Source organism: Flavobacterium sp. LHD-85, assembly GCF_030929595.1.
Classification (GTDB): Bacteria; Bacteroidota; Bacteroidia; order Flavobacteriales; family Flavobacteriaceae; genus Flavobacterium.
Map to the genome: position 1 here is coordinate 1 of NZ_JAVFVR010000017.1, position 194,185 is coordinate 194,185.

Consider the following 194,185-nt stretch of genomic DNA (forward strand, 5'->3'; position numbering starts at 1 on the left):
AAAAGAAGAATTATTACAATATTTATATTACTATAATCATGAAAGACCCCATCAGGGAATTGATGGAAAAAAGCCAATCGAAATGATAAATCCGTTACCGAAATAAATGACTTTTACAGGAATGACAAAAATAGCGATTACTTTGCGTGGGCTTCGACTTCGCTCAGCCTGACAAGACGTTTGCAAAATAATCTAAAATCTAAACTCAAAAATCTGCAACAAAAAAATCCCGCCTCAATTAAGAAACGGGATTAAAATGATATTCTCTTTTTTTCTATTGTTAAACCGTAGCTGCAATTTCTTGTGGCAACGGAATTTGATTTTTAAGTAAATCTTCAAATGTTTCAGCTTGACGAATTAGGATTCCCTGACCGTTCATCCATAAAACTTCAGCTGGTTTGTATCTTGAATTGTAGTTAGAAGACATTGAGAAACAATATGCTCCAGCGTTTCTGAAAGATAAAATATCCCCTTCAGTAATTTCCTGAATTCTACGGTTGTTTGCAAAAGTATCGGTTTCGCAAATGTATCCTACAACAGAGTAAAAACGCTCTTTTCCTTTTGGATTCGAAATGTTTTCAATGTGGTGTGAAGATCCGTACAACATTGGACGAATTAAGTGATTGAAACCACTATCTACTCCAGCGAAAACTGTTGAGGTTGTTTGTTTTACTACGTTTACTTTTACTAAGAAATGACCTGCTTCGCTCACCAAGAATTTTCCTGGCTCAAAAATCAATGTTAAATCTCTGCCGTATTCTGTACAGAAAGCGTTGAATCTTTTTGATAATTTTTTACCTAATTCTTCGATGTCTGTTTCGATATCGTCTTTTTTGTAAGGAACTTTGAATCCGCTTCCGAAATCTAAGAATTGTAAATCTTTGAAATGTTTAGCAGTATCAAACAAGATTTCAGCAGCATACAAGAATACTTCGATATCTAAAATATCAGATCCTGTGTGCATGTGAATTCCAACAATGCTCATTTTTGTGTTTTCAACAATTCGCAAGATATGCGGAATCTGGTGAACAGAAATTCCGAATTTACTATCGATATGTCCAACAGAAATGTTAGCGTTTCCGCCCGCCATTACGTGTGGATTGATACGAATACATACCGGAATATTAGGATGTCTTGTTCCGAATTGCTCCAGAATAGATAAGTTGTCGATATTGATTTGTACACCCATTGCAGCAACTTCTTCGATTTCTTCTAGAGAAACGCCGTTTGGTGTAAAGAAAATTTTCTCAGGATCATAGCCAGCATGAAGTCCTAACTGAACTTCCTGAATTGATACAGTGTCTAAGCCAGACCCCATGTTCTTTAATAACTGAAGAATTGCAATGTTAGACAATGCCTTCATGGCATAATTAACTCTTAAGTTTTCTACCTTAGAGAAAGCTTTAGTTAATCTGTTGTACTGAGATTGGATTTTTTCAGCATCGTAAACATACAATGGACTTCCAAATTGGTCTGCTAACTGCAGTAAATCTTTTGCTTGCATTTTTCAAATTATTTTGAGCAAAGTTATTACACTTTTGATTACCAGCAAATAATTTGCAGAAAAATAACAAAATATAACAAATTGTTTTATTTCAAACAAAAAGTTGCTGTTTTTGAAATTTTATAACCTTTTTAAAGATGCTAAGGTTATGAGATGCTAAGATACTAAGTTTTTTTCGCTACGAATTCACGAATTTCTCTAATTCCTACGTGATGTTGAAATTATTTTTTGCCACAGATTTGCTTCGCCTGTTCGCTATCGCTCGAGTCACAGATTAAATGGATTTTTTTTACGAATTTTTAAAAGAAGCCAAATGTTTGAATTTAGCCCCGATTGAGGCGGTATCCTCGTAGTGGAACGGAGAGATATAGCCGAAAGCGGGAACTATGTTTACTAAAATGCCTATTGTGGTGCTTCAAAATGAGAAAATTTTTCACCACAAATTACACAAATTACACAAATTTTCACAAATTTTTAATTTAGATTTTTTTTCAAAATGTATAAAACATAGCCCGTGGTTTCAACCACGGGAAACGTTACGAATTGAGCATAATTATATATTGCGTCCTCGTGGTTGAAACCACGGGCTATATTTGAATATAAATCTGTCAAAATGGAAATTTGCGAAAATTTGTGTAATCTGTGGCTAAAAAAACAAAACCCCTGAATATGAATTCAAGGGTTTGTTAGTAGTTATGTTGTTTATAGGAATAAAGATTAAATAAAATGCAAGGAAAAAAACTTAGAACCTTAGCACCTTAGTATCTCAGAACCTTAAATTATAAGCTCGGTAAATCTCCTTTTCCTTTAGTAGGCAAGTTTGTAGATCCCATAAGGAATAAATCTACCTCTCTTGCTGCTTCGCGACCTTCTGAAATAGCCCACACGATTAATGATTGTCCTCTTCTCATATCACCCGCAGTGAAAATGTGAGGAACGTTTGTCTGATAGTTATGCGCTTTGTAGTTGCTTCTCATATCAGTTTCGATACCTAATTGCTCGCTTAATGTTTTCTCCGGACCTGTAAATCCTAGAGCCAATAAAGCTAAATCGCAAGGCCAGATTTTTTCAGAACCTTCTTTTTCGATTAATTCTGGACGCTGACCTGGAGTCATTTTCCATTGCACTTCAACTGTTTTTAATCCCGTTAATTCGCCTTTTTCGTTAGAAATGAATTCTTTAGTATTGATTAGCCAGTTTCTGTCACAACCTTCTTCGTGAGAAGAAGATGTTTTCAACTGTAACGGCCAGAAAGGCCAAGGAGTTGACTCGCTTCTTCCAACTGGAGGTTTTGGTAAAATCTCAAAGTTAGTTACTGATTTTGCTCCGTGTCTGTTAGAAGTTCCGATACAGTCAGAACCTGTATCTCCACCACCAATAACGATTACATCTTTACCAGTTGCTTTAACCTGATCTGGAATAGATTCTCCGTATAAAACTTTAGTTTGTTGTGTCAAGAAATCCATTGCCTGAACAACACCTTTGCTTTCGATTCCTTTAGTTGGCAAGCTTCTTCTTTCAGTTGCTCCTCCGCATAAAACGATAGAATCGAATGCGTTTAATTCTTCAACACTGAAGTTAACACCAACGTTTACATTAGTTTTGAAAGTGATTCCTTCTGCTTCTAGAATAGCTACACGACGATCGATAATTCCTTTTTCTAATTTAAAATTTGGAATTCCGTAACGTAATAAACCTCCAATTGCGTTGTCTCTTTCAAAAACAGTAACCGTGTGACCAGCTCTGTTTAATTGCTGAGCAGCTGCAAGACCTGCAGGTCCAGAACCAATAACAGCAACAGTTTTTCCAGTTCTTGTTTTTGGTGCTTGTGGTTTGATCCATCCTTCAGCGAAACCTCTTTCTACGATGCTTTTCTCAATGTTTTCGATAGAAACTGGATCTTTGATGATTCCTAATACACATGATTTCTCACATGGAGCAGGGCATAAGCGTCCTGTAAATTCTGGGAAGTTATTAGTAGATTGTAAAATCTCTAATGCACTTTGCCATTCTTCCTGATGCACCATGTCGTTGAAGTCAGGAATTAAATTTCCTAACGGACAACCACTGTGGCAAAAAGGAATTCCACAGTCCATACATCTTGATCCTTGTTCTTTTAATTTATCTTTTGGTACCGGAATAGTAAATTCGTTGTAGTTAGAAACACGTTCTGCTACTGCTAAATTACTTTCATCGGCTCTGTTATATTCTTTAAATCCGCCTATTTTACCCATGACTTTTTAAATTAAATTTCAATTTCTTTAAGTTCCAAATTCCAATTCTTCGACTTCGCTCAGGAAGACATTTTCATTGATATTGCCATTGGAATTTGGAATTTTATTTTTTGAAATTGATTTTTATCCCGCTATTAATTCTTCTATTTTTTTCTCTTCTGCAATTCTTTGTAATGCTTTTTTGTAATCAGTTGGCATTACTTTTACGAAGTGCTGTTGTTGGTTTTCCCAGTCTGCTAAAATTCTTTTTGCTAATGGACTGCTTGTGTACAATGAATGATTTTTGATCAGTTTTCTTAGTTTCGTAAGATCTTCTTCTTCCATTGGGTCGAATGCAACCATTTCCATGTTACAAACGGTAGAATCGAATTTCTTGTTCGGATCGTAAACATAAGCTACACCACCACTCATACCAGCTGCGAAGTTTCTTCCTGTTTTTCCTAAAACTACTACTGTACCACCGGTCATGTACTCGCATCCGTGATCTCCAATTCCTTCAACAACTGCTGTTGCTCCAGAATTTCTAACACAGAAACGCTCTCCGGCCATTCCATTAATATAAGCCTCTCCGGTAATAGCTCCGTAAAGGGCAACGTTCCCGATAATGATATTGTCTTCAGGTTTGAAAGTTGCAGTAGGAGGGACTTTTACAATTAATTTTCCTCCAGAAAGACCTTTTCCTAAATAATCATTACAGTTTCCGTGAATTTTAAATGACAATCCGTTTGTTGCGAATGCACCAAAACTTTGTCCAGCAGAACCTTCAAAATCAACTAAAATAGTGTCATCAGGTAATCCTTGTGCGCCGTAGATTTTTGAGATTTCGTTACTCAAAATCGCACCTACAGAACGGTCTGTATTTTTAATTTTAAAGGTTACTCTTGTTTTCTCTTTTCTATAAATAGACGGAATCGCTTCTTTGATGATGTCAAAATCCAATACGTTTTCAAGTTGGTGATCCTGAGTTGTTGTATTATGATTTGGCTCTGTTTTTGCTTTTTCCGGTTTGTATAGAATGGTTGACAAGTCTAAACCATTTGCTTTATAATGTTTGATGGCTTTGTTCACATTTAATTTTTGTGACTGACCTACCATTTCTTTTAAAGTTCTGAAACCTAACTGTGCCATGATTTCTCTTAACTCCTCAGCAATGAAATACATGAAGTTGATTACGTGCTCTGGAGTTCCTTTGAAATTTTTTCTCAATTCAGGATCCTGAGTTGCAATACCAACTGGGCAAGTATTTAAGTGACAAGCTCTCATCATGATACATCCAGAAGCAACAAGCGGTGCAGTTGCAAAACCGAATTCCTCTGCTCCTAATAAAGCTGCGATAGCCACGTCACGACCAGTTTTCAATTGTCCGTCACACTCTAAAACTACACGGCTTCTTAAGTCGTTTAAGATCAAAGTCTGTTGTGCTTCAGCTAAACCAAGTTCCCACGGAATACCTGTGTGCTGTAAAGATGTTAATGGTGCAGCTCCTGTTCCTCCGTCATAACCAGAAATCAAGATAACGTCAGCTTTTGCTTTGGCAACACCGGCAGCGATGGTTCCAACTCCAACTTCAGAAACTAATTTCACGTTGATACGAGCTTCACGGTTCGCGTTTTTCAAATCGTAAATTAACTGAGATAAATCCTCAATAGAGTAAATATCGTGGTGAGGAGGAGGTGAAATCAAACCTACATAAGGTGTAGAGTTTCTAGTTTCAGCAATCCAAGGCACCACTTTTTCTCCAGGTAACTGTCCGCCTTCACCAGGTTTCGCACCCTGAGCCATTTTAATCTGGATTTCTTTAGCGTTTGTCAAATAGTTGATCGAAACACCAAAACGTCCTGATGCAACTTGTTTGATAGCACTGTTTCTAGAATCTCCGTTAATTTCTTTCTGGAAACGTTTTGGATCTTCTCCGCCTTCTCCAGAGTTACTTTTTCCACCAATTCTGTTCATTGCAATCGCTAAATTCTCGTGTGCTTCTCTCGAAATAGATCCGTAAGACATTGCACCTGTTTTGAATTTCTTCACAATTTCTGTCCAAGGTTCTACTTCGTCAATAGAAATTGGATCTAAATTGTTGAATTCAAATAAACCTCTAATAGTCATTAAGTTTGAACTCTGCTCGTTAACAGCATTTGAGTATTCTTTATAACTTTCTGGGCTGTTTAAACGAACCGCTTGTTGTAATTTAGAAATCGTAGTTGGGTTAAACATGTGTTTTTCACCACCGCGTCTCCATCTGTAAATACCTCCAATTTCAAGAGAAAGCAAGTTTGCAATTTTTGAATTTGGGAAAGCTTTTTGGAAACGTTTTTTAACTTCTTTCTCCACTTCCATTAAACCAATTCCTTCAATTCTTGATGGAGTGTAAGGGAAGTATTTAGAGGTAAATGTTTTGTTTAATCCTAAAATCTCGAAAATTTGAGCAGCTCTGTACGAATGTAAAGTAGAGATACCAATTTTGTTCATGATTTTTACGATTCCTTTTGCAATCGCTTTGTTGTAATTTACAACTGCATAATCAGCTTTTACTTTTGTAATGAAACCTTTTTCAACTTGATCGTGAATGATTTCGTTTACCATGTAAGGATTGATTGCGCTTGCACCATATCCGAACAATAAAGCAAAATGATGAGGTTCTCTTGGTTCAGCAGATTCGATGATGATTCCGAATTTAGAACGAACTTGTAAAATGTTTAATGAGTGGTGAATGTAAGAACAAGCCAATAACATTGGAATTGGAGCTAATTCTTCGCTTACACCTCTATCAGATAAGATAATGATGTTGCATCCTTCTTCAACCGCTTTAAAAGTTGCCTGAACGCATTTTTCAAGCGCACGCTCTAAACCGTTTACTCCTTTTTCTATTTTATATAAAGTAGAAATAGTAGCCGATTTGAAATCTGCGTGATCGATATTTCTGATTTTATCCAAATCCTCATTAGAAATAACTGGATTTTGGATTTTTAACTTTTTACATTGTTTCGATTCAATTTCGAAAATATTGAAATCTCCACCAATTGCTAAACTGATGTCAGTAATGATTTCTTCACGAATACCATCCAACGGTGGGTTTGTAACCTGAGCAAATAATTGTTTGAAGTAATTGTACAACAACTGAGGCTGATCTGAAAGAACTGCCAAAGGAGTATCGTTACCCATAGAACTAATCGCTTCAGCTCCGTCGCTACCCATTGGGTTGATGATTGTTTTTAAATCTTCAATAGTATAACCAAACAAACGCTGTCTTGTTAAGAAATCTAATTTTTCAACAGGAGTAGGGTTGTTGGTGTATGGAACGCTAGCCAATGGCAATAAGTTTTCGTCAACCCATTGTTTGTATGGACGTTTTGTAACGATCGCTTTTTTAACTTCTTCGTCTTCGATGATACGGCCTTCATTCATATCAACCAAGAACATTTTTCCTGGCTCAAGACGACCGTGCTGAATTACATCTTCTGGATCGATGTCTAATACACCAATTTCAGATGACATAATTACGAATCCGCTTTTCGTTAATGTATAACGAGAAGGACGCAATCCGTTTCTGTCTAGTAAAGCACCAATTACGTTACCATCTGTAAACGGAATAGAAGCAGGACCATCCCAAGGCTCCATGATGCAAGCATTGTACTCATAGAAAGCTCTTTTTTCTGGAGACATTGTCTGGTGTTTTTCCCAAGCTTCAGGAACTACCATCATCATTGCTTCCGGAAGCGAACGGCCAGTCATTAATAAAAGTTCAATCACCATATCCATAGAAGCAGAATCTGATTTTCCTTCTAAGATAATTGGGAATAATTTTTTGATATCATCGCCAAAAACTTTGCTCTGCATAAGCTCTTCACGAGCACGCATACGGCTTACATTTCCACGAAGTGTATTGATCTCACCATTGTGACACATGTATCTAAACGGTTGAGCTAAGTCCCAAGATGGGAATGTATTTGTAGAGAAACGCTGGTGTACAAGTGCAAGACGAGTCACCAAGTCTGGATCTTTCAAATCTATATAATAACGGCTGATGTCTTCCGGCATCAATAGACCTTTATATATTATAGTAGTTGTCGATAGGCTAGTAAAATAAAACATGTGGCTTTCTGAGGTTTTAGATCCTCTTACGGCATGTTCAGCAATTTTTCTAGCTGCAAAAAGTTTTGCATTAAATTCTTGTTCAGTTAAATCCTGTCCGTTTTTAGAAACGAAAACTTGTTTAATTGTTGGTTCTTTTTCTGCGGCGATTTCACCTAGATTTTCAACTTCAACGGGTACATCTCTCCAACCTAAAACTTTTAAGTTTTGATCTTTGATAGTAGCTTCAAATGCATTAATACAAAAAGAAACCTGGTTTTTGCTTTTTGGTAAAAAAACCATTCCTACTGCATACTCACGCGCTTCTGGGATTTCAAAGTCACAAACTTTCTTAAAAAAATCATGAGGAATGTCGAATAAAATTCCGGCTCCGTCACCAGTTCTTCCATCAGAACTTACGGCACCACGATGTTCCAATTTAATTAAGATGTCTAATGCTTTGTGAATAATATCATTTGACTTAATACCATTCAAATTACAAATAAATCCTGCACCACAATTGTCGTGTTCAAATTCAGGCAGATAAAGCCCTTGTTCTTTAACTCTCATTCTTGATATTTTTTTTACAAAAATAAAGATTTCGTTAAACATAATGTATTGAAATAGTGCTTTTGCTTTCATTTTTGCTGTAATATTAGAAAAAGGGTTCTTAATTATTAATATTATTATAGAAGGCATCCCGAATTGCTAAAAATATAATTACTCTTAAAATATATTAGGAAAAATCGTCGGGAGGCCAATAAAACCAGTGAATTTTTTGTTAAATATCAAACGTTTTATGCGAATTGTGTTAACATTAACAAATTGTTCCGTTAACGATTTGTTTGCTTTCAAAAATTATCAACCCCTAATACCTATATATAACATTTATTTAATTGAAAAAGATTTTACTATTAAGTTGTATTTTGTTACTTTTGTCGCACTTTTATTCTGAAATAAATTCAGAACCAGACAAATTCTATATTATGAACATACACGAATATCAAGGAAAAGAAATTTTAGCGAGTTACGGAGTACGTGTGCAACGCGGAATCGTGGCTAATAATGCAGTTGAAGCTGTGGCTGCTGCAAAACAATTAACTGCCGAAACTGGAACAGGATGGCATGTAATTAAAGCACAAATTCACGCAGGTGGTCGTGGAAAAGGTGGTGGAGTTAAGCTGGCAAAAAACTTACAACAAGTTGAAGAGTTAGCAGAACAAATCATCGGAATGCAATTAATTACTCCTCAGACTCCGCCTGAAGGTAAAAAAGTTAACAAAGTATTAGTAGCTGAAGATGTTTACTATCCTGGAGAAAGCGAAACTTCTGAATTTTATGTTTCTGTTTTATTGAATAGAGGTACAGGACGCAACATGATCATGTATTCTACTGAAGGTGGAATGGATATCGAAGAAGTTGCTGAGCACACTCCACACTTAATCTTTACTGAAGAAATTGATCCTTCTGTAGGATTGCAAGGTTTCCAAGCGAGAAGAATTGCTTTCAATTTAGGTCTTTCTGGAAACGCTTTCAAAGAAATGGTTAAATTCATCGACGCACTTTACAATGCTTACATTGGTTCTGATGCTTCTATGTTTGAAATCAACCCAGTTCTTAAAACTTCAGACAACAAAATCTTAGCTGTTGACGCTAAAGTTAACATCGATGATAACGCTTTATACAGACAAGCTAAATATGCTGAAATGAGAGATATCCGTGAGGAGAATCCAATCGAAGTTGAAGCTAAAGAAGTTGGTCTTAACTATGTGGATCTTGACGGTACTGTAGGATGTATGGTAAACGGAGCTGGTCTTGCAATGGCAACTATGGATTTAATTAAATACGCTGGTTTTGAGCCTGCTAACTTCCTTGACGTAGGAGGAACTGCTGATGCAAAACGTGTTGAAACAGCTTTCAGAATTATCTTGAAAGATCCAAACGTAAAAGCTATTTTGATTAACATCTTCGGAGGAATCGTTCGTTGTGACCGTGTTGCTCAAGGTGTTGTTGACGCTTACAAAAACATGGGAGACGCTATCAATGTGCCAATTATCGTTCGTTTGCAAGGAACAAATGCTGAAATTGCAAAAGAATTAATTGACAACTCTGGTATGCCAATCTTATCTGCAGTTCAATTCCAAGAAGCTGCTGACCAAGTAAAAGCTGCTCTTTCTTAATTAAAATAAGAAATCAATTTATATAGAAAATCCCTCCAATTTTGGAGGGATTTTTTGGTTGTAATTATACCAAAAAATATTCTGGTTGAGGATGTTTTTAAGACAAAGTATATCGTAGAGACGCACTGCAGTGCGTCTACACAACGTATTTCTCATTATCGATTCACGAGACGTAGACGCACTGCAGTGCGTCTCTACAGTAAATTCTTCGTGTAAAAATCTAGCCACAGATTAAAAAGATTAGAATGATTTTAAAAATCTGTGCTAATCTTTTTAATCTGTGGCTAAAATATCTTTGCGGTTAAAAAATATTATTTCAAAACAGTCGCCAATTCTACAATTTCAAATTCTGGATCGTGTGCTAGAAATTCTCTTAGCATTGCAGCGTGTCCAGCTCCAAGTAAAACCATTATTTTTTTATCGGTGCTTTCGGTTAATTTTTGAACCAAAGAATACATGTACAAGTTTCTTTTATACCAATTTGAAACTAAAGAAGCTCCTGTAAAATCGTCTGGGTTTCCAGCTCGGTTTGCTACTTCTAAATACCATTGAATATTATCTTCATTAGCTGCTTTTTCATTATAATAAAGCATAAGATCGGTAAGAGAGCTTTTTGCCATTCTTTCATTGTTTTCTTTTTGAAACCTTTCTGTAGACTCAGTAGTTTTTTTCATTAAATCCTTCTGATTCGCTTTTTCCATTGACATCATTAAACTATCATAAGGAAAGCGCGTGCGATAGTCAATTCCATACATCTTTTTGTGATTCAGTTTTTTAGCAGTGCGTAATGCTAATTGAGCAATTTCATTTGAATCTTTATTGAGTATACTATCGGTGTTTTTGTTGTAATACTTATCTAATTCAGCTTGTTTGGCAAATTTCCATTCTACAAAAATTTTATCAGGACCAAATTTCTTGATTTTATCACTCATTATTTCGAGCTCTTTTTGGCTTTTCTCAGACATTACATTAAAAGTATTTATCTTGGCAATATCATGACCTGGGTTTGCATAATGAAAAGTTCCGATTAATAAAATTTGTTTTTTCTTAGGTTGCTGAGCAGAAGTGATGTTAACTGTAATAAGAGCTAGTAATAGAATAATTTTTTGCATGATGATTTTGTTTTTAAATTCATTGCAAATGTATAGACAGATTTAAAGCTTTATTTTCATTTTTGATGAATGCGGAATTTCAATTGACCAACTATCCAAATTTCGATTTCAAAATGTTCATATAAAGTTTTTGGCTGTTCATCATACAAAAAATGAGGTTTCATATAAAATACCGTTTTCGTTTAAAGTCATAATTGTATTTTTGATGTTATAACCAATTTCTATGAAGCTCAAAATTCCTTTTTACTACCATATTGTTCTTTTTCTCGGATTGTTTTTAACCTATTTTCTTTGGGATTACGGAATAAACAATAAAATAGCAATCGAGAAGCATACCAAACTTTATTTTTGGCTTACATCAACTTATATTCTTTCCGTCTTTATTGTTTACGTATTAAATTTCTATACTTTTTGTGATTGGTTTCTAAATAAAAAGAAAATACTTTTTTACTTTTTAAGCATGCCAATCTCCTTAGTGATTTTTGCAGGTGTTCGTTATGTAACTCAGGAAGTTATTGTTTTTCATATTACAGGAGTGCACAATTATGATGTTGGCGATTTAGAATGGGGATTTTACATTCTTGATAATTTATTTTTTGGGCTTCCGGCTGTTATTTTTAGTGCTTTAAGTTATTTGTTTTGGCAATTTCATACTACGCAACATCAAAATCAGGAGTTGCTTTTGGAGAATAAAAAAGCCGAATTTCAAATGCTGAAAGCGCAGGTAAGCCCGCACTTTTTGTTTAATACCTTGAATTCATTTTATAGTCAGTTAGTTTTGAAAGAAGACGAAATGGCTGATGATATTTTGGTGCTTTCAGATTTGCTTCGATATGTTATTGTAGAAACAGATAAAGATGAAGCCGTACTTTCAAAAGAAATTCAGTTTATTCAAAACTATATTCATTTACAGAAAAAACGTTTTGAAGATCAGCTGTTTTTAGATTTTTCTATTGAAGGAGAATATTCAAATGAAAAGATACTTTCTTCGGCTTTAATTCATTTTGTGGAGAATGTTTTTAAACATGGGAAACTGAATAATGAAAAAGAAAAAGCTTTTATTTTAATTAAAATAAAAGATGGGTTTCTGGAGATTTCAACTTTCAATTATAATGTGGACGGAGAGAATTATTCGTCAACCGGAATTGGTTATGAAAACCTGACGAAAAGACTCGAATACATGTATAAAGACCAATTTATTCTTGAAAAAACAGAAGAAAATAATACCTTTAAAACCTACTTGAAAATACCACTAAAAAACTAATTTATGGCTTTTAAATGCATTATTGTAGACGATGAACCGCCCGCAACACGAATACTTGAGAATTATATTGGAAAAGTAAATTTTCTTGAAAAAGCTGGAGTTTTTAATGATTCTCTAAAAGCGTTAGAATTTTTGAATACACAATCTGTTGATGTGATTTTTCTAGATATTCAAATGCCTCAATTGACAGGATTACAGCTTTCTAGAATCATTTCGAAAAATATAAAAGTCATTTTTACAACAGCATATCCTGATTTTGCTTTAGAAGGTTTTGAGTTGAATGCTGTAGACTATTTACTAAAACCGATTTCTCTTGAACGTTTCTATCAAGCGGTTTCAAAATTGAATTCAGAACCTAAAATAGAAATCTCAAATCAGAGTAATCTGCCAGATTTTCTTTTCGTTAAAACGGATGGGAAGAATAAATTTCAGAAAGTATTTTTGAAGGACATTTTATATATAGAAAGTCTTCAGAATTATGTTTGTATTCATACTTTAAAACAGCAGATTATCACACATTCATCTTTGAAAAATGTAATTGAATCTCTTCCAGAAAATGAGTTTATTCAGATTCATAAATCGTATGTCGTTTCTTTAAAACATATCGAATCAACAGATAATTTTTCGGTGTTTATAAATGAAAAAGAACTTCCGATTGGAGCAACGTTTAAAGATGCATTTTTTGATAAAATAGAAGAGAATAAGATATAGATTTTTAACCGCAAAGCACGCAAGGATTTTTAACTTAGGATTGAGAATACAAACGTAAAGTTCGCAAAGCTAAATCAACAGAATTCTACGGATTTTATTTCAATATAGCCTGCGGTTTCAACCGCGGGAACACAATATATGTCACACAATGAATCTCTGAAACATAGCCCGTGGTTTCAACCACGGGCTATGTTTCAGAGAAGAATTTGAAAATTACAATCTTTTTTTAAAAACAAAGTTCGCAAAGCTTCATGAATAAAACTTTGCGAACTTTGCGAAAATCTCTGTGTTCTTTGCGGTTAAATCCCTTCAATTACGATTTTTTCTTATTCCCGTTTTTGAAAACCACTTTTTCTACAACAACTGGTTTTCCATTTCCTTTTGGGAATGATTTCTTTTTAGGTTTTCCAGCTGATGATCCTGAGCTAGATGGTTTTTGATCACCTCTATACTTTTCTGAATCTTTTGGTGCAGCTTTAAATTCAGGTCTTTCTTTAGAAGTTTCTTTATTTGGAATTTCTGATTTATGTTTTGCTAAAACATCATTCGGATTTTTCGGATTTTCTTTAGTTCCTCTTAAATGAATTACTAATCCGTTTAAGAAATTACGTAAAACCTGATCGCCACATTCCATGTAATTTGGATGATCTTCTGCTCTAAAAAAAGCGCCCAATTCTGATTTTGAAATTCTAAAATCTACTAATTCTAAAATTTCAACTATTTGGTCATCACGGAGCATCAAAGCCACGCGAAGTTTTTTAAGTATATCGTTATTTGTCATAATTTTTGTTTCATGTTTAGAGTTTCAAGTTTTTGTAATTTTTACTTGAAATTAAAACTCATTATTTACCTTTTGCAAAGGTAGTTTTTTAAAATGATTAAAAACGAGAATTAAAATCATTTAAAACGTTTACAAGTTTATCTAAATCCTGTTTAAGATGATTTGCTGTAACTACAATTCGATTTAAAGGTTCTGCATCTTTTGTATATTTAAAACTAGCAATGATGATTTTTTCCTGTTTCAGTTTTTCTACTAATTCATTTGATAAAAGATAAATTAGAGGATAGTTTTTGTCAAATTTGACATAACCATTTTTAATTAAAATCGAATCAATATAATTTAGATTGTCTTTTAGTTTTTGATGCTGTATTTTATAAATTTCTTTGGCATCAGAAAGTGTCTGTACAAAAGCGGGATTCATTCCTGCCGCGCTGGTGAAAGTTTCCAATTCTTTGATTTGATTGATGAAATCAGAATCGGAAGCAATTACGCCACCAGTTAATCCAAAAGCTTTTCCTAAAGAAGAAACCATGATTTTTCTTTTCACCGGAAATTGAATTGAAGAATAAATTCCGCTGCCATTTTTGCCTGTAATTCCTAGCGAATGAGATTCATCAATTACTAAAGTAATTTCTTTGCTTTTTGAAATTTTCTCTAAAAATGATAAATCGGCAGGATTTGTTTCAAATGAAGGAACACCATCTGTAAGGATTGTTATTTTTTCAGATTTTGAATCTAACAAACGGTTATTTAAGTTTCCATCTAAGAATATTGGAAGGCTATTTTCGGTTTGGATAGCATTATGCGTATCATTCAAATGAAAAAAGCAATCGGTCTGCTTTTTCATTAAATCAATAATCAGTTTTCCGGCCAGCATTCCCGAAGAAACCGTAACAGCTTTTTCTGAGCCAATATGAGAAGCTAAAAAGCTTTCGCCTGCATCATAAGCCGATAATTGAATATTTGCCGTTCTCGAGCTTCCGTATGTAGTTCCCCAATTCAAAATATTTTGAACCACTAATTCCTGAAATGCTGCATTTGTGGGAAGTCCCAAATACGCAGTTCCACCAAAATACAAATACTGTTTTTGGTCAATTTCAATAACTCTATCTGGAAACTTTTCGACTTTCATTTTATAGCAATGTAACTCCGGTTCCGTCTAAATTAGAATAACTTATAACACCATCTTTTATAGTAACACCGGTTGCAATATCCTCTGCCAAAAGAAGCGCACCGTCCATATCTACATAATCCAATTGAGGAAGCAAATGTGCAATGGCAGAAATTCCAACAGTAGATTCGGTCATACAGCCCACCATTGTTCTTAAGCCGAGTTTTTTTGCTTCTTCGATCATTCGTTTTCCAGGAGTTAAACCGCCGCATTTTACCAATTTCACATTCACGCCATGAAAATGATTGTGGCATTTTGCTACATCTTCTTCAATAATACAGCTTTCGTCGGCAATTACAGGAAGAACAGAATGTTTAAAAACTTCTTTATGACCTTCCCAATTATCAGCTTTCATTGGCTGTTCTAAGAATTCTACACCTAGTTTTTTTAATTCAACAGCATTGTTGATAGTTTCTTCAACAGTCCATCCGCAGTTGGCATCAATTCTGAAAACAGCATTGGTGTGTTTACGAAGCTCTTTCACAATTTCGATATCTTCTTTGGTTCCTAGTTTAATTTTATAAATAGGCCATGGAAGTTCCTGCATTTTAGAAACCATTTTCTCTATAGAAGCAATTCCGATAGTGTAATCGGTCATTGGATTTCTTTCGGTGGTATAGTTCCATAATTCGTAAAGCTTTTTGCCTTTTTTACGAGCATACAAATCATTATAAGCTAGATCTAAGGCGCATAAAGCAAACATATCGTCTTTTAAGTGCGGATGAATTTTTGCCCAAAACACTTCTGGAGTTTCATTCTCAGTATCTTCGATAATACTCCTAATTTTTTTCAAATCCTGCATCATCATCGGAACTGTGATATTGTAATAAGGATTTGAAGTTGCTTCTCCAAAACCAGAAAAACCATCGCTTTGCAACTCGACAATTAACGAAGGCTGAAAATCAATAGACTCTCTCGAAATGGTAAAAGTGTGTTTTAGTTTGAGATTGTATTCTCTTAAGATAAGTTTCATGGTGTAATAAGCTTGTTTTTTGTTTTTTTAAATAGAATTCTAACTCTTTTTAATAGACATTTTTACTCCGATGCCTGTTTGTAAATCTGGTGCATTATCTAAATTTAAATCTTCTCGAAGATACACAAAATAAGAAAATCGCTTCGTAGAATAAGTACAAATTGCGCTCCATCCTTCTACATCTTCATATAAATGAGAAATTGTTTTCTGCCAATGCGTATTGATTCTTTGGCCGGTTAGGACAATATAATCCATGTCACTTTTCTTATTATATGAATTTTGAAAATTGTAATTGATGCCATAAGACATGTGATTGCTGTTTCTAAGTTTTACTTTGTAATTAATCAAACCTTCAAAACTGCATAAAAAATCCTGATTGCTGAGGTTTACGCCGTCTCCATATTCAAAAATATGCTGACGTAAAATTCCGGCGCTTAAACCAAAACTTAGAATGTTTTTATTTTTAATGATCATTTTTTTTAAGATAGAAGAAGAAATCCCAAAATCGGCAGCAGGATTATATTTTGAAGTGTTAATGCCTAATTGTGCTCCAAAATTTAGATAAATATGATGTTTTTCATTCATTTCTAATTTAGGATAAAAGGTGTAATTTATATCAACTCCAGGAATTGTAAAATTATTGTTATCCATTTTTAGAATTTTTCCATTTTCATCTTTGTATGATATTCCCGCTTTATTTATGCCATAATAATATCTTGAAAACGGGTCTTTTCCACCGGCAATATTGCGATGAAACCATTCAATCGATTCATCAGAAGTAAAAACGGAAAAAGGATATTTGCCTCGATCAAGCGAGTTGGCGCGGAGGCTGAAATTAAGTTCATGATTAACCGTTAGCGGTAATGTAAAATTAAATCGATAAGATCTAATAACACCATCGGCCTCAAATTCTTTGATTTTAGACGGCACTTTGCTTAAATCGAATGAATATTCGCGAGTATGCCACGGCTGATTTTTGGAATTTTCACGATCAACAGGATCTGTTAATTCATATGATTTTACATAAGGCAATACTACATTTCCGCTCGAAACTTCAAATGAAAACGAGTATTTTTCGGTATTTCGAACATTGAAATTATGATTTAATCTCGAAATGTAAATCCCAAAAGGATGTGTTGAAAGTGTATTAGGTTTTATAATATCAGATGAATTTTCTAATTCTTCATTCCAAAAATCATTTTTATTAGATTGTGCTGTTGAAAAGCAATTGACAAGTAAAAAGAGAAAAAAGAGTAAATGATATTTCATTTCAGATTTTAAAAATTTTGATAAATCTAATAAATTTTAAAACGATTAGATTGGTTAATTTTTAAAAAAATGAATAGTTTTTAACTTTTTTTAAATAAGCTTTTTAAGGTAATTGTTCCTGAAGTTTTTTAATTTCATCACGAAGTTTAGCGGCTTGCAAGAAATCCAATTCTTTAGCGGCTTTTTCCATCGTTTTACGTTTTTCACGAATCATTTTCTCTAATTCCGTTTTAGATAAATAAGCCGTTTCTGGTTCAGCAGCAACAGGAATAGGATGACCTAATTCGTATTCAACCAATGGATTTTTGGTGAATGCGCTTTCGATTTTTTTGTTTAATGCCTGAGGAGTTATATTGTTTTCTACGTTGAAATTAATCTGTTTGGTTCTTCTATAATTGGTTTCGTCAATTGTCCGCTGCATGCTTGCCGTAATTTTATCTGCATACATAATTGCTTTACCGTTTAAGTTTCTTGCAGCACGGCCAATAGTTTGTGTCAAAGATCTATGATTACGCAAGAAGCCTTCTTTGTCGGCATCTAAAATGGCAACAAGTGAAACCTCTGGCAAATCCAGACCTTCACGAAGCAAGTTTACTCCAATAAGAACATCAAAAATACCTTTTCGTAAATCCTGCATAATTTCGATACGCTCTAAAGTATCTACTTCAGAATGGATATAGCGGCATCGAATATTTACTTTGGTTAAATATTTTGCCAATTCTTCGGCCATTCTTTTGGTCAAAGTGGTTACCAAAACTCTTTCGTCCAATTCACATCGAACCTGAATTTCTTCAATCAAATCATCAATCTGATTTAAACTCGGACGAACTTCAATTTCTGGGTCTAATAATCCGGTTGGACGAATAATCTGCTCAACATAAATACCATCAGATTTTTGTAATTCGTAATCCGCAGGAGTTGCAGAAACGTAAATTACCTGATTTTGCAAAGCTTCAAATTCTTCAAATTTCAACGGACGGTTGTCCATTGCGGCAGGCAAACGGAAACCATATTCCACAAGGTTTTCTTTACGGCTTCGATCGCCTCCATACATGGCATGAACCTGCGAAACGGTTACGTGACTTTCGTCTACGACCATTAAATAATCGCTTGGAAAATAATCTAATAAGCAGAAAGGTCTGGTTCCTGCTTCACGTCCGTCAAGATATCTTGAGTAATTTTCAATTCCAGAACAATAGCCCAATTCGCGAATCATTTCTAAATCAAAATTGGTTCTTTCTTCCAAACGTTTGGCTTCCAGATGTTTTCCTATTTCTTTAAAATAATCAACCTGCTTCACCAAATCTTGTTGAATCTGCCAAATCGCGCCTTGTAAAACTTCTGGAGAAGTCACAAACATATTGGCAGGGTAAATCGTTAATCGCTGAAATTTCTCTATGACCTGAGAAGTTTTAGCATCAAATGATTCGATTTCTTCTATTTCATCTCCAAAAAAATGAATTCGATACGCATCATCGGCATAGCTTGGATAAACTTCAACTGTATCTCCTTTAATTCTAAAAGTTCCTGGGTTAAAATCTGCCTCAGTTCTGGCGTATAAACTTTGAACCAAACTGTGTAATAGTTTAGTTCTCGAAATGACCTGATCTCGTTTAATTTCAATTACGTTCTTCTGAAATTCGACAGGATTTCCGATACCATAAAGACAAGAAACCGAAGCTACAACCAAAACGTCTCGTCTTCCTGAAAGCAGGGAAGAAGTAGTGCTCAAACGCATTTTTTCTAATTCTTCATTGATAGATAAATCTTTCTCAATGAAAACTCCTGTTACAGGCATAAAAGCTTCTGGCTGGTAATAGTCGTAATAGGAAACGAAATATTCGACGGCATTATTTGGAAAAAATTGCTTGAACTCAGAGTACAATTGAGCGGCCAAAGTTTTATTGTGCGCCAGAACTAAAGTTGGTCTTTGCACTTCCTGAATTACATTGGCAACGGTAAATGTTTTTCCCGAGCCTGTAACTCCCAATAAAGTTTGATATTTATCTCCGTCGACTACACCTTGCGCTAATTTTTGTATGGCTTGCGGCTGATCTCCTTTTGGACTATATTCTGAGGAAACTTGAAATTTCATTTGCGTATACTGAAAATTTGGTTTTGTAAAGATACGAAGTTTGTATAAGTAAGTAGTTTAAAGTCTGTTCCGAATTGTACTAATTTGCATTAATTTTTTATTTCTGAACCAATGTAAATGCAAAGCACATTTGTAAAATGTTTGGCAAAAAAACTCTTAATCTAAAAAATTAATTACTGCATCATTTACAATCTTTGGCTGATCGATAGTTAGAAAATGACCTGCGTCTTTGATGATTTTTGTTTCGCTTTTTGATAAATGTTTCTGTGCTCGTTCTAAACTTTCTTCGGAATTAATAATGTCTTTATCGCCAATTAAAACTAAAACAGGATTTTGAATAGATTCTAATTCTTTATCTGAAAAAGGCATCATTTTTAACATGCTGGAATTGGATTTTGCATATTTATTGGCCAAATAGAATTGCCTTTTGTAAATACGGCTTATGTTTTCTGGATGAGTTGAAAAAGTATTTAATGTTTTACTGAATTTTTTTTCGCTTGGAAAAAGTTTCAGCATTAATGCCGAAGTCGTTTTTCTAGGTTTATCAAGAAATTTGAAAGTCTGTGCTGGGCTCAACAAAACAATTTTATCAATTGAATTTGGTTTTTGAATGGCTAATAATGTCGCAATCCATCCACCGCGTGAAGCCCCAATTATATCAAATTTTTTTAATTTATAGTAAGCAAAAACTTCATTGTAAAAAGCAACAATATCATCTGATGAAAGTGGTTTTGCGGTTAAGTTAGACTTGTTGGGTTCCATTATAAAATCGATAGCGTAAATGCGGTGATTTTTAGCGAAAGCTTGAATATTAGGGTACCACATGGTAGAGCTGGCGTCCATTCCGTGAAGTAAAACCAGATCTTTTCCGTTTTTTGGTCCAGCCATTACAACATGTGCGGTTCCAAAACTAGTTTTTACATCTTCTTCGGTATACGGAATGTTCCAAAGTTTCAGAGCTTTATCATAAGCAGTTTGATAATTTACTTCTTCACTTTTGGTTTTAAAAACGTAATCTTCAAATTTTGCTTTTTTTGAAGCGCAACTTATCACTAAAAAAAGTACAATAGCTAAGCGGGAATATATTTTTAACATCGTAATAAAATTCAATTTTCAGCTTAAAGTTACGGGTAGAGTGGGCGAAAAGTGTATCAGAATTTTATTTTAAAGTATCATAATTTTAAGATTTGTCGTTTTTGGAAGTCAGATAATAAATCTGAACAAATGCTAATATGGCATTCGGAATAATTACTGGCCAAAGCCATTGATTGAAATCGCTGTAATCGTTTAAGAAGATGCCATAAATTACAAAACAGATGCAGCCAAACATATTAATAAAACGGATTGCTCTGAGGTTTTTCAGCAAAAATCCTCCGACAATAAAAACAGATGCGAGATAACCAATGTATTCAGCCATGATCTTGATTTTAAATAATTTACAATAAATGTAGCAAAAGTAAACTGTAAAATCAAGATTTTGGTATTGGAAATCAGTAGAATATGTTTTTTAGAGGATGAATGAGACTAGAGATTTTAGCAATGTCTGCTAAATTATTTCTTCTTCAATTGTTCAATTTTATCTTTGATTTCAGAATGTGAATAAGACTTTCCTTCTTTTATATCTTTTTCGGCAGAATTTAAATCTTTATTATAATTATTTGAGTTTTTTAAAGTCCAAGATTTTTGTTCAGAACTATTAAAAAAACTCCAAGCCACAATTCTGCTGTTTTTTTGTCCTTGAGACATTTCGATTGTTTTAACCGAAAAGGCATTTACTTTTTTCAAAGTTTTATAAATCGATGGAAGATTTTCTTTTTTGGAAACCAAAGTTGTGAACCATAAAACCTGAGAAGGATATTTGGCACTTTCGTAAATCATTTGTGTGATGAATCCGATTTCGCCGCCGTTACACCATAATTCTGCATTTTGTCCGCCAAAGTTTAAAACTGGATTTGCATTTCTTTTTTCCTTCGGATTTAAATTCGAAACTTTTCTAGAAGTGCTTTTATTCGCTTCTTCGGCAGAGGCATGAAAGGGCGGATTACACATCGTGAATGCAAAACGATCTTCTGGCGTGATAATGTTTTTAAAGATAAATCGTGGTTCTGTTTGCTGTTGTAAACTAATTGAATCGATTAATTCTGGATTGGCTTCAATAATTTTAGCGCAATTTTCAATTGATTTTTTGTCAATATCTGTTCCTACGAAACTCCAATTGTATATTGAATTTCCTAATATCGGATAGATCAAATTTGAGCCTGTTCCGATATCTAATCCTAAAACATGCGAGGTTTCTGGAATTTGATTATTGTTGCTTTCGGCTAATAAATCGGCGATATAATGAATGTAATCTGCACGTCCAGGAATTGGCGGGCAAAGATAGTTTTTAGGAATATCCCAGTTTTGAATATTGTAATAGGTTTGTAATAAAGCTTTGTTTAAAGTTTTTACAGCAAGCGGATTACTAAAATCAATGGTTTCGATTCCGTGTTTATTGATGGAAACAAAAGCTTTTAATTCTGGACAATCTGATATCAGTTTTTCGAAATCATATCGGTCTCGATGAAGATTTCTTGGGTGTAAATTGCTTTTTTCGGAATTGTCGTTTGCTTTCATTTTCATTGATTTCAAGTGCAAAGATAGGTATTCCTTTTTTGAGGATAGGCTCCAGAGGAGCGTAATATTTATAGCTAGTTTAATTTATTATTAAGGTAAAAGCTCCAGCGGAGCGACATAAACACATGTCGCTCCGCTGGAGCTTTAATTAGATCAAAACATTTTAATCTATAAATATTTCGTCCCGCTGGGACTTTTTACTTTTTAATGCTTCTAATCAAAACATTCCATTAAAAGCAAATCGCCTTCACGATGTGTAATGGTTACGATTCCGTCTTTTTCGACAGAATTACTGCTTCCGGTTCTGTAGCCCATTGTGAGCGTATCGTTGTTTAATTCGTACTTTAAATTGACTGAAGAAATTCCGTTTACAACACCAATCGGAATTAACGAAATTGGTGTTTTTGCTGTATACCATTTTTCAAATTTTGTTGGCAGCAGGAATATTTTGGAATGGTCGTCGAGGATTACAATTTTAAGTAAATCTCTATAGCGAACAATTTGTGTAAGGTTTGTAATGGTATGATCGGCACGTTTTCCAGTTGCCCAAACGACATTTGCGGCAGGAATTTTTCTTTCGATAAGATAATCAAAAGCTTTTTCTAAATCGGTTTTGTCTTGATCTGGGGTATGAACGATTTCGATTGGAAATTGTGAAGTTTTATAGATTTCAGGATCAAATCCGCGGTCAAAATCACCCAATAAAACGTCGACTTTTATGCCTAATTCAATCACTCTTTCAATAGCCGAATCTAGAACGACAACTAACGGAGACCATTCTAGCAATTGCCCTAATAATTCAGGATCGCAGGCAGCGCCATTTGCAATGATTAAAGCAGGTTCCTGATCGTCTCGGACTATATGATGTGATGACATGTATGTTTTTTTGAATGTGTTGCAAAGGTAATGTTTACAATCTAGAATCAGAAATCTAGTAGTCTTCTGTGATAATTTATCTGTCCTAAATGATAAGCTAAATGAGTTGAAAGATGAATTAAGAAAAATCCGGTCGACATTTCTTTTTCGAAAACAATTTGTGGGTAAGTCGCTTCTAAATCGGCTTCTGTCAGATTATCGAGAGCGTTGTTTACAACTGAAATTGTGTCTTCAATTTTCTGAATTAATTCTGATTTTGGAATATCTTTTAAAGAAAACTCTAAAGGACGATTTCGCACATAGCCAGTTTTGCCTATTTCTGCACCAATATAAGTGTTTAGATTTCCAATTAAATGAAGACAAAGATTTCCTGCTGAATTGGAGATGTTTTTGTCAATTGCCCAAATTTGTTTTTCGAATTCGTACGATTCTATTTCAAATTTTAGCTTGTCTAAATCTCTATTGAAAAGTGTTTTTAAAGTTTGTATTGGCATTGTTTTATTTGAATTAACGGTAAATGAAGAAAAGGCAAATCAACGTTAGTATTGTTCCCGTAAGTGATGTTAGAAATACAAATGTATTATCTCTTGTTTGTTTAGTTATGATTTTAATAGTTCGATAACAAATGAAATATACAGCTATAATAGGATAATATATAAATTTTTCTAAAAGGTTAATAATCAAAATATAGAAAATTAAACTGACTATAATTCCTAAAGCCATTCCTGCTAAACTTCCGTAAATTGTTTTTTGATTAATTTCTCTATCTTTTAGAATTGCTTGATGTTCATTAAATTTAGAGATGACTAAATTATTTAACTCAATGGAATTTAGTACGTCTGATTTAATAAATTGTTTTATGAAGTTCAAATTAGAATAATCATTACTCAAATCATACACTTCCTTTGTTATTCTTTGTATTTCTTCTTTATTAATTTTATTGGATTCCAGAGTAGATAGAAACAGGTTAATACCTCCTCTGTTATTTATTTCCAAAAGTATTTCCTTGCTAGCTTTTCCTGAGTAATCAACCATAGTAATATAAGCTTCCTCAAGATCTTTGTCTGAGTAATTTTTATAATTCATATAAATAACAAATTTCACTCAATTAATTTCTGTTTGTTATCGGAATCCAGATTTCTTCTTCAGAAGTTGGATCATCTTTTTTATACCTTTCGTTCATTACTGCAAAATGAGGCCTGTCATCAACCGTGTAATCAGACTTGGGAAGCCATTCTGCAAAAATATGATGATAGGTTTTGTGGGCTTCTGTTGCTGGTCCTAAATGAAGAAAAACGGCATATAAACCAGTTGGAATAATTAGTGTTTCCATTCCTTCTGGGATAGTTGAATAATCTGAAACTTCTACTGCTGCCCATTTCTGAAAAATATCATTCGGATCAAAATTGTCAAAATGATCTTTTTCATATACTTCTAAAGAATATAAATTAGGACTTATTACATTTTGTATTTCTTTTCTATTTGGCATAAAACCACTCCATAATTGAAAAGTTTTATTTTCTATAAAAGACATTTCAATAAAATGTCCGACTAGTTTTTTTTCGGTTAAGGTTTTGATTAGCGGTCGCATAATTATTGAATTTTATATTTTTTTGTACTGGTTTCACTTAATGAGAAATAACCTAACGGGTAATTATCTTTATTGGTTACATTGACCATATTTCCTTTTACAGTGGCAGGAGGAGATTGAAACGGTCCGCCAAAATTGCTTCCAGCAATACTGACTAAAATGCTCATATAATTATAATATTGTTTTGAGATTCCGTAGTGCGTTATTTCGATTTCACTTCCAATTTGCAAATCTTCATCATCAGAAAGGCTGAAAAATTCATTTCCATTAAAAAATTTATCCTCATCTACATAATAGATTGACTTGACTTTATTAGGGTATAAATATTTGTAGAGATAAAAATTATCTGCATCGGCAGGATCGTTATAAAATGCTTTTATTTCGATATCTTGCCCTGTAAAACCACCTTCGTTATTTTGATCTATTCGGGTAATGGGCGCTATTGATTTTAAAATTTCCGTTCCGATGTATCTATTTCCTCTGCTAATTACGGTTAGTGTATATTGTTCGTCAATAGCGGGTGTAAAATTAGAGCATACGTATTGTCCTGTCTTTTTAATTTCGATAAAATTAAATCTTTCTTTCTTACTGTTTTCTATATAAACAATTGCATTAGAAACAGTTGGAATTACGTTTTCAAAATAACCAGCCGTTGTAGTTAGTCTTATTGTCTGTTCGTTTCCTGCTGTTCCCTTTTCCCAATTAATGGCAGCCTCAATTACTAATTTTGGAGCGGCTGTATCTAAATCGACATCAACAACCTCTTCGCAACTTGTGAAGAATGAAGATGTGAAAAGCACAATTAAAAAAACTAATTTTTTCATATTTATAATTTTAGTTTTTGTATTGATTTTTTAGAATTTGAAATTATAACTAACCGCTGGAACAATTCCAAAAATAGATGTTTTAATAGCTTCATTTACACCTGTATCAACATTTTGGCGAAAGTTAATCGAGGCGGCATTCATACGATTGTAAACGTTGTATATACTGAAAACCCATTCTCCCTTCCAATTTCTATCTTTATTTTTTGTTGGAGTCAAAGTTGCAGAAATATCCAAATGATGATAAGCAGGAAGTCTATTTTCATTTCGCAAACCGTAGCTTGGCACCGTAATTCCTAAATATTCGTATTGGCCATTCGGATAAGTAACTGGCTGTCCTGACTGCAAAGCAAAGTTAGCACCAAAAGACCATTTTTCGTTTAAGTTGTAAGCCGATGTAATAGCAAGATTATGCGTTTTGTCGTAAGCAGAAGCATACCATTGGCCATTATTAATTCCTGTTTCTTCGGGAGTTCTTCCAGGAGTCTGCTGTTCTGACTTGGAAATTGTGTACGAAATCCATCCGTTAAATTTCCCTTTGTTTTTCTTTATCATCAGTTCTAAACCATACGAGCGCATGTGACCGTTTAAAATGACTTGTTCAATGGCATTATTGGCTATTAGATCGGCTCCGTCTATATAATCTAACCTATTTTGTATTTTCTTGTAATAAGTTTCGACTTCTAGTGAATAAGCTCCGTTATAAATATTTCTAAAATATCCAATTGCTCCCTGATCTGCAAGTTGAGGTTTGATGTAATTATCACTCGGCATCCAGACATCTAGCGGGGTAGGAGACGAAGTATTGGAAATTAATTGAAGATACTGTGCCATTCTGTTATAGCTCGCTTTTATGGCTTGATCGTCATTTAATTGATAAGAAATCGAAAAACGCGGTTCGAGATTGCCATAACTCTGGATGACTTTGTTTTTGCCAAAATACTGCGTTGAAGTTGGTGTTCCTTTTTCGTAAATCTGCATATTGCTATTGAAGACAACTGCTTGATTATTATTGTAATAATTAATAGTGGAAGCGCCTAATCTATAAAATAAGCTATAACGTAAGCCGTATGCAACAGTAATTTTTTTAGAAAGCTGACTTTCTGCATCTATGTAAACAGAAGGTTCAAAAGCGTATTTTTTATCCAATTGATCCGGATTGATTCCAGAATCTTCGCCGCTTGGTTTAATTGTTCCTGGATTAAATTGATAATAGATTCCGTTTACGCCGTAATTCAGTTTTAGTTTATTTGAAAGATAATGTTTGAAATCGTATTTGATATTGTAGTTTTTAATGCCAGAATCCCAGTTGAATCCCACAAAATCAAGGTCTAAACCGTAATAATAATCGCTGTAAATTAAAGAAAGATTGGAGAATAATTTGTCGGAATACAAATGGTTCCATCTGAAATTTAAAGTAGAATTTCCGTAAGTATTAGTGAAGCTTTTATTTAATCTGAAAACATCGCGCCCAAAATAACCTGATAAGTAAAGGCTGTTATTGTCGTTAAGTTTATAGCTTAATTTGGTGTTTAAGTCGTAAAAATAGGCTGAATTATTTTTATTGTCTTCAGAGAGTTTTAAAAAAAGGTGCGCATAAGAAGCTCTTCCTCCAATTAAAAATGAACCTTTGTCTTTTGCAATCGGACCTTCAGCAAGAAGACGGCTCGATATTAAGCCAATTCCGCCATTCATATGGAAATCTTTGCTGCTTCCGTCTTTTTGATAGATTTCTAAAACCGAAGATGCTCTGCCGCCATAACGCGCAGGAATTCCTCCTTTGTACAATTTTAGATCTTTAATGGCGTCGGGATTAAATACGGAAAAGAATCCAAAAACGTGGGAAGAATTAAAAATCGTTGCTTCGTCCAAAAGGATCAAATTCTGATCGGCACCGCCTCCGCGAACGTTAAATCCAGAAGCGCCTTCGCCTGCATTGGTGACCCCTGGAAGCAGTAAAATCGATTTTATAACATCGACTTCTCCTAAAACCACGGGCATTTTTTTTATGGTTGAAATAGAGAGCTTGTTAACGCTCATTTCTGGCGATTTAATGTTTGTCTTGCCTTTATTTTCTGTAATAATGACTTCTTGAAGTTCTTCGCCACCTTCTTTGATTGCGAAGTTACTTTTTGTATTCTGATTTAAAATTATGGTTTTTTGAATGGCTTGATAACCAGTGTAACTGATTTCAATTTCGTATTTTCCTTTAGGGGCAGAAAGCGAGTAAAATCCGTATTCGTTTGTTGTAGTTCCAATTTTTAGCGAAGGAATATAGATGGAAACTCCAATTAGAGTTTCGTTATTTCGGCTGTCAGTAATAGTTCCGCTAAGAGTGAATTTTTCTTGCGCAAATGAGGTAAAAATCGTTAAAATAAAAAGAAAAAATGCGCAGGTATTTTTTGTAATCATTATATTGATTTTGATTTACATAGTTAACAAATTCTTACTACATATTCTTACGGAACTTTTGTTAAACATAAGTTAAGATAAAAAAAGGACAACCTTGTGAGTTGTCCTTTTTGTTTATTTAGAAATACAAAATTGTATTCTGAATTATTTGATTTTAGCAACAATAGCATTGAATGTTTCGCTTGGACGCATTGCTTTGCTTACTAATTCTGGTGTTGGCTGGTAGTAACCTCCAATGTTTTGAGCTTTACCTTGAGCACCGATTAATTCTGCATCGATTTTAGCTTCGTTAGCTTCAAATTCGGCAGCAATTGGAGTAAAGATAGCTTTTAATTCAGCATCTTTAGTTTGAGCAGCCAAAGCTTGAGCCCAGTAGAATGCTAAATAGAAGTGAGATCCGCGGTTATCAATCTGCCCTACTTTACGAGCAGGAGATTTATCGTTAGCTAAGAATTTATCGTTTGCTTGGTCTAATGTTTCAGATAAAACAATTGCTTTAGAGTTGTCTAAAGTTTGTCCTAAATGCTCTAATGAAGCACCAAGAGCTAAGAACTCTCCTAATGAATCCCAACGTAAATATCCTTCTTCTGTAAATTGCTCAACGTGTTTAGGAGCAGAACCTCCGGCACCAGTTTCGAACAATCCACCACCGTTCATTAAAGGAACGATAGAAAGCATTTTTGCAGAAGTTCCTAATTCTAAAATTGGGAATAAATCTGTTAAGTAGTCACGTAAAACGTTTCCAGTTACAGAAATAGTATCTAAACCTTTAATGATTCTGTCTAAAGTGAATTCTGTAGCAGCAACTGGGTTTAAAATACGGATATCTAAGTTTGTAGTATCGTAGTCTTTAAGGTATTTTTGAACTTTTACGATCAATTCTCTGTCGTGTGCTCTGTTTTCGTCTAACCAGAAAACAGCAGGAGTGCTAGATAAACGAGCTCTGTTTACAGCCAATTTAACCCAGTCCTGAATAGGAGCGTCTTTTGCCTGACACATTCTGAAAATATCATTAGCTTCAACGTTTTGCTCCATTAAAACATTTCCATTTGCATCAACCACACGTACAACACCGTCACCTTTAATTTGGAACGTTTTGTCGTGAGATCCGTATTCTTCCGCTTTTTGAGCCATTAATCCAACGTTAGGAACACTTCCCATTGTTTTCGGGTCAAAAGCACCGTGTTTTTTACAGAAATCGATTGTTGCAGTATAAACTCCAGCATAAGAACGGTCTGGAATAACAGCAAATGTATCTTGCGCTTTTCCTTCTTTGTTCCACATTTGTCCAGAAGTACGAATCATTGCTGGCATAGAAGCATCAACAATTACGTCAGATGGAACATGTAAGTTTGTAATTCCTTTATCAGAATTAACCATTGCTAGAGCTGGACCGTTTGCGATTGCTTGATCGATAGCAGCTTCAACTTCTGCTTGCTCAGGTCTTCCAGCGATTTTAGCGTAGATATCACCTAAACCGTTTCTTGTGTCAACGTTTAATTCAGCAAATAAAGAAGCGTATTTTTTGAAAACATCTGCAAAATATACTTCAACGATAGCGCCAAAGATAATTGGATCAGAAACTTTCATCATTGTAGCTTTTAAGTGTACAGAAAGTAAAACTCCTGCAGCTTTCGCCTCAGCGATAACATCAGCAGCAAAAGCTTTTAATTTGCTTACGCTTAAAACAGAACTGTCAATAATTTCTCCAGCTTTTAATGGAGTACTTGCTTTAAGAACAGTTGTAGTTCCGTCTTTAGCAACAAATTCGATTTTTACATCGTTTGCTTCATTTACAGTAACAGATTTTTCACTTCCGTAAAAATCACCGCCTGACATAGAAGCCACTTTAGTTTTTGAGTCAGCTGACCAAGCACCCATTGAGTGTGGATTTGCTTTAGCAAAGTTTTTAACTGCTCTTGGAGCTCTACGGTCAGAGTTTCCTTCACGTAAAACTGGGTTTACAGCAGAACCTAATACTTTTGCATATTTTGCTTTAATTTCCTTTTCAGCATCGTTTTGTGGATCTTCTGGGAAATTTGGTACGTTGTATCCGTGCGATTGTAATTCAGCAATAGCCGCTTTTAATTGTGGTACAGATGCTGAAATGTTTGGTAATTTGATAATGTTTGCTTCTGGCTGAGTTGCTAATTGGCCTAATTCTGCCAATGCATCTCCAGTTTTCTGAGCATCTGTCAAAGAATCTGGGAAGTTTGATAAAATTCTTCCTGCCAGCGAAATATCTCTGGTTTCGATTTCAATTCCAGCTGTTGCTGTAAAAGCTTGAACAATTGGTAACAAAGAGTACGTTGCCAATAGAGGCGCCTCATCAGTTAAGGTGTAAAAAATTTTTGATTTTGTCATTTTCTTTTTTTTTTATAATCGTATCGTCAGGAGTTAACGATGTAAAAGATATATTCGGCTCAAAATGAGCGGAGCAAATATAATAAAATCACAACGAAAACGGTTGAGTTTTGAAGAGAAAAGATGAAATTAACAGATTGTTATTTCGAGCTCGTTAAATTGCTAAATCGATGATTTTGGTATTAAAAAATTACAGTTTTGTTAGTGATGAAAATAGAACATAAAAAAAACTCGTTTCAAGCAGTATGAAACGAGTTTTTTATAACATTTTGATAAATGATTATCTTCTTTTATCTTTAATCTTAGCTTTTTTACCAGTAAGTTGTCTGAAGTAGAAAATTCTAGCTCTACGTACAGCACCTTTCTTGTTAACTTCGATTTTTTGTAAAGCTGGTAAGTTTACTGGGAAGATACGCTCAACACCAACAGATCCAGACATTTTACGGATAGTAAAAGTTTCTGTAACTCCAGAACCTCTTCTTTGAATCACAACTCCTTTAAAGAACTGAGTTCTTGTTTTTTCACCCTCTTTAATTTCGTAGAAAACAGTGATTGTGTCTCCAGCTCCGAAATCTGGGAAATCTTTTTTAGCAACGAATTCGTCTTGAACGAATTTTAATAAATCTGCCATGATAATTTAAATTATGGTTTTTATATTAGAGCAACATTCACGGATCTCGCCAGAGGTTGGTCAAATTCGGGTGCAAAGATAGTTTGAAAAAAATAAAATTCCAAGAAATAAAATTCCAAATTCTAATTTTTTAATTGATTGATTATTTGAGGTTTGGAATTTGGAATTTAGAATTTTTGAAATTTATTTTTTTACTTCGGCTGTTGCTGTGTAACACAATGAATCATTCCTCCGTTTGCATATAAATTTCGAACATCAATACCAATTACTTTTCGAGTAGGATACAAACTTTGAATTAGCTGATTGGCTACAATATCATTTGGATCATTATAATTTGGAACGAGAACAACTGTGTTTCCAATATAAAAGTTTACATAAGAACCTTTGTACCCTAAGTTTTTACCATAAGTTGTGACAACATTATTTTTAGACAATGGCAATTTTAAGAAAGTATAATTTTTACCGTTTTTGTCTTTTGAATGGTATAAGGTACTGATGTCATTTTGTGGAACTTCCCAGTATAATAAATCATTTTCATTCATGGTTACAATGGTGTTTTTATTGCCAAAACGAGCAAATCCATCAATATGCATATCGGTAATTTCCCTTCCTGCTTTGCCGTCTAGCCAAATAAAATGAGTTGTTCCAAGATATTTTTTAAAATTCGCTTCGGCTTGTTGCTGTGTCATTGAAGGATTTCGATTTGAATTTAGTATTGAACTTTTAGTTGCCATTAAAGTGCCATTTCCGTCTATTTCTACAGCTCCACCTTCATTAATCATTGTTTTGTTTAAATCTAAAACTGCGATTTTTTGATCTGTGGCAATTTGCGAAGGAATCATGTCGCAATTCTGGAAAGCTGCTTTTTTACCCCAGCCATTAAATCCCCAATCTTGAATTACTAACTGATTGTTTTTGTCTTTTACATAAATAGGTCCATTATCTCTTACCCAAACATCATCGGTTTTGTAAATTTTAAATTCGATAGAAGATAATGAAACTCCTGATTCTTGCAATAAAGCCTCAATTCGGTTTTTCTCAACAAGGTCGTAGGCGATAATAAAAACTTTTTCGCCTGTTATTAAAGATTTAGTCATGGCGATCCAAGTAGCATCTAAATCATTTCTATAATCAATTCCGTACTGATATTGATGTGGCCATTGCAACCAAGTTCCTTCATGTGGAGCCGATTCTTCTGGCATGGTGTACATAACTTCGGTGTCTTCTATTTTATCTGTAATTGTATCTATTTCATCTCCTTGACAAGAAGAAATTAAAGGAATTAAGAATAATGTTAAAAAAAGCTTTTCCATCTTAGTTGATTTAATTTTTAATGTTAGTGCCATTTTTATCGATAATTTGACAGGACAAAAGTATTTCTAAATAGTAATTACCCAGTTGTCCAAAATGGACAAATTAAGCAAGAGGAATATAAATAGCTGTAAGATAATCGGCTGGCGTTTTGCAATTTGAATCGTTTTTGATATACTGCTCAATAACTGGTAAATGAGATATTTCGATATTATTACTAAGAAACCATCCGCCAAAAATTTGCTGATAAGTGTTTTCCAAAGTTTCGTAAGATCCATGATGGAGAAAACGAGCATATCTGCCTCCAAAAAGTTTTTTTATTGGAAGATTTCTAATAATAGCTTCAGTAACGATACAGGCTTCATACGTGCATTTCGATTTTTCGGTAATTAGAATATCGTCTGTAATAATACCGAAGAAATCTGAAATGGGCTCTTTAATTTCATTTTCTAATAAAGTATCCCAAAGAGTTTCTATCTCAGGATTAATGTATGAAGTTTTGCAGCTAGAATAATAAGCTGTTATTTCTGGAATGAAAACAATTTCAGGATCTAAAATATTATAAACAGGTTCTTGCGGATGAAAATCATTTAACAGCAATTCTTTTTGATTTCGCGCTGCAGAAGGCGGACAATTAAAGTGTTTTTTGAAAGCTTTAGAAAAAGACTGTACATCTGCAAAGCCAATTTCAAGAGCAATATCTGAAATTTGTTTATTAGAATATAAAAGTTTTTTATATCCGTTTTCTATTTTCAGTCGGGTTTGATAAGCACCAATTGTTTCCTGAAATAAAGAATAAAAAACACGCTGTAAATTTCTATAAGAGTAACTGGAAATATCTTCAAGATCACTTATTGAGATAATTTGATTGTAATTTGTCTCAATATAGTTACGAGTATTATAGATCCGTTTTAGATTCATTTTTTCTCTAGTTTTCAGTTTCAGTTTTATCAGGCTGAATACTGCGACTGAAAACTGAGCACTTTTCTAATGGCCTTCCAACAAATCTGGACGCCTGTTTTTAGTATGTTCGTACGCTTTGTCTTCGCGCCATTTGTCAATTTTGGCCGCATGCCCGCTGGTTAAAACCTCTGGAACTTTCCATCCTTTATAATCTGCAGGTCTTGTATAAATTGGTCCTGACAACAAATTGTCCTGAAAACTATCAGTCAATGCTGAGGTTTCGTCACTTAACACTCCAGGAATTAGTCGGATTAAAGCGTCAGATAAAACTATGGCACCCAATTCTCCTCCAGATAGAACGTAATCTCCAATAGAAATTTCTTTTGTAATAAAATGATCTCTAACTCTTTGATCAACACCTTTATAATGTCCGCATAAAATGATAATGTTTTCATACATAGACATTTTATTGGCCATTTTCTGGTTTAAGGTTTCGCCGTCAGGAGACATATAAATTACTTCGTCGTATTCGCGCTGGCTTTTCAAATATGTGATGCAATCATCAATAGGCTGAATTGTCATTACCATTCCAGCACCTCCGCCAAAAGGATAATCATCTACACTTTTCTGTCTGTTTGTGCTATAATCACGAAGATTGTGAAAATGCACTTCGACTAAACCTTTATCAATGGCGCGTTTCATAATTGAAGCCTCAAACGGACTTCTTAATAATTCAGGTAAAAGAGTAATAATGTCAATTCGCATCTTTAATCGATAATTTCTTGCTGGCAAAGATACAAATATTGCATGGAGTCTTTTGGTAATAATTATATAACATACTTATTAAATTATGTAAAAGCTAATATTGTAACTTTATTTATCATTACAATCTTAATTATCAGTGGATAATAACCAAATCCAAACGTAAATTCAAACACTTATTATGAAAAAAACAATATTAATGTCCGCATTCCTTGCACTCTTTGTATTCTCCTGTGCAAGTACTAGCTCAGCTACGGTCGCTGTGGGAGAAGCCAAGTCGAAAGTGCTAAAAAACTTAGGAAATCCGGTAAGAATTTTAGACAATAATCAAAATGGAGAAATTCTTGTTTACGCAGATCAAGTCTTTACTGAAGAAGGAACGACGTCATTGGCCGGGTCAAATTACTGGCGCTACAATTATGTTTATATAAATAAAGAAGGTAAAGTCACATCAACACGACAAGAGAAACAGAATTATCCGCCACAAGCAATTGATTCTGCAAAAATGGAAGGATTAAATCTATTGACAGCTAAATAAATTTATCCGAAATATTTTTAAACAATTCGTATTTTTAGATTTATTTAGAAATACGAATTGTTTATTTAATGACTTCATCAAAAATAAAAATCCTTGCCATATCTGGAAGCACGAGAAATAATTCCAGCAACTTCAAAATTCTGAAATACATTTCAAATTGCTTAAAACCTCAATTTGAGTTTGAATTTTTTGAAGATTTAGAGCATCTTCCACATTTTAATCCAGATTTAGATACAGATAATCTTCCGCAAGAAATCACTACATTTAGAAATAAAATTATAAACGTTGATGGAGTTATCATTTGCACTCCCGAATACGTGTTCAGTCTTCCTGGAAGTTTAAAAAATGCCTTAGAATGGTGTGTTTCAACCACTATCTTTTCAAGTAAAAAAACAGGTCTGATTACAGCTTCAGCTTCTGGCGAATTGGGGCACGAGCAGCTTTTATTAGTAATGAAAACACTCGAAGCTAAGTTTGACGATGCAACACAGCTTCTGATTCAAGGCGTACGCGGAAAAGTTAATGCTGAAGGTGAAATTGTTTCAGAAGAAACTGCAAATGCACTTCAAAACTTTGCAGAAAACTTTAAGAATCAATTTTTATAATATATTTACTTTCTGAAATTTAAATCATTAAAATGATTAGCAGAAGAAATTTTATCGTAACCACAGGTCTTGCTGCAACTGCAGTTTTGGCTTCACCATCATTTGCACTTTCTATGAATAAAAAAGAAATAGGTTTACAGCTGTATACGCTTCGCGATGAACTTCCTAAGGATGTAAAAGGAACTTTAGAAAAAGTTGCAAAAGCAGGGTATACAACTGTTGAGACATATGGGTTTTCAGTCAAAGACCAGTTTTGGGGATTAACGCCTCACGAATTAAAAAAGATTTTAGATGATAATGGACTGAAAGCAGTTAGCGGGCATTACAATCTGGGAAGTTTTTTATATGACGGAAATACTACAGAGTTAGTCGCTTCTATTGAAGCTGCAAAGATTCTTAAAAGTGATTTTTTGACTGTTCCGTGGATCGATGAACCTTTTAGAAGAAGTATAGCAGATTATAAAAAGATTGCAGCTCGTGTAAATGAAGCTGCAAAAATGTGTAAAAAAGCAGGTTTAAAACTGGCTTATCATAATCATGATTTTGAGTTTCAAAAATATGATGGCGTTACAGGCTACGAAATTCTATTAAAGGAAACAGAAAAAGATCTGGTTTATTTTGAATTGGATTTATACTGGGTAATTCATTCTGGGAATAATCCTTTACAATTATTCAAAGAAAATCCAGGCCGTTTCAAAATGTGGCATGTAAAAGATAAAGACAAGAAAAATAATGATTTAAATACTGAAGTTGGTTCTGGAACAATCGATTTTAAACCTATTTTCAAAGAAGCACAGCAATCTGGAATGGTTCATTTTTTTGTAGAACAGGAAAATAATTTTGCTTTAAATTCTTTTGAATCTATCCAATCGAGCTGTGATTTTATTTCAAAGAATTTAATCTAATTCATATTTATGAAGAAACTTCTTTTGCTGGTATTTGCGATTCTTTTATCTTGTCAATCTGATAAAAAAGAAAAGACAAATTTAAAGACACAATCAGTTCCGGAGCAAATTTTGCCGCCTCAACCTTATTTTGTAGATATTAAAGTTAATGATGTTAAGCTTGGGAAACCTGTCTTCGGTGATTGGTTGTTTTCTCATAAAGAAAACGGACAAAGTTTCGAACAATTTATGAGAACTAAACATGTTGTTCCAACCAAAGAAGAAAACATTATTTATTTGCAGCCTATAGGAAAGTTCAATTCAATGCAAATAAAACAAATTGAATTAGTTCGTCAGTATCTGCAAATATTTTTTCAGTTGGAAACTAAGGTTTTAGAAAATGTTTCAAATGATATTATTCCGAATCATGCCAGGCGAATTGGAGATGTTGGACAAGAACAGTTTTTAGCAGGATATATTTTAACCGATGTTTTAAAAGAAGAAAATCCTAATAAAAGAATTGCTTTAATGGCAATAACTGAAAAAGATTTGTACCCAAAACCCGAATGGAATTATGTTTTTGGATTGGCATCTTATAGAGATAAAATCGCAGTAAGTTCTATGTATAGAATGCAAAAAGAAGCTGATTTTAATTTAGGATTAGAAAGATTGCTGAAAATTTGTTCCCATGAAATTGGACATATGTTTGGTTTGCATCATTGTATTGAAGCCAGTTGTGTTATGAATGGAACCAATAGTATGATAGAAACAGATTCGCATTCTATTAGATTGTGTTCGCTTTGCCAGAGAAAATTAAATTCGGGATTTAAATATGATAATTTAAAGAGGTTAAAAGAGCTTGAAGAATTCTTTCAAAAGAATAATCTAAATGAAGGAGTAGCGTTAATGAAAAAGGATTTTGAAAAAATTAAAAATAAATAGAAATGAGTACTAGCAAAGAATTTATAAAAGGAGATGAAATAGAGTGGGAAGTAGTCGGCGAAGGAATCAAGCGTAAGATTTTGGCTTTTGATGAAAGAGTAATGCTCGTAAACGTTCATTTTGAAAAAGGCGGAATCGGTACTTTGCACGATCATTATCATTCTCAAGTTACATACATTGCAAGCGGAAAGTTTGATGTCACAATCAGCGGTGTAACGCAAACTTTAAAGGAAGGAGATAGTTTTTATATTCCGCCTCACGCTGTTCATGGAGTTGTATGTTTGGAAACGGGTATGTTGACAGATGTTTTCAGTCCTGCAAGAGAAGATTTTTTACAATATTAAAAGCTTAATAAAAAACAACCATATAAGAGATTCAAGAAATTTAAGTTTGGCTATAAATTTCGCCAAGGTATTTTTAAATGAACTTATATCACTTATATGGTTTAAAAAAACTTAAAAATTATACTTTTTTTAAAGTTTTGCTAAAGATTAGAGTGGTATTTTTGCAGCATGAATTTATCTAAAACTAATGTACTGTTTATGGCAGTTTGCACTGGTCTTATAGTTGCAAATCTTTATTACTGCCAGCCCTTAATTGTTTTAATTGCCAACGAATTTAAAATTCCTGAAGCCAGCGCCGGAACTATAACGTATTTAACTCAGGCGGGTTATGCGATCGGGTTATTTTTTATGGTGCCGCTTGGCGATAAAATAGAACGAAAAAGGCAAATTTTAATGACCACATTTGCAACTGTAATTGCCTTGTTAATTGCAGCAACTGCAAAGAGTTTTCTTGTTTTACAAATTGCTTCCCTGCTTATCGGAATCACGTCGATTGTACCGCAACTTATATTGCCTTTGGCCGCTTCTTTGAGCGCGCCTGAGCAAAGAGGGAAAGTTGTTGGAACTATCATGAGCGGACTTTTAGTCGGAATTTTGCTTTCGCGAACTTTAAGCGGTTTTATCGGCCAAGTGTTAGGGTGGAGATCTATGTTTTATATCGCCGCTGGAATCTGTCTTTTGATCTTTTTTGTCATTCAAAGCAAATTTCCAGTTAATAAGCCTCAGTTTAAAGGAACTTACGGACAATTAATAAAATCTTTATTTACGCTTATAAAAACACAGCCCGTTTTGCGCGAAGCAACAGCAATCAATGTTTTCAGTTTTGCTCAATTTGGAGCATTTTGGACCACGATGGTGCTTTTACTTTCTGGAAAACCTTTTGATTTTAATAGTGCTACAATTGGTTTGTTCGGAATTGTTGGTGCATCTGGAGCTTTAGCAGCACCTCTTGTTGGAAAATTGGGAGATAAAGGAAATTCGAGAATTGCAGTTGGTTATGGCTGTCTATTGGTATTAATAAGCTTTATTGTCTTTTATTTTGCTATTGAAAGTGTAATCGGAATCGCAATCGGAATTGTATTTATCGATATCGGAATTCAAGGTGTTCATATCTCCAATCAAACAAGAGTTTATTCGTTATTGCCAGAAGCAAGAAACAGATTGAATACTGTATTTATGTCGCTGACATTTTTAGGAACAGCAGCGGGATCTGCATACGGTTTATTGTTATGGAAAATGGGCGGATGGCAGTACGTAACGATCGGCTGTATGGTCTTATCATTATTGTCATTAACAGTGTACGGATTCACATATAAATCAAAATCTAAAAAAGCAAAAGCGCAAATTGATTAAAAAATTAATTTGTAAATTTGCGTTCAAATTAAAAATAACAACATGGAAAACGGAATATACGCTAAATTCAATACTAGCAAAGGTTCAATTTTAGTAAAATTGACACATGATTTGACACCGGGAACTGTAGGTAACTTTGTTGCTCTTGCAGAAGGAAATATGGAAAATAAAGTAAAGCCTCAAGGACAAAAATTCTATGATGGATTAACTTTTCATAGAGTAATTGCAGATTTCATGATTCAGGGAGGTTGTCCAAAAGGAACTGGAACTGGAGATCCAGGTTACAAATTTGATGACGAATTTCACCCAAGCTTAAAACACGATCGTCCAGGAGTTTTATCTATGGCAAACTCAGGACCTGGAAGTAATGGTTCTCAATTCTTTATTACTCACGTTCCAACTCCTTGGTTAGATAACAAACACAGTGTTTTTGGACACGTTGTTGAAGGACAAGATATTGTTGATGCTGTTGCTCAAGGTGACAATTTAGAGTCTGTTGAGATTATCAGAGTTGGAGAAGAAGCTCAAAAATGGAATGCAATTGAAGCTTTCATTGGTTTAAAAGGTGCTCGTATGAAACGTGAAGCAGCTTTAAAAGCAGAGTCTGAAGCAAAAATGGAACAATTAGCTGCTGGTTTTGATAAAACAGAAAGCGGTTTACGTTATAAAATGATTCAAAAAGGAGAAGGTAAGAAAGCTGAAGCTGGAAAAACAGTTTCTGTTCACTACGAAGGTTCTTTAGATAACGGAAAAGTATTTGATTCTTCTTACCCACGCAAAAAACCAATCGAATTCAAATTAGGAATTGGACAAGTTATCGAAGGATGGGACGAAGGTATTGCTTTATTGCAAGTTGGAGACAAAGCTCGTTTTGTAATTCCATCTGATTTAGCTTACGGACCATCTGGCGCAGGAGGAGTTATTCCACCAAACGCTGTTTTGATTTTCGACGTTGAATTAATGGACGTAAAATAAGAGTTTACAAGCAATTTAGTATTGTTTTAAATAATAATCCCATATGCCACGGCGTATGGGATTTTTTTATATTTACTTGAATAAAAAAAAACACGAAACCAAGAAATGAAAAAAACGATTTTAAGTTTAATGACCGTAGCGTTGTTTGCAGCGGCATGTGGCGCTAAAAAAACGGCTGTTGCAGAAACTGCTCCTGTTGGAAAGGAAATTAAAGCAAAAGAATTAACGCCTGAATTGGCGGCAGGCAAAAGTCTCTATGAGAATAGCTGTGTTAGATGTCATAAGCTTTATGAGCCAAAAGAGTATTCAAAAACAGAATGGACACCGATTTTGGTAAAAATGGGCAAAAAAGCGAAATTAGATGAAACTCAAATGGCTTCAATTACAAATTATATTGATTCGCAATTGTAATTTAGATTTGAGTAATAAGTATAAAAAAACTGTTCGATTGAACAGTTTTTTTTATTTTCAAATAGATATAAAAAAAACACCGTCACAGAATGAGGTGTTTTGAAATTTAAGAATGATGTACAGCAGAATTATCTACAGCGATTACTTTTAAAGTTTTGATTCCAGCAGGCAATTCCCAATCTACCTCGTCATTTTCTTTAAAACCAATAATAGCAACACTTAAAGGTGCTAGAATCGATATTTTAGATTGTTTTACGTCTGCTGCAGAAGGTAAAACGATTTGAATTTTCATTTGTTTCTTGGCTTTTACATCTTCTATCGTTACAAATGAATTGATTCGTATTACCGAACTGTCCAATTCGCTTTCTTTGCTAATTACAGCGCGATCTAATTCTTGCGAAAGCTGATTGGCTTCTTTAGTATTTGTTGAGTTTTTACTTTTTAAAATCAATTCTCTTAAAAATTGATAATCTGATTTACAGAAAGTGGGTGTTGGTTTCATATCTATATTGAATTTATTGTTGTAAAATTTTGAATGATTTTTTCTCCTTAGAATAATTTACAAGTAAAACTTTCTCTGACTTCTAAAAGCCAGTATCGAAATGTTTAATCTGAAAAACAAAAAATATCTGATCAAAAATTGATTTTTGTCAAATAATAGAAATGTTTAAGCTGATGTAAATCCTCCGTCAAAAAGAAGAAAAGTGAAGTAGACGGAGGCCTAAAAAATAAAGGCCTTATTATGTGAAATAATTACAGCAGGTAGTGGTTTTGCTAGGCAAAACGACTTTATAGAAGCTGTAAATGGTGTTTTATTTCCCATAAGGAGGATTAAATTGATTTGCAAAGATACGTAATCTTTTTGAATTTAGTGAGGTTTTACTTCCATTTAATGCCGCAGCCCAAACTTGGCTTCTGTGGCTCCTTTAAACTTCTGTTGTAAATTAAGGCATCAATTGCGCCTCTAAGATCGCTTCCGCTAAGAGGAATTCCGTTGCCAGGACGAGAATCGTCTAGCTGACCACGATAGAATAATTTGTCTTGATTATCAAATAAATAAAAGTCTGGCGTGCAGGCAGCCTGATATGCTTTTGCTGTTTCTTGGCTTTCATCGTACAGATAAGGAAAATCAATTTTGTTTTCCATTGCAAAGTCAGTCATTAGTTCTGGGCTATCTTCAGGATATTTGACAACATCATTGCTAGAAATCGCAATTACTCCTAATCCCTGAACGCGATAATCATTGGCAATCATTACAATTTCGCTTAATACATGATGCACAAACGGACAATGGTTGCAAATGAACATAACCAAAGTGCCTTTTGAACCTTTTAAATCTTCAAAAGAAAAAGTATTGTTCGAGTTGGTGTCTTTTAAATAAAAATCAGGTGCAACTGTTCCTAGTGGAAGCATTGTTGATTCAGTTCGTGCCATTTTATCTGAAATTTGATTCTCAAAAATAGTTTTAAAAATCTGTAAATAAAAGAGCACAAGAATAAAAAATACCCAAAGAAAGCAGTTAGCTCAGTAAGCTTGCTTCTTTGGGTACTTTTTTAAATTTTTATGAATTCAAAAATTCTAGTAAATCTTCATTTAATTTATCTCTATCTGTATAAAAAAGGCCGTGAGGCGCTCCTTCATATTCGATATAAGTATTATTGGCAATTGATTTTGCCGCTTTTCTTGAAGTAAGATCAATCGGTACAATTTTGTCGTCGTCTCCGTGAATAATCAGGGTTGGAACTTTTATAAAATCCAATTCGTCTCTAAAATCGGTATAAGAAAAAGATTCGGCACATTTTAAAGTAGCTCTTGGAGAAGCTGCCGAACATAAAGTTCTATAATATTCTAATAAAGGCGTACTTAAAGGCTTGTTGATGATATTGATCCCGAAAAACGTCTTTCCGAAATTGTCAATAAATCCTATTCGGTCTTCTTTTATTGCTGCTGCAGTGTTTTCGCTTTTCTCTTTTGGATGCCCGTCTGGATTATCGTGAGTTTTTAGTAGAAAAGGAATAATCGATGAAATCAAAGCTGCTTTTGTAACGCCTTTTCCGCCATGACGGCTGAAATAACGAACTACTTCGCCACCGCCCATTGAAAAACCGACAAGAGTTACGTCTTCTAATTCCAGTTGCTCAATTATTTCCTTAAGATCATCAGTTAAAGTATCGTAATCGTAACCATCCCAAGGCTGAGAAGATTTTCCGAAGCCACGTCGGTCATAGGCGATTACGCGACAATTGTTTTGCACGAGATGATCAATCTGATATTCCCACATTTCGTTAGAAAGTGGCCAGCCATGAATCAGGATAACAGGTTTTCCCTGGCCATAATCCTTCACATAAAGTCTTACATTTTGAGCAGTTTCTATGTATTTATCAGTGTGAATCTGTTTTAAATTAGATTCAAAATCTTTAATTGACATGCATGCATTTGGTTCAGTATGTTCCATGTTATATCTTATTACGTGAGTATTATTCGTTTTCTTCTCGTAAAATTAGATTTAAAGAAAAAGAAATAGGTTATAGAATTAGGCGCATTAATTACAAAATTTATAGGTTTGTAAATAATACAATTTAAAAATGGATTTAACCTGGAACGAATTTGAGCGCACTGATATGCGCGTAGGAACTATTATAGAAGTAAATGATTTTCCTGAAGCAAGAAAACCAGCTTATCAACTAACAATTGATTTTGGTTTAGAAATCGGAATTAGAAAATCATCTGCACAAATTACTAAAAGATATCAGAAAGAAGATTTAGTTAATCGTCAGATTGTGGCAGTTGTAAATTTCCCAAGAAAACAAATCGGAAAATTTATGAGTGAATGCCTTGTTTTAGGAGCGGTAGGAGAAGAAGGAGATGTGATTTTATTGGCTCCTGATTTTAATATTCCTAATGGACTGAGGATTGGTTGAGTTTTAAATAAAAATGATATTCAAAATGATTAAAAATATATTCTTCCTTGTTTTTAGCTTTTGGCTGACTTTAAGTTTTTCGCAAAATGAGTATAAAAAAGGAAGCGATGAATTCATTATAGCGCAAATTGCTCTTAAAATTCCTGATGTAAAATCCTTGGTTGAGTCTAAGATTATGAATCCTTTTACTAAAGAATTGTATTCTAGGTTTGCAATTGATACTTTTAGAATCGCATATTATTTAGAGCAAAAAAGTTTGTACTCTCTTTTAAGTTATAAAGAGAGAATAGAGTTAGTTAAAGATGCGACAAAAGAGTATGAAAGTATAATGAATAAGTATTTTGAATTATCAAAGAAAGAGGCTACAGAAAATCAGAAAAAAGCTTTAATAATTTCTCAAGAAAATTGGGAAGTCTTTAGGCAAAAAGAATTTACGTGGCTCTCAACTCGCTTAAAAGAGGAAATTTTAGATGTTAATTATTACAGGCAGTATTGTAATATTGTAAAAGAAAGAATGTCAACTATGTTTTATTATTATACCGATTTTGTTGAAAATGGAAATTAATGAAAATAGCAATTCGAGTAAAAAACTGCCATAAGTTATAACAATGGATTTAAGCAATAAGATTTAGACTTAAATCCATTGAAGTGTTAGAATATGTTGCTTATATATTAATTTTTTTGATCAATTGCTGAAGTATTAATTGTCCTTCCTCCCAATATTTTAGATTAGAATCAGAGTTAATGTGGCCTTGTTGACCAATATTTACAAAATCGCTTCCCCATTTTTCGGCGAAGAGTTTTTTTCTTTCAAAAGAAGCATAAGGATCATTTTCGCTCGCTACTACTACCGAAGGAAAAGGTAATTTATAAAGCGGAATTGGAGAAAAATTTCTTATGCATTCAGGTGTATGCTGAGGTGAATCAACATCAGCAGGAGCGACTAAAAAAGCGCCGATAATATTGGAATTATTGTATTTTTCTGCCCAATGCAAAACTAATGAAACAGCCAAACTGTGTGCAACTAAAATAGTTGGTTTATCAAGTTTTAAGATATTCTCGTTTAATCGTTCAAGCCATTCTCCTAGAATTGGTTCATCCCAATTGTCTTGGACAACGCGAATTGAGTTTTGAAATTTTTGATGCCAAAAGGTTTGCCAGTGTTTCTCTCCAGAATCTCCAAGTCCTGGTATAATTAATAGTTGTGTCTCCATTGCCGTGGAATTTATATTTAGTGATTTATTTTATTTACTCAGCGCAATTAATTTTAACACATAGAAATATAGATTTTATAGGCTAAAAAAGGCGTTATGCTTTGTTTAGTAAACATTAGCTATGCGTGAGAAATGTGTTTCTCTATTTACTCTTTGCTTCTTTTTTTTAAAACTATCTTTCTATGTGTTTGATTTTTTAATTTATATTAAACTTATAGTTTTTTATTGCGTTCTTTTAAAATTCGGTTTACTTCATTAACTAAAAGCGGAAAACCAGGTTCTGTCATTCCGTGGCCATAACCGTCCAATTCATACAATTTAGTCTGTGTATGTCCAACCAGTTTCATCATTCTGGCCATGTACGCGTTTTCTTCATAGCGCCCAAGCATTTCTAGTTCACGATCTCCAGTAATTAATAACATTGGCGGAGCATCGGCACGAACGTGATATAGAGGCGCAAATTGGTCAATTGTAGGTTGTTTTTCAGGAATCCCGTTTTCTCTTCTAATTTCAAAATGCGTAATGCATTGTCCGCTAAACGGAATAAGCCCCGCAATTTGGTTGGAATCAATGTTTTCTTTTTGAAGATATTTTTTATCCAAACCAATCATCATTCCTAAATAACCTCCAGCAGAATGTCCAGAAACGAAGATCAAGGATTTATCGCCACCATAATTTGCAATGTTGTTGAAAGTCCATGCAACAGCTGCAGCTGCGTCTTCAATAGCTTTCTCAGCTTTTGCTTTTGGCGACAATCTGTAATTTACTCCAATAATGGCAAAACCTTTGTTTTTTAAAGCTTCTGGGATTTCTTTGTTTCCGCCAGTCAATCCGCCGCCGTGAAACCAAACGATTGTTGCGAATCCGGTTTTGTTTTTCGGATAGTAAATATCCAAGACACATCTTTCGTTGATATATTTATCAGATTTATTTACAGCTGTATTATAATATTGGATATTGTTTTTCGTTTCATACTCTATATTCTGTGCAGAAAGAGAAATTCCAAAGAAGAAGAAACTTAGAAGAATAATTAATTTTTTCATAAGAAGTAAAGTGTAATTTGTAAAATTATTAGAAGTAAAAAGTGCATGAATCGTACGTCTCACATTTTACAATTCACATCTCGAAACATAAATATATAAAAAAAGTCCAAAATGCATAACAAATTGGACTCCTACTTTATGTAGATGATTTTAGATTAAATATCGTCAAAATCAATATCTGTAAAACTAGATCTTTGGCTTTCAGTCTTTTCAGAGCTGTATTCTTTTTTAAAATCTTTTTGATGTCTTTCAGAAATTACTTCTTCACCTTTATGGTTTAAAACATAAGAAGTCATTTCTTCTAATATTTCGGAGAAAGCACTAAAATCTTCTTTGTATAAGTAGATTTTGTGTTTTTTGAAGTGAAAAGAACCATCTTCTTCAGTAAATTTTTTGCTTTCTGTAATCGTGATATAATAATCATCAGCTTTGGTAGCTCTCACATCAAAGAAATAAGTTCTTCTTCCTGCTCGTAATACTTTAGAAAAAATCTCTTCTTTTTCTAACATGTCATTTTCTCTCATAATACGTTCTATCATTTTTGGAATTAATAGTACTCAAAAATCATAAAAAATTATCTATTACGCAACAATTAAAGTAATTCTTTTTCCGAAAGTTGTTTTAAATATAACGATGCATAATAACCTTCTTGATTTATCAATTGATTATGAGAACCTTGTTGAATTATCTTACCATCTTCGAGTATAATAATTTTATCTGCATTCTTGGCAGATGATACTCGATGGCTCACAATTATGGTTGTTTTGTCTTTAGAAATTTCGAACAAATTATTCAAAATCATTTCTTCAGTTTCAGTATCAACGGCAGATAAACAATCGTCAAAAAGTAAAATTGCTGGGTTTTTAATAATCGCTCTCGCAATAGAAACACGCTGTTTCTGTCCGCCCGAAAGTGTAATTCCTCTTTCTCCTAAAACGGTGTCATACTGTTTGTTAAAGGCAGTAATGTTGTCGTGAACCACGGCGTTTTTAGCTGCTTCGATCACTTCCTCATCAGTTGCATTTTGATTTCCGAATTTGATATTGTTTTTAATCGTGTCAGAAAACAAGAAAGCATCCTGAGGCACAATTCCGATATTATTACGAAGATCATTTAAGTTTAAAGTACTGATTTCATGCTGATCAATTTTAACTTCTCCTTCGGTTACATCATACAGTCTCGAAATCAATGAAAGAATAGTCGATTTCCCTGAGCCAGTTTTTCCAAGAATTGCCAATGTTTCTCCTTTTTTTACTGTGAAAGAAACATTTTTTAACGCTTCTATATTAGTGTCATCATAAGTAAAAGAAACATTTTCGAAAGAAATATTTCCTTGAATTTCTGAAGTGTTTTCGTTGTTGTTTTTAATTTCTGGTTCGATTTTCAAGAATTCATTTAGACGTTTTTGAGAAGCTTCCGCCTCTTGAACCATAGAAGAAACCCATCCTAAAGAAGCAACCGGCCACGTCAGCATGTTTACATATAATATAAACTCAGCAATAGTTCCGATATTTGGAATACTTCCGTTAATGTACATTACACCTCCAAAATATATTACAACCAAGTTACTGATTCCAATAAGTGCAATCATTAATGGTCCAAATAAAGATTGCACTCTTGCCAGACTTAAGCTTTTACGTTTGCTTTCTTCGGCCAAATCAACCATATTATTTTGATGCTGATTTTCTAGAGAATACGCTTTTATAACTCGAATTCCTGAAAAAATTTCTTGAGTAAAACTCGAAACCTTAGAAAGATATTGCTGGAACGTCGTGCTTCGTTTGTTGATTTCTGAACTTAATTTAAAAATGCAGTAAGAAAGAATTGGCAACGGTAATATAGTATATAAGGTAAGCAGTGGCGATACATTATACATATATAATATAACGATGGCAAAACGAATAGCTGTATTTATAGTATACATTACAGCTGGCCCGACATACATTCGGACTTTTGAAACGTCTTCACTAATACGGTTCATTAAGTCTCCTGTTCGGTTTTGCTTGTAGAAATTTTGAGAAAGATTCTCGTATTGTCTGAAAACTTCATTTTTTAAATCAAACTCAATATGACGCGACATTACGATTAAAGTCTGGCGCATTAAAAAGGTTAAGAAGCCGGCAACTATAGTTGTTCCAATGATAAGTAGCACATTATGAATAAGATCCTGACGAAAAGCTGCAATTACTATTTCCGATTTTTGTTCTGCAGCAGATAATTTATCAAAGTTTTCAATAGCATTTAAAGACTTGCTAATGAGTTTTGGAGTAAATAGAGAAAATATTTGTGCGATTATGGTGATTAAAATACCGAGTGAAAAACTGTATTTATATTTAATGAAATATTTGTTTAAATAGCTTAATTCTTTCATTTTTTTAAGAAATATGATATTGAATTGTTTTGGATTTAAGAATTATTGTTAAATAAAATTATAATAATTTGCGATTTAATCAAAACAATTATATTGTAATATTGTTATTTTAAGGATAAAAAATTAGCACATGTGTATTTTTTAATTATGTTTGAGATGTCTTTTTGACAAATTCATAATTTTAACCTAATTAATACTAGCGCTATGGATGCAACTTTCGCAACTGGAAAGGAACTTCAAAAAATGGATCCTGTTTTTGGTCAATTATCTTTTGACGATCACGAACAAATTGTATTTTGCAATGACAAAGATACAGGTTTAAAAGCAATTATTGGTATTCATAATTCGGTTATGGGGCCAGCTTTGGGAGGAACCAGAATGTGGAATTATAACACAGAATGGGAAGCTTTAAACGATGTTTTACGCCTTTCGAGAGGTATGACGTTTAAATCTGCCATTACTGGACTTAATATTGGTGGAGGTAAAGCTGTAATTATCGGCGATGCTAAAACTCAAAAAACTCCTGAATTAATGCGTAAGTTTGGTGAATTCGTTCACTCACTTAGCGGAAGATATATTACTGCAGAAGATGTCGGAATGGAAACTAAAGACATGGATACGGTAAGAGACGTAACACCTTATGTTACGGGTATTTCTGAAGAAAGAGGTGGTTCTGGAAATCCTTCTCCAATTACTGCTTACGGAGTTTATTTAGGTATGAAAGCGGCAGCTAAAAGTCAGTTTGGTACTGATGTTTTAGACGGTAAAAAAGTTTTAGTGCAGGGAATTGGACACGTAGGTGAAACTTTGGTTGAATATTTAACTAAAGAAGGAGCGCAGGTAACTATTTCTGATATCAACGAAGAAAAATTATTCCAAGTTGCTTCAAAATACAATGCAACAATTTATACTGGTGAAGATTTATATACTGCAGATGTTGATATCTATGCACCGTGTGCTATGGGAGCAACAATCAACGATAATACAGTAGATAAAATTAAAGCTAAAGTTATTGCTGGTGCAGCAAACAATCAATTGGCTGATGAGAATGTTCACGGAGCAAGATTGCAAGAAAGAGGTATTTTATACGCTCCAGATTTCTTGATCAACGCTGGTGGAATTATCAATGTTTATGCTGAGTTAGCAAACTACGGTAAAGCTGAAATCATGAGTAAAACAGAAAATATCTATAACACAACTTTAGAAATTATAGATTTCGCTGCTAAAAATAATATTACAACTCATAAAGCGGCGCTTACAATTGCTCAAAACCGTATCGATCAAAGAAGAATCGAGAACGCTAAGAAGTAATTTTTTGAGTTTACAGTCTCAGTCTCAGTTTTCAGATCTACTGGAAACTGAGATTTTTTGTTTTCGCTTAATACTGAAAACTGTGACTGCGACTGAAAACTAAATAAAAATGATGCCTAAAACTGCGACTTTTTTACGATTTAATTTTAAAATACGCCTATAAAGTTATACTTTTGCAGACTAATTTTTAAATGTTCTTACAAGGTGGTAAATAGAAGACACATACGCGTTAAAGTAATGCAATCCATTTATGCAATGCACCAAAGCGGTTCTGATAACATGGAAAAAGAAGAGAAATTTCTTTTCTACAGCATTGATAATATTCAGGACTTATATCTTATAATGCTTTCTTCATTGATAGAAATTTGCAAAAAAGAAGCTGTCTATTTGCATCTATCAAGTAAAAAACACCTTGCTACTGCAGCAGAACGTAATCCGAACGAAAAGTTCATCAAAAACAAAATCTTCCAGCTTTTAGCAGAAAGTAATTCTCTTAGCATCGCTTTAGAAAATCGTAAGATCAATAACTGGTCTTTAAACGACGATTATATTATTTTGCTTTTAAATGATGTTAAAGCAAGCGATATCTACAAAAAATACATGAGCAATAACGTCAATACGTTTGAAGAAGACAGACAATTTATTATTGATTTGTTTGAAAATGTTATTGTTCCAAACGAAAAATTATATGAGTATTTAGAGGATGATAAATTAACTTGGGTTGATGATATTCCGGTTGTAAATACACATATCGTTAAACAATTGAAAGCAATCAAAACAGAAGATCCAGACGATTTTAGAGTGCCAAAATTGTATAAAGATGTTGAAGATAAAGATTTTGCTAAAGATTTGTTTAGAAGAACAGTTTTAAATGAAACTGCTTTTGCAAAAGAATACGAAGACAAAACTCCAAATTGGGACAGTGATCGTATTGCCGAAATTGATACGATTATCTTAAAGATGGCTATTTGCGAGTTTATTAAATTCCCTTCAATTCCTGTAAAAGTAACTCTTAATGAATATTTAGAAATTGCAAAAGAGTATTCTACACCAAAAAGTAGTATTTTTATCAACGGAATTTTAGATAATTTGGTTAAGGAGCTGACTGCCAATAAAAAGATGGTAAAAGTAGGAAGAGGGTTAATGTAAAATTTTGAAATAATCAATTTTAAAATTCCAACTGCTTTGTCTCTCTGAGCAAAGTCGAAGAATTAAAAAAGTATATTAAATATAAATCAAAAACTAAATTTAAATTATGGGACAATTAACTCAATTTGCGCCATTTCTTTTAATGTTCGTGGTAATCTATTTCTTCATGATCAGACCACAGCAAAAAAGAGCTAAAAACGAAAAAGAATTTGAAAGCAACCTGAAAGTAGGTGATAAAATAGTTACAAAAAGTGGTTTCCACGGTAAAATCGCTGAATTAGCAGAAACTACTGTTGTAATCGAAACGATGTCTGGAAAATTAAAATTAGAGCGTTCTGCGATCTCTTTAGAATTGAGCGCTGCTTTGAATAAGAAAGCTTAATTTTTATTCTAAAAATAAATTTCAAAATGTAAAATCCCAAATTCCAAAAGGAGTTTGGGATTTTTTTTTGTTTTTAACTGAATACAGCAGTCTTGTCATTTCGAACGAAGAGAGAAATCTTCGCAAGTAGCTCCGCAAAGACTTTAATTCATTGTATGAAAATATAGGCCGTGGTTTCAACCACGGGAATACGGATTGTGATTGTGATAATGATTGTGCCCCGTGGTTGAAACCACGGGCTATGTTTGCCAGATGATATTTTTCTATTATAAAAAAAAAACCTTTGTCAAAGTTTTAAACTTTGACAAAGGTTCTCGTATAGCTTTGGAATTTGGATTTTAAATATTGGAATTTAAACTATCTGTATTTGTCATTCAATCCAACATTTGTCAAAATCATTGGAATCACTTTTTCGATTCTCGAAAGTTTGGTTTTTTCCTGTTTTGCTGTTTCAATATATTCTAAAAACTCATATTGTTTGTAAGGAGCAAATTTTTCAAAAGCTTCTTTTAAAGCTGGATTTTTCGCCATTTCTTCATTTAAAAGTTCAGAAATAATTGCTTCTTTTTTTGCAGGTTTTATGACTTTTCCTTGTTTTTCGTTTTCAATGGCTTCGTGAATATATTCTAAAATATCCTTCTCGTTTATTTCTTCTTTTGATTTAAAGCGCCATTGACGTAACGACTTTGTTACTTCTTCCTGAGCGTTTATAAGTTTCTTCTTTTCATCTTTCAGAAAAACGCCATTATAAAACCAAATGGTGAAATAATCTTTAAAACCGCCTAGGCCAACAATGTTTTTTTTATTGAAAACATAAACAGGTGCTCCCCATTTTACAGTTTCAATTAGTTCAGTTTTATCAATAATTGATTTGAGGATAAGAATTTCTTCTTCCCACTGATTCATTTTGTCCCAAACGTTTTTTTTCTCAGACATTCCTTTGATTATTTTCTTTTCTTAGATTTTTCTGGTGCGTCAAAAATTCCTGGAATTGCAGTTAATTCAGCAATTTTTACAATAACATCGGTTGCTTTCTGAATGCTTTCTGCAGGAACATATTCGTATTTTCCGTGGAAATTATGTCCGCCCGCAAAAATGTTCGGACAAGGCAATCCCATAAACGATAATTGAGAACCGTCAGTTCCGCCGCGAATTGGTTTTATGATCGGTTTGATGTTTAATTCTCTCATTGCTTTTTCGGCAATATCTACAATATATTTTACTGGAAGAACTTTCTCTTTCATATTATAGTACTGATCTTTAACTTGAGCAACGACAATATCTTCGCCAAATTTCTTCGCAAATTTCTTGTTGAATTGTTTTGCCAGTTTATGGATCAATTCTTTTCTTTTTTCGAATTTCTTTCTGTTGTGATCACGAATAATCAGTTCTAAAACTGTTTCTTCGATATTTCCTTTGATGTGGTGTACATGAAAGAAACCTTCGTAACCTCTAGTTTCTTGTGGCGTTTCGCCTTTTGGAAGTTCATTGATAAAATCATTTGCCAAAAGCATAGAATTGATCATTTTTCCTTTAGCATAACCAGGGTGAACACTTTTTCCTCTGAAAGTGATTTTAGCTCCAGCTGCGTTGAAATTTTCGTATTCTAATTCGCCAATCTGACTTCCATCCATGGTATAAGCCCACTGCGCTCCGAATTTTTCTACATCAAAATGATGCGCACCGCGACCAATTTCTTCATCAGGAGTAAATCCGATTCTGATTTTTCCGTGTTTAATTTCTGGATGTTGGATTAGGTATTCCATTGCTGAAACAATTTCTGTAATTCCAGCTTTATCATCAGCACCTAGCAGTGTTGTTCCGTCAGTTGTAATGATGGTTTGGCCTTTGTATTGTAATAAATCTTTGAAGTAATCAGGAGATAAGACAATGTTTTTTTCAGCGTTTAGAACGATATCTTTTCCGTCGTAATTTTCAACGATTTGAGGTTTTACATTTGCTCCGCTAAAGTCTGGTGAAGTATCAAAGTGAGAAACAAAACCAATTGTTGGCACTTCATGGTCAACATTGCTCGGAAGCGTTGCCATGATATAGGCTTTGTCGTCTATAGTTACGTCTTCAAGACCAATCGCTTTTAGTTCGTCAACTAATTTATTGGCAAGATTCCATTGTTTTTGTGTGCTCGGGGTTGTTTGTGAATTTGGATCCGATTCCGTATCAATCGTTACATAACTGATAAAGCGATCTATGATATGTTGCATTTTTTTGAATTTTTAGCAAATATAGAAAATTTTTTCTGCTAGGAAATTTAGCTTTCAATATCTGAATTAATAAAAAAGGGATTCAATTTTGAATCCCTTTTTGGTATTTTGAGTTTGTTATTTACTTTTTACGCATCTAAAACCAACGTGGTTTGCGGCAGATCTGATTTCGCCTTTTCCTCTTGTTCCAACCATATAGCGAGTGCAGTATTGATCGGTGCATAAAAACGAACCTCCACGGTGTACGCGTTTTATTTCGGTTGGGTCATTCGGATCGTAATAAGCACTTGGCCCTTGCGGATTTTTTGTCACTTTACCGCTTTCTGCTAATGATTTGTAGTAATCTACGCTGTACCAGTCGTTTACCCATTCCCATACATTTCCAGCGATATCATATAATCCGTATGCATTTGGAGCGTATTGTTTGGTTGGGGCAATTCCTTTAAATCCGTCTTCTCCAGTATCACCGTCTTTAATTGGAAAATGGCCTTGGTAGATGTTAGCCTGAAATTTTCCTTTTGGTTTTAAATCATTTCCCCAAGCGTATAAATTTCCAGTTTTTCCACCTCTTGCAGCAAATTCCCATTCAGCTTCAGTTGGAAGTCTTTTTCCAGCCCATTTTGCATAAGCTGCAGCATCTTCGTAAACAACATGTACAACAGGATATTTTTCTTTTCCTATAATGGTACTTTGGGGGCCTTCTGGATGTCTCCAATCGGCACCTGGTTCGTAACGCCACCATTGCAAGAAATTGTTCAAATTAACTGCTGATGGTGTAGGAGTGAAGACTACAGAACCTGTTACTAAATCTTCCTCGTTTGCTGTTGGAAACTCTTCCTTAGTTGGTTTTTGTTCAGCAACAGTGACATAACCAGTAGCTTTTACAAATTTTTCAAATTCTTCATTAGTTACTTCAGTTTCATCCATATAATAGCCATCTACATAAACTCTGTGAATTGGAGCTGCATCTTTTGTCACGCCTTTAATACTGCATAGACTTTCATCTTCAACATTAGTTCCCATAGAAAATTCGCCACCAGGAATCCAAACCATGCCTTTCGGGGTTTTTTCTGTTGGTTTAAATTTATTTTCAACGGTTGGCTTGAATTCAGATTCTGCATTGCTTGGAATTTCGTGACATTCGGCAATTGTTTTTTCTGCTTTTTCTTCCTTATTTGTAAATCTAGTATAGCTGTAAGCGATTGAAATAATGGATAATGTGAGTAACGCAAAAATCCAAAAGGTTTTGTTTTTCATGGTTTATTTATTTGAGCTTATAATGGTTATCAATAGCGGGCATAAAATTAGCAAAATTACTTTTATAACTATAGTAATTTTATAGAATTAATAAGATTAACTTTCTTTCTCAACTGAAACTACTTCGTATTTATTTTTCCCATCAATTTGTACAGGTTGATAATAGGTTTCACCAAATTTTACATATTTAGCATCGCCAATGGTCACTTCTTCTCCGCCTTCAGGCAAATTATCTACAATTGTTCCTGCTGTAGGAGCAACTACAGTATATTTCCCGCCATCTTTTTCATAATAGGTTCCTCCATAATAGTAATTGTTTACCGTACCGGTATTTACTGTTTCTGCTCCGCTTGGAATATTGTTTACTGTACCTCCAACTGGTGCAGGAACTGCTGTATAACCGCCATTGGTCGAGGTGTACCAAACTCCTTGATCGTAGTGATACTTTTCGTTTTGCACGCTTACAATAATTGCCGTAGTTGCTAGAGTTGCTACGAAAAATCCCCAAGGATGCCAAACTGGTCCCCAGTAAAATGGTACATAAGGACGCGGATAATAAGGATGATAGCAATTGTATCTGTAACCGCCATACACATAAGGTGGGCGTGTATATGGTCTGTATCCGGGACGAACTACTGTATTTCGATTATTGCGAACATGAACACTATTGTTAACATTAATATTGACATTATTTCTGTTTCTGTTAACGGTATTGCCGCTTATGTTGGTGTTTCTATTGCCTACATTGTTTCGATTGACAGTATTATTTCGATTGACAGTATTATTTCGATTTACTGTATTGTTTCTATTTACAGCGTTGTTTCTGTTAGAATTGTTTGCAGGTCTAGTTATTTGAGTGCCAGAATTATTGGCTCCCGGTCTAGTCGTTGCAGCAGGTCTAGTTGTACTTGGCCTTGACACATTTGGTCTGGACTGTGTAGCTGGTCTGGCTGGACGGGAATGTGTAGCTGCTCCGCCACCTCTGTTAAATCCGCCACCACCACCGCCACCACGATGACGCTGCGCTAAGCTGTCAACAGAAATAAACAAAAAAGCTCCGGTTAAACACATTAGAAGTGCCAGTTTTTTTACTGTTTTCGATATACTTTTCATATTCAGTAATTTATGTGATTTAAAGTTATGAAAAAAAATGTTCGTTTTGAATTAATGAATTAAAAGTTTGAATTATAATGAAATATCCCATTGTATTCTAAATCGCCACCCTTGTTCTAATGGAAGCGTTTTGTCTTGAAAACTAAAGTAACTTACCTCTGAAGTCAGTTTGTTTTTATGACCTTTAAAAAACCAGTTAAAAGCCAATGTAGATTCTTCTTGTCTGTTTTCTCTTATAGAATTATCAGGTCTGTAGCCCGCATGACGTCCCGCCATTTCTAATTGTTTAGGCCACCAATTAAAAACATTATGGAAGAAATATCCGGCTTGAACATAATAGCCTTTCATTACCGTCATATCGTTATTGTTGTATTTGTCAATGATTTCTTTAGTATGCCATTCGCTTTGCCAAGAAAATCCGCGATACATAAAAGCGCTCTCCAAATTCCATTGATTGACTCTATATTGACCTGGTAATCCATCTTCAAATCCATCTAAAGAACCTCCTCCAGCTTGAGAAAATCGCGTATAAGGGCTTCGATTGGTTACAGCTGAGAAAGCAATAATTGGAGTTGGTTTTTCGTGAAATTCTAAATCGCAGCCTTCAAATTCAAGGGATCTGCCTAGGAAATTCCATTGTGCTCTTCCAAAATACATTAAGTGATTATCATCGTTAGAAGTACTTCCTCTTCCGGTTCCGGTAAGAGCTGCAAACCAATAATTGAAATCGGCAATACCAGCTCCTTTTAAATGGCCATAAACTTCTGCTCCTAATTGTCGGTCTACAGTAAAAGGACGGTTAATTAAGGATCGATCTACCATTTGCTGTTCACCGCTGCTGATAAAGCGTTCTCGTGTAAATTCGGTTTTCCATTGCCCAACTTTAAAACTCAGGAAGTCCCATTTTTCGATCATTAATCTAAAATCAAGTAAATTGGATTGGCTTAATTCATACTCCCAATAATATTTGAGCCAAGGTTCAAAAGCATGACCGCCAATTTTTAATCTGGCACGGTTTATTTTGAAAGTCGTTTTAGCATCTTGGCTATAATCATCGTAAGTCAATGGATCTGTATCATTTGGTGTTGAAAAACGAAACTGAAGTCGGCTATGTAATTGAAACAGGAATTTGTTGTCTTTTGTACGCAACTCAAGCCCCTTATCTCCATATCGAACAGTCATTATTTTTGTGGTGTCCTTTTCTTTTTCAAGCTGGGCCATTCCATTAAAACCAATTAAAAGCATCAAGAATGTCAAAATAATCTTTGAAATCGAAACAGTTTTATTTGTTTTGTATAGGTACATAATTGGTTTTTAAAATGTTTATTTTCCTCCAAAGTTCTTCGCAATTCCTAAACCTAGTCCCCAGCTGTCATAGGCATTCCATTTAAAATCGTAGCTAACGGTTCCGAAAATTTCCCAGCCTTTTGGCAATTCGTAGCCGTATTCAACTCCGGCTCTGGTTAGGAAAAAATCCTCTTCTTTAGCAAATTCGCCTCCAAAGCCTAGAAGAAAACTCCAATTTTCGTTTGGTTTGTAAATTCCCATTAAGGCAGGAGCAATAGGATAACTTCTTTCTACGGTTTCTTTGTCTTCTTCGCTAGCGTATACTTTTTCGACTTTATATTTTTCCATAACAAAATCAGTATGAAGACCAATTGCCCATTTTTCATGAAACTGAAATGTATAATCTATCCCCCAAGCAGGAAGGGTTAAAGTTTCCCGATTTCCTTCGTCATCACGGCCTTCAAAAACATGAACATGATTAATCGATATTCCGATTTGATGATGCGTTTTGAATTTTTTTTCTTCGTTTTCCTGAGCTGAAATTTTGTTTTGAATGATTAAGTACAAAAGAGCTGTTAGAAAAAGTGTTTTTTTAAGATGGCTTGTACTAGTCATTGTGATTTAGTTTTTAATCTTTAATCTTTAATAAAAAAGAGGTATTTTATTTACTTTTTTCAGTATATAAATACCTCTTTAATTTTATTTTTCTATAAGACTACTCGCTTTTCATAATTCTTAAAGCTTCTTTATTAAGATCTTCATAGCTTTGTTCGCTAATATCAACACCAACACCTAAGATTTCTCCACCTTTAAAAGTACCTGGTGATTTATATTGATGACTTACAGCGTCGCCACTATCGAATCCTACGCAAAGACCATCACCAGAAAGTGTGAATTTACCTGGTTGTGTTTTCATAGGACCTTTGGCTACTTCTTTGCCGTCAATGTATAAATGACCTGTACCAATTTGTTCTCCGTTTTTACCGGTACTTTCTCTTACAAACTCAAATCCCAAGGCATGTTTACCAGGAGTTAAGGTAGCCGATGAAACAAAAGATTGTTCTGGCTGAATTCCTAAGAAATTATAAACATAGTGTAATTTATTGTCTTTGATGAATAAAGAGTGTCCTCCAAAGCGAGATCCGTGAGCAAAAACTACTCCTGAAGCTCCCGATTTAATATCTACATCACCGACAATTTTGTATGAGCGACCGCGTACGTTTACTGCTACACCTTCTGGTACAGCAGCAGTTCCAGGATAGTAAATGTAACGAGTTTTTGGTTTTTCTTGAGAAGGACGTTCCGTGCTTAATAATTCCATAGGAGAACGGTCGTCTAGAGGTAAAACTAAATTTTTAGCAGCTTCGTCAAACCAAGCATCTTTAAGTTCTTTTAATTTTTCAGGGTACTTTTTAGCCAAATTGTTTGACTCAGCTCTGTCCACATCTACATTGTATAATTCCCATTCGTCTTTGTCAAAGTTGCTTTTACCGGTAAGCGGTACATGTACAGCAACTGCTTTCCAACCGTCTTTCCAAATGGCACGAGTCCCTAACATTGTATAGTACTGTATGTGTTTTTGAGTAGGAGCATCTGGTTTAGCATCAAACGAGTATTTCATTGAAACTCCAGATAATGGATATTGATCTACGCCATTATATTTAGTAGGCATTTTTAGACCACAGATGTCTAAAATTGTAGGTACAATGTCAGTAGAATGGTGGTATTGATTACGGATTTCACCTCTGGCTTTAATTCCTTTTGGCCATGAAATTACTAATGCATCACAAGTTCCTCCTGCATAATTACTGTAGCGTTTAAACATTTTGTAGGGAGCAGAGAAAGCCGCCGCCCAACCAGTAGGATAATGCTCGTAAGTATCTGGGCCTCCTAGTTTATCCAAATATTTTAAATTTTCAGATAATTCATCAGGATAACCATTAAAGAATTTGTTTTCGTTTACAGATCCAGATGGAGAACCTTCACCCGAAGCACCATTATCGGCAGCATAAAGAACAACAGTATTTTCTAACTGACCTGTTTTTTCTAAATACTCAATAACACGTCCTACTTGAGCATCAGTGTATTCGGAGAAACCGGCATATACTTCGGCTAGTTTTGAGAATAATTTTTTCTCATCAGCACTTAGTTTATTCCAAGGTTTTACATAATCACCAGGATTAGCAATATTAGGAGGTAAGAAATTGAAATCGGTGTTTTTAGTTCCTTTAGGTAGAATTCCTTTAGCAATCATACGAGGTAATACCCATTCGCGATAAGCATCGTAACCAGTATCAAATTTTCCTTTGTATTTAGCAATGTACTCTTCTGGTGCATGGTGTGGTGCATGGTTTGCTCCAGGGCAGTACCACATATACCATGGTTTAGAGGGGTTGGTGGCTTTTTGGTCTTTGATGTATTCAATGGCTTTATCGGCTAAATCTTTAGATAAGTGATAGCCCTCTTCAGGAGTATAAGGTGCCTCAATAAAGTGGTTGTCTTCTATTAAATCAGGATACCATTGGTTGGTTTCACCTCCTATGAATCCGTAATAGCGGTCAAAGCCCATTTGGGTTGGCCATTGTGCTTTGGAGCCTCCAGAAGAAACGTCTTGTTCTGGTACGTTGTGGTTTTTTCCAATCCAGAAAGTACTCCATCCTGCTTGTTGTAGTACTTGACCAATTGTAGCACACTGAGCTGGGATTTGTCCGTTTGCTCCAGGATAACCATCTGTAGTTTCGGTGATGGATGCCATACCGTTTAAGTGGTGGTTACGACCAGTTAATAAAGTAGAACGAGTTGGCGAACATAATGCTGTAGTATGCCATTGGGTGTAGGTAATACCATTGTCCGCTAATTTTTGCAGTGTTGGCATGTTTATGGCTCCTCCATAAGGTGACCAAGCAGCCTGTCCTGTGTCATCGTATAAGATAAACAATACGTTTGGCGCACCTTCTGGAGCTGATTTTTTAGTGTAGGGTTTCCAGTCTGGTTTTGAATTTCTAATATCAAGTTCGATGACACCATGGAAATTTTCTTTAGTTACTTTCTGAGGATCTGCCTGAGCGGCTAATTTCGAGGTTAAGCCTAATGAAAGGCAAAATAGTAGTGTGAAAATACTTTTCAGAATGAATTGTTTACTGACTTTCATGATTTAAGTTATTAATTATTATTGATCTTGTGCGGGGCACTTTGTTGAACTTTTGGGTATAAAAAATAATCTGAAAAAAATGGAATTTTTAGTCTTTTCTAAATCGAAATATTTTTATAGGCTTATAGTTTTTAAAATTTTGAAATGTAATCTCTCAAATTTAAATATTATAAGCTTGGAAGGATATTTTCAACAGATTTAAGTGGTTTCATTTTATAATTTGCAACATAAAAAGCAAGTTTTAGAACAATGGACGGTCTATGTTTTAAGAATAGTTTTATTTATGAGCGGAAAAATCAAACAAAAAGAAAATGATTTGTTTTCGCAAAAAGACACCTTTTTAAACTATAATATTTAAATTTGCAGCCAAAATAACAACAACACAACTCTTATGTATAAATTGATAATTCGTCCGATACTTTTTTGTTTTGATCCTGAAAAAGTGCATTATTTTACTTTTTCTTTTGTAAAATTCATCTCAAAAATCCCTGGAGTTTCGGCGATTATAAGATCAATTTATGAGGTAAAAGATACTCGACTAGAAAGAGAAGTTTTTGGAGTTAAATTTAAAAACCCTGTAGGACTTGCGGCTGGTTTTGATAAAGATGCTAAGCTGTATAAAGAACTAGGTGATTTTGGTTTTGGTTTTATCGAAATTGGAACTGTAACGCCAGTTGGACAAGAAGGAAATCCGAAAAAACGTTTATTCCGTTTAAAAGAAGATCAAGCAATTATTAACCGAATGGGATTTAATAATGGCGGAGTTCTAGAAGCGGTAGAGCGTTTGAAAAAGAACTCAGGTGTTTTAATTGGGGGAAATATCGGAAAAAATAAAGTAACCGATAATGAAGATGCCGTAAAAGATTACATCATTTGTTTTGATGCGCTTTTCAATCATGTAGATTATTTTGTAGTGAATGTGAGTTCGCCAAATACACCAAATTTAAGAGCTTTACAAGATAAAGAGCCTTTAACAGCTTTGTTGCAGACACTTCAAAATAGAAATGTCGAAAAGCAAAAAACAAGCACCCAGAAAGTAAAACCAATTCTTTTAAAAATTGCTCCAGACCTTACTGATGAGCAATTGTTGGATATTATTGATATTGTAAAAACAACTCAAATTGCTGGTGTAATTGCAACAAATACCACTATTTCTAGAGAAGGTTTGCAATCTGCTAATCAAACTGAAACTGGAGGTTTGTCTGGAAAACCATTGACGAAACGTTCTACAGAAGTAATTCGTTTTCTATCTGAAAAAAGCAACAAAGCATTTCCAATTATTGGAGTAGGAGGAATTCATTCTGCAGATGATGCAATCGAAAAACTAAATGCAGGTGCGAGTTTGGTGCAATTGTACACTGGATTTATTTATGAAGGTCCAGCGTTAATCAAAGCAATTAACAAAAAAGTTTTAGAACAATTATAAAAGCAGCGCTTGAACAGTTAATCCGATAAGTATTGCAATTCCAAAACTGATTAAGGTCCCAATCATTACATATTCGGTCAATTTTCTGTCTTTGGCTTCTTTTAAATCTCCGAATCTAAAAATAGATTTAGCGGCAAGAAGAAAACCAATAGCTTCAAAATGTCCGGTTAGAATAAATCCGAAAACAAATAAGCGTTCTAAAATACCAATATAATTTCCAGCAGCTATTAGAGAATTATCCTGATGGCTGTTTTGGCTTTCAGGAGCCCATATTGAGATTATGGTTTTTATAAAAATAGAGGTTGGTTTTGTGAGCAATAAAAATCCTGTAAGCAGAATCCAGAACTCATTATCTTTCCAAAAATAAGGAATAGGCTTATTTTCATATAATAATGCTATTCCAATTAAAATTAAAATGTGCGCAATTTGATCAACTACAAACCAAGTGCGTTTGGTTTTATTTTTCTGAAAATTTAATTTGATTAAATCTACAATTCCGTGCGTAACGGCTATTATTACAGCATAAGGTATAAAACTGATTTCGCCCACTAAAACCGCTGCTAAAACTCCGTGCAGTAAAATATGAATATACAAATAAACACTTTTGTGTTTTTTGCTTTCTTTATTAGCGACCCAAGAATTGGGTTGCCAGATAAAATCACCTAACAAATGTGCGAGAAGTAGTTTTATAAATAAAATCATGGGGCTGTAAGTTGTTTTATTTGTTTTCTAAAGTATCGATCTAAATTCATTACCAAATCAAACTGAGCGCGTTTTTGTCTTCGGCTGACAGCAGCTTGATTAATGCCTAGTTTTTGTCCTAATTCTTCCTGTGACAAGGTTGGGTTTTCAATTGCAACAGCAACAAATTCTGCCGATTGCACCAGCCAGCTGTCCATAAAAGTCAATGCTAATTGGAGCATTAGATTCAGTTTTTCATCTAAATCAGTATCTCCTGTTCGCAAAGCGAGAGTAACTTTTTGTTTTTTTAAAGTTTCAAAAAGTTCTCCAGAATTAATAAAGGCAGAACCATTGCTTTCAGAAATTCGTGCAGCATTATGCGTCTTATCTCCAAAACCAATGCTCATCCGAGCATCAGATTTTATGGTTCTTAAATGTGCTTTTACCAAAATAGCAGCTAACAGCGCATCTTCGGGATTACTAATTTCAATTTGAAATTCATCTCCACGGTATACTTCCCACTGACTTGGCGTTTTGCCAAATGGAGCTAAGATTTTCTTTAAATCTTCGACCCAATGCTCAGATTGCTGTCTCGAACCAATTATGTCACCTGTAATTACACTAGTCATAACTCAAATATAATTAAAAAAATTATAAATTTTATATTACAAATATAAGGAATAAAAATAATTATTACGTTTTTTGGTAATATTTTAAGTTATTACGTTTTTTGGTAATAAAATTGATTATTGTAATATTCATTAATAAATTTGTTTGCGCTAAAATTATCTTTTATTTCATTAAAAAAGGAACTAACTTAGCCTTAACAAAAGAATAAGCTTTGAGTAAAGAAATCAAAATCATCGAATGTCCTCGAGATGCCATGCAAGGCATTAAGGATTTTATTCCAACCAAAAATAAAGTTACCTACATACAAGCTTTGCTGCGAGTTGGCTTTGATACAATCGATTTTGGAAGTTTTGTTTCTCCAAAAGCTATTCCGCAAATGCAGGACACTGCTGCTGTTTTAGAACAACTTGATTTGTCTCAAACAACAAGCAAATTGCTTTCTATTATTGCCAACACACAAGGTGCAATAACAGCTGCAAGTTATGAGCAGATTCAATATTTAGGTTTTCCATTTTCTATTTCTGAGAACTTTCAGATGCGTAATACACACAAAACTATTGCAGAATCTTTGGTTACGCTAGAAGAAATTCTTGAGGTAGCTGATAAGAAAAATAAAGAAGTGGTTACGTATCTTTCTATGGGTTTCGGAAATCCGTATGGAGATCCGTGGAATGTTGAAATTGTAGGGGAGTGGACAGAAAAACTGGCTGGAATGGGCGTGAAAATTCTATCGCTTTCTGATACTGTCGGAACTTCTACACCAGAAGTGATTACTTATTTGTTTTCAGATTTAATCCCGAAATATCCTGGAATTGAGTTTGGTGCTCATTTGCATACAACTCCAGAAAGCTGGTTCGAGAAAATCGATGCAGCAGCAAAAGCAGGCTGTACCCGTTTTGACGGAGCTATTCAAGGTTTTGGAGGTTGTCCGATGGCAACCGATAAACTTACAGGAAATATGCCTACAGAAAAACTGGTTTCTTATTTTACTGCCAATAAAAGAATAACAGGACTTAATTCTCTTAGTTTTGAAAGTGCTTATAATGAAGCTTCTAAATTGTTTGGAAAGTTTCATTAAAAAAAGGTTATTTTTCTTACCTTAGATAATGAATGTAAAACAAATGCGTTACATTTAATATTGATACAACAGTTCTCATGGGATTAAGTTTTTTAAATAAAATTTCAAGTATATTATTTTCAGTCTTTTTATTATTTTCCTGTTCAAGCGATTTAAATTTTGATCAGGTAAACGATTTTAAGTTAGAGCCTGTATTTGTAGCAAACCTTGCTTATTTTGATATTCCTGCTAATCGGCTTGTAGATGATGGAGGTACTAATATTGGGTACGATTCTAGAGATTTTGATGTTTTTAAGAATAAGTTTTTTACTGAACGACTTAATAAAGCTGAGCTTGATTTTGAAGTTGAAAATAATATTGATCGCGCTTTTGTCTTAAATATGCTTTTGCTTAATGATCAGGATCAAGTCTTGCAAACTTTATCTTTTACGGTTCCGTCTTATAAAGGAACTCCAAACGTTATAAAATATCCAACAGAAGTTTTTGAAAACGCTCGTTTAGATCTTTTAAAACAAACTCAAAAAATAGGTTTTGTGGTAATAATTGCTGCAGGATCTCCATTAAATAGTGAAAGTCTTGGAAATTTAAAATTAAGATCAAGTGCAACAGCTTATTTAGTAATCGAATGAGAAAAGTACTGATTCTTTGCTTATTTTTCCATATTTCTTGTTTTGCCCAAAACAGAGAGCTTTTGTATAATTTCACTTCAATTCCGCAGTCTTCTCTTGTAAACCCAGGAGCTGATGTTTCGTATAAATATTATTTCGGATTTCCAGTTTTATCTGGAATTTCAGCAAATGTAGGTTCCAGCAGTTTTTCTGCTTATGATTTATTTTCAAATGATGGAGTCGATTTTAATCAAAAAGTGAGAGATGTTGTCAATAAATCTTCCAGCAATGATAAAGTAGTGACCAACCAGCAATTGGAAATATTTTCTGGCGGATTCAGGATTGGAGGAAGAGAAAGCCGTTCGTATGTTTCTTTCGGCTTATATCAGGAATTTGATTTCTTTATGTTTGTTCCAAAAGATTTAGCTTTATTGGCCTTAAACGGAAATCGAGATTATATCGGAAAATCGTTTAATCTTGGCGATTTAAGCATGAAAGCCGAAGTGCTTTCTGTTTTTCATGTTGGTTTTCATAAAAAAGTAAATGATAAATTTGTTTACGGAGGACATGCCAAAATTTATTCAAGTGGTGCAAATGCTACTTCGACAAAAAATTCAGGCTACATTTATACAGGTCAAGAATCTGGAACTCCAAACCTTTACAATCAGGTTATTTCTTCTAATTTAGAATTAAAAACTTCTGGACTTGCAAGTTTTACTAAAGACGAATACGAAGGAAATGTCGCACGTGATATTGCCAATAATACTTTTTTTAATGGAAGTCTAGGTTTGGGCATCGATGCCGGAATCACCTATTACATAAAAGACAATTTACAGTTAACGGCGAGTATTATAGATTTAGGTTTTATAAGACAAACCAAAGATATAGAAACTCTTACCTACAAAGGAACTTATCAATACAATGGTGCCAATCCTGATTTTTCAGGTTCAGATGATCCCGAAAATGTCTTCGATGAGTTTGATAAAGCAATTCCAAGAGATACCCTTTATAACAAGTATACAACATGGCGTCCGACAAAATTGTATTCTTCTATCGAATATTCATTTGGAGAAGCGCGTCCTGATGACGAATGTAATTGTCATGGAAAAGTCAATACCTATTATAAAAATGCAGTAGGAGTACAGCTTTTTGCAATGTCTGCACCTCGAACACCTTTATTTGCTTTAACGGCCTTTTACAGAAGAAATATTTTTAAGAAATTAGATTTGAAAGCCACTTATACTCTAGATACTTTTTCAAATACAAATATTGGTTTAGGGCTAGCAGGGACACTTGGTCCAGTAAATATTTATGCTTTGGTCAATAATGTTTTAGAATATAAAGATATCTCCAAAGCCAGCAGTGCGGCCTTTCAGCTCGGAATCAATTTTGTTTTTCAAGATAAAGAATAGAAATATTCAATTTTTCAAATTACTTCGTCTGTTCGCTATCGCTCGAGTCCAAATTCCAAACTCCCAAAAAAAAGCGAAGCTTTTTTTCGATCTAACTTGGAATTTGGAATTAAAAAAAATGGAATTTAATTTGAAAGACTTTTCTTGTAAAGTTAAATTTATGAATAAGTTAGTATTCAAGTTAGCAATTTATTCACTATATTTGCACGCAATTCAACTAGAAATTGCAACATGATAGCACACAACTCCAAGATTATCGGCGAAGGTTTAACTTACGACGATGTATTATTAGTACCTAACTACTCGAATGTGCTTCCTCGCGAAGTGAGCATTAAATCAAGATTCTCAAGAAACATTACATTAAACGTTCCGATTGTATCTGCTGCTATGGATACAGTTACAGAAAGTGCAATGGCAATTGCTATGGCGCAAGAAGGCGGAATTGGTGTTTTACATAAAAATATGACTATCGAACAGCAAGCAGGAAAAGTTCGAAAAGTAAAACGTGCAGAAGCAGGTATGATTATCGATCCGGTAACTTTACCAATGAACTCTACAATTGCTGACGCTAAAAACGCTATGAAAGAATTCGGAATCGGTGGTATTCCAATCGTTGACGAAAATAGAATTCTTAAAGGAATTGTTACCAATCGTGACTTGCGCTTTGAGAAAAACGGTGCAAGACCTATCGCTGAGGTTATGACAAGCCAAAACTTAGTAACTGTTGCTGAAGGAACTTCTTTAGAACAAGCAGAAGTAGTTTTACAAGGTCATAAAATCGAAAAATTACCAGTTGTAAATGCTCAAAATGAATTAGTTGGTTTAATTACATTTAGAGATATTACAAAACTAACTCAAAAGCCAATCGCTAATAAAGATTCTTTTGGTCGTTTAAGAGTTGCTGCTGCAATTGGAGTTACTGGAGACGCAGTTCAAAGAGCTGAAGCTTTGGTTGCTGCTGGTGTAGATGCAATTATTATCGATACAGCTCACGGACACACAGAAGGTGTGGTGAATGTATTGAAAGAAGTAAAATCAAAGTTCCCTCAAATAGACGTTGTGGTTGGAAACATCGCTACTCCAGAAGCTGCTAAATATTTAGTAGAAAATGGTGCTGACGGAGTAAAAGTTGGAATCGGACCTGGTTCTATCTGTACCACACGTATCGTTGCAGGTGTTGGTTTTCCTCAATTCTCGGCAGTTTTAGAAGTTGCCGCTGCAATTAAAGGAACTGGAGTTCCAGTTATTGCTGACGGTGGAATTCGTTACACAGGAGATATTCCTAAAGCTATCGCTGCAGGTGCTGACTGTGTAATGTTAGGTTCATTATTGGCAGGAACAAAAGAATCTCCAGGAGAAACTATCATTTTTGAAGGAAGAAAATTCAAATCTTACCGCGGAATGGGATCAGTTGAAGCAATGCAAACAGGATCTAAAGACCGTTATTTCCAAGATGTTGAAGATGACGTTAAGAAATTAGTTCCAGAAGGAATCGTTGGACGTGTTCCTTACAAAGGTGAATTAAACGAAAGTATGCTTCAGTTTATTGGAGGACTTCGTGCAGGTATGGGATACTGTGGTTCAAAAGATATTCCTACTTTACAGGAAACAGGGCGTTTCGTTAGAATCACGTCAAGCGGAATCACAGAAAGTCACCCGCATAACGTAACAATTACAAAAGAAGCTCCAAATTATTCTAGATAATTTTTAGTTTTTATATAAAACAAAAGGCGTAAGATTTAAATCTTACGCCTTTTTTTATTTGATTTTACTAATTCTGGCAGTTTGCTTTATGCTTGTGGCAGAGTTTAATTTAATGCCAAATTCATCTTGTTTCAAGTCAAACATAAGCTTCATATCTATGGCGCTTTCGCTCGCAAAATAATTAGGAATGTCGTATGTCATTTTTCCGGTTCCGGTTCCTGAGACAATAATGTTGTTTAAGTTTTCTGATGAAACATTTGCCGTATAAACCTGATTGATGTCAAAATAAGCATTTTTGTCAACGATATTTGTTAGTTTGTAAATAGTTGTGATTGACATATCAATGTTAAGTGCTCCAATTGGAATTGTAAGAGGACTTTCCTGAGAAAATGCTTCGCCAACTTTTAATTTTTTTTCCGGTAATGCAAGTTGGGAAAAAGAGCTTTTTACGATTTCAAAAATAGTGTTTTTAGATGCTTCATCAAGATCTTTTGCAACAATAGAATCTAATTTTGGCAATGCAGAAATTGATCCTTTCCCGTAGATTAAAGTGCCATTCGGGATTATAGTATTTCCTTTGTTGTCTAAAGATTTTATATATTCAATTACAACAGGAAAATTTCCTTCTGCATTTGTTTTGCCAGTTTTAAAAACTGACTCCATGTCGATAGTAGAATTAGTTATTGTCGGGTTTTTTACGCCAGTAGATTTTAATGTATTGAGAAAATCTTCAGATCCTTCATAAGTAAGTTCGTATGAAGCTGAATTTGTCATTGTTTGATTGTAAACAGTTTGAGGTGAGAACCGTATTTTAAAATCTAAAGTTTGATTGGACTGGCCGTAATTTAAAAATGTAACGGAAGTAAAAAGAAATAAATATAGTTTTTTCATAGGTAATTCAAAGCGCTTTTTTCGCTTAGAGAACGAAAGTAAGAAATAAAAACTACTTTATTCAGTTAGAATGGTTTTCTTTAAAAGTAAGGCTATTCTTTCTTAATTCTTCCAAGAGTTTTGGCAGACTGCTTTGACCAATTCCATGCAAAGACATAATCTCTTCTAGTGTATATTTTGATAAATCTTCTGCGGTTATAATGTTTTTGCTTTCTAAAGCTCGTCTAGCAGGGGCAGATAAAATAGATAAAAGTCCAGTTTTTGGCTTTTTTTCAGCTTCGCAAATGGGACAAGTAGGACAGTCGCTAGTTTTAATATAGCGATGCCCTTTTATGCAAGTTCTATTACTTTTTGAAGAATCGGTCATAGCTGTACTAAGCTATGAAATTTATTTTTTATTCGTAGCGACTATTCAAAATATCTTCGGCAACAATATCGGAATGCAGTAAATCTTCCATTTTCTTTGTCATACGTTGCGCTTCTAAAGCATAGCCAAACATTTTCTTTTCATAATCGGCAATTGCTTCATCAATGGTTTCAAATTTTCCGTTAGTCAAATTTTGTGTTAGATGAAATGCATCAAATAATCCCATATTTACGCCTTCACCAGCAAATGGAGGCATTAAGTGAGCGGCGTCGCCAGCAAGTGTAATGTTTGAATGTTCTTTCCAAGGTTCTTCTAAAGAAAATAAACGCAATGGCAAACCAGAAAATTCAGTTGATGCAGCAAAGAATTTTTTGTAATCATCTCCCCAGTTCTCGAAAGTTTCGTTTAAAAAAGAAATTACCGCTTTGTCATCTTCAAAATTGATTCCATGATTTGCAATCCAGTCTTCATCTGCTTTAAAAGAAACTCCAAAATGAACTGAACCGTCGCGCATAGTGTGTGTGTAAAACATTTTGTGTTCACCCATTGCCATAACATTTCCGTTTCCGTATTTAGGCTTAAACTCTGGATAATCTTGATCTGGGTTTGCAATTTCCCCTTGAATAATATACGTTCCAGAAAGCTGAGGTTCTCGATCGCTTACAAATTTTCTAGCGTTTGATCTTCCTCCATTTGCTACAATAACAAAATCTGCCGTTGTTTTTGTACCGTTTTTAAATTCTAAAATATATTGGTTTTGGGATTTTTCGAGGTTAATTAGTTGGCTGTCCCAAACAACAGTATCCTCTTTAAGATTATCCAGCATAATTTTTCTAAGATCGTTTCTGTCGATTTCTGGACGGGAGAAAGCATTGGTTTCATCTGGCATTTCATCAGAAGTAATATTTCCGTCCATATCAGCCATTTTCTCACCAGTAGGTCTAGCATATTTGTAGAATTCATCCATTAAATCTGCTTTCTGAATCGCATACTGACCAGAATCTGAATGGATATCAAGAGTTCCGCCAGAAGTTCTGGCTTGAGCGTCAATGTCTCTTTCGTAAACTGTAACATCAGCACCGTTTATTTGTAGAATTCTTGCAGTTGTTAGTCCAACGGGGCCTCCACCAATAATGGCTATTTTTTTATTTTTTATAATTGAAGTTTTCATTGTGTTTTGATATTATATCTAAAATTGATTTTTGCAATTGTTATTGTAATTGAAAAATTATGGAGTAAGCGCCTTTAAAACAAGATTAAAAGCTTCATTTTTAATGTTGTCATTAAGAATAAAAGATTTTCCAGACATTGATTTTCCGTCTCTATGAAATTCTAAAAGAGAATAAAGCGAACCATAAGCAATACTCCAAAAAACTTCATAAGGAACAGAAATGAGTTCTTTTCTCTCAATTGCCAAATGCATAAATTCGGTCATCATTTGCTTGTATTCCCCTGTTACCTCTTGTATGATTGCATCACCATGAGTAGAATGTCTTAAAAGTTCAAAACAGGTAGCTTGTAGCGCAAAATTTTGATTGAAATAAATACGGTTTTCCCATTGATTTCGTAATCCGTCTCTAAAAGACATATCGGTAGAGAAACCATCAAACATCTTTTCAAAGAAGTTCTGGCCAATTTCTATTCCGATTTTACGAATCAGGTCTTCCTTATCTGAATAATAGATATAAAGTGTAGCAACAGAAATGCCGCATTCTTTAGCCAAACGATTCATTCCAAAACCTTCCATGCCTTGGTTTACAATCATTTCTATCGCTTTTTGCTTTACAATTTCTTCTTTATTGATATCTCTTGTTCTCATAATTCTAATTGATTACGGTACAAAGATATTAATAATAAATGAACGATCGCTTATTTATTGTTTTTTTGAGATTCTAAGATGCTGAGGTTCTGAGATGCTGAGTCTTTTAGTGGGAAAGGCTTAAAGTTGCAAAGGTTTAAAAGTTTGAATGCTAATATGAATTGCCTCCAGCTTTAGCTGGAGGTTCATAATAGTTAAGTGGAGGGCTTAGCCAAATATTTGCATTATGAAACTAATAAGCATAAAAAAATCAGTTGAAATAAAGTATATCATTTCAGCTGATTCTGTATTTAGAGTATATTTTATAAAGTTTTTGTTGGCTCGGCTTCTCTTAGGTTTTGATTCTCTAAGATTTCCTTTAAATAAGGATTTATGATGTTTTCAATATCGCTTTCAGAGATGTTTAAAGCTTCAGGATCTGATGCCAATTGTAGCCAAGGTTTTGGTCCGTCAAAATCATAACTTCCAAAAACTACAACGGGGGTTCCTTTTACTTTTACATTTTCCCTGTCTTTCAAAATCCATTCGTCGGCAAATTTATAAAGATATTTAGCGTCTTTTTCTAATAGGCGTAAGCAAGAATGTGATGCTGGATATCCTGGCAAGTCATATTGATGAAAACCAACTCCAAGTTTATTTTCAATATTAAAATTCCATTTCAAATCCCATTCGTCGTTAAAGGTGCTGGTTGTCTGTTCTGCTTTCCAATTGGTGAAAAACAATCCGGTAGGAGTAGGATCTTTTTTTCTTCCCATATTGGTTGGACCTGTACGAACCAATTCGCCGTTTTCGTAAGCAGCAAAAGTTTGGGTTGGATATGAAAAGAGAACAATTTTTGAAACCTCCTCTAAAGCTGAAACATGTAATGGAAACGGGAGGTAATAAACTAAATCTCCGCTAAAATCTGCTGGAATAACAACAGAATCTAGTTTCTTAAAATTAGCTTTGTCTGTTCGGTTAAGGGCGTAAACAATATCCATTTTAGAACTGTCAGCTTCATTTAGTTTTAGCCATTCTTTCGCATTCGTTATTTGATAAGCAATCGTTTCTGGCTTTTTATATTCAATTACTTTCTTTTTATCTTTTTTATTTTCGGTCAATGTAATAGTATCGGTTTTTTTGCAAGAACCTAATAAAACCAACATCAAGATTAGTAGTACGTTTGCTGTGTAATATAACTTTTTCATAGATTGAATTTTTATGAATATAAAGTTATAAATCTGATAGCTGAAAAGGGTTACATAATTTTTTGAATTGGTTTCGGGATTTACATTTTACCAAGCTAAAATGTTTATATCAGGTTTTTAATTTTAGCATGCTGCAGCAGCATAATAGTTTTTGCATCAGTAATTTCTCCAGATTCAATCATGGCGTAAGCTTCATCAAAAGTAAATTCTAAAACCTCAATATTTTCTTGTTCAGCATCTAGTCCACCACCTTCGCTTACTGTCATGCTTTCGTCATATTCTCCAATAAAAAGATATAAAATTTCCGTTACTGCGCCTGGAGACATATAGGTTTCAAAAACTTTCTGAACTTTAGAAATGCGATAACCAGTTTCTTCTTCAGTTTCGCGAATAATTGCCGTTTCGGGATTGTCTTTGTCCAAAAGTCCAGCGCAAACTTCAATCATCATTCCGTCCTTATTTCCATTAAGGAAAGTAGGCAGACGAAATTGGCGTGTTAGAATAATTGTCTTTTTAGTTGAATTGTATAATAAAATTCCAGCACCATTACCGCGATCGTAAACTTCACGGGTGTGAATTTCAGATGCACCATTTTCTTTTTGGTAATCGAAAGTAACACGGTTTAAGATATACCAATTGTCTGATAATAATTTAGTTTCTTTAATTTCAACTTTCGGATTTTTCATAAATGAAATAATTTGTATAAAAAAAACGCTCTGATTATCAGAGCGTTTAAAATGTATTATTTTGTTATTGTTTGTTTTCTATCTGGTCCAACCGATACAATTTTGATTGGCACTTCGATTTCTTTTTCAATAAACTCAATATATTCTTTTAGCTCAATTGGCAATTGATCGTAAGTTGTCATTCCAGTTAAATCTTGTTTCCATCCTTTAAACTCTTTATAAACCGGAGTAACATTTTCTGGTTCAATGTTGTAAGGGAAGTGAGAAATGTTTTGTCCTTTGTAGTTGTATTCAGTACAAACTTTTAAAGTTTCGAAACCAGAAAGAACGTCACCTTTCATCATCATTAACTGAGTAACTCCGTTAACTTGAACCGCATATTTTAAAGCAACAAGGTCTAACCATCCGCAACGTCTTTGTCTTCCTGTTACAGAACCAAATTCGTTACCCACTTTTGCCATTGTAGCACCAACTTCGTCAAAAAGTTCAGTTGGGAAAGGTCCGCTACCTACACGTGTAACGTAAGCTTTGAAAATTCCATAAACCTCTTTGATTTTGTTAGGAGCAATTCCTAAACCTGTACAAGCTCCAGCAGCAGTAGTATTTGATGAAGTTACGAAAGGATAAGTTCCGAAATCAACATCTAATAAAGATCCTTGAGCACCTTCGCAAAGAATAGATTTTCCAGCTTTTTGTGCTTGGTGCATGTATTCTTCACTGTCAATGAAATCTAATTTCTTTAATTCTTCAATAGCTTCAAAGAATTCTTTTTCTAATTCTGCTAAGTTGTATTGAATGTTAACATCATAGAAAGCAATCATTGCCTCGTGTTTGTCAGCCAAAGCTCTGTAGCGATCTTTAAAATCTTCTAATTCGATATCTCCAACACGTAAACCGTTTCTACCTGTTTTGTCCATGTAAGTTGGTCCAATTCCTTTAAGAGTAGAACCAATTTTTGCTTTTCCTTTTGAAGCTTCAGAAGCTGCGTCAAGCAAACGGTGAGTAGGTAAAATTAAGTGCGCTTTTCTAGAAATGATCAATTTGCTTTTGATGTCAAGGTTGAATTTTTCTAAACCTTCAATTTCTTTTTGAAAAACTACAGGATCAATTACAACTCCATTTCCGATGATATTTACTGAATTTTTGTGAAAAATTCCAGAAGGAATCGTTCTAAGTACGTGTTTAATTCCGTCAAATTCTAGCGTATGTCCTGCATTTGGTCCTCCTTGAAAACGTGCAATAATATCGTAATTTGAGGTAAGTACGTCTACAATTTTTCCTTTACCTTCATCTCCCCATTGTAATCCTAGTAATAAATCTACGGTCATTCTGTTTTAATTTGCGTTGGGACAATCTAAGTCGTCCTACTGATTATGTAGTTAATTTTCTTTTTTTATTTTTTTGAAAAAGTCTAACGGAATAGACTATGAATTTGAATTTTGCTTTTTGTTTCCGTAGAAATAAAGCGAATGATTAGTGATTTCAATATCAAAAATTTCTTCGATAGTTTTTTTGATGGTTTGAATTCTTGGATCACAAAATTCGATTACCTCACCAGAATCTGTCATAATGATATGGTCATGCTGTTTATCAAAATATGATTTTTCGTAGTAAGCCTGATTTTGTCCAAATTGATGTTTTCTAACCAAAGCGCAGTCTAACAATAACTCGATCGTGTTGTATAAAGTAGCTCTACTCACACGATAGTTCTTGTTTTTCATCTTGATATAAAGGTTTTCTATATCAAAATGCTCCTCGCTATCGTAAATTTCCTGAAGTATAGCATAACGCTCAGGAGTTTTGCGATGCCCTTTTTGTTCAAGATATAGTGTAAAAACATTTTTTACAATTTCTTGATTCTTAGTGTTGTCAGTTGAAATAAGTGTCATATCCGGCAAAGATAATTTTTTATTTTTAATGAATAAAAGTTTCGGGTTTAAAGTTTCGTTACAAAATTCTTATAGTTTCCCTAAAAAGTTAGGTTCTGTACTCTCTAGTAACCTTATCGACCCCATCAATTTTCTTAATGGCGCTAATCATTTTTTTCAAAATCGTATTGTTTTTCACAATTACAGCAACTTGTCCGTGGAAAATTCCAGCATCGGTACTTAGCGAAATACTTTGAATATTTACGCTCATATTGTTTGAAATTACCTTTGTCAATTGGTTGGTAAGTCCTAAAACGTCCATTCCTGTAATATTGATAATGGCTTTGAATTCTTCTTGAGAAGAGTCAATCCATTTGGCACTCATGATTCTGTAAGCATAATTAGACTGCATTCCAATAGCGTTTGGACAATCTTTTTTATGCACTTTTATTCCTTCATTTATCGTAACAAAACCAAAAACGTCATCACCAGGAATTGGATTGCAGCATTGCGATAATTTATAATCCAGTTTGTCATGTTCTGTTCCAAAAACCAACATGTCATAATTGCTGCTGATGACTGGTTTGTGAATATCCTCGTCTGCGGTATCTTTGGTTCGTTTAATTTTATTTTTGAAGAAATTGATAAACGAATTGCTTTTCTGTGCCGCATAATCTTTTAACTGCTGATTTTCAATCGCGCCAATTCCAACTCGGTAAAATAAATCTAAACTCGTTTTAAGTTTGAAAAAGTTTACAAGTTCATTGGTTACTTGCTCATTAAACGTAACTTTTAAGTGTTTTAATTTTCTAACAAGTAATTCTTTTCCTTCTTCTGCAATTTTTTTAGTGTTCTCGTTAAGAACGTTTTTAATTTTATTTTTAGCTCTCGAAGTTGTTACATATTCTAACCAGTTTACAGTTGGTTTCTGATTTGGAGAAGTAATCACTTCGACCTGATCACCACTTTTTAATTCGTAGTTTAGAGGGACTAAACGTCCGTTTACACGAGTTCCGCGGGTTTTAATTCCAATTTCAGAGTGAATGCTAAATGCAAAATCGAGGGAAGTAGCGCCTTTTGGCAACGATTTGATTTCTCCTTTTGGCGTAAAGACGAAGATTTCTTTAGAATACAGATTCATTTTAAAATCTTCTACAAAATCAACGGCATTGGTTTCTGGATTCTCCAAAGCTTCGCGAAGAAGATTTAGCCAAGTATCCAGACCGCTTTCTTCTGTCGCACCGTTTTTATATTTGTAGTGCGCTGCGTAACCTTTTTCGGCGATTTCGTCCATACGTTCGCTTCGCACCTGAACTTCGACCCAGCGTCCTTTTGGACCCATTACAGTAATGTGAAGTGCTTCATAACCAGTTGATTTTGGCGATGAAATCCAGTCACGCAAACGGCTAGGGCTAGGACGATAATGATCGGTTACGATAGAATATATTTTCCAAGCGATGAATTTTTCTTCATGCGGATCGGCTTTGTAAACAATTCGAAGTGCAAACTTGTCATAAACTTCATCGAAAGTTACGTTTTGCGCACGCATTTTTCGGCGAATAGAGTAAATCGATTTTGGTCGACCTTTGATGATATAATCAATGTCTTCATTGTCTAAAGATTTCTTCAAAACCTCCGAAATATCTTTGATATAGGCATCCTGTTGTTCTTTGGTCTCACGAATTTTACTTACAATGTCTTCATAGACTGCTGGTTCGGTATATTTTAATCCTAAATCTTCAAGTTTGGTTTTAATGTTGTAAAGTCCCAAACGGTGGGCTAGAGGAGCATAAATGTATAAAGTTTCAGATGCGATTTTGGTCTGTTTATATTCCGCCATCGAATCCATGGTTTGCATGTTATGAAGACGATCAGCTAGTTTAATTAAAATTACACGTACATCATCATTCAGTGTCAGAATCATTTTTCTGAAATTCTCCGCCTGCATTGAAGCATTTAGGTCTTTTTGAACTAACGAAATTTTCGTAAGTCCTTCAACCAGCTGAGCCACTTTCGGGTTGAATAAACGTTCAATGTCTTCGACTGTCATTGGTGTATCTTCGACAACATCGTGAAGTAAGGCCGCGGCGATAGAGGTCGCACCCAGACCAATTTCTGAGGCAACAATTTTTGCAACTGCAATAGGATGAAAGATATAGGCTTCGCCCGATTTACGTCTCTGTTCTTTGTGAGCATCAACGGCAACATCAAAAGCTTTTCTAATTAATTTCTTGTCAGTAGGGCTTAAAGTTTGGTAACTTATTCGAAGTAATTCCTTGTATTCCTGCGCAATAGCTTTGTTTTCTTTTTCTATATCTATTTCTGTCATAACGGCATAGTTCAAGTACTAAAAATAAGAATTAGTTTGAACATACGCAAGGCTTTGCTATTGTAGATTTTAGAGTGCAGATTTTGGATTTTTGCAGGAATAAATTCCAATTTTTTTAAATTCCAAATTCCAAAATCTAAAGGAGCAAATCAACTTTAGAAAATCTAAAATCTAAAATCAGAACCCTCTTTGTCTTTTCGCTTCAAAAATTAGAATTGCAGCAGCAACAGAAACGTTCATGCTGTCGATTTCGCCCTGCATTGGGATAATGATATTTTGAGTTGCCTCATCACGCCATTGCTGGGTTAAGCCCGTTGCTTCTGTGCCGACAACAAGAGCGGTTGGAGTAGTAAAGTTTTGTGTATGATATGAAGTCGAATTTTGTAAAGTGGCACTGTAGAAATTGATTTTTTTTTCTTTTAAAAAAGCAATAATTTCTTCGGATGTTCCAGTTGCGATTTGGTTGGTAAAAAGACATCCAACGCTAGATCGCACAATATTCGGATTATATAAATCGCTTTTTGGATTGGCGATCAAAACTGCGTCTAAATTGGCAGCATCCGCAGTACGTAAAACAGCACCAATATTTCCTGGTTTTTCTAAAGATTCGACCACTAAAATCAACGGATTATCGGATAATTTTAAATCAGATAATTTTAATGATTTGGTTTTAGCAACAGCAAGAATTCCTTCTGTTGTATCGCGATACGCTAGTTTTTGGTAAACTTCTTTATTGATTTCGATAATCTGAAACGGATTCTGAATCAGTTTATTGATTTCTGATTCTGAAACTAATTCTGGTAAGAATAAAACCGTTTCGATTTCGTAACCGCCTTTTATGGCTAATGAAATTTCGCGTTGTCCTTCAATCAAAAACGTTCCGGTTTGTTTTCTGGCTTTGGCTTTTTCTTGAAGTAAAACCAAAGATTTGATAAACGGATTTTGAACTGAAGTAATTTGTTTCATTTTTTTAAGGCTCAAAGTTGCAGAGGGGCAAAGGTACAGAGTTTTTTTCTTCCTGCAAGGTTTTTAAATCCTTGTAGGTTTGAAACGATATTTCTTTCGCCACGAATTCCACGAATTTTCACGAATTATAATTTAGTCAAAAGAAATTAGTGAAAATTCGTGGAATTCGTGGCGAAAAAAAACTATTTCTCAAAAACTTCTTTAATCTCAGTTTCAACAGGATGATCGGTTTTGAAATCATATCCCATTAATTTTGCTAAAGTTTGAGCAAATTGTTTTTGATAAAATTGAGAATTTGTTTTGATTTCGCCTTTTGGAGTAATTTCTGGACCCATTGCAGCAAACCAAATTTCTGAAGCACCCGGAACATCAGAGCCGTGATCTGTCCATTGTGCTTTTACTTTGTCTCCACGTCCGTGATCGACAGTTATGAAAAGAGTTGTTTTGTTTTTGTATTGCGGATCGTTTTGAACAAAATTCCAAATTTCCTGAATCCATTTGTCAACTTGATTGGCAGCGTCCAAATACGAACGATATTGTGCATGATGTGCCCATTCGTCAGTTTCACCATAAGCGATATAAAGTACTTTTGGTTTTTTATTTTTTAGCTCGTCTAAAGTTTGATAATGCGTAAAAACATCTAAACATTCATCCATGTGAAATGGTTTATATGAGTTATCGCGCATCTCATTTAATAAGTGCTGAGCTGCTGTTGGTTTATTTCCACCCACTTTATCAAAGGCAGAAATTACAGGAAACCCGCTTCTTTCTTCATTTAAAATTCTGTCGAAAGCATCCCATGCGCCAAAAGCGGCAACTTTTCCTTTCAGTTTAGACTGTTTATTTAAAAATTCTAAAACATTTACATTTGGATTGGCTTTGTAACCGTTTGAGTTGACTTTTACATCTACATTTCCAGTCATGATTTCACTATAGCCAGGATAACTAAACCAATACGGATTAGCAACATCAACTTTGTTTCCTAAGTCTCTATTGCCATAAATTTGACCTTTAGTAGCAATTTCAGACCAGAAAAAAGGCATTAATTTTTTGCGTGCTTCTTTTATATCAGCGTCAGCATATTTTTTATAAATGTAAGCGCTGTCTCCTTGATTGAATTTTTTATCATTGGCAATTGCAGGATCAATTCCTTTAAAAACTTCCTGCCATCTAAAGCCATCAGTAGTAATGATAATGATGTTTTCTGTTTTTTGCGCTTGAGATTGAATGCCTAATAAAACGAATAGAATTAGAATTGTTTTTTTCATTGCAGATAAATTTGAAATACGATTCAAAACTAAGTAATTTAATAAAACGATTTTTACTCGATGACAGAATGTAACTATAAATTAATAGATAGATAAAAAAGCTTGTAAAAGATTTATTTCGTTGGCTTAGCCCAAAATAAATTCGGATTATTTGTCTTGTAGCTTATAGTTTTTACATTTGTTTTAGTATTCGTGGACTCTGTTTTTTGTGGAGTTTGTTCAATTCCGTCTAATGGCAAAAGTTCAACATATGCGATTTCTTTTCCATCTTTCACGGTTTCAGTGTCATATTCACTGTAAACAGGAGTTTTTAGTCGGTATAAATTTTTAGCCATATAAGTTTCCAGATAGTATTCTTTAGTCTGCGTGGCTTTGTTATTCCAATTTGCTTCGGGATTTAAAATTAATGTTTTTCCGTTAATCAATCTTTCTCTTACTTCTTGAATTCCAAGTAATTCTCCTTTCTCATTCATAACATAAGCATCGAAAGTAGGATCAATCCAGATCCATTTTTTAAATTCGTTGCTGTAAACCATGTTAATTACGTGACAATCATCAAAATCAGTTTCTTTTGGCATACAAGTAATATATCTAGATTTTATCCCCATAGCTAAATAGCATTCATTAAGAATTGTTGCCATCATTCTACAATTAAGACCGCGATTTTCGGTTTTGCATATTTTTATTAAATCGATTGCATTTCTTAGCGTTGGATTATAACTGCTTCCATCATGTCTAATTATTTTATGCACCCAATGAAGTAAATTAAGAATTTGAGAAGTTTCGCTTCCAGTTCCAGCAATTGAATCCAATTTTAAATCTTTTCTGATTTTCATTAGATTTGGATTCTCCATTGATTGATAAGTAAATTCAGGAATAAATCTATTGTCTAAATAATTATATTTAGCTGCTTTTTTTAGTATTTCTAAGCGAGATGTAGCGGCTTTATACTTGATTTGTGTATAGGCTTTTACAGAATCATTAAGTAAAATCACAAAATCAAATTGTGTATTTTTTTTAATTTTTACTGAGATAGAATCTTTATCAGTAATAAAAGTGACTTTTTTTCCTAATGATGATGTTTCGTATACATCTGGATTTAGTTGAGGAGAAATATTCCAAGATTGTTTTTTGTATGTTTTACCATCTCTAATATCAAGTTTTTTTGATATTGCTTTTATGGTTGGAATATTTTGTTGGCCAATAACTAACTGTGCAAAAAAGATAAAAAATAGGAGAAGAGTGATTTTTGATTTCATTATTTTGATTTTTGATTGAGAATAGTATTTTGATCGAAATGCAACAAACTTGAAAATAAATAAGCTATAAAATCCCTCTCGACTTAATCTCCAAATATTTATTAATGGCGTCAAGCGTAAGATTTTCTGGTTGTGTTAAGACAGAATGGATTCCGTATTTCTTCAATTCGTTTACAATTAATCGTTTCTCGAACATGAATTTTTCGGCAATTACTTTGTCATAAACTTCCTGAATTGTAGTTGTTTTTTTATTGATAATACCGTTTAGTTCTGTATTGCTAAAGAAAACCACAACCAATAAATGGCTTTTGGCAATTCCTTTTAAATAAGGCAATTGTCGATTTAGACCGTCCATTGTTTCAAAATTGGTATACAGAATAATTAAACTTCTCTGATTGATATTTTTCTTAATATCAACATACAATCTACTGTAATCACTTTCGAAGAAATCGGTTTTTATATTGTACAAAGTTTCGAGAATCTTTTGCATCTGTGAACCTCTTCTTTCGGCAAAAACTCTGTTTTCTACTTTTTTAGAAAAAGAAAAAAGTCCAGCTTTATCTTGTTTTTTCAGAATCACATTAGACAAAACCAAAGAAGAGTTAATAGCATAATCCAATAAACTTAATCCGTCAAAAGGCATTTGCATCACACGTCCTTTATCGATTGCCATATAAACCGATTGCGATTTTTCGTCCTGAAACTGATTCACCATCAACGAATTTCTTTTTGCTGTAGCTTTCCAGTTTAAAGTTCGTAAATCATCGCCTTGAACATATTCTTTAATCTGCTCAAATTCCATTGTGTGGCCAATTCGGCGTATTTTTTTAATTCCGTATTGAAATAAATTATTCGAAAAAGCAATCAAATCGTATTTTCTTAACTGAATATAAGATGGATAGGTTGGAACCATTTGACCATTATCGAAAAGAAATCTTCTCGAAATCAATTTTAATGGCGAAGAAACATAGATGTTTAAAGAGCCGAAATGATATTCTCCACGTTCTGTTGGACGAAGATCATAACCAATTTCTTTTTGCGTTGCCGCTTTTATTGTTTTTACGATTTTGAAATCGCGAACTTGAAATTGAAACGGAATCTCATCAATAATTTTAACCGAAATGGGAAAAGTGTAATGGTTTTTTAAATTAATCTTTATCGGATTTAAATCTCCGTTTGATAATTTTTCGGGTGTAATTCTTTCAGCTTCAAGTCCAGTTCTTGCTAAATACAAAAGCAATACATCAAGGCCTAAAAAAGTAATTAAACCTAAGACTAGCAGCCAAACTGCGTGGTACATATTCGGAAAAATAAAAGCACAGATAAACAATCCTATAATGCTAATGAGCACATAGAAAAAGAAATTGTTCAGATATAGACTTTTTATGAATTTCAAGTTTTCTCGGTTTTATGTTTTTCTAATAAATTTTGGTGAACTCATTAAAATCAAAGCCTTCTAAAGAAGCTATTTTCCAGACTCCGTTTTCTTTAATGGTTTTCACTTTATATTTAAAATCACCTTCCCAAGACCAAGTCCAATCAAAAGAAGCTTTATCGTTTTCAATCTTCAGATGATTAATCGTCATTGTTTTCCAAAAATTTTCTGGATTATCTTGGCAATTGCACCACGGATTAGAATCGCTTCCAAAAGGAGGTAATTCTCCTTCAAACCATTCAATCTTTTTTGTTTTAAGATTAGAATCTATTCGTAAAGCAATTTTATTGTAATTGTCTAAAAACTGCTGCGAAAAGAAATTGGTTCTCTTTAGTTCTTCCAGTCTTTTTTTATGCGAGTTTAAATCTAAGCCAATGTATTTGTCTCCTTTTTTATTCGAAAGAGGGTTGAAGTCATTGTTGCTGTTTTTCGTTTCTACCCATTCGTATAGTTTTTTTACTAAAGATTCAATTTCCTGTTTGTCATTTTTGAAATAAAAAGAATCTTTCTTGTCTTTTAAAAAAGCAGCATTTGATGGCTGAAAAGCAATCAACAATAGTAGGGAGAACGATATAAGAAGTTTAGACGGTTTCAAATTTTTTTTAGTTTTTATTGTTTCAAGTTTCAGGTTTCAAGTTTGCTCTTCTTTGTCAGGCTGAGCGGAGTCGAAGCCCGTTGTGCCCTTCGACTTCGCTCAGGGTGACAATTGAGATGTACAAAGTTTTTACTTTCAAGTTTGTCCACCATTCACCATTCATAATTTATAATTATCTCGGAATTTCTACCGTTTCAATAATCTGTTTAATAATTTCTGAGCTTGTAAGTCCTTCCATTTCACGTTCTGGCGCTACGATGACGCGGTGCTGTAACACTGGAATTGCAGCTTCTTTAATGTCTTCTGGCGTTACGAAATCGCGTCCGCGGATTGCAGCAAAACCTTTTGAAGCATTCAAAATAGCGATCGAAGCACGAGGCGAAGCTCCTAGATATAAAAAGGCATTTTCGCGTGTGTTTACCACAATTCTAGCAATATATTCTAATAAGTTTTGTTCAACCCTAATTTGTTTTACCAAACCTTGATATTCTTTGATTTCCTCAGCAGAAAGAATGGTTTTAATGGCATCTAGTTTTCCATGATCTTGCAATGAATGTTCTCTCTGAATAATTAGAATCTCTTCATTAAGTTTTGGATAATCAATTGTGATTTTAAAAAGAAAACGATCTAATTGCGCTTCAGGCAAGCGATAAGTTCCTTCTTGCTCTATAGGATTCTGAGTTGCAATTACCAAAAACGGAGCTTCCAATTGATAAGCTGAACCGTCAATTGTAATTTGGCGTTCTTCCATTACTTCAAAAAGTGCGGCTTGTGTTTTTGCAGGAGCACGGTTAATCTCATCAATTAAAATCAGATTAGAAAAAATTGGGCCTTTTTTGAATTCAAATTCTGAATTTTTTAGATTAAAAATAGATGTTCCCAAAATATCTGAAGGCATTAAGTCTGGCGTAAACTGGATTCTGCTGAAACCAATATTTAAGGTTTTAGCCAATAATTTAGCTGTAATTGTTTTGGCAACTCCAGGAACACCTTCTAAAAGTACGTGACCGTTTGACAAAATAGCAACCAAAAGCTGATCTACCATTTTGTGCTGTCCTACGATTACGGTTTCGATTTCTTTTTTGATCGTGTTTACGTGATCCAAAAGCGGTCCTAAATTGATTCTCGTTTCAAAATTCACATTTTCATTTGTGATTTCGCTTGATGTTGTATTGATGTCGTCCATAATTGGTATGTTTTTTTATTTTTTTGCCACTCCCGATAGCTAGAGGGAATAGCTAAATAAATTAATGTAAAATCTTTTCTATTGCTGCGTTTATTTTAATCAAATCTTCTTCAAGACTTCCGTGATAACTATTTCGGTGGTCATTAATTAACTGAACCACATCGCGAATATCTTTTTCATCTTTTCCGGTTTTGTAATGCAATTTCATTATAAAATCATCGTCTAGTTTGCTGGTGTCAAGCAAATAATCAGTTCTGATTTTTTCTAAAAAGTAAATAATCTTTTTATCAATAATATTGGTATGATCGCCCTCCTGATAATATAAATTTCCAATTGTTTTGGTAAAATCAACGGTGAGATTTTCCAACGGTTTTATGATCGGAACAACTCGCTGTTTGCGTTTTGCATTAAAAATCATAAAAATAAGAATTCCAAGTAAGCCTAAATACCAAGCCGATTTTAAAGCGGGCTGACTCCAGATATAACGCATTGGAGAGCTTGAAATTCGTTTATCGTTAAAAGTTTTATTGTACCAGAAAATATTTCCTTTCGGGATATAAGAAAGAACATTTTCGGCATACTGATAATAATTTTTTTTGAGCAGATTATAATTGGTAAAAGCCACTGGCTGCGTATGCAGATAGAGATAGCCATTTTTATAAGGAACTTCAATAAAATTGACTTGTCTTTTGTTTTTACTGCTGATTTGATATCCTAGAACTTTTGTGTTTAAAGTGTCTATTTTAGAAAAATAATCGTTTAAACCAGTATTAAAAGTATATTTTTTTGCGCTTGTTTTTTTGTTTGCCATCCAAACCGAAATGCTGTCATTGGGCATGAAATCGGTTTTTAGTTCTATTTTTAAAGAATCTAGCAGCACTTTCGGGAATACTTTCATACTTAGGAAAGCATTGTTTCCGTGAGAAACAAAATATAGAATTTCTTTCATAGATTGATCATCAATATTGTCAGCTTCAGAAATATTAATGAAAGTTCCTTTGATTTTATAGGTTTCTACATTTTCTCTTGCATCATATTGAGAATCCAAATATTCGTAAGGAGTTTGAGTAGAAATTCTTTCTATTTTCTGTTTAAAAAGCCCATCGGCTTCCTGATCAAAAACATATAATCCGAAAGGGATTTTATCTTCAACAGAATACGTTGGAGTCCAATCAATAGGTTTTGGCTGTCCTTTGTCTACGAGTAATGTTATTCCGAAAATTAAAACCAGAATAGCAATGTATATTTTAACTTTATTATCCATTGCCAAAGGTTTTTAATGCTTTTTTAAATCGGTTTTCTGTTTTTCTGAATGTTGTATCGTCAATTTCAAATTCACCATACCAAATATAATTGTACAGATAAGAAAGATAAGTAAACTCTTCTTTGTGAGCAGGATTATGCAGTTCGTACAAATAATCGGAATTGGTTTTTTCAATATCCCATTCAATATAATGATGCTGCGCCATTACTTTCAAAAGCCATAAATAATAATATCGCACGGCAATTCTTTTTTCGCCAGCTTCGATGCTTTCTTTAATAAGTTTTTCAAAATCTAAAAGATGGATATTTTTCTCGGCATCAGAATAAAACAAAGCTCTTTTGTCGGCATTCTTTCCGAAAATCCATCTTCCTTCTCGTTTAATTAATGCCTTGACTATAAAATAAATCAAGGTAATAACCACTACAATGGCAATTATTCTAAATAAAATAGAAATTAAATCGAGAGACGTTTTTACGCTGCTAAAATTAAATAAGTTGGCAATTTGTCTAGCGAGCCAATGCTTAAAGTGATCCCACCAGTTTTTTTCGGGTTCTTTGTATTTGTAGACAAAATCTTTATCGGTATATTTTTTCTTGAAGTTCTTTTCAAAATGTCTGGCTTCTACAGCTCCAGAATCTACTTTGATATCTTTTTCGGTATACTTAATTCCAACAATTTTTGGAGGATCTTCTTTAACCACCAGAGTATCTTGAGCACACAATGGGTTCAAGCAGAAAAGAAAATATAAAATGATAACAAACCTATTCATTTGTAGTATCTCCGATTAAATCAATTGATTTAGATTCTTGTTTGTCTCCTGAATCAAGACTATAGTAAATCATTCCTTGATTAACTATAATGATGTTGTTAAAAATGTTGCCAAGAATAATTAGCACAATTACAACAATCGTTATAAAGCCTATCAACAAAGGTGAAGGTTCTATAGAGTTTGTATGGTCTGAAGCAGAATTTCCAATTAAATAGGCTAAAGCGATAAACATACCCACAAAGTATAAACACATTGTTATGGCAAACTGAACAAACTGCATTATCATCATAATAATAAAGGTTGTTCCAATTGTGTTCCAAAAATCTAGTTTTATTAAATAGTAGGAGTGTTTCAGAGATTCAAAAAAACGCTTTTCTTCTGTCAGATAACTGTAAAAATGCAGGTTTAAAAAGGTAAATAATGCAGGTAGCGCAATCATAAGCAATGGAATCCCGATAATAATGAAGCACAGAAAAAACAAGATGATCAGTGCAATTATTAAAACCGGAAAAACTAAAAATAAATATCCTATGCTGAATTTTATTAATTTAAAAAGAACTTTAAAAAAACTTGCCGAGACATCATTCAATTCAAAATCTTCTTTGCCAGCTCCGATCATTTTTAAATATAAAACCGGATAAGCATAATTAAACAATGATATAATAAAGAATAAAAGAATGCAGATAAACATCAGTGCCACTACTAATCCTTCATTATGATTGAAATATTCAAGAAGATCATTTTTTAATTGATTGTTTTCAAGACCAGAGTTTTGGATATGTTCAAAATTAACTTTAAGGAGCGTATAAATTACTATTGCAAAAAGAAGTAAAAATGCTCCATTTGCAATAAAAAAAATCTTGAAAAAGTTCTTTCCGTAATTTTTGAAAAAAGTAAAAGTGTCGCCTAGATTATCGCCTAATTGTCTTTTTCTGTAAAGCTCGAACATTATAAATGAATTGGTTTTGAAGTTATTTTTTTGTGTACTATAAAAGGATATATTAAGTAATAAAACGAAATTATTGCCAATGTCAATAAAATAATAAAACTACTTAGCCAATTGGGCATATCGATAGAATATCGTGTAATAAAACCTTCTAAAAATCCTGCGCTTATGGTAAACGGAAAAGTGCTTAAGAATATTTTAAAGCTGTTTTTGAAACCGATTTTAAATGAATTTAACCTAGAAAAAGTTTTAGGAAATAGGATAGAAGCTCCTAAAATAAAACCCGCTGTAGTTTCAATAACAATGGCAAAAATCTCCATAGAACCGTGAATCCAGATGCCTCGAACACTTTTCCAGAAAACGCCTTGTTCGTAGAAAAAATATTGAAAAGAACCCAGCATAATACAGTTTTGAAGAAAAACATTAAAAGTTCCGATTCCTGCAAAGATTCCGTAGAAATAACATCTGGCGCCAACAAAAAGATTATTGACCGTAATGCCAATAAAGCTTCCCCAATTGCTGCCCGAACCATACACGGCCATCGGATTGCCTTTTTTGATGTTTTGTAAAGTCATATTTACATAGTCATCGCCTAAAATCAGACGTACAAAATCGCGATCGTAACGAGCAGAAAGAACTCCGATAGAAACGGTCACAAAAAATAAGGCAAACGCATAAACCAAATACCTTCTGTATTCGTAAACCAATAAAGGGACTTCGATTTTAAAGAAATCTACTAGGCGATTCTGATCGGTTCGTTTGGTTTTGTAAATTTTTTGATAAATCTGAGAGGCAAGATGATTGAGATACACAACCGTTTTACTTTTAGGATAATACGTTTGAGCATACGACAAATCATTCATCATTTGAATGTACAAATTAGCTAATTCATCAGGATTTTTTTTAGCTTTACCAAAAATTGCCAGCTCAAACTCGAGCCATTTTTCTCTGTTTTGTTTTATAAAGGCGATTTCTCTCATTGTAGGCTAAAATATGAAATATGTCAGAATTATCTATTAATACGACACAAAATGTCAAAATAAATTTTATCGCTGCTTCTGTAGGTGAAAGGCTAGGTGCTTTTTTTATAGATTTGTTTGTTATAATCTGCTATATAACAGCGCTTTCAATAATACTTTTTGACTGGCTGCAGCTCGATAGATTGATGGTTAATTTGGATGGCTGGTCACGTGGCGCGATTTTCTTATTATTGTATTCTCCAGTTATAGTTTACTCGCTGGTTTTAGAAAGTGTTTTTGAAGGTCAGTCTCTTGGCAAAAAAATATTGAAAATAAAAGTGGTAAAAATTGATGGTTATCAAGCAGGTTTTGGAGACTATTTAATTCGCTGGTTTTTTAGGGTAATTGACTTTTTTACGTTCTTCGGACTTCCGGGACTTATTGCTGTTATTACAAGCCAGAAATCACAGCGATTGGGAGATATGGCAGCAGGAACAGCGGTTATTACATTGAAGAATAAAATTAATATCAGCCATACTATTCTGGAAGAAATAGGTGAATCTTATGTGCCAACGTATCCTTTGGTAATCAAGCTTTCAGACAATGATATGCGTATTATTAAGGAAACCTATCAAAAAGCAGCAGCTAAAAATGATCATGAAGTTATTTACAAACTGGTTGCTAAAATTGAAAGTGTAACTGGTATTAAAAATCAATCGGGAAACAATAGCGATTTTATCCGTGTAATTTTAAAAGATTATAATTTTTACACACAAAACATGTGATTTTTTTTCTTTGAACAATTGTTGAGTTTTTCTGGTTTTTGCTGATAATTTTTTAGAATTTCTTCGTAAATTTATATATAGATAATTAATTCATAAATTTCCAAACAAATGAAAATTACAAAGCCTTTTCTCGTATTATTAGTACTATTATCTGCTTGCGTTAGTTTTGCTCAAAGCGGAAAAAAATTAGATAAAATTATAAAAAGAGATTATCAGATTATTGAATGTACGGTTCTAAAAATGTCTGATAAAACAGTAGAATATTCACTTCCTGGTGAAACGGTTCAAATTTCGCTAGACGTTTCGCAGATTGCCAGAATTGATTTTGCTAGCGGAAGATCTCAAACCTTTGATGTCTCTGCAAATGCAAGCATTGCCCCTCAAAGCAGTTCTCAAAATGTAGCAAGTGCAGATATGAAACACAATACAATCGCAGTATTGCCAGTTCCTTATGTAAATGCAGATAATCAGCAAGGCTCTGAGGATATGGCAAAATTTGCTCAAAACGATTTGTACAATAAATTGTTAGATAAATCATCTAATATTTTTCCGCTGACAGTTCAGGATTTAAGAACTACAAACAGTTTGTTGCATAAAGCAGGAATTGACCACAATAATATTGACGAAACGCCAATAGAAGATCTTGAAAAAATATTAGGAGTTGATAATATTGTGGCCGCAAAAGTTTCATACACAATTGGAACCGGTACTACGGCTACCACATATAACAGTGGAAACGCGAAAGTGAGCAATAATGATAAAAAAGTAACAACAAGCGATATTTCTACAACAACAGCAAACAATCAGACGTATTATTACTATACGGTTTATTTTGATATGTATAGAAATGCCGATAAAATCTACTCGCAAACCCGTAAACCTTTGTTGGCAGTAAAAGATGGCTGGATGGACTCTATTTCCTATTTGTTAAAAAGAAGTCCGATTTACGTGAAAAAATAAGGAATGTTTTATGAGTGCGAGTTGTTAAGATTATTCGTCACAACTTTGTAACTTTGACCCTTTGCATCTTTGTAACTCAAAAAAAATGTTTCACTTACTTGATATTATTGGGACAATGGCGTTTGCAATGTCAGGCGCCTTGACCGCAATGCACAAAAAATTAGATCCGTTTGGGGTTTTTATCATTGCATTTGTTACTGCCGTTGGAGGCGGAACACTTCGTGATGTCTTAATCGGAAGAACTCCTGTGGGCTGGATGCGCGACATGCAATACGTGTATGTGATCATTTTAGGATTTTTTCTAGCGATTCTTTTCAGAAAAAGCTTCGATAAACTTCGAACTTCATTGTTTCTATTTGATACAATTGGGCTTGGAGTTTTTACTTTAATAGGTCTTGAAAGAGGACTTATAACAGGTCTTCATCCTGCAATTTGTATTGCATTAGGAACAATGACGGCCTGTTTTGGCGGTGTAATTCGAGATATTTTATGCAACGAAATTCCAAACGTTTTTAGAGAAGAGATTTACGCAACCATCTGTATTTTTGGTGGGATCGTTTTTTTTGGATTGCGAAAACTCAATTTAAACGACGACATTTTATATTTAGTTACCTCACTTGTTATTATTGTAATTCGATTAATGGCAGTGAAGTATAAATGGCATTTAAAGGCATTTGATCATAAATAGACATGAAATACACCATAAAAAAGTATTCTCAAGAGGATTATTCAATTTGGAACGATTTTGTCGCTCAGGCTAAGAATGCTACTTTTTTGTTTCATCGCGATTTTATCGAATATCATAAAGATCGTTTTGAAGACTTTTCGCTTTTAGTTTTCGAAGATGAAAAATTGCGAGCTGTTCTTCCCGCCAATAAAAAAGGAAATTCACTCTATTCTCATCAAGGTTTAACTTACGGCGGATTAGTGTTTTTGTCCAAATTGAAAGCAGAAAAAGCAGAATCGATTTTAGATCAAATTTTATTTTTTTTGAAAGAAAATAAACTCGAAACTTTTTATTATAAACCAATTCCAGATTTTTATTTTTCGGAAGGAAATGCTGCACTCGATTTTTTTTTAATGAAAAGAGGGGCAGTTTTAGAACGTAAAGAAATGAATTTGGCGGTTAATTTGATGACTCCTTTGAAGATTTCGAAAAGTAAAATGAAACACTTCAGACGAATCGAAAATCTTGATTTAGATATTTTTGAAGAAGAAAATTTCGATCCGTTTTGGGAGAAAATTTTAGAGCCAAGATTATTAGAAAAATTTGATGTAAAACCTGTTCATTCCAAAGAAGAAATGGCACTTTTGAAATCTAAATTCCCGAAAAACATAAGACAATATTCTGCTTACAGAAATGATGAAATTATAGCGGGAATAACGATTTTTGAAACCAAAAATGTCATAAAATCGCAATATGGCGCTACTTCAAAAATAGGAGAAGAATGTAGGGCGCTAGATTTTTTATTCATCAATCTGATTCATAAATACAAAAGAAAAGGGAAGCATTTTTTTGATATGGGAATTGTGGATGATGAAAATGAACCAGGTTATAATTTGGGGCTTTTGAATCAAAAAGAAGAATTAGGCTGTTCTGTTTACAATCAGGATTTTTATAAAATAGAAATAAAGTGATACCATTTTTAGACCTAAAAAAAATAAACGAGCCTTATGAAGCTGCTTTTCAGGAAAAACTGAAATCGGTTTTAGAAAACGGCTGGTATATTTTGGGAAAAGAAGTGGAAACATTTGAAAAATCCTTTGCGGAATATTGCCAATCAAAATATTGCATTGGAGTAGGAAATGGTTTTGATGCTTTGGTTCTCATTTTTAAAGGTTACATTGCACTTGGAAAACTAAAGAAAGGAGATGAGGTTATTGTTCCAGCTAATACTTATATTGCAAGTATCCTGGCCATTTTAGAAGCCGATTTAGTTCCTGTTTTGATCGAGCCAAGATTAGAAACCTACAATATAAATCCAGAATTAATTCCCGAGAAAATCACTTCAAAAACAAAAGCTATTTTAGCAGTTCACTTATACGGACAATTAGCTGAAATGCAAAAAATAAATGAGATTGCAGAAAAACATGATTTGATTGTCGTAGAAGATGCAGCACAATCTCACGGAGTAAAAATAAATAAATCCCAAAATAAAAATTCCAAATTCCAGAATTACGATGTCACTCTGAGCGGAGTCGAAGAGTCGCAAAGTGCTTCCGCATTTAGTTTTTACCCAGGAAAAAATCTGGGTTGTTTAGGCGACGGCGGAGCCATTACCACAAACGATGAAAAATTAGCAAAAGTTCTTTTTTCGCTCCGAAATTATGGTTCAGAAAAAAAATATCATAACGAATATGTCGGCATAAATTCCAGATTAGACGAACTTCAGGCTGGGTTTTTAAATTTAAAATTACCAAATTTAGATTCAGATAACGAGAAAAGAAGAGCTATTGCAAAACGATATTTATCAGAAATTGAAAATGATAAAATAGTGCTTCCATTTTGGGATCTTTCTCGGAATCATGTTTTCCATTTGTTTGTTATTCGAACAGAAAACAGGGCACATTTACAAGAATGTTTAGCTCAGAACAATATTCAAACCATAATTCATTATCCAATTCCGCCACATCAGCAAAAGGCTTTTTCGCAATGGAATAATTTGTCGTTTCCGATAACTGAAAAGATTCATAGAGAAGTTTTGAGCTTGCCGATAAGTCCCATTATGACAGAATCTGATGTGAATTTTGTGATCAAAACTTTAAACCAATACTAATTGAATTTTTATAGAAAAATAGTTCAAACAAATTTGTTTAAGATTGCTTCTTTAAACAGTTTTAGTGTTGCTTTAAAAATCGGAATCGGTTTAATTACATCCAAAATTCTGGCAATTTTTGTTGGCCCAAGCGGAATGGCTCTGGTTGGAAATCTTCGTAACTTTTTAACTTCATTAGAAAATATTTCCACTTTGGGGTTTCAAAATGGAATCGTAAAATATACCGCTGAAAATGAAAAAAATAAAACCGAACTTGAAAAAATAGTTTCTACGGTTTTTATATGTCTAGTTTTCTTAGCGTTTCTATTAAGTGGCATTTTATTTTTTACAGCTTCTTATTGGAACCAAGAAATTTTTGGAAATAAGACTGAATATTTGATTGTTTTTAAAGTTTTAGCTTTGGTTTTGCCAACTTACGGACTTTCAATTTTTCTAATTGCGGTAATTAATGGTTTGGGCAGATTTAGAAAAGTAATTTGGATTAATATCATTGGGAACATTATTGGTTTATTGACTTCCATTTTTCTGATTTTGCAGTTCAAAACTACCGGAGCTTTGTTGGCAATTGTTATCGCGCCAGCTTTACTGTTTTTTATTACTTTTTATTTGGTTCAAAAAGAGATTCAATTTCTTCAATTCATAAAATTAAAAGCATTCAATTTTAATGTATTGAAAAATCTTTCTTCTTATTCTTTGATGGTGTTGGTTTCGTCTGTTTTAGGACCTTTTGTTTTTCTTGCAATTCGAAATCATATTATTCAGAATTTAGGAATCGAACAAGCAGGATATTGGGAAACTATGACTAGAATTTCGACTTATTATTTAATGTTTGTCAGTACGATTTTGAGTGTTTATTTTCTTCCAAAATTATCTAAAGCTCAAAATGATTCAGAAACCAAAAATGCCTTTTTACAGTATTATAAATTTATACTTCCAATTTTTGTTTTGGGTTTAACGTTGCTATATTTTACTAGATTTTTTATAGTTCAATTGCTTTTTACTAAAGAATTTTTACCTGTAGCCAATTTGTTTTTTTGGCAGCTTTTAGGCGATGTTTTCAAAGTTTGCGCCCTGATTTTGGGTTTTCAGTTTTTTGCTAAAAAAATGACTTCAGCCTTTATCATTGCCGAATTATTTTCGTTTTCGGTCTTATATTTTGCCTGTTTGTATTTTATCAAAATCTTTCAAATCGAAGGCGTTGTAATCGCTTATGCTTTCGATAATTTGGTTTATCTACTGGTTTTGGCGTTTTATTTTAGAAAAATTCTATTCTAATTTTCATTCCACTTCAAAATATACTTTTCTGCAATTTTCTTATAGTGATGATGCTCTTCTATAAAAGCTCTCGCACGTTTTCCAATCGCCATAATTTCATCTGGATTTTCAATTAAAAAAGACAATTCATTTACCAAATACTCAAGGTCTGGAATAGCATTTATACAGACTTTTTTTGAAAGATTGTAATGCGAAATAAATTCGGTTTCTGCGCCTGTAAAAACAACTTTTCCTTTTGCCATAGCTTCCAATGCATTATAACCCTGATCGTAAGCGTAAATTTGGTCCAATAAAATATGGGAACGATTATAAAGATTTATGTATTCGGAATAAGGAACGCTTCTAACGGTGATTATTTCTACTTTTTCAGCATATTTTTCTTGAATAATTTCTAGAGCTTTTTCAAAATAATCATTTCCTTTTTTTATGTAATTATCATTATTAATTCCATGAAAAATAATGATTTTGTCATCAATATTCAGCGATTCAAATAGTAATTTATCAATGTTTATTGGGTTTGGAATTAATCCTAAATATTTACTATTTCCTTGTAGCGGAAGATGATAATCAAAATCGGAAGCAATTATTCCGTGACAGTTTTTGTAAATAAACTGATGCAGTTTGAAGAATGCTTTTTCACGAAATTTCAGAACGTTTCCAAAAGACTTTTTATCGATTTTATGATTAAGATATAACGGAATTACAGATTTAAAATCGGGATTTTCGAAGCAATATTTCACATTCAAATAATCGTAGCCACAGCTCAATAAATAAAGCTTTTGATTGTTTTTTGAAAGATGTGAAATAATTTTTTTTTCAAAGTAAGGCTGGCATTCAAAACTGTTTTCGTTGATTAACTGCACAACATCAAAACCAGAACATTGCTTTTTGAATTTTAAAAATTGGCAATATGTAAAAAATGAACTTATATCAAAGCCAAACAATTTATAAAGGGCAACTTTTGCTTTTTTCAACAATCCCGAGTCCCATTTTTTTTGGATAGGAAAATCGACAGGAAAGTTTTTAAAGCCATCTTTTCGACCGACAATAAAAACTTCATGTCCTAAAGCCTGTAAACCATCTTTTAGAGAATTGTGCAAATGGCTGTATTCGCCTACCAATAATACTTTCATTAATGTGTATATTTGACAAATATATTTACTTTTTTGGTTAAAACATGAGTAAAAAGAAAGTTGCTATTGTTTCGCATTCATTAGGAGAAGGAGGGGCAGAACGTTTTGCGGGTTTACTGACTTTTATGTTAGAAGATTCTGGTTTTGAGGTTCATTCTATTATTGTTAATGATTGTGTAGATTATTCGTATACAGGAACTTTATTCAATTTAGAAAGAGAAAATTTGGGTTCGTTTTCTTTTTTTAAAAAACTAAAAAAAGGAAAGCTATTGCGAAATTATCTGATTCAGAATAATATTGAAATTGTTATAGACGGGCGGTCACGAAATGTTTTATTGCGGGAGTTAATCACGAGATTTATTTATCGAAATTTAAAAATCTTTTATATCGTTCACAGCTATAATTTTCAGATTTATTTTCCTTCCTCAAAGTTTTGGTCGAGAATACTTTATAAGAATGTAGAAGCCTTAGTTTGTGTTTCAAAAGCGATTGAAGAAAAAGTTAATCGTCTATTTCAATTAAAGAATACAACAACAATTTACAATCCTTTTTTTATTGCGGAAGAAGAACTAAGAAAAGAAATTTTGGAGCCCAAAAAAGTGATTTTATTTTTTGGAAGATTTGAAGAAAAAGTGAAAAATTTCACACTGATGCTAGAAGCTTTTTCTCAATCAAAAATATATGAAAAAGGATATCATTTGCATGTAATGGGATCTGGGAAAGATTTGGATTTTATTCAGCAGAAAATTGAAGAATTGAATTTGAACAATTATGTTAAGATTCTTCCTTTCAGAGAAAATCCTTTTGATGAGGTTCGAGAAGCTAAATTTACCGTTTTGACCAGTAATTTTGAAGGTTTTCCGTTATCTATTGTAGAATCATTGGCTTTGGGAACGCCTGTAATTGCTGTTGATTGCAATTCTGGACCTAGAGAAATTATTCAAAATGGATTTAATGGATTATTAGTTGAAAATCATAATCCGAAAGCTTTTGCAGAAGCGATGAATAAATTTGCAGATGATAGCAAATTATATAATTTTTGTAAAAAGAATGCTGCTGAAAGTGTAAAACATTTGTCTTTAAAAAATATTGCAGAACAATGGAAGAATCTTCTAAATCATCAATAATAACGAATATTTCAGATATTCAACTCATTGAAATTCCTAAAATTCAGGATCGTAGAGGAAATCTTTCTGTTGTAGAAGGAGATACAATTCCGTTTGTTTCCAAAAGAGTATACTATCTGTACGATGTGCCAAGCGGAAGCAAAAGAGGAGGGCATGCACATATTGAACAGCAAGAGTTTTTAATTGCTTTAAGCGGTAGTTTTGATGTGGTTTTGAAAGACGGAAAAAACATTAAAACAATTACGCTAAATAAACCAAATGTTGGCTTGCTTATTGTTTCTGGGATTTGGCGTGAACTTAAAAATTTCTCTTCAGGAAGTGTTTGTCTGGTTTTGTCTTCTGGCGAGTTTAGTGAAGGAGACTATATTCGAGAATACAAAAAATTCCGACTATTTAAAGACAGATGAACCAAATCCTAAATTGGCTAAAAAGGTTTTAAAGAAAATTAGAATGCGTAAAATAAATGCAGGAAGACGCAGTAAAACTTTTTTCTTCCAACTTAAATTTTCTAAATCTATTGCGTTGTAATAGTTATAGAAAAGCGTTTTTTCTCCAGCTAATTTGCTTTTTATCGCAAGCGAAAAACGATTTAAATCTAAAAACCTTTTTAAATTTGAGTTTGTTTGTTCTGCTATTTCAAACTTTGAAAAATCCATTTTTTCTTTAATCAAACGTTTGTCTTTCGAAAGACTTTTTGGATCGTAAATATAACGCGCCAATACTTTCCAAGAAAACACAACAGGGTAAACAAGCCCAATTCTGATCCACAAATCGGTGTCTTCTCCGCTTTTAATTTTGGTGTCAAAATGTCCAATTTCTTCGAAAATGGATTTATGAAAAACGGAGCAGGAAGTACACAAAACGGTTTCTTTTAAACTGGCTTTAAAATAATTTACAATTTCAAAATCATCATTTGTTTTGGAAATTGAATATTGTGCCGAAATTACTTTTTTTGAAGTTTCAAATTCTATCGCAGCAGAAAACACTTTTTGATTTGGAAGCTTTGAAATGTTAGTATACATACTTTCCAAAAATGTTGGATGCCAGAAGTCATCTGCATCAAGAAAAGCAATAAAATCGGCATTTGCTTTTTCGATTCCGTAATTTCTAGTTGCCGAAACACCTTCATTTTTTTTAATGAAATACTGTATTCTAGAATCTTTAAATTGAAGTAATTTCTCTTCGCTTTTATCTTTCGATCCATCATTTACGACAATAATTTCAAAATCCTGAAAAGTTTGATTCAAAACACTTTGAATCGTATTTTCAATGAAGTTCTCTTTATTGTAAAGAGGAATTATGATGGAAAAAAAAGCCATTTATTTTGTTTTAAGAAAACAGTAATAACCTAATTTATAAATGTCAAACAGAAAAAGTGACGGTTTGTCTGAAAGCAAATTTCGCTCAATTTTTTGTTCCGATTTTTTAAAAACAAAATTAAAAATAGAAATCAGTTTCATTTTTTTTAAGAAGTCAAAAGAACCGATGATTTTACTTTCGTTTTTAGATATTTTATTCAAATTATCTAAAAAAACTAGATTTTCTAATGCAGTTTTTATTTTGCTTAGAAATAAAGAGGAAGATTCTAAATTTAAGTGAAAAACGGGATTTTCAATATGCTTAATCTCAATTTCATTAGATTTTAAAACGGCAAAAAAAAGCAAATCTTCATAGCCATATTTTGTTAGATTTTCATCGAAAGGAAAGAGATCTAGAATTTCTTTCTTTATCAATAAATTAGAAACCAACGCGGTATTTGATGGGTTTTTATTTCTTTCGGATAAACTTAAGGCTTCTCTTTTTTTGCCATAAATCCAGCGTAAAACTTGTTCTTGTCGAGGCTTTTTATTTTTGTACAAAAGTCCGCCGAAAACCGTTTTGTTTTCTATTTCTGAAATATAATTAGAAATAAAAGTATTGTGAACCGGCATTGTATCGGCATCCAAAAAAAGTAAATTTTCGTAAACCGCTTTTTTTGCCAGTAAATTTCTAATGGCACTTCGTCCTATATTTTTTTCTAAAATAGAATAAGAAGCATTTTCGAATAGATTAATTCTTTCATTTTCAATTGTAAACTCTTGAGAAGCATCGTCTAAAAAAAGAATTTCAAAAGTAATTCCGCAAGAATTGCATTGCTTTACGAGTTCGCTTGCAAGCGGTAAAACATTGTAATTATAAACCGGAATTAAAATGGAAAGCATTACACGCTTCTTTGCACCACTTCGAAGATTCTTTCATCTTCGCATTTTAAGGTTTTAGAAGGGAATTTCATCAATAAAGCATAATCGTGTGTTGCCATAATGATCGTTTTACCTGCAGCATTAATTGCTTTTAAAACCTCTAAAACTTCAGAACTAGTTTGTGGATCAAGGTTTCCTGTTGGTTCGTCGGCTAAAATAAATTCTGGATCGTTAAGCAATGCTCTTGCAATCGCAACACGCTGCTGTTCTCCTCCAGAAAGCTGATGAGGCATTTTGTTCATAAAATCTTTCATGCCTACTTTATCCAAAACTTCATCAATTTTGTGTTGCATGGCTTCTTTTTCTACCCATCCTGTAGCTCTTAAAACAAAAAGCATGTTGTCTTTGATTGAACGGTCTGGAAGTAATTTAAAGTCTTGAAATACAATTCCGATTTTACGTCTTAAATACGGAATGTCGTTTTCTTTTAAAGTAGCCAAATCAAATTCAACAATATGTCCTTCACCTTCAATTAATGGTAAATCAGCATATAAAGTTTTTAGGAAACTACTTTTTCCAGAACCAGTTTTTCCGATAATGTAGATAAACTCACCATGGTTAACATCCAAATTAATGTGAGATATAATTTTTCTTCCTTCTTGATATATAGTGACTTCTTTAAGAGACAGTACGGTTTGTGACATAATAAAATTGGTTTGAATGGTAAAAGTAATAAGATAACGCTTGTATTCAAAATAAATTTCAATCATTTCTTAAGAAAAATTCTAGAAAAACGAATGAAAATTTAAACCCTATAAGCAATCTAAGTTCATTTTGGTTAATCTGTCAAAAGTTCCTAACTTATAATAACTTATCGTTCTTACAATGGCTCAGATTCAATTTTTATAGCGAGCTAAAATGTTTATTGTGGAATATTTGTTCATAATAAAACCTCAAAACGTTTCGTTATAACCCTTATAAAATGATACATTTGAATACTAAATATTATTAAAATGCGTAAACTTTCCAGGTTCTTTATATACCAAATTATCCTTGCTTCGACTATAGCTACGGCACAAAAATCGGCTATTTATACTTACGAATTAAAGGATTTTGACAAAGCACTGGCTTTATATAATGATAAACAATATGCTTCGGCTCAATTGATTTTTGAAAAAGTAAAATACAATGCAGGAAACGAAGAGGTTCAATCTGATTGTGCTTTTTACATTGCCAATTGCGCTATAAGAACCAACAAAGCAAATGCAGATGCTTTGGTAGAGCAATTCGTTAATGATTATCCAACGAGCACCAAGCAGAACCAAGCTTATATTGAAGCTGCTCAATTTTTCTTCGAGCAGGGAAATTATCCAAAAGCATTACAATGGTTTGATAAAGTGGACGAAAGCTACATGAGCAAAACAGAATCGGACAAGTTTAACTTCATGAAAGGCTACAGCTATTTTAATGCTAAAAAGAAAAAAGAAGCTACCAATTATTTTAATAAAGTTGTCAATTCTAAAGAATATGGTTCTCAAGCCAAATATTACTTAGGTTTTATGGCGTATGAAGGTGACGATTATAAAGAGGCGACAAAGTATTTTGATGAAGTTTCGGGCGAAGAAAAATACAAAGAAAAGCTTTCGTATTATCAGGCCGACATGAATTTCAAATTAGGAAATTTCCAAAAAGCGATTGATTTAGGATTGGTAGCCATGAATAAATCAAACGATATTGAAAAATCGGAACTGAATAAAATTATTGGAGAAAGTTATTTCAATTTGAAGCAATATGGAAAAGCAATTCCGTATTTAGAGCAATATGCTGGAAAAAAAGGGAAGTGGAACAATACCGATTTTTATCAGTTAGGTTACGCTTATTATGAGCAGAAAGAGTATGAGAAAGCAATTTCTCAATTCAACAAAATTATCGAAGGAAAAGATTTTGTTGCCCAAAACGCTTATTACCATTTGGGTTTAAGTTATTTAAATACAGGAAAAAAGCAGGAAGCTTTAAATGCTTTCAAGAATGCTTCTGAAATGGATTTTAATGCACAGATTCAAGAAGATGCCGCTTTAAATTACGCTAAATTAAGTTATGATATTGGAAACGCGTATCAAGCTGTTCCAGGTATTTTATTAGATTTCCTTAAAAAATATCCAAACAATTCAAGCCGTGCAGAAGTAGAGAAATTATTGGTCGATTCTTACATTTCTTCTAAAAACTACAAAGAGGCTTTAGTTTTATTAGAAAAAAACAGAACTGCTGAAAATAAAGCAGCGTACCAAAAAGTGCTTTTTTACCGCGGATTGGAATTATATAACGAAAATAATTACCAAGAAGCGGGTAAAATGTTCAAAAATACTATTAGCGAACAAAAAACGCCTGAGTTTACGGCACGTGCTACTTTCTGGAAAGCAGAAACTGAATATCTGAATGATGACATGCAAAATGCCCTGCTGACTTACAAACAGTTCGCTGGAATGGCAGCTGCAAAGTCTACAGACGAATATAAAAACATCAATTATAATATTGGTTACACGTATTTTAAACTGAAAGAATACGATCAGGCAGCAAATTCTTTTCAAGCTCAGATCGATAATTCGCCTTCAGATAAAGTTCGTTTAAACGATTCTTATTTGCGTTTGGGAGACTGTCGTTTTGTGACTTCAAAATATAGTGCGGCAAATGAGGCTTATGCAAAAGCAATCGCAGCAAAAGGTGTAGATGCCGATTATGCACAATTTCAAAAAGCACTTTCTTACGGATTTATGTCAAATAATTCGAAGAAAGTGGATGAATTAAATAATTTCCTTCAGATGTACAAAAAATCATCTTACAGAGATGATGCTTTGTTCGAATTAGGAAATACTTACGTTGCAGAAAAGAAAAACGATCAGGCTTTGAAAACATATGATCAATTGATTTCAGAATTCCAAAACGGGTCTTTTACTTCAAAAGCAATCTTAAAACAAGGTTTGATTTATTACAATTCAGATCGCGATCAGCAGGCTTTAACGAAATTCAAGAAAGTTGCGGCAGAATTCCCAAAAACGCCAGAGGCTTTAGAAGCAGTTGCCACAGCAAGATTAATCTATGTTGATTCTGGAAAAGTAGACGAATATGCAACTTGGGTTCGTACTTTAGATTTTGTTGAAGTTTCGGATGCTGAATTAGATAACGATACTTATGATGCTGCTTTCAAACAATATAGCCAAAACAATAGCAAAGCTGCGATTACGGGCTTTGGTGGTTATGTGAACAAATTCCCAGCAGGACTACACGCTTTAGAAGCTAATTTCTATCTGGCGCAGCTTTACTATGCTGAAGGTTCTGAAACAAAATCGACATCAAATTATCAATATGTAATCGATCAGCCTAGAAATGAATTTACAGAACAGGCTTTAAACAGATTGGCTCAGATTTACTTAAAAGCAAAAGATTGTGATAAAGCAATTCCGGTTTTAAAACGTTTAGAAACAGAAGCAGATTATCCGCAGAACAAAACTTTCGCACAGGCAAACTTGATGAAATGTTATTATGACAAAAAAGACTATGACAATTCGGTTACTGCTGCTGAAAAAGTTTTAGAAAATGCAAAATCTGATGCTGGAGTAAAAGCCGATGCTCAAATCATTGTAGCAAGAGCGGCGATTCAAACAGGAAATGAAGATAAAGCGAAAACAGCTTACGCTAAATTAATGACAAGTTCAAAAGGAGAATTGGCAGCAGAAGCTTTGTATTATGATGCGTATTTTAAAACAAAAGAAGGGAAATATGATGCTTCGAATACTGCTGTTCAAAAACTGGCAAAAAGCTATTCTGCTTACAAATATTACGGAGCAAAAGGTTTAGTGTTGATGGCGAAAAACTTCTACGGATTAAAAGATAGTTACCAAGCGACGTATATTTTGGACAACGTAATCAACAATTTTACAGATTATCCAGATGTGGTTGAAGAAGCGAAAAAAGAATTAGGAGCTATTAAAGCAGAAGAGTCTAAAACAAATTCGTCGATTAATAGATAGAGAGAAAAATAGAAGAAAGAGACAAGAAGCAAGAATTTCTAGAAGAAAGAAACAAGAAGCAAGATTGAAAAGTCTTTTATCTTTCATCTTGGTTCTTTTCTCTAAAAAAAAGAAAGAAATGAATTTACCTTTTTACATAGTTGATGTTTTTGCTGATAAAAAATACGCTGGAAATCAGCTGGCGGTTTTTATGGATGCAGAAAATTTAAGTACAGCACAAATGCAGCAGATGGCGCGCGAGATTAATTTTGCGGAAAGCACATTTGTAACCAAACTGGATAAAGCCAATAATAAAGCAGAAATTAGAATTTTTACCCCGGCTCACGAAATGCAATTTGCGGGACATCCAATAATTGGAACTTCTTGGGTTTTAATGAATAAGATTTTTGATAATTCACCTAACGAAATAAAATTAGAAGTGCCGATTGGACCAATCGCAATCAATAAATCAGATGATTTGATTTGGTTGAAAGCAGCGCAGCCAAAGTTTTGGGATACTTTTTCTAAAATAGATTTTACTTTTTTCAGTAATCTCCAAGTAAGTGATTTCGAGAATCAGTTTCCAATTCAGGAAGTAACAACAGGAAGCGCTTTTGTAATGGTTGGTTTAAGCAGTAAAAAAGCTCTTGAAAATTTGGTTTTAGATAAAGATAAAGCTGATGAATGGATGAAACAGCACTGCAAAACAGATCATAGGGGGTTATACTTTTATTATTTAGAAGGAGAAAAACTGTTTAGCAGAATGTTGTGTATCGAGCATAATCAGTTGGTAGAAGATGCTGCAACAGGAAGTGCCAGTACATGTTTACAGGCTTTTTTATTAAAATATCATAAGCCTGAATTTAAATTGACAAACCATCAAGGAGATTACATCGGACGTCCATCTGAGATTTATTTTAATGGAAAACTAAGCGGAGATCTGTTTGATATTAGAATAGGAGGAAAAGCTCAGTTTGTGGCTAAAGGTGAGTGGGAAGCTTAGGAATTAGAAAAATAGAAGCCAGAACAAAGAGACAAGATATTAGAAATAGAATAAAAAATATAGAGAAAAATTAAAGATAAAAGAGAAGTCTTTCTTCTTGAATCTTTTTTCTATTCTCTTAAAATAAAGAAATATGAAATTAAACTGCCGACATAAAATAATCATTTTGTTAGTGTTATTTACTGCTCAGTTTTCGATTGCACAGAAGAAAAATGAAAGTATTGGAACCGAAACTGTAAACGTAGTAAAACCTTATTCGCCTACTATTTCAGATGCTTTTAAAGTAAAAGAAACGCCTTCGCTTGACGATAGCGGTAATCAGCCAAAGGAAGTTATTAAATACAGTATTTTGTCTGTTCCTGTGGCTTCGACTTTTACGCCTTCAAAAGGAAAAGCAGAAGGCGTTGAGAAAGCTAAAAGAGAAAAATTGTTTAATAATTACGCCACTTTAGGGCTTGGAAACTACAGCACTTTAAATGGTGAATTATTCGTAAACCAAGATTTAGGCAATAATGATTATGTGGCAGGAATGTTTCGTCACCACTCTTCTCAAGGCGGAATTAAAGATGTAGAATTGAACGATGAATTTTATGATACATCAATTAATGTTGGTTATGGTCAAAACAATAGAGATAATACTTGGGGAGTAGATTTAGGATATCAAAATCAGATTTATAACTGGTACGGACTTCCATCAGATTTTGGCTCTACAATTCCAGATCAGCGTTATGATTTGGTAAACAGCATTAATCCAGATCATTCTTATAATACAATTTGGGTTGGCGGAAATGCAGAATTTAACGAAAGCATTTTCAGTAAACTTTCGGCAAAATTCACGCATTTTTCAGACAGTTATTCTTCGTCAGAAAACAGATTTTATGTAAAGCCAACTTTTACTGTTGATGTAATGGATCAGGCAATTAAAACAAATCTTATTGTAGATCATGTTAGCGGTTCATTCAAAAACAATTATTTACAGGATAATACAGAAGCTTTAAAATATAGTTTTACAAATGTTGGAATCGAACCAAGTTTTGTAATCAATGAAAACGAATGGACATTAGAATTAGGGGCTGGAATTTATTACAGTGCAGATTCTGAAAATAGCGGCAATAAATTTTATTTCTATCCAAAAGTAAATGCTTCGTATAAATTGGTTGGGGATTTAATGATTTTCTATACTGGAGTAAATGGAGGTTTAAACCAAAATTCTTATGCTGATTTTGTAAGCGAAAATCCGTTTTTGTCTCCAACATTAAACATGCGTCCATCAAGTACGCAATACAATATTTTTGCTGGATTAAAAGGAAAATTGGCGAACAATGTAAATTATAACGTGACTGCTTCTTACTTGAATGAAAAAGACAAAGCGCTGTTTAAAGCAAATGACTATACAGAAGTAATTACAAATGAAGATTACGCTTTCGGGAACTCGTTTGGAGTAGTTTATGAAGATATTAGAACGTTCCGTTTCTACGGAGAATTAAAAGCCGATTTCTCTCAAAATGTAACTTTTGGAATCAACGGAACTTTTAATAGTTACAATACTGACAACGTAGTTGAAGCATGGAATTTGCCAACAATGAAATTAAGTTCGACTTTAGACGTTAATATTACAAAGCAGTGGTATGCAGGATTGAATGTGTTTTATGTAGGAGAAAGAAAAGATATGCAGACCAATACTTCTTTAGGAGTCGATGCTACGCCAATAACTCTAAAAAGCTATTTTGATGCGAATGCGCATGTTGGGTACAAATTCAACGAAAGATTAACGTTTTTCTTGAAATTGAACAATATTGGAAATCAAGCCTACGAAAAATGGTTGAATTATCCTGTACAAGGATTCCAAGTTTTAGGAGGCGCAAATTATAAATTTGATTTTTAAGAGATCTTTGCCATAAAGATACTTAGGCACAAAAACATTTAAAATGAATGTGCCTTTTTTTTTTCAGCCATGAGCTCATGAATTTTTTGGAGTAGATTCGTGAATTCGTGGCTGTTTTTTTTAATTTTATAAAATGGAAATTATATTACGTCAAGAAAATAAAAATGATTTTGAAAGTGTTTTTCATTTGATAGAAAAAGCTTTCGAAAAGGAAGAATACAGCGACCATAAAGAACAGTTTTTGGTAGAGAGATTAAGAAAATCGGATGCTTTTATTCCAGAACTGTCTATTGTTGCCGAAATTGATAATAGAATTGTCGGCCATATTTTATTTACTAAACTTGAAATAAAAAGTGAATCTCAAATCTTTCAGTCACTAGCACTTGCTCCAGTTTCGGTTTTACCAGAATTTCAAGGAAAAGGAATTGGATCAAAGTTGATTTTACATGGACATGAAATTGCAAAAAGTTTAGGATTTAAATCGGTTATTTTATTAGGCCATCAAGATTATTATCCAAGATTCGGATATGAACTTTGCGAAAAATACAATATCAAAATGCCGTTTGATGTTCCAGCTGAAAACTGTATGGTAATTGCATTAGCAGAAGATGGTTTAAAAGATGTAAATGGAGAAGTGGTGTATCCAAAAACTTTTTTCGAATAAAAATTTAGACAAAGAAAAAAACCTTTGCACCTTTGCATCTCAGAACCTCAGTACCTTTAAAAAAAAATGACTTTCAAAGAAAAAATATATTCTCACTACACTCAAATGGTTCAAGACCGAATTGATGTTTTTAAAGACATGATTTCGGGTTTGACCGAAGATTCAAAAAATGATGCAAAAGGTTCAGCTGGTGACAAACACGAAACGGCTTTGTCTATGATGCATATCGAACAGGAAAAACTCACCAATAAATTAAAAGAAGCACTAGAGCAAAAAGCAATTTTAGACAAGATAGATCCGCTAAAAACGACAGAAAACATTGTTCTAGGAAGTCTGGTAAAAGCAAACGGAATTTATTTATATGTGAGTGTTGCACTTCCAAAAATAGCAATTGACGGAATTAATGTTATTGCACTTTCTCCGCAATCTCCGTTAGGAAATCATTTAATGGGAAATAAGGATGGGTTTCAATTTGAGATTAACAAGACGCATTATACTATTGAAGAAATTAGCTAGTATATGAATTTTATGCACTTAATATGTAGTTTTTCATTCTTTGGTGCTTCTTATGCCTTTTATAAGATTCATAAATTATGGAAAAGAGATGTTACAGAAAATGATAAACTTTATAAGTTTCAAATAAAAGCCACAAGTTTTAAGCATTGGCTATTACTAGGAATGTTCGTGATTATGGGAATCGTTTATTTTTTTAAAGCACTGCCTTAATTACAAAGAATGTCATTCCGATGAGTGAGACCCGAGCGATAGCGAATAGGCGAAGCAAATCTTCGTACGCAATTCCATAACACATATCATTTATATTTATCTTTTATTAAACATAGCTTGTGGTTTTAACCACGGGAAACGTATTGTATATATTGCGTCCCGCGATTAAAACCGCGGGCTATGTTTTGAAATTAGTTAATGAAAAAACTTTGTCGAACTACCTTTAAGGGTTTTCTTTGTTGAAATTGATAAACGATTGTATAAATAATAATTCCAGAACAGTTTCTTATCTCTTCTTTACGAATCTTCCATTTATAATAGAAATGTCTTGTAAATTAATTTTAAAAACCGCTTTAAACTTTAAATTTGAAAGCAGTTTTGTGCTTAAAATTAAGGATTTAAAGTTTAGGTCTTTTTTTAATGCTAAAATTTTACATTTTATATGTAAAAATAAAAATTTGGTTTTAAATTGTAATTGAAATCAATGTTTGTGTTTTCCAATTGTAACTAATACTTCATCTTTGCCCTATCAAAATAAAATTTAAAGAATTAAAATATAAAATTATGTGTGGAATTGTATGTGCCTTTGATCTTAAACAAAAAGCCGAAGCGTTAAGACCTCAAGTATTAGAAATGTCAAAAATCATCCGTCACCGTGGACCAGACTGGAGCGGAATTTTCAGCAATGATAAAGCGATTCTTTCTCATGAGCGTTTGGCAATTGTAGATCCAGCGTCAGGAAAGCAACCTTTATTTACTGAAGACAAAAAATTAGTTTTGGCTGCGAATGGGGAAATTTACAACCACAGAGATCTTCGTAAACAATTTGCTGGTAAATATAACTTTCAAACTGAAAGCGACTGCGAGGTTATTCTAGCATTATATAAAGAAAAAGGAGTAAGCTTTGTTGATGAATTAAACGGAATCTTCGGATTTGCAATTTATGACGTTGATAAAGATGAGTATTTCGTAGCTCGTGACCACATGGGAATTATTCCATTATATATTGGATGGGATCAGCACGGAACTTTCTACGTAGCTTCTGAGTTAAAAGCTTTGGAAGGATATTGCACAAAAATCGAATTATTCCCTCCTGGACATTATTTATCAAGTAAAGACGGAGAATTTGTACAATGGTACAAAAGAGACTGGACAGAATATGATGCAGTAAAAGACAATGAAACTAGTATTCCAGAAATCAGAAAAGCATTGGAAGCTGCGGTTCACAGACAATTAATGAGTGACGTTCCTTACGGAGTTTTACTTTCTGGAGGTTTAGATTCTTCTATTACTTCGGCTGTAGCTAAGAAATTTGCTCAAAAAAGAATTGAGTCAGATGATACTACAGATGCTTGGTATCCGCAATTGCACTCTTTCTCAGTTGGATTGGAAGGTTCTCCAGATTTAGCTGCAGCAAGAAAAGTGGCAGATCATATTGGAACTATTCACCACGAAATCAAATTTACTATCCAAGAAGGATTAGATGCAGTTCGTGATGTAATTTACAACCTTGAAACGTATGATGTAACTACAGTGAGAGCTTCGACTCCAATGTGGTTAATGGCGAGAGTGATCAAATCTATGGGAATCAAAATGGTTCTTTCTGGAGAAGGAGCAGATGAGTTATTTGGAGGATATTTATATTTCCACAAAGCACCAAACGCTAGAGAATTCCACGAAGAAAACGTTCGTAAATTAGGAAAACTTCACATGTACGATTGTTTACGTGCAAACAAAAGTTTGGCTGCTTGGGGAATCGAAGGGCGTGTGCCATTCTTAGATAAAGAATTTATGGATGTTGCAATGCGCATCAACCCACAAGATAAAATGATCAACAAAGAGCATCCGATGGAAAAATGGGTTGTTCGTAAAGCTTTTGAAGATATGCTTCCAGAAAGTGTTGCTTGGAGACAAAAAGAGCAGTTTTCTGATGGAGTAGGATACAGCTGGATTGATACTTTGAAAGAAGTGGTAGCTAGAGAAGTTTCAGATGAGCAATTGGCAAACGCAAGATTCAAATTCCCATTGCAAACTCCAACTTCTAAAGAAGAGTATTACTATCGTTCAATTTTCACAGAACATTTCCCAAGCGATGCTGCAGCATTATGCGTGCCTCAGGAAGCAAGTGTGGCTTGTAGTACAAAAATCGCTTTGGAGTGGGATGAGGCTTTCAAAAACATGAATGATCCGTCAGGAAGAGCAGTAGCTAATGTTCACGATGATGCTTACGTTAAATAATTAAGAGTTTAATTTTTAGAATTAGTATATATATTGCCGAAAGACGTTCTTTTATGAGAGCGTCTTTCTTGTCTAAAAAAGTTTCTGTTTTTCAATATGTTAAAATAAAAAGTTTTGGTAATCGATTAAAATTTATTTCATGTATGACTTTCGTCGAAATAAAAGTTAAACCCTGAAATTTTAGGATGCAAAATGTAGGAAAGCAGAAAATAATATTTAGTTTTGCTTTTAAGCAGAAATTTTAATGATTTTTTAATGTACAGCTTGTTTGAGCTTGGTACATCAGAATAAAAATAAAAAATAGAATAGTATGTCTGGATTGTTAGCCGTTATTGGCAAAGGAAAAGACCCCAAGCTTGTAAAAGAACTTTCTGAGAGAATGTCGCATCGCGGACCTGATGAAAGCGATATTCATATTATGGAAAATGGCAGTATACTTTGTCATGAAAGCCTATCGATTATTGATCTTAACTCGGGGAAACAGCCAATTCAAGGAACTAGTAAAGCTTGGATGGTGCACGATGGAGAAATTTATAATTATCAGGAACTTAAAAATACAGTTTTAAAGGAGCATACTTTCAGAACCGAATCAGATTCAGAGGTAATTGTGCATCTGTATGAAGAATTTGGATATGATTTCTGCAACAAATTAGATGGGGATTTTGCTTTTGTGGTTATTGACGGCGATAAATATATTGCTGGCCGTGATCCAATTGGAATAAAACCTTTGTATTATGGTTTGGATGAAAGAGGAAGAATTTATTTTTCGTCAGAAATGAAATCTATTGCAGACCAGTGCAAATCGTTTTCTACTTTTCCTCCAGGACATTATTATACCGCAAAAACAGGTTTTGTAAAATATTATCGCCCAGAATACGAAGATCATAAAAATGCAACTCAGCCATTAGATCTAGATTTAATTCGCGAAAGCTTAATTCAGGCAACACGCAAACGTCTATTGGCAGAAGTGCCTCTAGGAGTTGTGTTATCGGGAGGTTTGGACACTTCATTGATTTCGGCTATCACCTCAAGGTTGTTAAAAGAAAAAGGAGAGAAATTGCATTCATTTTCTATCGGATTAGATGCGGATGCTCCAGATAATACTGCAGCAAGAAAAGCAGCTGAATTTTTAGGAACTGAACATCACGAAATTCATTTTTCTGTAGAAGAAGGAGTGGAGGCCTTAGAAAAAGTAATTTGTCATATTGAAACCTATGATATTATTTCGGTTAGATCTGGTGTTCCAATGTATTTGCTTTCAAAAGCTATTGCTGATCAAGGTATAAAAGTGATCTTGTCTGGCGAAGGTGCAGATGAGGTTTTTGGAGGGCATTTGTATTTTAGAAATGCGCCTTCAGAAGAAGAATTTCAGGATGAAACTATAGAACGAGTTCAGAAGCTATTTACAGCCGATTTGTTGCGTGCAGATAAAACAACAATGGCAAATGGTCTAGAAGTGCGAATTCCGTTTCTGGATACAGAATTTTTGGATGTTGCAATTAGAATTAAAACAGAAGAGAAACAGCCAAAAACGTATGATGGCGTTGAAAAATACATTTTAAGAAAAGCTTTTGATACTGAAGATGCTTATTTGCCTTCAGAAGTTTTATGGCGTCAGAAAGAGCAATTCTCTGATGGAGTGGGGTATAATTGGGTTGATGAATTAATTGAATATTGCGCTACGCAAGTTTCAGATGAGCAATTGGCTGGAGCAAGCGCAGAATTTCCATACAACTCGCCAACGACTAAAGAAGCGTACTTGTATAGATCGATTTTTCATAAATTCTATCCACAGGTTAGCGCGGCACAAACTGTTCGTAAATGGATTCCAAAATGGCAAGAAAACCTCGATCCAAGCGGAAGAGCAAATGCTGCCCACTTAAATGGTAATTTTGAGCCAGTGAAAACTAGTGTTATTGCTTAGAAAAGAGGAATTCCAATTTTTTTAAATTCCAAATTCCAAGAAAAAGGAAAAACTTTAAAAAATAAAACTCCAAATTCCAAGTTGGAGCTGATATAGAAAAACCGAAATGCATTTTAATGTGATTTCGGTTTTTTAATTTTAATGTATTAGGCAGAATTTAGAATTTAGATTTTAGATTTTAGAATTTAGATTTTAGAATTTAGATTTTAGAATTTAGATTTTGGAATTTAGAATTTAGAATTTAGAATTTAGAATTTGGAATTTGGAATTTGGAATTTGGGATTTGAGATTTGGAATTTGGGATTTGAGATTTGGGATTTGAGATTTGGGATTTGAGATTTGGGATTTGGGATTTTCAAAACTGGAATTTGGTATTTAAAATTTTGGGATTTTCAGAAAAATAGAATTTAAATTCATTTTTATCGTTATTTTTTGGTTTTTCAGACAATTGTGTTGATAACTTAAGTGCTTTAAGTCGTATTTTACTGGGTATATAGCTCGCGTTTTTATATATTTGCGTGTTAGACAGTAAATACATTTTTAGAATAAATTATATGAGCGAAGAAATCAAGAAGAACAATTATTCAGCAGATAGTATTCAGGCATTAGAAGGAATGGAGCACGTAAGAATGCGTCCATCAATGTATATTGGAGATGTAGGGGTTCGAGGACTGCATCATTTAGTTTACGAGGTTGTTGATAACTCTATTGATGAGGCCATGGGAGGGCATTGCGACACAATTGGTGTCTCGATAAACGAAGATGGTTCTGTTACAGTTGAAGATAACGGACGTGGTATTCCTGTTGATTTGCATAAAAAAGAAGGAGTTTCTGCACTTGAGGTTGTAATGACAAAAATTGGTGCCGGAGGTAAATTCGACAAAGATTCATATAAAGTTTCAGGAGGTTTGCACGGGGTTGGGGTTTCTGTAGTAAATGCCCTTTCTGTTCATATGAAATCTACTGTATTTAGAGAAGGTAAAATTTATGAGCAGGAATACGAAAGAGGAAAATCTTTATATCCGGTAAAACAAATTGGAGAAACGGATAAAAGAGGTACGCGCCAGACTTTTTATCCAGATGATACGATCTTTACTCAAACTACTGAGTTTTCATACGATACACTTTCAGCACGTATGCGTGAGCTTTCTTTCTTGAATAAAGGAATCACAATTACGTTTACCGATAAGAGAGAAGTTGATGAAAAAGGCGAATTCAGAAGCGAAGTTTTCCATTCTGATGAAGGTCTTAAAGAATACATCCGTTATTTAGATGGTAATCGTGAGCCAATTGTTTCTCATGTTATCAGTATGGATAATGATAAAGGCGAAATTCCAGTTGAGGTTGCCTTGATTTACAATACAAGTTATACAGAGAATATTTTTTCTTATGTAAATAATATCAATACTCACGAAGGAGGAACGCACTTGCAAGGTTTTAGAAGTGGTTTGACAAGAACACTTAAAAAATATGCTGATGCTTCTGGGTTATTAGATAAATTAAAATTCGAAATTGCTGGAGATGACTTCCGTGAGGGATTAACAGCAATTATTTCGGTAAAAGTATCTGAACCTCAATTCGAAGGTCAGACAAAAACTAAACTTGGAAATAGAGAGGTTGTTTCTCCAGTTTCTCAAGCGGTTGGAGAAATGCTAGAGAATTATTTGGAAGAAAATCCAAATGATGCGAAATTAATTATCCAAAAAGTAATCTTAGCAGCTCAAGCACGTCACGCGGCGAAAAAAGCGCGTGAAATGGTGCAGCGTAAAACCGTTATGGGTGGCGGCGGATTACCAGGGAAATTATCAGACTGTTCTGAGCAAGATCCAGCAAGATGTGAGGTTTACCTTGTCGAGGGAGATTCGGCTGGTGGAACAGCAAAACAAGGACGCGATCGTAACTTTCAAGCAATTCTTCCGCTACGTGGTAAGATCTTGAACGTTGAAAAAGCGATGCATCATAAAGTATTCGAAAACGAAGAGATTAGAAATATCTTTACAGCTTTGGGAGTAACAGTAGGAACTGCAGAAGATAGTAAAGCGCTTAACTTAGAAAAATTAAGATATCATAAGGTAATCATCATGTGTGATGCCGATGTCGATGGTAGTCACATTTCTACCTTAATATTAACGTTCTTCTTCCGTTTTATGAAAGAACTTATTGAAGAAGGTCACGTTTACATCGCAGCGCCACCTTTATACTTAGTTAAGAAAGGAAATAAAAAAGAATATGCTTGGAATGATGTTCAGCGTGATCAAGCTAACGAAAGAATGGGAGGAAGTGCTAACATTCAACGTTATAAAGGTCTTGGAGAGATGAACGCGGAGCAATTATGGGAAACTACAATGGATCCGAATTTCAGAACTTTGCGCCAAGTAAATATTGATAGTCTTGCAGAAGCTGATCAAGTTTTCTCTATGTTAATGGGGGATGAAGTACCGCCTCGTAGAGAGTTTATCGAGAAAAATGCAGTTTATGCAAATATTGACGCATAAAATAAAAAATTAATAATTTCAATTCGTTTAATTGTTTAAATTTACTAGACAATTAAACGAATTGTCTTTTTAAGGAATAGACAAATAAATTAATAACCGATAAAGTAAAAAATATGAAAGTTACCATTGTAGGAGCAGGAAATGTTGGAGCTACATGTGCAGATGTTATTTCTTATAGAGGAATTGCAAGCGAAGTAGTATTGTTGGATATTAAAGAAGGTTTTGCCGAAGGTAAAGCATTGGATATTATGCAGTGTGCTACAAACACAGGGTTTAATACCAAAGTTTCTGGAGTTACCAATGATTATTCTAAAACTGCTGGAAGTGATGTAGTTGTAATTACATCAGGAATTCCGAGAAAGCCAGGAATGACAAGAGAAGAATTAATCGGCATCAATGCAGGAATTGTGAAAACAGTTGCCGAGAACGTATTGAAGTATTCTCCAAATACAATTATTGTTGTAGTTTCTAATCCGATGGATACTATGACGTATTTAGCTTTAAAAGCTACAGGTCTTCCAAAAAATAGAATTATAGGAATGGGTGGAGCTTTAGATAGTTCTCGTTTTAGAACATATCTTTCATTGGCTTTAGATAAACCGGCAAATGATATTTCGGCAATGGTAATTGGAGGTCATGGAGATACAACTATGATTCCGTTAACGCGTTTAGCATCTTACAATGGAATTCCGGTAACGCAATTCCTTTCAGAAGAAGTATTGCAAAAAGTTGCGGCAGATACTATGGTAGGAGGAGCGACCCTTACAGGGCTTCTAGGGACTTCTGCTTGGTATGCGCCAGGAGCTTCTGTGGCATATTTAGTAGATAGTATTTTGAATGATCAAAAGAAAATGATTGCATGTTCTGTTTTTGTAGAAGGAGAATATGGGCAAAATGATATCTGTATAGGTGTACCATGTATAATTGGTAAAAACGGTGTGGAAGAAATTGTAGATATAAAATTAAACGATCAGGAGAAAGCATTATTTGCCAAAAGTGCAGATGCAGTTCGAAGCATGAATGATGCCCTAAAAGCGATTTTAGTATAATAAAAACGGCAAAAAAGAAAAGAAGCTGCACTTTTGCAGCTTTTTTTTTGAGATTAATTAATAAATAAATTGGTTAATATTTTCGTTAATTATATATTTGCTCGGTTTAAAAAAAAATTGGTAATTCGTGATCTCGTTTTTTTGTTTTAAAAAATCATGTCAGGGCTTATTTTATGGGACTTTAAAACAAAATCAAAAATAAAACATAATTAATTTTTAGTAATAATGCAGAATAAAGGACTTATTAAATTTTTCGCAATTCTATTTGCATTGGTAAGTATTTACCAACTATCATTCACTTTTGTGGCAAATGGTGTCAAAAGTGAAGCTAAAGCTTTTGCAGGAGATAATCCTGATAAAGAGCTGAAATATTTAGATTCTATTGGTAAAGAAAAAGTATTAAACCTTGGTTTTACTGATTTCACTTATAACGAAGTGAAAAACAAACAACTTAATAAAGGTCTTGACTTAGAAGGGGGAATCAACGTGATTCTTCAGATTTCTATTAAAGATGTATTAAAAGGTTTGGCTAATAATTCTAAAAATCCAGTTTTTAATAAATCATTAGCTGATGCATCTGCAAATGTAGAAGGAAACAAAACATATTTAAATAAGTTTTTTGAAGCTTTTGAAGCGAATTCAAAAGGAACTGTAAAATTAGCATCTCCAGATATTTTTGCTAACAGAAGTCTTCAAGGAGAAGGTGGAGTAGACTTTCAAATGTCTGACGCGCAAGTTCAAAAAGTTATCAAAAGAAAAGTTGATGAGTCTGTAGAAAGTGCTTTTAAAGTATTAAGAGAGCGTATCGATAAATTTGGTGTTACACAGCCAAACATCCAAAAATTAGGAGAAACAGGAAGAATCTTAGTAGAGCTTCCAGGTGCTAAGGATGTAGATAGAATTAAAAAATTATTAGGTGGAAAAGCTCAATTAGAGTTTTGGGAAACTTTCAAAATTGAAGAAATTGGAAATTTCTTAGTTTCAGCAAACGAAGCTTTAAAGAAAACTGAAGTTAAAAAGACAGAAACTAAAACAGTTGCTAAAGATTCATTAAATGCATTATTAACAGATGCTAAAGATTCTTCTGATGTTAAAAAAGGAAATAATCCTTTATTTGATAAAATGATCGTTCAAGGTGGTGGACCAGTTTTAGGTTATTTTGCTCCTAAAGATACTGCTGCTATCAATGATTATTTCAAAAGACCAGAAATTAGAGTATTATTGGCTGCTGACCAACACTATGCAAAATTTGTATGGAGTAAGCCAACAACTATAAAAGATCCTAAAGCAAAAGACATTAAAAGCGCTGCAGATATTGAAGCAGTTGAATTATACGCTTTAAAAGGAAACAGAGACAATAACCCAGCAATGAGCGGTGGTGTTGTAACTGATGCAAAAGATACTTTTGACCAAATGGGTAAACCAGCTGTTTCTATGCAAATGAACAGTCAAGGTGCTAAAGTTTGGGAAGAATTAACAGGAAGAGCATTTGCTCAAAAAAGCTACATTGCTATTGTATTAGATGATATCGTATATTCTGCTCCAGGTGTAACAAGCGGTCCTATTGCTGGAGGAAGATCTGAGATTACAGGTTCATTTGATGTAGCTGAAACTAAAGATTTAGCTAACGTATTAAATGCAGGTAAATTACCAGCTTCTGCAGATATTATCCAATCAACTGTTGTTGGTCCATCTTTAGGGCAAGCAGCTATTGATGCAGGTACAATTTCTTCTGTATTAGGTTTCTTATTAGTTTGTGTTTGGATGGTATTCTATTACGGTAAAGCTGGTTGGTATGCAAACCTTGCTTTATTGTTAAACTTACTATTCTTGTTTGGAATTATGGCAAGTTTTGGTTTTGTACTTACATTGCCAGGTATTGCAGGTATTGTACTTACATTGGGTACAGCGGTAGATGCGAACATTATTATCTATGAAAGAGCAAAAGAGGAATTGCGTGAAGGTAAATCACTTTCTGAAGCAGTTCAAGCTTCTTACGGATGGCATGGTGCAATGCGTTCTATTATTGATGCTAACGTTACTCACGTTTTAACTGGAGCTATCTTATTTATTTTCGGAACAGGTCCTATTAAAGGTTTCGCATTAACATTATTAATTGGTATCGTAACTTCATTGTTTACTTCTATCTTTATTGCTAGAATTTTCATTGACAGAAATATTGCAGGAAAAGCAGATTTAACTTTCTCTACAAATATTACTAAAAACTGGTTTACAAACTTCCACTTTGATTTCATCAAAATCAAAAAATTCACTTATATCTTCTCTTCTATTGTAACAGTAGTAAGTTTAGTGTCTATCTTCTTCGTTAACGGATTAGATGAAGGTGTTGATTTTGTTGGAGGACGAACTTTCCAAGTTAAATTCGAAAAACCAGTTGATGCAACTGCGGTTTCAGATGAATTGTCTGCTGCTTTCGGTACTCCGGTTGAAGCTAAAATTTTAGGAGATGATGATCAATTGAAAATCACAACTAAATATAAAATTAAAGAAGATGGTGTTGCTATCGATGAGGAAGTAAACCAAAAATTATATGCTGCTTTACAGAAATATTTCCCAAATACAACTTACGATAAATTCATCAACTCATTTGATGGTAAAAAAGTAGGTGTGTTGCAAGCTTCTAAAGTTGGAGCTTCTATTTCTGAGGATATCAAAACTAACTCTTATTGGGCAGTTCTTGGTGCAATGGCAGTTATTTTCTTATACTTAATGGTATCTTTCCGTAAATGGCAATATTCATTAGGTGCGATTGCAGCTGTTGCGCACGACGTAATCTTCGTATTAGGAGTTTACTCATTATGCTACAAATTCATGCCATTCCACATGGAAATGGATCAGCACTTTATCGCTGCGATCCTAACTGTAATTGGTTACTCTATGAACGATACGGTAATTGTATTTGACAGGGTGAGAGAGTTTATCATCGGAAACCGTAAAGGAAGTTTCGAAGATATCGTAAACGCTTCTATTAATACTACATTATCTAGAACATTGAATACTTCATTAATGATGATCATTGTATTATTAACGATGTTTATCTTCGGTGGAGAATCTATCAGAGGATTTATCTTCGCAATGTTAATTGGTATTATCGTTGGTACTTACTCTTCATTATTTATCGCAACACCTGTATTGGTTGATACGATTTCTAGTGATGAGAAACACACAATCGAAGACAAACATAATAAAGCATAATTACTGTTTTAATTATATAAAAAAGATCCAGCGAAAGCTGGATCTTTTTTTTGTGCTATATTTAAATAGAATTTTAAAATGATTTATGACAAGAAAATTACTTTTAGGTTTATTGTTTCTTATGACTGTAAAAATGACTGCACAGAAAGACGATTCAAATTTTTCTTTAGGTTTTAATTATGGTTTTGGAAGTGAATTTAGTAATAGAAACTATACGTTTACAAACCACTTTTATAAAGTTCAGCTGTATTACAAAATAAAGGAAACAAAGCATTTTCAATATCAGATTTTAGTTCAGCCGGAGATTAATTTTGCTGAACATCAATTATTAAATTTCTATTTTGTAAAGCCTGAAACACCAAACTATCAGCAAAAAAGAGATGAATATACGCATTTAAAAGATGTTCGAGAATATGTGCTTAATTGTGGTTTTTTAATTCGGAAACCTATAGGTGACGTTTGTTCTTTTTATATTTTGGGCAGTATTGGTCCTATGATTACAGATACAGAAACAGAGCGAATTTCTGAAGGTTTTGCTTTTGCCGATGTTTTAGCACTTGGTTTTACAGTTGGTTGCAATAAACTACAGTTTGATTTACGTCCGAGCTTACGGCACGTTTCTAATGCTGGTTTAGGAAGCAGTAATGCAGGGTATAATACAAAGAATATCGAATTTGGTATATCGTATCAATTATAAAAAGAAAATGCCCAATACGCTAGATATTGGGCATTTTTTATTTTGATTAAATATAGCTTTAAGATTCCGCTAAAGGATTTCTTTGTGCTCTTATGATAAAGAAAAGTCCAATGAGAATAAATGGTATGCTTAGCCATTGTCCAGTTGAAAATAAGCCTAACTCACTTTCGAGGCCTCCCTGACTTTCTTTTACAAACTCTACAACAAAACGAACAACGAATAATAACACTAAAAATAATCCGAATAAAAGACCAGATTTAAGTCTTGCATTTGTTTTCCAGTATAAAAAGAATAAAATCGCGAAAACAAATACGTAACAGAATGCTTCATACAATTGCGTAGGATGTCTAGAAGGAACTTCTGCTAATAGTGTTGCAAATTTTGGATCTGTTGCTATTGCATTATAAGCTTCTTTTGGATCTGCAATACCTGTTTTTTGTACTGCTTCGGCTTTACTGAATGTGTCGTGAAGAAAACGAATTCCGAAAGCTGAAGAAGTTTCGTGGCCAATGATTTCAGAATTGAAGAAATTTCCAAGACGAACAAAAATAGCGCCGCTTGCAACAGGAATTACAACACGGTCTAAAATCCATAACAAGGAACGTTTTAGTATTTTTTTGCTGTAGTAGTACATGGCAACAATAATTGAGATCGCTGCTCCGTGACTTGCTAATCCTTGGAAACCTGTAAACTGAAATTCAGGTTCAAATTTAAATGGAAGGAAAATTTCAAGCAAGTGATTTCTGAAATATTCCCAATCGTAAAAGAAAACATGACCTAAACGAGCTCCTATTAAAGTTGCAAGAACTGTCCAAACAAATAAAGAATCTAATTTTTCAATTGACTCGTTTTCTCTTTCGAAAATCTTTTTCATTAGGAACCATCCTAAACCAAAAGCAATTACAAACATTAAGCTGTAATAGCGAATCATAAAAAATCCTAAGTTGATTCCTTCAGAAGGATTCCAAACTAAATTTAAGGCGTGTGTCATGTATAAATGTTTTTATATAGCTGTAAAAATAAATATTTAATGTAAAGTACCGCTTTCTAAAAAGTTAATGTTTGTGGTTGCATTTCTTTTCTGGTACAGGATCGTAACCGCTTCTTCCCCACGGATGGCAACTTAAAATGCGTTTGATACCTAAAAATCCGCCATAAAATAATCCATGAATTTGTAATGCCTGAATCATATACGTTGAACAAGTTGGTTCAAATCTGCAGGCAGCCGGTGTAAAGGGTGAAATGGCAGTCTGATAAAAACGGACTAACAATACAAATGGATATATTAGAATTTTTGAAAACATATTTTTTTTGTATCAGTTAGTTAAGTATTAGTTTTTTTTAGTGTTCAGTTTATTCTGAACACTAAAAAACTAATTACTTTTATTGAATGCTAAACGTCGTTCCTTCTTTTCCGTCTTTAAGCTGAATTCCTAAAGCGATTAACTGATCGCGAATTTGGTCAGAAAGCGCGAAGTTTTTATCTGATCTGGCTTGATTTCTCATTCCGATAAGCATGTTTACCACACCTTCCAATTTGTCACTATCAGCATCAGCCGCTTTATCGTCGTTAAGGCCTAAAACGTCATAAACGAAAGCGTTTACCGCTGCTTTGAAATCAGCTAAATCATCAGCAGAAATAGTTTCTTTGCCATCTTTTAATAAGTTGATGTAACGAACGGCTTCAAATAATTGCGCAATTAGAATTGGCGTGTTGAAATCGTCATTCATAGCATCGTAGCAAAGCTGTTTCCAAGCTGCAAAATCTATAGAGCTAGAAGTTCCTGCATTAATATTTGGTAAAGCATCTAGTGCTTCCATTAATCTTTTATATCCTTTCTCGGCAGCAACAATGGCATCATCAGAAAAATCTAAGATACTTCTGTAATGTGCTTGAAGCATGAAAAAACGAGTTACAGAAGCTGAAAATGGTTTGCTTAATATGTTGTTGTCTCCGCTAAGAATTTCGCCTGGAAGAATATTGTTTCCAGTCGATTTTGCCATTTTCTTTCCGTTCAAGGTAAGCATGTTGGCGTGCATCCAGTAATTTACTGGAGCTTGACCCGTGCAAGCTTCGTTTTGAGCAATTTCACATTCGTGGTGAGGGAATTTTAAGTCCATTCCACCTCCGTGAATGTCAAAATGATTGCCAAGATATTTGGTGCTCATTGCAGTACACTCTAAGTGCCATCCTGGGAAACCATCGCTCCAAGGTGAAGGCCATCTCATGATATGTTCTGGCTCTGCTTTTTTCCAAAGCGCAAAATCTTGTGGATTTCTCTTGTCAGATTGCCCGTCAAGATCACGCGTGTTTGCTAACATATCATCGATATTTCTACCGCTTAAGATACCGTAATTATTAGTCTCGTTATATTTTACAACATCAAAATATACCGATCCATTAGCTACATAAGCGATGCCTTTATCGATAATTTTTTTAATGATTTCAATTTGCTCAATAATATGTCCTGTCGCTGTAGGCTCGATGCTTGGAGGCAAAAAGTTGAATGCCTTTAGAATGTTATGAAAATCAACAGTATAACGCTGTACTACTTCCATTGGTTCCAATTGCTCCAAACGTGCTTTTTTAGCAATTTTATCTTCACCTTCATCCACATCATCTACAATATGTCCAACATCAGTAATATTTCGAACATAACGAACTTTATAATCTAAATGCAGAAAATATCTGAAGATCACGTCAAAAGACATAAAAGTTCTCACGTTTCCTAAGTGAACATTGCTATATACCGTAGGTCCACAAACATACATTCCAACGTTTCCTTCATGGATTGGTTTGAAATCTTCTTTTTCACCCGAAAGTGAATTGTATATTTTTAGAGGTTGACTGCTATATAGTGGCATAGTATTTTTGTTTAATCGTTTAATCGTTTAATCGTTTAACTGTTAATTTTGTTTAATTCGGATTATCGGATTTATAGTTGTGAAAGGTAATATTTTTTTAGATTATTTATTTGATTACAAATTTTTTCAAGTTTTTCTCTTGAGGCAATATATTCTACTTCTGAAACATAATTTAAATCTTTAGAAATAATTAAATGATTTAATGTTTCCATTGCAGATGAATAAGAAATTATTAAAAAATGTGCTTTGTCTTTATTTGTATTTCTTGAAGTTCCCTCTGCAATATTTGTTGCAATTGAGGATGCACTTCTTTTTATTTGAGATGTTATCCCGAACAATTCATTTGATGGAAATTTACTAGTCAATTTATAAATATCCAAAATGAACATTCTTGCATTCTGCCACACTTCAAGCTTCTCAAAGGAAAAAACGTACATGCTTTCTGTTTAATAGTTTAACCGTTTATTTGTTTAACTGTTTTTCGATTAAACAAATAAACGATTAACCCAAATATTTAGAATTGAGTATCTAGCTTAATGTAATCAAGGAATTCTCTTTTCGTTTGAGCGTCTTTGAATTTTCCGCCGAACTCAGAAGTTACCGTGCTGCTTTCGATATCTTTAATTCCGCGAGAGTTTACGCAAAGGTGTTTTGCATCAATCACGCAGGCAACATCTTCTGTTCCTAAAGCTTTTTGAAGTTCTTGAACAATCTGCATAGTTAGACGCTCTTGCACTTGAGGTCTTTTTGCATAATACTCAACGATACGGTTCATTTTAGATAAACCGATAACGCGTCCGCTAGAGATATAAGCAACGTGAGCACGCCCGATAATTGGCAGTAAATGGTGTTCGCAAGTAGAATAAACCGTGATGTTCTTTTCTACAAGCATTTCGCCATATTTATAATTATTGTCAAAAGTTGAAGCTTTTGGCTGTTTTGCAGGGTTAAGGCCTCCAAAAATTTCTTTTACAAACATTTTTGCAACTCGGTTTGGAGTTCCTTTAATGCTGTCATCTGTCAAATCCATTCCAAGAGTCTGTAGAATGTTTTCAACATCTTTTTTAATTTTTTCTATTTTTTCTTCATCAGTGATGTCAAAAGCATCCGCTCTTAGAGGGTTTTTTGCATTACTGCTGAAATGACTGTCACCAATTTCGTCTAAAAAATCTTCGTTATTTATCATTAAGAACTACTATTATAATGTGGTATATCTTTTTAAGGCGGTAAAGATAATTAATAAATAGGAAACCTTTTCTATGGTTTTTAGGATTTAATTACTCCTTTTTGGATATAATTTAAAATTTGAAGAGAAATACTATTATTAAAAACAAAAAAGACAACAACGAAAAATGTTATTGTCTTTTTAAAACGATTATAATGAATTTATTATCTGTTGTTGTAAACCAATAAAGCTTCCTTTAAGATATTTACAGCTGTAATCAAATCTTTTTTGTTTAAAACATAGGCAATACGAACCTGATTTAGTCCCATTCCAGGTGTCGAATAGAAACCTTTTGCTGGAGCAATCATTACGGTTTCGCCATTTAAATCATAACTTTCAAGAAGCCATTGTGCAAAATCATCCGAATCTTCTATCGGAAGTTCGGCAATGCAATAAAAAGCGCCTTTTGGCTTTGTAACCACAACGCCATCAATCTTGTTTAATTCGGCAATTAAAGTATCGCGGCGTTCTTTGTATTCTCCAATTACTTCGTCAAAATAACTTTGAGGTGTATCTATTGCGGCTTCGCAAGCAATCTGTTCAATAGTTGGCGGACTCAAACGTGCTTGAGCAAACTTCATTACAGTTGCTAAAACATCTTTATTTTTAGTAACCAAACAGCCAATTCTTGCTCCGCACATGCTGTAGCGTTTAGAAACAGAATCAACCATGATTACATTTTGCTGTACATCTTCAAGATTCATTACAGAAAAGTGCACATCGTCACCATCGTACAAAAATTCACGATACACTTCATCGGCGATTAAGTATAAATCGTGTTTTTTAATCAAATGAGCCAGCTGTTTAATTTCGGCTTCAGAATATAAGTATCCAGTCGGATTTCCAGGGTTGCAAATCAGAATGGCTTTTGTTTTTTGTGTAATTAGTTTTTCAACTTCTTCAATGCTTGGTAATGCAAAAGCAGTCTCGATAGTAGAAACTAATGGAACTACAGTTGCACTTGTTGAAGAAGCAAACGCATGATAATTAGCATAAAAAGGTTCCGGGATAATGATTTCATCTCCTGGATCTGTAATTGTGGCCAGCGCAAAAAGTAAGGCTTCAGAACCACCAGTTGTAACAATGATGTCTTCTGTGTTAACGTTTACATTTTGGCGCTGGTAAAAATGAGCTAATTTTTTTCTATAGCTTTCATATCCGGCAGACGGACTGTATTCTATAATACTCAAATCAATATTTTTTACCGCCTCGATGGCCACTTCCGGTGTCTTGATATCCGGTTGACCAATGTTTAAGTGATACACCTTGTGTCCTTTTTTCTTTGCTAAATCAGCAAAAGGAGCCAGCTTGCGTATCGGAGATTCGGGCATGTTTTTTCCCTTGAGTGAAATTGTCGGCATGAGTATAAATTATTGAAGTGCAAATTTGCATATTTTTTTCGTATTTAACGTAAATAATAAGGGTACTTCTAAAAATGTAACAATAATAAATATATTTACTAATTTTATAATAAAATATTGTCAATGAAAAAATATATAGTATTGTTTTTTGGGTTATTCTTACCTTTTTGGCTTTTTGGACAAGGCGATTTTTTATTGGAAAACAATGCAACAAAGGCAACAATTCCTTTCAAACTGATTAATAACCTTATTTTTATTCCTATAAAAGTAAATGGAGTGGAGCTAAATTTTCTGCTGGATTCTGGTGTCGAAGAAACCATTCTGTTTAGTATGGACGAAAAGCAGGAAGTTAGTTTTAACAATGTGGTGAAAATCAAACTTCGTGGTTTAGGCAGCGAGGAAGAAATAGAGGGATTGAAGTCGACAAAAAATATTCTAGAAACGCATGGTCTTAAATCAGACGACCATACGGTTTTTATTATCTTAGACCAAAGTTTTAATTTGTCTTCTCATATAGGGATTCCAGTCAATGGTATTATCGGTTACAAATTCTTTCGAAACAATCTTGTTGAAGTAAATTATCAGAAGAAGAGAATAATGGTTCATTCTAAAAGTGCTAAGTATCAGGCAAAATTAGATAAACAATTTAAGGTAGTTCCGATAACTATAGAAAGAGCAAAACCTTATATAATGACAAAAGCGACAGTTAATGATGAAGAAATCCCTGCAAAGCTTTTAATAGATATTGGTAATAGCGATGCTTTCTGGGTTTTTGACAATGATAAAATAAAACTCCCAAATAAAAATTTTCCTGATTTTTTAGGCAAAGGATTTAGTGGTGACATTGAAGGACATCGCGCTAAAATAGATAAATTTTCTATTGATGAATTTGATTTTAGAAAGCCAATAGTCTCTTTTCCCGATTCTATTTCGATTCGTAACGTTAAGATGGTTCCAGGTCGCATTGGATCTGTTGGAGGCGAAGTTTTGAAACGATTTACCCTCGTTTTAGATTATGGAGAAAAAAAACTGTACTTAAAGAAGAACAGTAAATTTGGTGAGCCGTTTACTTATAATAAGAGCGGAATTACGGTTCAGCACAACGGACTTCAGTGGGTGCAGGAAACGGTGCATTTAGAAACGGTACGAGTTGCTTCTTCAATGGATGAGTTGCAGGAAAAGGATAAAAATGACAATAATTTTAGATATAAATTTGCTCTTAAACCTGTTTACGAAATAGTGAATGTGCGTAAAAATTCTGCAGCTGAAAAATGCGGATTGCATAAAGGAGATATTATTGTTAGTATTAATAGAACTCAACCTTATAAATATAGTCTGCAGCAGATAAATAATCTTTTAAAATCAGAAGATGATGTATGGGTCGATCTAGAAGTCGAACGAAATAGTCTGGTGCTTAAGTTTAGATTTAAGTTAGAAGATGAATTATAAAAAAATGAAATGTAGTTTACTGTAAAACCTTATTTTATAGTGTTGTATTGCACGAATGTCTTTTTTTTGTGAAAATAAGTTTACTAAAAATTAGTTTTTTTGTTAAATATTTTCTTATGTTTAGCAAAAATTTAATCTATGACAAAAAACTACATTAGCTACCACCATTTTGTACTTTTTTTTATTTTTTTTACCCTCATTTCTTCAAAACTAACGGCACAATGTGCAGGTGATGATAATACAAATGAATTAATTTGTGACGTTTCTAATCCAATTTATCAATCTGTAAATTTATTTTCTTTGTTGGGTGGTTCCCCAGTTCCTGGCGGGACATGGACAAGTGCTAACAATGATGGTTTAGATGCTTCTAATGGTATTTTGAACGCCCAGCTTATACGTGGCGGTGGAACTTATCGTTATACTTATACAGCTCCAGCAACTTCGGGCTGTACAGATAACAAGGCTGTAGTCACGATTACGATAGGTGCATATGTTGGAGTTGGATCGGAAGCAACAGTTTGTAATAAAGACAGGACTTTTAATCTTTTTACAGCTTTTGACAGTAAAGTAATGGGACCACATGTAAACGGGAGATTTACCACCGATAAAGGAGCACCTGTAGATCCTGTAATAACGATTGACCAATATACAGTTAAAACTACGCTTCACTTTATTTATACTGTGCCAGCAGTGCTTGCATGTTCTCCTGACGAAAAGTCGACTAATGTACAAGTTACGATTTTAATAGCCCCAGAAGCCGGAGACCCAACAAATTTAGAATTATGCGGTACAACTGATTTGGCAGGCTATACCAATTTGGATTTAAATGATCAGCTTGAAGATGTGGATCCCGATGGTACTTGGACAGGTATTGGGATAGCTTCTGCAACAGATCACCATATTAATCTTCAAGAATTGTTCGATGCCAATGGACCGGGAGCATACACTTATACGTATACCGTTTTAGCAGTTCCTAATAATTATATATGTGAAGATGATGAAGCTACTGTGACAATAACTCTTGAAAAAAGAATTGATTTTACAGGATCAAAAATAATAGTTAATAAGGATATCTGCGAGTCGGAAATTGCGACAGCAACATATTCGGGGAAAATTATACAAGGGCCAGATGGTATCCCAAATGGAGAATATGACGTTACTTTTACCGTTGTCGGACCTGGGATATCTGGTTTTGAAAATGTCAGGGCAAATTTTGTGAATGGAGAATTTAACTTTCCAATTCAATCGTCTTATTTTAAGCAAGTCGGTAAATATACCATAACGATTACACGTATAGTATCAACATCCAGCTTAGGAAAGTGCGTAAATATCTTTAGTCCGTTTTCAACTGTTTTAACGATTTATCCTTTACCGAGATTGACTAATGCTTCATTAACAGCGATACCGGTTTGTCAAAATGATGATGCAATTATTCAAGTTACGGCACCTAATTTGCTCGATGGTACTTATCGTATTTCTTATAACGTAAATGGAGAAAATTTGGCTCTAGGCGAAACAGCAGAAATGATTGCTGTTGGTGGAAAAGCCTCTTTTATAGTTCCAGGAAACCTGATTACAAGAAGCGGATTATCTGTAATTACCATTTATAGTATAACTGATATTACAAACCCTTCGCCTCAATGCACTAATATGGCAAATGTTGCAGGCAATTTAAATATAAATCCGCTTCCGAATGCAGTAACGGTGGTTGCAAAAGTTAATGACTATTGTTTGAATGCTCCCGTTACCGTAGCCGTTTCTGGTTTAGGAAATTTAACCAATGCCAGCATTTCTTATTCACTGTCTGAAAGCAATTCTTCAACCGTGCAAACCATTACAAAGGCAGTAGCAAATGGCAAATTAGATTTTATTATTCCTGCAGAACTGCTTTTAAATACAGGCACCACAAAAATCACATTACTGAATTTAACCAATACAGTGACAAATTGTGATGTAGATTTAATCAACGTTACAGATGATTTTGTAATAAATCCGATTCCTCTAGCGCCAATGGTTTCAGATCAGCAGTTTTGTAAAGTAGATGAAGCGGTAGTAGCCAATTTAGAACCAAAAGGATCGCAATATAAATGGTATAATTCGGCAACAGCCACAACACCGCTTGCCGTTGATTATGTTTTAAAAACAGAAGATTATTATGTTCGAGAAACTTCGGCGGCGGGCTGTACTTCAGAACCAGCAAAAGTTTCAGTAGTTATTAATGATACGCCTGCACCAGAAATGATCGAAGCAGCAGATTTTTGTGGATTGGCAAATCCGAAAATAAGCGACCTTTCTAATAAAACCAATGTCTCTTCAACCGTTTCTTGGTACGATGCGGTAGACGGAAATTTACTGCCTTCAACGACATTGTTAGTTCATAATACAACTTATTATGGATATGATTTAAATGAAACAACAGGATGTCTATCTGATAATTATAAAGAAGTAAAAGTATCCTTGCAAGACTGTGAAGAGGCGCAGTACGATTTCTTTATTCCAGACGGATTTTCACCAAACGGAGATGGGGTAAATGATTCGTTTGTGATAAAAGATATTGAATTTTTATATCCAAATTATACACTTGAAATTTATAATAGATACGGAAACGGAATGTATAAAGGAGATAATAGTAAACCAGCTTGGGATGGTAAAAATTATGAAAAAAGCGGTATCGCAGGAGGCATCGCACCCAACGGAGTTTATTTTTATGTACTGCATTTTAATAAAGATAATAAACCGCCAAAACAAGGCCGTCTTTATTTAAATCGCTAAATCTCTTTTTTATATTTTTAATATAATTTTCAAATGAAAAAAATAATACTCCTTATAAATTTCCTTTTCTGTTTATCCATTTCTGCCCAGCAAGATCCGGAATACACGCATTATATGTACAATATGAGTGTGGTCAACCCTGCTTATGCAACAGGCGTTCCTGCCATGATGAATTTTGGAGGACTATACAGAACACAGTGGGTAGGAGCAGTTGGAGCTCCAAAGACCTTTACTTTTTTTGGTCACACTGCCATTTCAGACAAAATAGAAGCTGGAATCTCTTTTATTTCAGATGATATCGGTGATGGTGCCAAAAAAGAAAATAACGTTTACGCTGATTTTGCCTATGTTTTAAAATTGGGCGGGCAAAATAAATTATCGCTGGGTTTAAAAGCGGGATTTTCATCAATGCAAACCAATTTTAATGGTTTTCAATTTACAGATCCCCAGACAGATTTAGCTTTTTCAGAAAATATAAATGCAACAAAACCAAATATTGGAGTAGGAGCCTACTATTTTAGAGACAATCTCTACGTTGGATTATCTGTTCCAAATTTGCTGAAATCAAAATACATTGAAGAAAAATCTGGAATGAATGCTTTTGGTTCTGAAGAAATACACACTTTTTTAACGGCTGGTTATGTTTTTCAGGTTAGCGATAAGGTGAAATTGAAACCTGCATTTATGTCAAAATTTGTAAAAGGCGCGCCAATAACTTTAGACGTCACTGCGAATGTTTTGTATGATGAAAAGTTTGAATTTGGTGTTGCCTACAGAATTGATGATTCGGTAAGTGCGCTGTTCAATATTAATGTAACGCCGACTTTGAGAGTGGGTTACGCCTATGATTATACGCTCACAAATTTCGGTCAGTTTAATTCAGGAACGCATGAAATTATGCTGTTATTTGATTTAGATCTATTAGGAAAAGGATTCGATAAATCACCAAGATTCTTTTAAGATGAAAAATATGAAAAAATTACTCGTTATTATATTCGTATTTTCAATACAGTTTGTAAATGCACAGGATCAGGAATTGATTAGAGCAAAGCGTTTTTTTGATAAAACGTATTACAGCGAAGCCATTATTTTATATCAAAAATTAGCAGATGAAAAACCTTCGCAAGAAGTCATTAAAAATCTAGCCGATTCTTATTTCTATACCAATGATTTGGTCAAAGCACAACGTTATTATCGTCTGTTGGTATCAAATTACAGCAATAATTTAGACCGAGAGTATTATTTTAGATATGCCCAGACTTTAAAAGCAACTAATAGTACTGATGATGCAAATGCCAATCTAAAAGAATATTATGCTAAATCTTCTAATCCAGAAGATATTGCCAATTTTGAAAAAGAACTCAAAACCTTAGAAAATGTTACCGCAATAGGTAAACGTTTTGAAATTAAAAACCTTGCTGTAAATACGCCAAATTCTGAATTTGGAGCAGTTAAATACAAAGAGGATCTAGTTTTTGCAGGAGTTAAATTGAAGCCTGGTTTATTTGATAAAAAGTTTAAATGGGATAACGAAACCTATTTGAATTTGGTTTCAATCCCTTTAAAAAACATCAATTCGGCAGATTCTATTGTCCATTATTTTGCAAAAGAATTGAAAACCGGAATGCACGAATCGAATGCAGTTTTTACAAAAGACGGCAAAACGATGTATTTTACGAGAAATAATTCTAAAAACGGCAAGAAGAGAAAAGACGAAAAGAAAATCTCCAATCTTCAGATTTTTAAAGCAGAGTTGGTAGAAGGAAAATGGGCTAATATAACAGCGCTTCCATTCAACAGTCCGAATTATTCTGTTGAGCATCCTGCTTTGAGTGCAGATGAAAAAGTCCTGTATTTTGCTTCAGATATGCCTGGTTCTTTGGGGTCATTTGATATTTATTCGGTTAATATAAATAAAGGAGCGTATGATACGCCGAAGAATTTAGGGGCGCAAATTAATACAGATAAGAGAGAACAGTTTCCTTTTGCTTCGGCAGACAATAAATTATATTTTTCATCAGATGGACACTTAGGTTATGGATCTTTAGATGTTTTTGTTTCTGAAATAAATGGAAATGACTATTCAAAGCCTATAAACGTTGGGCTTCCATTAAATTCTAATTTAGATGATTTTGCGTTTAATATTGATTCAAATACCAAAGAAGGATTTTTTGCTTCAAATAGAGAAGGAGGAAAAGGAAGTGATGATATCTATCAATTCAAAGAAATAAAAGATTTGATTGTTGAAGATTGCAAACAGTTTATCGCTGGAACAATTACAGATGTAGATACGCAATTGGTTCTAGAAAACGCAACGGTATTATTACAAGATTCAGAAAATAAAACGTTAAATACCATTACAACTTCGACCGATGGAAAATTCAGTTTTACAGTTGCTTGTGAGACTTCGTATAAAATTAGCGCTTTCAAGGAAAACTATACCAACGCTTCTAAAATATTGACCTTAGACAAAACAAGAGATAAAGTAAATGATGGTTCTTTGGCTTTGAAATCTTTAGAAGTAATTAAACAAGAAGAAAAGCAAATTGCTGAAAACAAGAGAAAGCAGGAAATTATTATTGAAGAAGAAAACAAGAAAAAAGAAGCTTTGGCAGCAGTTGAATTAAAAGAAAAAGAGAAAAAAGCCAAAGAAGCGGCTATCGTTGCAGCTGAAATTAAAAAGCAGGAAAAAGTAAAAGAGATTTTAGCAAAAGAAAAAGATGTCGTAAAAGACAAAGATCGTTTGATCATTAAAACCGACCCGATTTACTTTGATTATGATTTGTGGTATATTCGTAAAGAATCCAAAGTCATTTTAGGAAGAGTGGTCGAATTAATGAAAAAATATCCTGAAATGGTAATTGAAATTGGATCGCATACGGATTCAAGAGGAAATGAAAAATACAATGCCGATTTATCTCAGAAAAGAGCCAATTCAACTAGAGAGTTTATTATTCAATCAGGAATTGAAGCCAAAAGAGTTTTTGCAAAAGGTTATGGAGAATCGGTTCCAATTATAAAATGTAAAACTGATGAATCATGTTCTGAAGAAGAACATGAATTGAACAGAAGATCTGAATTTGTAATTAAAAATTTGTAATTTTTTTGAAACATACTAAACCCGACAGGTTTTTAAAACCTGTCGGGTTTCATTTTTACAGAAAAACTTTGCCAAAACTTTTTTACTGAAATCTTTTTCTTTAATTTTATAGTTATATCAACAAAATGAAAAATAGTATGAGAAATCTAACCTTATCTTGTTTGCTTTTATCCTTTATCGGATTGCAAAGCTGTAAAAATGAAGAAAAACAAAAAGCAGTTGAAGCTGCAAAAGCAGAAGGAGAAACAGTAGTAAGCACAGCTTGCTACAAAGCAATTTATGAAAAGGATACGATAGATTTAAAATTAAATACTTTAAAAAACGGAAAATTAAGTGGAGATATGATTATGAGAGTTGCACCTTCAACTGTTAGAACGGGAGAAGTTGCTGGTGAATTTCATGGTGATACTTTATTTGTAGATTATACTTTTAAAGACAATGTAAACGGAGAGAAAACATTCAAGAATCCGATGGCGCTTTTAAAACGCAATAATCAGCTTATTTTAGGAAACGGAACCATGCAGACTACAATGGGAGTAACCTATTTAGTAAAAGACAAACCAATTGATTTTGAAAGCGTAAAGTACAAATTTGATACTGCTGAATGCGCTGAGAAGAAATAAAAGAAGAAAGATTGGAGAAGCAAGATGTTTCTCTACAAAAATAAAACGAAGCTGTCTCAAAAGGACAATTTTTTTATTGGACAGAAATATTTATGACATTTTTTTTGATCTGTAAAAACCCCAGTGGCAGGAAATATTTATAGAATTGGTAATATCAAAAATGGATAAAGCTCCAGAGGAGCGACATATTTTTTCTGTAGACTTAATATATGACGCTCCTCTGGAGCTTTATGTTGTAAATATTTATTCTTTTGCTATAAATATTTCGCTTCTCTGAAGCTTTAAAAAAAAAATAGCCGTCCATTTGAGACAGCTATTTTTGTTATTTTAAGATTTTAAATTCTTATTGAACTTCCCCCTTAATTTTAAGGGCTACTCTTCCGTCAGGATAGTTTACTGCGTTTGTTTCAACAGTAATTGTTTTACGAATAGGTCCTGCGACCATATTATATTTTACATCGATTTTTCCTTTTTTGCCTGGCTGAATTGCTGCCGAAGGTTTTGTTACAATAATCGAACTTACTGTAGATTCTGCACCTGTAATTAATAGAGGAGCATCTCCTGTGTTGGTAAATTCAAACGAACGAAGCCCATTGTCACTTTTAGAAATTTTTCCATAATCAATTGTATTATCAGGGGCTGCAAATTCAATTTTTGGGCCATTTTGCGCATAACTTACTGCACTAAACAATAAGACTGCAATAAAAGAGGCTGCATTTTTCATATGAAATCTTTTTTTAATTGTAAGTAAATATACATTCTTTTAATTAACACACAAATTATTATTTCTCTTTTTATAGTCTACTTAATTATTTACTTTTGCTGTCAGTTATAAATACAAAAATTGAACCATTTTTTTGTTTAACTGTTTAATCGTTTATTTGTTTAATCGTTGAGATTGAATTGTAAATGATCTTTTTGAAAACAGAAAACAAGAAAATGAATTAATTGAAGTCCAATGATCAAAACCGATTAAACGGTTAAACAAATAAACGATTAAACATATATAAATGACAATTCCAGCACAATTTGACGCTAAGACGATTGAGAGTAAATGGTATGATTACTGGATGAAAAACAATTATTTTCATTCAGAACCAGATCATAGAACACCGTACACCATTGTAATCCCGCCGCCAAACGTCACTGGAGTCCTTCACATGGGACATATGTTGAATAATACGATTCAAGATGTTTTAATTCGTCGTGCACGTCTTAAAGGATTCAATGCTTGTTGGGTTCCGGGAACAGATCACGCTTCTATTGCTACAGAAGCAAAAGTGGTAGCAAAATTGAAAGCAGAAGGAATCAATAAAAACGATTTGACCCGCGAAGAATTCCTAAAACATGCTTGGGAATGGACAGATAAATATGGTGGAACAATCTTAGAACAACTTAAGAAATTAGGTGCTTCTTGCGATTGGGAGCGTACCAAATTTACAATGGATCCAGATATGTCTGCATCTGTAATTAAATCGTTTGTAGATTTATACAACAAAGGATTAATCTACAGAGGATACCGTATGGTAAACTGGGATCCAGAAGCAAAAACTACTCTTTCTGATGAAGAAGTAATTTACGAAGAACAGCAAGGAAAATTATTTTTCTTAAAATATAAAATCGAAGGTTCAGAAGATTTCTTGACGATTGCTACAACACGTCCGGAAACTATTTTTGGAGACACTGCAATCTGTATCAATCCGAACGATGAGCGTTTTACACATTTAAAAGGTAAAAAAGCTATTGTTCCAATCTGCGGAAGAGTAATTCCAATTATTGAAGACGAATATGTAGACGTTGAATTCGGAACAGGATGTTTGAAAGTAACGCCTGCGCACGATATGAACGATAAAACATTAGGTGAAAAACACAATCTTGAAATCGTTGATATTTTTAATGAAGATGCGACTTTAAACAGCTTCGGATTACATTATCAAGGAAAAGACCGTTTTGTGGTTCGTAAGGAAATTGAAAAAGAACTTCAAGAAATTGGAGCTTTAGCAAAAACAGAAATTCACTTAAACAAAGTAGGAACTTCTGAAAGAACAAAAGCGGTAATCGAGCCAAGATTATCAGACCAATGGTTCTTGAAAATGGAAGAATTGGTAAAACCAGCAATTAAGTCAGTTTTAGAAACAGGAGATATTAAATTACATCCAAAACGTTTCGAAAACACTTACGCGCACTGGTTAAACAATATTCGCGATTGGAATATTTCTCGTCAATTATGGTGGGGACAGCAAATTCCAGCGTACTATTATGGTGACGGAAAAGAAGATTTCGTAGTTGCTGAAAACATTGAAGACGCTTTAGCTTTAGCAAAAGAAAAAACCAACAACCAACAACTAACAACCGACAACTTAAAACAAGATGTTGATGCATTAGATACTTGGTTCTCTTCTTGGTTATGGCCAATGTCTGTTTTTGGTGGAATTATGGATCCAGAAAGTCCAGATTTTAAATACTACTATCCAACAAATGACTTGGTTACAGGTCCGGATATCTTATTTTTCTGGGTTGCGAGAATGATTATTGCTGGTTACGAATATGCAGGAGAAAAACCATTTACAAATGTATATTTGACTGGTTTAGTTCGTGATAAACAACGTCGTAAAATGTCTAAATCATTAGGAAACTCTCCTGATCCTTTAGATTTGATCGATAAATTTAGTGCCGATGGAGTTCGTGTAGGATTGCTTTTAAGTGCTTCTGCAGGAAACGACATTATGTTTGATGAGGAATTATGCAGTCAAGGAAAAGCGTTTTCAAACAAGATTTGGAATGCTTTCAAATTGATTAAAGGATGGGAAGTTTCTGAAACTATCGCACAGCCAGAATCATCAAAAGTGGCAATCGAATGGTACGAAGCGAAATTGCAGCAGACTTTGGTTGATATTGAAGATAATTTTGAGAAATACAGAATTTCAGATTCATTAATGGCAATCTATAAATTGGTTTGGGATGACTTCTGTTCTTGGTTCTTAGAAATGATTAAACCTGCATACCAACAGCCAATTGACAGCGTAACTTTCGCGAAAGCGATCGAAATGTTAGAAAACAACTTGAAGTTATTGCATCCGTTTATGCCTTTCTTAACAGAGGAAATCTGGCAGTTAATTGCTGAAAGATCTCCAGAAGAAGCTTTAATTGTTTCAACTTGGCCAGAAGTAAAACCGTTTGATGCTAAATTGATTGCTGATTTCGAAAATTCTATTGAAGTGATTTCTGGAATTAGAACGATCAGAAAAGATAAAAATATTCCGTTTAAAGATGCAATCGAATTAAAAGGAATCAACAGCGAAAATGTTTCTACTTATTTTGATTCAATCATAACGAAATTAGGAAACGTTTCTGCTTTCGAATATGTTTCAGAAAAAGTGGACGGCGCATTGTCTTTCCGTGTAAAATCAAATGAATATTTCATTCCGATTACAGGAAACATCGATGTTGAAGCTGAAATTGCAAAACTGACAGAAGAATTAAATTATACAAAAGGATTCTTGAAATCTGTTGAAGCAAAACTTTCTAACGAGAAATTCGTAAACGGAGCTCCGGAGAAAGTGCTTAATTTAGAAAAACAAAAACAAGCCGATGCTTTGGCAAAAATTGCTACAATCGAGCAGAGTTTGGCTGGTTTGAAGTAAGAAATCAGATTAGAGATTATAAAACAAAACCCGACAGATTTTCTAAATCTGTCGGGTTCTTTTATTTTACAGGTTCTCTAAGTATTGTTTTTAATTTCTCGGGAGCCGTTTTGCGGAAATCTGAGAGATAAATTTCATGATGCAATCCATTTTGAAGTAGATTGTTTTGGGTACTAAATTCTTGAATTTTTTTCAGTGTTTGAGGTTCAGTTTCAAAAGGGCCAATATGAAGAACCTGAATAACTTTGCCTTCTTCCATTTTAAAGAATTCAATTGTTTTGGCTAATGCATTTTGTTTTTTGTTGACTGCAATGGCAATAGCTTCTTCGGTTTGTTCTTTCGTTACAAAATCGGGCATTCTAATCATGATTCTGTAATTCCATTCGGAGCGGGGTATTTTCAGCGGAGCTTCATCCATTGAGATGGATGCGTATTTTTCATTATCAAAACTCCATAATGCTTCTAGTTTTGGAACAACAAAATCATTGTTCATGGCTTTATGCATAAATTTAATGGCATAAGCGGTGGTATATAACGCTTGAATTTTTTCTGAAAAATCTTTTCCAGAAGGATCACCTTGACCTGTAAGCGATATATAATTTGCTTTTTCTATATAAACAATTTCAGGAGTAGTTTTGGCATTATAATACGTTTTGTCCGTTTTGGTTAAATCTAATTTGCTCATCTTTTTAGTGTTTTATAATGCAAATTAAAAGATATAAAGTGACAAGGGTATGTCAGCAGAAATTGTGTTTTTTTACGAAATTAGTTTTTTAATTTTCGTAGAAATTATCTTTAATATAGAAAACGGTGTCTATAAATTGAAGTATACCATTTTCTGTTAATACATTTTCATCATGAAGATCTTCAAGAATAATTCCTAAATCAGGATTATAATAATCGTTGTTTTTGGTATTTAGAAAGCCGTTTCAAGCATAAACTTCTTTACAAGCTCTAAGTCTGTTGGTTCAGTTGCTTTTACGAAAGGCTGTTCCACAACTGCATATAAGATATCTGCATTTTTGAAAAAGCCTAGTAAATTGTATGCTGTGTCTGGAAAAAAGAAGTTGTTTAATAATAGATTGTTGAAATAATCTACCCAAGAGTTGTAATAAATAGAATCATTAAGTTTGATAACATGCTTTCCGTCTTTTAAATAGACCTTTTGTTCGGCTCCCTCAGAAACATAATTATCAAGATTGATATCTAAAATCCAAAGACTATTTAAGGCAATAAATCTTTCTAAAGTCTCTTTTTCTTGTTTTTTGAAATGCTTGAATTCTTTAGCCACTGTACTTGAGCTTTGGCTTCTTCTAAGGTAACTGGCTGCTGCTTGGATAATTGTTCCATGCTTAACTTCGCTCTTTCCTGAAATGATAAGTTGTAATTCATATTTCATAGTGTTAAATACAAAAATAGTGTATTTTTTCAAAAACCAAAACAAAAGTAAGTTTAATATTACTTTATTGAATTCTTTAAAATAAAAATCCCAAGATTTTCAGTTTAATTTGAAAATCTTGGGATAAAATTAAAACTCTAATTCAATATTTTAGAACTTGTATCTCAAACTTGTCATAACCTGACGAGGAGCGATTGGGTTTACACTATAGTTCTCATGAACTGTATAGTTTAATGTATTTGTAATGTTTGATAATTTGCAAAGAATAGAGAATTTTCTCCAAGTATATCCAACAGATGCATCAACTGTAACATAGCCTTCTAACGGAATATCACGATCTCTTATGGTTACCGTGTACGTTTTTGGATTAGTTGAAGGTTTGTTTTCTGTCCAAACATAATCATCATTCCATCCTCCTAAACGGTCTCCAACGTAATTTCCGATTGCTCCAAAAGAAACATTTTTAAAGAATCCAGATTGTAAAGTATAAAAGAAACTTAAGTTTGCTGTATTTAATGGTGTTCTTGCTACACGATCTCCTTCAACAAAACTTCCGTTTAAACCTGAAGTTTTAGTATAACGCATGTCGTTATAGCTGTATCCAGCAATAATGTTTAAACCATCTACTGGTCTTGCTGTAACATCAACTTCAACACCTTTACTTTTAGTTTCACCGCTTAACATCTTAATGCTTGCATCAAAATTGTCGCTTCCATCAGCTTTTGTTGGTGCCATCTGTGCTAAATTGCTGTTTGTAATTTGATAAACAGTAATATTTGTGCTTAATAAACCTTTAAAGAAATCTGTCTTTACACCAACTTCATATTGATCAATGATAGAAGCTTCGATAGGTTGCAAATCTACAGTTGTTCCGGTATTTGGCGTGAAAGAAGTAGAGTAGCTTCCGAATATCGAAACGTCTTTTGTTGGCTGATACACTAATCCAGCTTTAGGAGAAAATGCATTATCTAAACGTTTCGGAGTAATTGTTGGAACTGCATCTTGAGGATTTCCAGCGCCAGTTTTAGTTTCTTTGTATGTGCTAACTTCAGCCTCTTGCCAAGACCATCTTATACCTGCTAAGACTTTAAATTTATCTGTAATCGAAATAAAATCCTGGAAATAAACTCCAAAACGATTTGTATCTGTTTTTGTGATTTGAGTTGCTCTATCAGTTGTTGGAATATCCATTCTTTGATCTGCAGGATCAAACGTAAATAAGTTTATAGTATCGTAAAGAGTTGGGCCATATACAGGTTTGCCATCTTTTGTTCCAATAATTACATATTTTTCGTCAAATGTAAAAGTGTAAGCTGTTGCAAATGAATTTTCCCAATCAACACCTGTATAAATTTGGTGTTTTACAGATCCAGTACTAAAGTTTCCTTGTAAACTTAATTGGTCACCAAAGATTTGCTCTAAGTTTTTATTTTTTGTTAAGCCTCTATTCCAATCTCCAGGATTCGGGTAAGTATCTAAACCTGATAATTGGGCAGTAGAGTAGCTTCCTCTATCGTAATTTTGGAAAGAAGAATTAAAGTTTAATTTCCAGTTTTTATTAAAATCGTGGTTTAATAATACGGATGCGCTTGAAGATTTAGTTGTTCCATTTGACCAAAGTGACCCGTAGAAAGCATTACGTGGTAAATCTAAAATTTCTTTTCCGATAATTCCAGTTCCAAAATCTGGTGTCCAATCTGCACTTAAATAATCTCCTTGAACTGTAATTTGAGTTTTTGGATTAACAATGAAAAGTAAAGACGGATTAATGTATAAACGTTCGTTTTTTACAACATCTCTAAAGCTTTCAGAGTTTTCGTAAGAACCATTAATTCTAAAGGCGATTGATTTATTAAGACCACCATAGAAATCAAATGCTGGTTTGTAGTAAGCATAGCTTCCCATTTGCATTGAGATTTCTCCTCCGCTTTTAAATTGAGGCGTTTTGGTTACTAAGTTTAAAATTCCCCCTGGCGCTACATTTCCAAATAATAAAGCCGCGCTACCTTTTAAAAATTCTACTTTATCTAGGCCAGAAACATCAGGAATTGATCCTGAATTGTAGCGGAATCCGTTTTTAAACATGTTATTAGCAGACATGTCATAACCTCTTGAAAAGAAAGATTCCTGAGCGCCACCACGAGCAGAACTAACGTAAACACCATTGGCATTTTTAAGTACTTCACTTAATCTGATTGCTTGCTGCTGTTCGATAATTTCAGATCCGATAACTTGTATCGATTGAGGGTTATCCATTGGTTTTAATCCGGAACGAACTGCTGTTACGGGCTTTGGTTCTTTGGTTTTAGTAACAACTACTTCATTTAAAATTTCCCCTTTTTTATTCTTAACTGTATCGTTTACTGAAGAAGTAGATTCGTTGCTTGAGTAATCTTGCGCATAAGAGGCAAAACTCAATAATCCTAATACAAATAGTAAATTATATTTCATGGTATTTATTTAGATTCAATAAAAATTATCGAGTGCAAATATAAATATACAGACTCTTTAACAAGAAATTATGAAGTGATTTTCTTTATTAAATCTTACTTATTGTTTTCTTAATATTTGCTTAAGAATTTTCTAATGTTATTTTAATTTGGTATAAATAACAACAAAAAAACCTTGCCATTGAGCAAGGTTTTTTAAATTGAAATTAATCTCTAAGAATGAAATATTCGGATATTATTTTACTGCAATTTGGTAGGTAGCCATTTTCCAGATTTCGTCGTATTTTTTGCCGTTATGTTCACCAGATGATTTATCTGTATGAGCATATTCTACCATATAATTTCCAGACCAGATTGGAGTAAAAGAGAATTCTCCTTTATCGTTTGTCCACAATTCTTTTTCCCATCCGTTTGGTGCAATTACTTTAATTTTAGTTTCTTTTGCGATAGCTCCGTCGTAAGAAGCAACACCGGTAATTTTAGAGTCTTTTTTAGCTACATCTGCGTTTTCTGAGAAAACAGCGATTTTATTAGTATTAGAAGCAATATTGTTTCCCGCAGCTTTATTTCCAACGACAACATTTGCACTAGAGTTATAATCTAGTTTCATAGTCCCATAAACATCTTTTACTGTATGGTGCATTACAATCGTATAAACTCCATCTTCATCTGGCGTAAAGAAAGCTTGGTATTTATTGTCTAAAGCTTTAGAAGTCAATTTAATTTCTTTTTTTGAAGGAGAAATTATAACTAGAGAGAAATCCTTTAAATCAGAAAACCATTTATCGGCTTTTGTAATATCGTTATCAGAGAACTCTCCAAAATAAACAGAAATTTCCTGAGCTTTTCCTTTTGTTCCTGTTGCTTTAGTTTCGATCCAAAGAGCATGAGCAAAAAGTTGAGGTGCAGCAAAAAGCATTAAAAATAAAAAGCTTAGTGTTTTTAAAGTATTTGATTTCATAAGATCAAGTTTAAATTATTAGAATGATATTTTCTACAAACATAAGCTTTATTTAGAATAATTAAAAATAAAAAAAACTAAGAATGCTTTTTTATTATTTTGACTAATAAAATAAGAAACAGGTTATAAGGAGTACTTTTATTCTTTATCATTTATTGTTGAAATTGTTAAATGTTGATTTTAGAGCATTTAATCGAAATTCTTGTTAGAAGTTGTAGTGAGATAAACTTTAAAAAGGCTTAATTTTGCAGTCTGAAAATTGACTTCATGATTTTACCATTCTTTAAAAAGATTCAAAATACGCCTCGAGGATATCGCATTGCCAATACTGTTTTTTTCTTCCTTTCTGGTTTTGGTTATTCTTCGTGGGTTTCGAGAATTCCACATATACAAGCCCAATTAAAACTTTCTGAAGCCGAATTCGGAGCCGTTTTATTCGCTTTTCCAATAGGTTTAATGCTGACGATGCCTTTTACAGGAAAACTGTTAAACAAATACAGCAGCCGTTACATCATGCTGCTTGGAGCGGTTATGTTTAATGTTGCACTTTCTTTGCCAGGTTTGGCAGCATTTGTCTGGCAGTTGGTTATTATACTTTTATTCTTCGGAGCTTCTCGTAATATTTTCAATTTATCTATAAATGCACAATCTCTTGAAGTGCAGAAATTATATCCGAAGTCGATTATTACGCGTTTTCATGCGGTTTGGAGTATCGCTGTGTTTTCAGGAGCGGGATTAGGGTATGTAATGGTAACACAGAAGATTGCGCCATCACATCACTTATTGGGAGTGAGCATTTTTATGCTGGCCTTAACGGCTTGTTTTTACCCGATGAGTATTCACAATGAACCTGTTCCAGTTAAAAAGAAGTTTTTCTCAATGCCAGAAAAAAATCTGGTAAAATTTGCCATGATCTGTTTCGTGTCAATGGCTTGCGAAAATACAATGTACGACTGGAGCGGAATTTACTTCGAAAATATATTGAAAGCTTCTCCAAAACTAACCAGTGCCGCGTTTGTATTTTTTGCTTCGGCAGTAACGCTAGGACGTATTTTTGGCGATTATGGGGTAATGAAATTTGGAACTAAAAAAATCCTGCTTTATAGCGGGATATTAATAACGGTTGGCTTTGGTATTTGTTTTATACTGCCGTACGCATATCCAACAATTTTTGGTTACGTTTTAATCGGATTTGGGGTTTCTTGCGTGGTTCCATTGGTGTTTAGTATTGCCGGAAGATCTTCAAAATTAAGCAGTGGTTCTGCTTTAACTTCAATATCTACAATTGGTTACTTAGGATTTTTATTAGTTCCACCAATGGTTGGTTTTATTTCCGAATATCTAAGTATGAAATGGGCGTTTCTTATTATGGCGCTTTTAGGAATTCTGATGATTTTTATGGTGAATAAGATCGGGGAGAATGAGTAGTCTTTTTTAAGATGTTAAGGTTCTGAGATGCTGAGGTTCTAAGGTTTTTTTAATTGGGTTTTTCCGGAAACTATTATGTTTTTGAAAGGGATTATTTATAGAAATTATTCCGTTAGGAATATCTGGTTGGTAAAAAAAGGTTAAGTGTTTGCATAGTGTCCTGTAGGGACACCTGTATTGCGGAATGAATGTTGTGAACATAATCAAACGTTTCTAAGGAACATATTCCTGTGTATTCAATTAAAAAAATCTGTTGAAAATTATGGATATATAAGTCGGACTATTTCTTGCTTCTCACTTTCATAAAAATAACCATCATTAGCGAATTCATTCACTAAGTCAATTTTATAGTTTTCATTAATATGATTAAGGATTTCTAAGAAAGAAAGCAATGTTTTTCTGGTAGAGCTGCAATTAACGTAGAATAGTTCTTTTTCAACCTGATTTTCTATGCAATAAAACCTAAAATCGAAAGTTGTGTTTATTGATTCTTCTATTCGATTATATCTAAAAATAAAAGAAGTGATTCCGTTTTGAATTAAATCGATTAAAAAAGCTCGAGTTTCATTGTGCTTGCTATAGCCATTCCATAATTCACTCCCAATGGTATTTAATTTTATGTCTGACATCAGATGGTTTTTTAGGATTCACGTATATTACTATTTTGCGATTGAAATTATAAGTTGCAAACGTTATCGGAAGCTTACCCTCATAAATATATTTTTTATCATTAAAAGTATATTCTATAATTGGCACATAGTAAGTTGGCGATACTTCTGGATTGCTTGGACTTCCTGTAGCGTCACGCCATTTTATCCTTTCTTCAAAGCGAATTATTTTGCTTTCAAGCGGTATAAATGATTTTGGAATAATTGAATACTTTATATATAAAATGATATTCAATACGATAATAATAGCGAAAAAAGAAAGGACAAATGTAAACATTCAAAAAGAATTATTTTTTGGTCATCACAAACTTCTCAGAACTCGGTTTTCCGTTGAGATTTCCAGAAATTTCTGCAGTCAAAGTATTATTGGCACCTTTTGTATAAGTGATTTTTTGAGGATAATCGTGTTTTGGATTCTCGAAAATCAATTGTTTATCTGTTTCTGAAGTAGAAGGGAAGAAGACCGGTTTGTCATCGTTTTGACCTTTTACAGTTGCTTTGTAAGTAAGCGTTTCTCCTAGTTGAGCCAGAATAATAGTCTCAAAATGCAAAGTGTCTTTTCCTTTAATAAAATAAGAAGAAGCACTGAAAGTACTATCGTTTAGCTTTTGCCAGTTTTCAGATAAAACGCCTTCAGGAGATTTATTTTCCCAATTCCCTATTAACCAGTCGGCTTTTTTGATTTTGTCTTTTTCAACCGTTTCTTTTTTCTGGCAGGAAACTGCGGCTAATATAAGAGCTAAAAGAGTAATTTTCTGAAACATATTTATTAGATTTTTGATAGCACTAATGTATGAAAAAAATGTTTGCCACTAATTGCACAAATTTCCACGAATTTCTTTTTTATATCTATCACAGATTAAAAGGACTAAAATGATTTTTTTTACTGTGTGTTTTTGCACAAGTTCTCTTGTTTTTTATTTCACGCAGATTTAAAAAGATTTAAGCTGATCCACACAGATTTAGATCAATAAAAATCTAATCAATCTGCACAAATCTGCAAAATCTGCGTGAAATAAATTAGTGTAAATTTGCGTAATTACTACGTCTGTCCCTTCGGTCGAGTCGTGGCAAAAAAAATAAATCTGCGCTAATCATTTTAATCTGTGGCAAATAATATAGACACAGTAATTTTCAAAAAATAATTCGTGGAAATTTGTGAAATTGGTGGCGAAGAAAAAATTAAACGCTCGCACTTAAAATAGAATAAACCAATTCCTTAGTAGGTTTTTGGTCTTTTAATTTTGCTCGAACTTCATCAAAAGTAACTTTAAAGTCACAACCTGATTTGTATTCGGCACAGCCATAAGCGGTTTTACCTTTTAGAATTGTTCCCTTTTTACATTTCGGACAAGTCAAAGCATCTGAACTTTCTTTTAGCTCGGCTTTTTTATCTGTTTTCTTTGGCTCTAATTTCAGTTTGTAATTTTCCTCAAAACGAATTAAACCTTCAACAGTTCCAGAATCGGTTTTAAAGCCTTTTATATTTACTGTAGAACCTTTCTGAACCAATCGTAAATATTGGCTTTCTGTAATTTTTTTATCATGAAAAACAAAAGGCAATACAAAATCGCAACCCGATTTATATTCGCTGCATCCAAAAGCCGATTTTCCTTTCAGTATATTTCCTTTTTGACATTTCGGACAAGTTTCTGCCGAAATTCCAGAGGCTTTCTTTTTCTCTTTTTCTGCTTTTACAACTGGTTTTTGAATCGTTGCAGCATGCGAAATATTGGCATGTTTGGTTTCGCTTCGAACTTCATAAACCAAAGCTTCCACCATACGTTTCATGTTTCTAATGAATGCTGCGGCGGTGAAAGTTCCTTTCTCAATATCTTTCAATTGCTTTTCCCAAGTTCCTGTAAGTTCGGCAGATTTCACCAATTCATTTTGAATCGTATCAATCAATTGAATTCCCGTTAAAGTGGGTAAAACCTGTTTTTTATTACGAACAATATACTGACGTTTAAAAAGCGTTTCAATAATATTCGCACGTGTTGACGGACGCCCGATTCCGTTTTCTTTCATCAATTCGCGTAAATCTTCGTCGTCAACCTGTTTTCCTGCTGTTTCCATCGCACGCAATAAAGTAGCTTCGGTAAACTGATTAGGCGGTTTAGTTTCTTTCTGAAGAAAAGAAGGCTCGTGCGGGCCTTTTTCGCCCACAGTAAAACTCGGCAATAAATCGGGTTCTTTTTCTTTCGCATTCGGATCTTCAAAAACAACACGAAAACCTTTTTTCAAGATTTCTTTTCCCGTTGCTTTAAAAGTCACATCGGCAGCTTTTCCGATTACAGTCGTGTTGGCAACGAGGCAATCATCGTAAAAAACGGCAATAAAACGTCTTGTAATAATATCGTAAACCTGCTGTTGATTATGAGGCAGATTGTTCTGAACTCCCGTTGGAATAATCGCATGGTGATCGGTTACTTTTTTATCATTGAAAACCTTTGGCGATTTCTTGATTTTTTTCTCCAAAACTGGCTGAGTCAATTCGGCATAATTGGTCAATTTTTGCAGAATTCCAGGCACTTTCGGATAGATATCTCCAGGTAAAAAAGTCGTATCTACTCTGGGATAAGTAATAACTTTCTGCTCGTACAAAGTTTGTGCAATTTTCAGCGTTTCTTCTGCTGAAAACCCAAATTTCTGGTTGCAATATACCTGTAAACCTGTTAAATCAAAAAGCTTTGGAGCATATTCGTTTCCGTTCTTTTTGTCAACAGAAACAATTTCGAAATCACTTTCTTTAACTTTTGCGGCTATAATTTCTCCGTCTTCTTTTTTTAGAAAACGGCCTTCTTCATAACTAAAAAGCGTTTCTCTGTACAAAGTCTGCAATTCCCAATAGGGCTGAGGTTTAAAGTTCTCAATTTCTCTAAAACGATCTACAACCATTGCCAGTGTTGGCGTCTGCACGCGCCCGATAGACAAAACCTGCTTGTAACCGCCATGTTTTACGGTGTACAAACGCGTTGCATTCATTCCTAAAAGCCAATCTCCAATGGCTCTCGAAAATCCGGCGTAGAATAAATTATCATAATTAGAAGAGGGTTTAAGGTTTTCAAAACCTTCTTTAATAGCTTCTGTAGTCAGCGATGAAATCCACAAACGCTGAATTTCGCCTTTATAATGCGCTTCGTTCATCACCCAGCGTTGAATGAGTTCTCCTTCTTGTCCAGCATCCCCGCAGTTGATAACCACATCGGCTTTTTCAAAAAGGCTTTTTATGATTTTAAACTGTTTTTGAATTCCCGAATTCTGAACTACTTTGGTTTCAAACTTTTCAGGAAGCATGGGCAGATTGTTCAAATCCCAGCTTTTCCAATGCGGTTTATAATCGTTAGGTTCTTTTAAGGTGCATAAATGCCCGAAAGTGTAGGTCACAGCATAGCCGTTGCCTTCATAATAGCCATCGTGCTTGGTATTGGCACCCAAAACAGATGCGATTTCACGTGCTACACTTGGTTTCTCAGCAATACAGACCTTCATTTTTTCCTTTTCTTATTTGTAGCGAAATTAAGGAATTTTAAAGAAAGGGGCAAAGGCTCTAAGATTCTAAGTTGTTCTTGCAAATTCGAAAAATAATTTTAGAAGATAAAATCATATCCTAAAAGTTTTGCAATGGAACAAATTATAAGTCCCAAACCAACAATAGCCATGAGATTCAGAAAAAAGGTGTAAGTTTTTCCTTTTATAATAAAATTTTCAGGACAATCTGCACTGTAAAGTATTTTAATTTTTTTATTTATATTTTCCTGATACGAACGAAATTTATCTATGTCTGATGAGGAATGAATAAGAGGAGTGCCTTTAAAAAGCTTTCCGTCAGAAGTTTGAAACTCAATTATAGGGGTTTTATGACCATCTTCATCTGAGTCGTAAGCAACGATTTTTCCAAAAATTTCGATTCCTGTTTTATCAATGTCACTTAAGAAAGTATGAGCTAAGATTGATACTGATAAGAGCAAAATACCTAATAGTAATAAAAAGTAGAATATTTCATAAAACGTCAGAACTATACTCACAAAAAAGAAGACGATAGAAAAAATAGGCGTATATTTTTTTAAAACAATTATAAGAGAATGATTCATTTCTAAGTATTTAATATTCTAACATTTTGTAATATTCCTCCAATTCGACTGCTCTTGCTTTTACCATTTCTTTCTTTTTGTTTTCGGCAGCAGGATACCACATAGTTCCTTGCTTTACTTCGTAAAAGTATTTTGAAACAAAGCTATATTCTTTATCTCGATAAACAAGCCATTGTTTTTGAGATTCCTTCAAAGTTTCAAAAGCTTCTTTTGGGAGTTTCGTTTTCAATAAATTGTAATATTTGTTCAATTCTTTGTCCCAAGATTCACGGGCCTGTATGGTGCAATTGCACATGTCTGCATTAGAAATATTGCCTTTATTAAGACATTTTGACTCTAACGCATCTATTGGACTCTCTTTTTTGTTTTGTGAAAACGTTGCAATTGATAAAAGAAGAAAAACCAAAACAAGTATTTTTTCATTTCATTTATACTTTAAAAATATCAATTCTTCTCATCCAAAAGATTTCCGATTCTAAAAATTGAAGTTTTGTCTTCACTATTTTATCGCTTTTGTCTCTCGGATTTTTAGTAACAAATCTTGCTGTAGAATGGCTAAAATCTAAAGTATATTTTTGGTCTAAATCTGTTTTTTTATCAGAAGAAAAAGTGATCAGATTGTCTTTTGCGCTCCATTTTCCTTTTCCGTACTTATTGACTTCTTGTGGAGTTCCGCCTTGTATGTTGGAATAGGAATGAAATTCAAATGTTCCGTCTGGATTTAAAGTCAGTTTATATTCAAGTTTATGAATTTCGTCAGAAAGAGAGCGGGTATAATCGCCTGCAAACTGATTGGATTGTGCAAATAAATTTAATTTTAAAATTAAAAGTAACGCAGCTAGTATTAGTTTCATAGGTTTTGTTTTTCGGATAGTTTAAGATTTTTTCCAAAAGTAAATGGTTTAAAATCAAAATCCTTACGTAAAACCATATTGGCAATTTATAATTTTTTTATTGTCAGAAATAAGCTTATCTTGCTAAAAATATTACAATTAATACCATAATGGTCACTGCAAATTTTTATTTAGTAAATAGCTGTCTAATGTGCTTAATGTGCACATTGCTGTATTTGCATGACGATACTTTCTTGAAAAGCTCAAAAGAGTTTATTTCTTTCGCCCTGTCACAACTCTAGGCAGGGGATATTTTACCATTTAATTTTTATTATTTAATCTCATTTATTCAGGATATGATATCGTTGAATATGCCGTTTTGCGTGCTGTTCACTGTAGAGTTGTGTCATATCTTAGAAATAATGAAGCAAACAAGAAAGTCATGTCACAACATATAATTTTAACTACAGGAACCTACGATTTAATTAAAGATCACGTAAGAAGAAAAAAAGTAACCGCTCAAGAAGAAGAACTTTTATTAGGGCAGCTAAAACATGCCACGCAGGTATTGCGAAAAAATCTGCCTGAAGATGTAGTTTCTATAGATCGAAAAGTTACTTATAAAGATCACATCAATAACGAAGAAAAAACAATTCTTCTTGTTGGTCCGGAAAAAGCAAAAGTCAGTAAAAACAAAATTTCGGTTCTTTCAGATGAAGGAATTGCAATGGTGGGCTATAAAGAAGGCGATATTATTGAATGGCCTGCTAAAAAAGGAAATCTTAAATTAGAGATTTTAAAAGTAGAAGAATAGTAAACATCGTTTCGTTTTCGTTTTAAGTTTAGTAAAATCCCAAAAGATATTTCTTTTGGGATTTTTTTTGAAATACTAGAAAGCGAAATAATAAGAGAATTGCTTCAAAAATCGTTCAATGGAAGCTTAAAATAATTAAATTCGTTCTTCTCAATTTAATCATAACCAATTATAAATGAGTATGAAACAAGCTGAAACTATAGACGAAGTCATTCTGTTTTTGGATCAGATAATAGAAAAATCAAAAATAGACCAGAGCAATTTGGGTTTATTTGCTATTCTATATCGCGAAGTGACTGTAAGAGTAAAAGAAGGTATTTTGGCAGGTTCGTTTCAAAATGGTGAGCGAATGGAAAAGTTGGATGTTATTTTTGCCAATAGATATCTGAAAGCGTATTATCAATATCAAGCAAAAGAAAAACCGTCTGAATGCTGGGCATTTGCTTTTGAACAAGCCGAAAAGTTCTGGCCAATAGTATTGCAGCATTTACTTCTCGGAATCAATGCGCATATTAACCTCGATTTAGGAATTGCCTCGGCAGAAGTCAGCACAGTTGAAGATATCGAAGATTTAAAAGCCGATTTTGATAAGATAAACTCTATTCTTAGCAATTTGGTTGGCGGTGTCGAAAAATGCTTAATCAAAATTTGGCCAACACTTACATGGATATTAAAATTTACGGGTAAAGTAGATAATTTCTTTATTGATTTCAGCATGGAAACCGCAAGAAATGGCGCATGGAAATTTGCGAACGAATTTGTAGCTGTTCCAGAAAACGAAAGAGAAGCTTGTACACAATTACGAGATCAGAGAATAACAGAAATCGCTCGATTGGTTTCGAACCCGGGGTATTTTGTAAGCGCCGTTTTCAAATTCATTCGTTTATTTGAAAGAGGAACTGTTGCTCAAAAAATAATCGATATGCAGATTATGGAAGAAAAAAATATGGAATGCGTTGTGGCGTGATTTGCAATCGTAAAAATTGGTTTTTCTACTTCTAAAATATAAAAAGCTGCGTGATTTTGCAGCTTTTATTTTTTATCGCAAACACATTCAAATACCTTAAATGTTAAAGTAATTTTGTAATTATATTTTTATATTTTTGACTGCATAACCACCCAATCACCAATTAACAAACTAATCATTCTATGAATAACATTACCTCAAAAGCAAGATTGCCTAAAATTTATAATACTGCTGCAATAGTAGCATTTGTATATGCTGGATTAATGCTAATTTTTTCAGTTTACAAAGATTTTATTTATGTCGACCAAACTTGGCTTCACGGTTTAACAGTCAATGGTTTTTCTGTTTTCAGCAATCTAATCTGGATCGGACTCCTTATTGTACTTAAAGTTCTTTTGAATAAAACACTCCAATACAATAAAGCGAATTCTTTAATAAATGCTTCTTTCATTTTTTTAGCAATAGGCGTTTATTCTGTTGGCGTAATTTTTTTTAAGGCGCTAAAAGTCTATTTTTCTTCCGACGATGCAAATGCATTGCTCTCTTTTGGCGCAAGTTCTATTTCGAGTGCCATTTTTTTGCTTTTATCTAGTGTAGTGTTAATCGTGATTGATATTATTTTAGGAAACCGTCTTAGACAAATTGATGTTGTTTTAAAAGATTACTTTAAAATATTAGGTTTTGCGTTTATGATTTATGGTATAATTTCGGCGCTTCAAATGGTAAAAGTAATTAACAGTGATATCATTGTGTTTTTGCCAAAAATAGTTTTGGCTGCGGTTTTAGGAAATATTTTTAAAGTAGTTTCTAAAATGAATCCAGCAGATTTACCTTCTGAACCAGAACCTAAAGTTGCGGTTAATTATACGCCAGCTAAAACTTTTTCTGAAAACAAAACTGAAAAAGTAGAGAAAATAAACGTTTCAAACAGAAAGAAAGAAATTGAAGAGCAGGAAATAATTCCAGTTTTTGATATTAACGAATTGGAAAACAAAGAAACTATACTTTCTTATTTTGAAAACCTGTCAAACGATGAAAAAAATAGATTGGGAGTTGTAGTGGCAAAAAAATACAATCAGGATTTGACGGCAGAACAGACAAAGAATCTTATTTTACATTATATCACAGAGAAAAAACTATACGATCATAATCGATTTGCGCCACATTAAAAGGTGGTTTTTCTTGTGTTTTCATTTATAAAAAACATCCCAAAAAGACTTTCTTTTTGGGATATTTTTTTTGCAGATACTATTTAAGAAAAACTATTTTATTCCAATTTCGAGATAATCTTCAAAACCGCCGTTGTATATTTTTTCGACCCATTTTTTAAAATCTGTTGTGTTCTCGATGATATACGTTTTAGCATATTCTTTATCAATATTTTCAATGATTTTGATCGTTTCTCCGTTTTTAATTCTTTCGTTTATTCTATGAAGATCATTTGCGCAGAATTTAAAAACCGACAAAGTATCGTATTCGCTAGAATTATTGAGATATAAAATCTCTTCTTCTGTATTGTAAAAATTATATCCCATTTTAAATGAATGGTTTTTGAATTAGGTATTAAAGATAATTAGCAGCATTACGAAACCTCCTAAGCAAAGAACTCCAATCATATGATTTCGATTACTATTATCATCTTTTTTTGGTTACTTCCACTTGGTGACCAGAAACTCGAAAATGTTCTGAAATCATTGTCGTTGGAAAGAGTCCATAAATTGTAACCGAGAAATCTTGCTAAAGCTCCTAAAAACTCCAGAATAATTCGGCCTGCTATTATTTGTTCAAAATCCACTTGAAATAGTTTTTCTTTTAATTATTAATCATAGGATTCAAATTTTCATCTTTATTACGCAAATCCAAACCGCCCTCGTAAACCGATTTCAGATTGGTCAAATAAAAATGCCAGCCGTTGGAACAGCCCAGTCTGATGAATTTTTTCGAATTATCATCTGTTGGAATGTTGTGGTGACGAAGTTCTACAATTGTGTAACCGTTTTCTTCGCTCAATTTAATATCAACCAAACACGAACCTTCAAACGTAAACTGCAATTGGTCTTTTCCGTTGGCAGAAGTGATTTTTCCTTTCATGGCATCATCATACAAATACCAAAGCCATTCATAAGTATTTCCTCCCGAAACATTTTGGTCTTTGCCGATTGGTTCTAGATTCGTATCAAAAAAAGATACTTTTTCTAGAAACCATTTTTCGAGTTCGTTCGCAATGGTCCAAGCATTGTAAATGTCGCTGAGCGGAGCTTTAACAGCTATTTTTTTGGTGAAAGAAGTCCAATCGAAGTTTTCCATGGTTTGAGTTTTTTAATGATTAACGAATTTGCTTATTCAATTTCTATGTACTCCGATTTTCCTTTTTCGTTTCCATTATTGAGCCATTGCCAATCTAGAGCTAGTTTTATTTTTCCGTTTTCGGTTAGCGAAATTTGTGCCAATGCTTTTCCTGCTTTCAATTCGTTATCAACTGTTATGCATTGATACAGCATGTTTAATTTATCATCGGCTAGTTCGGCAATGATTTTACCATATTTTATGCTTCCGCCAAAATAATCGGCAGTAACAAGATTGTCGTCTTGTTTGTAGTTGAAAACAGTTTCTGTATTTACTTGTCCGTTTTCCGAATTCTGAATAAGCGCAAATCTTTTGTTATTGAAATTGAATTTGGTCATTGTCTTTTTTGATTAGATAGATTTATTTGGGGATGAACTCAGTTTGCTAAAACCTGTTTTTTAGAATCGTTTGTTAGTGCAATTACCAATGCAATTCCGCAGAAAAGTAAAGCAATAATGGCACGTACAATTTCATTTCCGCCACCTACAGTTGGGTTTGCAACAGCATCTTGAATATGGAAGAAAAGTACAAAAAGTAAAAGCATTAAAGCCAAAAGAAGCGAAATAGGTTTAATCCAAAGTTTAAAAATAATCGAAATGCCCGAACAAATAAGCGCAACGCCTACAAAATAAGTCCAAAACATAGTTCCAGGCAACCATTTAGGAACCATCGTAGACACAAACTCAGCAAAAAGAAAATGGCTTAAACCAAACAAAAGCATTAAAAGCGAATAGAAAATTCGCCCAACAGGAATAAGTTTTTCTAGAAATTTGTCGAATTTGCTTTCGCTTTTGTTCGCACTATAGGAACCAGCCAATACAAACGCTCCGCCGCTATAAGTGAGTTCTTCGATAGCATTGATCCAGATTTGTGTAGCGTTGGTTTTATCGGTATTAAAAATGAAAATAAACGGAAGATGAGAAACCATAAAAGCGGCAAGAAAAGCAAAACCTAAATAAAGACATACTTTTCGGGTATCAATAAATTTAATGGTAACAATTCCCGAAATAATAATTCCTGCTAATATTAAAACAATTCCGGTAAGTATATCAAAACCAGGATATTGATGCGCCCAAGCAGGAAAAGGAGATAAAATTTCGGATCGAAAATCTTTAATAATAAGCTGATGTACTCCCAAAGCAATTATGCCAATACCGTAAAATAAACGGCCGAGTTTAATAAGTCCTTTCATTAATAGTGGTTTTTAGATAGTAAATTTGTTTTTGGTGGTTGACCAAATATATAAAATTCTTACTAAAATACTGATTTAATGAGGGTTGGTTTTTGTCTATTCGGACAGTTTTGTCATTTCGACGCAAGGAGAAATCTCCGCAAGTAGCTCCGCAAATATTACAAGATTGTATTGTTAAATTTTAAACTCGACTAGGACTATAAACACTTTGATAAATTCCATTTTCTAAAGGATGATCTTTTTCTTTTCTTTCAATTCCAGTTTGATATAGATCTTCATCAAAACAGCTAATTATGGCGTTTAAAAATGCTCGGCCTGCCGCACCTCGTCCCCACGTGTCTGTCGGGGCGTATCCTGCAAAATTAATTTCATATACTAAATATATTGTTTCTCCTTTTATTGTAGAAAACCAATCTGTGATAAACTCAGAATATCTTATAAGCTCTTTTTCCGCATATTCATAATTTTCTATTGGAAATAAGTCTTTATCTACATTCCAATTTAAATGAGATTTATATTGTCCTAATTTATCTTTTTCGGGATAATTGTTAAGATTATAAACTTTTAATTCAATAGCAGAATATCTATCATGCATCCTGCAAAAGCCAATCCCATCTAATGTTTCGAAGTTCCAATCTCTTAGTTTATCGATAATTTTGGATAAAGACTCTTTACCATGAACTAAATTATATAGTTGTACCATTTTTAATGTTTTAAATATCGAGATTTAGCTTACTTTTTATGTCTTTTTACAATACAATTTTTCGCCACAATTTAATTGATACAGTAAACAATAAGCCCAGAATAAAAAATAATAAAAAGAAAATAAGAAAGAAATCCCATTCTGTTTTTCTTTGAAATAAATTTATTAGGATTAAAATTCCAATATAAAATAGGGCATAAGTAAGACTGTTTAACAAACCTAGAATGAAACTATTTTTATCTTGCTTAAGAATAAAATTGCCAATAGCAATTTGGTAAAAACTAGTAAAAGCGATTATTATTAAGGCATATGTTAAGTAAGTTGTATTACTCAGCTGATAAGTTTCGCAAGCTATATTTGGTTCAGTAAAGAAGATTTGATTAATGAAAAGACATCCAATAACAATTAGCGTCGTAATTGCTATGGGAATAATAGTTCCTAATATAATTTTAGAGATTTTCATTAACTTCTTTTTTGTGATTTACTTCTTGTTTGTATCTGTTATTTAGATTTTTGTCAAATTTCCCGATCCATAACCACAACGAGCACAATATATTGCTCGTGATGTTCTAAAAGGTTTTTTACAATTTGGACAATCTTTTCCAAATTGACTACTTTGGTGATGTAAAATAGCTAATGGATTTGATTCATATTCTCCAGTTAACATACGGTACATTTCAAGTAAATAGCGATATTTCTCAAAAGTTTCAATTTTGTCCAACCAAACAAAATCTTTAATATTTCTTTTTTCCAGTTCTTTTTCAACGATTTTTTTTCCATGAATAAATGCTTCTTGACATAATGCAAACTCCTCGTCATTTAGCATTACAACATTTACATTACAGCGCCAACAAAATCTCTCTTCCATATTATTAATTCAAAAATTTACTCACACAACAAAGTATCAAAATCAACATGAAGTTGACTTGTATCTTGGTCAATATTAACCCAATTAAAATTTCTTAAAACGTAGGCATTTCCTCCATCAATTTTAACCCATTCATCTATTCCTTTGGCAGCATTTGTCAAATCGTTTTTTGGTGTCATTCCAATAGGAGCGACGTAACTTCTATTTTTTGTTAAAGCTTTACAATTACTTGTTTCTATTTCCGATTGTGTAATATATTTTGATTTTGTTAAAGTAGGTAGTGTATTATGTACTTGAAGTGGAGACATTGAAGTACAAGAAGTAAGAAATAAAATCACTCCAACAAGATTTAGTTTGATCAGCTTATTCATTTTGGATAGGTTTAGTTTTTATCAAATATAAAATATTTCATGCATTTTTTGATTTTAAAAATCGGTTGTATACACTCGATTGTTTACAATCACTTAAAAATAATCTGGTATTTCTAATTTCGTTTTGAAATAAAAAACAGAAAAACATGGAAATACAAAATAAAGAAAGAGCCGAAGAATTATGAACTGCACCCAAAAGTTTGGAAGTATTTGAGAAAGATTAAGATTCATCTACAATCCATGATGGATATTCATCTACATAGACCCATTTGTTATTTTCTTTTTTGATGAAAATAAAACTTCTGCAAATCTTATTTTGATTGCAGTAGAAAGAAAATAAAAAGCACCCCTTTGTATTATTTTTATTTAAAACCAATCGATATATTTTCGAACCTCGAATACTGAATTCATCTTTAGAAGTGAGATCTTCTTTTTCATATTTATAATAAGAATGGTCTAACTCACCTCTTGCAAATGTTTTGTTTTCACCTTTATAATGCACTTGCCTTTTAATTAAATCGATATATTCTTCACCAATGATCGTATCCATTCGCGCCAATTCATTGTATTTAAAATCAGAAAGTAAATATTGGTAGTTTTGTTTCCAATCATTTTCGTTCTTCAGGTTGTTAGTGGCGGGAATGTATTTATAAGCAAATAAAGTATCACTAATAAACACATTAATTTTTTTTGTTTTTAAAACATCTGAGATAGAATCAGAGTAGTAATTCAAATGATTTAAATCTTTTTTGAGATCTTCTCTTTTTAGAGAATCTTCCTCCATTGCAATTCCCGTTTCGAGCCCAAAAGAGGCAAATTTGTAGCCTTTTCCCCCTTTAAAAAAACTAGCAATTGAATTTGGATTAGTGTCTAAATATTGACTAAGCGTTTGTTTGATAATTTCTTTTTCAGTTTTAAAGTCAATGTTTTGAGAATACGAAAAGTTGAAAAGAAGAATAAAAAACAAAATAGAAAGTAGTTTCATTTAATTTTATTGAGTTACGGATAATTAGTTTAGAAACTGTAGCTGTAAAGATTGGCTTATTTTTCTGTAAATATAAAAAAAAAGCTACATGATTTGTTGCAGCTTTTGTATTTGATAATTTGTATTATACTTGATTATTTCGGACCAAAACTAGTGCGAGCGTCTCGCTCGCGAACGCAACGTTGAAACAAGCGAGACACTCGCGCTAGCAACGGGAGCCGTAGCACGGTTAGGCAAGATAATCTTGTTTATTCAGTTTTTAGTTTGTTGATTCTTTTTCTGAATAATAAAAACTCTATTGTCGTAAGAAGTAGATAAATTATTGAAAAAATGGCAAGCTTTGTCAAAATAGTTAAATTGTGTAAGTGTATGTCGATCAATAGTTTAATAACGATAAAAAGGACACAAAATAAAGGTATTCCTAAAAATGCTAAAAGTGACCAATAGAAATTATTCCTAATTTTTGCTATCAGATTTAGAAAAATTGCAAAAGAAGAGATAATCATAGCAATAAAATATATAGTAGAAAAACCTATATTTAATATGAGTTCTAAAATCTGTATAAATTTTTCAAAGAAATTTCCATCAATCATCTTTGTTTCTGAAATCACAATTCTATAAATAAAAAACAATGAAATGCTTATTAGAAAATTAATTACCCAAAATCTAAATACAATTTTATTCATTTTTTTTGTAGCTGGTTTTTTATTGTCTGTCGTGTAATCCGTGCTGCGCAATCCCGAAAGCTTTCGGGACTGACTTTGCGCCATTTTCGCTATCGTTAATTTGAAAACAGAAACGTATCAAAGTCTCTGACTTTATATCATTCGTGCTTATAAAAATAATGATTTTAGAGCGATTAGTAAAAAGGCGGGAGACTTTTGATTGGTTTTTGGATTTATAAGAAGCAAAACAAAAAAAACGCAAAGTCAGAGACATTTGCGTAGCGTTTCAGTTGAAGACTTCGTGGAGCGGGGAGAAATCTTCGTAAGTAGCTCCGCAAAGAGTTTCCATATTGTAAGCACAAAGCGTTGTAATCACGATTTTGATAAACGTATCTTTTCTTTCATAATTTCATTAATTTTTTCAAGGATATTATTTGCATTTTCAAAAGTTAACCAATCTATAATTCTTTTTGTCTTAGAACTTTTTTGAATAACGATCGAATAATGTGATTTTGAAAATAAACAGTTTAAGCGCATATTATATTTAGTTCTTTCAATTGCCAGATCTAAAATACTGATTTTTTCAATTTCAAAAACTTGATATTCTTTGGACTTATTAAAAAGACGATTTTTATTGATGACTTTTATTTTTTCTGATGAGATTTCTAAAATGACTTTTCCAAAAGTATTCCACAGCCAAATATTAAGGAATAAAATAAAGAACCCTAAAAAAGGAATTAATAATATAATGTAATGTAAAATTGAAAGGAGATAAGTGTTTTCAGCTGACACAATAGGAAGAATAACAAACATTATAAGAATCAAAATTAAAAGACCAAAAGGAAGAAAGATTGCAATGAACCAGTTTGGTTTATTTTTAATTGTTATTGTTTCTGCCATTTAATTTTATGAGTTTTGATTGTTTTGTTTGTGTTCACAAATCGGTTGTATACACTCGATTGTTTACGATCACGTAAAAATAATCTATTCTTTCTAATTTCGTTTCAAAGAAAAACAACTAAAAATCATGGAAACCGTGCTGCGCAAATGTCTCTGACTTTGCGCCTTTTTTGCTATCGTTAATTTGAAAACCGAAAGGTCTCAAAGTCTCAGACTTTACATCATTCGTACTTATAAAAATAATCATTTTAGAACGATTCGTAAAAAATCGGGAGACTTTTGAGTGGCTTTATAGTTTATAAGAAACAAAAAAAAACGCAAAGTCAGAGACATTTGCGTAGCGTTTCAGTTGAAGACTTCGTTGAGCAGGGGCATTTGCGTAGCACTTATTAATAACACTTAGAAGAGCGGGGGGGCTATCGGTCTTTCGTTATTTAATATTTTTGTTTCGATATTGTTCCGGTTTCACCAATCTTACCGCTCTAAGCAATGCGACATATTGATCTTCCATCATTTGGTTGCTTATCGAAGCAGATTTGATTCCGTTAAAACCAATCACTTTATAAGTGTCTCCAATTTTCTTAAGAAGTACTGAGGAACTTTCCTGATAAAACATATAATAAGCCAAATCTCCTTTAAAAGAAATAGCTCCACTCGCCGCATACGGATTGTTGATTTCTTCATTAATTACATTGGTGCCAGATCTTTTTTTTGCATACTCATAAAGACGTTTCACAAAATTTGCTGTAGCATCGTCACAATTGTTTTTTAATGCATTTAAATCGTTGTTTTTACAATAGTTATTCACATCATTAAAGAAAAGATTGGTGATTTGAAAAACAGGATCACGAGCAGGTTTTCCTTTTAAATACACTTTGTAATCACTTATTTTTTTCTCTAGTGCAGGAATGGTATAAGCATTTGGAAATATATTATTTTCTCCCACAATTTTCCATTGGTCATTACTTCTCAGTAAGTTTAGTTGGAAAGGTATCGGACTGTTCATAATACAAGTTGCCTTATTTCCTTTAATTTCAACAGTTTTTGGCGTTATAGTTATTAACTCTGGACCTATTGCAAGATCAGATTCAAGAAGTCTTGAATATTGACGGTTTAGAAGCATTTGTCTGTAAAGAGTATCTCCGAGAACCGGTTTTATCTTTAAAGTGTCGCCATTTTCAAAAGCTATTCTGCCCTCTATATAAGTTGTGCAGGTTTCTTTTATTTTGCTTTCTTCGCTCTGTTTACAGCTTACAAAAAAAATAAATAGTAGAAAAAGTAACGAGTAGATTTTATTCATAAATAGTGTTTTATTAATATCTCGGACTATGGTTTAATAAGGCTTAAAAATAATTAAAAAACTACATGATTTTTGTAAAATAAAATTATTCTCTAAAACAATCAAGGTTTCTTCTAGCTAGAGCGAGCATCCCGCTCGTGAACGTAGTAATAGGCACGAGCGGGACGCTCGCGCCAGCAAGTGGCTTTCGGATTTATAAGAAACAAAAAAACGCAAAGTCAGAGACATTTGCGTAGCACTTATAATACCACTTAGAAGAGCGGGGGGAGCTGATATTATGACTGCAATAATTTTGATTTTTGTTGTTCAAACTCCTCTTGAGATAAGACACCAGAGTCTAATAAAGCTTTTAGTTTTTGTAAACTATTTAATTTTTCATCAAAATCATTCTTTTGTTGTGTAGATGGGTTTTCTTCTTTAGGAAAGGGAGTATTGTTTACGACAATTGTTTGAGTTTCACGATCCGTTGTGCAAGCCCAAACTAATGAAGCGATCCAACCAATGAATGTCCATCCTAAAAAGAAATTTAGCATTATTATTGCAGCACCATTATTTTTTTTACGACTTAATGCAATAATTGATGGTAAAAAATAAATTACTATAAATGGAATTCCAACTACAAGAAATTCTGTTACTCCAATTCTTCCCATAATATTTGATTAATTAGTTATTAATTTTCAATTTCGAGATGTTAATTTTTATTTAATACATTATACTAACACAATGTTTGAGCAAGTTAGCTAATACTTCTTTATGTAATAAATTTACGAAGATTGACTGTTAATGATAATTAGGGCGATTTTTTTTCACAATGTCATTTTCATATTCAACTAGGGGAAAATAATCTTTAAAACTTAAACCATATAAAAATTCACCAGATATATTTTTTATTAAATTGTATTTTGTTATCAATTCAAAGTCATAAGATGTAAATTTTGATACTGAATCAATTTCAGGATCAATTTCCCAAGCACGTCCTAATGAAGACAAACTATTAAAAAACAATATCGCTTGCTCATAAGTAGACAATTGAGCCCGAAGTGTTTTAATGTAGTCATATTTGATTTTGTAAGAGATATTTTTTTGATTATTAATAAATTTAACTGTTTGAAATAAATGTCTAAAATAATGTCCAAAACGAAACTGATGTCCTCCATAATATTTTATAAATTTATTATGATAATTTTCTGCAATTTCAGAAAAATTACCATCTAAAATTCTCTTTTCTCTCCAATTGTAAATCTCTTGTACAGCTTGTCTTCTTCTAGCTTTTGTACTATTGTGAGGAATCATTGACCACTTTTTAAAAATATCTTCATCATATGCGGGTTTTAGTCTAAGATATTGTATTGCAAAATCTATAATAGCGTCTCGATATTTACCTTTAAACATATGCTTTAAAATTAATACACCTTCTGCACTCAAGCCGTAAAAAACAATATTATAACATATATCAATCTTTGCAAGTTGGTAAATATCTATATTGTTTTTCTTAACATAAGGATGTGCCAACATTTTTTGCTCATACTCGCGTTCATATATTTGGGGACTTCTAAATATATGTTTTAATTCTGTTTTACATATAATCAGTTGATTGAAAAAAACTTTAAAAACAGATTTTCCAGTAAATTTTGAACTCCCAATATGCAATGAATCGTCATTTTCAACTAATTTTTTCCCATCAAATTCTAATTCTGAAACGTTTTCCCGATGTAGTTTAATAAGGTCAAAAAAATTACTTTCTAACCTTTCTCTCTCAAATGCAGATTTTTGTTCTGTAAATGTTAAATATAAATAATAAAAACCTACTGCAGAAATTAAAGTGCCAATAACACCGCCAATAAAATCTCCAATTTGACCTGTAATGTCATATTGAATTGGCATTGGACTCCAAAAAGTATAGTCATCACAAAATGTTCGTCCAAATAATATAAGTATTATAATTGTTGATAATGAAAAGGATACCCATGCAATAATTTTATGATTCATTAGTGTCTTTAGTATTTGTTATAATATAAGAAACAAACATCGCATTTAATTTAAGTTTTTCTGTAAGTGAAAACACCTAATTTTTTATGATAACGAACAAGATCCATTTTTTAGTTATTTAAAAACTCATTTAATCTCCTTCAACATCGTAAGCAACTCAGGAATTTTCCCTACTTGTGTTTCTGTCCAGAAATAATGCTCATTATCTGTAATACCATTGTCTTTAAGATAAATTGAGACTCTTCTAGAAGTTTTTTCGATATTAAAACTAAACGTTATTTCTCTTGAATTGAAAATATATGTAGTAGATTGTTTTTTTTCTGTTTTGTCTTTAAGATTAGGAATAACATATTGTTCTATAAATAATACAAATTCATCAATTTCATCTAAGTCAATCCATGAAGATTTGAAATAGTTAAAATTTCTCCCTGCAATTTGGTATATAACCGTCATATCCATTTGCAATGCTTTTATTTTATTGTTTGATTTCAAATCAATTGCTTCAACAGGAAAGAAAGACAATACTTCTCCAAGTCCAGATCTAAATTCAGCTTTTACGTTCCAATCTTTATTTATTTGAGTGATTTCTGCATTATCAATAAATTGGCGGGTTTCAGAATTTTTTTTTTGAGAATAAATTTGTGTTACTGCAAGGAGCAGCAGGAACATAGTAAACAGTTTTTTCATTGTAGAGTTTATGATTATTAGTTAGTTTGGTTTTCAAAACTAAGAACATAAAATCTAAATGCATTACGGAAAACCGTAAACATAATTATGAAAACCAAAGCCCTAGCCCTGATAGAAGCGGCATCCTTTTTAGGCAAACGAAAAAGAGCTTATTAAACCGCAAATATTCTGCCTAAAAAGATATAGCGGATAGCAGGAAATAGCTCCTAAAAACAATCGTAATTCCACTAAATATTCAACTTAAATTCCGCAAAAAATGAACACTAGAATTTTCGATAAAAATTTTGTAATTTTGCCGTCCAATAAAAGGAATTAGAAAATGTTAGATAGACTTCAATATGTAAAGCAGCGTTTCGATGAGATTTCGGATTTGATTATTCAGCCGGATGTTATTTCTGATCAAAAACGTTATAAGCAGCTTAACCAAGAATATAAAGGGATAAAAGCGCTTGTTGAAAAGAGAGAAGAGTACATCATAATTTTGGCAAATATCGACGAAGCAAACGAAATTATTGCTGACGGAAGTGATGCTGAAATGGTGGAAATGGCCAAAATGCAATTGGATGAAGCAAAAGAACGTCTGCCAGAATTGGAGGAGGAAATCAAATTTATGCTTATTCCTAAAGATCCTGAAGATGCGAAAAACGTTATGGTGGAGATCCGCGCCGGAACGGGTGGGGACGAAGCGAGTATTTTTGCAGGTGACTTGTTTAGAATGTACACGAAATATTGCGAATCTATGGGATGGAGATCATCTGTTGTAGATATGAACGAGGGTACTTCAGGAGGTTTCAAAGAGGTTATTTTTGAGGTTACTGGAGAAGATGTATACGGAACTCTGAAGTTTGAAGCGGGTGTTCACCGTGTACAGCGTGTTCCGCAGACAGAAACTCAAGGGCGTGTGCATACATCGGCTGCAACGGTTATGGTTTTGCCAGAAGCAGAGGAGTTTGATGTTCAGGTAGATATGAACGATGTTCGTGTAGATTTCTTCTGTTCGTCTGGACCTGGAGGACAATCGGTAAATACTACGAAATCGGCTGTACGTTTAACGCACATTCCAACAGGTTTGGTGGCGCAATGTCAGGATGAGAAATCGCAGCACAAAAATAAAGATAAAGCTTTGATGGTATTACGTTCTCGTTTGTACGAAATGGAATTGGCCAAAAAGCAGGAGGAAGATGCTAAAAAACGTAGTTCTCAGGTAAGTTCTGGAGACCGTTCGGCTAAAATCCGTACGTACAACTACGCACAAGGTCGTGTAACCGATCACCGTATTGGTTTAACGCTTTACGATTTAGGAAACATCATGAATGGTGATATTCAGAAAATCGTTTCTGAGCTTCAGTTGGTTAATAATATGGAGAAATTGAAGGAAGCTTCTGAGGTGTACTAATCGTACACAGGTTCAAAGTGACAGAGATGCAAAGGTTCAGAGGTTTTTTCTCTTTGAACTCAATATATTTAAGCCGAACATTTGTTCGGCTTTTTTTGTGCCAAAAAACATAGACAGTAGTTTCAACCGCTGGAACGCAAAGTATTGGGATAAAAGAGACAAAGGCTAAAAAAAAGGTTCAGAGACACGAAGTTTTTAAACTTTGCACCTCTGAACCTTTGTAACTTTGTACCTTAAAAAAAGGTTATATCCCTAAAAATACTCTCGTATATTCAAAACATTTATATAGATTCGAGTAAACGTATACACCATTTTTTATTACTATTTCGCTAAGCTTTTCCATAATAATTAAATTAAGTTAGACAAATTACTCTCTAGACGGTTCGTATTGTGATGATTCTTCTTCAGAAGATTCATGATGAGGTTTCGAAACCAGATTGGTTACAATAAGCTGAACAAGAGAACCAAGAACCCCTTTGAACATCGAATCGCCTTTTCCGACAATAAATCTTTTGGCCAAATAGCCAATTCCGATACTGATTGCCGATTGAGCGATATGGCTTTTAAAGCCAACAGTTTCGTTGATTTCTTCAACCGTGTTTCGAATAAGGTTAATGGGTTTTAAATTGTTCTTAATCTCTTCGATTTCATCTTTTATATCGCACCATTCTTTATCTTGGCGAATTTCTAATTCCTCAATTTTTTGATTTAACTGATCAATATTGTAAATGGCTTCCATAGTCTTTTAGTTTTATTAATAAATTAAATCAGTTTTTTGTTTCTTTTAGAATACTGGAGATGATGGTGTTTCCAATTGGTGTTTTTATCAATTTATGATGTGATTTTACCACAACTATCACTAGAATAAGATAGAATAGTGCCATGATAAAAAAGCCGTAGTAATACTCTCCAAGTTCTTTACCAATCCATAAACTTATCCCGATATTCAGAAACAAAGTAAAAAATGCAACAACAATACCAATCGCTATCTTTGAAGCTAATGATGAAGCACCATCGGCAACAGAACATACTGTTTTTAGTTTAAGTAATTCTAAACTTGTTTTAGCATAGTTTTCTGCTTTCTCATAAAGATTTAAATTCTCGTTTGTTGTTGCATTTGGTTCCATGATATAAGGTTTTATGGTTTGAAAATTTCACTAATTAATGTTTGCTATTAATAGTTTGATTTTACTGTTTTAACATCGTCTTTTAGCGTGTTGTAATCTTCTTTAACTTGGTTAAGTTTAGATTTTCCTTCTTCGATAATTTCTTTACCGTTTGAAGTAATCGTGTTTACAATGCCATCAAATTTTGTTTTTAGATTATCACCATAATCTCTTGATTTATCTTTGATTTTTTTTCTTGTGTTTGATCCTTTGTCTGGTGCAAATAAAACACCTATGAATGCTCCCGCCGCTGCGGCTCCTAAAATTCCTAAAATTGTGCTACTAGTTTTCATAATAAATAATTTTAATGGATTAATATTTAATAATTTGTTGATTTAATAAATTGTGATTTTTAAACTTCGCGACCTTTAATAAGGCGAAGCAGTACGGCAATAATGGCAATTACCAACAGAATATGGATAATGCTTCCGAAACTGTAAACAAAGAACCCTAAAGCCCAAAGTATTACCAGAATCACTGCGATGGTATATAATAAATTTGACATGGTTTTTATTTTAGTAGTTAATAATCAATTTCTCGTTTAGTTTAACTTATAAGAAAGATATAATGTCAGGTTGCTGTTTTTGGCATCTGGAAACGTGTAGGTAGTTCCTGCAACGGTTCTTTCTTTTCCCACAGTTGTTAAACCATAATTGTAACGTAATCCTACGCTGATTGGGTTAAAATCGACTCCAACACCAGCAGAAAGTCCTGCGTCAAATTTGTTTAGATCGTCTGTGTCAATATCTTGGTCAAAATCAAAACTACCGTTTCCGCTTATTTTAGAGCTTACTAGATAAGAAGCGTAACCACCAGCGTGGATGTTAAAGTTTTTTGTAACATTAACTCGCACTAAAAGTGGAAGTTCAATATAATTAAGTCTAAATTTTGCATCCCCACTTGCAAAAGCGTTGTTGTATTCTAATTCTGAACCTTTTGTGGTAAACAAAAGCTCTGGCTGGATGGCAATGAAGTCTGAAACAGGAAGTGTGGCATAAACCCCAGCATTAAATCCGTATAAAACATTTTCATCGTCAGCTTCACTTTGATATAAATTTGACATGTTGAATCCTCCTTTTACACCGAATTCGGTATTTACATTATTGTCCTGAGCGTGCAGCATTCCGAATGATGCTGTTAAAAAAAGTGTTAAGGCGCATAAAAATTTGGCGTGTAATTTCATAGTAAAAAAATTAGTTAATAGATAGATAATAGGCGTTTATTTATTTTGTTTTTTTATTCGTTCAGTCTCTCGTAAGAGTCTGTATTGTTGTGGCAAAAAGCGAAGAACTAGTTCGAGAATTTCTTTGTCGTTTGTTTCTCTAGAGATGGTCTCGAGCAACTCAATCTGGTCACAAATCGCTTCTGTCATGGCGTCTAGATAGATATTGTTAAAATCATTATTGCTTGCATCAATGAGGTTGTACAGGTCTCTTTTGTGCGTGGCATTTATTTCAGTAATGACAATGAGCTTTGATGTGGCCATTTTGGTTATTGCTTCCAGTAATTGGCTCTCTTGAACTTCTATTCTTTTGCTTAATTCCTGAACAATAACATCTGAACTTTTTTGTTGTGCAATCTGACTTTTAGAAATAATAGACTTACTTACATTCGCCGTAGATATAAAAAAGAAAACCTCTGTTTCTTCTCGGTCATTTTTTGCAAAAGCTTGATTCTTTAAAGTATTTTCAATCGGATTAATTTTTCTGCAAGAAGTGATGCATAGAATTAAAAGGATTGAAAAAAGAACTTTAAAAATTGAAGCTTTTAAGGGGGGAATTGCTTTCATTATTACTTCCTAAAGTATTACATTACAAAGATGGCAACGAATGAAAGATTTTGCTTTACAGCATAAAAAAGAAACGTTATATAATTCCCATAATGGATTTATATAACGCTTTTTATGTGATTTTATAATGAAGTTTAATCGGGAAGAAACACCGTAAATACTGAGCCTTTGCCTAAAGTGCTGTCGGCAATAATATGGCCTTTATGGTTCTCTACAATCTTCTTGCAGATTGCCAATCCGATTCCAGTTCCTGGATAATCTGTTTTGGAATGTAGACGCTGAAAAAGAATAAAAATGGTTTCTTTGAACTGAGGATCAAAACCCATTCCGTTATCTGTAAAAGTGATTTTATGAAACTTTTTTATAGACTGTTCCAATATTTCTGGATAATCGGCAGAACTTACTTTTTCGCTCGAAATAGAAATTTGTGGTTCAATATTAGGTTCACTGTATTTTAATGAATTTCCAATTAAATTGATAAACAGCTGTTCGATCTGATACGGAATAACAGAAAGCTTCGGAAGTTTTCCAATGCGCTGAATTACGGCTTTCTTTTCTTCTATAATTTCAGCCAATTCAGATTCTGTATTGTCTAGAAGTTCGTTAAGATTCGTTTTAATGAATTCCTTTTTGGTTGTATTGGTTCTTGAAAATAAAAGAAGATCGTCTATTAAAACACGCATTCTTTTTGCGGAACTTTCTATTTTGGTGATGTAATTTTTTCCGCTTTCAGACATAACTTCTTTATCGGCGGTGGAAACTCTCGAAATAAAAGTCTGTATTTTTCTAAGCGGTTCTTGCAAATCGTGACTGGCCACATGGTTAAAGGAGGCCAGTTCTTTGTTGCTTTTTTCTAGCTCTTTATTTCGTTCCTGAAGCTCAATATTCAAAAGATGTTCGTCTGTAATGTCAAAATTAATTCCAAGTAAAATTTTACTGCCTTGCTGATCCGTCACCAATTTACCTGTTGTCTTAAAATAACGTACTTCAAAATCTGGGCGTACAATTTTATAGTATACAAACGGAAGATGTTTCTTTTCTAGGATTCCATCTATTGCTTTAGCAACAGATTCTTTGTCTTCTGGATGGACATATTTTATAAGGGTAGCTTTATTTGGTGCAAACGATCTTGGTTCTAGACCTAATAAACGAAACTGGTTGTCTGAAAAATCAATTTTATCAGAATCCAGATCCCACTGCCAAGTGCTGAATTTTCCAATGTTTTCAGACTCAGAAATTAAACCGCTAGAAATAAGAAGTTTTTTATTGAATATTTTCAAACGCTCAAAATCACGGCTAATTTGGCGATAGCCCAATAAAATAAAACTCAATGCCACTAGAAATAAAGAAATAGAAAATAGCGGACTTAAAGAGATTTCCGAATCGTAAATTTTAAGCCTTTTCTTTAGGAAATCTTTTTCGATGTCGTTCATTTCGTCCACTTTAAAGCGGATATTTTCCATTAAAATTCGGCCGCCAAACATATGATTGTCCAGTTTTCTTTTGTCGTATGTTTTTGGATCGCTGTATTTTAGACAATTTTCAAAAGAAACAAAACGCTGGGTAATGAGTTTGAAAAGTTTTTGGAGATTATCCTGCTGTCTCGGATTATCGGCAGTCAATTTTTTTAAGGTAATAAATGAAGTATTTACCTTGTCTCGAGAATATATGTACGGAGTCAAAAAACGGGCGTTGCGAGTGATAATATACCCTCTCTGGCCCGTTTCTGCATCTTTAATAGCCGACATTAATCGTTCGAGCTGAATGTTTATTTCGTAAGTATGCATAACCAGTTTGCTCGATTCATTCAAGTCCTGGTTATGTTTGTAAGCAATTGAAGAAAGGAATAACAGAATGAAAACTGCGATTACAAAAATAACTCTCAAAGAGTTTGAAGAATTAAAATTTGGTATCCACTTCATTATTGGAATGCTTTTATTTTAGTCGCAGCAAGAAATTATCACGGTTTAAACCAGAAGTATGATAATGCCAATTTACAGTCACGACTTCATTAATTATTTTTTTTAATGTATTGAAATCGCTTGGTTTTTTGATGTAAATATTGGCGCCTTGAATAAAGGTATCTTCGATATCCTCTTCCGAAGAAGAAGTAGAGTAGATGGCAATAATTATATCTTTTAGATGATCCGTTTTTTTGATTTCAATCAAACATTCTTTACCTGTTTTCTTAGGCATGTTTAAATCTAGAAACAAAATATCTGGAAGTTTATTGTCTGTGTTCATTAAATGATCCATAAGCTGCATACCGTCATGAACAAAACTTACATTTGTTTGTATCTTTATTTCTTCAAAAGCATCTTTAAAGAAAAGGCGGTCATCTTCATCATCATCGGCCAATAAAATGTGTAATGCGTTTTTCTGCATTTTAATGTGGTATTTGGGTTTTTATTTTAAATTTTCTCTTCGTTTCTTAATAATTCTCTGAAAAGCAGATGGAGTAATTCCAGTTGTGTTTTTAAACTGCGTACTCAAATGCGCAACACTCGAATAATTAAGTAAAAAAGCAATTTCAGTAAGACTCATTTCGTTGATGATAATCAGCTGTTTTGCTCTTTCAATTTTCTGTAAAATAATAAAATTTTCTATAGAAGAATAGGTTACTTCTGAGAAAACATTAGATAAATATCCGTAACTGTGATTTAGCTTTTCAGCCAAAAACACAGAACTTTTGTAATTATTGTTATCGTCCATAAATACAAGCTCGATAATCGCATCTTTTATTTTTTGGACCAATACACTTTTTTGATTTTCAACTACTTCAAAACCGCATGGAGCCAATTTGCTTTTTAAATTCTCCAGAGCTTCGGCATCAAGATTGTCTTCAATCTCAATTTCGCCAAATCCTAGAGTTGTAAAATTTACATTGTTTTGTTCCAGATTTTGTTTTAAATAAAGAGAGCAAATAGTATTAATGTCGAACTTTATAAATAGTTTCATTTTATAGAATTTGGTTAAAGATACTTAATTTATTTGGTGTTTTTGCTTTTAAATGGCACAGAATTACGTCAAAATACGATTTTAAAATAAAATTTTCAAAAAAATACCGCCTAATATTTTTTACTAGACGGTATTTCCCTGATTGAGTTGCAAGGATTTACAAATCTGACAGAATTTGATGAAATTCCTCTTTTGTTTTTCCCAGTTTCTGCTGAAGCTTTCCGTACATTTCGTCTTCTTTTCCTTCAGCAAACATCAAATCGTCATCTGTTAACTCAGCATATTTTTGCTTTAGTTTTCCTTTCAGCTCGTTCCAGTTTCCTTTTATCTCGGTGGTATTCATGATATCTCTTTTAAGTTTTTTATTGTATTGTAAAATTGCAAATTATAAATCGGCTCCGTGTTACATTTATCTTTTCTACTGTTGTATAATTTTCATCCCAATTAGCATTTTCAATTCGCAATTAAACCTGATATCTCCTCAGAATCCAAGCCATTTTTTCGTATTCTTGCAGTAATCCTGTTACAAAATCGGCAGAACCAGCATCGTTGGTTTCATTTTCAAAAATCGGAATGTAATTTCTGAATTCTGTTACCAGCTGTTCGTGATTTTCTAAAAGTTCAGATAACATGTCTTTTTGGGAAGCATATTCTTTTGGAGATTCTTTTAAGGTTGAGTTGTCAATAAACTCTTTCATTGTTCCAATTGTTTTTTCTCCCAATTGATTAATGCGTTCAGCTACTTCATCAATTTGGGCTTCAAGAACGCGGTATTGTTCTTCAAACAATTTGTGCAATTCCATAAAACTGTTTCCAGAAATATTCCAGTGAAATTTTCTTGTTTTTACATACAAAGTCATTTCGTTTGATAAAATCGTAGCCAGTATAGCAGCGCTCTTTTTTAAGTTCTTTGGTGTAATTCCGATATTTGGGCTCATAATTGTCTTTTTAATGGTTTATTTCAAAGTTACTTTTGATTCCGATTTTCCTATTACACAATTTTTGATAGATGTTATAGGAATTCAATGTTACTTAAATAATTAAAAATGAAATATGATTAATGTCAGGCTGAGCAGAGTTGAAGGGATTCGACTCCGCTCAGCCTGACAGCAGCAACATTCAACAGTATCTGTCAACCATCAATAATTAACCATCAACCAATAACTTATAAACCATTATAATTTGTAATTTTGCCGCACAAGTAAAAAAGAATATGACAACACAACAACTACACGAACAAATTCTTCAAAAAAAATCATTTTTATGCGTTGGTTTAGATCCAGATCTGACGAAGATTCCGCAGCATTTATTAGAAACTGAAGATCCTATTTTCGAATTTAATAAAGCGATTATCGATGCCACACACGATCTAACTGTTGGTTACAAGCCAAACACAGCTTTTTTTGAAGCATACGGAATAAAAGGATGGATGTCTTTGCAAAAAACGATTAATTACATCAACGAAAATTTTCCTGAGATTTTTACAATTGCAGATGCAAAACGTGGTGATATTGGGAATACTTCTAGCATGTATGCTAAAGCTTTTTTTGAAGACTTGAATTTTGATAGTGTAACCGTTGCTCCTTATATGGGAAAAGATTCTGTTGAGCCTTTTCTAGCTTTCGAAAACAAGCATACGATTATGTTGGCTTTAACTTCAAATGAAGGAGCTTTCGATTTTCAGACTTTAAATACAAACGGAAAAGAATTGTATAAACAAGTGTTAGAAACTTCTAAAACTTGGAAAAACAGCGAAAACTTAATGTACGTTGTTGGTGCAACAAAAGCAGAATATTTTACAGAAATCAGAAAAATTGTTCCAGACAGTTTCTTGTTAGTTCCAGGAATTGGAGCTCAAGGTGGAAGCTTATCTGAAGTTTGCAAATACGGAATGAATGATAAAGTTGGTCTTTTGGTAAATTCGGCAAGAGCGATTATTTACGCTTCAAAAGGAACTGATTTTGCTGAAAAGGCTAGAGAAGAGGCATTAAAAGTGCAGCAGGAAATGGCTGAGATTATTGATTCTAAGTTTTAGGTTTAAAGTTAGCTTTGAACATAGTTTTAACGCAAAGTTCGCTAAGTTTTTTCGCAAAGTTCGCAGAGTTTTATCTTTTTGAATTAAAGTTTTTTTAAGTTCTCAAAGCTTAGTAAAGCAATATTTAAACTCTTCTTTGAGAACTTAAAAGACTTTTTACAAGATCACAGATAATTTCTTTGCGAACTTTGCGAAAAAACTTTGTGCACTTTGCGTTAAAAAATACACACTCCAACAAATATGAAGCAAATAAAAGATCAGCTTGGCACTGTTCACTCTTTTGAAACAGCTCCAAAACGTATTATTTCGCTAGTTCCTTCACAAACTGAATTATTATATGATTTAGGTTTAGAAGAAAAAATTATCGGAATAACGAAGTTCTGCGTGCATCCGTTTCATTTTAAATCTACCAAGAAGATTGTTGGCGGAACAAAGAAAATTCACTTCGAAAAAATAAAGCTTTTAGAGCCGGATATTATTATCTGCAACAAAGAAGAAAACACGCTGGAGATTGTAGAACAATTAAGTTCAATTTGTCCTGTTTGGGTTACGAATATTATTTCTATTGAAGATAATTTTCAGATGATTTCAGATTTCGGACAGTTGTTTAATTGCAGAACCGAGTCTCAAAAATGGAACAATAAATTAGCTTTTGCTTTAAGCGATTTTAAAAATTATATAAAAGATATAAAGGAAAAAAAAGCAGCTTACTTTATTTGGAAAAACCCATATATGGTGGCTGGAAAAGATACTTATATAAACGAATTGCTAAAACTGAATCATTTTAAAAATATCTACGAAGATAAAGGGCGTTATCCTGAAATCGAATTAAAGAAAATGCGTTTAGAAGGCGACCCAGATATTGTTTTCCTTTCATCAGAACCTTACCCTTTTAAAGAAGAAGATGCTTTTGAAATCGGAAGGTTTACACATCATGCAAAAACTATTTTTGTAGACGGCGAGATGTTCTCTTGGCACGGAAGCAGGTTATTAAAGGCTTTCTCTTATTTTAAATTACTCCATGAAAGACTTAAAAACTAAAATTCCAATATTTTTAAATTCCAATAAAAAAATTCCAAATTCCCAGTTTCGTAAAATTGGAATTTGGAATTTTTTTATTGGAATTTAATGCAAAAAAGAATGCCGACATCTCGAAGACGCCGGCATTATTTAACTAACCAAAACCAAAATAATAAATAACCAGTTTATTACAGTACAAATGTCCGACATATATCAAACTTATGCTGTTAAGATCTTGTTATTACTTTGTTGGATATAAGTTAATGTTCAAAACTTGCAGTTAAAACATTTGTTTTAAGTTTCAGGTTTCAAGTTGTTGGAGCGTGTGGTTGAACAGAAAGAATGCAAAAGTTTAGGCAATTCAGATAGTCATAGGGACAAAGTTTTTTACAAAGTTTTGCGAACTTTAAAACTTTTTTTAATTAAAAAATCCTTGCGCTCTTTGCGTTAAAACTAAGCGCATGCATTATAACTTGAAACAAAAAAAACTTGAAACCTGAAACAAAAGACCATAAAAAAAGAATGCCGGCATCTCGAAGAAGCCGGCATCATTTAACTAACCAAAACCAAAATAATAAATAACCAGTTTATTACATTACAAATGTCCGACATATATCAATTTTATGCTGTTAAGGTTTTGTTATTACTTTGTTGGTCATAAGTTAAGATTTGAAAAATGGCTGTTTTGAGCTTTCTGCAACGTAAAATAATTTTTTATTATTAAAATATAATAACAATCAATTTTACTTATGAATATACTAAGGATAAGTTTGTATATTTGATAAAATGTTAAAAATCAGCAATATGGAATCAAACAAAAAATTAACAACTGCAACTGGAACTCCCGTTCCAGACAATCAAAACATTCAAACAGCTGGCCCTCGCGGACCTGTTTTATTACAAGATTTTTGGTTTTTAGAAAAGATGGCACATTTTGACCGAGAAGTAATTCCGGAAAGAAGAATGCATGCCAAAGGTTCTGGAGCCTACGGAACTTTTACTGTTACACACGACATTACCAAATATTCTAAAGCAGACTTGTTTTCTGAAATTGGTAAAAAGACAGAAATGTTTGTTCGTTTTTCGACTGTTGCAGGAGAAAGAGGCGCTGCTGACGCCGAAAGAGACATTCGTGGTTTTGCCATGAAATTTTATACAAATGAAGGAAATTGGGACTTGGTAGGAAACAATACGCCAGTTTTCTTTTTCCGTGATCCAATGAAATTTCCCGATTTGAATCATGCTGTAAAACGCGATCCAAAAACCAATTTAAGAAGTGCTGATAATAATTGGGATTTTTGGACTTTATTGCCAGAAGCTCTTCATCAAGTTACAATTGTAATGAGTGACCGCGGAATTCCGAGATCATATAGAGAAATGCACGGTTTCGGAAGCCACACTTTTAGCTTCATCAATGCGCAAAACGAAAGACATTGGGTAAAATTCCATTTGGTTTCACAACAAGGAATCGAAAATTTATCTGATGAAGAAGCCGCTAAATTGGTGGGCGGAGATAGAGAAAGCCATCAAAGGGATTTATTTAATGCCATTGAAGAAGGAAACTTCCCGAAATGGAAAATGTTTGTTCAGATTATGTCAGAAGAGCAGGCAAGAAACTATCGTTTTCACCCATTCGACTTAACGAAAGTTTGGTTGAAGGGAGATTTTCCGCTAATTCCAGTTGGAGAATTTGAATTGAATAAAAATCCAGAAAATTATTTTGCCGAAGTAGAACAAGCAGCTTTTAATCCAGCTCACGTAGTTCCTGGAATTGGTTTTTCTCCAGATAAAATGCTTCAAGGACGTTTGTTTTCTTACGGAGATGCTCATCGTTACCGTTTAGGAGTAAACAATTACCAGATTCCAGTAAATGCTTCTAGATGTCCGTATAACAGTTTCCACAGAGACGGAGCAATGCGTGTAGACGGAAATTATGGAGGAAGAAAACATTACGAACCAAACAGTTTTGGGGAATGGCAGGAACAGCCAGAAGTAAAAGAACCACCATTGGCAATTTACGGCGATGCTTATGCTCATAATTTTAGAGAAGACGATAATGATTATTTCACTCAGCCAGGACTTTTGTTCAACTTGCTGACTGAGGAAAAAAAACAGCTTTTGTTTAAAAACACAGCTGCACAAGTAGGAGGAGCGCAGAAATTTATTCAAGTCCGTCACATCAGAAACTGCTATCAAGCCGATCCAGCGTATGGTGCCGGCGTAGCAAATGCGTTAGGAATGACAATGGATGAGGTGAATGCCTTTGATGACCCGAGATTGGCGATTAAAGCGAGATAAGTTTTTTTAGGTTCAGAGGAGCAAAGGTTCAAAGAGACAAAGGTTTTCTGAACTAGATTTATAAAATTAAACCCGACAGGTTTTTAAAACTTGTCGGGTTTGTTATTTTGAGATGATTATTGTTAGACTGGGCGAAGTCGAAGTTTTTTAGGTAAAGAAAAGCCTCTGTACCTTTGAACCTCTGCCTCTTTGAGCCTAAGAAAATACCACCGTCTTATTACTATAAACCATTGTTTTTCTTTCGGCGTGCAGTTTGATTGCTCTTGCCAAAACAATACGCTCCAAGTCACGGCCTTTCATGATAAAATCTTCTACAGAGTGAATATGAGAAACTCTTGCAATATCTTGTTCGATAATTGGACCTTCGTCTAATTCTTCTGTAACGTAATGGCTTGTAGCTCCAATGATTTTTACACCGCGTTTAAAAGCCGAATGATACGGTTTTGCACCCGGGAAAGCAGGTAAAAACGAATGGTGGATATTAATGATTTTGTTTTCGTAAAGCGAAATCACTTTTGGAGTCACAATCTGCATGTAGCGCGCCAAAACAATAAAATTGATCTGATACCTTTTCAAAAGTTCAATTTGTCTTGCTTCGCCTTCTTCTTTGTTGTCTTTTGTAAAAGGAACATAGTGAAATGGAATATCAAAACGCTCAGCAATTGATCGCAAATCGTTATGATTGCTTATAATCATCGGAATCTCCACACCCAATTCATCGGCACTATAACGTCCTAAAATGTCAAATAAACAGTGATCATATTTAGAAACAAACAAAGCCATTTTGGGCTTTTGCTCTTGATTGTACAAATCCCAAGACATATCAAAGTCTGCAGCGATAGTCTTGCTGAACTCTTCTTTTATATTTTCAATATTATTGCCTTGATTGGTAAATTCGCATTCTAAACGCATAAAAAATACATTCTGCTCTACATCAACATGCTGATCGATGTAGGTAATGTTTCCTTCTACCTTAGCAATAAAAGTAGTCACTGCTGCTATAATTCCTTTCTGGTCTTTACAATGAATGAGTATGGTAATTTTTTGCATTTCGGTCTTTTGTTTTTGGTTAGTTGCAAAGTTACAAAGGTTCAAAGTTGCAAAGGAAGCTTTGTCCCTTTATAACTCTGTCCCTTTGCACCTTACAAGAAAAAACTATTTTCCATCCTGCATTGCAAAAACCTTTTGTAATAAAGGTGTTGTTCTTGCAGAGATGTTGTTTCTGATATCTTTTTCTTCAACAGCAATCATTTTAAAAACACCAGACAAAGCTTGATTGGTTGTATAATCAGTCAAATCTGGGTTTACTTTTTTTACTAATGGAATAGTGTTGTATTTTGTTATAATTTTTGTCCAAACAGCATCGGCGCCTACTTTTTCAAAAGAACTTTTGATTACTGGGTTAAATTTGGCATATAATGCTGTTGTTGTACTGCCTTGTAAATAACTTGTAGCAGCGTTGTCACTTCCCAAAAGAATGTTTTTGGCATCTGTAAAAGTCATATTTTTTACTGCTGTAACAAAAATTGGAGTTGCTTCTTTTACAGCATCTTCTGCAGCGCGGTTCAGCATTTTGATTCCTTCATCTGCAAGAGAACTTAAACCTACTTTACGTAGAGTTGCATCTACTTTTTGTAATTCTTCGGGCATTAAAATTTTTACAGCTTCGTTTTTATAAAAACCATCTACAGCGGTTAATTTACTCACTTGTTGTGTAATACCTTTATTTAAAGCTTCTTTTAATCCAGAAGCAATGTCTACAGTTCCTGTAGTCGGAATCTGCGATGCGATTTGAGGCAATTGATTTAAAGTCTGTTGTACCTGTGCGCAAGAAGTAAGCGAAAATGTAACGGCTAATAGTAAAATCTTTTTCATTATGGGGTTTTATTTAAGTTTCAAAAATACTACTTATTCAAAAACAACGCCACAATTTTATTTTAAGCAAACTAACATTTTGTTGTAAACTTAACATAAGAGAACTTAGCAACTTAGAGCCTCAATTTTTTTAGCACCCCAATTTATGGCCAAGCCATTCGAATATTATCCTGCCAATAGGTTTTACTCGAAATGTAAACAGGCTTTGGCAGCATTATAGGTTTATTACTAGCATCAAAATATTGAACGCGAATGATTTTTTCTTCAGAATCATCTTTCATATCAATATTTCCTTCGGCACCATCAATCAGTTTCTTTTTTTGGAGATACAAAGAAGGTTTTTCAACAATATATTCTGTAACAGCTTCTCCGTTTAGTTTTAAGTTGCATCCTATTAAATTTCCGCTGCTGTCAAGCGATTCAATTCTTCTCAAATAATTATTTTCATAATAATATATTTCAAAAGCGATACGGCAAGATCCCAGTTGGAGTTTATTCTGCTGCACTCGAAAACGCAATATTTGATTTTTAGGATTTGTAAATTCGATAAAGCCATTTCTCTCCGCATTAATTTCATTACGTAATACTCTTGTCGGTTTTGAGAATTGTTTAATTTGATTGGCGTAAACTTTGTAATTTTCGGCAGATTGTGCAAAAGAAGAGACATACAGAAAAAGTCCAAAGAATAGACTGATAAAAGATTTCATTTTATAATTTTTGTTTGGGACGATAGATTTTTATTTCTGCAATAAATCTATTTTTTCATTTGTACTTTCAATATAAACAGACATTTCGCGATATTTCCATTTTCCTCTTTTTTCGCCAACAACAAATAAAGTTGCTTTGCCTTTTGGACCTTTTAGCGGAACCTGTACATCGCAAGTGCGCACATCATTGGTTGAAGTGACATTTCCAGAAACCATGCCGTCTGTTTCTATGGGAGATCCAAGTTTTTCAACTACGAGTTTATTATTCTGTACAGCTGTCATTGATTCTTTATAAGCCTCAGAATCTTTTATTATGGAAGTAACTTCATAAAAAATCCCTCCAATAAATAAGCCAAATAATATTAAAAGAGTTAAGCATCCGCTGGGAATAAGCCATTTCCAGTTTCGGTTTAGCCAGCTTTTTCTTTGTATTAACTCGTTTGAATCTTCCATAGATTGTTTTTTTAGGTTAAAAAAGATAAAGCTAAAATAAGAATAAATCTTGTTGATTTTTAGTGTTTTATATTAAATAAAAAATCACCTTATAAAACTATAAGGTGATTCTAAAGGGAAAGTTTTTGAAACTTATATCAATATGATACTTTTAATTGTGGCGTATAAACAGGTCTATTGGTGTCTAAATCTTTTAATATAGTTTCAGTATAATCTTTCCCGCCTTTCATTAAATAAAATAATGATATAGCGATATAAATTGGGGCAAAAGGGAAAAAACGCAAGCTTAGCGATAAATTCAAAAGAAAATGTTTTAAGGCATATTTAAATGTGCCTTCATTTGGGCGTATAAAATAAATATTAGATTTCTTAATCTTTTTTACCATTTTAGAAATAATGAAAGGAAACATTATAAACTTTCCTCCCTGTTGAATTAAAACGTTTATTTCAAACATTGAAAGACCTTCTGTATTATTTGTTTTCATAATAGTTTAGTTTTAAACATTTACAAAAATGGGACTTGAATTGTACTGCAAAATAAAGGAGAATTTAAAGCCGTTATTACCCTCAAAAGATTTAATAATAATACTTTAGGATTTTTTTGTTCATTAATATAAAAGAGGATCTATCAAAACAAATTTGATAAATCCTCTCTTAAAATTATTGGCGTAAATTATTAATTTACAATTACAGTGTCGGGAATCGTTTCACCGTTTGGATTGGCATCTTTTTCGTAAACATCTTGAAAGAAACCAACTTCTCCTTTTTCATTTACCAATGAAGTAAAATAAGTAATGTAAATTGGTACTTTTTTTGTCAGTTTAAAACTGTTTTCTACTTTACCAGCCATAGCTTTATCTATTTTTGCCTGAGTCCATTCTGGATAATCTTTCAGCATGGCAACTGCTAGTTCTTTAGCCATTTTTACATTAATACATCCGTGGCTGAAAGTTCTTTTTTCAAAATCGAATAAAGTTTTAGATGGCGTATCGTGCATATAAATATCATCAGGATTTGGAAACATAAATTTTACTAATCCTAAAGAGTTGTCGGGCCCTGGTTTTTGTCTTACTTGACCGTTAACCATCTCCATATTTTTTTCTGCAAGATAATTTGGATCTGCAGCAATTTTAGATCTTAATTCATTTTGTACAATACTTTGAGGGACTGTCCAATATGGACTAAAAACGATTCGGTCAATTTCGCCATTAAAAATGGTTGTTTTAGTTAAAGGCGCGCCGACAAATACGGGCGAAGTCAATTGAACTTTTCCGTTTTTTACATAAATCAATTCATAAGAAGGAACATTTACTAATACATACTCATCGCTAGCGGCAATTAAAGCCGAAATCTCACGGCATCTCTCCATATTAATTTTTAAAGTTGCAACTTTATCTTCTAGCGGAATATTCATTTCGTTAATGTGTTCCTCTGCCAAAATGTAATTAGGTTTAAATCCGTTTCGGACTTTGTATTTCATTACAGCATCCATCAATTCACGATCATAAACATTGCTTTTAGAATCGGTTTTTAAATCTCCCAATAAATACAAACGAGTTCTAACTTGCGCAATAGTGCTTGAAACCGCATCTGGACGCAATTCTTTGTATGGAGATTCTTCCGGAACAATAGGTTTATACTTGCTGGATTTTTCTAATCTTTTGTATTTTTTGAGAGCGTCTTGCAATTTGTAATACTGGTCAAATTCTACTTTTTCATTTGTTGCAGCTGTGGCTGTTTCTTGCTCTTCTAATGTGCTATAGTTTAAGAAATCTTTCAGCATTGTATCGTAAGCAATTCTTTTTTTGTCAGCGTTACTTTTTTTAGTGTATACGACATACAAAGAACTTAAAAGCATATCGGCATCAGTTTGAGAAAGTGTGCTTTTATCTGACGAAGCACTAAACAATTGATCGATTTCTTTTTGATAAGGAATGATCAAATCGTTTGTTTTTTTTGCTTTTTCATACAAAACAGAGCCAAATTCACTGATTTCATCCTCGTCAAACCAAATCGTTCCAAGTGTTCTGTTTTTGTACAACGACATTACATCAGACTTATATTTTCTTAAATCTGAATATCTTTTAAAGAAGTCGTTCGAAATTTCGTTTACATCCTTCTGATTGTAGTAAACGGTTAAATGATTTGAAGCTTTTGTATTTGTATGTGTAAAATTACTTTTTTCAATTCTGTTAAAAGAAAATACAAAAAAACTCAAACTTAAAATTACGGTGAATGAATATAATGTTCTCATTTTTTTAATTTTTACGTTATTACTTTTCTATGTAAGTTTTTAGGTAAAAATTTGGGGTTTTCTACATTGCTAAATTACTATTGGAATAGTTAAAACATGTTTCCTGATTTTGTTTAAATGTTGCGAAATTGCCATGTCTTTAAGTTTTCTTTAACTATTGTTGGCACGTGTTGAGAATTGTTACCTTTATATTGAAGAAAAAATATTTTCTTATTTATTAACATAATGTTATTTGACTGATCAAATATTAAAATATTTTGTACATTGGTCGCTTAAAATTATCATATTCATAAAATGGAACAACAAATACCATATATTCCTAAAAATAAAGTAAGAATTGTCACAGCTGCTTCACTTTTTGACGGTCATGATGCTGCCATCAACATTATGCGTCGTATTATTCAGTCTACGGGAGTTGAAGTTATTCACCTTGGACACGATAGAAGCGTTGAAGAAGTGGTAAATACCGCGATTCAAGAAGATGCCAATGCTATTGCAATGACTTCTTACCAAGGCGGACACAACGAATACTTTAAATATATGTATGATTTGCTTCGCGAAAAAGGAGCGGGGCATATTAAAATCTTCGGAGGTGGAGGCGGTGTAATTCTGCCAAGCGAAATTTCGGAATTACATGAATATGGTATTACAAGAATTTATTCTCCAGATGATGGACGTTCTCTTGGTTTACAAGGAATGATTAACGATTTGGTACAGCGTGCTGATTTTTCTATTGGTGATAAATTGAACGGGGAAATCGATCATATCGAAAATAAAGTTCCAACGGCAATTGCGCGTTTAATTTCGGCAGCAGAGAACTTTCCAGAAATTGCAAAACCTGTTTTTGATAAAATTCATGAAAATAATACGACTTCTAAAATTCCAGTTTTAGGAATTACAGGAACAGGAGGAGCAGGAAAATCTTCTTTGGTTGACGAATTGGTTCGCCGATTTTTAATTGATTTCCCAGAAAAAACAATCGGATTAATTTCTGTCGATCCTTCGAAGAGAAAAACAGGAGGAGCACTTTTAGGAGACAGAATCCGTATGAATGCGATTAATAATCCTCGTGTATATATGCGTTCACTGGCGACACGTCAGTCAAACTTGGCTTTGTCTAAATATGTAGCCGAAGCGATTCAGGTTTTGAAAGCAGCAAAATATGACTTGATTATTCTGGAAACTTCAGGAATTGGTCAGTCTGATACGGAGATTATGGATCATTCAGACGTTTCTTTATATGTAATGACGCCAGAATTTGGAGCGGCAACACAATTGGAAAAAATCGACATGCTTGATTTTGCCGATTTAGTAGCTTTAAATAAATTTGATAAACGTGGAGCATTAGACGCTTTGCGCGATGTGAAAAAACAATATCAGAGAAACCATAATCTTTGGGATAAAAGTCCAGACGAAATGCCAGTTTTCGGAACAATTGCTTCGCAGTTTAACGATCCTGGAATGAACACGCTTTACAAAGCAATTATGGATAAAGTGGTTGAAAAAACGGCTTCAGATTTGAAATCGACTTTTACCATCACAAAAGAAATGAGCGAGAAAATCTTCGTGATTCCTCCTGGAAGAACGCGTTATTTATCTGAAATTGCAGAGAATAACAGAAATTATGATGAAACAGCCATTTCGCAACAAAAAGTAGCTCAGAAATTATATGGAATTTTCAAAACCATAGAATCGGTTTCTGGAAAAGTTCCGCAGATTACCAAAGCAGGAATCGACGATTCTACAGTTTTGCCAAGCGGAATTGCAGAACACGATGAAAACAGAATCTTTTTAAATCTTTTACTAAATCAGTTTGATAAAGTAAAAATGGACTTAGATCCGTACAATTGGGAAATTATTCTGAATTGGGATGAAAAAGTAGCGAAATACAAAAATCCAGTTTACTCATTTAAAGTTCGTGATAAAGAAATCAAGATTGCCACGCATTCGGAGAGTTTATCCCATTTACAGATTCCGAAAATTGCTTTACCTAAATATGAAGGATGGGGCGATATTTTGCGTTGGAATTTACAGGAAAATGTTCCTGGAGAATTTCCGTTTGCTTCAGGATTGTATCCGTTTAAACGTGAAGGAGAAGATCCGTCAAGAATGTTTGCGGGCGAGGGCGGACCAGAAAGAACCAATAAACGTTTTCATTATGTAAGTGCGGGAATGCCTGCAAAACGTCTTTCTACGGCTTTTGACAGCGTAACTTTGTACGGAAACGATCCAGATTTGCGTCCGGATATTTACGGAAAAATTGGAAATGCGGGAGTTTCAATCTGCTGTCTAGATGATGCTAAAAAACTATATTCAGGTTTCGATTTAGTTCATGCATTGACTTCGGTAAGTATGACAATTAATGGGCCTGCGCCAATGCTTTTAGGTTTCTTTATGAATGCGGCAATCGATCAGCAATGTGAGATTTACATTAAAGCAAATGATTTAGAAAAAGAGGTTGAAGCTAAAATCAACAAATTATATAAGGATAAAGGAATCGAAAGACCGAAATATCAAGGCGAACTTCCAGCAGGAAACAATGGTTTAGGATTAATGCTTTTGGGCGTTACGGGAGATCAGGTTTTACCTTTGGAAGTGTATAATGAAATAAAAGTAAAAACTTTAGCTCAAGTTCGTGGAACGGTTCAAGCCGATATTTTAAAAGAAGATCAGGCGCAGAATACTTGTATTTTCTCAACCGAATTTGCTTTGCGTTTAATGGGCGACGTTCAGGAATATTTTATTACTAAAAACGTTCGTAATTTCTATTCGGTTTCCATTTCAGGGTATCATATTGCCGAGGCAGGAGCAAACCCAATTACGCAATTGGCCTTTACGCTTTCAAATGGTTTCACTTACGTGGAATATTATTTGAGCCGTGGCATGAACATCAACGATTTTGGACCAAATTTATCGTTCTTCTTCTCAAACGGAGTTGATCCAGAATATTCAGTAATTGGTCGTGTGGCGCGTAAGATTTGGGCAAAAGCCATGAAAAACAAATACGGAGCCAACGAAAGAGCACAAATGCTGAAATATCATATTCAGACATCTGGACGTTCTTTACACGCGCAGGAAATTGATTTCAACGATATTAGAACGACTCTACAGGCTTTATATGCCATTTATGATAACTGTAATTCATTGCACACCAATGCTTACGACGAAGCCATTACAACGCCAACAGAAGAATCTGTACGTCGTGCCATGGCGATTCAGCTGATTATTAATAAAGAATTAGGTTTAGCTAAAAACGAAAACCCAATTCAAGGTTCGTTTATCATCGAAGAATTAACTGATTTAGTTGAAGCTGCAGTTCTTCAAGAATTTGATAGAATTACAGAACGTGGCGGAGTTTTGGGCGCAATGGAAACGATGTATCAACGTTCTAAAATTCAGGAAGAAAGTTTGTATTACGAAACCTTAAAACACAACGGAGATTTCCCAATCGTGGGTGTAAACACGTTCTTGAGTTCAAAAGGTTCTCCAACGGTAATTCCGGCTGAAGTGATTCGTGCCACAGAAGAAGAAAAACAATACCAGATTACGATGTTGGATAATTTGCATAATTTCCACGAAGCAAAAGTAAACGAACATTTAAATACATTACAGCAAGCCGCTATTAAAAACGAAAACTTATTCGACCATTTAATGGAAGCTACAAAGGTTTGTTCTTTGGGGCAGATTACTTCGGCGTTGTTTGAGGTTGGTGGGCAGTATAGAAGGAATATGTAGAATTTTGATTCAAACGTTCGATATTTTAGGACGCTTAATTAATATTGAAACCTCTCAGAAATGAGAGGTTTTTTTATTTGAATGAAATTATAAATAAGGCCGAAGGTCTTTAATCACCCAGCATTGGGTAAAGCCCAATGTCTGTAATAACACCAATAAGAAAGCCCTGAAAGGGCGTAAGCTATTAGATAATGAGAATGTCTATCGCCCTTTCAGGGCTTAGAGTTACATTAAGTGCTATGTGATAGGACATTCTGATAGGGCTGATAGGGCGTTGCCCTATTTTATAGCTGTTAACCTTTCAGGCTTTTATGCAGGTTTTTAAGAATCTGAGTCATTTAATAAATTTCATAAAATAATCCTATTATCAAATATAGCCCGTGGTTTCAACCACGGGTACACAATACGAGCAAGACAATATTGCGATCCCGTGGTTGAAACCACGGGCTATGTTTATATCGTTTTGGAATAGCAAATAAGAAAATGGTATTATTTTCTCCTTACGTCAGAAATGACAAATATTGTGTTTAAATGTTGCGGTTAAATATTCTCACCCATTTGGCTTATATCGCAACGCATTGTTGTTAATATTGGTTCAAATCCTGCCTTTTTATAAGCGTTGACAGCGGCTTCGTTGTCATGATATACATCTAATCTAACTTCGGTTATTCCTTGAGATAAAACCCATTTCTTAAGATGATCGATTAATAGATTATTAAGACCACGTCCTCTAAATTTTGGATCTACAAACATAAAACCAAGATACCCGAAAAATTCATGTTTTTGATAAGGTTTAGCTTGTCTGATTTGTGCATATCCACAACCAATAATTTGATTGTTAAAGTCTATAACCAAAAGTTCTGACTTGGGGTCAGAAATAAAATCCTCTATACTATAATAAAAAATCTCTCCTTCTTTTAATGTTACGTCGAAAGGTCTTTCTGCATGCACTAAATGTTGTAGAAATTCGGCAAGTTTAGGTAAATCTGTATTTACAGCTTGCCTGATCGATATATCTTTTGTGTTGTCATTCATATCTCAAATATATTGAAAATAAATTTGCTTCGCTATTGTGAGTGTCTTGCTCGTGAACATAAAGTTTATTTTATCCAGTTTGTCATAAATGACAAGATTTTTGGGGTCTTATTTTAAATAACAAATAGCCTCATTTCTAAAAAGCTTTAGTTGTCTAAACATATTTAAAAAGTAATATATTTGAGCGAATTTATTTATATAAAAAACAGATGAATATTCCTCAGTTACTTATTCTTTTAAGGCTTTTAATGGCGCCCGTAATTTTATTTCTTGGCTGGAAATTTGGCGAAAATGGTGCTTTAGCAATTTTGATTCTTATGTATATCGGTTTGTTTAGTGATATTTTTGATGGAATAATTGCCCGAAAACAAAATATTTCAACAGAAAAATTACGACGATTGGATAGCCAGGTCGATATGCTGTTTTGGGTTTCAATAGGAGTTAGTTCGTGGTTTATATATCCTCAACTTATTAATGCAAACATTTATTATATAGGGTTGCTTTTCGGAATGGAAATTTTATGCTACCTAATCAGTTTCATTAAATTTAGGAAAGAAACCTGTACCCATGCTTTTCTTTCAAAAATTTGGGGCTTAACGCTACTTGCTGCTTTTACGTCAATTTTAGGTTTCGGACATACAGGATTTCCATTTGCATTAGCAATAATTATGGGATTAATATCTCATTTGGATGTAATACTGATCATTTTAATATTACCGAATTGGCAGCATGATATTCCAAGTTCTTATCATGCTTATTTAATTAGAAAAGGTATTGCGTTTAAAAAGAGTAAATTACTAAACAGTTAATTTTTTTAGACAAAAAAAGTTCTTCATCTGAGAAGAATGTTGCTAAACTTTCTTTTTTATCGTTGTTTTTGGTTTACGCTTTAGTTTTTCTAATAAAGCATCGGCTTTTGCGTTTTCACAAATAAAACGTAATGATTCTGCGTAGCGGTAATAATATACAGGTTCTAAATCTGTGGTAAGAGAAAAAAGTTTAGTGTACCATTCGGCTGCTTTTTCAAGTTCGCAGTTTGTATACGATGAATTTCCTAGTTTTTGAAATAAGTCTACAGATTTGTAGCCTTTTGCCGCAACCCTTTCGTAGGTTTTTATGACATCTACATAGGCGTATTTTTCGCCGACTTTATCGGTTCTATAATAGGTTTCATTTTGCGCAGCTGCACGAAATGAAAATACGATTAACAATACTAAAATAGCTAGTTTTCTCTGCATGGTTTTTTAGTTTTGGTTGTGGTATTTAATCGTATTCATTAATTGTTTTTGAAAATCTTTGCACTGCAAGAAACAGTTGTAAAAACAATTATAAACTTCACTTATTTATTTTTATTGTATGCTTAATGCAATTTTAGTGTACAAATATATGGAAATCAATAATATGAAGTAAGTTTAGACGATGTTTTGTAAATAAAACCTGTTATATTACATTTTTAAAAGCAATTGATTTTAAATGCTTTGCAGATATTGACAGAAAATGATTTGCAGCTTCATTTTATATAATAACTTTATATAAGTAAAGAATATCAAAATGACAATACAGGAATATCTGAATAGAATAGAGGTTTTGGACAATGAGAAAAGCAAAATTGCGCTTGCAAATGATGCAGATTTGGAATTTTGTATTCAACAAATAAAACAAATCAATATTGAGCCATCTTTTTCTTTCGATGTTTTATTTCAAAAATCAGCTTCGGAAATAATAATTGTAAATGATGATGTTATAAAAATCTTTGCAGATCATTTAGGGTTACTCTTTTTAGAAGAAAAAGAATCTGGAAATGTTTGTCTTGCCAACAGTGAAGAGGTGCGTCCAGAGTATCGACAGAGTTTCAAGCTGATAGATTTCTTAGATTATATTTATGCTTTTATGCATTCTTCTGTCTATAAAGAATCGGAGAAAATAATTTTTTCATCAGAGACCACGCTTTTTTGGAAGCTGGTAAAAATGGGTTCGGATTTGAAAGGAAAATATAAATAAGGAGACAATTTATTTGAGCTGGTTTATACTTAAATTTGTTGTTGAGAATTGTCGTTTAAAACTTATGATAAAAAAAATGAAGGTTTTTTCTTGTTTTTGTGAAATAAAGAATATTAAAGAAAAATGAAAGAAGAAGGAGTTATTCAAATATTTGAAAAGAAGAAAGTAAGGACAGTTTGGGACGAAGAACAAGAAAAATGGTATTTTTCTATTATTGATGTTATACAAGTATTAACTGATAGTCTTAATGCAAGAAAGTATTGGAGTGTACTAAAACTTCGTTTAAAGAAAGAAGGAAGTGAGTTGACTATAAATTGTAGTCAACTGAAAATGCAAGCCGCCGATGGTAAATATTATAAGACAGATGTCGCAGATACGGAACAATTATTTAGATTAATACAATCTATTCCCTCTCCTAAAGCAGAGCCCTTTAAATTATGGCTTGCACAAATTGCATCTGAACGTTTAGATGAAATGCAAGATCCTGAAATCACGATAGATCGAGCTTTAGAACAATATATGCAGCTAGGTTATTCAGAAAGTTGGATTAATCAGAGATTAAAAAGTATCGAAATTCGAAATGAATTGACTAGAGAATGGAAAAACAGAGGTGTTAAGGAAGGAATGGAGTTTGCCATTTTAACAGATATTATTTCAAAAACCTGGTCTGGAAAAACAACTAAAGAATATAAAATACTAAAAGGACTGAAAAAGGAGAATCTGCGAGATAATATGTCTAATACTGAATTAATTCTGAATATGCTTGCAGAAGCGTCTACTAAAGATATTTCAAATGCGACAAAACCTGAAAATTTTGATGAAAGTAGGGAAGTAGCAAAACAAGGAGGGAATGTTGCTAAAGTTGCTCTAAACGAATTGGAATCTAAAACAGGAAAAAAAGTAGTAACTTCTTTAAACTCGAAAGATTTTATCGAGAAAAGAATTGATAAATAGAATGAAAAACAAAAAAAGCAGCTCCTGGTACGAGCTGCTTTTCTAATTTTTAGGGCAAAAAATTAACGACGGAAAGATGGACTCTGGTTTACAGATTGATCTAACTTTACAGTCTTAACTTTTTTCGCAGCAACTTTAATTTCGTGTTTCGCAACTTTGTCGTTTGCTTTCACTTCAAGAACATAAGTTCCAGCAGGAAAACTTTCTAAACTAATTGTTTTTGAAACTTCTAATTTGTCTGCTGCAGATTCTCCCGCATAAAGTAAGTTGTGATTCTCGTCGTAGATAGAGAAAGATGCATTTTCTACAGTGTCTAAAGTAAAGCTAACTACTTTTCCGTTTCCTGTTTTGATATTTAAAATGTAATCACCCTTTCCATCAATGGCGTAGGTAAACACAGTCGCTAAAAAAAAGGCAGCAACTAAACCAGCTTTGGTAAATTTTGTCATGTTTTTTTTAAATTGTTAATTACTAAATGTGGAACGCGTAAAACTACAAATACAAATTTAATTTTTAGCAATAAATAAGCATTTTTAAACGCTTAAGTTGTTGAATTGTAATTATTTCGGCATTTTGTTTGAACTATGTACGTAATTACTGGGCTTTTGGATTTGTTTTTAGAAAACTTTTTTTAACACTTAAAAATCAAAGAATTGAATTAATAAGAATAATTTTCAGAAAATGGTTTCGCAATAAGATTTTGCTTTTGCACTTAAACAAAAAAACAGCTCTATGACCACAAAGAGCTGTTTCTTATAACGTAATTTTTAAATTTTCTAACCTTGTTTTATACCTTTTTTAGCGTATAAATTCTTAGCGCGCAGCAACACTTGAATTTTTAGCAAAACCTGATTTGTAAACCAATGAAACTGCATTTTTTGATAAAGAAGCATTATCATTAATTGTAATTTCATATTTTGCTTTTTTCATGTTGTCTTCTACTTCTAAGAAATAAGTCCCTTCAGGAAATTCTTCTAGACTGAAAGTTCTTAAAATTCCATCTTTTCCAGAGGCGCTTTCAGAATAAATTAAAGTTCCATCATTGTCATAAATAGCTAAATTGGCTTTCTGTACTTTGTTAAGTGCGAAAGTGATCAGTTTTCCATTAGCTTTTAATACATGAAGATTAAATTCTCCATTTCCATCAATTGCGTAAGTGCTTATTCCTGTGAAAAGCAACGCTGCTACTAAACTCAATTTTGCAATTTTTTTCATGGTACTTAGTTTTAAATTAATAGTTCTAATTCTCTGATGCTAAATTACTTATGTGATACATGAAAAAGCGCAACTGTATTTTCCTATTTCTATGCTATATTCTCATTTACGAAACCGTTATAGGTTAAAACATGAATTATTTTTAATGTTTTTGTTAATTCAGTTGTTATTTTTTAATGTTTTGCTTGATTTTTAGTTTACAGTGAGCTAAGAATTTATTTACATATAGAATGTGGGTTTAACCGCAAAGCTCGTAATCCCGATAGCTATCGGGATACGCAAAGAGCGCTAAGAATTATTGTCCAAGAGTTTTATAAAAGCGAAAAAGTTCGCAAAGTTTTGTGGAAAGAAAACTTTGCGAACTTCGCGTAGACACCTTAGCGTCTTTGCGGTAAAAAAAAACAAAAAAAAACAGCTCAATAACCACAAAGAGCTGTTTTTAAAACTTTTGAAAGTTTTTAAACTTACTAACTATCTAACCTCACTTTTATACTTTATGAAAGCATAAACTTTTTTAGCGTGTTGCCACACTTGTATTTTTAGCAAAACCTGCTTTGTAAACTGATGACACAGCGTTTTTAGATAAAACAGAAGAATCGTCAGTTATTGTGATTTCGTATTTTGCTTTTTTTGTATCGTTTTCTACTTCTAAGAAATAAGTTCCTTCTGGAAATTCTTCTAGGCTGAAAGTTCTTAGAATTCCGTCTTTACCTGAAGCGGTTTCAGAATAAATTAGAGATCCGTCTTTGTCATAAATAGCTAAGTTGGCTTTTTGTGTTTGGTTAAGTCCAAATGTGATCATTTTACCATTAGCTTTAATAACATGCAGGTTAAAATCTGCTGTTCCATCAATTGCATATGTGCTAATTCCTGTGAAAAGCAATGCTGCTACTAAACTCAATCTAACAATCTTTTTCATGGTATTTAGTTTTTAAATTAATAGTTCTAATTCTCTGATGCTAAATTACTTCAGTTGTAAGTAAAAAATCAATACTGTATTTGCTGATTTCGATGCTATATTCTCATTTACGAAACCGTTATATGTTAAAATTTGAATTATTTTTAGTGTTTTTGCTAAAACGCCTATTATTTTTCAACGTTTTTAATTGTTTTTAATTTACAATGGCATAACGATTTCTTAAAAAAATGTAGGAAGTTTTGAAAGATGCTAAGGTTTTGAGATACTAAGATTCTAAGTTTTTATTTGGATTGTGTATTTTAACGCAAAGGGCGCAGAGGTTGCGCAAAGTTAACAAAGGCTTTTTTCGAGTAAATTTTATAGAATAAAAAAGTTCACGAAGCTTTATCTAGATTAAGCTTTGCGAACTTTGTATTTGTATGCATGATCTTTGATAAAAAAACCTTGTGAACTTTGCGTAAATCTTTGCGTCTTTGCGGTAAAAAATCTTTGCGGTTGAATAAACTCAAAAGTATAAAGCAAAAAAAAAACAGCTCAGTAACCACAAAGAGCTGTTTTTAAAACTTTTGAAAGTTTTTAACTTACTAACTATCTAACCTCACTTTTTATACTGTATTAGAGTATAAAGTTTTAAGTGCCGTGAAGAATTGCACTTAACCTTAATATTTTCTTAGTTAACAGAAACAGTTCCTTTTGAAGACAAAACAGAACTGTTAGCGTTTACAGTGATATCGTATTGTACTTTTTTGAAGTTATCAGCAACTTCTAAAATGTATTTTCCTTGTGGAAATTCTTCTAAACTGAAAGTTCTTAAGATTCCAGTTTTACCAGAAGCATTTTCAGTATAGATTAAATTACCATTTGTATCATATATACTAATAACTGCTTTTTGTAATTGATTAATTCCAAAAGCAATTACCTTGCCATTTCCTTTTAATACATGAAGATTTAACGCTTCATTTCCATCAATTGCATAAGTACTCATTCCTGTTAGAAGTACTGCACATACTAAACTTAATTTCATTATCTTTTTCATATTCTATAGTATTAAATTTTTTTCGTTCATTTCTCTGAGGCAAAGTTATAGCAGCATGTGTGGTATTTTAACATCTATATTTTCCAATTTATATGCTATATTCTCATTTACGAAACCGTTATATGTTAAAATTTGACTTTAATGTTGTGTTTTTGTTAATTTGATTGTTTTTATTCAAAGTTTTTCAAAAACTGAATACTTCTTAAATTTTCCATCTTTCTTACAAATTTTAACATATTGGTATAAAATCGGGTTTTAAATGGGATAAATAGAAAAAAAGGGAGAAAAAAAAATAAGACCCTAAAAAAAATCCGATTTTGATATAAATTTTTCAGTGTTAAGAACGTTATTTTAATGTAAAATTCGCATTTACGAAACCGTTATAGGTTAAAATTTAAATTATTTTAGGTGATTTTGTTAAATTTGCTATTATTTTTTAAAGAAATTATCATGAAGACAATTGCCCCAGCTCTTGAAGTGATAACTAACTCATACGGAAGTTCTTTTACCTACGCTAAACACGCCGAAAAGACCAATAGCAAAGCTCATTTATGGCACTATCATCCAGAAATTGAGTTGGTCTATATAAATGGTGGGGCCGGAAAAAGACAAATAGGAAGCCATGTTTCTTATTATACCAATGGTAGTTTACTTTTAATAGGAGCTAATTTGCCGCACTGCGGTTTTACAAATGAGCAGACAGGAAATACAACGGAAACTGTTATCCATATTAAGCCTGAATTTTTAGGAAGCGATTTTTTTGTTGCTCCTGAAATGAAAAAGGTGCAAAATATTTTGAAACAAGCTAAAGGTGGAATAGCTTTTGGCGGTGAAACGAAAAAACGTATCGGAAAGAAAATTGAAATGATGGAAAACGAACCTCCATTTCAAAGACTTATTACACTTTTGAGTGTTTTGGACGAATTGGAATCGGCTGAGGAGTATACCATTTTAAATGCAGACGGATTTTCGATGGAACTTCAGACTCAAGATAACGATCGTATGAATGTGGTTTTCAATTTTGTGAAAGATCATTTTCAGGAATCTATTTCTATAGACGAAGTTTCGAGTCTGGTAAGTATGACTACGCCTTCTTTCTGTCGTTATTTTAAGAAGATTTCAAACAAAACATTTACAGAGTTTGTAAATGAATATCGTTTAGTACATGCTTCTAAGCTTTTGGCAGAACAACCGATGAGCATTAACGAAGTTTGTTACGAAAGCGGATTTAATAACTTCAGCCACTTTAGTAAATCGTTTAAGCAATATACTGGTAAAAGCGCTTCACAATACCGTCACGAACATAAGATTATTATTAGTTAATGTTTTTTTGCCACGAATTACACCAATTGGCACGAATTAAATTTTATAATTGATTGAAGAAATAAAAATCCGATCGGTTTAAATCCGGTCGGATTTTTTTAATCTTTTCCATTTAGCTGCTAATTTTTTAGAAGAGAGTGATTTAAGTAAATTAGTGAAAATTTGTGTAATTCGTGGCATCAAAAACCAGTCGGATTTTTCATATATTTTATTCTGAAAAAAGTTATATTTACAGACCCTAATCAGAAAAAAAATATCAAAATGAAGAAATTTAAAATGCTATTGTCTGCATTTTTGCTTTGTCTTACCACGATGACATATGCTGCAAAAGTAGACACACTTCAAGTTGCTAGTACCGCAATGGGAAAAACCTATAAAGCTGCGGTAGTTCTGCCAAATTCTTATGCCAAAAGCAAAACTGCTTTTCCAGTTATGTATCTGTTGCATGGTGCATACGGACATTTTAGCGATTGGCTTAAAAATACTCCAAACAAAAAATTGGTGCATAATCTTGCAGATCAATACAATATGATTATCGTAATGCCAGAAGGAGAGACGTTTAGTTTTTATATTGATAGCCCTGTAAATAAAGAAAGTCAGTTTGAGACTTTTATTACGCAGGAAGTGATTCAGAAAGTAGATAAAACCTATAAAACAATTGCTAATAGAAACGGAAGAGTAATCACTGGGCTTTCAATGGGAGGTCATGGTGCATTATATTTGTCGGCCAGACATCCTGATTTGTTTTGTGCAGCTGGAAGTATGAGCGGTGCGGTAGATATGAGTACGATGTTAAATAGAGATTCTTCGGCTCAAATTGTAAAATTAATGCAACCTGTTTTTGGTGATAAAAGTGGAAGTACGGAATTGTATGAGCAAAATTCTGTTCTAAGAATGGCTGATAAAATAAAAGTGAACAAATTGCCTCTAATAATAGATTGCGGAGTAGATGATTTTCTAATTGAGCCAAATAGAGAATTGCACAGAAGATTGGTTTACAATAAAGTTGACCACGATTATACAGAACGCGCAGGAGCTCATACTTGGGATTATTGGGAAAATTCGCTTCCGTATCACGCACTGTTTTTTAATAAAATATTACTAAAAACTAAAACGAAGTAATTACGAAATTAATATTTTGAATTACCTTATTTTGAATTGTTCTATTTTAGCGCGGTGTTTTTTGAGAAAATAATAAAAAACAGGTATTTATTTTTTATTTTTGAAAATGAATAAGACCTGTTTTTTATTTATTACATACTACTTTTCTTATTATTGCATTCCGTTCATCGATTATTATTGAATGATATCGATTTTACTTCTTTTTAATGGAGAGCATTTATGTTATTAACTAATTTTAACAAATGTTTTTCCCCCGATCGTTAAATGTCAGATTTATTTCTGAGGGTCAAGTCTTTTTTATAAGAGTTTTTTAGATTTTGTGCTTCATAACTTTTGAAGATGGTTTATTATTTACATGTAATTACCAAATCTGTAAACTATCTGGTTTTTTGCTAATGTAATGGTATTCTAAATACTATTATTATGAAAAAAACTATTTTTTATTACATGAAGATTATACATGAACTGTGTAAAATCTTTCGTTGTTATTTTATTATTTTAGTTTTCCCAAATTTTAACTTGGCGAAAATTAGTTTGCACAAAAAGTATCAATTTTACTTGACGGTACTTTTTATGCTATTTTCTTTCCAACCTTATTTGCATTCACAAGCTATATCTGGAGCAGCTGTACAAGCTAATTTTGGTATTGATGCTGATGTTTATGCAAACAAAGAACAATTTTTAGTCCCTCCAACGGTTTCGGGTATTTATGATGACTGGTTTTTTAGCTCTGCTTTTGCTAATGGAACCGGTCAAAATGTTATCGATCAGACTAATGCGGCGGGGTTAAAAACATCAATCCAGGCGAATAATAATTTTACATTCGAAAAAAGAATGTCGAAACCCAAAAATACCATGGTTGGTAATTATTTGTGGATTGATGCTGTTTATGGGCGTGATGGAAATTCAACGCAAAATAACAACGACTCTAGTACTTTTTCTGGAAGTTCTAACAAGAATGGTGATAACCCAACTACTTGGTCTTTAGGTTCAGGTAGTATTCCTCAAAAGGATGATATTGTAGATGTATACGGTTATTTAAGAAGAGATTTATCTCCAGCCGCATTAGCAATTAATCCTAACGGAATTTTATGGGGATACGGAGGAGCATCTAAAATTTCTTCCGATGGGAATTCACATTTTGATTTTGAATTTTTTAGAACAGAAGTAAGTTTTAACGGTAGCGCATTAGTTGGTACAGGTAGTCAAGCAGGACACACAGCTTGGACTTTTGATGCAACCGGAAAAATACTTGTCCCTGGTGACGTGCTTGTTGCCATCGATTTTGAAAATGGTGGAACAAAACCACTTGGTAGCGTAAGAGTTTGGATGTCTAGTGCTGATATTGCTAATTTTAACTCAAGACCTAATAGACCATTTGATCTAACTGGTGTTTTTGACCAAGGTAATGGCGCGCCTCCTTATGGATATGCTGAAATAAAAGCAAAAGGAGGAGGTATACTTACAAATGTTTTTGCAGTTGTGAATGTATCAGCTGCTACATTAGGGCCGCCTTGGGGAACTTTAGAAGGTTCGCAAGCCAATTTTCAAGATAATTATAAAGCCTTACAGTTTACAGAGTTTGGACTTAATTTGACAGCGTTAGGACTCGATAGCCGAAATGTTAACCAGAGTCCTTGTTCAAATTTATTAGGTTCTCTGCTAGTAAAAACGAGATCTTCATCTTCATTTACTGCAGAGTTAAAAGATTTTTCAGGACCTTTTTTATTCGGAAATATTACAGATGTAGCCGTCGTAGGTAATGTTAGTAACCCATTGACCTGTAATAATCCAACAGCTACTTTAACAGCAACTCCAACTCCAGCAAATGCTACTATAAAATGGTACGGGCCTTCACCTGATGGTATAGCCGATGGACCTTTTATACCAGGAAATGCACCAGTTGTATCTGTTAAGGGAGTTTATACAGTATATGCTTATACAAATTTAGAAGGCTGCTTTGCTAAAAAAACAGTCACAGTTCTTGAAAATAAAGAACCGCCAAATGTTAATGCAGGAGGAGATAAAGCTTTAACTTGTTTGATAACGTCAATACAATTGTCGGGCTCGTCAAGTACGCCTAATGCTACTTATCTATGGAGCACATTGGATGGAAACATTGTTTCAGGAGGTGATACTTTAACGCCAACAGTTGATAAGGCTGGAACTTATACATTAACAGTTACCGATCCTATTAATGGATGTAAAAAGGCAGATGATGTACTTGTAACAAGTACTCCGCCAACACCTCTCAATATAGCTTGTCCTGAAGATAATTTAAAAAGTTCTTGTGTTTATGCCGATCAGGCTGCAGTTGACGCTGCTTTTGAAATCTTCAAACAAGGTTTTACAGCTTCAGGAGGCAACGGAACTTTAGTAACCTCAGGATTAGAAAATTTAACTCCTCCGCTTTTATGTGGTGGAACCGTAACAGTAAACTTCAAAGTGACTGATGATTGCGGTTTAGAGAAAACATGTTCAGCAACTTTCACCATCACGGCTCCAGCAGCCGTAACTCCAGAAGCTCCGACAGCAGTGAACGCTTCAGCGTGCGCCTATGCCGATCAGGCCGCATTGGATGCCGCATTTGAGACATTCAAATCAGGCTTTAAAGTGAGCGGAGGATGCGATGCGAAAGGAGAGATCCAAGGAAATCCTGAAGCTCCGAAATTATGCGATGGAGGAACAGTGACAGTTACCTATAAAGTGACCGACAAATGCTACGAGACCACCATCAGCAGAGACTTCACCATTACCGCTCCTGCGGCAGTGACTCCTGAAGCTCCGACAGCAGTTAACGCTTCAGCGTGCGCCTATGCCGATCAGGCCGCATTGGATGCCGCATTTGAGACATTCAAATCAGGCTTTAAAGTGAGCGGAGGATGTGATGCGAAAGGGGAGATCCAAGGAAATCCTGAAGCTCCGAAATTATGCGATGGAGGAACAGTTACAGTTACCTATAAAGTGACCGACAAATGCTACGAGACCACCATCAGCAGAGACTTCACCATCACGGCTCCAGCAGCCGTAACTCCTGAAGCTCCGACAGCAGTGAACGCTTCAGCGTGCGCCTATGCCGATCAGGCCGCATTGGATGCCGCATTTGAGACATTCAAATCAGGCTTTAAAGTGAGCGGAGGATGCGATGCGAAAGGGGAGATCCAAGGAAATCCTGAAGCTCCGAAATTATGCGATGGAGGAACAGTTACAGTTACCTATAAAGTGACCGACAAATGCTACGAGACCACCATCAGCAGAGACTTCACCATCACAGCTCCAGCAGCCGTAACTCCTGAAGCTCCGACAGCAGTGAACGCTTCAGCGTGCGCCTATGCCGATCAGGCCGCATTGGATGCCGCATTTGAGACCTTCAAACAGGGCTTTAAAGTGAGCGGAGGATGCGATGCGAAAGGAGAGATCCAAGGAAATCCTGAAGCTCCGAAATTATGCGATGGAGGCACGGTGACAGTTACCTATAAAGTGACCGACAAATGCTACGAGACCACCATCAGCCGAGACTTCACCATCACAGCTCCTGCGGCAGTGACTCCTGAAGCTCCGACAGCAGTGAACGCTTCAGCGTGCGCCTATGCCGATCAGGCCGCATTGGATGCCGCATTTGAGACATTCAAA

General features: G+C 33.5%; 178 protein-coding genes and 2 pseudogenes. 62 read left to right on the forward strand and 118 right to left on the reverse strand.

What is annotated here, in order from left to right:
* Positions 1–280: 280 nt before the first annotated feature.
* The 3 genes from lysA to gltB form a co-directional block, all read right to left on the reverse strand.
* Positions 281–1,504, reverse strand: coding sequence for a diaminopimelate decarboxylase (lysA, locus tag RB618_RS21010; protein WP_308070589.1), 1,224 nt, complete (start codon positions 1,502–1,504; stop codon positions 281–283).
* 779 nt (positions 1,505–2,283) lie between these two features.
* The gene (locus tag RB618_RS21015) at positions 2,284–3,738 is read right to left on the reverse strand and encodes a glutamate synthase subunit beta (RefSeq protein ID WP_308070590.1); all 1,455 of its coding nucleotides are present in this window, start codon (positions 3,736–3,738) and stop codon (positions 2,284–2,286) included.
* A 123-nt stretch (positions 3,739–3,861) separates the two neighbouring features.
* Complete coding sequence (gene gltB / locus RB618_RS21020; RefSeq protein ID WP_308070591.1) at positions 3,862–8,379, reverse strand: glutamate synthase large subunit; 4,518 nt, start codon at positions 8,377–8,379, stop codon at positions 3,862–3,864.
* A 416-nt stretch (positions 8,380–8,795) separates the two neighbouring features.
* On the opposite strand from gltB, the gene sucC reads away from it, so the two are divergent.
* The gene (gene sucC / locus RB618_RS21025; protein ID WP_111377869.1) at positions 8,796–9,989 is read left to right on the forward strand and encodes an ADP-forming succinate--CoA ligase subunit beta; all 1,194 of its coding nucleotides are present in this window, start codon (positions 8,796–8,798) and stop codon (positions 9,987–9,989) included.
* Positions 9,990–10,300: 311 nt separating this feature from the next.
* Here the strand turns inward: sucC and RB618_RS21030 are convergent, their stop codons facing one another.
* Positions 10,301–11,101, reverse strand: a complete 801-nt coding sequence (locus RB618_RS21030; RefSeq protein WP_308070592.1) for a DUF5694 domain-containing protein — start codon at positions 11,099–11,101, stop codon at positions 10,301–10,303.
* A gap of 223 nt (positions 11,102–11,324) precedes the next feature.
* Here RB618_RS21030 and RB618_RS21035 point away from each other — a divergent pair, with 223 nt between their 5' ends.
* Positions 11,325–12,365: a histidine kinase gene (locus RB618_RS21035; protein WP_308070593.1), complete on the forward strand. Its 1,041-nt coding sequence runs from the start codon at positions 11,325–11,327 to the stop codon at positions 12,363–12,365.
* Between the two features lie 3 nt (positions 12,366–12,368).
* Positions 12,369–13,076, forward strand: a complete 708-nt coding sequence (locus RB618_RS21040; RefSeq protein WP_308070594.1) for a LytTR family DNA-binding domain-containing protein — start codon at positions 12,369–12,371, stop codon at positions 13,074–13,076.
* A gap of 313 nt (positions 13,077–13,389) precedes the next feature.
* On the opposite strand, the gene RB618_RS21045 is transcribed toward RB618_RS21040, so the two are convergent.
* The 19 genes from RB618_RS21045 to trmD form a co-directional block, all read right to left on the reverse strand.
* Positions 13,390–13,857 (reverse strand): DUF1456 family protein, encoded by a 468-nt coding sequence (locus RB618_RS21045; RefSeq protein WP_308070595.1) that lies wholly within the window; start codon positions 13,855–13,857, stop codon positions 13,390–13,392.
* 97 nt (positions 13,858–13,954) lie between these two features.
* On the reverse strand, positions 13,955–14,989 hold the full coding sequence (locus RB618_RS21050) for an aminotransferase class I/II-fold pyridoxal phosphate-dependent enzyme (RefSeq protein ID WP_308070596.1): 1,035 nt from the start codon (positions 14,987–14,989) through the stop codon (positions 13,955–13,957).
* 1 nt (position 14,990) lies between these two features.
* Positions 14,991–16,001 (reverse strand): dipeptide epimerase, encoded by a 1,011-nt coding sequence (locus RB618_RS21055; RefSeq protein ID WP_308070597.1) that lies wholly within the window; start codon positions 15,999–16,001, stop codon positions 14,991–14,993.
* Positions 16,002–16,040: 39 nt separating this feature from the next.
* Positions 16,041–17,270: a hypothetical protein gene (locus tag RB618_RS21060; protein ID WP_308070598.1), complete on the reverse strand. Its 1,230-nt coding sequence runs from the start codon at positions 17,268–17,270 to the stop codon at positions 16,041–16,043.
* Positions 17,271–17,373: 103 nt separating this feature from the next.
* Complete coding sequence (gene uvrB, locus RB618_RS21065) at positions 17,374–19,365, reverse strand: excinuclease ABC subunit UvrB (RefSeq protein ID WP_308070599.1); 1,992 nt, start codon at positions 19,363–19,365, stop codon at positions 17,374–17,376.
* 156 nt (positions 19,366–19,521) lie between these two features.
* Positions 19,522–20,460 carry an alpha/beta hydrolase gene (locus RB618_RS21070; RefSeq protein WP_308070600.1) on the reverse strand — a complete coding sequence of 313 codons (939 nt, stop codon included), beginning with the start codon at positions 20,458–20,460 and terminating at the stop codon, positions 19,522–19,524.
* A gap of 85 nt (positions 20,461–20,545) precedes the next feature.
* The gene (locus tag RB618_RS21075) at positions 20,546–20,782 is read right to left on the reverse strand and encodes a uroporphyrinogen decarboxylase (protein WP_308070601.1); all 237 of its coding nucleotides are present in this window, start codon (positions 20,780–20,782) and stop codon (positions 20,546–20,548) included.
* Positions 20,783–20,916: 134 nt separating this feature from the next.
* Positions 20,917–21,981: a 23S rRNA (adenine(1618)-N(6))-methyltransferase RlmF gene (gene rlmF / locus RB618_RS21080; RefSeq protein WP_308070602.1), complete on the reverse strand. Its 1,065-nt coding sequence runs from the start codon at positions 21,979–21,981 to the stop codon at positions 20,917–20,919.
* Between the two features lie 213 nt (positions 21,982–22,194).
* Positions 22,195–22,857 (reverse strand): thiamine diphosphokinase, encoded by a 663-nt coding sequence (locus RB618_RS21085; RefSeq protein WP_308070603.1) that lies wholly within the window; start codon positions 22,855–22,857, stop codon positions 22,195–22,197.
* A 47-nt stretch (positions 22,858–22,904) separates the two neighbouring features.
* Positions 22,905–23,351, reverse strand: coding sequence for a DinB family protein (locus RB618_RS21090; RefSeq protein WP_308070604.1), 447 nt, complete (start codon positions 23,349–23,351; stop codon positions 22,905–22,907).
* A gap of 13 nt (positions 23,352–23,364) precedes the next feature.
* Positions 23,365–23,943 (reverse strand): hypothetical protein, encoded by a 579-nt coding sequence (locus RB618_RS21095; RefSeq protein WP_308070605.1) that lies wholly within the window; start codon positions 23,941–23,943, stop codon positions 23,365–23,367.
* Between the two features lie 22 nt (positions 23,944–23,965).
* Positions 23,966–24,448 carry a GyrI-like domain-containing protein gene (locus RB618_RS21100; RefSeq protein WP_308070606.1) on the reverse strand — a complete coding sequence of 161 codons (483 nt, stop codon included), beginning with the start codon at positions 24,446–24,448 and terminating at the stop codon, positions 23,966–23,968.
* A 2-nt stretch (positions 24,449–24,450) separates the two neighbouring features.
* Complete coding sequence (locus RB618_RS21105; RefSeq protein WP_308070608.1) at positions 24,451–25,272, reverse strand: DUF4249 domain-containing protein; 822 nt, start codon at positions 25,270–25,272, stop codon at positions 24,451–24,453.
* A gap of 30 nt (positions 25,273–25,302) precedes the next feature.
* On the reverse strand, positions 25,303–27,684 hold the full coding sequence (locus tag RB618_RS21110) for a TonB-dependent receptor (protein ID WP_308070609.1): 2,382 nt from the start codon (positions 27,682–27,684) through the stop codon (positions 25,303–25,305).
* Positions 27,685–27,828: 144 nt separating this feature from the next.
* Positions 27,829–30,048 carry an NADP-dependent isocitrate dehydrogenase gene (locus tag RB618_RS21115; RefSeq protein WP_308070610.1) on the reverse strand — a complete coding sequence of 740 codons (2,220 nt, stop codon included), beginning with the start codon at positions 30,046–30,048 and terminating at the stop codon, positions 27,829–27,831.
* Positions 30,049–30,328: 280 nt separating this feature from the next.
* Entirely contained in the window at positions 30,329–30,679 is a 351-nt protein-coding gene (gene rplS, locus RB618_RS21120) for a 50S ribosomal protein L19 (protein ID WP_008462155.1), read from the reverse strand.
* Positions 30,680–30,870: 191 nt separating this feature from the next.
* Positions 30,871–31,992, reverse strand: a complete 1,122-nt coding sequence (locus tag RB618_RS21125; protein ID WP_308070611.1) for an agmatine deiminase family protein — start codon at positions 31,990–31,992, stop codon at positions 30,871–30,873.
* A 103-nt stretch (positions 31,993–32,095) separates the two neighbouring features.
* On the reverse strand, positions 32,096–32,911 hold the full coding sequence (locus RB618_RS21130) for an AraC family transcriptional regulator (protein WP_308070612.1): 816 nt from the start codon (positions 32,909–32,911) through the stop codon (positions 32,096–32,098).
* Between the two features lie 66 nt (positions 32,912–32,977).
* A complete protein-coding gene (trmD, locus tag RB618_RS21135; protein WP_308070613.1) occupies positions 32,978–33,658 on the reverse strand; it encodes a tRNA (guanosine(37)-N1)-methyltransferase TrmD in 681 nt (226 codons plus the stop codon).
* Positions 33,659–33,836: 178 nt separating this feature from the next.
* Between trmD and RB618_RS21140 the strand changes: the two genes are divergently transcribed.
* From RB618_RS21140 to RB618_RS21175, 8 genes are all read left to right on the forward strand, one after another.
* Entirely contained in the window at positions 33,837–34,193 is a 357-nt protein-coding gene (locus tag RB618_RS21140) for a hypothetical protein (RefSeq protein WP_308070614.1), read from the forward strand.
* Positions 34,194–34,261: 68 nt separating this feature from the next.
* Positions 34,262–34,798, forward strand: coding sequence for an NADPH-dependent FMN reductase (locus tag RB618_RS21145; RefSeq protein ID WP_308070615.1), 537 nt, complete (start codon positions 34,262–34,264; stop codon positions 34,796–34,798).
* Between the two features lie 32 nt (positions 34,799–34,830).
* Positions 34,831–35,703, forward strand: a complete 873-nt coding sequence (locus tag RB618_RS21150; protein WP_308070616.1) for a sugar phosphate isomerase/epimerase — start codon at positions 34,831–34,833, stop codon at positions 35,701–35,703.
* A 9-nt stretch (positions 35,704–35,712) separates the two neighbouring features.
* A complete protein-coding gene (locus RB618_RS21155) occupies positions 35,713–36,624 on the forward strand; it encodes an archaemetzincin family Zn-dependent metalloprotease (RefSeq protein WP_308070617.1) in 912 nt (303 codons plus the stop codon).
* 2 nt (positions 36,625–36,626) lie between these two features.
* Positions 36,627–36,968: a cupin domain-containing protein gene (locus tag RB618_RS21160; RefSeq protein WP_308070618.1), complete on the forward strand. Its 342-nt coding sequence runs from the start codon at positions 36,627–36,629 to the stop codon at positions 36,966–36,968.
* Positions 36,969–37,166: 198 nt separating this feature from the next.
* Positions 37,167–38,321 carry an MFS transporter gene (locus RB618_RS21165; RefSeq protein WP_308070621.1) on the forward strand — a complete coding sequence of 385 codons (1,155 nt, stop codon included), beginning with the start codon at positions 37,167–37,169 and terminating at the stop codon, positions 38,319–38,321.
* A gap of 42 nt (positions 38,322–38,363) precedes the next feature.
* Positions 38,364–39,296 carry a peptidylprolyl isomerase gene (locus tag RB618_RS21170; protein WP_308070622.1) on the forward strand — a complete coding sequence of 311 codons (933 nt, stop codon included), beginning with the start codon at positions 38,364–38,366 and terminating at the stop codon, positions 39,294–39,296.
* A gap of 105 nt (positions 39,297–39,401) precedes the next feature.
* Positions 39,402–39,707 (forward strand): cytochrome c, encoded by a 306-nt coding sequence (locus tag RB618_RS21175; protein WP_308070623.1) that lies wholly within the window; start codon positions 39,402–39,404, stop codon positions 39,705–39,707.
* A gap of 106 nt (positions 39,708–39,813) precedes the next feature.
* Here the strand turns inward: RB618_RS21175 and RB618_RS21180 are convergent, their stop codons facing one another.
* From RB618_RS21180 to RB618_RS21190, 3 genes are all read right to left on the reverse strand, one after another.
* On the reverse strand, positions 39,814–40,209 hold the full coding sequence (locus tag RB618_RS21180; protein ID WP_095931379.1) for a GreA/GreB family elongation factor: 396 nt from the start codon (positions 40,207–40,209) through the stop codon (positions 39,814–39,816).
* 377 nt (positions 40,210–40,586) lie between these two features.
* Positions 40,587–41,141 (reverse strand): thioredoxin family protein, encoded by a 555-nt coding sequence (locus tag RB618_RS21185; protein WP_308070625.1) that lies wholly within the window; start codon positions 41,139–41,141, stop codon positions 40,587–40,589.
* A 127-nt stretch (positions 41,142–41,268) separates the two neighbouring features.
* Positions 41,269–42,162 carry an alpha/beta hydrolase gene (locus RB618_RS21190; RefSeq protein ID WP_308070626.1) on the reverse strand — a complete coding sequence of 298 codons (894 nt, stop codon included), beginning with the start codon at positions 42,160–42,162 and terminating at the stop codon, positions 41,269–41,271.
* Positions 42,163–42,292: 130 nt separating this feature from the next.
* Between RB618_RS21190 and RB618_RS21195 the strand changes: the two genes are divergently transcribed.
* Together RB618_RS21195 and RB618_RS21200 are read left to right on the forward strand one after the other, a co-directional pair.
* On the forward strand, positions 42,293–42,628 hold the full coding sequence (locus RB618_RS21195; RefSeq protein ID WP_308070627.1) for a tRNA-binding protein: 336 nt from the start codon (positions 42,293–42,295) through the stop codon (positions 42,626–42,628).
* 25 nt (positions 42,629–42,653) lie between these two features.
* Positions 42,654–43,193: a hypothetical protein gene (locus RB618_RS21200; protein WP_308070628.1), complete on the forward strand. Its 540-nt coding sequence runs from the start codon at positions 42,654–42,656 to the stop codon at positions 43,191–43,193.
* A gap of 100 nt (positions 43,194–43,293) precedes the next feature.
* On the opposite strand, the gene RB618_RS21205 is transcribed toward RB618_RS21200, so the two are convergent.
* The 4 genes from RB618_RS21205 to RB618_RS21220 all read right to left on the reverse strand — a co-directional run bounded on the left by RB618_RS21205 (position 43,294) and on the right by RB618_RS21220 (position 47,256).
* Positions 43,294–43,842, reverse strand: coding sequence for an alpha/beta hydrolase (locus tag RB618_RS21205; RefSeq protein ID WP_308070629.1), 549 nt, complete (start codon positions 43,840–43,842; stop codon positions 43,294–43,296).
* Positions 43,843–44,054: 212 nt separating this feature from the next.
* A complete protein-coding gene (locus tag RB618_RS21210) occupies positions 44,055–44,885 on the reverse strand; it encodes an alpha/beta hydrolase (protein ID WP_308070630.1) in 831 nt (276 codons plus the stop codon).
* Positions 44,886–45,040: 155 nt separating this feature from the next.
* Entirely contained in the window at positions 45,041–45,409 is a 369-nt protein-coding gene (locus tag RB618_RS21215) for a PUR family DNA/RNA-binding protein (RefSeq protein WP_008462177.1), read from the reverse strand.
* A gap of 68 nt (positions 45,410–45,477) precedes the next feature.
* Positions 45,478–47,256 carry an ABC transporter ATP-binding protein gene (locus tag RB618_RS21220; protein WP_308070631.1) on the reverse strand — a complete coding sequence of 593 codons (1,779 nt, stop codon included), beginning with the start codon at positions 47,254–47,256 and terminating at the stop codon, positions 45,478–45,480.
* A 204-nt stretch (positions 47,257–47,460) separates the two neighbouring features.
* Between RB618_RS21220 and RB618_RS21225 the strand changes: the two genes are divergently transcribed.
* The 3 genes from RB618_RS21225 to yajC all read left to right on the forward strand — a co-directional run bounded on the left by RB618_RS21225 (position 47,461) and on the right by yajC (position 50,098).
* Positions 47,461–48,567 carry a Glu/Leu/Phe/Val dehydrogenase gene (locus RB618_RS21225; RefSeq protein WP_274255815.1) on the forward strand — a complete coding sequence of 369 codons (1,107 nt, stop codon included), beginning with the start codon at positions 47,461–47,463 and terminating at the stop codon, positions 48,565–48,567.
* A 237-nt stretch (positions 48,568–48,804) separates the two neighbouring features.
* A complete protein-coding gene (gene nusB, locus RB618_RS21230; protein WP_308070632.1) occupies positions 48,805–49,716 on the forward strand; it encodes a transcription antitermination factor NusB in 912 nt (303 codons plus the stop codon).
* Between the two features lie 106 nt (positions 49,717–49,822).
* Positions 49,823–50,098, forward strand: coding sequence for a preprotein translocase subunit YajC (gene yajC, locus RB618_RS21235; RefSeq protein WP_308070633.1), 276 nt, complete (start codon positions 49,823–49,825; stop codon positions 50,096–50,098).
* 357 nt (positions 50,099–50,455) lie between these two features.
* Here the strand turns inward: yajC and RB618_RS21240 are convergent, their stop codons facing one another.
* The 7 genes from RB618_RS21240 to RB618_RS21270 form a co-directional block, all read right to left on the reverse strand.
* Positions 50,456–51,034 (reverse strand): YdeI/OmpD-associated family protein, encoded by a 579-nt coding sequence (locus RB618_RS21240; protein WP_308070634.1) that lies wholly within the window; start codon positions 51,032–51,034, stop codon positions 50,456–50,458.
* An 8-nt stretch (positions 51,035–51,042) separates the two neighbouring features.
* Positions 51,043–52,320 carry a peptidase T gene (gene pepT / locus RB618_RS21245; protein WP_308070635.1) on the reverse strand — a complete coding sequence of 426 codons (1,278 nt, stop codon included), beginning with the start codon at positions 52,318–52,320 and terminating at the stop codon, positions 51,043–51,045.
* Positions 52,321–52,437: 117 nt separating this feature from the next.
* Positions 52,438–53,577: a formylglycine-generating enzyme family protein gene (locus RB618_RS21250; RefSeq protein ID WP_308070636.1), complete on the reverse strand. Its 1,140-nt coding sequence runs from the start codon at positions 53,575–53,577 to the stop codon at positions 52,438–52,440.
* A gap of 96 nt (positions 53,578–53,673) precedes the next feature.
* Positions 53,674–54,690, reverse strand: coding sequence for a DUF6515 family protein (locus RB618_RS21255; protein ID WP_308070637.1), 1,017 nt, complete (start codon positions 54,688–54,690; stop codon positions 53,674–53,676).
* Positions 54,691–54,762: 72 nt separating this feature from the next.
* The gene (locus RB618_RS21260; protein WP_308070638.1) at positions 54,763–55,995 is read right to left on the reverse strand and encodes a porin; all 1,233 of its coding nucleotides are present in this window, start codon (positions 55,993–55,995) and stop codon (positions 54,763–54,765) included.
* Positions 55,996–56,013: 18 nt separating this feature from the next.
* On the reverse strand, positions 56,014–56,592 hold the full coding sequence (locus tag RB618_RS21265) for a hypothetical protein (RefSeq protein ID WP_308070639.1): 579 nt from the start codon (positions 56,590–56,592) through the stop codon (positions 56,014–56,016).
* A 100-nt stretch (positions 56,593–56,692) separates the two neighbouring features.
* Positions 56,693–59,128, reverse strand: a complete 2,436-nt coding sequence (locus tag RB618_RS21270) for an arylsulfatase (protein ID WP_308070640.1) — start codon at positions 59,126–59,128, stop codon at positions 56,693–56,695.
* Between the two features lie 391 nt (positions 59,129–59,519).
* Here RB618_RS21270 and RB618_RS21275 point away from each other — a divergent pair, with 391 nt between their 5' ends.
* The gene (locus RB618_RS21275) at positions 59,520–60,554 is read left to right on the forward strand and encodes a quinone-dependent dihydroorotate dehydrogenase (RefSeq protein ID WP_308070641.1); all 1,035 of its coding nucleotides are present in this window, start codon (positions 59,520–59,522) and stop codon (positions 60,552–60,554) included.
* Here the strand turns inward: RB618_RS21275 and RB618_RS21280 are convergent.
* Positions 60,549–61,256 (reverse strand): DUF3307 domain-containing protein, encoded by a 708-nt coding sequence (locus tag RB618_RS21280; RefSeq protein WP_308070642.1) that lies wholly within the window; start codon positions 61,254–61,256, stop codon positions 60,549–60,551. The genes RB618_RS21275 and RB618_RS21280 overlap by 6 nt on opposite strands.
* Positions 61,253–61,864, reverse strand: a complete 612-nt coding sequence (locus RB618_RS21285) for a hypothetical protein (protein ID WP_308070643.1) — start codon at positions 61,862–61,864, stop codon at positions 61,253–61,255. Before RB618_RS21285 ends, RB618_RS21280 begins: the two co-directional genes overlap by 4 nt.
* 212 nt (positions 61,865–62,076) lie before the next feature.
* On the opposite strand from RB618_RS21285, the gene RB618_RS21290 reads away from it, so the two are divergent.
* The 4 genes from RB618_RS21290 (at position 62,077) to guaB (ending at position 66,667) form a co-directional block, all read left to right on the forward strand.
* Positions 62,077–62,943 (forward strand): hydroxymethylglutaryl-CoA lyase, encoded by an 867-nt coding sequence (locus tag RB618_RS21290; protein ID WP_308070644.1) that lies wholly within the window; start codon positions 62,077–62,079, stop codon positions 62,941–62,943.
* Positions 62,944–63,020: 77 nt separating this feature from the next.
* Positions 63,021–63,572, forward strand: coding sequence for a hypothetical protein (locus RB618_RS21295; RefSeq protein WP_308070645.1), 552 nt, complete (start codon positions 63,021–63,023; stop codon positions 63,570–63,572).
* A complete protein-coding gene (locus tag RB618_RS21300; protein WP_308070646.1) occupies positions 63,569–64,963 on the forward strand; it encodes a DUF5723 family protein in 1,395 nt (464 codons plus the stop codon). Before RB618_RS21295 ends, RB618_RS21300 begins: the two co-directional genes overlap by 4 nt.
* 231 nt (positions 64,964–65,194) lie before the next feature.
* Positions 65,195–66,667, forward strand: coding sequence for an IMP dehydrogenase (guaB, locus tag RB618_RS21305; protein WP_308070647.1), 1,473 nt, complete (start codon positions 65,195–65,197; stop codon positions 66,665–66,667).
* 54 nt (positions 66,668–66,721) lie between these two features.
* Here guaB and RB618_RS21310 read toward each other — a convergent pair whose 3' ends face one another.
* From RB618_RS21310 to RB618_RS21400, 19 genes are all read right to left on the reverse strand, one after another.
* A complete protein-coding gene (locus tag RB618_RS21310) occupies positions 66,722–67,558 on the reverse strand; it encodes a hypothetical protein (RefSeq protein ID WP_308070648.1) in 837 nt (278 codons plus the stop codon).
* A 61-nt stretch (positions 67,559–67,619) separates the two neighbouring features.
* The gene (locus RB618_RS21315) at positions 67,620–67,925 is read right to left on the reverse strand and encodes a hypothetical protein (protein ID WP_308070649.1); all 306 of its coding nucleotides are present in this window, start codon (positions 67,923–67,925) and stop codon (positions 67,620–67,622) included.
* Between the two features lie 28 nt (positions 67,926–67,953).
* Complete coding sequence (locus tag RB618_RS21320) at positions 67,954–69,096, reverse strand: NAD(P)/FAD-dependent oxidoreductase (protein WP_308070650.1); 1,143 nt, start codon at positions 69,094–69,096, stop codon at positions 67,954–67,956.
* 57 nt (positions 69,097–69,153) lie between these two features.
* Positions 69,154–69,744 (reverse strand): TetR/AcrR family transcriptional regulator, encoded by a 591-nt coding sequence (locus RB618_RS21325; RefSeq protein ID WP_308070651.1) that lies wholly within the window; start codon positions 69,742–69,744, stop codon positions 69,154–69,156.
* Between the two features lie 302 nt (positions 69,745–70,046).
* Positions 70,047–70,931, reverse strand: coding sequence for a L,D-transpeptidase (locus tag RB618_RS21330; protein ID WP_308070652.1), 885 nt, complete (start codon positions 70,929–70,931; stop codon positions 70,047–70,049).
* A 104-nt stretch (positions 70,932–71,035) separates the two neighbouring features.
* Positions 71,036–71,617 (reverse strand): GDP-mannose pyrophosphatase NudK, encoded by a 582-nt coding sequence (nudK, locus tag RB618_RS21335; RefSeq protein ID WP_308070653.1) that lies wholly within the window; start codon positions 71,615–71,617, stop codon positions 71,036–71,038.
* Between the two features lie 56 nt (positions 71,618–71,673).
* Complete coding sequence (locus RB618_RS21340) at positions 71,674–72,945, reverse strand: adenylosuccinate synthase (RefSeq protein WP_308070654.1); 1,272 nt, start codon at positions 72,943–72,945, stop codon at positions 71,674–71,676.
* 96 nt (positions 72,946–73,041) lie between these two features.
* Positions 73,042–73,506, reverse strand: a complete 465-nt coding sequence (locus RB618_RS21345; protein ID WP_008462215.1) for a Fur family transcriptional regulator — start codon at positions 73,504–73,506, stop codon at positions 73,042–73,044.
* Positions 73,507–73,594: 88 nt separating this feature from the next.
* Positions 73,595–75,814, reverse strand: coding sequence for a RelA/SpoT family protein (locus tag RB618_RS21350; protein WP_308070655.1), 2,220 nt, complete (start codon positions 75,812–75,814; stop codon positions 73,595–73,597).
* A gap of 177 nt (positions 75,815–75,991) precedes the next feature.
* A complete protein-coding gene (locus RB618_RS21355; RefSeq protein WP_111377924.1) occupies positions 75,992–76,780 on the reverse strand; it encodes an RNA methyltransferase in 789 nt (262 codons plus the stop codon).
* A 182-nt stretch (positions 76,781–76,962) separates the two neighbouring features.
* Complete coding sequence (locus RB618_RS21360) at positions 76,963–78,048, reverse strand: phosphoglyceromutase (protein ID WP_308070656.1); 1,086 nt, start codon at positions 78,046–78,048, stop codon at positions 76,963–76,965.
* 113 nt (positions 78,049–78,161) lie between these two features.
* Positions 78,162–79,307 carry a transglutaminase-like domain-containing protein gene (locus RB618_RS21365; protein ID WP_308070657.1) on the reverse strand — a complete coding sequence of 382 codons (1,146 nt, stop codon included), beginning with the start codon at positions 79,305–79,307 and terminating at the stop codon, positions 78,162–78,164.
* Positions 79,308–79,371: 64 nt separating this feature from the next.
* Positions 79,372–80,703 (reverse strand): DUF58 domain-containing protein, encoded by a 1,332-nt coding sequence (locus RB618_RS21370; RefSeq protein WP_308070658.1) that lies wholly within the window; start codon positions 80,701–80,703, stop codon positions 79,372–79,374.
* Positions 80,704–80,725: 22 nt separating this feature from the next.
* A complete protein-coding gene (locus RB618_RS21375; RefSeq protein WP_308070659.1) occupies positions 80,726–81,337 on the reverse strand; it encodes a hypothetical protein in 612 nt (203 codons plus the stop codon).
* Positions 81,338–81,509: 172 nt separating this feature from the next.
* Complete coding sequence (locus RB618_RS21380; protein ID WP_308070660.1) at positions 81,510–82,523, reverse strand: MoxR family ATPase; 1,014 nt, start codon at positions 82,521–82,523, stop codon at positions 81,510–81,512.
* Between the two features lie 61 nt (positions 82,524–82,584).
* Positions 82,585–83,787: a DUF4350 domain-containing protein gene (locus RB618_RS21385; protein WP_308070661.1), complete on the reverse strand. Its 1,203-nt coding sequence runs from the start codon at positions 83,785–83,787 to the stop codon at positions 82,585–82,587.
* Entirely contained in the window at positions 83,780–84,556 is a 777-nt protein-coding gene (locus tag RB618_RS21390) for a DUF4129 domain-containing protein (protein WP_308070662.1), read from the reverse strand. The genes RB618_RS21385 and RB618_RS21390 overlap by 8 nt, the downstream gene beginning before the upstream one ends.
* Entirely contained in the window at positions 84,549–85,505 is a 957-nt protein-coding gene (locus RB618_RS21395) for a hypothetical protein (RefSeq protein ID WP_308070663.1), read from the reverse strand. Before RB618_RS21395 ends, RB618_RS21390 begins: the two co-directional genes overlap by 8 nt.
* Positions 85,505–86,482, reverse strand: coding sequence for a stage II sporulation protein M (locus tag RB618_RS21400; protein WP_308070664.1), 978 nt, complete (start codon positions 86,480–86,482; stop codon positions 85,505–85,507). The genes RB618_RS21395 and RB618_RS21400 overlap by 1 nt, the downstream gene beginning before the upstream one ends.
* A 20-nt stretch (positions 86,483–86,502) precedes the next feature.
* Here RB618_RS21400 and RB618_RS21405 point away from each other — a divergent pair, with 20 nt between their 5' ends.
* From RB618_RS21405 to RB618_RS21430, 6 genes are all read left to right on the forward strand, one after another.
* Positions 86,503–87,246, forward strand: coding sequence for an RDD family protein (locus RB618_RS21405; RefSeq protein ID WP_308070665.1), 744 nt, complete (start codon positions 86,503–86,505; stop codon positions 87,244–87,246).
* A gap of 108 nt (positions 87,247–87,354) precedes the next feature.
* A complete protein-coding gene (locus tag RB618_RS21410; protein ID WP_308070666.1) occupies positions 87,355–88,206 on the forward strand; it encodes a hypothetical protein in 852 nt (283 codons plus the stop codon).
* Between the two features lie 85 nt (positions 88,207–88,291).
* Positions 88,292–88,894 carry a trimeric intracellular cation channel family protein gene (locus RB618_RS21415; protein WP_308070667.1) on the forward strand — a complete coding sequence of 201 codons (603 nt, stop codon included), beginning with the start codon at positions 88,292–88,294 and terminating at the stop codon, positions 88,892–88,894.
* Positions 88,895–88,896: 2 nt separating this feature from the next.
* Positions 88,897–89,844: a FemAB family protein gene (locus RB618_RS21420; RefSeq protein ID WP_308070668.1), complete on the forward strand. Its 948-nt coding sequence runs from the start codon at positions 88,897–88,899 to the stop codon at positions 89,842–89,844.
* A complete protein-coding gene (locus RB618_RS21425) occupies positions 89,841–90,983 on the forward strand; it encodes a DegT/DnrJ/EryC1/StrS family aminotransferase (RefSeq protein WP_308070669.1) in 1,143 nt (380 codons plus the stop codon). The genes RB618_RS21420 and RB618_RS21425 overlap by 4 nt, the downstream gene beginning before the upstream one ends.
* Positions 90,984–92,258 carry an O-antigen translocase gene (locus tag RB618_RS21430; protein WP_308070670.1) on the forward strand — a complete coding sequence of 425 codons (1,275 nt, stop codon included), beginning with the start codon at positions 90,984–90,986 and terminating at the stop codon, positions 92,256–92,258.
* On the opposite strand, the gene RB618_RS21435 is transcribed toward RB618_RS21430, so the two are convergent.
* Positions 92,255–93,391 carry a glycosyltransferase gene (locus RB618_RS21435; protein ID WP_308070671.1) on the reverse strand — a complete coding sequence of 379 codons (1,137 nt, stop codon included), beginning with the start codon at positions 93,389–93,391 and terminating at the stop codon, positions 92,255–92,257. The genes RB618_RS21430 and RB618_RS21435 overlap by 4 nt on opposite strands.
* Before the next feature lie 44 nt (positions 93,392–93,435).
* Between RB618_RS21435 and RB618_RS21440 the strand changes: the two genes are divergently transcribed.
* On the forward strand, positions 93,436–94,518 hold the full coding sequence (locus RB618_RS21440; RefSeq protein WP_308070672.1) for a glycosyltransferase: 1,083 nt from the start codon (positions 93,436–93,438) through the stop codon (positions 94,516–94,518).
* The gene (locus RB618_RS21445) at positions 94,491–94,925 is read left to right on the forward strand and encodes an FdtA/QdtA family cupin domain-containing protein (protein ID WP_274255853.1); all 435 of its coding nucleotides are present in this window, start codon (positions 94,491–94,493) and stop codon (positions 94,923–94,925) included. Before RB618_RS21440 ends, RB618_RS21445 begins: the two co-directional genes overlap by 28 nt.
* Here the strand turns inward: RB618_RS21445 and RB618_RS21450 are convergent.
* Genes RB618_RS21450 through RB618_RS21460 form a run of 3 tightly spaced genes read right to left on the reverse strand, consistent with a single transcriptional unit; the run spans position 94,908 to position 97,402 of the window.
* On the reverse strand, positions 94,908–95,837 hold the full coding sequence (locus RB618_RS21450) for a glycosyltransferase family 2 protein (RefSeq protein ID WP_308070673.1): 930 nt from the start codon (positions 95,835–95,837) through the stop codon (positions 94,908–94,910). The genes RB618_RS21445 and RB618_RS21450 overlap by 18 nt on opposite strands.
* Positions 95,838–96,719, reverse strand: coding sequence for a glycosyltransferase (locus RB618_RS21455; protein WP_308070674.1), 882 nt, complete (start codon positions 96,717–96,719; stop codon positions 95,838–95,840).
* Positions 96,719–97,402: an ATP-binding cassette domain-containing protein gene (locus RB618_RS21460; RefSeq protein WP_308070763.1), complete on the reverse strand. Its 684-nt coding sequence runs from the start codon at positions 97,400–97,402 to the stop codon at positions 96,719–96,721. Before RB618_RS21460 ends, RB618_RS21455 begins: the two co-directional genes overlap by 1 nt.
* A gap of 309 nt (positions 97,403–97,711) precedes the next feature.
* On the opposite strand from RB618_RS21460, the gene RB618_RS21465 reads away from it, so the two are divergent.
* The 12 genes from RB618_RS21465 to RB618_RS21520 all read left to right on the forward strand — a co-directional run bounded on the left by RB618_RS21465 (position 97,712) and on the right by RB618_RS21520 (position 116,602).
* The gene (locus tag RB618_RS21465; RefSeq protein ID WP_308070675.1) at positions 97,712–100,726 is read left to right on the forward strand and encodes a tetratricopeptide repeat protein; all 3,015 of its coding nucleotides are present in this window, start codon (positions 97,712–97,714) and stop codon (positions 100,724–100,726) included.
* 118 nt (positions 100,727–100,844) lie between these two features.
* The gene (locus RB618_RS21470; RefSeq protein WP_308070676.1) at positions 100,845–101,708 is read left to right on the forward strand and encodes a PhzF family phenazine biosynthesis protein; all 864 of its coding nucleotides are present in this window, start codon (positions 100,845–100,847) and stop codon (positions 101,706–101,708) included.
* A 133-nt stretch (positions 101,709–101,841) separates the two neighbouring features.
* Positions 101,842–103,593 (forward strand): TonB-dependent receptor, encoded by a 1,752-nt coding sequence (locus RB618_RS21475; RefSeq protein WP_308070677.1) that lies wholly within the window; start codon positions 101,842–101,844, stop codon positions 103,591–103,593.
* A 133-nt stretch (positions 103,594–103,726) separates the two neighbouring features.
* The gene (locus tag RB618_RS21480) at positions 103,727–104,257 is read left to right on the forward strand and encodes an N-acetyltransferase (RefSeq protein ID WP_308070678.1); all 531 of its coding nucleotides are present in this window, start codon (positions 103,727–103,729) and stop codon (positions 104,255–104,257) included.
* Between the two features lie 66 nt (positions 104,258–104,323).
* A complete protein-coding gene (locus RB618_RS21485) occupies positions 104,324–104,773 on the forward strand; it encodes a hypothetical protein (RefSeq protein WP_308070679.1) in 450 nt (149 codons plus the stop codon).
* Positions 104,774–104,776: 3 nt separating this feature from the next.
* Positions 104,777–104,983: a hypothetical protein gene (locus tag RB618_RS21490; RefSeq protein ID WP_308070680.1), complete on the forward strand. Its 207-nt coding sequence runs from the start codon at positions 104,777–104,779 to the stop codon at positions 104,981–104,983.
* A gap of 564 nt (positions 104,984–105,547) precedes the next feature.
* Positions 105,548–107,221: an asparagine synthase B gene (gene asnB, locus RB618_RS21495; RefSeq protein ID WP_308070681.1), complete on the forward strand. Its 1,674-nt coding sequence runs from the start codon at positions 105,548–105,550 to the stop codon at positions 107,219–107,221.
* Positions 107,222–107,531: 310 nt separating this feature from the next.
* Complete coding sequence (gene asnB / locus RB618_RS21500; RefSeq protein ID WP_308070682.1) at positions 107,532–109,145, forward strand: asparagine synthase B; 1,614 nt, start codon at positions 107,532–107,534, stop codon at positions 109,143–109,145.
* Positions 109,146–109,699: 554 nt separating this feature from the next.
* Positions 109,700–111,640: a DNA topoisomerase (ATP-hydrolyzing) subunit B gene (gene gyrB / locus RB618_RS21505; protein WP_111377948.1), complete on the forward strand. Its 1,941-nt coding sequence runs from the start codon at positions 109,700–109,702 to the stop codon at positions 111,638–111,640.
* A gap of 113 nt (positions 111,641–111,753) precedes the next feature.
* Positions 111,754–112,689, forward strand: a complete 936-nt coding sequence (mdh, locus tag RB618_RS21510) for a malate dehydrogenase (RefSeq protein WP_290970778.1) — start codon at positions 111,754–111,756, stop codon at positions 112,687–112,689.
* Between the two features lie 225 nt (positions 112,690–112,914).
* Positions 112,915–115,905 (forward strand): protein translocase subunit SecDF, encoded by a 2,991-nt coding sequence (gene secDF / locus RB618_RS21515; RefSeq protein ID WP_308070683.1) that lies wholly within the window; start codon positions 112,915–112,917, stop codon positions 115,903–115,905.
* A gap of 85 nt (positions 115,906–115,990) precedes the next feature.
* Positions 115,991–116,602, forward strand: a complete 612-nt coding sequence (locus RB618_RS21520; RefSeq protein WP_308070684.1) for an acyloxyacyl hydrolase — start codon at positions 115,991–115,993, stop codon at positions 116,600–116,602.
* 58 nt (positions 116,603–116,660) lie between these two features.
* Here RB618_RS21520 and lgt read toward each other — a convergent pair whose 3' ends face one another.
* The 6 genes from lgt to RB618_RS21550 all read right to left on the reverse strand — a co-directional run bounded on the left by lgt (position 116,661) and on the right by RB618_RS21550 (position 122,053).
* Positions 116,661–117,593: a prolipoprotein diacylglyceryl transferase gene (gene lgt / locus RB618_RS21525; RefSeq protein ID WP_308070687.1), complete on the reverse strand. Its 933-nt coding sequence runs from the start codon at positions 117,591–117,593 to the stop codon at positions 116,661–116,663.
* Positions 117,594–117,657: 64 nt separating this feature from the next.
* Positions 117,658–117,906, reverse strand: coding sequence for a membrane protein insertion efficiency factor YidD (gene yidD, locus RB618_RS21530; RefSeq protein WP_008462282.1), 249 nt, complete (start codon positions 117,904–117,906; stop codon positions 117,658–117,660).
* A 79-nt stretch (positions 117,907–117,985) separates the two neighbouring features.
* Positions 117,986–119,467, reverse strand: coding sequence for a cysteine--tRNA ligase (gene cysS / locus RB618_RS21535; protein ID WP_308070688.1), 1,482 nt, complete (start codon positions 119,465–119,467; stop codon positions 117,986–117,988).
* 71 nt (positions 119,468–119,538) lie between these two features.
* Positions 119,539–119,904, reverse strand: a complete 366-nt coding sequence (locus tag RB618_RS21540) for a four helix bundle protein (protein WP_308070689.1) — start codon at positions 119,902–119,904, stop codon at positions 119,539–119,541.
* A gap of 77 nt (positions 119,905–119,981) precedes the next feature.
* Positions 119,982–120,653 (reverse strand): GTP cyclohydrolase I FolE, encoded by a 672-nt coding sequence (folE, locus tag RB618_RS21545; protein WP_308070690.1) that lies wholly within the window; start codon positions 120,651–120,653, stop codon positions 119,982–119,984.
* Positions 120,654–120,856: 203 nt separating this feature from the next.
* The gene (locus tag RB618_RS21550) at positions 120,857–122,053 is read right to left on the reverse strand and encodes a pyridoxal phosphate-dependent aminotransferase (protein ID WP_308070691.1); all 1,197 of its coding nucleotides are present in this window, start codon (positions 122,051–122,053) and stop codon (positions 120,857–120,859) included.
* A gap of 123 nt (positions 122,054–122,176) precedes the next feature.
* On the opposite strand from RB618_RS21550, the gene RB618_RS21555 reads away from it, so the two are divergent.
* The 5 genes from RB618_RS21555 (at position 122,177) to RB618_RS21575 (ending at position 129,997) form a co-directional block, all read left to right on the forward strand.
* On the forward strand, positions 122,177–123,502 hold the full coding sequence (locus RB618_RS21555) for a PDZ domain-containing protein (RefSeq protein WP_308070692.1): 1,326 nt from the start codon (positions 122,177–122,179) through the stop codon (positions 123,500–123,502).
* Positions 123,503–123,640: 138 nt separating this feature from the next.
* Entirely contained in the window at positions 123,641–126,274 is a 2,634-nt protein-coding gene (locus tag RB618_RS21560; protein ID WP_308070693.1) for a gliding motility-associated C-terminal domain-containing protein, read from the forward strand.
* 33 nt (positions 126,275–126,307) lie between these two features.
* Positions 126,308–127,234, forward strand: coding sequence for a type IX secretion system membrane protein PorP/SprF (locus tag RB618_RS21565; RefSeq protein WP_308070694.1), 927 nt, complete (start codon positions 126,308–126,310; stop codon positions 127,232–127,234).
* 10 nt (positions 127,235–127,244) lie between these two features.
* A complete protein-coding gene (locus RB618_RS21570; RefSeq protein ID WP_308070695.1) occupies positions 127,245–129,374 on the forward strand; it encodes an OmpA family protein in 2,130 nt (709 codons plus the stop codon).
* Positions 129,375–129,511: 137 nt separating this feature from the next.
* Positions 129,512–129,997, forward strand: coding sequence for a hypothetical protein (locus RB618_RS21575; RefSeq protein WP_308070696.1), 486 nt, complete (start codon positions 129,512–129,514; stop codon positions 129,995–129,997).
* A gap of 343 nt (positions 129,998–130,340) precedes the next feature.
* Here RB618_RS21575 and RB618_RS21580 read toward each other — a convergent pair whose 3' ends face one another.
* A complete protein-coding gene (locus RB618_RS21580; RefSeq protein WP_308070697.1) occupies positions 130,341–130,721 on the reverse strand; it encodes a DUF1573 domain-containing protein in 381 nt (126 codons plus the stop codon).
* A gap of 286 nt (positions 130,722–131,007) precedes the next feature.
* Between RB618_RS21580 and RB618_RS21585 the strand changes: the two genes are divergently transcribed.
* On the forward strand, positions 131,008–133,641 hold the full coding sequence (locus RB618_RS21585) for a valine--tRNA ligase (RefSeq protein WP_308070698.1): 2,634 nt from the start codon (positions 131,008–131,010) through the stop codon (positions 133,639–133,641).
* A gap of 61 nt (positions 133,642–133,702) precedes the next feature.
* On the opposite strand, the gene RB618_RS21590 is transcribed toward RB618_RS21585, so the two are convergent.
* The 4 genes and pseudogenes from RB618_RS21590 to RB618_RS21610 all read right to left on the reverse strand — a co-directional run bounded on the left by RB618_RS21590 (position 133,703) and on the right by RB618_RS21610 (position 138,451).
* Positions 133,703–134,326: a GyrI-like domain-containing protein gene (locus tag RB618_RS21590; RefSeq protein ID WP_308070700.1), complete on the reverse strand. Its 624-nt coding sequence runs from the start codon at positions 134,324–134,326 to the stop codon at positions 133,703–133,705.
* Between the two features lie 88 nt (positions 134,327–134,414).
* Positions 134,415–135,040 (reverse strand): annotated as a pseudogene (locus RB618_RS21600) (hypothetical protein).
* A 150-nt stretch (positions 135,041–135,190) separates the two neighbouring features.
* Entirely contained in the window at positions 135,191–137,491 is a 2,301-nt protein-coding gene (locus tag RB618_RS21605) for a TonB-dependent siderophore receptor (protein ID WP_308070702.1), read from the reverse strand.
* Between the two features lie 234 nt (positions 137,492–137,725).
* Complete coding sequence (locus RB618_RS21610) at positions 137,726–138,451, reverse strand: DUF4198 domain-containing protein (RefSeq protein ID WP_308070703.1); 726 nt, start codon at positions 138,449–138,451, stop codon at positions 137,726–137,728.
* Positions 138,452–138,718: 267 nt separating this feature from the next.
* On the opposite strand from RB618_RS21610, the gene RB618_RS21615 reads away from it, so the two are divergent.
* Positions 138,719–139,879, forward strand: a complete 1,161-nt coding sequence (locus RB618_RS21615) for an MFS transporter (protein WP_308070704.1) — start codon at positions 138,719–138,721, stop codon at positions 139,877–139,879.
* Positions 139,880–140,139: 260 nt separating this feature from the next.
* Here RB618_RS21615 and RB618_RS21620 read toward each other — a convergent pair whose 3' ends face one another.
* From RB618_RS21620 to RB618_RS21650, 7 genes are all read right to left on the reverse strand, one after another.
* The gene (locus tag RB618_RS21620; RefSeq protein ID WP_308070705.1) at positions 140,140–140,508 is read right to left on the reverse strand and encodes a hypothetical protein; all 369 of its coding nucleotides are present in this window, start codon (positions 140,506–140,508) and stop codon (positions 140,140–140,142) included.
* Positions 140,474–140,824, reverse strand: coding sequence for a hypothetical protein (locus tag RB618_RS21625; RefSeq protein WP_308070706.1), 351 nt, complete (start codon positions 140,822–140,824; stop codon positions 140,474–140,476). The genes RB618_RS21620 and RB618_RS21625 overlap by 35 nt, the downstream gene beginning before the upstream one ends.
* 10 nt (positions 140,825–140,834) lie before the next feature.
* Positions 140,835–141,311: a DUF6265 family protein gene (locus RB618_RS21630; protein WP_308070707.1), complete on the reverse strand. Its 477-nt coding sequence runs from the start codon at positions 141,309–141,311 to the stop codon at positions 140,835–140,837.
* 418 nt (positions 141,312–141,729) lie between these two features.
* Complete coding sequence (locus tag RB618_RS21635) at positions 141,730–144,039, reverse strand: DNA topoisomerase 3 (RefSeq protein ID WP_308070708.1); 2,310 nt, start codon at positions 144,037–144,039, stop codon at positions 141,730–141,732.
* Positions 144,040–144,137: 98 nt separating this feature from the next.
* Positions 144,138–144,641, reverse strand: a complete 504-nt coding sequence (locus RB618_RS21640) for a hypothetical protein (RefSeq protein ID WP_308070709.1) — start codon at positions 144,639–144,641, stop codon at positions 144,138–144,140.
* Between the two features lie 10 nt (positions 144,642–144,651).
* On the reverse strand, positions 144,652–145,047 hold the full coding sequence (locus RB618_RS21645; protein WP_308070710.1) for a lysozyme inhibitor LprI family protein: 396 nt from the start codon (positions 145,045–145,047) through the stop codon (positions 144,652–144,654).
* A gap of 22 nt (positions 145,048–145,069) precedes the next feature.
* Positions 145,070–145,495: a copper resistance protein NlpE N-terminal domain-containing protein gene (locus RB618_RS21650; RefSeq protein ID WP_308070712.1), complete on the reverse strand. Its 426-nt coding sequence runs from the start codon at positions 145,493–145,495 to the stop codon at positions 145,070–145,072.
* Positions 145,496–145,916: 421 nt separating this feature from the next.
* Here RB618_RS21650 and RB618_RS21655 point away from each other — a divergent pair, with 421 nt between their 5' ends.
* The 3 genes from RB618_RS21655 (at position 145,917) to RB618_RS21665 (ending at position 148,424) form a co-directional block, all read left to right on the forward strand.
* Positions 145,917–146,288: a GreA/GreB family elongation factor gene (locus RB618_RS21655; RefSeq protein WP_308070713.1), complete on the forward strand. Its 372-nt coding sequence runs from the start codon at positions 145,917–145,919 to the stop codon at positions 146,286–146,288.
* Positions 146,289–146,463: 175 nt separating this feature from the next.
* Positions 146,464–147,255 carry a DUF5995 family protein gene (locus RB618_RS21660; RefSeq protein WP_308070714.1) on the forward strand — a complete coding sequence of 264 codons (792 nt, stop codon included), beginning with the start codon at positions 146,464–146,466 and terminating at the stop codon, positions 147,253–147,255.
* Positions 147,256–147,437: 182 nt separating this feature from the next.
* Positions 147,438–148,424, forward strand: a complete 987-nt coding sequence (locus RB618_RS21665; RefSeq protein ID WP_308070715.1) for a hypothetical protein — start codon at positions 147,438–147,440, stop codon at positions 148,422–148,424.
* A gap of 93 nt (positions 148,425–148,517) precedes the next feature.
* Here the strand turns inward: RB618_RS21665 and RB618_RS21670 are convergent, their stop codons facing one another.
* The 15 genes from RB618_RS21670 to RB618_RS21740 form a co-directional block, all read right to left on the reverse strand.
* A complete protein-coding gene (locus tag RB618_RS21670) occupies positions 148,518–148,790 on the reverse strand; it encodes a hypothetical protein (protein WP_308070716.1) in 273 nt (90 codons plus the stop codon).
* A 277-nt stretch (positions 148,791–149,067) separates the two neighbouring features.
* Complete coding sequence (locus tag RB618_RS21675) at positions 149,068–149,562, reverse strand: SRPBCC domain-containing protein (RefSeq protein WP_308070717.1); 495 nt, start codon at positions 149,560–149,562, stop codon at positions 149,068–149,070.
* A gap of 32 nt (positions 149,563–149,594) precedes the next feature.
* Complete coding sequence (locus tag RB618_RS21680; protein WP_308070718.1) at positions 149,595–149,939, reverse strand: hypothetical protein; 345 nt, start codon at positions 149,937–149,939, stop codon at positions 149,595–149,597.
* Positions 149,940–149,977: 38 nt separating this feature from the next.
* On the reverse strand, positions 149,978–150,793 hold the full coding sequence (locus RB618_RS21685) for a DoxX family membrane protein (protein WP_308070719.1): 816 nt from the start codon (positions 150,791–150,793) through the stop codon (positions 149,978–149,980).
* Between the two features lie 181 nt (positions 150,794–150,974).
* Positions 150,975–151,496 (reverse strand): hypothetical protein, encoded by a 522-nt coding sequence (locus RB618_RS21690; protein ID WP_308070720.1) that lies wholly within the window; start codon positions 151,494–151,496, stop codon positions 150,975–150,977.
* A gap of 46 nt (positions 151,497–151,542) precedes the next feature.
* The gene (locus RB618_RS21695; protein ID WP_308070721.1) at positions 151,543–151,959 is read right to left on the reverse strand and encodes a hypothetical protein; all 417 of its coding nucleotides are present in this window, start codon (positions 151,957–151,959) and stop codon (positions 151,543–151,545) included.
* A 42-nt stretch (positions 151,960–152,001) separates the two neighbouring features.
* Positions 152,002–152,364: a hypothetical protein gene (locus RB618_RS21700; protein WP_308070722.1), complete on the reverse strand. Its 363-nt coding sequence runs from the start codon at positions 152,362–152,364 to the stop codon at positions 152,002–152,004.
* A gap of 17 nt (positions 152,365–152,381) precedes the next feature.
* Complete coding sequence (locus RB618_RS21705) at positions 152,382–152,735, reverse strand: hypothetical protein (protein ID WP_308070723.1); 354 nt, start codon at positions 152,733–152,735, stop codon at positions 152,382–152,384.
* A gap of 220 nt (positions 152,736–152,955) precedes the next feature.
* Positions 152,956–153,720, reverse strand: coding sequence for a hypothetical protein (locus tag RB618_RS21710; protein WP_308070724.1), 765 nt, complete (start codon positions 153,718–153,720; stop codon positions 152,956–152,958).
* Positions 153,721–153,968: 248 nt separating this feature from the next.
* Positions 153,969–154,490, reverse strand: a complete 522-nt coding sequence (locus RB618_RS21715) for a hypothetical protein (RefSeq protein ID WP_308070725.1) — start codon at positions 154,488–154,490, stop codon at positions 153,969–153,971.
* 267 nt (positions 154,491–154,757) lie between these two features.
* On the reverse strand, positions 154,758–155,285 hold the full coding sequence (locus tag RB618_RS21720) for a hypothetical protein (protein WP_308070726.1): 528 nt from the start codon (positions 155,283–155,285) through the stop codon (positions 154,758–154,760).
* A gap of 430 nt (positions 155,286–155,715) precedes the next feature.
* Positions 155,716–156,585, reverse strand: coding sequence for a hypothetical protein (locus RB618_RS21725; RefSeq protein WP_308070727.1), 870 nt, complete (start codon positions 156,583–156,585; stop codon positions 155,716–155,718).
* Between the two features lie 275 nt (positions 156,586–156,860).
* Positions 156,861–157,235, reverse strand: coding sequence for a superinfection immunity protein (locus RB618_RS21730; protein ID WP_308070728.1), 375 nt, complete (start codon positions 157,233–157,235; stop codon positions 156,861–156,863).
* A gap of 130 nt (positions 157,236–157,365) precedes the next feature.
* Entirely contained in the window at positions 157,366–158,574 is a 1,209-nt protein-coding gene (locus RB618_RS21735) for a putative phage abortive infection protein (protein WP_308070729.1), read from the reverse strand.
* A 126-nt stretch (positions 158,575–158,700) separates the two neighbouring features.
* Positions 158,701–159,261, reverse strand: coding sequence for a hypothetical protein (locus RB618_RS21740; RefSeq protein WP_308070731.1), 561 nt, complete (start codon positions 159,259–159,261; stop codon positions 158,701–158,703).
* A 319-nt stretch (positions 159,262–159,580) separates the two neighbouring features.
* Here RB618_RS21740 and prfA point away from each other — a divergent pair, with 319 nt between their 5' ends.
* On the forward strand, positions 159,581–160,657 hold the full coding sequence (gene prfA / locus RB618_RS21745) for a peptide chain release factor 1 (RefSeq protein WP_111365195.1): 1,077 nt from the start codon (positions 159,581–159,583) through the stop codon (positions 160,655–160,657).
* Between the two features lie 367 nt (positions 160,658–161,024).
* On the opposite strand, the gene RB618_RS21750 is transcribed toward prfA, so the two are convergent.
* The 11 genes from RB618_RS21750 to RB618_RS21800 all read right to left on the reverse strand — a co-directional run bounded on the left by RB618_RS21750 (position 161,025) and on the right by RB618_RS21800 (position 167,508).
* Complete coding sequence (locus RB618_RS21750) at positions 161,025–161,396, reverse strand: hypothetical protein (protein WP_308070732.1); 372 nt, start codon at positions 161,394–161,396, stop codon at positions 161,025–161,027.
* Positions 161,397–161,424: 28 nt separating this feature from the next.
* Positions 161,425–161,784 (reverse strand): hypothetical protein, encoded by a 360-nt coding sequence (locus tag RB618_RS21755; RefSeq protein ID WP_008462338.1) that lies wholly within the window; start codon positions 161,782–161,784, stop codon positions 161,425–161,427.
* Positions 161,785–161,831: 47 nt separating this feature from the next.
* Entirely contained in the window at positions 161,832–162,116 is a 285-nt protein-coding gene (locus RB618_RS21760; RefSeq protein WP_308070733.1) for a YtxH domain-containing protein, read from the reverse strand.
* Between the two features lie 59 nt (positions 162,117–162,175).
* The gene (locus tag RB618_RS21765; protein ID WP_111365189.1) at positions 162,176–162,328 is read right to left on the reverse strand and encodes a lmo0937 family membrane protein; all 153 of its coding nucleotides are present in this window, start codon (positions 162,326–162,328) and stop codon (positions 162,176–162,178) included.
* A gap of 36 nt (positions 162,329–162,364) precedes the next feature.
* Entirely contained in the window at positions 162,365–163,006 is a 642-nt protein-coding gene (locus RB618_RS21770; RefSeq protein WP_308070734.1) for a porin family protein, read from the reverse strand.
* A 36-nt stretch (positions 163,007–163,042) separates the two neighbouring features.
* The gene (locus tag RB618_RS21775; RefSeq protein WP_308070735.1) at positions 163,043–163,612 is read right to left on the reverse strand and encodes a DUF4142 domain-containing protein; all 570 of its coding nucleotides are present in this window, start codon (positions 163,610–163,612) and stop codon (positions 163,043–163,045) included.
* A gap of 134 nt (positions 163,613–163,746) precedes the next feature.
* Positions 163,747–165,534, reverse strand: coding sequence for a CHASE3 domain-containing protein (locus tag RB618_RS21780; RefSeq protein WP_308070736.1), 1,788 nt, complete (start codon positions 165,532–165,534; stop codon positions 163,747–163,749).
* Between the two features lie 13 nt (positions 165,535–165,547).
* A complete protein-coding gene (locus tag RB618_RS21785) occupies positions 165,548–165,997 on the reverse strand; it encodes a response regulator (RefSeq protein ID WP_111375939.1) in 450 nt (149 codons plus the stop codon).
* A gap of 21 nt (positions 165,998–166,018) precedes the next feature.
* Positions 166,019–166,570, reverse strand: a complete 552-nt coding sequence (locus tag RB618_RS21790; RefSeq protein WP_111365181.1) for an AraC family transcriptional regulator — start codon at positions 166,568–166,570, stop codon at positions 166,019–166,021.
* A gap of 157 nt (positions 166,571–166,727) precedes the next feature.
* Entirely contained in the window at positions 166,728–166,913 is a 186-nt protein-coding gene (locus tag RB618_RS21795) for a CsbD family protein (RefSeq protein WP_071636919.1), read from the reverse strand.
* Between the two features lie 121 nt (positions 166,914–167,034).
* The gene (locus RB618_RS21800; protein ID WP_308070737.1) at positions 167,035–167,508 is read right to left on the reverse strand and encodes a DNA starvation/stationary phase protection protein; all 474 of its coding nucleotides are present in this window, start codon (positions 167,506–167,508) and stop codon (positions 167,035–167,037) included.
* Positions 167,509–167,783: 275 nt separating this feature from the next.
* Here RB618_RS21800 and pyrF point away from each other — a divergent pair, with 275 nt between their 5' ends.
* From pyrF to RB618_RS21815, 3 genes are all read left to right on the forward strand, one after another.
* Complete coding sequence (gene pyrF, locus RB618_RS21805; protein ID WP_308070738.1) at positions 167,784–168,605, forward strand: orotidine-5'-phosphate decarboxylase; 822 nt, start codon at positions 167,784–167,786, stop codon at positions 168,603–168,605.
* Positions 168,606–168,845: 240 nt separating this feature from the next.
* On the forward strand, positions 168,846–169,646 hold the full coding sequence (locus tag RB618_RS21810) for a helical backbone metal receptor (protein ID WP_308070739.1): 801 nt from the start codon (positions 168,846–168,848) through the stop codon (positions 169,644–169,646).
* 783 nt (positions 169,647–170,429) lie between these two features.
* Positions 170,430–171,923 (forward strand): catalase, encoded by a 1,494-nt coding sequence (locus RB618_RS21815; RefSeq protein ID WP_308070740.1) that lies wholly within the window; start codon positions 170,430–170,432, stop codon positions 171,921–171,923.
* Between the two features lie 195 nt (positions 171,924–172,118).
* Here the strand turns inward: RB618_RS21815 and purU are convergent, their stop codons facing one another.
* The 6 genes from purU to RB618_RS21845 all read right to left on the reverse strand — a co-directional run bounded on the left by purU (position 172,119) and on the right by RB618_RS21845 (position 177,212).
* Positions 172,119–172,973, reverse strand: coding sequence for a formyltetrahydrofolate deformylase (gene purU, locus RB618_RS21820; protein ID WP_308070741.1), 855 nt, complete (start codon positions 172,971–172,973; stop codon positions 172,119–172,121).
* Positions 172,974–173,078: 105 nt separating this feature from the next.
* A complete protein-coding gene (locus tag RB618_RS21825; protein WP_308070743.1) occupies positions 173,079–173,798 on the reverse strand; it encodes a DUF4197 domain-containing protein in 720 nt (239 codons plus the stop codon).
* Positions 173,799–173,941: 143 nt separating this feature from the next.
* Positions 173,942–174,505, reverse strand: coding sequence for a hypothetical protein (locus tag RB618_RS21830; RefSeq protein WP_308070744.1), 564 nt, complete (start codon positions 174,503–174,505; stop codon positions 173,942–173,944).
* 30 nt (positions 174,506–174,535) lie between these two features.
* Positions 174,536–174,958, reverse strand: coding sequence for a cytochrome c oxidase assembly factor Coa1 family protein (locus tag RB618_RS21835; protein WP_308070745.1), 423 nt, complete (start codon positions 174,956–174,958; stop codon positions 174,536–174,538).
* 137 nt (positions 174,959–175,095) lie between these two features.
* Entirely contained in the window at positions 175,096–175,443 is a 348-nt protein-coding gene (locus RB618_RS21840) for a hypothetical protein (protein ID WP_308070749.1), read from the reverse strand.
* Between the two features lie 191 nt (positions 175,444–175,634).
* Positions 175,635–177,212 carry a L,D-transpeptidase family protein gene (locus RB618_RS21845; protein ID WP_308070750.1) on the reverse strand — a complete coding sequence of 526 codons (1,578 nt, stop codon included), beginning with the start codon at positions 177,210–177,212 and terminating at the stop codon, positions 175,635–175,637.
* A 294-nt stretch (positions 177,213–177,506) separates the two neighbouring features.
* On the opposite strand from RB618_RS21845, the gene RB618_RS21850 reads away from it, so the two are divergent.
* Complete coding sequence (locus RB618_RS21850) at positions 177,507–180,947, forward strand: methylmalonyl-CoA mutase family protein (RefSeq protein ID WP_308070751.1); 3,441 nt, start codon at positions 177,507–177,509, stop codon at positions 180,945–180,947.
* Between the two features lie 540 nt (positions 180,948–181,487).
* Here the strand turns inward: RB618_RS21850 and RB618_RS21855 are convergent.
* The gene (locus RB618_RS21855; protein WP_308070752.1) at positions 181,488–181,982 is read right to left on the reverse strand and encodes a GNAT family N-acetyltransferase; all 495 of its coding nucleotides are present in this window, start codon (positions 181,980–181,982) and stop codon (positions 181,488–181,490) included.
* A gap of 209 nt (positions 181,983–182,191) precedes the next feature.
* On the opposite strand from RB618_RS21855, the gene RB618_RS21860 reads away from it, so the two are divergent.
* Positions 182,192–182,791, forward strand: a complete 600-nt coding sequence (locus RB618_RS21860) for a CDP-alcohol phosphatidyltransferase family protein (protein ID WP_308070753.1) — start codon at positions 182,192–182,194, stop codon at positions 182,789–182,791.
* Between the two features lie 42 nt (positions 182,792–182,833).
* On the opposite strand, the gene RB618_RS21865 is transcribed toward RB618_RS21860, so the two are convergent.
* Entirely contained in the window at positions 182,834–183,220 is a 387-nt protein-coding gene (locus tag RB618_RS21865) for a flagellar motor protein MotB (RefSeq protein ID WP_308070754.1), read from the reverse strand.
* A gap of 313 nt (positions 183,221–183,533) precedes the next feature.
* Here RB618_RS21865 and RB618_RS21870 point away from each other — a divergent pair, with 313 nt between their 5' ends.
* Together RB618_RS21870 and RB618_RS21875 are read left to right on the forward strand one after the other, a co-directional pair.
* A complete protein-coding gene (locus tag RB618_RS21870; protein WP_308070755.1) occupies positions 183,534–183,983 on the forward strand; it encodes a hypothetical protein in 450 nt (149 codons plus the stop codon).
* A 123-nt stretch (positions 183,984–184,106) separates the two neighbouring features.
* Entirely contained in the window at positions 184,107–184,937 is an 831-nt protein-coding gene (locus RB618_RS21875; RefSeq protein WP_308070756.1) for a Bro-N domain-containing protein, read from the forward strand.
* A gap of 62 nt (positions 184,938–184,999) precedes the next feature.
* On the opposite strand, the gene RB618_RS21880 is transcribed toward RB618_RS21875, so the two are convergent.
* The 4 genes from RB618_RS21880 to RB618_RS21895 all read right to left on the reverse strand — a co-directional run bounded on the left by RB618_RS21880 (position 185,000) and on the right by RB618_RS21895 (position 188,107).
* A complete protein-coding gene (locus tag RB618_RS21880; RefSeq protein ID WP_111375919.1) occupies positions 185,000–185,386 on the reverse strand; it encodes a secretion protein in 387 nt (128 codons plus the stop codon).
* Positions 185,387–185,750: 364 nt separating this feature from the next.
* Positions 185,751–186,152, reverse strand: coding sequence for a T9SS type A sorting domain-containing protein (locus RB618_RS21885; protein ID WP_308070758.1), 402 nt, complete (start codon positions 186,150–186,152; stop codon positions 185,751–185,753).
* 514 nt (positions 186,153–186,666) lie between these two features.
* Entirely contained in the window at positions 186,667–187,071 is a 405-nt protein-coding gene (locus RB618_RS21890) for a T9SS type A sorting domain-containing protein (RefSeq protein WP_308070759.1), read from the reverse strand.
* Positions 187,072–187,741: 670 nt separating this feature from the next.
* Positions 187,742–188,107, reverse strand: a complete 366-nt coding sequence (locus RB618_RS21895) for a DUF3244 domain-containing protein (RefSeq protein WP_308070760.1) — start codon at positions 188,105–188,107, stop codon at positions 187,742–187,744.
* A 450-nt stretch (positions 188,108–188,557) separates the two neighbouring features.
* Between RB618_RS21895 and RB618_RS21900 the strand changes: the two genes are divergently transcribed.
* The 3 genes and pseudogenes from RB618_RS21900 to RB618_RS21910 form a co-directional block, all read left to right on the forward strand.
* Positions 188,558–189,430, forward strand: coding sequence for an AraC family transcriptional regulator (locus RB618_RS21900; protein WP_095929875.1), 873 nt, complete (start codon positions 188,558–188,560; stop codon positions 189,428–189,430).
* 261 nt (positions 189,431–189,691) lie between these two features.
* The gene (locus tag RB618_RS21905; RefSeq protein ID WP_308070761.1) at positions 189,692–190,552 is read left to right on the forward strand and encodes an alpha/beta hydrolase family protein; all 861 of its coding nucleotides are present in this window, start codon (positions 189,692–189,694) and stop codon (positions 190,550–190,552) included.
* Positions 190,553–191,125: 573 nt separating this feature from the next.
* Positions 191,126–194,185 (forward strand): annotated as a pseudogene (locus RB618_RS21910) (hypothetical protein); the annotation flags it as partial.

Coding starts and splice junctions, on each gene's coding strand:
- RB618_RS21400 (WP_308070664.1), bottom strand. CDS start 86,482: ATGAGAGAAATCGCCTTTATAAAACAAAACAGAGAAAAATGGCTCGAG.
- RB618_RS21035 (WP_308070593.1), top strand. CDS start 11,325: ATGAAGCTCAAAATTCCTTTTTACTACCATATTGTTCTTTTTCTCGGA.
- RB618_RS21225 (WP_274255815.1), top strand. CDS start 47,461: ATGGATGCAACTTTCGCAACTGGAAAGGAACTTCAAAAAATGGATCCT.
- RB618_RS21605 (WP_308070702.1), bottom strand. CDS start 137,491: ATGAAATATAATTTACTATTTGTATTAGGATTATTGAGTTTTGCCTCT.
- RB618_RS21755 (WP_008462338.1), bottom strand. CDS start 161,784: ATGGAACCAAATGCAACAACAAACGAGAATTTAAATCTTTATGAGAAA.
- RB618_RS21205 (WP_308070629.1), bottom strand. CDS start 43,842: ATGGAGACACAACTATTAATTATACCAGGACTTGGAGATTCTGGAGAG.
- guaB (WP_308070647.1), top strand. CDS start 65,195: ATGATAGCACACAACTCCAAGATTATCGGCGAAGGTTTAACTTACGAC.
- RB618_RS21060 (WP_308070598.1), bottom strand. CDS start 17,270: ATGAAATATCATTTACTCTTTTTTCTCTTTTTACTTGTCAATTGCTTT.
- RB618_RS21360 (WP_308070656.1), bottom strand. CDS start 78,048: ATGAAAAAAACAATTCTAATTCTATTCGTTTTATTAGGCATTCAATCT.
- RB618_RS21695 (WP_308070721.1), bottom strand. CDS start 151,959: ATGAAAATCTCTAAAATTATATTAGGAACTATTATTCCCATAGCAATT.
- RB618_RS21315 (WP_308070649.1), bottom strand. CDS start 67,925: ATGACCGATTCTTCAAAAAGTAATAGAACTTGCATAAAAGGGCATCGC.
- RB618_RS21050 (WP_308070596.1), bottom strand. CDS start 14,989: ATGAAAGTCGAAAAGTTTCCAGATAGAGTTATTGAAATTGACCAAAAA.
- RB618_RS21715 (WP_308070725.1), bottom strand. CDS start 154,490: ATGGCGCAAAGTCAGTCCCGAAAGCTTTCGGGATTGCGCAGCACGGAT.
- asnB (WP_308070681.1), top strand. CDS start 105,548: ATGTGTGGAATTGTATGTGCCTTTGATCTTAAACAAAAAGCCGAAGCG.
- RB618_RS21620 (WP_308070705.1), bottom strand. CDS start 140,508: ATGTCAGACATAAAATTAAATACCATTGGGAGTGAATTATGGAATGGC.
- RB618_RS21795 (WP_071636919.1), bottom strand. CDS start 166,913: ATGAATACCACCGAGATAAAAGGAAACTGGAACGAGCTGAAAGGAAAA.
- RB618_RS21210 (WP_308070630.1), bottom strand. CDS start 44,885: ATGAAAAAATTAATTATTCTTCTAAGTTTCTTCTTCTTTGGAATTTCT.
- RB618_RS21150 (WP_308070616.1), top strand. CDS start 34,831: ATGATTAGCAGAAGAAATTTTATCGTAACCACAGGTCTTGCTGCAACT.
- RB618_RS21835 (WP_308070745.1), bottom strand. CDS start 174,958: ATGGAAGATTCAAACGAGTTAATACAAAGAAAAAGCTGGCTAAACCGA.
- RB618_RS21410 (WP_308070666.1), top strand. CDS start 87,355: ATGAAAATTACAAAGCCTTTTCTCGTATTATTAGTACTATTATCTGCT.
- RB618_RS21770 (WP_308070734.1), bottom strand. CDS start 163,006: ATGAAATTACACGCCAAATTTTTATGCGCCTTAACACTTTTTTTAACA.
- RB618_RS21705 (WP_308070723.1), bottom strand. CDS start 152,735: ATGAATAAGCTGATCAAACTAAATCTTGTTGGAGTGATTTTATTTCTT.
- RB618_RS21180 (WP_095931379.1), bottom strand. CDS start 40,209: ATGAAACCAACACCCACTTTCTGTAAATCAGATTATCAATTTTTAAGA.
- lgt (WP_308070687.1), bottom strand. CDS start 117,593: ATGACACACGCCTTAAATTTAGTTTGGAATCCTTCTGAAGGAATCAAC.
- nudK (WP_308070653.1), bottom strand. CDS start 71,617: ATGAAAAATCCGAAAGTTGAAATTAAAGAAACTAAATTATTATCAGAC.
- RB618_RS21640 (WP_308070709.1), bottom strand. CDS start 144,641: ATGAATCATTCTCTTATAATTGTTTTAAAAAAATATACGCCTATTTTT.
- RB618_RS21265 (WP_308070639.1), bottom strand. CDS start 56,592: ATGACTAGTACAAGCCATCTTAAAAAAACACTTTTTCTAACAGCTCTT.
- RB618_RS21665 (WP_308070715.1), top strand. CDS start 147,438: ATGAATAACATTACCTCAAAAGCAAGATTGCCTAAAATTTATAATACT.
- folE (WP_308070690.1), bottom strand. CDS start 120,653: ATGATAAATAACGAAGATTTTTTAGACGAAATTGGTGACAGTCATTTC.
- RB618_RS21555 (WP_308070692.1), top strand. CDS start 122,177: ATGAAAAAATATATAGTATTGTTTTTTGGGTTATTCTTACCTTTTTGG.
- RB618_RS21320 (WP_308070650.1), bottom strand. CDS start 69,096: ATGAAAACTTCAATTATAAAAAATAAAAAAATAGCCATTATTGGTGGA.
- RB618_RS21250 (WP_308070636.1), bottom strand. CDS start 53,577: ATGAAAAACAAAACCTTTTGGATTTTTGCGTTACTCACATTATCCATT.
- RB618_RS21630 (WP_308070707.1), bottom strand. CDS start 141,311: ATGTTTCAGAAAATTACTCTTTTAGCTCTTATATTAGCCGCAGTTTCC.
- RB618_RS21300 (WP_308070646.1), top strand. CDS start 63,569: ATGAGAAAAGTACTGATTCTTTGCTTATTTTTCCATATTTCTTGTTTT.
- RB618_RS21015 (WP_308070590.1), bottom strand. CDS start 3,738: ATGGGTAAAATAGGCGGATTTAAAGAATATAACAGAGCCGATGAAAGT.
- RB618_RS21085 (WP_308070603.1), bottom strand. CDS start 22,857: ATGTCATCACATCATATAGTCCGAGACGATCAGGAACCTGCTTTAATC.
- RB618_RS21330 (WP_308070652.1), bottom strand. CDS start 70,931: ATGAAAAAGTTATATTACACAGCAAACGTACTACTAATCTTGATGTTG.
- RB618_RS21395 (WP_308070663.1), bottom strand. CDS start 85,505: ATGTTCGAGCTTTACAGAAAAAGACAATTAGGCGATAATCTAGGCGAC.
- RB618_RS21735 (WP_308070729.1), bottom strand. CDS start 158,574: ATGAATCATAAAATTATTGCATGGGTATCCTTTTCATTATCAACAATT.
- RB618_RS21170 (WP_308070622.1), top strand. CDS start 38,364: ATGGAAAACGGAATATACGCTAAATTCAATACTAGCAAAGGTTCAATT.
- RB618_RS21810 (WP_308070739.1), top strand. CDS start 168,846: ATGAAGCAAATAAAAGATCAGCTTGGCACTGTTCACTCTTTTGAAACA.
- RB618_RS21765 (WP_111365189.1), bottom strand. CDS start 162,328: ATGTCAAATTTATTATATACCATCGCAGTGATTCTGGTAATACTTTGG.
- RB618_RS21355 (WP_111377924.1), bottom strand. CDS start 76,780: ATGAAACAAATTACTTCAGTTCAAAATCCGTTTATCAAATCTTTGGTT.
- RB618_RS21670 (WP_308070716.1), bottom strand. CDS start 148,790: ATGGGATATAATTTTTACAATACAGAAGAAGAGATTTTATATCTCAAT.
- RB618_RS21615 (WP_308070704.1), top strand. CDS start 138,719: ATGATTTTACCATTCTTTAAAAAGATTCAAAATACGCCTCGAGGATAT.
- gltB (WP_308070591.1), bottom strand. CDS start 8,379: ATGAGAGTTAAAGAACAAGGGCTTTATCTGCCTGAATTTGAACACGAC.
- RB618_RS21450 (WP_308070673.1), bottom strand. CDS start 95,837: ATGGCTTTTTTTTCCATCATAATTCCTCTTTACAATAAAGAGAACTTC.
- RB618_RS21200 (WP_308070628.1), top strand. CDS start 42,654: ATGATTAAAAATATATTCTTCCTTGTTTTTAGCTTTTGGCTGACTTTA.
- RB618_RS21460 (WP_308070763.1), bottom strand. CDS start 97,402: ATGTCACAAACCGTACTGTCTCTTAAAGAAGTCACTATATATCAAGAA.
- RB618_RS21720 (WP_308070726.1), bottom strand. CDS start 155,285: ATGGCAGAAACAATAACAATTAAAAATAAACCAAACTGGTTCATTGCA.
- pepT (WP_308070635.1), bottom strand. CDS start 52,320: ATGCAACATATCATAGATCGCTTTATCAGTTATGTAACGATTGATACG.
- RB618_RS21280 (WP_308070642.1), bottom strand. CDS start 61,256: ATGATTTTATTTATAAAACTACTTCTCGCACATTTGTTAGGTGATTTT.
- RB618_RS21730 (WP_308070728.1), bottom strand. CDS start 157,235: ATGGGAAGAATTGGAGTAACAGAATTTCTTGTAGTTGGAATTCCATTT.
- RB618_RS21560 (WP_308070693.1), top strand. CDS start 123,641: ATGACAAAAAACTACATTAGCTACCACCATTTTGTACTTTTTTTTATT.
- RB618_RS21040 (WP_308070594.1), top strand. CDS start 12,369: ATGGCTTTTAAATGCATTATTGTAGACGATGAACCGCCCGCAACACGA.
- RB618_RS21815 (WP_308070740.1), top strand. CDS start 170,430: ATGGAATCAAACAAAAAATTAACAACTGCAACTGGAACTCCCGTTCCA.
- RB618_RS21390 (WP_308070662.1), bottom strand. CDS start 84,556: ATGAATAGGTTTGTTATCATTTTATATTTTCTTTTCTGCTTGAACCCA.
- RB618_RS21610 (WP_308070703.1), bottom strand. CDS start 138,451: ATGAAATCAAATACTTTAAAAACACTAAGCTTTTTATTTTTAATGCTT.
- rlmF (WP_308070602.1), bottom strand. CDS start 21,981: ATGAAAGCAAACGACAATTCCGAAAAAAGCAATTTACACCCAAGAAAT.
- RB618_RS21790 (WP_111365181.1), bottom strand. CDS start 166,570: ATGAAACTATTTATAAAGTTCGACATTAATACTATTTGCTCTCTTTAT.
- asnB (WP_308070682.1), top strand. CDS start 107,532: ATGTCTGGATTGTTAGCCGTTATTGGCAAAGGAAAAGACCCCAAGCTT.
- RB618_RS21700 (WP_308070722.1), bottom strand. CDS start 152,364: ATGGAAGAGAGATTTTGTTGGCGCTGTAATGTAAATGTTGTAATGCTA.
- RB618_RS21130 (WP_308070612.1), bottom strand. CDS start 32,911: ATGAATCTAAAACGGATCTATAATACTCGTAACTATATTGAGACAAAT.
- RB618_RS21285 (WP_308070643.1), bottom strand. CDS start 61,864: ATGACTAGTGTAATTACAGGTGACATAATTGGTTCGAGACAGCAATCT.
- RB618_RS21275 (WP_308070641.1), top strand. CDS start 59,520: ATGTATAAATTGATAATTCGTCCGATACTTTTTTGTTTTGATCCTGAA.
- RB618_RS21550 (WP_308070691.1), bottom strand. CDS start 122,053: ATGCCGACAATTTCACTCAAGGGAAAAAACATGCCCGAATCTCCGATA.
- sucC (WP_111377869.1), top strand. CDS start 8,796: ATGAACATACACGAATATCAAGGAAAAGAAATTTTAGCGAGTTACGGA.
- RB618_RS21115 (WP_308070610.1), bottom strand. CDS start 30,048: ATGACAAAATCAAAAATTTTTTACACCTTAACTGATGAGGCGCCTCTA.
- RB618_RS21420 (WP_308070668.1), top strand. CDS start 88,897: ATGAAATACACCATAAAAAAGTATTCTCAAGAGGATTATTCAATTTGG.
- RB618_RS21725 (WP_308070727.1), bottom strand. CDS start 156,585: ATGAATAAAATCTACTCGTTACTTTTTCTACTATTTATTTTTTTTGTA.
- RB618_RS21195 (WP_308070627.1), top strand. CDS start 42,293: ATGGATTTAACCTGGAACGAATTTGAGCGCACTGATATGCGCGTAGGA.
- RB618_RS21860 (WP_308070753.1), top strand. CDS start 182,192: ATGAATATTCCTCAGTTACTTATTCTTTTAAGGCTTTTAATGGCGCCC.
- RB618_RS21660 (WP_308070714.1), top strand. CDS start 146,464: ATGAGTATGAAACAAGCTGAAACTATAGACGAAGTCATTCTGTTTTTG.
- RB618_RS21045 (WP_308070595.1), bottom strand. CDS start 13,857: ATGACAAATAACGATATACTTAAAAAACTTCGCGTGGCTTTGATGCTC.
- RB618_RS21760 (WP_308070733.1), bottom strand. CDS start 162,116: ATGAAAACTAGTAGCACAATTTTAGGAATTTTAGGAGCCGCAGCGGCG.
- RB618_RS21635 (WP_308070708.1), bottom strand. CDS start 144,039: ATGAAGGTCTGTATTGCTGAGAAACCAAGTGTAGCACGTGAAATCGCA.
- RB618_RS21850 (WP_308070751.1), top strand. CDS start 177,507: ATGGAACAACAAATACCATATATTCCTAAAAATAAAGTAAGAATTGTC.
- RB618_RS21255 (WP_308070637.1), bottom strand. CDS start 54,690: ATGAAAAGTATATCGAAAACAGTAAAAAAACTGGCACTTCTAATGTGT.
- RB618_RS21340 (WP_308070654.1), bottom strand. CDS start 72,945: ATGACCGTAGATTTATTACTAGGATTACAATGGGGAGATGAAGGTAAA.
- RB618_RS21480 (WP_308070678.1), top strand. CDS start 103,727: ATGGAAATTATATTACGTCAAGAAAATAAAAATGATTTTGAAAGTGTT.
- RB618_RS21675 (WP_308070717.1), bottom strand. CDS start 149,562: ATGGAAAACTTCGATTGGACTTCTTTCACCAAAAAAATAGCTGTTAAA.
- nusB (WP_308070632.1), top strand. CDS start 48,805: ATGCAATCCATTTATGCAATGCACCAAAGCGGTTCTGATAACATGGAA.
- RB618_RS21240 (WP_308070634.1), bottom strand. CDS start 51,034: ATGTCTGAGAAAAAAAACGTTTGGGACAAAATGAATCAGTGGGAAGAA.
- RB618_RS21185 (WP_308070625.1), bottom strand. CDS start 41,141: ATGGCACGAACTGAATCAACAATGCTTCCACTAGGAACAGTTGCACCT.
- yajC (WP_308070633.1), top strand. CDS start 49,823: ATGGGACAATTAACTCAATTTGCGCCATTTCTTTTAATGTTCGTGGTA.
- RB618_RS21905 (WP_308070761.1), top strand. CDS start 189,692: ATGAAGAAATTTAAAATGCTATTGTCTGCATTTTTGCTTTGTCTTACC.
- RB618_RS21350 (WP_308070655.1), bottom strand. CDS start 75,814: ATGACAGAAATAGATATAGAAAAAGAAAACAAAGCTATTGCGCAGGAA.
- RB618_RS21105 (WP_308070608.1), bottom strand. CDS start 25,272: ATGAAAAAATTAGTTTTTTTAATTGTGCTTTTCACATCTTCATTCTTC.
- RB618_RS21445 (WP_274255853.1), top strand. CDS start 94,491: ATGGAAGAATCTTCTAAATCATCAATAATAACGAATATTTCAGATATT.
- RB618_RS21680 (WP_308070718.1), bottom strand. CDS start 149,939: ATGACCAAATTCAATTTCAATAACAAAAGATTTGCGCTTATTCAGAAT.
- RB618_RS21855 (WP_308070752.1), bottom strand. CDS start 181,982: ATGAATGACAACACAAAAGATATATCGATCAGGCAAGCTGTAAATACA.
- RB618_RS21260 (WP_308070638.1), bottom strand. CDS start 55,995: ATGTACCTATACAAAACAAATAAAACTGTTTCGATTTCAAAGATTATT.
- RB618_RS21520 (WP_308070684.1), top strand. CDS start 115,991: ATGACAAGAAAATTACTTTTAGGTTTATTGTTTCTTATGACTGTAAAA.
- RB618_RS21900 (WP_095929875.1), top strand. CDS start 188,558: ATGAAGACAATTGCCCCAGCTCTTGAAGTGATAACTAACTCATACGGA.
- RB618_RS21295 (WP_308070645.1), top strand. CDS start 63,021: ATGGGATTAAGTTTTTTAAATAAAATTTCAAGTATATTATTTTCAGTC.
- RB618_RS21140 (WP_308070614.1), top strand. CDS start 33,837: ATGAAAAAAACAATATTAATGTCCGCATTCCTTGCACTCTTTGTATTC.
- RB618_RS21175 (WP_308070623.1), top strand. CDS start 39,402: ATGAAAAAAACGATTTTAAGTTTAATGACCGTAGCGTTGTTTGCAGCG.
- RB618_RS21125 (WP_308070611.1), bottom strand. CDS start 31,992: ATGGAAAAGCTTTTTTTAACATTATTCTTAATTCCTTTAATTTCTTCT.
- RB618_RS21775 (WP_308070735.1), bottom strand. CDS start 163,612: ATGAAAGCAATTCCCCCCTTAAAAGCTTCAATTTTTAAAGTTCTTTTT.
- lysA (WP_308070589.1), bottom strand. CDS start 1,504: ATGCAAGCAAAAGATTTACTGCAGTTAGCAGACCAATTTGGAAGTCCA.
- RB618_RS21365 (WP_308070657.1), bottom strand. CDS start 79,307: ATGAAATCAAAAATCACTCTTCTCCTATTTTTTATCTTTTTTGCACAG.
- rplS (WP_008462155.1), bottom strand. CDS start 30,679: ATGGCAGATTTATTAAAATTCGTTCAAGACGAATTCGTTGCTAAAAAA.
- RB618_RS21470 (WP_308070676.1), top strand. CDS start 100,845: ATGAATTTACCTTTTTACATAGTTGATGTTTTTGCTGATAAAAAATAC.
- RB618_RS21885 (WP_308070758.1), bottom strand. CDS start 186,152: ATGAAAAAAATTGCAAAATTGAGTTTAGTAGCAGCGTTGCTTTTCACA.
- trmD (WP_308070613.1), bottom strand. CDS start 33,658: ATGCGAATTGACATTATTACTCTTTTACCTGAATTATTAAGAAGTCCG.
- RB618_RS21780 (WP_308070736.1), bottom strand. CDS start 165,534: ATGAAGTGGATACCAAATTTTAATTCTTCAAACTCTTTGAGAGTTATT.
- RB618_RS21895 (WP_308070760.1), bottom strand. CDS start 188,107: ATGAAAAAGATAATGAAATTAAGTTTAGTATGTGCAGTACTTCTAACA.
- RB618_RS21685 (WP_308070719.1), bottom strand. CDS start 150,793: ATGAAAGGACTTATTAAACTCGGCCGTTTATTTTACGGTATTGGCATA.
- RB618_RS21070 (WP_308070600.1), bottom strand. CDS start 20,460: ATGTTAAAAATATATTCCCGCTTAGCTATTGTACTTTTTTTAGTGATA.
- RB618_RS21870 (WP_308070755.1), top strand. CDS start 183,534: ATGACAATACAGGAATATCTGAATAGAATAGAGGTTTTGGACAATGAG.
- RB618_RS21800 (WP_308070737.1), bottom strand. CDS start 167,508: ATGAGCCCAAATATCGGAATTACACCAAAGAACTTAAAAAAGAGCGCT.
- RB618_RS21440 (WP_308070672.1), top strand. CDS start 93,436: ATGAGTAAAAAGAAAGTTGCTATTGTTTCGCATTCATTAGGAGAAGGA.
- gyrB (WP_111377948.1), top strand. CDS start 109,700: ATGAGCGAAGAAATCAAGAAGAACAATTATTCAGCAGATAGTATTCAG.
- RB618_RS21455 (WP_308070674.1), bottom strand. CDS start 96,719: ATGCTTTCCATTTTAATTCCGGTTTATAATTACAATGTTTTACCGCTT.
- mdh (WP_290970778.1), top strand. CDS start 111,754: ATGAAAGTTACCATTGTAGGAGCAGGAAATGTTGGAGCTACATGTGCA.
- RB618_RS21165 (WP_308070621.1), top strand. CDS start 37,167: ATGGCAGTTTGCACTGGTCTTATAGTTGCAAATCTTTATTACTGCCAG.
- RB618_RS21345 (WP_008462215.1), bottom strand. CDS start 73,506: ATGACACTTATTTCAACTGACAACACTAAGAATCAAGAAATTGTAAAA.
- RB618_RS21890 (WP_308070759.1), bottom strand. CDS start 187,071: ATGAAAAAGATTGTTAGATTGAGTTTAGTAGCAGCATTGCTTTTCACA.
- RB618_RS21090 (WP_308070604.1), bottom strand. CDS start 23,351: ATGCCAATACAAACTTTAAAAACACTTTTCAATAGAGATTTAGACAAG.
- RB618_RS21095 (WP_308070605.1), bottom strand. CDS start 23,943: ATGAATTATAAAAATTACTCAGACAAAGATCTTGAGGAAGCTTATATT.
- RB618_RS21840 (WP_308070749.1), bottom strand. CDS start 175,443: ATGAAAACAAATAATACAGAAGGTCTTTCAATGTTTGAAATAAACGTT.
- RB618_RS21575 (WP_308070696.1), top strand. CDS start 129,512: ATGAGAAATCTAACCTTATCTTGTTTGCTTTTATCCTTTATCGGATTG.
- RB618_RS21190 (WP_308070626.1), bottom strand. CDS start 42,162: ATGGAACATACTGAACCAAATGCATGCATGTCAATTAAAGATTTTGAA.
- pyrF (WP_308070738.1), top strand. CDS start 167,784: ATGACAACACAACAACTACACGAACAAATTCTTCAAAAAAAATCATTT.
- RB618_RS21270 (WP_308070640.1), bottom strand. CDS start 59,128: ATGAAAGTCAGTAAACAATTCATTCTGAAAAGTATTTTCACACTACTA.
- RB618_RS21490 (WP_308070680.1), top strand. CDS start 104,777: ATGAATTTTATGCACTTAATATGTAGTTTTTCATTCTTTGGTGCTTCT.
- RB618_RS21740 (WP_308070731.1), bottom strand. CDS start 159,261: ATGAAAAAACTGTTTACTATGTTCCTGCTGCTCCTTGCAGTAACACAA.
- RB618_RS21785 (WP_111375939.1), bottom strand. CDS start 165,997: ATGCAGAAAAACGCATTACACATTTTATTGGCCGATGATGATGAAGAT.
- RB618_RS21155 (WP_308070617.1), top strand. CDS start 35,713: ATGAAGAAACTTCTTTTGCTGGTATTTGCGATTCTTTTATCTTGTCAA.
- RB618_RS21710 (WP_308070724.1), bottom strand. CDS start 153,720: ATGAAACTACTTTCTATTTTGTTTTTTATTCTTCTTTTCAACTTTTCG.
- secDF (WP_308070683.1), top strand. CDS start 112,915: ATGCAGAATAAAGGACTTATTAAATTTTTCGCAATTCTATTTGCATTG.
- cysS (WP_308070688.1), bottom strand. CDS start 119,467: ATGCCACTATATAGCAGTCAACCTCTAAAAATATACAATTCACTTTCG.
- RB618_RS21435 (WP_308070671.1), bottom strand. CDS start 93,391: ATGAAAGTATTATTGGTAGGCGAATACAGCCATTTGCACAATTCTCTA.
- RB618_RS21690 (WP_308070720.1), bottom strand. CDS start 151,496: ATGGTACAACTATATAATTTAGTTCATGGTAAAGAGTCTTTATCCAAA.
- RB618_RS21145 (WP_308070615.1), top strand. CDS start 34,262: ATGACTTCATCAAAAATAAAAATCCTTGCCATATCTGGAAGCACGAGA.
- purU (WP_308070741.1), bottom strand. CDS start 172,973: ATGCAAAAAATTACCATACTCATTCATTGTAAAGACCAGAAAGGAATT.
- RB618_RS21220 (WP_308070631.1), bottom strand. CDS start 47,256: ATGAAAGAATTAAGCTATTTAAACAAATATTTCATTAAATATAAATAC.
- RB618_RS21880 (WP_111375919.1), bottom strand. CDS start 185,386: ATGACAAAATTTACCAAAGCTGGTTTAGTTGCTGCCTTTTTTTTAGCG.
- RB618_RS21415 (WP_308070667.1), top strand. CDS start 88,292: ATGTTTCACTTACTTGATATTATTGGGACAATGGCGTTTGCAATGTCA.
- RB618_RS21055 (WP_308070597.1), bottom strand. CDS start 16,001: ATGAAACTTATCTTAAGAGAATACAATCTCAAACTAAAACACACTTTT.
- RB618_RS21865 (WP_308070754.1), bottom strand. CDS start 183,220: ATGCAGAGAAAACTAGCTATTTTAGTATTGTTAATCGTATTTTCATTT.
- RB618_RS21570 (WP_308070695.1), top strand. CDS start 127,245: ATGAAAAAATTACTCGTTATTATATTCGTATTTTCAATACAGTTTGTA.
- RB618_RS21485 (WP_308070679.1), top strand. CDS start 104,324: ATGACTTTCAAAGAAAAAATATATTCTCACTACACTCAAATGGTTCAA.
- RB618_RS21100 (WP_308070606.1), bottom strand. CDS start 24,448: ATGCGACCGCTAATCAAAACCTTAACCGAAAAAAAACTAGTCGGACAT.
- RB618_RS21650 (WP_308070712.1), bottom strand. CDS start 145,495: ATGAAACTAATACTAGCTGCGTTACTTTTAATTTTAAAATTAAATTTA.
- RB618_RS21590 (WP_308070700.1), bottom strand. CDS start 134,326: ATGAGCAAATTAGATTTAACCAAAACGGACAAAACGTATTATAATGCC.
- RB618_RS21465 (WP_308070675.1), top strand. CDS start 97,712: ATGCGTAAACTTTCCAGGTTCTTTATATACCAAATTATCCTTGCTTCG.
- RB618_RS21030 (WP_308070592.1), bottom strand. CDS start 11,101: ATGCAAAAAATTATTCTATTACTAGCTCTTATTACAGTTAACATCACT.
- prfA (WP_111365195.1), top strand. CDS start 159,581: ATGTTAGATAGACTTCAATATGTAAAGCAGCGTTTCGATGAGATTTCG.
- RB618_RS21110 (WP_308070609.1), bottom strand. CDS start 27,684: ATGATTACAAAAAATACCTGCGCATTTTTTCTTTTTATTTTAACGATT.
- RB618_RS21075 (WP_308070601.1), bottom strand. CDS start 20,782: ATGGCTGAATACATTGGTTATCTCGCATCTGTTTTTATTGTCGGAGGA.
- RB618_RS21310 (WP_308070648.1), bottom strand. CDS start 67,558: ATGAAAAAACTATATTTATTTCTTTTTACTTCCGTTACATTTTTAAAT.
- RB618_RS21540 (WP_308070689.1), bottom strand. CDS start 119,904: ATGTACGTTTTTTCCTTTGAGAAGCTTGAAGTGTGGCAGAATGCAAGA.
- RB618_RS21475 (WP_308070677.1), top strand. CDS start 101,842: ATGAAATTAAACTGCCGACATAAAATAATCATTTTGTTAGTGTTATTT.
- RB618_RS21625 (WP_308070706.1), bottom strand. CDS start 140,824: ATGTTTACATTTGTCCTTTCTTTTTTCGCTATTATTATCGTATTGAAT.
- RB618_RS21385 (WP_308070661.1), bottom strand. CDS start 83,787: ATGGATAATAAAGTTAAAATATACATTGCTATTCTGGTTTTAATTTTC.
- RB618_RS21405 (WP_308070665.1), top strand. CDS start 86,503: ATGTCAGAATTATCTATTAATACGACACAAAATGTCAAAATAAATTTT.
- RB618_RS21825 (WP_308070743.1), bottom strand. CDS start 173,798: ATGAAAAAGATTTTACTATTAGCCGTTACATTTTCGCTTACTTCTTGC.
- RB618_RS21215 (WP_008462177.1), bottom strand. CDS start 45,409: ATGAGAGAAAATGACATGTTAGAAAAAGAAGAGATTTTTTCTAAAGTA.
- RB618_RS21585 (WP_308070698.1), top strand. CDS start 131,008: ATGACAATTCCAGCACAATTTGACGCTAAGACGATTGAGAGTAAATGG.
- RB618_RS21655 (WP_308070713.1), top strand. CDS start 145,917: ATGTCACAACATATAATTTTAACTACAGGAACCTACGATTTAATTAAA.
- RB618_RS21565 (WP_308070694.1), top strand. CDS start 126,308: ATGAAAAAAATAATACTCCTTATAAATTTCCTTTTCTGTTTATCCATT.
- RB618_RS21580 (WP_308070697.1), bottom strand. CDS start 130,721: ATGAAAAATGCAGCCTCTTTTATTGCAGTCTTATTGTTTAGTGCAGTA.
- RB618_RS21875 (WP_308070756.1), top strand. CDS start 184,107: ATGAAAGAAGAAGGAGTTATTCAAATATTTGAAAAGAAGAAAGTAAGG.
- RB618_RS21845 (WP_308070750.1), bottom strand. CDS start 177,212: ATGAGAACATTATATTCATTCACCGTAATTTTAAGTTTGAGTTTTTTT.
- uvrB (WP_308070599.1), bottom strand. CDS start 19,365: ATGAAATTTCAAGTTTCCTCAGAATATAGTCCAAAAGGAGATCAGCCG.
- RB618_RS21160 (WP_308070618.1), top strand. CDS start 36,627: ATGAGTACTAGCAAAGAATTTATAAAAGGAGATGAAATAGAGTGGGAA.
- RB618_RS21750 (WP_308070732.1), bottom strand. CDS start 161,396: ATGGAAGCCATTTACAATATTGATCAGTTAAATCAAAAAATTGAGGAA.
- yidD (WP_008462282.1), bottom strand. CDS start 117,906: ATGTTTTCAAAAATTCTAATATATCCATTTGTATTGTTAGTCCGTTTT.
- RB618_RS21380 (WP_308070660.1), bottom strand. CDS start 82,523: ATGGACGACATCAATACAACATCAAGCGAAATCACAAATGAAAATGTG.
- RB618_RS21830 (WP_308070744.1), bottom strand. CDS start 174,505: ATGAAATCTTTTATCAGTCTATTCTTTGGACTTTTTCTGTATGTCTCT.
- RB618_RS21325 (WP_308070651.1), bottom strand. CDS start 69,744: ATGAGAACAAGAGATATCAATAAAGAAGAAATTGTAAAGCAAAAAGCG.